Source organism: Paracoccus sp. SCSIO 75233, from assembly GCF_027912675.1.
In the GTDB taxonomy this organism is placed as follows: Bacteria; Pseudomonadota; Alphaproteobacteria; order Rhodobacterales; family Rhodobacteraceae; genus Paracoccus.
In genome coordinates this window covers 395,734-625,491 of sequence record NZ_CP115757.1, presented here as the reverse complement: position 1 = coordinate 625,491, position 229,758 = coordinate 395,734, and the positions used below count along the sequence as shown (strand labels likewise).

Here is a 229,758-nt window from a genome sequence, read left to right as displayed (position 1 = left end):
ACCTGATCGAAGGTCTCGCCCACCAGCGCCACCCGGGCGCACGAACCCGGCGCCTCGGGCGCGGCACCCTCCACCTTGCGCAGCACCCATTCGGACCCGGCACGGGTCTTGCCCGCACCGCGCCCGCCCATGATCACCCAGCTTTTCCAATCCCCCTCCGGCGGCAATTGATGCGGCAACGCCCAGAACTCGAACAGCCACGGCAGGCTGGCCAGCGCATTATCGCTCAACCCTTCCAGAAACCCGTCAACCGCCTCCGGCGCGGCGCAGGCAAGCCAGTCTGCGCCCGATCTCATCACGGGCGGCGGCGAGATCGAATGCACCTGCGCCGACGCCTCCGGCAATGTCCTTGCGTAGCTTTTCAACCTTGTTCCTTTCTTCGAGCATAAGCTGCGTGGCGCTCCGAAGCTCGCGGGCGACTTTCACCGCATCCTTCAGATCGCCGATCTCCCCCGCCCGCAGCCGCCGCCGCAACAGGGTCAGATCCTCCGCGCAACCGCGGAACAACGCGCCCGCGATCTCGATATCTTCCATGGCCGACTGGGGCTGAAACACCCCCTCCGGCGGTTCCGTCCCCTGATCGAATTTCACTGTCATCCAGTCATGCCCCGCCTCGTGATCTGTCCGCACGAGCCAAGAAACGAAAAAGCGGCCACAGGTCAGTGACCCGGCCGCTCGCCCATTTCTCCCAGCATGGGAAATTCCTATCAAACACCGTTCGCTGAGTCAATATTTTCGATTTATATGAGAATTTTAACCACGATTCTTCCAGCAAATTATGGGGATTTCAGCCATGCAACACCCAAGCCCGCAGCCCCGCAACACCAGCGGGTTTTTACGCCGAATCCCGGGGCAGTGCGTTGAAACGCACCCTACGACCCATCACAAACCGTCCGCCACGGTACGTTAAAACGCACCCTACGGCCCATCACAAACCACCCGACACGGTGCGTTAAAACGCACCCTACAACCCAAACCGCAAACCATCCGTAGGGTGCGCTTTAGCGCACCAACCACCACACCAAAACACACCCATCACCAACCACCCGTAGGGTGCGTTTCAACGCACCACCCGACACACCAAACGCACCCTACAAAATCACGCCTGCCCGGTCTTCGCCGCCTCGGCCTTGGCCCGCGCCTCGGACGCCTCGGCGACGGCCTTGCTGGCCTCCTCCTGCACCTGCTGCGCGTACGACACCATATTCGCCGCATAGGCCTCGTACCAATCGGCGGTCTCCTCCGCTTGCATGGTCTCGGCCTTCTTGCGCATCTCTTCCGCCTTGGCGCGGGTGTCCTCGACCGATTTGTCCCAGTCCGTCTTGGCCTGGCTCCACTGCGCCTTGACCTCCTCGCTGGCCTCGTCGAAATAGCCCTGAATCTGCTTGTTCAGCTCTTCCTGACGCTCAGCCGCGGACTCCCGCCAGTTGCGCATATTCTCCGCCAGATCCTCGCCGCGGTCGCGCATATCTTCCTGCCATTTGGAAAGGCGCTTCTCAAAATCCTCGGCATTGCGGGCAAGACTGGAAAACATATCGGACAGCTTCATGGCGTAACCTCCGTAATCGCCTGATTTGTCTTCCCAACAAGAAACCCCCGCGCCGGGTTCCGGGCGGGGGCTGGCAAATCCGGGATTTACATAAATTAACCGTCAGAGCCCTGCTGCGACGCCCGTTCCGCCTCGATCTCGCGCCAGCGTGCCACGGCGGCGTTATGCTCCTCCAGCGTACGCGAGAACTGGTGCCCGCCAGAGCCATCCGCGACAAAGAAGATATAATCCGTTTCCGCCGGGTTCAGCGCCGCCTCGATCGCGGCGCGGCCCGGATTAGCAATCGGCGTCGGCGGCAAGCCGTCGATCTGATAGGTGTTCCAGTCGGTGCGCGTGTCCAGCTCCGACCGCCGCAAACCCCGATCCAGAACGCCGCGCCCCTCGGTCACGCCATAAATCACCGTCGGGTCGGTCTCCAGCCGCATCCCCTCGCGCAGACGGTTCACAAAGACGCTGGCCACGGTCGAGCGCTCATCCGGCACCCCGGTTTCCTTCTCGACGATAGAGGCCATAATCAACGCCTCCTCCGGGCTGTCATAGGGCAGACCGAACGGGCGCGAATCCCACGCCGATTGCAGGATCGACGCCTGACGTTCGGCCATAAGCGCCAGCAAGGCCTCACGGTCCCCATTGCGCGAGACCTCGTAGCTGTCAGGTGCCAGTGACCCCTCCGCCGGAACCTCGCTGACCTCGCCTGACATGAAGCTCGCCCGCTTCAGCCCCTCGACGATCTGCCAGCTTGTCACCCCCTCGGCCACGGCAATGCGCAGCCGCGCATCCGGCTGCTCCTCGGCGGCGGTGATCGCCTCCGGCTCGGCCTCGGTCGCGGGGTTGTAGCTGATGCGTTCCTCATATTGCGCGGTCTCGGGGTTGATGTCGCGCAACACCACGGAATCGGCACGAACACCGATGCGGTAAATCACCTCCGTCCCGCAGGTCGACGGCCCGCCCTCGGTGATGACATCGACGATGCTCGCCATGCTCGCACCCGGCTGCACCAGATAGGAGCCGAATTTCAGATCCCGCGACTTGCCCGCCGAATCCGCACCCGCCCGGAAGATATAGGCGTTGGAGATCGCCCCTTGCGCCTCAAGCTGCTTGCTGACAGCGGTCAGCGACGCCCCGCGCGCCACCTGCACGCATTGCGCCACCTCGCTCGGCCCCTCGCCGGAATATTGCGCCCGGCCCCAGGCGACGACACCCGCCGCCACCACCAGCAGCAGCACCGCCAGGGTGAGGAAATTTGAAACGATGTTTTTCCACATCAGCCACGAACCTTCCCGACGATCAGACAGGCATTGGTGCCACCGAATCCGAAGCTGTTCGATAATGCCACATCCACCTTGCGCCGCACAGCCGCATTTGCCGCAAGATCCAGCGTCGGTTCAACCGCAGGTTTATCAAGATTGATCGTCGGCGGCACGATCTGATCACGCACCGCCAGCACGCAGAAAATCGCCTCAACCGCGCCCGCAGCGCCCAGCAAATGCCCGATGCTGGATTTCGTCGACGACATGGTGACGTTTTTCGCATGATCGCCCAGCAGCCGCTCAACCGCGCCCAGCTCGATCGTATCCGCCATGGTTGAAGTGCCATGCGCGTTCACATAATCGATATCGGACGGCTCCAGCCCGCCATTCTTCAGCGCCGCCTGCATGGCGCGGAACCCGCCATCGCCATCCTCGGACGGCGCAGTAATGTGATAGGCGTCACCCGACAGCCCGTAACCCAGCACCTCGGCATAGATCTTCGCGCCGCGCGCACGCGCGTGCTCATATTCTTCCAGCACCACGCAGCCCGCGCCCTCGCCCATGACGAAACCGTCACGATCCTCGTCATAGGGACGGCTCGCCGCCTGCGGATCGTCGGCGCGCTTGGTGGACAGCGCCTTGCAGGCGTTGAACCCGGCGATCCCGATTTCGCTGATCGGGCTTTCCGCCCCGCCCGCGACCATGACGTCGGCATCGCCCAGCATGATCAGCCGCGCCGCATCGCCAATCGCATGCGCACCCGTCGAGCACGCCGTGACGACCGAATGGTTCGGCCCCTTGAACCCGAACCGGATCGAGACCTGACCGGAGATCAGGTTGATCAGCGAACCGGGAATAAAGAACGGCGACACCCGTTTCGGCCCGCGCTCCTTGATCAGAATCGCCGTCTCGGCAATCGTCGACAACCCGCCGATCCCCGATCCGATCATGACGCCGGTGCGCAGCTTCTCATCCTCGGACGGGGTCTCCCAGCCCGCATCCCGCACCGCCTGAGTGGCGGCGGCGATGCCGTAAAGGATGAACTGATCGACCTTGCGCCGGTCCTTGGCGTCCAGCCAGTCGTCAGGGTTGAACGTGCCGTCGCTGCCATCCCCGAACGGGATTTCGCAGGCATATTTCGTGACCACGTTTTCAGGATCGAAACGGGTGATGGTCCCGGCGCCGGACTGCCCGTCAAGCAGCCGCTCCCATGTCGCCTCCACGCCCGAAGCCAGCGGCGACACCATTCCAAGTCCCGTAACAACTACCCTGCGCATCGCGTCATCCTTCTGCTCATTTCGCGATCTGATACACGCAAGCCAGTATGCACGCAACTTCGCAGCGCCCGCCAGAGCCCGCATCTCACGGAGCTTTTTTCAGGCGTCCAGGTCACCCCCGCCCGGAAACAAAGGGCGCAAGCCCGCCGGGCGTGTGCCGGGCGGCACCATATCGCCGTCCTGCCCTGCGACAGGGTCAGCCGATAAGCCAGCTTACAAGATGCGTCAGTTTAGAAGGGGCGTCAGTTTAGAAGGGGGCGTCAGTCCCCGGCCATCTGCAAAACGACCTTGCCCTTGGCCCGGCCGGTTTCCAGATAGGCCATCGCCTCCGCCACCTGATCGAAAGGGAAAACCCGGTCCACGACCGGCTTCAACGCACCCGTCTCGATCAGACCGGCAAGCTCCGCCAGTTCCGGCCCGCTCGGATGCATGAACAAAAACCGATAGCGCGCGCCGTGCTGCCGCGCAGCACCGCGCAGCTTTCGGGAAATGAACCAGAACGCCGCCGTCATGAACGGCCCAAGCCCCAGATCCTTCCGCGCCGTCTCCGGCTCCGGCAGCCCGGCGACGGAAACCACCATGCCGCCCGGTTTCACCACGCCGAACGACGCCTCCAGCGTCTCTCCGCCCAGCAGGTCGAACACACCGTCCATATCGCTCAACCGATCCTGAAACCGCTCTTGCGTGTAGTCTATCACCCGGTCGGCACCAAGCCGCTCCACCAACTCGCGCCCACGGGGCGAGGCGGTCGTGGTCACCTCCGCCCCCAGCCATTTCGCGATCTGGATCGCAAATGTCCCGACCCCGCCGGCACCGGCAGGAATAAAGACCCGGTCCCCCGGCTTCAGCTTCAATTCGTCGCGCAAGGCCTGCAACGCCGTCAGCCCGGCCAGCGGCACCCCCGCCGCCGTCACCAGATCCAGCCCGTCCGGCACCAGCGCCAGCAGATCCTGCGGCACAACCGCATATTCGGCAAACGCGCCAAGCCGGTCCTTGGGCATCCGCACGAAAACCCGGTCGCCCGGCGCAAAACCCTCGACCCCCTCGCCCAAAGCTTCGACGACACCGGCAATCTCATTGCCCATCACCACCGGCAAGGCAAAGCGCGTGATCGCCTTCAAATCGCCCTTGCGGATCTTGTAATCCAACGGGTTCAGCCCGGCGGCATGGACCCGGACCAGCACCTCGCCCCGTCCCGGCTGAGGGGTTTCCACCTCGCGCAGTTCAGCGCATTCGGGACCGCCATATCCGGTCATCAGAAATGCTCTCATCCTCGGCCCCTTTCATCTGGCTGACAGACAGTCTCATGCACAGATCAAAGCCGCATGACGGGAAATTCAACCCCGCGTCGGATCAGCCCTGCTGCCAGCCCGGCTTGCGCTTGTCGAAAAACGCCGCGATCCCCTCGGGCGCTTCCTCGCCCTCCCATGTCGCGATCAGCCGGTCTATCGTGTCCGCGATCACCGCCTCGTCAATGCGCGGACCGAGCGCGCGCGCCAGCCGCTTCGCTTGCGCCACGGCACCCGGCGCACAGTGGAGATAGGGCGCAACCTCCGCCTCCACGGCGGTATCCAGATCATCCGGCGCAACGACACGGGCGACAAGGTTCAGCGCCTCCGCCTCATCCGCATCGAAAATCCGCGCCGACATGAACACCCGCCGCGCCTTGTCCTCACCCATCCGGGCCAGCACATACGGACCGATGGTGGCCGGGATCAGGCCCAGCCGCGTCTCGGTAAAGCCGAATTTCGTGTCCTCCGCCGCAATCACCACATCGCAGACCGACATCATGCCCAGCCCGCCGCCAAAGGCGTTGCCGTGAACCCGCCCGATCAGCGGCTTGTCCATCACGTTCATCGCATTGAGCATCGTTGCAAGCTGCCTTGCCCCCGCCCGCCGAGTCGCCGCATCCGCCGCCATCTGCTCACGCATCCAGCCCAGATCGCCGCCCGCGCAAAACACCGGCCCGTCAGCGGCAAGGATCACCACGCGCACCGCCCGGTCGGCACTCAGCACCGCCGCCGCATCGGTCAGCTCGTCCAGCATGGCTGAGGACAGCGCGTTCCGCTTCTCCGGCTGGGCCAGCGACAGCGTCGCCACCCCCCGCACATCGGTTTCAATCCGTATCGCCTGATAGCTCATGCCAGTTCCCCCTCACGCAGACCGCGCGCAAATGCCGCCGCCCGGTCGATCTTTGCCGGGTCCAGCCCGGTCTCATACCCCGCCGCCGCCAGATGCGCCGCCACGGCTTCCGTCGCGACATTGCCAGCCGCACCGGGCGCATAGGGGCAACCGCCCAGCCCCCCGACGGCGGCATCGAACACCCGGACCCCACGGGCCAGCGAGGCGTCAATATTCTGCAACGCCCGCCCCGCCGTGTCGTGATAATGCCCGGCCAGCTTCTCCGCCGGGATCTCGTTCAGCACGGCCGAGAGCATCGCATCTATCGTCTCCGGCCGCCCCTGCCCGATCGTGTCGGCAAGGCTAATCTCGTAACAACCCATCTCATACAGCCGCGAGGCCACCCGGACGACATTTTCCGGCGGCGTCGGCCCGTCGAAGGGGCAATCCGTGACCGTGCTGACATAGCCCCGCACCGGAATCCCATCCGCCTTCGCCGCCGCCATGATCGGCACGAAACGTTCCAGAGTCTCGTCAATCGTGGCGTTCAGATTGGCGTTGCTGAACCCTTCGGACGATGACGCGAACACCGCCACCTCACCAGCCCGCGCCGCGCGCGCGCCCTCATAGCCCTTCATATTCGGGGTCAGCACGGCATAGCTGATGCCGGGGCCGCGCGTGATCCCGGCCATGACCTCCGCCGCGTCGCCCATCTGCGGCACCCATTTCGGGGAGACGAAGCTCGTCACCTCGATCCGCCGGAAGCCGCAGCCCGACAGCATATCGACCAGCGCGATCTTCTGCACCGCCGGGATCAGGCGCTTTTCATTCTGCAACCCGTCACGCGGGCCCATCTCGAAGATTTCGACGAAACCGCTCATGCCGCAGCCTCTTCTTCCTCCAGCCGGATCAGGGGGGCGCCCGCCTCCACCTGATCGCCAGCCGCAGCCAGCACCTCGGCCACCACACCGTCGCGGGCGGCGGTCAGGCTGTGTTCCATCTTCATCGCCTCCAGCACGGCCAGCCGGTCGCCCGCCTTCACCGCCTGCCCGGCCTCGACATGAACCGATTTCACCAGGCCCGGCATCGGCGACAGCGTCAGCGCATCGCCCCCCGCCCCGGACGTATCGACATCCAGGGGATCGCGCGGCACCAGCGTCAGGCTGCGCCCGCCGAACACGCTGACGCCTGCATCATGGGTCACGATCCGGTTGCGGCGCAGCGCGCCATCGACCCACCAGCGGTCACCCTGCCAGCGGACCTCATGCGCGGTCCCGTCACCGAGTGTCACGCGCGCGGCCCCCGGCCCCTGCACCTCCAGCACGGCCTCGCCACCGTCCCAGGAGACGGTCCGGCGCAAGGGCTGCCACAAGGTCACCCCGCCCCGCGACTGCGGATCGGCCAGCCCGGCCAGCCCCACAACGCCGAGCGCCACCGCCCGAGGATCAGGCTCCGCCGCCGCGACCAGATCGTCCAGATCGCGCCCGATCAGCCCGGTATCGACCTCGCCCTTGCGGAACCCCTCATGCCGGGTCAGGGCGATGAGGAAATCGACATTGGTCACGCTGCCCGCGACCTCCGTATCAACGAGAGCCGTCTCCAGCGCACGCAAGGCAATCGCCCGCGTCGGGCCATAGGTCACCACCTTGGCAATCATCGGGTCATACCACGGGCTGATCGTGTCGCCGGGCCGCACCCCGGTTTCGATCCGCGCAGCATCGGGGAATTGCAGATGCGCCAGCGTCCCCGTCGCGGGCAGGAACCCGGCTGGCACATCCTCGGCGTAAAGCCGCGCCTCGAAAGCATGGCCACGGATATGCAGATCGCCCTGTTTCGCGGGCAAAGCCTCGCCGCTTGCCACGCGCAACTGCCATTCGACCAGATCGACGCCGGTGATCAGCTCCGTCACCGGATGCTCGACCTGCAAACGGGTGTTCATCTCCATGAACCAGAACCCGTCCTCGCGCAGCCCGTCCGAGCCATCGACGATAAACTCAATCGTCCCCGCACCTTTGTAATTGATCGCCTCCGCCGCGCGCACGGCGGCGGCACCCATGATTTTCCGGATTTCAGGCGGCATGTCAGGGGCGGGCGCTTCCTCGATCACCTTCTGGTGGCGGCGTTGCAGGGAGCAGTCACGCTCGAACAGATGCACGGCGCGGACCCCGTCGCCAAACACCTGCACCTCGATATGCCGGGGCTGGAGGATATATTTCTCAATCAGCACATCCGGGTTGCCGAACGCCGTCCGCGCCTCACCCTGAGCGGAGGCCAGCGCATCGGCGAAATCCTTCGCATCGTCAACCCGCCGCATCCCCTTGCCGCCGCCGCCTGCCACAGCCTTGATCAGCACCGGATAGCCGATCCGTTCGGCCTGTTTCGCCAGATGACCGGCGTCCTGATTATCGCCGTGATAGCCGGGCACGACCGGCACCCCGGCTTTTTCCATCAGCGCCTTTGCGGCATCCTTCAGCCCCATGGCCCGGATCGCCTTGGCGGACGGCCCGATAAAGACCAGCCCCGCCGCCTCGACCGCATCGACGAAATCGGGGTTTTCGGACAGGAAGCCATAGCCGGGATGGATCGCCTCCGCCCCGGTGTCCAGCGCGGCCCGGATGATCGCATCGCCGCGCAGATAGCTGTCGGCAGGCGCAGGCCCGCCCAGATGCACCGCCTCATCGGCCATCGCCACATGCCGCGCCGCGCGGTCGGCATCGGAATAGACCGCAACCGTCGCCACGCCCATCTTGCGGCAGGTGTCAATGACCCGGCACGCGATCTCGCCGCGATTGGCGATCAGGATTTTCTGGAACATTTGGCTCCTCCCAATGTCGTTTCGTCACGCATTCAGTTCGACATATTTCTCGAAGCGATGCGCATAAATCAGGTTCGGTTTCACCCCATCGGCCCAGTACAGGATCAGCGGCAGAGAAAACGGCAACGTCGTGACCAGATTCAGCCAGACACATCCCCGCGCAATCGGGTGCCGCCCGATCAGGGCAAGGATACCCAGCAGATCATTCAGAAACAGCAGCACGGCCAGCAGGATGAACCCGCTCAGCATCGCGTAATCGGTAAACCCCTCCGGGTTGAGATCATCCCACGGAACCATGACAACCCCGACGATGACGGCGACCGCCGACAGCGCCAGCCACGCCACCACGAACCAGACCGCGCCAAGACGCTGCGACAGCGGATGGTTCAGCGCAAACGCCACGCCGGTATAAACCCATTTCTCGCCGATGATCTTCTTGCTCATGCCAGCACCCCGACCAGCCTGAGCCGTCGCACCCCGCTTTCCAAGTTCATTACCATTGGGTTTTCATCCTGACACAAATATCCCCGCCGGAGGCATCCTGCATCGCAACCATCACATCCGGAAGACACCGAAGCGCGTCGGCGCAATCGGCGCGTTCAGGCTGGCGCGGAGGCTCAGCGACAGCACGTCGCGGGTCTTGCGCGGGTCGACGATGCCGTCATCCCACAGCCTTGCGCTCGCATAAAGCGGATGCGACTGGCGCTCGAACATCTCGATGGTGGGGCGCTTGAATTCGGCCTCTTCCTCGGCGGACCATGTGCCGCCCTTGCGTTCGATCCCGTCGCGGCGGACAGTGGCCAGAACGCCTGCGGCCTGCTCGCCGCCCATCACGGAAATGCGGGAATTGGGCCAAGTCCACAGGAAGCGCGGGCTGTAGGCGCGCCCCGCCATGCCGTAATTCCCGGCCCCGAAGCTGCCGCCCACCAACATGGTGATCTTGGGCACGCTGGTCGTCGCGACCGCCGTCACCATTTTGGCGCCATGCCGCGCGATGCCTTCGTTTTCATATTTCCGCCCGACCATGAAGCCGGTGATATTCTGAAGGAAAATCAGCGGAGTCCCGCGCTGCGAACACAGTTCGATGAAATGCGCGCCCTTCTGCGCGGCCTCGGAAAACAGCACGCCGTTATTGGCGACGATGCCGACCGGGCAGCCCTCGATATGGGCAAAGCCTGTCACCAGCGTTTCACCGAACCGGGCCTTGAATTCGTCGAAGCGCGAGCCGTCCACGACCCGCGCGATCACCTCGCGGATGTCATAGGGGGTGCGCAGATCGGCGGGCACAACGCCAAGGATCTCCTCGGGGTCATAGGCCGGGGCCTCGGGGCTTTCCCAGACGACCGTCTGCGGCTTGTGGCGGTTCAGATTGGCGATGGCGCGGCGGGCCTGAGCCAGCGCGTGGGCGTCATCCTCGGCCAGATAATCGGCCACGCCCGACAGCCGCGTATGCACATCGCCGCCGCCAAGGTCTTCGGCGCTGACGACCTCGCCCGTCGCGGCCTTGACCAGGGGCGGCCCGGCCAGAAAGATCGTGCCCTGATCGCGGACGATGATCGTCACATCGGACATGGCGGGAACGTAAGCCCCGCCCGCCGTGCAAGAGCCCATCACCACGGCGATCTGCGGGATGCCCTTCGCGCTCATCTGCGCCTGATTGAAGAAGATGCGCCCGAAATGGTCGCGGTCGGGAAAGACTTCGTCCTGATTGGGCAGGTTCGCGCCGCCGCTGTCCACAAGGTAGACGCAGGGCAGATGACATTCCTCGGCAATTTCCTGCGCGCGGAGGTGCTTCTTGACGGTCATCGGGTAATAGGTGCCGCCCTTGACGGTCGCGTCATTGGCCACGACCATCACGTCCTGCCCATGCACACGACCCACACCGGCGATCACGCCAGCACCCGGAGCCGCGCCGTCATACATGCCATGCGCCGCCGTTGCGCCGATTTCCAGAAACGGGCTGCCGGGGTCGAGCAGGTTCGCCACCCGTTCGCGCGGCGGCATCTTGCCGCGACCGACATGGCGTTCCATCGCCTTTTCGCCGCCTCCCGCCAGCACGGCCTCCGCCGCCTCGCGCGCCGTGGCCAGCAATTCCAGATGCGCCTCGCGATTGGCGCGGAAGGCGTCGGATGACGGGATCGCGGTCGTCTTGAGCTTCATGATCTGGCTCCTGTGGTCATATTCTGCGCCCCCAGCCGCGCCAGATTGTCGCAGATTGGCGCGAACGATGCATAAGTTGATACAAATCAAAGTTGAACGAACAGGAAAGGCGTCTGGTCTGGCCCGATATCAACCTGAAAGGATCAGCCATGACACATCGTTCCCTGACAGCCACCGTGCTGATTGCCTCGGGCCTCGCCCTTGCCGCGCCCGCCTTCGGCCAGTCGCAGGGCGAATGGACCTTTGGTGCCGGTGTGGCCAATGTGAACCCGAAATCCGACAACGGCGTCCTTGCCGGCGGCACGGTTCCAACCGAGATCGGCGAAAGCACCCGTCCCAGCATAACCGCAGAGTATTTCATCCGCGACAATCTGGGCATCGAGATCCTCGGCGCGCTGCCCTTCAAGCACAGCATCGAATCCAACGGCACCGAGATCGGCACCGTGAAACAGCTGCCGCCGGTCATCTCGCTGCAGTATCACTTCAACGCCACCCCGCAGCTCAAGCCCTTCGTCGGCGTCGGTGTCAACTTCACCGGCTTCTATGACGCTGAAACGAAAGGCCCGCTGGACGGCACCAAGCTGCGCGTCAAGAACAGCACCGGGCTGGCCGCGCATCTGGGTGCGGATTACTGGATCAACGACAACGCCGCCATCCGCGCCGATGCCCGCTGGATCGACATCAACTCCGATGTTGAGCTGAACGGCGAGAAAATCGGTGAGGTCGAGGTCGATCCGACCGTCCTCGGCGTGTCCTATCTGATGAAGTTCTGAGGCAGAACCACAGGCGAGAAGCACCGGGCGGGGGTCAGTCATTCTGGCCCCCGTCCTTTTTCTGTCCGGCCTGCGACGGGGCGGTCTGTGACGGGTCGGTCTGCGAAGCCTCCGCCACGGCCAGCTTGCGCAATTCGCGCCGCATTACCTTGCCGGTGACGGTCATCGGCAATTCGTCCAGAAACGCCACTTCGCGCGGATAGCTATGCGCCGCAGACCAGCGTTTGGCATGGGCCTGCAATTCCGCCGCGAGATCGTCCGAGGGCGCGAAGCCGTCGCGCAGCACGACATAGGCCTTGACGATTTCGGTGCGCATCGGGTCGGGTTTGCCGACCACGCCCGCAGCCGCCACGGCCTCATGCTTTATCAGCACATCCTCGATCTCCGACGGGCCGATCCGGTAGCCGCCCGATGTGATCACATCGTCATCGCGCCCGACGAAGCGGAGATAGCCGTCCGCCATCTCGCCACGATCCCCGGTGACAAGCCAGTCGCCACGGAATTTCTCCGCCGTCGCCTCGGGCCGGTTCCAGTAGCCGAGGAACATGGAGCCCGCGCCGCGTCTGATGGCGATGTCGCCCTCCGCCGTGGTGGGCTGACCGGCCTCGTCGATCACGGCCATCTCGAAACCCGGCGCTGCCTTGCCGAACCAGCCGGGGCGGGTCGGGAACATGGAATGGGCGCAGGCGGCGACCATATTGCATTCGGTCTGGCCGTAAAACTCGTTGATCTCCAGCCCGAAGGCGTCGCGGCCCCAGGCCAGCATCTCCGCCCCCAGCGTTTCCCCGGCGGAGGCAACGGAGCGCAGGCCGGCGATTTGCATATCCGCCGCTTTCAGCATCCTCAGCGCGGTCGGCGGCAAAAACGCCGCCGTCACCCCGCAATCGCGGATCAGCCTTGCGCAGGCAGCGGCGTCGAATTTCGGCAGCCGCGCCGCCACGACCGGCACGCCGAGCGCCAGCCCCGGCATCGCCACGTCGAACATGCCGCCGATCCATGCCCAGTCGGCGGGCGTCCACAGCACATCCTCGCCCGGATGGAGCAGATCATGGCTCATCTCCACCCCCGGCAGATGGCCGGTCAGGACACGATGGCCATGCAGCGCCCCTTTCGGCGCGCCGGTGGTGCCGGAAGTATAGATCATCACGGCGGGCGTCTCCGGCCCGGTATCGGCGGTGGCGAACGGACCGGCGTCTGGCAGGTCATCCTCCTCCGGCACGATGACGCGCAGGTCGAACGCCGCCAGCATGGCGCGGCCTTCCGGGTCGGTGATGACGGTTTCGACCCCGGCATCCTCCAGCCTGAGGCGCAGCGCATCCTCCCCGAACAGCTTGAACAGCGGCACGGAGATGGCGGCGGATTTCCACACGGCGGCATGTGCGGCAGCGGTCCAGCCGCTTTGGGTGCGCAACACGCCCACACGTTCGCCACCCGTCAGCGCCAGCGCATGCGCCAGCCGGTCGGTCATCGCGGCAAGCTCGCCATAGCTGAGCGGTCGCGCGGTCCGACCGTCATATTCGATGACCGCCCGCCGCTCCGGCTCCGCCGCCGCCCAGTCACCGATGATCTGGTCGGCCATGTTCAGCCGCGCCGGATAGTCCCAGCGGAACTCCCGGCAGAGCCGTGGGTAGTCGCTGTGGGAAAGCGCCGGGGTCATTGCACCTGCTCCAGATAATCATTGAGCAGAATATATTGCCGCGCGGTCAGCGTCAGCATGCATTGGGTTCCGGCTGGCCCGGCGCCGCTGCCGCCGCCCCAGCGGCTGCCCTCATAGCTGCAGGCCGCGTCGCGATAGGCGATCCATTTGCGCTGCATATCGCGCAGATGCGGGGCCTGTTCCGGCGCGAATGATGCGCCATCTGCCAGATCGGCATCCGCCTCCTTCGCCTGCGCCATCAGATCGCCATAGGCGATATTCAGCAATGCATCCCAGTGTTCCCATTCACGGGAGAGGCAATAGGACATCCCCATCGTGGTATAGCCTTCGGGGGTGTCGGTGCAGGGCCCGGCGGCAGCGCCGATGCAATATTCCGGCTGCCCGCCTTCGCCCTGCTGGACCGCAAGGCAATCGTCGATCAGCCCGCCGTCAAAGGGCGGCGCGCCATCCTGCGCGACCGCCGGACCGGCGGCAAGGATCAGCAGCAGGGCCGCCCGGCGCAGCATCACGCCCCCGCCATCAGCTCGCGCCCGATCAGCATACGGCGGATTTCGGAGGTGCCCGCGCCGATCTCCATCAGCTTGGCGTCGCGGAACAGGCGGCTGACGACGCTGTCATTGAGGAACCCGGCCCCGCCAAGTGCCTGAACCGCCTGATGCGCCTGCACCATCGCCTGTTCGGAGGCATAAAGAACCGCGCCCGCCGCGTCCTGACGGGTGACCTTGCCCGCGTCGCAGGCCTTCGCCACCTCGTAGACATAGGCCTTGGCGGTGTTCATCGCGACATACATATCCGCGATCTTGGCCTGCATGAGCTGGAAGTTCCCGATCGGCTGGCCGAATTGCTTGCGTTCCTTGCTGTAGGGGACGACCTCATCGAGGCAGGCGGCCATGATGCCGGTGCCGATGCCCGACAGGACGAGACGTTCGTAATCGAGGCCAGACATCAGGACGCGGACGCCCTTGCCCTCTTCCCCAAGCACATTCTCGAACGGGACTTCGCAATTCTCGAAGATCAGTTCGCCGGTGTTCGATCCGCGCATCCCGACCTTGTCGAAATGCGGGCCTTGCCGGAAGCCGGTCATTTGCTTTTCGATGATGAAGGCGGTGATGCCCTTCGATCCGGCATCCGGGTCGGTCTTGGCATAAACCACCAGCGTGTCGGCGTCCGGGCCGTTGGTGATCCAGTATTTCGACCCGTTCAGCACATAGTAGCCGTTGCGCTTTTCCGCCTTCAGCTTCATGCCGACAACATCGGAGCCCGCACCTTCCTCGGACATCGCAAGCGCGCCGATATGTTCACCGGAACACAGTTTCGGCAGGTATTTCTGCTTCTGCGCCTCGGTCGCGTTCAGCTTGAGCTGGTTGACGCAAAGATTGGAATGCGCGCCATAGCTGAGGCTGATGGAGGCGGATGCGCGCGCGATCTCCTCCGTCACGATGGTGTGGGCCAGATAGCCCATGCCGGAGCCGCCATATTCCTCGGCCACGGTGATGCCCAGCAGGCCGAGTTCGCCGAATTCCCGCCAAAGCTCGTTCGGAAACGCATTCTCACTGTCGGTTTTGGCCGCAATGGGCTTGATCCGCTCCTGCGCGAAGCGATGCACCATCTCGCGCAGCGCGCCAATATCTTCGCCCAGATCGAATTCCATGCCGTGTGTAAACATCGGGCCCCCCTTCCCATTATTTGAACACGCGTTCATTTAATTCGGTTTATGCACCGGTTCCCCCCGCCCGTCAAGAAAACTCTGCGCCGGAATGGCGCTTTGGGTCAATTCGGCAGAGCCGGGGTTTTCTGAAATTTTAAAGCGAAGCAGATAAATCGTTTGCAACCAGAGCGAATGAAGTCCGATTTCAGGACACCCCGGGCGCAGGTGATGCTGGAAAAGCGGATAAAGACAGTGCTACAAAAACTTCCACGCCCCTGACGGGGTCAACGATATGAACAAGCCAACCAACAGAGAGTGCTTAAATGAAAACCTATTTCCCCCTTGTCGCCGCCACCGGCATCCTTGCCGCCGCCGCTGCGCAGGCTGAAAACTGGGATATGCCGGTCGCTTATCCGTCGGACAACTATCATACCGAAAACGCGGTTCAGTTCGCGGAGGAGGTGAAATCCTGCTCCGGCGACGCGCTGGAAATCACCATTCACCCCAGCGGATCGCTGTTCAAGGGTGACGAGATCAAGCGTGCCGTGCAGACCGGCGACGCCCAGATCGGTGAGCGGCTGCTGTCGGCGCATGCCAATGAGGATGCGCTGTTCGGCTATGATTCGGTGCCGTTCCTTGCCAGCTCCTTCGAAGCGTCGGAAAAGCTGCGCGCCGCCGCCGAGCCGGTGCTGGGCGAATTGCTGGCCAGTCAGGGGCTGACGCTGCTTTATTCCGTGCCGTGGCCCGCACAAGGGATGTATTTCAATCAGGAGGTGAACTCTGTCGCCGATATGGCGGGGATCAAGTTCCGCGCCTATAACTCCAGCACCGCGCGGGTGGCGGAACTGGCCGGGATGGTGCCGACCCAGGTCGAGGCGGCGGAGCTGAAACAGGCGCTGGCAACCGGGGTGGTTGCGGCGATGATCTCCTCCGGGTCGACGGGCGTCGATGAAAAAGCCTGGGAAGACATGAGCAATTTCTACGACGTGAAGGCATGGCTGCCGCGCAACACGGTGTTCGCCAACACCGCCGCCCTTGAGGCGCTGCCCGCCGAGGTGCAGGATTGCGTCCGCACCGCAGCCGAGGCCGCACAAAGCCGCGGCGCGGACACCGCGGCGGAGCTGAGCGGCGGTTTCCTCGACACGCTGGCGGAGAACGGCATGAGCGTTGCCGAACCGGGCGAGCAGCTTGCCGCCGATCTGGCCGGTATCGGTGAGCAGATGACAAATGAATGGCTGGAGTCGACCGGCGAGCAGGGCAAGGCGATCATCGACGCCTACCGCGCCGAGTGATCCGGGACGACACCAGATAAAACCAAAAACGACAGGTCCGGCGCATGATCCGACATGCGCCGGACCGCTTCGCTGACGGGGGATGAATGCGACGCGGTCTTGATGCCTTGTATAGCGGGGCCGGCTTTCTGGCCGCCCTGTCACTTCTGGCAATCCTTTGCCTTGTCATTGCGCAGATGGTGGCGCGCTGGCTTGGGCTGCTGCTGCCGGGCGGGGCGACTTATGCGGGCTATGCCATGGCCTCTGCCTCGTTCTTCGGGCTGGCTTATACCTTCGTCAATAATGAGCATATCCGGGTCGGGCTGCTGGTCGACCGCAGCGGCAATCTGCGCCGGGGCGTGGAAATCTGGTGCTATACGCTCGGCTCTGTGGTGATGTTGTTCTTTGCGTGGAACGCGATCCAGACGCCGATCATCAGCCATCGTTTCGGCGATGTCTCCCAGGGGCAGGACGCGACGCCGCTGTGGATCCCGCAGATCGCAATGGCGGTCGGGGCGTCGATCATGGCGATTGCCATGCTGGACAATCTGGTCAAGGTGCTGACCACGGAGAGTTACGGGGTGGAGGCACCGCGCAAGCTGCCCGAACGCGACCTGCTGGCCGACCGCAGGCTGCGGATCGCGGTTTGCGGCGCGACGCTGCTGGTCGTTTATGCCGCGATCACGCTGATGACCGGGTTCGACCGCGACGCGACCGGGCTGAAGATCGGGATATTCCTGTTCGTGATGTTCTTCCTGCTGGGCACCGGGCTTTGGGTCGGGCTGGCGCTGATGGGTGTGGCCTATATCGGCATGATCGGGTTCACCTCGCGCAATCCGGGCAGTTCGATGTCGATCACCATCTGGACGAGTTCGTCAAGCTGGACGCTGACCTCGCTGCCGCTATTCATCTGGATGGGGGAGATCCTGTTCCGCACGCGGCTGTCGGAGGATATGTTCCGGGGGCTTTCGCCGTGGCTGCGCGGGCTGCCGGGCGGGCTGTTGCATACCAATGTCGTCGGCTGCACGGTGTTCGCCGCCGTCTCCGGTTCGTCCGCCGCAACGCTGACCACGGTCGGCAAGATGTCGATCCCCGAACTGCGCAAGCGCGGCTACCCGGAATTCATGATTATCGGCACGCTGGCCGGGGCGGCCACGCTGGGGCTGATGATCCCGCCCTCGCTGACGCTGATCGTCTACGGCGTGACGGTGAAGGAGAGCATTACCAGCCTGTTCATGGCGGGGGTGCTGCCCGGTCTGGTGCTGGCGGCGATGTTCATGCTGTATATCGCCGGATGGTCCATTGCCCGCCCGCAGGACCGGCCCGACCCGGAGCCGCGCATGGGTTTCATGGCCGCATTGCGCAACTCCGTCCTGCTGATCCCGGTGATCCTGCTGATCGTGACGGTGATCGGTTCGATGTATATCGGCATTGCCACAGCGACCGAGGCGGCGGCGTTCGGCGTTGTTGGCGCATTGGTGCTGGCGGCGATACAGGGGTCGCTGACCTGGAGCAGCTTCTCCGAAAGCCTGCTGGGCGCGACGCGCACCTCTGCCATGATCGCGCTGATCCTGATGGGGGCGGCTTTCCTGACCCTCTCGATGGGCTTTACCGGCGTGCCGCGCACGCTGGCTGCGTGGATCGGCGGGATGGATTTGTCGCCCGCCGCCCTGATTGTGGCGCTGACGCTGTTTTATATCGTCATCGGCATGTTCCTTGACGGGATTTCCGCCGTGGTGCTGACAATGGCGATCATCGACCCGATGGTCCGGGGTGCCGGGATCGATATGATCTGGTTCGGGATTTTCGTCGTCGTCGTGGTCGAGATGGCGCAGATCACCCCGCCGGTCGGGTTCAACCTGTTCGTGTTGCAGGGGATGACGAAACACAGCATGGGATATATCGCCCGCACCGCCGCGCCGATGTTCCTGATCATGCTGCTGATGGTCGCCATTCTGGTCGCCTTCCCGCAGCTTGCGACATGGCTGCCGGAGGCGATGAAACAGGCGCCGAATTGATCCGCGCTCTTGAGTGGATCGGGCTTCATGCGAAGCCGGTCCTGCTGGCCTCGCTGTTCGTCATTCCGCTGCTGCCCTTGCCGCACGGGGCGTTTCTGCCGCTGCTGCCGGTGATTATCGCGCTGCTGATCGGGCTGCCGCTGAGCCGGCTCGATCTGGCGTCGATCCTGTCGGATCTGGCCGATCCCCGGTTTCTGCCCGCGCTGCTGGCCGGGATATGCCTGTTTCAGATCGCCGCCACCGTCGGGCTGACCGGGCTGGGCGGATTGGTCGGGCTGGGCAGCGCCACGCTTTTGATGATCGCCTGTTTCATGGCCTCCCCGGTGCTGAGTGCGGCGCCCGGTATTGCGCTGCTGATGGGCTATGACGCGCGGCTGACGCTCTACTGGATGCTGGCGAGCAGCCTGCTGTCGCCGCTGATGATCCCGCTGGCGCTTGGCCTGTCCGGTGTCGCGCTGCCGATCGAGCCTGCCCGGATCGCGATGAATGTCGCGGCGGTTCTGGCCGCGGGTGTGGCCATCGGGGTCGGGCTGCGGCGCGTGATCGGGCCGGTGCGGATCGCGGCGGAGGGCAAGGCGATGGATGGCGCGGGCGCGCTGGTGATGATCGCCTTTCTGCTGCCGATCTCTGACGGGGTGGCGGAGGAGATATGGGCCGATCCCGGACTGGCCCTGCGGCTGGCAGGGCTGGCGCTGATGCTCAATCTGGGCGGCAATCTGCTGGTGCGGAGCGTGGCGCTCCGGTTCTTTGCGCCGGGCCGTGCAAAGGCGCTTGGTCTGGCATTCGGCAACCGCAATATCGGGCTGCTGCTGGCCGCGCTGCCGCCGGACCCGGTGTTCAGCCTGTTCGTGGCGCTGGCGCAGATCCCGATTTACGCCTCGCCGCTGATCCTGCGGTTTCTGGACCGTAAGGAAGAGGCAATCTGATGGGTGGTTTCATCGGTGTGCTGAGCCTTGAGGCGCGGTTTCCGCGCATCCGGGGCGATGCGGGCAATCCGGGCAGCTATCACCTGCCCGCTCGGGTGCGGGTGATCGGCGGGGCGGACAGCCCGAAGATCGTGCGCGACGGCGCGCCGGAGCCGGCACTCGCGGCGCGGTTCATCGACGCCGCGCGGGAGCTGGAGGCGGAGGGTGCGGTGCTGATCACCTCAACCTGCGGGTTTCTGGTGACGATGCAGGCGGAGATCGCGCAGTCGGTGCGTGTGCCGGTACTGCTGTCGGGGCTGAGCCTTGTGCCGGTGGTGCGGGCGATGACGGGCGGGCGTCCGGTCGGGGTGCTGACCGCCTGCGCAGCGAAGCTGGGGCCGCGCAGTCTGGCGGCGGCTGGGATCGCGGGCGGGGATGTGCGGATCGGCGGGCTGGAACAGGACCCGGTCTTTGCCGGGGTGTTTCTGGCCCCGCTGGCCGCGCAGCAGGCGTCTTTCGATGAGGCGCAGATGGCGGATGTGGTGATGCAGGCCGGGCGCGATCTGCTGGCCCGCGCGCCTGAGATCGGGGCCGTGGTGCTGGAATGCGGGAATTTGCCGCCCTATGCGGCGGCGTTGCGGCGGGAGATCGGGCGGCCCGTGTTCAGTGTGCTGGACGGGGTGCGGATGATTGGCGGGTAAGGCGGCGGCCGCTCCTAAGTTGCATTGCCGCTGAGCCTCCGCTGTCGCGCCAGCGACAGCCACGCGTCCGCCCTCCCCCAGGCGGGCGCGTTGCGCGCCCACCAGGTCGGACGCTTTGTACGGAACACCAAGGTTATTCGATGACGCCGGGCGTCACAAATCCCCGTCGCCGTCGCCATCCCCGCCCGGCAGATCGCCGATGATATGGCTGTCCTGCGGCTGGCTGGGCGGCTCCGGCGGTTCCGGTGCCTTGTCCTTTTCGGCGGGTTTCGGTGCCTGCAGCGCCTCGGGGTTGCGCAGCCAGATATCGCGCTGCGCATAGGGGATCTCGATGCCTTCCTCGACGAAGCGGGCGGCGATCTGGTGGCGCATCTCGGAGCAGACGCCGAGGCCGCCGCCAATGTCGGACAGGATCGCGCGGATCTCGAAATCCAGACTGTCGGCACCGAAGCCCTGAAACAGCACCAGCGGCGCGGGGTCGATCAGCACGGTCGGCTGATCCTCGACAATCTCGCGCAGGATGCGTTCGACCTTGCGGGTGTCGGTGCCGTAGGCGACGCCGACCGGGACGATGATCCGGCCGCGCGCATTGCCGCGCGTCCAGTTGGTCACCGGCTGGCTGATAAGGTCGCTGTTGGGGATGATGACATCGGTCTGGTCGAAGGTCTTGAGCCGGGTCGAGCGGACGGAGACATCCTGCACGATGCCCTGCTGACCCCCGGCCTCCACCCAGTCGCCGACGCTGATCGGGCGTTCGATCAGCAGGATAATGCCGGAGACGAAGTTCTGCACGATGGTCTGAAGACCGAAACCGATCCCGACCGACAGCGCACCGGCGACGATGGCGAGGTTGGAGAGGTCGAACCCGGCGGAGGTGATGGCCAGCAGCGCCGCCAGAAACACCCCGATATAGCCGATGCCGGAAATCGCCGCCGTCTGCGCGCCCTGATCCAGCTTTGTGCGCGGCAGGATCTGGGTGCGCATGGCGGATTTGACCCAGCCGGTCAGCAGATAGCCGATGCCAAAGACGACGAAGAAGGTCAGTACCGCACCCGGCGACAGGTTGATCCCGCCCAGCGTGACACCCTGCATGATCTGGGTCCACATCTCCCCCAGCTCATCCAGCGTCGCGCCCCAGATCAGCGCGAACAGCGGTAGCGACAGCAGCGTCAGCGTGGTGGTCAGAACGATCGGCGCCAGCGAGGCGCGGACCTTGTCGCGATCGCCGCGGAACATCGACAACAGATCGAGGAGGAAATCCTGCAACAGGATCAGCACGCCGATCAGCCACAGGCTTTTGACCGAGGGCCAGAACAGCGCGTTCGACGCGTTCACATAGCCGAACATCATCGCCGCGAGCGAGACCACCACGACGATTCGCAGCGCCCGCCCGGCAAAGGACAGTATCCACGCCCTGAGCGGCGGCGAGTCGGTGCCGTCGAAATGCACCATACGGCGCAGAATATTGGCGATCTGGAACAGAAAGAACGACGCCGCGAGCATAATGATGAAATGCGCGACCCCTGCCCCGGCCGGGCTGACCTCATAGGGGATCATCGGCGGCGCATTGTCCCGGCGCACGAAGCCCGAAAGCGGCAGCACGGCGTTTGACACGACGCTGTGGAACCCGGTGACGAGTGCAAGACCCGTGGCATAAAGCCGGGCCATATTGCGCTGTTTCGGCGGCAGATGCAGCGTATCATAGGCGACGTGATGTTCGGCGAACATCATGCGCACCAGCCAGCGGCCGCTGAAGAACACCAACCCAAGCAGCGGCAGGCCGAGCAGCAGCGGGCGGGTCCATTCGCCGAACAGCCCGGTTGCGTCGAGCGCCCATGCGAGCAGGAAAATCCCGATCATCGGGACGAGGATCTGGGTCAGCGAGGCCACGAAGGCGACGACCGCGCGGGCATCGCCCCGGGTCCGCTTGCCCAGATGCGCGGGCAGTTGGTCGACCACGCGCCGCCCGTAAAGCAGCGCGGCGGCGGCCAGCAGATAAAACAGCAATTGCGGCAGATCGTCGATCCCGCCCCGTTCGGCCCACATGCTGCTGAATTCATCGACAACGCCTGTGCCGATGGCGGCGGCGTCCTCCCCGGCGGCCAGCCAGCTGGGTGGCAGAAGCGGCGAGGGGGTCGCAGCCATGATCTCCTCGGCATGGCGCAGCCTGTCGATCTGATCGACCTGCGTGACGAGCGAATCCGCGCGGCTATACGCCTCCGTCGCCTTGATGCCGGGGGCCTGCAATTCGGCAAGCTGTTCGTTCAGGGAGGTACGTCGGGCGGCGATGTCCTCCGCCTCGCTTTCGCCCTCCCCCGGCACCGGGCCGAGGGCGGTGATCTGCTCGCGCACCGTGGCGATGCGCCGTGCGTTCAGGTCTTGCGCCTGTTCGAATTCGTCACGCCAGCGGATCGCATTTTCGCGGATCGATTCCAGCGTCTGATCGGCCGTGGTCCGGTCATCGAGCGCGGCTTCGGCCTGGGTGGCGAAGCGCTCCCAGCTTTCGTAATCAGGCGCTTGCTGCTCCTGCGCCGCACCCGGCGAGGCCAGCTGAACCACAAGCAGGAATGCCGCCAGAAGAACGGCGTGTAAGCACCTGATACGCAAGATTATTCCTCGAAGACTTCAGGAAGGTTTCTCGGCTCCGCCTCCAGCCATTCCGGGATCGGCAGGCCCTTTTCACGCAGGAATTCCGGGTTGTAGAGCTTGGTCTGATAGCGATTGCCGGAATCGCACAGAATGGTGACGATGCGGTTGCCCGGCCCCATATCCTTCGCCAGCCGGATCGCGCCGGCGATGTTGATGCCGGATGAACCGCCCAGGACCAGCCCCTCCTCCTCCGCCAGGCGGAACAGCACCTCAAGCGCCTCTGCATCCGGGACGCGGTAGCTGTAATCGGGGGTGAACCCCTCCAGATTGGCGGTGATGCGGCCCTGCCCGATCCCCTCGGTGATGGAACTGCCGGGGCTGTCGAATTCGCCGGTGGTGTAGAAGGAATGCAGCGCCGCGCCCTCCGGGTCAGCGAGCCCGATCTTGACGCCTTTGGGTTGCAGCGCATTCGCGATCCCGGCCAGCGTCCCGCCAGAGCCGACAGCGCAGATGAAGCCGTTGACCTTGCCGTCGGTCTGTTCCCAGATCTCCGGCCCGGTGGTTTCCTCATGCGCGCGGCGGTTGGCGACATTGTCGAACTGGTTGGCCCAGACGGCCCCGTTCGGCTCGGTCGCCGCCAGCGCCGCCGCCAGACGTTCGGAGTAGCGGACATAGTTATTCGGATTGCGGTAAGGTGCCGCGGGCACCTGCACCAGTTCCGCCCCGGCGAGCCGGATCATGTCCTTCTTCTCCTGGCTCTGGGTTTCCGGGATCACGATGACCGAGCGGAACCCCATCGAGGCCCCGACCAGCGCCAGCCCGATGCCGGTATTGCCCGCCGTGCCTTCGACAATCGTGCCGCCGGGTTTCAGCACCCCGCGTTCGACCGCATCCTTGATGATGAACAATGCCGCGCGGTCCTTGACCGACTGGCCGGGATTCATGAACTCCGCCTTGCCGAATATCTCGCACCCCGTCTCCTCCGACGCGCCACGCAGGCGGATAAGGGGGGTGTTGCCGATGGCGTCAGCAAGATCCTGGCAGATTTCCATGTCGCGGCCTTTCCTGTCACATATCATTCGATCAATAGCAGCGCAGCGTTTGGCGGCAAGACTTGACGGGGTAATTTCCAGTGCGGCCCGCCCAAGATCACGCCAGATCGGCGCGGATCCGGTCGGCATTCTGTTCCAGCCAGAGCGCCATGAGCAGCAGCGGCCCGCATTGCAGCGCACCGTCCAGCGCCAGCCGGGTCAGTTCGGCGCGCGGCAGGATATGGGTTGTGATGTCCTCGCCTTCTGCATCCAGCCCGAAACCGCCGCCGGGACGATAGCTGTCCAGCGATACCGTGGCGACGAAGGGGTAGAAATATTCGCAATTCGCCCCCGGCGTCGGATAATGCGGCGGCAATTCGTAAAGTCTGCCGGGGGTCAGCCCGGCTTCCTCAACCGCCTCGCGCCGCGCGGCATCCTGCGGCGTCTCACCGACATCGATGCGGCCCGCGACGGGTTCCAGCATCCAGCATTGCCGGTCGCCGCGCACCAGCGGGCCGACGCGGAACTGGCTGATCAGCAGCACCCGGTCCGTCGCCGGGTCATAAGGCAAAAGCAGCGCAGCATCCGCCGAGACGAAGGATTCGCGCTGCAACACCCCGGACCAGCCGCCATTATCGAGCCGGTGGCGCAAAGCGATTTCCTCAACCGAGAAATAGCGGCCATAGGCTTCGTGGCGGGATGTGATCTCGACCCGCGCCGGATCGGGCGGGGGAAGATGGGCGCCCGGCGTCGGTCCGGCGGCGGCCCGCAGACGGCTGGCGGCGATCTCCGCAATGCGCGGCAGGCGCTGGCGGATCGCCACGGCAGCGCGGCTTTCCGGCTGCGAGAGGATGTGCCGCGCCACCTCCGCCATAAGCGGCAGGTGGTCAGCACCCCAGTCATCGCCGCCGCCAGAGCCCAGCCCGAGGATCATGCGGCCATGCACCGGAACCGGCGCGACACCCATGATCTCGCAATATCTGCGCAGCCGCGGGCCCTCCGGCACCCGAACCACTGCGACCTCTCCCGGCCCCGTCCGAAACGCTGGCCAATCGCCGCCCAACCCGGCCCCGAAACCGCCAGACATGTTGCCGACAAGTGCCTGTGCCGGTTGCCCGCGCAGTCCGAGCGCGTCCAGCATCTCCGGCGTGGCGAGTGGTCCGGCAAGCTCCGCGTCGGCCATTAAAGCGCCTCCCCGCTGAGCCGCCGCGCCGCCGCACGCCCGGTTTCGGTGGCAAGCTGCTCCACCACCTCGGCCTCGGCCCGCGACATCAGCGAACGCAGCGCCCGCGCGGCATCGTCATCCTGGCGGAACGACGACTGCCCCGGATTCTGCGCCGCACGCGCGCCGAAGGCGGCGTAAAGCGTCAGTTCGATCCGCGCCTGTTCCTCTGCCTGCAACTCGTCCAGCTGCAGGATCAGATCGGCGGCAATATCGGCCATCCGGGTCGGAAACGCGAACCCCTCCGCCTCGGCAAAGCCGCGCGCGAAGGCAATGTCGCGGTTCATCCGCTGCGACACGGCCTGCGTCACCAGCCCCTCGGCAGCGATGGTTTTTCCGATCCCCTCAAGTGTCGCCGGATCAGCCTGCATCCGCGCCGCAGCCTTGTCCCCGGCCCCCATCCGGCCCAGCAAAACCCGCGCCGTCAGCCAGTTTTTGCGCCCATTCGGCCGCGCCGCGACACCCGATGCGCCGATGGCCGGCCCGATCCGGTCGGCATCGAAACCCGGCGCCGAGACAAGGCCCCCGATCGCCCCCAGCAGAAGCCCCGACACCCGGACCGGATCATGAAGCCGCGCCACCTCCTCCCGCCAGTCGGGGCCGCTGCCATGATCGAAATAAAGCGCCGCCATGCGGTCGGCAAATTCCCCCGATTCAGCCGCAATCGCCGCCGCCGTGAGATCGGCATTGCCAGCGGCATAAACCTGCTCGGCAAGTTCAGCCGTATCGGGCGACACGATGGCGGCGTCCGGCGGCAGAGGCTGCGCATTGGTGTGAGGCCCCGTCGCCACAAGCAGCGCCGCGGCGGTCAAGACAGTTCTGGCAGCGAGGCCGAGGCGGCGCATATGGATTCCTTTTGACCCGACACGCGCTTTTCACCGCAAACCCCCTTGCGCTTCAACCCCCCGCAAGCTACATGCGCCGGACCACCCCGATTAAGTGCGGAGAAGTGCCGGAGTGGTCGAACGGGGCGGTCTCGAAAACCGTTGAGCCTTCACGGGTTCCGTGGGTTCGAATCCCACCTTCTCCGCCATACTCAACTTTCCTGATATTTCCAGAAATCTCCAACATGCTGAAATAACGCATTATTTATGGAATTCTTGGAAAGACGTTCTTCCTGCCATCGCCTCAGTATGCCTTCCAATGTATCATTTTAGGTGGATATATGGGTGGATACGATGTCACGACAGGCGAAGCCTCTGACGGCACGACAGGTCAGAACCAATCCGCCGGGACGATATACCGATGGCAATGGATTATATCTGATCGTCGATGATTCCGGCGCAAGACGCTGGGTCGCGCGGGTGCAGGTCCGAGGCATGGTGACGGCAAGCGGGACACCGAAGCGGATGGAAATCGGTCTCGGCAATACGCAAATGCTGTTCTTGGACGAAGCCCGTGCCGAAGCGCTGAAGCTGAAGAAGCTTGCGCGGGCTGGGGTGAACCCGCTTCAGGAAGAAATCCGCGACATCTAGGTTGGAGCAACTGATGCGAGACTGGGGGCACAGAACCAATCGACATGGCACAATGCGGAACACTTGCAGCAATAGATCATCAGGTCTGGTCAGAGGAACTTCGGTTGCGGCGGGGCAAGGTGGCAGATAGCCTTCCGGGATGTGTCGGCTCTCCCCCTTCAGCTATTTCAAGACAAGGCCCGAGATCATCCGCCTAGCGGTGATGATGTATGTCTGTTTTCCCCTGCCGCTCACGCCCGATCCGTCTGCGCCAGCAACACGCCGGGGTTCATCAGCCCCTTAGGGTCGAACGCGTCCTTGATGCCCCTCATCAGATCGAGCCGAACCGGGTCGATCAGGCGGGTCATTTCCTCGGTCAGTTTGCGACCGATGCCGTGTTCCGCCGAGAAGCTGCCGCCATGCGCAATGGCGACGTCATGTATGGCGGTTTCGACGTCAAGCTCCCGGGCCTCCTTGTCGGGATAGGCGGCCCAGATTTCATGCGGGAACATCAGGATGTAATGCACGTTACCATCTGCCAGATGGGCGACGATGGCGCGCTCGGCCTGGGGGAAGCGTTCGGCGGCGACGCGGTCGGCATCGGCGATGAAGCCTGCAATCTCGGATGGCCGGACAGAGGTGTCCAGCACCACGCCCACGCCGGTCAGCTTGTTCGCCTCGGTCACCGAATGGCGGAAATGCCAGATCTCGCGTGCCTGAGCCTCGTTCTGGGCGATGACCGCATCGGCGATCAGCCCCTCCTCCATCGCACCGGCAAGCAGTTCCTCCAGCGGCGGCAACAGGATATCGTCGCTGCGCGGCGAGGCCAGTTCGATCATCAGCGACCAGTCTGGCAGGGCCGAAAGCGGCATCCTGATGTCAGGAAAATGCCGCGAGACATAGGAGGCTTCGTTCCTGTCGATCAGTTCAATCGCCTCGGCCAGCGTCCCGAAGGAAGCACGGATGCGCGTTGCGACCTCCAGCGCCGGCTCGACATGCTCGAAACCCAGCCACGCATGGGCGCGGCTCTGCATCCGGGGGGCCAGCCGCAAGACCGCAGCGGTCACCACGCCCAGCGTTCCTTCGGCCCCGGCAACCAGCTGGCTCATCGAATAGCCGGTGTTGTTCTTGCGCAGCCCGCCCAGATCGGACAACACGCGCCCATCGGCCAGCACCAGTTCGACCCCGGCGATCAGGTCGCGCATCGCGCCGTAGCGCAGCACGCCGGTGCCCCCGGCATTGGTCGAAATCAGCCCGCCGATCTGCGCCGTCCCCTCCGAGCCGAGATAAAGGGGGAATTGCAGCCCCAGCTTCTCCGCCTCGACATGCACCTCGGCAAGCGTCATCCCGGCATCAACCGTCAGCAGGCCGGAGTGAATATCGGCCTGCCTCACACCCCGCATCCGCTTCAGCCCGATTACCACCCCGCCACGCGGCACCGCGCCATAGCAGAGCCCGGTATTGCCCCCCTGAGGGAAAACCGGCAGGCCCCGCGACGTGACAGAGGCGACCGCCGCAGCCGCCTCTGCCGTGCTGGCGGGAAGCAGGACCGCCAGCGCATCGCCGCTGCGGCGACCACGGAAATCGCCGAGATACGGGGCCATGTCGTCCGGATCTGTCAGCAGACCTTTCGGTCCCAGAATGGCCGAGAGTTCGGACAGCAATGCGGGATCGGCCGTCATGCTCAGGCGGCCTTGTCCTGAATGAAGCTGGTATCCAGCGCCTTCAGCATCGCGATCGTTTCCGGGGCGGGTTCGGTCAGCGGCAGACGAACGCCGCCGACATCGCGGCCCTGCAACTTCATCAGATATTTCAGCGGCCCGGGATTGGTCTCCCGATAGATCGCGGCCAGCAATGGATCGATCCGGTATTGCATCGCCATCGCCGTCCCCAGATCGCCGCTGCGGGCAAGTTCGAAGATGCGCAGCCAGTATTCCGGGTAGAGCGACGCAGAGGCCAGAACCCCGCCCTTTGCACCAAGCGCGACATGGGTCGCGAAAAGCGGTTCCTCCCCGCTCAGAACGGTCAGAAGATCACCCGCGTCACGCATCGCGGCCATGAATTGCGGCATGTCGTAATTGGAGTATTTCATGCCGATGATCGTGCCGTCTTCCGCTAGATTGACATAGCTGTCGGGCGACAGCGCGGCATTGGTGCGGCGCGGGATTTCATAGGCCAGCAATGGCAGATCGACTGCCTCGCGATAGCGGCGGAAATAGGCGCGCATGCCGTCTTGCGGGCCGACGGCGTAATAGGGCGTGACCAGCATCAGGCCTGCCGCACCTGCATCCTTGAAATCGCGCCCGGCTTCGAGGGCATCTTCATAGCCGGTCGCCAGCACACCCGGCAGAACCGGCGCATTGCCCGCCGCCTCGACACATGCAGCGACAATCCCGGCACGCTCGCGACGCGACAGGGCCGGATATTCGCCGGTGCCGCCGATCGGAACGATGCCGGTCGCGCCTGCTTCGATCTGGCGCCGGACCAAGGCTTTCACGCCTGCATAATCGACGGCATTGTCAGCATCGAACGGCGTCACAATCGCCGTGAAAAGCCCGGTCAGGTCATCTTTGGTCAGTGTCATCGATCTTTATCCTTGCTCTATCGGCTTACAGGAAGCCCAGAAGACGTGGCAGCGTGAGTGAAATCGCCGGGAGATAAGTTACCAGCAACAAAACGGTAAGGTTGGCGAACAGGAAGGGCAGCGAGGCGCGGACGATCCGGCCAAGCGAGACCCCTGAAATGGATGATCCAAGATACAGCGCCAGCCCATATGGCGGGGTCATCAACCCGATCATCACGTTCATCACCATGATGACGCCGAAATGCACCGGATCGACGCCCATCTGCGCCAGAATTGGCGTGAACAGCGGCGCGAACAGCAGAAGCTGCACCGAGTCGCCGATCCAGAGCCCGTTGATCAGGAAGAAGATATTCAGCGCCAGAAGCAGCATCCACGGCTTCAGATCATAGGTCGCAACCAGCTCGCCAAGCTGATTGGGCAGGCGCTCATTGGCCAGCACCCACGAGATGATCGTCGCGAAGCCAACGATCAGATAGACCGAGGCCGAAGTGCGCGCCGAACGGTCCAAGATCGCCCAAAGCGCCTTCAGGCTGAGATTGCGATAGGCCAGAAAGCCAACCATCAGCGCATAAGCAACGGCTATAGCTGCCGCCTCTGTCGCAGTGAAGACGCCGGAAATGATGCCACCGATGATAATCAGCGGCATGAAAATCGCGAAGAAGGCGTTGAAGAAGATGCGCAGCGCCAGTTCAAAGGTCAGGTTCTTGATCGGGTTGGCCTTATAGCCATAGCGGCGCGCCATCACGAAGATCAGCGCCATCTGCCCCAGCCCGAGCATGAGGCCCGGCACCGCCCCCGCCAGAAACAGCGCCGCAACCGAGGTGTTGGTCAGCGCCGAGAACATGATCAGCGGAATTGACGGCGGAATGATCGGGCCCTGAATGGCCGAGCTGACGGTCAGGGCGGTCGCGAAATCCTTGTCGTAGCCGTCCTGCTCCATCATCTCGATCTCAACCGGACCAAGTGCCGAAATATCGGCAAGGGCCGAGCCGGAGACGCCCGCGAACATCATCGAACCGACCACGTTCACATAGGCCAGACCGCCGCGCATCCGCCCGACCATCAGCCGGGACAGATTGACCAGCCGTTCGGTCATGCCGATGGCGCTCATGATCTCGCCGGCGATGATGAACAGCGGGATCGAAAGCCAGATGAACACATCCATGCCGGTGAAAAACTTATGTGCATAGATGTCGAGCATCTCGCTCATGCCCGGTTTGACGAAGAAATAGGCCAGACCGGCAAAGCCGATGGCAAAGATCACCGGGCTGCCCATGAGCATGAGCAGAAGCAACAATCCGACGATTATCAGAAGCGGCTGATCCATGACTCAGATCTCCGAATTCAGGATGGATGGACCCGTATCGACCGGCCCGCGCAGCAGGTCGCGCAGCGCCAGCACGAGCATGTGGAACAGCATCAGCGCCGCCCCGACCGGGATCGACAGATAGATCCAGAAAAACGAGATCCCCAGCGTGGCGGCCTGTCTGCGCTGGCCGAACATGGCGTTCTCAAACCCCTTCCAGACCAGAACCGCCAGCAGACCCGCCAGCAGCAGCCGGAATATCGCATTGCGATAACCCAGAAGACGTTTCGGCCAGAAATGATCGAAGAAATCGACCCGCACCAGCTGGTCGTCCTTGACCAGAAGGCTGCCGGCCAGCATGACCACCCAGATCATCAGATAGCGCGAGGCTTCTTCCGGCCAGGGCAGCGAAAAGCCAAAACCGTAGCGCAACACCACCTGCACGAAAAGCATCACACAGATCGCCATCAGCAGCACGCGTGCAATGGCAGACGTCACAACTGCCAGTGCAGAGGCGACACGTTCAAGGAAGCCCAGCATCCGAAACCCCGCATTTTACATGGAAATGGGCGGCGACAACGCCGCCCGGTACAGAATTCGGATCAGTTGCCGTCGCCGGTCGCGGCGGCAACTGCGGCGGTCAGCTCATCAATGATCTCCTGACCCGTCGTCTCGGCCAGCAGTTCCGCCACCGGCTGACGTGCAGCATCCACGAATTGCTGGAACTCCTCCGCTGTCGGCTGATAGATCTCGACACCGGCGTCACGGATCACGGCAAGGTCCTGCGATTCCTTGGCGGCGATCACACCCATCATCGCGAAGGCAGCCTCATCGGCGGCGTTCTGGAAGGCGGTCTTGTCCTCATCGGGCAGCGCCTGCCAATAGTCTTCGTTGATGGTGATCAGCGGCATGTTGATCAGGTGGTGATCCAGCGTGTAGTATTTCTGGACCTCCTGAAGATTGGCCATCAGCATGGTATAGGGGGCGTTTTCCTGACCATCGACAACCCCGGTCTGAAGGGCGCTGTAAAGTTCGGCCCAGGCAATCGGCGTGGGCGACGCGCCAAGCGCTTCAACCATTGCGATATGGATCGGCACCTGTTGCGTGCGGATCTTCATCCCCACCATGTCAGCAGGCGATTTGATCATCTTCGTCGAGGACGAGAAGTTGCGGAACGCCGAGGGCAGATAGGACAGGATGCGCACGCCGGATGCTTCGGCGATCTTGTCCGACAGATTGTCACCGAACTCGCCGTTCAGCACTTCGCGCGCGACGGCGGTCGACGGGAAGCTGTAAGGCAGCTCCAGAACCGAGGCGATCGGCGCGTAAGCGGCAACGTGACCGGCGTTCAGCCCGCCGACGATTTGCAGCGAACCGCGAACATTCTGTTCGGCCAGCGATTCCAGGTCGCCCATCTGCCCGTTCGGGAAGACTTCGACCTCATATTTCCCATCCGTCGCAGCGGACAGCGAACTGGAGAACACCTCGGTGTAAGTCCAGTAGGTATTGTTCAGCAGATCGCCTTCGCCGTCGACATGCGCGAAGCGCACAACCTCGGCCCCGGCGCTCATAGCACCGACCATCAGAGCACAGGCAGCCACTGCGCCCAGGCGCATCCCTTGGAAATAACTCATGATTCTCCCCCGTCAGTTCTCATTTGCAAAAATTCTGCGGAAACCCGCACGCCGCCAAAGCGTGAGAAATTTTTGCTCATGCGTCAAGATTTTTCTTAAACGAAAATTATCTTCTCATTTCGAACATTGCCTCGTAAGCTGTATCGGACCCGAAAGGATGTCATGCGTAAGCAGTTGAAACTCCGGGTCCAACGAATCTATGCAGCGTTTTCGCGATGCGGCTAAGGAAGGGTAAATAATGCTGGTCAGCGGTCGAACGCTCTTGAGTCAGACGGGTGTACTCGGTGCGATTGAGGAAACCAGTACGGGTGACGAGCGGATCGGAAAGCGAATCATCGGGCTGCGCAAAGAGCGGAATCTCACCTTGCAGGAAAGCGCGCGCCTCTGCGGCGTGTCCGCATCGACCCTGTCGAAGATCGAGCGTGACGACCTGTCGCCAACGGTGACGACGCTGGTCAAGATCGCAGACGGTTTCGGTGTCGAACCCGGCGAATTGCTGACCCCCAGCCGTGTCACCCCCGCCCCGGGCCGCCGCGCCGTCAGCCGTGCGGGCAACGGCAAGCCGCATACCTCGCTGTCATGCGAAAACATGTTGCTGTGCAGCGAATTGAAAAACAAACGGATGGTCCCAGTCCGCACCCGCGTCACCGCCCGCAGCACCGAGGATTACCCGGTATGGCCACAATCGGACACCGAGATATTCGTCTGGGTGGTGTCCGGCCGGATGCTGCTACATTCGCGCATTTACGAACCGCTCGAACTCGGGCCGGGGGACTCCGTCTACTACGATGCCAATATCGAGCATTGCTGGACCTCGGTCGGGGATGAGGACGCCGATGTCATCTGGGTCGTCAGCGGCGGCTGACTTGGCACGGTATCTGTCATTCGACGATGCCAGACGCATCGCCCGCCGCAAGCTGCCGCGCGGGCTGTTTGACTATATCGACCGGGGTGTCGGTGAAGAGGCCACGCTCAGGGCGTTACGCGACAGGCTGGATGCGGCCCGGATCGTGCCCCGGATCCTCAACGGCCAGCAAACCTCCGCCACGACATGCCATCTCTTCGGGCGCGACTATGCCGCGCCGTTCATCGTCGCGCCAACCGCGATGGCGGGGCTGGTCCACAGGGATGGAGAGTTCGGACTGGCCCGGGCTGCGGGCGCTGCGGGAATTCCCTTTTCCCTGTCGACCCAATCGATCAGCGCGGTTGACGAGGTCGCCCGCGCCGCGCCCGATACCGATATCTGGATGCAGCTATATCTCTGGCAGGATATGAGTTTCTCCGAGGGGCTGCTGAAACGCGCATCCGATGCCGGATCGCATGTGCTGGTGATGACCGTCGACACCCCCGCCGGATCGCGCAAGGAATGGAACATCCGCAGCGGTTTCGACATGCCGTTCCGCATCTGCGCCCGCAGCGTCGCCGACCTGGCGTTGCGGCCGAACTGGCTGCTTTCGGTAGTCGCGCCGCTGATGCTTCGGGGCGGCCTGCCAGAGATGCGCAATTTCCCCGAGGGACTGCGCCCGCGCCTCATCGGCCGGCCCGTCGACCCCGGCCTGCGCCTTATTGCCGATCTGAACTGGCAGCATGTCGACTGGGTGCGCGAACGCTGGCCCGGCAAGCTGGTCCTGAAAGGAATTCTGTCGGTGCAGGACGCCGAAAAAGCGGTTTCCGCCGGGGCGGACGGCATTGTTGTGTCATCTCATGGCGCCCGCAATTTCGATGCCTCGCCCGCCCCGATCGACGCCCTGCCAGAGATCGCGGCACAGATCGGAAACCGCCTGACCGTCCTGGCCGATAGCGGCATCAAGCGCGGGCTGGACGCATTTCGCTACACCACCCGCGGCGCCAGCGCCGTCATGCTGGGCCGCCTACCCCTCTGGGCGCTCGCCGCCGGCGGCGAAGCAATGGTCCGCTCCGCCTTCGACGCCCTGCAGCATGAATACGCCGAGGCACGCAGCTATACCGCGCTATCCTAGCCCCATGCGCGCACAAGGCTGCGGAACAATCTATCAGTTCACCGCCACCCAGATTTCTGCTCCTTTTGACGAATTTTCTTTACCTTAGCGGCTTAATCTCAACTATATAAAATAATTTGAAATCGATTAGTTAAATCTCACGCAACAAAATATCACGATAGGCACGCACGATCCGTTCCAGCGAATAATCCCGCCCTATCCGGTCATACGCCGCTTTTCCCGCGTTGCGGTATTGCTCCGGCGACCAGTTGGCGACGTTTAGGATGCCCCGGGCGAGTGCTTCGGCGTCGCCGGGGGGGACGACGATGCCTGTTGTCCCGACGATCTTGCCCGCGTCGCCCACATCTGTCGTGACGACGACCTTGCCGTGGCTCATCGCCTCTCCGACCACGTTCGGGAAGCCTTCGGTGCGCGACGACAGGACGAGAGCGTCGATATTGCGGTAGAAGCTGCTCATATCACGTTGTTCGCCCATCAATTCTATTCGTGAGTAATCTAGCCCGGCAACCTCCATGAGACGGAGTATTTCCGGGTTTTCAGATGTCACGCTTTTTCCTGCGGCGACGAAACGCAAAGCCGGATTGGCGCGGGCGGCGATCGCGGCGGCCTGAAAGAAGTTTCCGAAATCCTTCTGCTTGTGGAACCGCGCGGCAAGCCCGAATATCTCCGCCTTTGCCCGTTTGCTATCGCTGAAAGCCGGCAAAACAAAACCATTGGGGATGACGACGGCGCGGCGATCATCGAAGCCATAGTCCCTGTGCTGGAAGCGCGCGCGTTCCGAATTATAGATGATCCCGGAATTTCGCGAGGAAAGACGCTTCGTAGCAGAAACCGCCATGCGCGTGCTTCGGGTCAGCGCGTTCGGGTCGTCAAGCGCCTGACGCACCGTCCAGAACAGTGGCGCTTTGTGGCGCGACAGCGCAGAGGCAGCCGATCCGATGACCATCCCGTGATACATCCAGCATAAGATTGCCGACGGGCGATGCTGCCGGATAATCCGCGACAATTCCCAGACCGCCCCCGGGAGTTTTCGCATCGAATGAGCGTTCAGGCATTCATATGTCACCTGCGGGTTCGACGCCAAGGTGATATTGCGTTCCGACACGCCCATCAGAGAGGCGACAATCGCAGGTTCCCGGTATTCATGCAGCAGGCGGGCGAGCATGGTTTCTGCACCGCCATTCGCTTCGAAATTCGTTATGACGTGAAGGATCATGCAGCCCTGCTTTCCCCCGGCGGTCCATCGCTACTCTGTCTGAATATTCAGCATAAGCAGCATTTGCTTTCAAACGGAGTTATATTTTGGGACGGCACGCCCCCAAGACGGCCCTGCCAGCGAAACCGGGTGATCTGGCCAGCGATATTATTGCTGTTCAAGCATCCATGACCTCTTCCAACTGCCGCATAATCGCTTCGCTGCGGGTCAGACGCAGCTGGCCCTGTTTCATATTCGGGACATAGGCCGCCCCGTCACTGAGTTTTGCGATGCCGCCAGCCTCCTGCACGGCAAGCACGCCAGCCGCATGATCCCAGACATTCAAACCCGCATTCATGATGAAATCGACAGAACCGAGCAACATCTGGCGATATTCATGGCAGGAACTGCCTAGCGTCGTGACCCGGCCGAGATCGGGCATGATCGGGGCGAAGCGGCGGCGGTCCGGCTCCTCATAAAGGAAAAGCGGCAGATAGCCTTTCAGCCGTCCGGCCTGAGCGTCCTGCGACAGATGCAGCGGGCGCGGCGCGGCATCGGGGCGGCCATAGAAGCTGCCCCCGTCCTTGCGCGCCATGACCCAGTCATCCAGCACCGTATCATAGAGCAGACCGAAGATGGTCTCACCACGGCTGACCACGGCGAGGATCGTGCCGAAGGTCGCCAGCCCGTGGGCGAAATTGTAGGTTCCATCCACTGGATCGATCACCACGCAAAGATCAGCGGCCAGCGCGGCGTCGATGGCGGCTGCGTCGAGTTGCGCCTCCTCGCCCACAAACACCGCGTCGGGAAGAAGCTTGCCGACCTCATCCATGATGAAGCGTTCCGCCGCAATGTCCGCCTCTGTCACCAGATCGTCGGGCGAGGATTTGGCGCGGATGTCATCATCCGAAAGCCGCCGGAAGCGGGGCATGATTTCACGGCGACCAGCCTCCCGAACGCTTTCGATCAGCCCGGAGATTTGTTCCTCAGTCAGCATGCCGGTTTTCCTCCTGCTCAATACGCTGCAGCGTATTGAAGTGCATCATGTTTTCGAAATTGCAGAACTCCACCGGACCAAGCTGGATATCGCCCAGATCATCGCGCAATTCGTCGAAAATCGAGCCGATGGCCGTCATGTGTTGTGAAGCGAGGTCTTCCGACATGAAGCGGGTCAGATAGAACATCGAGATGTGAAAGCCGTAATGGTCGTGATCCGACCGTTCCATCCCGGTCACATCGCGTAGAATGTCGCGGGAGGTCCACAGGGCGTCGTGGCTTTGTCGGTCGCAGGGTTCCATATGCAGCGTGAAGCCATGATTGGGTCCGGTCGGGCGGACCCGGTAGGGGCCGGGCAAACGCAAACCGCGCAGCCGCGTGCGAAAAATCTCCGTGATTTCGGTCAGGGAACTGCCGGGCGCGATGTCTTTCGGCCAGCCATCCTCCCCCAGCGGCTCCCCCGAGACGCCGCAGAATATCGTCATGTGAAGGCTCGACGCCGGCAGGGCGATACAATGGCGGGCCGAGGGAAGCGCCAACACCCGGCGCTGAAACTCGGTAATCGCCCGATGCGCACGGCTTGCAGGATCGATATGGCAGATAAAGGTGTTTCCGGGGAACGGGAGTATGGCACCGTCGGGCGTGAATTTGCCGCCCTGACCCGGGGCAGAGATGGATTGCGGCAACGGACCCGCCGCGTCTTTGCCGGTCAGGAGAGAAACCCACATATCGCGATCGCCGACAACACGCGCCGGGTCATAGTCGCGAAAGCGGGGATTTGGGATGTTCATGCTAATGTTATTCCTGTGAAGTCACGCGCCACAGGAAATGCTGCGGCGCGTGGTTGGTTGTGTGTTAGCGCTCAAGTATGACGTTATCAATAAACGCGGCGGTCAGGTCGTCGGCAAAGGGCTTTGCCTGCCACACGCGCAGACGATCACGCTGATCGTTGGACACGAGTGCGTTGCTGTCGTCGGCGGCAGCATTCATCGGCGCAGTGCCGAAATCGCGGTTCAGCGCCGATTGCGTATCGGCAGAGGTCAGCCAGTCGATGAACACGGCAGCAGCCGCCGGATGTTCGGCATTCAACGGGATCGCGACACCGTTGCCGCCGCCATTCATACCCATTTCCGGGATGTAGAACGCGATGTCATCGCGCACTTCACCACGTTTTTGCAGACCGGCGAGGTGATCTTCCCAGGCCGGGGCCATCCACAGCTCACCATCGGAAATCCGGGTGATGCTGTCAGCATTGCCGGTGGTGATGACATATTCCTCGGCACGTTCATTGAAGAAATCAAAGGCAGGCTGGACGGAGGCCAGACGCGCCTCGTCACTGGTGCCGTCGGTCGGGTCGACATCGGCAATCACGCGGGTGATGTTCTGCCAGAAGGACGGGCCCGCGCCGCCGTTTTCGTAGTTGAAGCCGAACTTGCCGGGATTGGCGTCCCAGAAGGCCGCGAAATCTTCAGGGTTCTGCGGCAGGGCGGCTTCGTCGACCTGAGCCGGGTCATAGGCGATGCCGGTCTGGTTGCCCCAATAGGCAAGGATCTGTTCGCCGCCATCGACACCGGCCAGTTCAGAAACACGGCCATCGTCTTCGGGCAGGATATTCAGCGAATAGAACATCTCCGCCGGATCGATCTGCGCGAAATCGTTCATGCCCCAGGCGAAGACGTCGATATCGCCGGTCTCGCGCTCACGCTCCGCCAGCAGCTTGTCGGCGTTGCCCTGTGCTGTGCCTTCAGGGATGGTGATCTTGATGCCGTATTCTTCCTCGAAAGGCTGAACGAAGCGGCGCAGGTCGTCGGTCAGATACCAGACGAACCAATTCAGCTCGCCCTCTTCCTTGGCCTGGGCGACGATCTCGTCCCAGCTTTTGCCTTCGAGATCGTTGCCAAGGGTTGCAGTGGTGCCAAGCGCAAGCGCCGCGGCTGTGGTCAGGATAATCTTTAACATTGGAAACTCCGTGGGTTCCGGGGAGGTATCCACCTCAGCCCTTGCCGGATGACAGGGACGGGTTGGCGGATTTCAGCAGCCGTTCGAGGATCAGCATCAGGATCACATTGGGAACGACCAGGATCAGCGACAAAACGGCGGCATTGGGTCGAACGAAGTCCTGCCCGAGGGCCGAGAACAGCAGCGTCGGGACCGTGACGATGTCAGGCGTGCCGACGATATAGGCGATGGCGAATTCCTCGATCGACTGGATGAAGACGATCAGCAGGCTGGCGAAAATGCCCGGTTTCAGCGCCGGCAGATACGCCACCTTGAAGCGCGACCAGTGCGATGCGCCCAGATCTCGGGCCGCGTCGATATGGTCCTGCCGCACCTGCTCGAAACTGACGGTCAGGATGCGGATCGCATAGGGCAGCGCCAGCACTGCATGAGCGAACAGGATCGCGCCGAAGCGCCATGTGTTCAGCCCAAGCTGGAACAACAGCGAGGTGAAGAAGATCGCCGTGACAAAGCCCGGCACCACCAGCGGCAGCAGGCAGGCCATCTTGGCAACCTCGCGGCCCGGGAAGCGGATGCGACCGAAGGCATAGGCGGTCGGCATCGCCAGCAGCAGCGACAGCATCGCCGCCAGAGGGGCCAGCGAATAGGAGGTGGCGAGCGCCTGTTTCAGGAGCGAGTTCTGCCACATATCCTTCCAGCGATAGAACGATATGGCGGGCGGCAGCAGCTTGTCGGCGGTCCACGGCTCGCTGGGGTCGACCAGCGACCACAGGATCGCCATGCCGAAGGGCAGCACCAGCCAGATCGCGCAGCCAATCAGCAGCAGGATCATCAGGCTGCGGTTCAGAAGCTTGTGGTTCATCTCAGTTTCCCCCGCAGGATGAAGCGCGTGGCAAGGGCGATCACGGCGGATCCCAGCATCGCCAGCACCATCAGCGTGACACCGACCACGGCAGCGGAATGCCAGTCGCCCCGGCCCTTGAAGCTGACCATCAACTGCGCCAGCGATTGCTTGTTGGTCGGACCGGCGATCACCTGAAAGCTGAAGTCGGCAAGCGCGCCGATGAAGATGATGATCATCGCCGCCTGCATGGCCGAGACCGAGAGCGGCGCAATCACCTTGCGGAACCGGTCCCAGCTTCCCGCACCCATATCGCGCGCCGCGTCCAGCACATCATCAGATATGCTCTGCACCGCGCCGGTCAGCAGCAGCAGCGCGAAAGGCACATTCTTCCAGATCTGAAGGATGACCACACCAATGGCGTTCGGATCGTTCTGCAAGCGCCGCGGCTCATCCCAGATACCGAGCCACTGCATCAACTGATTGACCAGCCCGTGATAGGCGATGATGTTGATGAACAGGAACGCCGCGACCAGCCCGTGAACCAGCATCGGCGCTTTCAGGATCGCGCCGATGGCCATTGAGCCGGGAAAGGGTTTGCGCAGCCAGATCGCCAGCGGATAGGCCAGCGCGACGGACAGGATGGCGCTGATGAACCCGATATAGAGCGAGTAATTCACTGAGCGCCAATACAGCTTGCGCTCCAGCATCTTGGCCCAGAAATCGAAGGTGAACATGCTGTCCCCAATGACGGCATACATGCCGAAGGACTGCGCGAAGGCGATCCAGACCACGGTGCCGATCAGCCCGAGGATAAGGCCCAACCCCGGCAGCAGCAGCAGGATCAGCGTGACTGTCTTGCGGATATTCATGCGCCCGGCTCCAGCAGGATGACGTCCTCGGGCGCGATGGAGAAGCGGACGGTCTCGCCCTCCGCCAACTCGGTGCGCGGCACCTGAAGCCGGTAGGTGACACCATTGGTTTCGACCAGAAGATCGGTGAAGGCACCCTGAAAGGCGCGATGAACGACGCGACCGGACAGCGTGCCGGCATCCGAAATCCGCGCCGCCTCCGGTCGCCAGCAAAGCGGCGTCTTGCCCTGAGCAGTGCTATCACGCGCGAATAGCTGCCCGATCGGTGTGTCGATCGCGCCGCCGGAGGCCATCCCGTCAAAGACATTCGCGGACCCGATGAAATCAGCGACAAATTTCGTGCGCGGACGGTAATACATGGCTTCCGGCGTATCGGCCTGCTCCACCCTCCCCTTGTTCATCACGAAGATGCGGTCGGACATCGCCAGCGCCTCGGACTGGTCATGGGTCACATAGATCGCGGTCAGCCCGTTCTCGCGCTGAATGCGCCGGATCTCGACCCGGACCTGATCGCGCAGCTTGGCGTCGAGGTTGGACAGCGGTTCATCGAACAGGATCACACCGGGCCGCATCGCCAACGCGCGCCCGAGGGACACGCGCTGCTGCTGACCGCCCGAAAGCTGGTTCGGCAACTTGTCGAGCTGCGCGCCCAGTTCAAGCTGCTCGGCCACCTCCGCCACGCGCGCATTGCGATCGGGGCCCGGCATCCCCTTCTGCTTCAACCCGAATTCGAGGTTTTCCCGCACCGTCAGATGCGGAAACAGGGCGTAGGACTGAAAACACAGCGCCGTATCCCGCGCCTCCGGCGGCAGCCGCGTCACCTCCTTGTCGCCGATGACAATCCGCCCCTCGGTCGGGGTCAGAAAGCCGGAGATCATTTTCAGCAATGTTGTCTTGCCGCAGCCCGATGGGCCAAGCAGGGTCACGAACTCACCCGGAGCAACATCGAAGCCGATGCCATTAACCGCTGTGAACTTGTCGAACCGCATTACCAGATTATCAGCGGATATGCCCGTCATAGCGGTCATCGCCTCCTTTGTTGATCGCTCGAATCAAATATTACCCATTTTGAGTAAAATTAAGATGACAGTCCTTTCCGCGCCGCCATCCCGTCGAATTCACCCTTCTGCCCCGCCGTGCTACACACGGGATAGAGGAGATGCAGACCAGAGTTCAGCGCTATGATTGAAAACGATATTTTCGGAATATCGCGCAGCGGGTCGATGATTCTCGACGCGGTCCGGCAGTCGCAGGCGATCTCGCGCTCCGATCTGACGGCGGCGACGGGGCTGCCGCAGCAAACCGTTCACCGGCTGAGTTCCGAACTGCTCGACAACGGCCTGCTCGCCAGCCTGCCGCCAAAGATCAAGGGCCGCGGCAAACCCAGCCCCGAGCTTGCAACGCGGGCGGATGGGGCCTTCGGCTTCGGGCTGGCTGTCGACACCGATACTTGCCGCCTTTGCGCCGTCGATCTGGACGGGACGATCCGCTGGTCAGCGACACTGGAGTCTGCGCCGAACGATCCCGACCGCGTTATCGATGAAACCCGCGCCCTCGTGGCGGCGGTCATCAGGGAACTGGCGCTGCCCCGCGACCGGATCGCCGGGCTGGGCGTTTCCATGCAAGGGTTCCGTAACACCCGCGACACGGCGTTCCGCACGCCGACGCGACTGGATCGCTGGGACAGGGTCGAGGTGCAAAGCCGCTTCGGCATGATCGACGGGCTGCCGACATTGGCGGAAAATAACGCCACGCTGGGCGCAATCGCGGAACTCTGGACCGGCGCAGGACGTCAGCATTCGGGGTTTGCCTATCTGTCGTTCAATTTCGGCTTCGGCGCGGGCGTCGTGCTGGACGGGCGGCCCTATCTCGGCAGCAGCCTGAATGCCGGGGAAATCTCGCGCATCTATACCGAAGAGGAAAACGAAGTCCGCCCGGCATTGCAAATCCTGCTGAAGGAGTTGCGCAAGGACGGGATCGAGATCGAAAGCATCGCGCAGCTTCGCGCCTCCTACGACCCGGACTGGCCCACCATTGACCGATGGGTGTCGCTGGTCGCGCCGCAACTGAATATCGCATTGCGGGCCATCGTCGCCCTGCTCGATCCGAGTATCGTCATTTTCGGCGGCGAAGCCCCGGCGGATCTGCGCCAGCGGCTGATCCGCGCCGCCGATCTGGAGGTCGATGACGGAAGGGGGCGCGAAATCCCCCTGCCCGATCTGGTTCTGGGCCGCAATGACAGCGACCCCAGCCTGATCGGCGCGTCCCTGCTGCCGATCCTCACACGGCTGTTCCGCTGGTAAGGAGAACGCGCCGCGAGATGTGACGCCGCCGCCCCGTTCACCACGGAAAACCGCCCTATTGATGCGCACGGGTTGCAATACGAAGGTCGCGCCCCTATCAGACGCCGCATGAACACGGACCCGGGTGAGATCCCCGGGTGGCTCTTCCGGCCGCCGATCCGCCGGACAACCGCGAACACACCCAGTCACCTCTCCGGCGCCTTTCAGGGCCGGTCAGCAACGGATTGTTTATGATTTCAATGGAACGCTATCGCCGGGAATGGTTCGGCAACAACCGCCGCGACCTGCTCTCCGGCCTCGTCGTCGCGCTGGCCCTCATCCCCGAGGCCATCGCCTTTTCAATCATCGCCGGCGTCGACCCCAAGGTCGGGCTATACGCCTCCTTCTCGATTGCCGTCATCACGGCCATCGCGGGCGGGCGGCCCGGTATGATCTCTGCCGCCACGGCGGCGACGGCGGTGCTGATGGTCACGCTGGTCCGGGATTACGGGCTGGAATATCTGCTGGCGGCGACGGTTCTGGCGGGGTTGCTGCAAATCGGCATGGGGCTGCTGCGACTGGGTTTCGTCATGCGCTATGTCTCACGCTCCGTCATGACGGGCTTCGTCAATGCGCTGGCGATCCTGATCTTCATGGCGCAACTGCCGGAGCTTGATCCGCGCGTGGTCAACTGGCTGACCTATGTGCTGGTCGCAGCGGGGCTGGCGATCATCTATCTGTTCCCGCGGATCAACCGCACCATCCCCTCGCCGCTTGTCACCATCGTGGTGCTGACGACGCTGAGCATGATGTTCAACTGGGATGTCCGCGTCGTCGGCGATATGGGCGCGCTGCCCGATACGCTGCCGATGTTCCTGATCCCCGATGTGCCGGTGAATTTCGAGACGCTGGCGATCATCTTTCCCTATTCGCTGGCCGTCGCCGTGGTCGGGCTGCTGGAAAGCCTGATGACGCAGAACCTCGTCGACGACCTGACGGACGTGAAAACCGACCGCAATCAGGAATGCATCGGTCAGGGGCTTGCCAATACCGCGACCGGATTTATCGGCGGCATGGCGGGCTGTGCCATGATCGGGCAATCCATGATCAACGTGAAATCCGGCGGACGCGGGCGGTTGTCCTGCGGCTTTGCCGGGGTGATGCTGCTGATCTTCGTCGTGTTCCTCGACCGCTGGGTCGCGCAGATCCCGATGCCGGCGCTTGTCGCGATCATGATCATGGTGTCGGTCGGGACATTCTCATGGTCGTCCATTGAGTCGCTGCGCACCCATCCGCGTTCTTCTTCGATCGTCATGGTCGCCACCGTGGTCGCCGTGGTCTGGACCCATAACCTCGCCATCGGCGTGCTGGTCGGCGTGCTGCTGTCGGGCATCTTCTTCGCCGCCAAGATCGCCCAGCTTTTCCGCGTCACGTCGGAACTGAGCCAAGATGGGCGCACCCGTATTTATCGCGTCGAAGGCCAGCTTTTCTACGGCTCGGTCGAGGATTTCATGGCGGCATTTGATTTCCGCGAGATCGTGGAGCGTGTGGTGATAGATGTCTCTGCCGCCCATATCTGGGATATTTCATCCGTGCAGGCGCTCGACATGGCGGTGCTGAAATTCCGCCGGGACGGGGCCGAGGTGGAGATTGTCGGCATGAACGCAGCATCGGAAACCATCGTCGACAAGCTCGCCACGCATGACAAGCCGGGCGCAATGGATAAGCTGCTCGCGCATTGAGGGAGGCAGGTATGACACAGAAAATCATCGCTTTCGTGGACGGTTCGGCCTATTCGGCCAGCGTCTGCGCCCATGCCGCATGGATCGCGACACGCAGCGGCGCGCCGGTCGAGTTGCTTCATGTGCTGGATCGCAGCGCCAGCGCGGAGAAGCAGGATCTGTCGGGCGCGATCCAGCTTGGTGCGCGAAGTACGCTGCTGAGCCATCTTGCCGATCTCGACGCCGAACGCTCCAAACTGCTGGCGGAGCATGGGCGGGCGATCCTCGATGACGGGCGCGCGATCGTGGAGCAGGCGGGCGTCACCAATGTCACGACAAGGCTGCGGCAGGGCGATATTGTCGAGGCCGTGGCGGATATCGAAACCGAAGCCCGCGTCATCCTGATCGGCAAGCGTGGCGAGGCAGCGGATTTCGCCAAGGGCCATCTCGGTTCCAATATGGAACGGATCGTCAGGGCGACGAAACGCCCGGTCCTCGTCGCCTCGCGTGCCTTCCGCCCGATCCTCAAGGTTCTGGTGGCATGGGATGGCGGCGCGTCGGTGCGGCGCGCAGTCGATCATCTGGCGGGGAGCGAGGTGTTTCAGGGCCTCGCCATCCATGTGGTGACGGTCGCCCGCGACACTTCCGACGCGCGCGCCAGCCTTGCCGAAGCTGAGGCGGTACTGAGCGGGGCCGGGATCAAGACCACAACCGCAATCATCGACGGGCAGCCGGAAACGGCGCTCAGCAAGCTGGTAGAAACGGACGGGTTCGACATGCTGGTGATGGGGGCTTACGGGCATAGCCGCATCCGCAATCTCATCATCGGATCGACGTCGTCGGAAATGGTTCGTTCCTGCAAGGTTCCGGTGGTTCTGCTGCGCTGACAAACCGCTGCGCAGGCGTTACATCAGCGACGCCTGCGCCGTCACAAAAGTGACACTCAACTGTAAGCAGACAGTTACGTTGGAATGACATGAGGATTCCGGATCAACCGGAGTATCCCCATGTTTTTACGTTTAGCTGCCACATCTTCCCTCGGGCTCATCCTCGCGACGTCTGCAATCGCGCAGGTTGAAATCGCTCAGCAGGACAGCGAATGGTTCACCAGTGCCGAAGCGCGTCTGGCCGAGCTTGAAGCCGTTCAGCCGAACACCGGCAAGGCCAAGAACGTCATCCTGTTTATCGCGGATGGTAACGGCGTCGGCACCAACTACGCCACCCGCCTTTGGGTCGGTCAGCAGGCCGGCGGCAATGGCGAGGATTACGTCCTGCCGCAGGAAGCCTTCCCGAACCTGGCGCTGGTCAAAACCTACACCACCAACGGTCAGACCCCGGATTCGGCCCCGACCGCCAGCTCCATGAACACCGGCATCAAGTCGCGTAACGGCACCATCAATATCGACGATGCCGGCGGCTACGACAATTGCGAAGGCGCGGCGAATGCCGGTCTGACCACCTTCTCCGAAATCGTGTCCGACATGGGCAAGTCGGTCGGCGTCGTCTCGACCGCGCGCATCACCCATGCCACCCCGGCTGCGGTCTACGCCAAGACCACCAACCGTGACTGGGAAGACAACACCGCCCTGCCGGAAGGCTGCGCGCAGAAGGACATCGCGGCTCAGCTGGTCGACGCCATCGACGCTGGCACCGTTGATCTTGCGCTTGGCGGCGGTCGCCGTCACTTCCTGCCCAATGGCATCACCGATGACGAAGGTGGCGAAGGCCGCCGGACCGACGACCGCAACCTGATCGAGGAAGTCGTCGCCAAGGGCTGGCAGTATGTCTGGAACGACGAAACCGCCGCTGCCGCTGACCTGACCAAGCCGATCCTCGGCCTGTTCGAAGGCAGCCACATGCAGTACGAAGCCGACCGTGAGGGCGAGCCTTCGCTGGCTGAGATGACCGAAATGGCCATCACCAACCTGTCGAACAACGAAGAAGGCTTCTATCTTCAGGTCGAGGCTGGCCGCGTCGACCACGCCAACCACGACGGCAACCTGTCGCGTGCCGTTCAGGACGGTGCCGCTTTCGCTGAAGCCATTCAGAAAGCGGTCGAGATGGTCGACCCGGAAGAAACCCTGATCGTCGTCACCGCCGACCATGAACACGCGCTGGCCTTCAACGGCTATTGCGGTATCGGCTCCCCGATCACCGGGCTGTGCTACAATATCGACGACAACGGCAACGAGCATTCCGACGACCCGGCAATGGGTCTGGATGGCAAGCCCTACACCGTTGCCGGCTACCTGAACGGTCCGGGTTCGGTCATGGTTCAGGAAGAAGGTGCCAATGACTACACCGGCACCCGCCCCGCCGAACTGACCCAGGAAGAAGCCACCAATGTGGACTATCTGCAGCAGTCGCTGATCCCGGGCACCTCGGAAACCCACTCGGGTGAAGACGTTGCCGTCATGGCGTCCGGCCCGTGGGCACATCTGTTCCGCGGCGTGATCGAACAGAACATGATCTTCCACATCATGAACAAAGCGATCACTGCCGAGTAATCGATACGCGGCAAAAATCAGGGAGCGGTGCCGCGCGCGGCCCGCTCCTTTTTTTTATTTGCGCGGGCCTAAATTTATCTATGGATGCATTTGCGTCGCTGAATTGCTAGGTCGTGTTGACAAAAGGGATTCACATCAGGCTTTGAGCATGATTCAAGCTGGCATCTGCGATGGAGACCAGCTTGGCACGAGACCTTATGTCGGACGAGGAATGGACGTTCTTTGAGCGCTTCATCCTCGCCGTCCGCGCCCCGAACGGGCGTAAACCCACCAACCACCGCCTCGTTCTTGATGGGATTTTCTGGATTGCCCGAACCGGGGCGCCTTGGCGCGATCTTCCCGGGGAGTTCGGCAAGTGGTCGAGCGTCTATCGGCAATTCCGGCGCTGGACGTTGGCCGGGCTCTGGGAGGACATCATGGAGGCACTGAACCAGAGCGGAGCTGTGCCAAGCGCCCTGCAGATGATCGACAGCACCGTAATCCGCGCCCACCATCAGGCAGCGGGCGCTAAAGGGGGACTCCACGACAGGGTTTCGGCCGTTCTCGAGGTGGCTTTACGACCAAGATCCACCTCCTCGTCAATGCACACGGGCTTCCCATGAGGACAGAGATCACGCCAGGCCAGACGTCGGACTATCTCGGCTTCGATCTGGTGATGGCGGATAATCTGCCCCGCCCGAGCGTGCTGCTCGCGGATCGCGGCTACGATGCAGACAAGATCAGAGACGGCATGGAAGCGCGCAACGTCCTGCCCGTGATCCCGATGCGAAAGTCCCGCAAGAAGCGGATTGGTGTCGATCGCTCGCTGTATCGCCTGCGTAATCTGGTCGAACGCTGCTTCAACAAGCTCAAGAACGCCAGGCGTGTCGCGACCCGCTACGACAAGACGGCGGAAAGCTTCCTCGGCTTCATTGACATCACGTCGATCCGTCTCTGGATCCGCCATTTGTCAACATGACCTAAATACGCAGCCTGAAATGATCGGAAGATAAAAATTTCAGGAAAAAAAGACACATTTCCGGTTAAAAACCTGAAACCCTCGCCCGATCAGCCTTGGGATTCTTCAGGAATCTTAACAGCCGATTGCCAGAACTCATCTTATTGGTGTAGCATCTCGACACGACTCGCGCCAATAAATTGAGCAAATTGATCAAATTTCCCATGTCTTTATCAGAAAAACCTATTGATGAGAAAGCTGCGGCCGAAAAGGCCGCGCGTCGCGCAAAGAACGAAGAAAATCGAAAAAGACGGGAGGCAAGGGCCGCGGAAAAAGCGGAAAAGGAACTGAAGAAAGCCGAGCGCAAAAAAGCGGCCGAGGCGAGGGCCGAACGCAAGAAGGCGGCCGAAACCGGGGGTGAAGCCGAAGACCAGCAGCCGACGGAAGCCAAAGCCAAGAAAACGCCCGAAGCCAAAGCCGAAAAGAAGAAAGCGGGCGAGGCCAAGGCAAAAGGCAAGAAAAAGCCTGAGCCGCCGCAAAGGGCCATTCCCGCCGAAGCGGTGCCCGCGCCCTCGCCCGAGGTTTCGCGGCTGTTTAATATCCTGATCATCGCCCAGGCTGGTCGGCTGGAATATCAGGCGGCGCTTTTTGCCGAATCGCTGCGCAGTAACGCCCCGTCCTGGCGGGGTCGGCTGATCGTTGCGGAGCCGAACTCTGCGGGCGCATGGTCGGGTGCGGATACCCGCATCTCGGACGCGACGCGCGCGGTTCTGCAGGCCCGCGGAGCCGAAATCACGCCTTTCACAGCCCATCACTTCGGAAAATCCTATCCGCAGGGCAATAAGATCGAGGCGTTGTCGGTCCTGCCACCGGGCGAGGATTTCGTGTTTTTCGACACCGATACACTGGTTTCCGGCCCGTTGGAGCAGGTATCATTCGACTTCTCCCGCCCTTCCGCCTCCATGCATCACGAGGGGACATGGCCCTCGCCGCCGCTTTACGGGCCGGGATATAACGAAATCTGGAAATCGCTTTACGACCGTTTCGATCTCGATTTTGAAAGCTCGCTGGACCTTTCGCAGCCCGATGAGCATTGGGAGCGTTATCTTTATTTCAACGCCGGATGGTTCTTCGGCGCTGACCCCGCAGAATTCGGTCGCCGGTTTCTGGACTGGTCGCGCGCGATCTGGAATTCACCGGGGGAGGAGCTTGCCTCTCAGAAACTGGAACCGTGGCTGGATCAGGTCGCGCTGCCCTTGGTTATCCACAGCCTTGGCGGCGGAAGGCCCGGACCTGAACTTGACGGGCTTGACGGCGAGGTGACCTGTCACTGGCGGCATCTGCCGTTGCTTTACGCCTGCGGCAGCGATTGCAGCGTCGACGCGTTGGAGCGCGCCGCCGCCGCGCCCGATATTCAGAAACTGCTGAAGGGCTGGAAACCGGCGGACAAGCTGATCCACGACCGCCACGGTCTGACCTCGATCCGCCCGCTGTTCGACCGCGAAAACCTGCCTTCGAAAGAACAGGCCATCCGCCAGCAGATCAAGCGCGCAGGTTGGTGGGTGATCTGATCTGAAGGAAACGCCCCGGCGGATTGCTGCGCCGGGGCGGTCTTTTACTTGCCCGCGAGGACCGCATCGCAGCGGGCGCAGGTCCCGGCATGTGGATGCGTGCCGACATCGGGCAGGATCTTCCAGCAGCGCTGGCATTTCTCACCCTCGGCAGGTTCGAAGACCACACCGATGCCCTCGATATCCGGCATGCGGAACGCCTCTGCCGGGATCGGATCGGAGGTCAGATACAGATCCGAGGTGATGCAGATATCCTCGAAGCTGACGGTTTTGAGCGCCGCCAGCACATCGGCGTCACGGACATGCACGACCGGCGCAGCCTCAAGGCTGGCGCCGATTTCCTTGGCGGTCCGCTTGACCTCAAGCGCGGCCGTCACCACCCGGCGGGCGCGGCGGATACCGTCCCATTTCGCGGCCAAGGGCTCGTTCAACCAATCGACAGGCGTGTCGGGGAAATCGTGCAGATGCACGCTGTCGTCGTCGCTTGGGAAGCGGGACAGCCAGACATCCTCCATCGTGAACGGCAGGATCGGGGCGAGCCATGTCACCAGCCGGTGATACAGCAGATCCAGCACCGTCCGCGCCGCACGCCGCCGCGCGCTGTCCGTTGCGTCGCAATAGAGCGCGTCCTTGCGGATGTCGAAATAGAAGGACGACAGATCGACGGTGCAGAACTGGAACAGCGACTGGAACACGCCCTGAAAATCATAGGCGTCGTAGCCCTGCCGGACCCGCTGATCGAGCTGCGCGAGACGGTGCAGCACCCATTGTTCCAGCTCTGGCATCTCCGCCGGGTCGAGGCGTTCGGCATCGCTGAACCCGTCCAGATTGCCCAGCATGAAGCGCAGCGTATTGCGCAGGCGGCGATAGCTGTCGGCGGTGCCTTTCAGGATCTCCGGCCCAATGCGGCTGTCGGCGGTGTAATCCACCTGCGCCACCCAGAGCCGCAGGATGTCTGCACCATATTGTTCGATGACCTCGGCGGGCAAGATGGTGTTGCCGAGCGATTTGGACATTTTCATGCCCTTCTCATCCAGCGTGAAGCCATGCGTCAGCACGCCGCGATAGGGCGCACGGCCCTTGGTCGCGGAGGCCTGCAACAGCGAGGACTGGAACCAGCCGCGATGCTGGTCGGTGCCTTCCAGATAGAGATCCGCAATCCCGTCCGCCGCGCCATCCACCCGGTCGCGGATCACGAACGCATGGGTGGAACCGGAATCGAACCACACATCCAGCACGTCCATGACCTGATCGTAATCATCGGGGTTCGCGATACCGTCGAGCACCTTCGCCTTGAAGCCATCGGTATACCACGCATCGGCCCCGTCCGCCTCGAACGCCTCGACAATGCGGGCATTCACACGCGCGTCACGCAGCAGGAAGTCCTCCGCATCGGGTTTCAGCCCCTTGCGGACAAAGCAGGTCAGCGGCACACCCCATGCCCGCTGGCGCGACAGCACCCAGTCGGGACGGTTTTCGACCATCGAGTGAATCCGGTTCCGCCCGGTCCGCGGCGTCCATTTCACCAGCTCGTCGATGCTGGTCAGCGCGCGGGCGCGGATGGTTTTGCCGTAGTCATCCATGCCATCGTTCAGATCCCTGTCGATGGCGGCAAACCACTGTGCGGTATTGCGATAGATCAGCGGCGCCTTGGAGCGCCAGCTATGCGGGTAGCTGTGCTTGATCTTGCCCTTGGCGAGCAGTTTCCCGGCCCATGCGAGGTTCTTGATGACGCTGACATTGGCAGGTCCGTCCTTGCCATCGGGCTGGATGATCGCCTCGCCGCCGAAGATCGGCAGATCGGTGCGGTAAGACCCATCCGGCTCGACATTATAGGTCATCTTCAGCCCAAATTTCAGGCCAAGCTGATAGTCGTCGTCACCGTGGCTGGGCGCGGTATGGACGAAGCCGGTCCCTGCCTCATCCGTGACGTGATCGCCGGGCAGCATGGGGACATCGTAATCCCATTCGCCGCTTGCGTTCTCGACACCACGGAACGGGTGAGCAAGGGTCAGCCCTTCCAGTTCGGAGACCGCGACATCGCGCAGGCGCTTGTGCTCCGTCACCTTCGCGACCTGCATGACCTGTTCGGCCAGCGCATCGGCCAGCACCAGCTTTTCACCGGGCTGCGTCGTCGCGTTCTCCGCCGCTTCGGTCACCTCATAGAGGCCATAGGCGATCTCGGGGTTATAGGCGACAGCCCGGTTCTGCGGGATGGTCCAGGGCGTCGTGGTCCAGATGACCACGGACGCGCCTTCCAACTCGCCGCCAACCGGCGTGAACCGCACCCAGATCGTATGGCTGGTATGGTCGTGATACTCCACCTCGGCCTCGGCCAGCGCGGTCTTTTCGACCGGCGACCACATCACCGGTTTCGAGCCCTGATAAAGCGAGCCGTTCATCAAAAGCTTCATGAACTCCTCGGCAATCACCGCCTCGGCGTGGAAATTCATCGTCAGATAGGGATCGTCCCATTTGCCGGTGACGCCGAGCCGCTTGAATTCCTCGCGCTGCACGTCGATCCAGTGATCGGCGAAGTTGCGGCATTCGCGGCGGAACTCCACCGTGTCGACGGCGTCCTTGTCCATGCCTTTCTGACGGTACTGCTCCTCGATCTTCCATTCGATCGGCAGGCCGTGGCAGTCCCAGCCGGGCACATAGCGCGCATCGCGGCCCATCATCTGCTGGGAGCGGGTGATGAAATCCTTCAGCACCTTGTTCAGCGCGTGGCCGATATGAAGATTGCCGTTCGCGTAAGGAGGACCGTCATGCAGGATGAACGGCTTGCGGCCCTGCGTGCGGGTACGCAGCGTGTCGTAGATATTCAGCCGCGCCCAGCGGTCGAGCCATTCGGGCTCGCGCGCGGGCAGGCCGGCACGCATCGGAAAGTCGGTCTGCGGCAGGAAAACGGTGTCGCGGTAGTCGGTTGTATCGCTCATCGGCGGGAATCCTTCGGGTAGAAATAAGGCATACAAAATCCCGACGGCGCGGAACCCCTACGCCGCCGGGCGAATAATTCGTATGATCCGGCCCGGTTGATACATCTTGCGGGCTATATAAAAAGCGCAGCGACGGCCCGCAACCCGGCTTTGCGCCGGTTTTGGGCTTGTTCAGACGGCTTACGGCGTTATCTGCTAAAGATACGCCCTCAAATCCCGCCGCCATGACTGACACCCAGACGCCTGCCACCCAGACGCCGCGCCCTGCCCGTCCGGTCATCTCCGGGCGAGAGGCCACCGACGCGGCCCCTACACGCGACGCGGAGATCCGCCGCTTCGTCCGTCAGCGTTACGGGCTGCGCGGCACGCTGGCGCTGCATCGCGAGGCGCTTGGCTGGGATTTGCTGCGTGCGCCGGTGAATGTCGCAATGTCGCCGCTGTTTCTGATCGTGAAGCTGCTCTCCGCCCTGCTGTCGGTCATGGGCGCGAAGCGGGCGGCGGCATGGCTTTCAGGGCGGCAAATATTCCTGACCTCGAATGTCGCGCAGCGGATCGAGGCGGATTTGCAGGGCTTCGTGGCTGATCTCGACCGCAAGGGCATCGGCCCTGCCGCACCGCCCGACAGGATAAGGCGCGAAATCGCAGAACATGCCGAGATCCGCAATGCGGTCGCGGAAATCACCACCTCCGTCATGGTTTTCGCGGCAGGGCTGCTGATGTTCAGGCGCGCGACGCCGGGGGTGATTTCGCTGGCCGGACCACTGGCGGAGATGCGGGCCCACGGTTCGGCGGTCGAGAATTTCTGGCTTGGCGACCGTCTGGGCCGGGCGTGGTACTGGGCGTTCCCGGTCGAGCTGTCGCCGTGGCAGGTGATCGCGACCGGGGTGGTGCTGGCCCTGATCGCCTCGCTGATCACGACGTTTGCCGGGCTGATCGCGGATCCGGTGCAATCCCTTACCGGCACGCATCGCCGCCGTCTGACGCGGCTGCTGGAGCGGCTGGATCAGGCCGGGGAACAACCATCCTCAGGGCTGGCGCGCGAGCATATCCTTGCCCGTGTCGGCGATCTGTCGGATGCCGCACTGAGCGTGCTGCGAAGCTGGCGGGGATAGCTTGCCGCAACCCGGCCCTGCGACGGGCTGGCGCATTGCAAATCAGGCATATCCGGTCCATCTGGATTTCATGACCATTCCTGCGCGCTTTGACATCACCCCTGAGCAGATCGACCGCGTCGTTGCCGTGTTCTATGCCGCGATCCGGCGGCATGAGGTGCTGGGGCCGATCTTCGCCAACCACGTCACCGACTGGCCAGAGCATGAGGCCAAGATTGCCCGTTTCTGGCGCAATGCGATCCTGTTCGAGCGCAGCTATGACGGCAATCCGATGCGCGCCCATATGCAGGCCGGTGATGTCCGCGCTGAACATTTCGCGCCGTGGCTGATGCTGTTCGACGAAACCCTGCGCCGTACATTGCCGGAGGCCCCGGCCGCGGCATGGTCCGTCCTCGCCCATCGGATCGGTGCCGGGCTGCGCATGGGGGTGGAGGATCTGCGCGCGCCGCCCAGCGGTCCTCCGGTCTTGCGCTGAGGCGCGAATCGGCGCAAACAAAACAGGAACAACCTGCGGAGCGCGCCATGAAGATCGACTATATCGAATTTTCCTCGCCAAAGCTGACCGAAACAAAGGATTTCTTCAGTCAGGCTTTCGGGTGGCGTTTCAACGATTACGGGCCCGAATATCAGGAACTGGCGGATGCCGGGATTTCGGGCGGGATCGCCGCCGGACCACTTGCCCCGCCGCTGGTGATCCTGCGGACCGGAGATCTGGAGGCGGCACTGGCGAAGGTCGAACAGGCCGGTGCGAAGATCACCAAGCCGATCTTCGATTTCCCCGGCGGGCGGCGTTTCGAGTTTCTGGAACCCGGCGGCACCGCAATGGCCGTCTGGTCGGAGACGTAGCCCTCAGCCCCTCAGCCTTGCGCCCGCTTGCGCTTTGCCTTTTTCGCCGCCGCTTTCGCCTTTCCCTTGACGGAGGCCGGGCGGCGGCGCAGCGGGCGGCCCCGCCTGCCCTTCGGGCCGCGCGCGATACTGTTGCCCTCCAGCTCCAGCAACTCCAGCGTCAAGCCGCCGGTCAGGGGTGAGGCCTCGGCCAGACGCACCTTCACCCGTTGCCCGATGCCGATCTCCAGCCCGGTTTCCGAACCGATCAGCATCTGCGCATCGCGGTCATAGTGGAAATATTCATTGCCGATTTCACGGATGGGCAGCAACCCGTCCGCCCCGGTCTCGTCCAGCTTCACGAAAGCACCGAATTTCTGCACGCCGCTGATCCTGCCCGCCATCTCGTTGCCGACCCGCTCGGCCAGATAGGCGGCAAGGTAACGGTCGGTTGTGTCCCGCTCCGCCTCCATGCTGCGGCGTTCGGTGTTGGAGATCAGCGTCGCGGTTTCCGACAGGTTTTCGATATCCCATTGCGACAGCCCGTCCTTGCCCCAGCCATGGCCGGAGATCAGCGCGCGATGCACGATCAGGTCGGAATAGCGGCGGATCGGACTGGTGAAATGCGCATAGGACCGCAATGCCAGCCCGAAATGGCCGTAATTCTCCGGATGATAGTATGCCTGCGTCATGGATCGCAGGGTCGAAATATTGATCAGTTCCGCGAAATCCGACTCCTCTGCCTCCGCCAGCAGGCGGTTGAGCTGGCGCGTATGCAGCACCTGCCCTTTCGCAAGGGTGAAGCCGGATGCCTGGGCGACCTCGCGCAGCGCCTCCATCTTTTCGAGGCTGGGTTCTTCATGGACGCGGAACAGCAGCGGTCGGCCAAGCTGGGTCAGCTCCTCGGCGGCGGCGACATTGGCCAGCACCATGAATTCCTCGATCAGCTTATGCGCGTCGAAACGCTCCTTGAACTCGACCGTTTTCACCCGGCCATCGTCACCCAGAACGATCTGCCGCTCCGGCAGGTCCAGCTCCAGCGGCTGGCGGCGGGCGCGGGCGGATTTCAGCAATTCGTAAGCCTGCCAGAGCGGTTTGATCGTGCTGTCGACCAACGGCGCTGTCTGCGCATCGGGATTGCCATCCGCCGCCGCCTGCGCCTGCTCATAGGTCAGGCTCGCGCGCGAATTCATCATGCCACGATGAAATTTATGGCTGATCTTGTTGCCCTGCCCGTCCAGCCGCATCCGCACGGCAATTACGGCGCGATCCACGTTGTCGTGCAGGCTGCACAGATCGCCCGACAGCGCATCCGGCAGCATCGGCACCACCCGGTCGGGGAAATAGGAGGAGTTGCCGCGCCGGCGTGCCTCCCGGTCGAGCGCACTGCCGGGGGTGACGTAATGGGCCACATCGGCAATCGCGACCCAAAGGATCATCCCGCCGGGGTTCTTCGGGTCAGTGTCGGGCATCGCGGCGACGGCATCGTCCCGGTCGCGCGCATCCGCCGGATCGATGGTCAGAAGCGGCAGGTCGCGCATGTCCTCCCTGCCCGTCATGCCAGCGGGTTCGGCGGCTTCGGCCTCTGCCAGCACCTCCTCTGGGAATTCATCGGGAATGCCGTGCTGGTGAATGGCGATCAGGCTGACGGATTTCGGCGCAGAGGGATCGCCCAGCACCTCTAGCACCCGCGCCTGCGGCAGACCCAGCCGGCCTTTCGGTCCCGCCTGCTCCGCCTCGACCAGTTCGCCATCCTCGGCACCGCGGCTGTCGCCTTCGCGCACCTGCCATTCGCGGTCGGACCCCTTGTCGATCGGCAGGATGCGCCCACCTTCGGTCCGTTTGCGGTAGATGCCGACGATGCGGTTGCGGGTTTCGCCGATGCGACGGATCAGCCGGGCGATATAGTTGTGATCCTCGCCCTTCGTCTCGATCAGCCGGGCAAGGATGCGGTCCCCTTGGCCAAGTGCGGGATCGGTCTCGCGCGGCTGATAGAGGATGCGCGGCACCGGCCCGTCGCCGCGATATTCCAGCGGGCGGGCAAACAGATCGCCATTCTCGTCCGGCCCCTGCAATTGCAGCACCGTGACCGGCGGCAGACGTTCAGCATCGCGATAGGATTTGCGGCGGCGTTCCAGCCGGCCTTCCTCGGACAGCTCTTTCAGCAGCCGCTTCAGCTCGATCTTCTCCGCGCCCTTCACGTTGAACGCCTTGGAAATATCCCGCTTGGAAGCGGCATCGGGGTTTTCAGCCACCCAATCGAGGATCTGCTGCTTGCTTGGCAATGCCATGCTGGTCCTTTCCCCGGCGGCGTGGCCGGTCCTGCGAGGGGACAATCCGTTCCGGGCGCTACAGTTCCAGCATCATGTCGCGATGCGGGATATTGGCGTCGAGATATTCCGGCCCGTAAGCCGTAAAGCCAAGCCGGTCGTAAAAGCCGATGGCGCTGGTCTGGGAGGAAAGTTTCGCGGTTTTCACGCCACGCGCACGCAACTCATCAAGCGCCTTGCCCATGATCGCAGCCCCCGCCCCTGTACCGCGCGCGGCCCGCAGAACGCAGACGCGACCGATCTTGCTGCTATCGCCGTCGATGAATATCCGTGCCGTGGCAACCGGCTGGCCATCCGACCAGCCCAGCAGATGCAGCGCCTCGGCATCGCGACCGTCCCATTCCTCGGCCTCGCTGACGCCCTGCTCGCCGATAAACACCTCGCGCCGCAAGCGGCGGCAGGTTTCCAGATCGCGGGTCAATTCGACGATCATGCGAAATACGCCCCCAATATGCGTTGATAAACGCGCTTGAGGGCGTGGATTTCGGACGACGGCACCCGTTCGTCAACCTGATGCATGAAGCGCCCCACGAGGCCGAATTCCAGCACCGGGCAATGATCCTTGACGAAACGCGCATCCGACGTGCCGCCGGTCGTCGACAGCACCGGCTCGATCCCGGTTTCCGCCTCTACGACGCTGCGCACGAGGTCGACGAACGGGCCCGGCTCGGTCAGGAAGCTCTCACCCGACACATTCGGGATCAGCGTGATTGCGACCCCTGTCTCCGCGCTGATCCGGGCCGCGAGCGCCTGTATCTCCGCGTCCAGACGATCCGCCGTGTGCAGGTCGTTGAACCGGATGTTGAACACGGCGGTCGCGGTTTCCGGCACGACATTGGTTGCAGCATTCCCGCAGTCTATCGTCGTGACCTGAAGCCCGGACGGATCGAAATGCGCGGAGCCGTCGTCAAGCGGCGTATCGGTCAGCTCATCGAGGAACCGGACAAGCGCATGCAGCGGATTTCGGACCCGATCCGGGTAGGCGACATGGCCCTGTATCCCGTGTGCGGTTACGCGATAGGTGACGGAGCCACGCCGCCCGATCTTTATCATCTCACCGAAGGTTTCCGGGTTCGACGGCTCCCCGACGACACAGACCGACATCGCCTCCCCCTGATCCTCCATCCAGTCGAGCAGGGCGAGCGTGCCGTCGCGGCCCGCCCCCTCCTCATCCCCGGTGATCGTCAGGATGATCGCGCCGTCGGGTGGTGTCTCCCGCACAAAGTCGATTGCTGCGGCCACGAAGGCCGCGACGCCGGATTTCATATCCGTGGCACCCCGCCCCCAGATCGTGCCCTCGTCATCGACATGGCCAGAGAATGGCGGGTAGGTCCAGCTTCCCGGATCGCCGGGCGGGACGACATCGGTATGACCGTTGAACCCAAAGCTGCACTTGGCCCCTTTTTCGCCCCATCTTGCGAACAGGTTCGGCGTCCCGTTCCGGTCGACGCGGATGCAGTCGAAGCCCGCGCCGCTCAGCAGGTCGGACAGCATCGTCAGCGCACCGGCTTCTTCCGGGGTGACCGACGGACAACGGATCAGATCGGCGGTCAGCGCGGCAGGGTCGGTCATATCGGTCTCCTTCATCACCAGCCCTAATCCGAGCCCAGCAGGATTTCCACCCCGCGACGGACAAGGTTCAGCCCGGTGATGACCAGCAATATCAGCGTCCAGCGGCGGAACTGCGCCACATCCAGCCGGTCATGCACCCAGAGCCCCGCAAACATGCCCGCCAACCCCGGCAGAACGAGGACGGCGGAGAGCGGCAGCGTGTCCGCGTTCAGCACCCCGGATCCCAGATGCGCAAAGGTCAGAACAACCGCACCCAACAGGAAAACGACGCCCTGCACGCGCATCTGTTCGTCCTTCGGCACGCCAACGGACAGCAGGTAGACGATCAGCGGCGGACCCCAGATGCCGGAAATCCCGCCATAGAGGCCGCCGACAACGCCTGAAATCACCTCTGCCCGTTTGGCGTGGTGGACAGGCAGTTTCATCGGACGTCCCGACAGTTGCCAGATCGCAAAGGCCACAATCGGAATACCGAGCAGCAGGAACATCAGGCTTTGCGGAATGCTCCGGGCGAAAGCGGCAGAGATCAGGATGAACACCAGCAGCACCGAGATATGCAGCCGGAACCGCCGTATCGACGCCCATGCCGCCCCGATCCCCTGTCGACCCGCTTGCAGGATATTCGTGGCGAGGGTCGGCAGGATCAACGCGGCAAGCGCCGTCTGCGGCGACAGCACCGAACCGAAGGCCGACATCATGATCATCGGCATGGCAAACCCGATGGCCCCTTTGACGAAACCCGCAAAAGCCGTCACGGCGAAGATCAACCAGAACGTGGCGGGATCGAGACCAAACATGGCGTGCAGATTAGCGCGCCTGCGGGCAACCGCAATGGGTCATCGGGTGCCGCAATATCGTGACATCTTCGCAACAGCTTCGTCCCGATATCGTCGGCACACGTCTTATCCGCTTTCCGCCGGTATCGCCGCGCGGGCCCTCAGCCCCTTGAAATCCAAGCCGCAGCCCGGCGAAGCGCGCGATAACCTCGTTAAACCCCACTCCTTGTTGACAATTCAGTGTGTTGACCCGTGAGGCTGCGAGTGCAATTCCGGCAGTAATGTTTAATGAACCCTAACGGAGACACTGCCATGTTTCGCCAAATGACCGCAGCCGCGCTCGCTGTCACGGCACTCGCAGCCTGCGAACCGACGACCGTTGTGGACGAGCCCTATTCGAACGTACCCACGGGCGATTACGTCCTGTTCAACATCGGTGGCGACGTGCTGAGCGTGCGCCACACCACGATGACGCTGTCCCCCACCCAGATCGTCGGACAAACCGGCTGCAACGGGTTTGTCGCCCCGATCAGCGGCACCCCGCCCGAGATCGTCGTCGGAGAGATCCAGACCGCTGGCCAGACCTGCCGCTGGAGCGCGCAGGAAAACTCCTTCTTCAACGCGCTGCGTCAGGCCAACCGCATCACCTATGAAGACGGTGTTCTGCGCATCGCCGGCGGCACCGACACGCTGACCTTCGAATATGGCCGTCTGGCCTCACGCGAAGGCGTGATCGGGCGCAACCTGAACCCGAACTCGCAGACCAGCACGCTCAGCCAGGCCAGCGCGCCGGTCGAGTCCGCCGTTCAGTAACCCAGACGCTACAACCGCAGGGCCGTGGTTTCGACCACGGTCCTGAGGGCGAATGACGAATGCATCTGCGCCACGCCCGGCAGCCGGGTCAGATACTGGCGATGGATGCGGGCGAAATCTTCCGTGTCTTCCACTGCGAGCTTCAGAAGATAATCCGCCGTTCCCGCCATCAGGTGACATTCCAGCAAATCGGGTATCGTCCGAACCGCGCGTTCGAACGCTTCCAGCAGCTCCGTGGCCTGACCGGATAAGGTGATTTCCACATATACCGTCGTCGCCCGCGACAATTTACGGCGATCCAGCAAGGCTGCGAAGTTTCGGATCAGACCGATCTGCTCCAGCCGCTGAACACGCCTGTGACAGGCCGATGCGGAAAGGTGAACCTGCGCCGCAAGCTCCGCATTCGTGATTCGCCCATCCTTCTGCAAAACAACAAGTATTCGGCGATCTATCGCGTCTATATCATTCATTACGCAAAATTATCTCATGACTTTCGGCTCAAACGCAATATCCTCCGTTAGGTCTTTGGGCATTGCCGGAAAGTTCGGAAAAAATTTGCAGAAGATTTGTGGCAAGCTGAAAAACACAACAAACGCACCATACCGACAGGAGAGACTTATGCTGATTGGCTGCCCGACCGAAATCAAACCACAGGAATACCGCGTGGGCCTGCGCCCGGATGCGGCGAAAGAAGCGATCCTGCGGGGCCATAAAGTGATGGTCCAGGCCGGGGCGGGTCTGGGTGCCGGTTATACAGATCAGGATTATCTCGACGCCGGTGCGGAAATCGCCGCCGATGCGCAAACCGTGTTCGACAAGGCCGATCTGGTCGTGAAGGTGAAGGAACCGCAAGCGCCGGAGCGCGCCATGCTGCGCCGTGGTCAGATCCTGTTCACCTATCTCCACCTCGCCCCCGACCCGGATCAGACCCGTGATCTGCTGGATTCAGGCGTGACTGCCATTGCTTACGAGACCGTGACCGACGCGCGTGGCGGCCTGCCGCTGCTGGCACCGATGTCTGAAGTCGCAGGCAGGCTTGCCCCGCAGGCCGGATCATGGGCGCTGCAAAAGGCCAATGGCGGCGAGGGCGTGCTGCTGGGTGGTGTGCCCGGCGTGCGCCCGGCCAATGTCGTCATCATCGGCGGCGGCGTGGTCGGCACGGCGGCAGCACGGGTCGCGGCAGGAATGGGGGCGAATGTCACGGTTCTGGACCGCTCCATCCCCCGCCTGTCCTACCTGGACGATATTTTCATGGGCCGCCTGACCACCCAATACGCGACGGCTGCGGCAACCGCTGAACTGCTGCCGGTCGCCGACATGGTCATCGGCGCCGTGCTGGTGCCGGGGGCCGCCGCACCGAAGCTGGTCAGCCGCGAGCAGCTTTCGACGATGAAACAGGGTGCGGTTCTGGTCGACGTCGCCATCGATCAGGGTGGTTGCTTCGAAACCTCGCGCCCGACCACCCATCAGGACCCGATCTATGAGATCGACGGTATCGTGCATTACTGCGTCGCCAATATGCCCGGCGCCGTGTCGCGCACGTCGACACAGGCGCTCGGCAATGCGACGTTGCCCTTCCTGCTGTCGCTGGCGGATAAGGGCTGGCGTCAGGCAATCCATGACGACGCCCATCTGCGCGCCGGGCTTGCGACGCATGAGGGCAAGCTGACCTCTGCCCCGGTCGGCGCGGCACTGGGGATCGAGGCGGTCGCCGCAGAATCGCTGATCTGACGGCCTCCCCATAAGAAAAAAGGCCGCAGGGAAATCCTGCGGCCTTTTCCATAGGGATTTACGGCGCCTCAGATCTGGGGACGGGCCCGGATCTCGTCGCGGATCTGGACCAGAAGTTCTTCAGCGGTCGGACCTGCGGGTGCTTCCTCAGCCGGTTCTTCCTTGACCGTGGAGTCCTTGATCCGGTTCACGGCTTTGACCAGCAGGAACACCACCCAGGCGATAATCAGGAAGTTGATGATCGCGGTGATGAAGTTGCCATAGTTGAAAGTCGCGGCGTTTTCGCCTTCGCCCAATGCGATCTTCAGGCTGGAAAAGTCGATACCGCCGGTGAACAGGCTGATGAAGGGCGTGATCAGGTCATCAACCAGCGAGGTGACGATGGCGGTGAAGGCCGCGCCGATGATGATACCGACGGCCATATCCATGACATTGCCCTTGGCAATGAACTCTCTGAACTCTTTTATCATGCGATTACCTTTCGCTTGTTCGCGCTGCTACATGCGGCTCCGTTAATACATTTGTCCTATAAATCAAGTATGACGCGGGACAGGTGCCGAAGACGTTATTTCCCGGCCCTGCCTGTTTGCCAAGCGCAACCTGCCCGGGAGCCGACTGAATTAACGGTGTTTTACCGTGGCAAATCCGGCCCGTAGCCGAAGCCAGAGAGGCGTGACGGCGCGACGGATCATAACGAAAAAGACAGCGTCGTGACGACCACCATCGCAGATAACGCACGGCCCAAGTCCGGCGCGATCGGACCCGGCCTCAGAACCGGTCGATCAGCCGGTCGAGATAGTCCCGCTCCGCCTGTGGCCGGTCACGCTGACCGAGCCTGCGACGGATTTCATCCTGCAATTCGCGCGCCCGTCCCTCGGTATCCTCGCCCTCGGCCAGGTCTTCGTCGGTCGCGAACCCGCCATTGCCGGAGCCCTGTTGAAGCGGTCGGCCCAGCGGATCACGGCGTGGGGTCTTCAGCGCGCGGCGGCCATCTTCGCCGTCGCGGCCCGTGCCCTCCTGCTGACCTTCTTCGCCCTCGCCCTGATTGCCCTCGGCCTGTTGCTGTTCGCCGCGCTGATCGCCCTGACCAAGCGCGCGGATGCCGTCACGCAGCGCCTCGATCGCCTCCGCCTGCCGGTCGAGCGCGCCTGCCGTGTCACCTTCGCGCAAGGCCCGCTCCGCCTCCTGCATGGCGCGTCCTGCCCGGTCCATCGCTTCGCCCGCCGCATCGCCCTGCTGGGTGCCGCGTTCAGGCAAAAGGCCGCGCTGCATGCCAAGATCGTCGCGAAGCTGGCTCTGACGGTCGGCCAGATCGCCCGGGTTTTCGCCCTCGCCCTCGCCCTGCTGGTTCTCCTGATCCAGCCCCATCCATTCATCCTGCATCTGCCGGAACGCCTGGTCCGCCAGATCCTGCTGTTCGCGCAGCGTTTCGGCCATGCGGCCAGAGGAACCCCGGCCCGACCCTTCGCTCCCGGTCCCCTCACGCACCTGAAGATTTTCCATCATCCGGTTGAACTGCTCCAGCAATTCCTGCGCTTCGGCCATCCGGCCCTCGTTCATCAGGCGCTGGATCTCGTCCATCATCTGCTGGATCTGATCGCCGCTCATCGTTTGTGTCGGGGAGCGGTCGAAACGGCTGGCAGGATCGGCCCCCTGTTCGGCCAGCATGTCGGTATATTCATCGGTGGCGCGCCGCAACTCATCCATCAATTCGCGGATTTCGTCAGGCGAGGCACCGCGCCGCATGGCCTGCGACAGCCGTTCCTGCGCGCGCCGCATCCGTTCGAGCGCGTCGGCCAGCCCGCCATCCTCCAGCTGAACCGCCGTCCGCCACAGCGCCTCCGCCAGGGCATCGCGCTGCGCATCGCTCAGATCGCCGGTTTCGAGACCGGCGATAATGGCGCGCATGTCATCCAGCATTGGCGGGTCGACAAACCCTTCCGGCTGCCAGAGGATCGCCCGCATCAGCTGTCCGGCGCGCGGCGCATTCTCGCGTGACCAGAGAATATCGCGCCGCAGTTCGATCAGCGCGGCGGCGAGCGGATCGAAGAAGCGCCGCCCCGGCAGTTCCATGCTCAGCGTCTCGGATTGCGCGGTCTGGCCAATGCCGTCCTCGGCATGAAGCCGGATTTTTACCGGCAAATTGGCCCATGCGTGTTTCTTGAGATCGGCGGTCAATTGTCCCGATATTTCCGCCCGGTTGCGCGTGATCGGAAGCTTGATCAAAACGACCTCACGCGGCTCCGGCTCCAGCGCGAGACCGTAGCTGCGATCCACCCGGTCCAGATCGAGCGAAATTTCCGCACGTCCGGCAGCAATGCCGAAATCATCACGGGCAGAGAAAGGCTGCATCAACCGGCCATCGGCGCGCCGCTCCGCCGCAGCGCCAATCGCGATTTCCGGGGCGTCGTCGGGTCTCACCGTGATGCCGAAAACCCGATCATCAATCGTCAGCGTCCCGTCACGTTCAACCCGATATTCGCGCGAGCGTTCGTCATCCAGCGGGATCTCGGGGCCGATATTCTGCGAAACAGCGCCATCATCGCCGTAAAGGCGCAGATTGATGATGCTGCCCTCGGGCAGTTCCAGCGACCTGCCCTCGGCCAGATCGTTGAGGTAGATCGTGGGTTTGCGCGTATAGGCCGGGGGTCGCGCCCATGCCTCCCAACCCGGTCCTGTCGCCTGCGGCTCCTGTCCCGTAATCTCATCACGGGGCGGCGCCAGTGCCGCCAGCCCCTGACCAAGCTGCACGGACGAGCCGAACAACAGCGCCATCGCAAGTGCCGTCAGCCCGACCAGACGCAGCGCAAACGGATCGCGGCGGCGCAGTTCGGCGTCGGGACGCACGGGGCGTGCCGCCTCCAGCCGCGCCGCCATCTGCGCCCGGTGCGCCTGCCAGAGCGTCCCCCCCTCGCCCAGTGCCGGGCGGTCACGATAGGCCGACAGCGGCATCCCCGGCAGCGTCGCATCCAGCCGCCGCTCCGCCGCGCCATGGGCGGGACGGCGAAACCGAACCACGCCCCAGATCAGCGCAACGAGCAGGATCAGACCCGCCACGCCACCGGCATAGACCCGCATCGCCGCCGGAAGCGCCTCGACAAGCCCCATGCTCAGCGCCGCGAGCAGCAGAAGCGCCAGCGTCAGCGCAGGCCAGAAGGCACGCGCCACCGCCTCCCACCAGATCCCGGCGCGGGTCAGGCGCAAGGCACGGGTCAGGCGCGGGCTGTCGGTAGCCTCCTCGGGCGTATCCTGTCGAGCGGGGTCATCCATGACAAACATCCTGCGCTTCAGACCGGAACTCGGCAAGGGTTTAGCGGCGCTCAGAACCAGTCTGGCAGGGACTCGCGCGTCAAAATATCGTCAAGCGTCGGGCGCGGGCGGATCACGGCGAAGCGGTCCCCGTCCACCAGTACCTCCGGCACGAGGGGGCGCGTGTTATATTCCGACGCCATCACCGCGCCATAGGCCCCGGCAGAGCGGAAAGCGACCAGATCGCCCGCACTCAGCGCCGGAAGCTCGGCACCTTTGCTGAAGGTATCGCCGGTTTCGCAGACCGGGCCGACAACGTCGAAGGGGCGAACCTCCGCGCCGGTCGCGGCTTCCCTGACCGGCACGATGTCATGATGCGCACCATACATCGCCGGTCGGATCAGATCGTTCATCGCCGCATCGAGGATCAGGAAATCGCGCCCGTCGCCTTCCTTCAGGTAAATCACCGAGGCCAGCAGGATACCGGCATTCCCGGCGATGTTCCGGCCGGGCTCGATCTCGATCTCGCACCCCAGATCGCCGACCGCCTCGCGGATCACCTGCCCGTATTCGATCGGCAGCGGCGGCGCGTTGTTGTCGCGGCGATACGGAATGCCCAGTCCGCCACCCATATCCAGCCTGCGGATGTCATGCCCGTCGGCGCGCAGCGCGCGGGTCAGATCGGCCATCTTGGCGTAAGCCTGCCGGTACGGGTCCAGATCGGTCAACTGGCTGCCGATATGCATATCGACGCCGACCACCTCGATCCCCGGCAGTTTCGCCGCCTGCGCATAGACCTCGCGCGCCTTGGCGAGCGGGATGCCGAATTTATTCTCCGACTTGCCGGTCGCGATCTTCTCATGGGTTTTCGCGTCGACATCGGGGTTCACGCGCAGCGCAATCGGTGCCACGGCGTCCATGCCCGCCGCCACTTCGGAGAGCGCCGACAGTTCAGGCTCGGATTCGACGTTGAACTGCCGGATGCCGCCTTCAAGCGCCAGCCGCATCTCCTCCCGCGTCTTGCCGACGCCGGAAAAGACGATCCGCTGCCCCGGCACGCCAGCCGTGCGGGCGCGGGCGTATTCCCCGATGGAGACCACATCCATCCCGGCCCCCAGATCGCCGAGCAGTTTCAGCACCGCGATATTCGAATTCGCCTTGACCGCAAAACAGATCAGATGGTCCGGCGTCCATTCGAGCGCCTGCTGGAACAGGCCGAAATGCCGGGTCAGCGTGGCTGCCGAATAAACGAAAACCGGCGTCCCGACCTCCTGTGCGATCAGGTTCAGCGCTACGTCCTCGGCACAGAGAACACCGTCGCGATAGTTAAAGTGATCCATCAGGAAATCCTGCAAGAACGGAAAAACAGATATAACGGAAGGGCACAGCCGATGCCTAGAAACATCGCCGGCAAGGTCAGGAACGCCCACCAGTTGCGGCGGAACGTGGTTTCGACAAGGCACCACAGGCCAAGCGTGACAAGCGCGACGATGCTGGTCGCGTCAGGCGACGGCAGGCGCAGGCCGATAATCGCGCCGATCAAGGCCAGCACGATCCAGCAGATGCGCATCGGGGTCAGTTCAAACCCCATTCGCGCGCACCCCGTCTGATCCGTCATCAATCGGATAGGCACCCGGCGGCGGCGCGGGCCGCTCCGGCGCGCCGTCAACGCCGCAGGCGGCAAGCGCCAGCAGCGCAATCACGGCCGCATATCTCACAATTGGCCCTTCCAGCGGGCGATCTGCGCACGGACCTGATCGGGCGCGGTGCCGCCATAGCTCTGCCGCGAGGCGACGGAGTTATGCACGCCAAGCACGTTGAACACATCTTCAGTAATGGCGGGATTGACCGACTGCATCTGTGCCAGTGTCAGGTCCGGCAGATCGACGCCCTGCTCCTCCGCCAAGGCCACCAGCGAGCCGGTGACGTGATGCGCATCGCGGAAAGGCAACCCGGCCTCGCGCACCAGCCAGTCGGCCAGATCGGTCGCGGTTGAAAAACCTGCGGAGGCCGCCGCCTCCATCTTCTCGCGGTTTGCGGTCAGATCGGCCAGCATCCCGGTCATCGCGGCAAGCGCGAGCATGAGGTTATCGGCGGCGTCAAACACCTGCTCTTTATCCTCCTGCATGTCCTTGGAATAGGCCAGCGGCAGGCCCTTCATCACCGTGAACAGGGCCACATTTGCCCCGAGGATACGCCCGATTTTAGCCCGGATCAGTTCCGCCGCATCGGGGTTGCGCTTCTGCGGCATGATGCTGGAGCCGGTCGACCATTTGTCCGACATCGACACGAAACGGAATTGAGCGGATGACCAGATCACCAGCTCTTCGGCCAGCCGCGACAGATGGACGGCGCAGATGCTGGCGGCGGAAAGGAACTCCAGCGCGAAATCCCGGTCGGACACGGCATCAAGGCTGTTGGCCATCGGGCGGTCGAAATCGAGCGCCCGCGCCGTCGCCTCCCGGTCAATCGGATAGCCGGTCCCGGCAAGCGCCGCAGCACCAAGGGGCGATTCGTTCATGCGTTTGCGGGCGTCCTGAAAACGCGACAGATCGCGGCCGAACATCTCCACATAGGCCATCATGTGATGCCCCCATGTCACCGGCTGCGCGGTCTGCAAATGGGTGAAACCCGGCATGACCCAATCCGCCCCGGCCTCCGCCTGACCAAGCGCCGATCCGATCAGAGCCCGCAGCCCCTGGATCGCCGCATCGCATTGATCGCGCACCCAAAGCCGGAAATCCGTCGCCACCTGATCGTTGCGCGACCGGCCCGTGTGCAGACGGCCCGCAGGCTCTCCGATCAGCTCCTTCAGCCGCGCCTCGACATTCATGTGAATATCCTCAAGCGCCTCGCTGAACGGGAAATTTCCGGCTTCGATTTCTGACAATACGGTGAGAAGCCCTTCCCGGATCGCCTCGGCATCTTTAGAATCGATAATGCCTTGTGCCGCCAGCATCGCGGCATGGGCCCGGCTGCCCCGGATATCCTGGGTGTAGAGCCGCCGGTCATACCCGATGGAGGCGTTGATCGCCGTCATGATTGCATCGGGGCCGGAGGCGAAGCGCCCGCCCCACATGGCATTGGCAGTGTCGTCGGGGGTCTTGGCGTCGGTCATCAGATCTGGTCCGAAAGGTTGAACATGCTTCGTTTGCTGATCCTTTATACGGCGCTCGCTGCCGGTGCAAATATGGCAAGCGCCGGAGAAATCGACTTCGACGCAGCGAAGGCGGGCGGGATCGACCTTGTCGCGGTCGAGGGGGAGGTCGTGCCCGACATCACCTTCACCGACCCGGAAGGCGGCGAACACAGCCTGACCGACTATGAGGGCCAGGCGGTTCTGCTGAATTTCTGGGCGACATGGTGCGCGCCCTGCCGCGAGGAAATGCCGTGGCTGAACACGCTTCAGAAGGACTATGGCGGCGATGATTTTCAGGTCGTGACAATCGCCACCGGGCGCAACCCGCCCAGAGCCATCGACAAGTTCTATGCGGAGGCCGAACTGGACGCCCTGCCCGTGCTGCTCGATCCGCGTCAGGAGCTGGCCCGGAAATTCGGTGTGGTGGCGATGCCCGCGACGATCCTGATCGACGCCGAGGGCAATCAGGTCGCGCGTCTGATGGGTCCGGCGGAATGGGCCTCAGACACGGGCCGCGCCATCGTCACGCAGTTGAAAGCGCCTTGACCGGGGCGTGTCGGTGACAGGTGACGACATGGTCGTTCACCATCCCGACCGCCTGCATGAACGCATAGCAGATCACCGGCCCGCAGAAATTGAACCCGCGTTTTTTCAGGGCCTTCGACATGGCCGTCGATTGCGGCGTGGAGGCAGGCACATCCGCCATCGTGGCAAAGTCGTTCTGCACCGGCGCGCCGCCCACGAATTCCCACATATAGGGCACGAAACCTTCCGCTGATTCTATCTCCAGAAACAACTGCGCGCTGCGCACGGTGCCTTCGATCTTGCCGCGATGGCGGATGATGCCGGGGTTCTGCAGTGCGGATTCGATTTGTTGCGGGCCCCAAGCGGCGACGCGCTCAGGGTCGAAACCCTCGAACACCTCGCGGAACGCATCGCGTTTGCGCAGGATCGTGATCCAGCTCAGCCCGGCCTGAAACCCGTCCAGAACCAGTTTCTCCCAAAGCGCGCGGGCGTCATATTCCGGCACCCCCCATTCCGTATCGTGGTAGTCCACATAGATCGGGTCGGGCCCGCACCATCCGCAGCGCTCTACCATGATCGTTAATCCTTAACCTGAAATCTTTCGGGGGGTCTTCGCCAGCGCGGCCATCATCGCCATTCGGGTCGGAAATCGCAAGAACACCCCCGGAATAAGGGCGCGAAAATCGTTCACTCAGATATCGCTTTGCCGATCCTGCATTGCGTTCTGATTGGCAGGAAGCGGATCGCTGCCCGGTTACGGCGCTATCGCGGCTTGACGCTGGGGCTGAGTTCGGCATGGTTATGCCTGACGGCTTTGCCCCGAAATCTGTGCACTCCTGAAAGGATATCATGATGACCAAAGCAGTAATCGTTTCCGCTGCCCGGACCCCCGTTGGCAGTTTCCTGGGGGCATTTGCCAATGTGCCCGCACATGATCTGGGTGCCGCCGTGCTGGCCGAGGTGGTGAAGCGCGCCGGTGTCGATCCGTCCGAGGTCAGCGAAACCATCCTGGGTCAGGTGCTGACCGCCGCACAGGGCCAGAACCCGGCGCGTCAGGCCCATATCAATGCCGGTCTGCCGCAGGAAGCGCCGGCATGGCTGATCAATCAGGTCTGCGGCTCCGGCCTGCGCGCCGTGGCGCTGGCCGCGCAGCAGGTCATTCTTGGCGATGCGCAGATCGTGCTGGCGGGCGGTCAGGAATCCATGTCGCTCTCGACCCATGCCGCATATCTGCGGGCGGGTCAGAAAATGGGCGATATGAAGATGGTCGACACCATGATCCGCGACGGGTTGTGGGACGCCTTCAACAACTACCACATGGGCCAAACCGCCGAAAACGTCGCTGAAAAATGGGAAATCACCCGCGATCAGCAGGACGAATTCGCCGTCGGCAGCCAGAACAAGGCCGAAGCCGCGCAGAAAGACGGCAAGTTCAAGGACGAGATCGTCGCCTACACCGTCAAGGGCCGCAAGGGCGATACGGTGGTGGAAGACGACGAATATATCCGCCACGGCGCCACGATCGAGGCGATGCAGAAGCTGCGCCCGGCCTTCACCAAGGATGGCACGGTAACGGCGGCCAACGCATCGGGCCTCAATGACGGTGCCGCCGCCGTCATGGTCATGACCGAGGAAGAGGCGAACCGCCGCGGCCTGACCCCGCTCGCCCGTATCGCATCCTACGCAACCGCCGGTCTCGACCCGGCGATCATGGGCACCGGGCCGATCCCGTCCAGCCGCAAGGCACTGGAGAAGGCTGGCTGGTCGGTCGGCGATCTTGATCTGGTCGAGGCGAATGAGGCCTTTGCGGCGCAGGCCTGCGCGGTCAACAAGGATATGGGCTGGGATCCGGCCATCGTGAACGTCAATGGCGGCGCCATCGCCATCGGCCACCCGATCGGCGCATCGGGTGCCCGCATCCTCAATACGCTGCTGTTTGAAATGCAGCGCCGGGATGCGAAAAAAGGCCTCGCCACGCTGTGCATCGGCGGCGGCATGGGCGTCGCGCTTTGCGTCGAACGCTGATACCAAATCCGGCGCGCAATTAACTTGCGCGCCGGATACGATCAGGATAGCAATATTTCGTAATCAGTTGAAAAATGGGGGGAGAGCATGTCCAGGACAGCCATCGTCACCGGAGGAACGCGCGGCATTGGCGCGGCAATTTCGAAGGCACTAAAGGACGCCGGATATTCGGTCGCGGCAAATTATGCCGGCAATGACGACGCCGCCAAGGCGTTCACCGACGAGACCGGCATCAAGGCCTATAAATGGTCGGTCGCGGATTACGATGCCTGCGCTGCGGGCATCAAACAGGTCGAGGATGAACTTGGCCCGGTCGGCGTTCTGATCAACAATGCCGGCATCACCCGCGATTCCATGTTCCACAAAATGACGCCCGATCAGTGGAAGGCCGTCATCGACACCAACCTGACCGGGCTGTTCAACATGACCCACGGCGTCTGGTCCGGCATGCGTGAGCGGAAATTCGGTCGCGTGGTCAATATCAGCTCGGTCAACGGCCAGAAGGGTCAGGCCGGTCAGGCCAACTATTCTGCCGCGAAAGCTGGCGATATCGGCTTCACCCGCGCGCTGGCGCAGGAGGGGGCACGGGCCGGGATCACCGTCAACGCAATCGCGCCGGGTTATATCGGCACCGAAATGGTGCGCGCCATCGACGAAAAAGTGCTGAACGAACGGATCATCCCGCAGATCCCGGTCGGTCGTCTGGGCGAACCCGAAGAAATCGCCCGCTGCGTGGTGTTCCTGTCGTCGGATGACGCGGGCTTCATCACCGGCTCGACCATCTCGGCCAACGGGGCGCAGTTCTTCAGCTAAGCTGCCCCACAGCACCGAAAAGGCCCGCTCAAACCGAGCGGGCCTTATTTTATTCTGACCTCATCAGAGGAAACCCGTCAGCAAAGCCGCTCGATCTCCTCTTTGATACGCAGCTTTTCCTTCTTCAATTCTGATATTTCAAAATCGGACGTGCCGGGGGCGCGTTGCGCCTGTTCGACTTCTTTCGAAAGATGTTCATGTTTCTCGCGGAGTTTTTCGATGTGAGCATCGACCGACATTATCGTCCTCCTGTTTTATGTCGAATATGACAATTCCATCACAGAAGGCCGATCTTGTCACGGGTAATCCGCACCCCTCAGGTCAAGAAATGCCCCGTGGCGCAAAACCGCCTGCGCCCTTTGCGACAAATCCTCACCATCGCCTGAATGCTGGGCAGCCTGGTGCATGATAAAGGGGGTCAAAAGCCGCAAAGATCCGCGTGACCCCTTGCGCGCGCTCACTATTATCCGGCCCGCGTCACGACCGGCGCGGGCGGCAATGGGCAGGATCGCAATATCGCCCGCCTGCCCGGACAGGCCGCAAAGCAACCCGTCCAACCGGGAGGCGAGATGAATGACGGTGATATAGCCGCCCGGCCTGAGCCGTCGCAAAGCTGTTTCAATCCAGATGGCAAGCGGCGTGTCCTCATGACGGGCGCTCGCACGGCTGTCATCGGGCGCAGGTGTGCCTTGCGCGAAAAACGGCGGGTTCAGGATGACATGATCGAAGCTCATCGCGCGCAAATCCGATGGCAGCGCGGTCAGATCGGCCTCGATCACCTGCATCGAAGTATGGTTTCTTTCGGCATTCGCCCCCGCCAGCCGCGCGAAATCAGCCTCACGCTCCACCCCGGTCAGCGACAATTCCGGCACCCGTGCGGCCAGACACAGAAGCGCGGTTCCGACCCCGCAGCCCAGTTCCAGCACGCTCTGCCCCGGACGTGCAGGACAGGCGGCGGCAAGCATAACCGTGTCCGCACCCGCCCGGTAGCCACGGACGGGCTGTTCGATGCGGACACGACCGCCAAGGAAGTCATCAACCCGCGTCTCAGTCATCCAGCCCGTGCTCGCGCAAGATCGCGCTGGCCATGAAATGATCGCGGTCCGCGACCATCAGGCGGCGCGGCAAAATGCCCAACGAACCCTCCAGAACGCTCATATGCTGATCCAGCGCAAAGCTTTCTATCCCGTCTGCACGCAGAATATCCTGGGCACGAACGAGGCGAAGCGGATCCGTTGTACGCAGTATCTCTTTCATAAGCCGGGCCACGAGCGGTTGCACCCCGCTGCATCGCATGGCAATTGCTGAAAGGTAAAGGTGATTTTATGGACGCCAAGGTGAACCAGACCCCGACCGACAGCCTGATGGACGCGCTCGCGCCAGAGATGCAGGCAGTGAATGTGCTGATCCGCGAACGCATGTCGTCCCGGCACGCCCCCCGCATCCCGGAGGTCACCGCGCATCTGGTCGAGGCCGGTGGCAAACGGCTCCGCCCGCTGCTGACCTTGGCTGCGGCGAAGCTGTGCGGCTATGACGGGCCCTATCACGTTCATCTGGCCGCAACGGTCGAGTTCATCCATACCGCAACCCTGCTGCATGACGACGTGGTCGATGAAAGCCAGCAGCGCCGTGGGCGTCCGACCGCCAACCTGCTGTGGGACAATAAATCCAGCGTTCTGGTCGGGGATTACCTTCTGGCCCGCGCCTTTCAACTGATGACGGATACCGGCGTCATGCGGGTGCTGGAAATCCTGTCGAACGCCTCTGCCACCATATCCGAAGGTGAGGTGCTGCAACTGACCGCAGCACAGGATCTCGCAACGGATGAGGCGATCTATCTTCAGGTCATTCGCGGCAAGACGGCGGCACTGTTTTCCGCCGCGACCGAGGTCGGGGCGGTCATCGCCGCCGCGCCGGAACCGCAGGTCCGCGCGCTGTTCGATTACGGCGACGCGCTTGGCATCGCTTTTCAGATTGCCGACGATCTGCTGGATTATGGCGGCACGACGGCAACAATCGGCAAGAATACCGGGGATGATTTCCGCGAACGCAAGCTGACCCTGCCGGTCATCAAGGCCGTCGCTCAGGCCGACGCCACGGAACGCGCCTTCTGGCAGCGCACCATCGAAAAGGGCGATCAGGCAGAGGGCGATCTGGAACAGGCGCTTGAGATCATGCGCCGCCACGGCGCGATGGAGGCCGCCCGCAAGGACGCTTTCGACTGGGCGGAGAAGGCGCGTCTGGCGCTGCAATCCGTGCCGGATCACCCGCTGCGGCAGACGCTGGACGATCTGGCCGGGTTCGTGGTGTCGCGCATCGCCTGAGCGGACAGGCAAAGGCCCGGCACAGAGGCCGGGCCGGATGAGGGGCCGGGTGATCCGGCCCTTTTCTTTGCGGCTTACTTCGCCTGAATGAAGTCGGGATAGGCTTCCATCCCCATCTCGCTGATGTCGAGGCCGGTGATCTCCGCCTCCTGATCGACGCGGATGCCCATGGTGGCTTTCAGGATCACCCATGCCGCGTAGCTGACGATGAAGACAAAGGCACCGATGGAGATGACACCAAGCGCCTGAACGCCGTAGCTCGCATCCGGGTTGGTGGCCGGAACCACCATGGTTCCCCAGATCCCGGCGCAGAGGTGAACCGGAATGGCGCCGACAACGTCATCGATCTTCATCCGGTCGAGCAGCGGGACGACAATGACCGCGATCACGCCGCCGACGGCACCGATCAGCACTGCCTCGAAAATCGTGGGCATCAACGGCTCAGCGGTGATGGCGACCAGACCGGCAAGCGCGCCATTCAGCACCATGGTGAGGTCGATCTTACCGAACATCACCTGCGTGGTGACGATCGCCGCGAGCACACCAGCCGAGGCTGCGATATTGGTGTTCACAAAGATCCGCCCGACATCCGCCGCATCGTTCACGCTGCCGAGTGCCAGCTGCGAGCCGCCGTTGAACCCGAACCAGCCGAGCCACAGGATGAACGTCCCAAGCGTCGCAAGCGCGAGATTGGACCCCGGCATCGGCTGCATGCGGCCATCGGCGCGGTATTTCCCCAGACGCGGGCCGAGGACAATCGCACCGGCAAGGGCAGCGAAACCACCCGCCGCGTGAACCAGCGTCGAGCCGGCGAAGTCGGAGAAGCCGCGCTGATCCAGCCAGCCCGCGCCCCATTCCCACGAGGCTTCGATGGGATAGATGAACCCGGTCAGGATCAGGGTGAAGATCATGAAGGGCCACAGCTTGACGCGCTCGGCCAGTGTCCCGGACACGATGGATGCCGTGGTGGCGCAGAACATGAGCTGGAAGAAGAAATCGGATGCCGCAGAATACCCGTCATCCGCCGCACCACTGCCGACCGGATCAATCGATTTGGGCGAGAACAGCTCCCCGATCCAGTTGGTGACGGTCCAGTCCGCTGGATACATCAGATTATACCCGACCACCCAGAACATGATCCCGGCGATGGAAAACAGCGAGATATTCTTGAAAAGCTGCGTCGTCACGTTCTTCGAGCGAACCAGACCCGCCTCCAGCATGGCGAAGCCTGCGGCCATCCACATGACCAGGAAGCCCCCGATCAGAAACAGGAGCGTATTGAAGATATAGGCCACCTCGGCATTGACCGCGGGCGGGGCCTCGACCGCTGCGGCGGCGGCCTCCTGACTCACAGCGGGAACGGCGCTCAGCGCCACCGTCATCGCAATAAAGGGGATCGTTTTCAGCATGCGTTTACCTCAGTTCCTGCCAATCCTACCCGGAGGGGTCTCGGGCGCCTTCCTGACCACGAGGCGTCTGAACTGCCCGATCCTCAAGCATTCGGCCCAAAAAACGGCGGCTGAAGCAGCCACAGCCAAATCGCTGGGCATGTATTCGCTCAAATGCCTCGCTTTTGGGCAGATCACATACGGGTCATTTGACTTCGCAATGCACTTGACCTCGTGTATGCTGGTCTAAATCAGACCGGATAAACCGGCCCGCAGGATTACAGGCATGGCAAAGAACTCTGGCAAGCGCCGCCCCGTGGTGGCCGAACGCCGTTACGCGAACCCGACGAAGCCCTCCGGCAAGACGCCGCGCGGTCGACGTGGCAGGCGCGCACCGGTCAGGCGGGGCAATGCGATCTCACGCGGGGTCTCGGGGTTTTTCCGGCTGCTGTGGCGGACGATCTTCGGCACCATCTGGACAACGGTGCTGACCCTGACCGTGATCCTCGGGCTGGCAACGTTCTTCTATTACTCGCAACTGCCGGAGCCATCGGCCCTGTTCGACGGGCGCGCACGCGGCGGCGTCACCATGCTGGACCGCGAAGGCAAGGTCTTCGCGTGGCGGGGGGAAACCTTCGGAACGGTCACCCCGGATCAGGTCTCCCCTGCCCTGCGGAATGCCGTTGTGGCGACAGAGGACCGCCGGTTCTACAGCCATCTGGGCATTGACCCGCGCGGCATCGCCAGCGCCATCAAGATCAACATGTCCGAGGGCCGCAGCCCCCTGGACGGTCATGGCGGTTCCACCATTACCCAGCAGGTCGCCAAGCTGCTTTGCCTTGGCGAGGCGTTTGACCCGACCCGCTGGTCGGATGAGGCGGAGTACGAGGCCGAATGCCGCCGCACGACGCTATGGCGCAAGGTCAAGGAAGTCCCCTATTCCTTCGCGATGGAGCTGAAATATTCCAAGGACGAAATTCTCAATATCTACATGAACCGCTCCTATCTGGGCGGCGGTGCGCGCGGCTTTGAAGCGGCGGCGGAGCGCTATTTCGGCAAACACGCCAACGAAGTGACGGTTGCGGAAGCGGCGATGCTCGCCGGTCTTCTGAAAGCGCCAAGCTATTTTGCCCCGACATCGGACATCCAGCGGGCGCAGGACCGCGCCTCGGTCGTGCTGAACCTGATGCATGAGCAGGACCGTATATCCGATGCGGAATATCAGCAGGCCAAGGCCAATCCCGCCGTTCTGTCGCAAGCGGCGCAGGCCCGTGCGGGAGGCTATTTCGCCGACTGGCTGATGGAGGCGGGGCCGGGTTTCCTGACGACGGAAACCAATGAGGACGTCACCATCCTGACGACCTTTGACCAGAAGGTGCAGCGGGCCGCAGAGGCTGCGCTGAAAAAGATATTCGACGAAAAGGTCAAGCCCGGCTCAAAGGCCGAGGCCGCCGTCGTCGTTCTGTCAGCGGATGGCGCGGTGCGGGCAATGATCGGCGGGCGCGATACGGTTGTGCAGGGCGTGTTCAACCGCGCGACACAGGCCAAGCGCCAGACCGGCTCCAGCTTCAAGCCATTCGTTTTTGCAGCGGCTCTCGATCAGGGGATGACCCCGCAGAGCATCGTTTATGACGGCCCCATCACGATCCGCAACTGGTCGCCGCAGAACTACTCGCGCCGCTTCTACGGAGATGTGACACTCACCCGTGCGCTGGCGAATTCGATGAATACCGCGACCGTCCGCTTGCAGGAAAAATCCGGTCGCGAGTCGGTCATCCGCATTGCCGAGGAATTCGGCGTCGGTGAGGATCTGCCGAATGTCCCGTCGATCGGCCTCGGCGTGTTCGACTCGACCTTGCTGGAGATGACCGGCGCCTATGCCGGGATCCGCAATGGTGGGCGCGCCGTGCGCCCCTACGGTGTGGTCGAGTTGCGCATTCGCGGCGACAACGAACCGCTGATCGCCAAGACCGGCGGTATGGGTCAGCGGGTGATCTCGCAGAAATCTGCGGGCGAGCTGATTACGATGATGCGCGAAGTCATCCAGAACGGCACTGGCGGGCGCGCCAAGCTTGGCCCCCGCGACGCGGCAGGAAAGACCGGCACGACCTCGTCTTACCGTGATGCCTGGTTCATCGGCTTTACCGACCAGTTCGTGACCGGGGTTTGGATGGGCTATGACGACAACACGCCCTTGACCGGGGTCACCGGCGGCGGTCTGCCGGCGGAGATCTGGCAGGCCGTGATGTCGGAGATACACGAAGGGATGCCGCTGCAACCGCTGGGCCGGTTCGTCGGCGACGAAGGCTCCCGGATCGGTGACGGGGTCGCGCCGTCCGTGCGTGGCGACGACGCCCTTGCCAGTGCGCTGAGCGCCGCGTTGAGCGATATGGCAGGTGCCAGCACCCCTGCCCCGCCCGGCCAACCGCTCGTCCGTGGCGAGCCCGGAGAGGCGCTGACAGATGCGCTGTCCGAGGCGCTCGGTCAGCCCGGCACCCCGCGTGACGCGCCGGTGAATGTCAGCGCGAATTCCACGCCACGCCCGGTCACCAACGCGCCCGAGGCAAGGGAGAGCGACCCGCTGGGTGACGCGTTGCGCGGGATCGAGGGGCTGAACTGATCCCGGTCTCAGGCCGACACTGCCTGTTCAGTTTCCATCGCACGGGTATAGGCTCCGTCGATCCGACGGCTGGTTTCCAGCGAAAACGCGTGCAACCGCGCGCCATCGGGTGACAATGCGACCGTCGCGCCTTCACGCGGGGCATTGTCACGCGGCAGGATCGCGGTAACCGAGCTTCCATCTTTGAGGCGGCAATGGGCGACCTGACTTCCGCCGAGATCCTCGATCAGATCGATCACAGCCCGCATTCCGGGCTGGTCGGAGGCACGCACCTTCAGATCCTCCGGCCGCACACCAAGCACAAAAGACGTACCCGCCGGAATCTGCAGCCTGCCCGGCAACAGAACATCCTCGCCGATATCGGCTTCGATCTGGCCGTTTGCGGTGATTCTGGCGTTGATCAGGTTCATCGCCGGTGCACCAAGGAAGGTCGCCACGAACATCGACGCCGGGCGGGCATAGACATCGGACGGTTTGCCGATCTGTTCGATCTGACCGGCATTCATCACCACCAGCCGGTCGGCCATTGTCATCGCCTCGACCTGATCATGCGTCACCAGAACCGAGGTCGCGCTCAGATCGCGGTGCAGCCGACGCAGTTCGATCCGCATCTGCACCCGCATCTTGGCGTCGAGATTTGACAGCGGCTCATCGAACAGGAACAGCCGGGGCTTGCGCACGATCGCGCGGCCCATGGCGACGCGCTGACGCTGACCGCCCGAAAGCTGCTTCGGACGCCGGTCGAGATATTCGGAGAGGCCGAGAATCTCAGCCGCCTCCCTGATCTGGCGGGTCCGTTCTTCGCGCGGCACCTTGGCCAGCTTCAGCGGATAGCCGATATTATCCGCCACCGTCATATGCGGATAAAGCGCGTAGTTCTGGAACACCATGGCGCAGCCACGGTCAGCGGGGTCGAGATCGTTGATGACGGTCTCCCCGATGGAGATCGTGCCCGAGGTAATCGTTTCAAGCCCCGCGATCATGCGCAGCAGGGTCGATTTCCCGCAGCCGGAGGGGCCAACGATAACGACGAACTCCCCCTGTTCAAACCCCAGATTGAGGCCGTGCAGTGTTTCGACATCGGCATAGCTCTTACGCAGATCGGTGATCGCAACATAGGACATCATACTGCTCCCTGAGACTGGAATTCGCCATTCATCCGCATCCGCAGCGCCGCAATCTCGGCTTCGGTCAAACCGTGGCGGACCAGATAGGTTTCCGCATCGCCATAAGTCTGACGGAGATGGTCGAGGAATGCTTCCATCGTCGTCGCCTCGCTTTTCAGCAGCGGCGAGGACAGATCGAAATCCTCCCCCCGTGCCCGCAGCTCGGCGAGCATCGCCGCAAACATCGGCGGCGAATATTGCGTGGTCAGCGAATAATCCGCAATCACCTCCGCCTGCGGCACCTCCGCAAGCTGCAACAGGAACGCCGCGACGATCCCGGTCCGGTCCTTGCCGGCGGTGCAATGAAACAACACGCCGCCCGGGGCATTGGCAATCACCCGCATCACCTGTGCCAGCGCCGCGCCGCGTTCCACCAGCGCCTCGCAGTAGAGCGCCAGCAGCAAATCCTCCGCCTCGGCCATTGCCGGATGAGTCGGATCGAGCCCGTCGAAAAGCGAGATATTATGATAGACCACACCCGGAACGCCCGCAGCAAACGGATTGGGCTGCACATCGAGTTCCTGCGCATGCCGTAGATCGATAACCGTGGTCAGACCCAGTTGCCGCAGCTCGTCCATCGACCCGGGCGACAGCCGGTGCAGGCTGTCGCCACGCAGCACCCGCCGCCACACTGTCGGGCCTTTGGCACCGGCATAGCCGCCGAGATCGCGGATATTATAGCTGCCGGGCAGCGGGATATGTCTGGTAAAGCTCATCAGCGTAGTCCGGATTTCATGAAGGAAGCGATCACCTGCCGTTGAAGCAGCAGATAGATCAGAAGGATAGGCAGGCTGGCCATTGTCGATGCCGCCATCAACGGCCCCCATTGTGTGCCCTCGGCGGTAATGAACATCTGCAGGCCGATCTGCACCACCGAATTTTCAGGCGAACGGCTGAGAAGCAGCGGCCAGAAATACTCGTTCCAGGTCGAGATGAACACGAGGATGGCAAGGGAGGCAATGGTGCCGCGCAGATTTGGCACGACCACCTGCCAGAGAATTTCGGCGTGGCCGGCACCGTCCATCCGCGCAGCCTCAATCACCTCGGTCGGGAAGCTGCGCATCGCCTGCACCAGCAGCAGGATCGCGAAGGCAGAGGCGAAATGCGGCAGGATCAGGGCGCCAAGCGTGTCGATCATGCCAAGCCGTGCGACGAGCAGATAGTTCGGGATCATCACCACTTGCAGCGGCACCAGCCAGGTCAGCGCAACCGCCCCGTAGATGAAGGCCGAACCGCGGAATTTCCAGCGGGAGAAGGCGTAGCCCGCAAGGATCCCGGTCAGGATTTGCAGCACGGTGACAGCAATGGAGATGATGAAGGTGTTAACCAGCATCCGCACCATCGGCACCGCGCTGAGCGCGTAGCGATAATTCTCCAGATCGGCAGCGTTCGGCCAGAGGCTGGTCGAGAAGATCTCGCTTTCGGAGCGCAGCGACGTCACGATCATCCAGTAGATCGGAAACACGCAGAGCAGCGAGACAAAGATCATCAGGGCGTGACCGATGCCGGTCTCCCATTTGGCGGCGGTCTGGCGCCGCTTGCGGGGAACGGCACCCGGGGGGAAGCTGGCATCAATCGTCATAGAATGTGAACCTTGCCTTGAGCGCGAACAGCGCCATTGCGAGGAGGCCGAAGCCGACGAACAGGATCACCGCCGAGGCAGAGGACCAGCCGACCGAGAGCGAGCCGAACCCGAATTGCCAGAGCAGGTAGTAAATATTGGTGGTGGACCCAAGCGGACCGCCTTCGGTCAGCACATGGATATAGGCAAAGCTCCATTGCGCGCCGAGCAGCGCCACCATCAGCACCAGCAGCAGAATCGTCGGCGACAGCAGCGGCAGGCGGATATCGCGAATGATCTCCCAGCGGGTTGCACCGTCGAGCCGCGAGGCTTCGATCAGCGAGCCATCGATGGAGGCGTTTGCCGCCGACAGGATCAGCGTGGCGAAGCCGATCAGCTTCCAGCCGGTGATGAAGGTGATCGTCCAGAGCGCGATGGCCGGGTCGGAGAGGAAACCGATCGGCTCAAAACCCAGCCATTGAAAGCCGAGATTGATGATGCCGCTATTGGGGTCGAGCAGCCAGCGCCAGACAGCGGCGGCAACCACCGGCGGGATGATCATCGGCACGAAGATAAGGGCGCGGTAAAGGTTGCGGCTGCGCGGCGGCAGATCCTGCGTGAAGATCGCAATCGCCAGCGGCAGAAGCACGGCAAGCGGCAGCAGCCCGACCAGATACCAGAACGTGTTCCGCAACGCCTGCCAGAATTTCGGCAGCTCGAAAATATTGCTGTAATTATCCAGCCCCACCCATGTTTTCGGCGAGGTCGGCAGCAGGTTCCATTGCTGGAAGCTGAGCCAGAAAGCCTGAAGCAGAGGCTCGTAGATCCAGATCACGAAACAGGCCACTGCAGGGAACAGATAGATATAGGGCCGCAGACGACGATAAAGCCGCTGACGCGGGCTGATCGGTCGGGGCGTGGCCATCTTGCCTTGGGTCGGAAGGGGAAGTTCGGTCACGGGCTTGCTCCGGGTCGGGAGAGAGGGGCGGCCCCGTTCGGGGGGCCGCCCGGGCGTTCAGATCACGGGATCAGGTTCTGCGCCTGCTCCTGCGCGGCGCTCAGAATGCCCTGCACATCGTCATTATTGCCGAAGGTCGCTTCTTCAAGCGCGTCCATCATCGACACCTGAATTTGCAGGTAGTTCGGGCCGGGCATCGGCACCCACGGCTCAAGCACGCTCAGCTGATCGAGGTTCGGCTGGACCAGCGGATGCTCTTTCACCCAGTTGCCCAGATATTCCGGGTCGTCCACGATATCGAGACGCAGCGGCAGGTAACCGATTTCCGAGGTGATGATCGTATAGCCATGCTTGGAGGTGAGGAACTTCATCAGCTCCCACGCCGCGCGCTGCTTGACCGGATCGGTGGAGTGGATGACGAGTGCGGAACCGGAGTTGTTCGGGCGCACCGGCTTGTCGCCAAAGCTTGGCATGGTGCTGGCGCGCAGCTCGAAATTGCCTTCCGCGCTGTTGACGAGGAAGCCCTGAAGCGCGGATGTCTGAAGATACATCGCGACATTGCCCGCCGCCATCGTGTCCATCTGCGAGGTCAGGTCGAGGTTCTGCATCACGCCATTCTTCGCCAGATCACGCAGCATCTCGATGGCTTCAACCGCTTCCGGCTCCGCGAAGGTCATCTGGGTCCGGTCGTCATTGATGACCGCGCCGCCGTTCGAGCGGATGACACCCTGCATCAGCCAATCCAGAGCGGACGGCCCGAAGATGCCGGTCGCGAGCGGCAGCTTGCCGGTTTTTTCCTTGATCTGAAGGCCCATTTCCTTGATCTCGGCCCATGTCTTGGGCGGGTTTTCGGGGTCCAGACCAGCTTCACGGAAAATATCGGCGTTATAGAACAGCACCGGGGTGGAGAAGGTATAGGCCAGACCGTAGGTCTTGCCGTCCAGCTTGCCGAGGGCGAGGCCGTTCGGAACCATGCCTTCGAAATGCTCCGCCATTTCCTCGGCCGGGACGATATCTTCAAGCGCCTGCGCACCGAGGTTCTGCGCCGCGAAGTCAAGGCTGCTGAACACCATCTGCGACAGGTCGACCGATTGACCGGCAACGATGTCCGCCTGCACCCGGGTGACGAGGTTCTGGGCGGAAACCGGCACGCCCTCGACCTTGATATTCGGGTTGGCCTCTTCAAACTCCGCGATCATCTTCTTGGTCGCGTCGGCACCGTTACCGGCGGAGGAGAGGTTGTAGTTGTAAAAGGTGATGGTGACCGGCTCGGTCACTTCCTCGGGCATGTTCTGCGCTGAAACCGCAGTCGCGGCCAGGGCAACAGCAGCCGCCAAAATCGGGGTCTTCATCCGTTATCTCCGATGGGTTCTCGGCCCGGCGGGCCGGTGGAAGGAAAGCGCCGCAGCCTTCGCCGCGACGACCGTTGAAGAGGCTTACTCGGCCGCGTTGGCCTTCTGCGCAGCGATATGTGCGAGAATTTCGTTCATATCGAGCCGGTGACGCACTTCGCGCGTCTGCGGATGCTGGACATAGGTCACGGTCAGCCCGGAAGGACGCAGCGTGCAGAACGCAAAGCCCGTCGCGTCCAGCATGTTGAACTCACCCGGCAATGCGACCGCATCGGTTCCCGCATGGTGGCCGATACCGACAATCACCGGCACTCCGTACCAGTTCGACACCCGGTCGAGATGGATATGCCCCGACAGGATGCCGACGACATTGGCACCTGCAATCGTCGCACGGAGTTCTTCGGTGGCAGCGACCGAAAGCGATTCCCATTCCATATCGGTCACTTCGGGATCGAGGTTCGGCGCGTGGTGCATGACCAGCAGTTTCGGCAGTTCGGGCTGATCGGCCAGACGCGATTTCAGCCAGTCGATCTGGCCCTGCTCCCAATAGCCGCCGATTTCACCCGGCACCGCCGATTCCAGCACGATCACATGCAGCCCGTCGATGATGCGGTCGTGGTCGAAAGGTTTCGACGGATCGTCGTGAAGCTCCGCAAAAACTTCGGCAAATCCTTCGCGCGCATCATGGTTGCCAAGCGCATAGATCACCGGAATGCCCAGAGCGGCTTCCTCGATAATGGTTTTCAGCGCGCGGTAGGATTCCGGCTCGCCATGATTGGTCAGATCGCCCGACGCAATGATGAAGGCGGGACGTTCTTCCATCCGCGCGATCTCGGCCAGCGTGCGCCGCAGCGTCGCGCTGGTGTCGTTGAACAGCATGTCGTCTTCCATGCCCGGCGCGTTGACATGAAGGTCGGTCATATGGACGAAAGTCAGATGCTGGTCTGGCATGGGGGCAGCTCCATGTTGATGTCACGACCCGCTTTGAAAGGCTGAATTAACCGCATCGCGGCGAGTCGCTGACGTAATTAACGCCAATTTGTAACGAATGAATGAAGGTTCATTCATTTTCCGAAACAACTCGGCAAGATTCAGGAAACGGCGTGATTTCAAACATATATAGCATAATTTTTTGCGATTCGCTGCCCTGATTAGCGGCGGATGTCGGGGGCAGGCTGCTCGCCCCATCGGGCTGCCCCGATCTGGTAACGAGTTGACGGACCGGGTTATCCGGCGCGGCGCGCGATTGCCTGCCAGCACATATCTTCCAGCGCCAGCCGATCCTCGGGACCAAGCACCTCATGTATGTCTAGATGGCGCTTCAGCGTATTGCGGATCGCGCCGCGCACGAAGCTTGCCATCATTGCAGACGGCCTGTCCGCCACCACGCCTGCGGATTTGGCATCGTCGAGCAGGTTGATCGAGTAATTGATGAAGGTCTCGAATTCAGGCGCGAATTCGACCGCTTTCATCAGGGGATTGTTGTCGAGATAGCCGAACAGCCGCGCCCGCTCACGATCCGCAAGAATGAAGTCGATATAGTCGCTGATATAGGTCTTGACCCGCACATCATGCGGCTCATCCTCTGGCGGCGTCCTGATGATGTCGCGCGTCATCTGATCCGCGACCCCGCAATAAACGGCGCGGATCAGGTCCTGCTTGGAGCGGAAATAGAGATAGACCGACCCGATGGCGATATCGGCCCGTTTCGCGATCTGCGACATCGGCGACTGAAGGCCGGAGATGACGAATTCCTGTGCAGCCGCCCGCAGAATGCGGCTGCGCTTGTCATTGCCCTCTGGATCGTAGGGTTCGAGTTCGGCCATGAATGAGCATTCATTTCGTTGTCGCCGGTTCTGGATAGCGGGGGCGTTTCAGTTTCGCAAGCAAGGTTTACGCGCTGGCAGGTTCGCCCGCGACCCCGCCCGGTCAACTGCTGACAGGTCAGGCCGGGAACCGCCGCGATCGCACCCCCGGCCCTCACATCGAACTCAAAAATCCACCTTGATCGCCACGCCCTTTTGAACGGCAAGATCCACAACCGAAGCTGCGACTGCCAGATCCTGAAGCCCGACGCCGGTTCCGTCGAACAGGGTGATCTGATCATCTGATGTCCGGCCCGGATTGCTGCCATTGATGACAGCGCCGAGTTGGGAGACATCCGCTTCGGCAATCAGCCCCTCAGCAACGGCATGCTGGGCCTCACCCAGGCTGACCGACTGCGTAACCTCGTCGGTGAAAACCGTCGCCCGCGAAAGCAGCCGCGCGTCGACCTCCTGCTTGCCGACCGTGTCGGTCCCCATGCAGGCGATATGGGTGCCGGGGCTGACCTGATCGGCGGCAAGGATCGGCGCGAAAGAGGAAGTGATTGTGATAATCACATCCGCCTTGCGCATATCGTCAAGCTCGACCGCCTCGAACGGCAGCCCTGCCTCCGTCGCCACGGTTTCGAGATTGCCGAGCATTTCGGGGTGCAGGTTCCAGCCGATCACCTTCTCGAAGCTGCGCTGCTCCAATGCCGCGCGAAGCTGGAACTGCGCCTGATGGCCAGCTCCGATCATGCCGATGGTTTTCGCGTCCTCGCGCGCCAGATGCCGGATCGACACCGACGAGGCAGCAGCGGTGCGCAGCGCGGTCAGAAGATTGCCGCCGACCATAGCCCGCACCTTGCCGGTATCCGGGTCGAACAGGAAAATCGTCGACTGATGATTGATCAGCCCCCGCTTATCCATATTATGCGGCCAGTAGCCGCCCGCCTTCAGGCCAAGCGCCAGTCCGGCCTGATCGAAACCGCCCTTGAAGCCGTATAGCGCATCCTCGTGACCGATTGCCTCGCGGATGACCGGGAAATTATAAGCCTCGCCAGAGGCCATTGCGGCAAACACCTTCTCAACCGCATCAAACGCCGCCTCGCGCGTCATCAGCCCCGCAATCTCGCCTTCGGGTACAATCAGCATATTCATCTCCTGTAGAAAATTGCACGCCCGTGTGTCTTTGCTGGGGTAGCATGCACACGGGCGGCCAGCCGGCCCGTCAGGGCCGGGAGCTCATTCCGCCGATCCGGGTCAGTAGGCTTTCCCACGGGCAGAGACCGGCCAGACGGTTTCGACCTTGCCGCCGCGCACGCCGACATACCAGTCATGGACATTCGCGGTCGGATCGCAGTGACCGGGAACCAGCCGCAGCTTCTCGCCGACCTTCAGCACGCCGTCCGGGTCAGCGATCACACCGTGTTCATCCGAACATTTGATATATTCGACATCGTCGCGACCATAGATAAAGGGCAGACCGCTATCGACCGACTGCGCCTTCAGACCCGCATCGCAGATCGCCTTGTCGGGTTTCGCATGACTCATCACCTGGGTGAGGATGAAGAACGCATTCTCCCATTCGCCCTGATCGATCCGCTTGCCGTCCTTGTCGAGGATACGGCCGTAATCGGCATCCATGAACGCGTAAGACCCGCATTGCAATTCATTGTAAACGCCGGAATTGCTCTCGAAATAGTAAGACCCGGTTCCGCCGCCGGAGACGAGTTCCGGCTCCAGCCCCTCGGCCTTCAGCGCCTCGACCGCGTCCTTCACCTGCGCAATGGCGATATCCAGCTTCTCCTTGCGCGCCTCGTAGCTGTCGAGATGCTGCATCGCGCCCTGATAGGCCTGGATGCCCTTGAAGCGCAGCCCCGGCGCGGCATCGGCGGCCTTGGCGATCTCCACCACGGCCTCGCTGGTCGTCACGCCACAGCGGCCCGCGCCGCAGTCGATCTCGACGAAAACGCCCAGCTCCGTGCCGTGTTTCTGCGCCGCTTCGGACAGCGCGGCAATATTGGCCACATCATCCACGCAGACGATCACGCTGTCGGCCAGTTTCGGCAAACGCGCCAGCCGGTCGATCTTCTTCGGATCGCGCACCTGATTGGAGACCAGAATATCCCGGATACCGCCACGCGCGAACACCTCCGCCTCGCTGACCTTCTGGCAGCAGACGCCAACAGCCCCGCCCAGCTTTTCCTGCAGCCTGGCGACATCGACGGATTTATGCATCTTCCCATGCACGCGATGCCGCATCCCATGCGCCTTGGCGTAATCGCCCATCTTGCGGATATTGCGCTCCAGCGCGTCCAGATCCAGCACAAGGCAAGGCGTCTGGATATCCGCCGCATCCATACCGGGGATGGCTGGAATGTCGTAACCGACCTCGAAATCACCGAATTTCTCGACTGCGTTCATGATGTTCCTCCGATCAATTGATCCACGGCAGGCGATCGAGATCGACATTGCCGCCGGTGATGATGATGCCGACCCGCTTGCCCGCAAAGGCGTCGGCGTTTTTCAGAATGGTGGCGAGGGGCACCGCGCTTGACGGCTCCATCACCACGCGCAGATGCTTCCAGATCAGCTTCATCGCATCGACGATGTCCTGTTCTGACGCCGTGTAGATCTGCGCGACATGGTTCGACACGAAATGCCAGGTCAGGTCTTTCAGCGGCACCAGCAGACCGTCGGCCACCGATTTCGGCGCGTCGTCGGCAATGATCCGGCCCGCCTTGAAGCTGCGATAGGCGTCGTCGGCGTTCTCCGGCTCGGCGGCGATGACCTGCGTTTCGGGGGCCAGCGTGGACAGCGTCAGGCAGGTGCCCGAGATCATCCCACCGCCGCCGATAGGTGCGACCACCATGTCCAGCCCGTCGGTCTGCTCGATCAGCTCTTTCGAACATGTCCCCTGCCCCGCGATCACGCGCGGGTCGTTATAGGGATGCACGAAATCGCCGCCGGTTTCGGCCTGAACCTTGGCAAAGGTCTCCTCCCGCGAGGAGGTCGACGGCTCGCATTCGGTGATCTTGCCGCCATAGCGGCGCACCGTGTCCTTCTTGGCCTGTGGCGCCGTGCGCGGCATGACCACGTTGCAGGGAATGCCCCGACGCATCGCCGCGTAGGACAGGCAGGAGGCATGGTTGCCCGAGGAATGGGTGGCCACGCCCTTCGCGGCCTGCGCCTCGTCCAGCCCGAACACGGCGTTGGTGGCACCGCGGACCTTGAAGGCCCCCGGCTCCTGAAAATTCTCACATTTGAAGAAAAGCTGCGCGCCGGTCAGCTCGTTCAGATAGTCCGAAACCCGGACCGGCGTGCGGCGGATATGCGGCTTGATGCGCTCATGCGCGTCGAGCATGTCCTGATAGTCGGGAATGATCAAATCGCCGTCTTTCATCACGCCGCATCCTTGCGGGCAGCGGCGGGGTTCGACCGATAATATTCCTGCGCCGCGGCCACGCCCGACCCCAGCCGGATGTCCAGCCCGAGATCGGCCATGCACATTTCCGCCGTGGCCAGCCCCGACAATGTCATCACATCGGTCAGGCTGCCGAGATGGCCGATGCGGAACACCTTGCCCGCGACCTCCCCCAGACCGACACCGAAGGCGACACCGTAAACATTGGCGGCGTGAGTGACGATATCGGTGGCGTTGAAGCCCTCCGGCGTGCGGATGGCACTGACCGTGTCGGAGTACACATCCGGCGACACCGCGCACAGTTCCAGCCCCCAGGCACGCGCGGCGGCGCGGACCCCTTCGGCGATGCGGCGATGGCGGGCGAAGACATTCTCCAGCCCCTCACCCAGCAGCATGTCACAAGCCTGCTTGAGACCGTTCAGCAACCCGACTGCGGGCGTGTAGGGATAGGCGTTATTGCCATAGCTTTTCTCCATATCGCGAACGTCGAAGAAGGTGCGCGGCAGCCCCGCCGTGTCCGTCGTCTGCATCGCCTTTTCGCTGAACCCGACAATGGCCAGCCCCGGCGGCAGCATGAACCCTTTCTGCGAGCCGGTGACGGCAACATCGACGCCCCATTCGTCAAAGCGGAAATCCATCGAGGCAATGGAGCTGACCCCGTCGACGAACAGCATCGCCGGGTGCTTCGCCGCATCAAGCGCACGGCGCACGGCGGCAATGTCAGAGCGGACGCCGGTTGCGGTTTCGTTATGCGTTGCCAGAACGACCTTGATCTCGTGGTTCTTGTCGGCGGTCAGGATCTCTTCATAACGATCCGCCGGCAGACCCGCGCCCCAGGGCGTTTCGACAACCTGAACCTCCAGCCCGTGACGCTGGCACATATCGATCCAGCGATGGCTGAACATGCCGTTCCGCGCTGCGAGAACCTTGTCCCCCGCCGACAGCGTATTGGTCAGCGCGGTTTCCCAGCCACCCGTCCCGGTCGACGGGAAGATGAACACCTCAGCGACATCGCTTTTCAGCACCTTACGCACGCCCGCACGAGCAGGGTGAAGGATCTGGCCGAAAAGCGGCGACCGATGGTCGATCGTCGGCATATCGCAGGCCTTGCGCAGGCTCTCCGGGATATTTGTCGGGCCGGGGATAAAAACCGGATTCTGAAAGCTCATGGGTGTCTCCCTCCATCGTCTGAATGACCATAGGGAAGCCGCTGAGAGATCGGAATTTTTTCGAATTGAACGGGGCGGATTGACTTGCGCAAATAAAAACCTTATTTGTCAGTGTGTTATTTTTTTCATATCGTGAATTTCCTTTTCATGAGTTGCAGGATGGTGCTTATGCTTTCCCAAGAAACTGCTCCCCCGGAGCATCGAAAAGCGCGCGGCAGGCCACGGGGCTGGGCCGACAACACGGCCCAGAACACGATCAAGTCGCTGGATCGCGCGATGGAAGTCTTCGAGTTCATCAGCGCCACGCAGGGCAAACGGCTCGGCGTCATTGCCGAAGAGATGGGCCAGTCCCCGGCCACGGTCTATCGCATCCTCGTCACGCTGGAGGGGCGCGGGCTGGTGGAGTTCGACGAGGAACAGCAGCTTTGGCATATCGGCCCGCGCGCGTTTGTCATCGGTGCCCGCTTCCTGCGCCGGACCAGCCTGGTCGAACGCGCACGCCCGATCCTGCGCAGGCTGATGGAGGAAACCGGCGAGACGGCAAATCTCGGCATTGAAAGCGACGCATCGGTGCTGTTTGTCAGTCAGGTCGAAACCCATGCCAGCATCCGCGCCTTTTTCCCGCCGGGCACGTTGTCACCCATGCACGCATCCGGCATCGGCAAGGCGCTTCTGGCACAGATGGATGCGCGGCGCGTTGCCCGGATCGTCTGCAAATCGGGTCTGGAAGCCTTCACCGGCCACAGCATAACCGATCCCGCCCAGCTCGCCACCGATCTGAATGCCATTCGCGAACGCGGCTATTCGGTCGATAATGAAGAGAAAACACTGGGAATGCGCTGCATCGCGGCACCCGTTTTCGACATGCATGGCGAGGCCGCCGCCGGGATTTCCGTCTCTGGGCCGACAAGCCGGATCGGAACGGACGCGGTTGAACATCTCAGCCGCCCGGTGATCGACGCCGCCCGCGAACTGACCTATGCGATTGGCGGCGAAGCGCGCTGACATCTTGCCGGCTGAGGCGATCTCAGCCGGATTTCCCCGCATAGCGCCCGGCATCCTGACGCATCGCCTTCAGCCCGCGTTCCGCCACGAAATCGACCAGCAGCCGCATCTTCGGGTCCTGCAATTTCCGGTGCGGATAAAGACAGCCGAAAATCGACGGCATCGGGCGCGATTGCGGCAGCAGCTCGACAAGCTGGCCTGAGGCGAGATGTTCGGCAACGTCGAATAACGGCTTGTTCACGATCCCCGCCCCCGCCAGCGCCCAATCAGTCAGCACGTCGCTATCATCGGCATCGAACCGGCCCGAGACCTCGAATTTCTGCACGCCCCGCGGGGTGTTCAGCATCCAGTAATATTCGGGCGAGCGAGGATAGCGCAGCAGCAGGCAGTTATGGCCTTTCAGCAGATCCTCCGGCTCCTGCGGGACGCCCTGCCGCTCCAGATATGACGGCGCGGCGCAAAGAACGCGGACGCAATCGGCCAGCTTGCGCAGCTTGAGGCTCGAATCCGGCGGGCTGCCGACGAAAAACGCCAGATCGATCCCATCGGCCAGAATATCGACCCTGCGATCCGACAGCCGCATCCTGATTTCGATACCGGGATACTGATCGGAAAACTCCGGGATCAGCGGCGCGATGATGCGGCGACCCAGCCCGAGCGGGGCGGTGATGCTGATGACGCCATGCGGCACGGCTGCGAACTGGGCCACGACCGTTTCCGCGTGGTCGATGGTTTCCAGCACCCGACGCGCCTCCGCATAGAAGCGCTTGCCAACCTCCGTCGGCGTCAGGGAGCGGGTGGTGCGGTTGAACAGCCGCACGCCAAGATGCTGCTCCAACTCCTTGATCCGCTTGCTGGCGACGGCCGGGGTCAGCCGCAGGTCGCGCCCGCCAGAGGTGATGCTGCCCAGTTCGACGACGCGCGTGAAAACCCGCAGGCTTTCAAGATACGCCATGACCGGCACCTGTCGTTTCACGGAAACCTTTCATCAACGCCCCTCCCAAACGGCGATGAATCACGCTATCATTTTCAACAGTGTGTTGAAAGAATTTCCCGATAGCGGCCGTTTTTCGATGCAGTCACCCGCGCTAGGGTTAAATCCGTTCCACCAGCGAAAGCCAGAAACCGGACAGCCAGATGACCCAATCTTCCGAGATACGCTTCCTCCTGAACGGAGAACAGATCACCTGCCGCGACGTCCCGGCGACGCGGACGCTGCTTGATTATCTGCGGATCGAAAAACGCCTGACCGGCACCAAGGAAGGCTGCGCAGAGGGCGATTGCGGGGCCTGCACGGTGCTGATCGGCAGGCTGCATGGGGGCGCGCTGCGGTATGAAACGGTCAATGCCTGCATCCGCTTCCTCGCCTCGCTGAACGGGTGCCATATCGTAACGGTCGAACATCTTGCCGGCCCGGAAGGACGGCTGCATCCGGTTCAGCAGGCAATGGTCGAACATCACGGCAGCCAATGCGGTTTTTGCACGCCGGGCTTCGTCATGTCGCTCTATGCGCTCTGGATGGGCAACCCCCAACCCAGTGTCACCGAGATCGAGACCGCGCTGCAAGGCAATCTCTGCCGCTGCACGGGTTACGAGCCGATCGTGAAGGCCGCGCTTGCCGTCAACAGCTATGGGAGCCCCGCGAACGACTACCTGACGCAGGAGCGGGAGGGCCTGAAGACACAGCTTGCCGCACTGAAACAGCGGGCGCGGATCGTGACCGGTCCCGAGGATGACCGCGCGATCCTGCCCCTCGATGCGGCGGACCTCGCGCAGGTGCTGACCGAAAACCCGAAGGCGACGATTGTCGCCGGTTCGACGGATGTCGGGCTGTGGGTGACGAAATTCATGCGCCCGATCTCGCCGGTCGTGTTCATCAATCACCTGGACGATCTCAAGACCGTCGAGCTGACCGACGAGGCCCTGACACTCGGCGCAGGCGTCACCTATAGCGAGGCCGAACCGGCAATCTGTGACGCCTTCCCGCATCTCGGCCCGTATTGGGACCGGATCGCGGGGTGGCAGGTGCGCAATATGGGTACGGTCGGCGGCAATATCGCCAATGGTTCGCCCATCGGGGACACACCGCCGGTGCTGATCGCCCTTGGCGCGGAGGTGACGCTGCAGAAAGCCGATGGCGCGCGGAGCCTGCCGCTGGAGGATTTTTTCATCGACTATGGCAAACAGGACCGCGAGGCCGGGGATTTCGTCGCCAGCATCCGCATCCCCCGCCCCGAACCGGGCCAGATCGATGCGGCCTACAAGATCTCCAAACGCCGCGATGAGGATATTTCATCCGTGGCGGCAGGGATCAGTGTCACGGTCTCGGAAGGCAGGATCACCGGCGCGCGTATCGCATTCGGCGGGATGGCCGCGACACCGAAGCGCGCAGCAGCCGCCGAAGCGGCGCTGATCGGGCAGGACTGGGGCGAAGCGGCGTTTGAACGCGCCGCCGCCGCGCTGCCAGAGGATTTCACGCCGCTGACCGACTGGCGCGCCTCCTCCGAATACCGGCTGCTGGTCGCGCAAAACCTGATCCGGCGGTTCTTTCTGGAAAACAGCGGCTCGGACAAGCCCGTCCGTCTGGCCGTCGCATGAACGGGGTGCAGAACATGACAGACGCACAAGGCGTTTCCGGCGCGGCCCATCAGAATGTCGCGCATGACAGTGCGATCAAGCATGTCTCGGGCCGGGCGGAATATACCGACGACATCCCGGAACCGCATGGCACGCTTCACGCCTATTTCGGCGTCTCGGACGTGGCGCATGGGCGGATAAAATCCATGAATCTCGGCCCTGTCCGGCAGGCACCGGGCGTCGTCGATGTGCTGACCGCCGAGGATATTCCGGGCGAAAACGACATCAGCCCGACGGGCCGCCATGACGAGCCGGTCTTTCCGACGGAAACGGTCGAATATCACGGCCAGCCGCTCTTTGCCGTGGTGGCCGAGACACGCGACGCCGCCCGCCGTGCGGCAGTGCTGGCGGAGGTCGAATACGCCCCCCTGCCCCATGCGCTCGACCCGGTTTCCGCGAAGGAAGCGGGAATGCCGATGGTGACCGAGCCGCTGAAGCTTGAACGCGGTCAGGTACAGCGCGGTCAGGCCGATGCGTCGCGGCGCATCAAGGGCCGGATGGTGGTCGGCGGTCAGGATCACATGTATCTGGAAGGCCAGATCGCCTTTGCCATGCCGGGGGAGGATGAGGACGTAATCGTCCATTGCTCCACCCAGCATCCGAGCGAGGCGCAGCATATGGTGGCCCATGTGCTCGGCGTGCCGTCAAACGCGGTGACGGTGAATGTGCGGCGCATGGGCGGCGGGTTCGGCGGCAAGGAAAGCCAGATGAACATCTTCGCCGCCGCCGCCGCCGTCGCCGCCAAGAAGCTGAACCGCCCGGTCAAGATCCGCCCCGACCGCGATCAGGACATGAGCGCGACCGGCAAGCGCCATGATTTCGTCATCGACTATGACGTCGCCTTCGACGATGACGGGCATATCCACGCGGTAGAGGGCCATTTCGCGGCCCGCTGCGGTTATTCCGCCGACCTGTCCGGGCCGGTGACGGATCGGGCGCTGTTTCATGCCGATAACGCCTATTTCTACCCGCATGTGCGCCTGACATCCTGCCCGCAAAAGACGAATACGGTGTCAAACACCGCGTTCCGGGGTTTCGGCGGGCCGCAGGGCGTGATCGCAGCCGAACGGATGATCGAGGAAATCGCCTATGCGCTTGGCAAGGACACGCTCGACATCAGGAAAGCGAATTTCTACGGCGATGAGGGCCGCGATCTGACCCCGTATCACCAGAAGGTCGAGGATAATATCATCGGGCGGATCGTGGCCGAGCTTGAGGAAAGCTGCGATTATCAGGCCCGTCGTCAGGCGGTCATCCGCGACAATGCCAGCGGCGGCATCATCCGGCGCGGCATCGCGCTGACGCCGGTCAAATTCGGCATCTCCTTCACGGCGACGCATTACAATCAGGCGGGCTCACTGATCCATATCTATAATGACGGCTCGATTGCGCTGAACCACGGCGGGACGGAGATGGGTCAGGGCTTGAACACCAAGGTCGCGCAGGTCGTCTCCGACGTGTTTCAGGTCGATTTCGACCGCATCAAGATCACCCGCACCACGACGGAGAAGGTGCCGAACACATCGGCCACGGCGGCCTCCAGCGGATCGGACCTGAACGGCATGGCCGCGAAGGATGCAGCCGAGCAGATCAAGGCGCGGCTGATCGCCTTCGCCGCCGAACGCTGGCAGACCGATCCGGCCAATGTGCGTTTCGTCGCGAATGCCGTGCAGATCGGTGACGAGGTCATCCCCTTCCCCGATTTCATCAGACAGGCCTACATGGCCCGCATCCACCTGTCGGCGGCAGGGTTCTACAAGACCCCGAATATCCACTGGGACCGCGCCGCCGGAACCGGGCGTCCGTTCTATTACTACGCCTATGGCGCGGCCTGTTCCGAGGTCTCCGTCGACACGCTGACCGGCGAGTACCGGGTGGAGCGGACAGATATCCTGCACGACGTGGGCCGCTCGCTGAACCCGGTGATCGACAAGGGACAGGTCGAGGGCGCGTTCATTCAGGGCATGGGCTGGCTCACCACGGAGGAGCTTTGGTGGGACGACAAGGGCCGGCTGCGCACCCATGCGCCCTCCACCTATAAAATCCCGCTGGCAAGCGACCGGCCCCGCATCTTCAATGTGGCACTGGCCGACTGGTCGGAGAACCGGGAGATGACGATCAAGCGGTCGAAGGCCGTGGGCGAGCCGCCCTTCATGCTGGGAATCTCGGTGTTCGAGGCGCTTTCGATGGCCGTGGCGAGCGTGGCGGATTACCGCGAATGCCCCCGCCTTGATGCGCCGGCCACGCCGGAACGGGTGCTGATGGCCGTCGAGCGGCTGAAGCGTGGAGGATAGGGCGATGAAATTCAGCAGCCTGCTCAGCGAATTTTTCGACACGCCCGGCCCGGTTGCGCATCTGTGCATCACCGATCTGCGCGGCTCCTCCCCCCGCGAGCTGGGTGCGGAGATGTTCGTCCGCTACGACAGCATCTGCGGGACCATCGGCGGCGGTCAGCTTGAATACCGCGCCATCGAGGCCGCGCGCGTCATGCTGAAAGACGGCGATATGGCGCTGCAACTGCAAATCCCGCTCGGGCCCGAAATCGGGCAGTGCTGCGGGGGCTGGGTGGAGATCCGGGCCACGCGGATGAGCGGGCAGGACAGGAAAAAAGCGCTGATTGACGCACAGGCGGCGGATGACGCGCTGCCCGCGGTCTATATCCTCGGCGCCGGTCATGTCGGGCGCGCCCTTGCCGATCAGTTCCAGCATCTGCCGCTGCGCACCGTTCTGGTGGATCAGCGCAAGGACGAACTGGCGATGAGCCGGGCAGCTGTCGAGACGCGGCACAGCGCGATCCCGGAATTCGACATCATGTCCGCCCCGCCGGGCAGCGCCTTTATCGTGCTGACCCATGATCACGGGCTGGATTTCCTGCTCGCCTCCGCCGCGCTGCAACGCGGTGACGCCGCCTATGTCGGCATGATCGGATCGTCGACCAAGCGGGCGAAATTCCGCAAATGGTGCCGGACGCAATGTGGCGGGCTGTCGGACGCATCGCTGGTCTGCCCCATCGGCGCGGGCGGCAGCCGCGACAAGCGGCCTGCGGTCATCGCATCACTGGTGGTGGCCGAGGTGATGACCACACTCACCGAAACCTCCGCCGCATATGATCCGGGATGGGACAGCATCCCGCGCATCGCAGCCTTGTAAACACCTGTCAAAGTAACCCGAATGCCCTGCCGAGGAAGCCGGGCCGTCACTCGTGGGAGGAACCATGTTAGAGAAACTATTCAGACTGTCGGATAACGGCACCAATATCAGGACAGAGGTGGTCGCCGGGATCACCACGTTCCTGACCATGGCCTATATCATCTTCGTCAACCCGGACATCCTGTCGACAACCGGCATGGATCGCGACGCGGTCTTTGTCGCCACCTGTCTTGCCGCAGCCCTCGGCTCGGCGATCATGGCGCTTTGGGCAAACTGGCCCATCGGCATGGCACCGGGGATGGGGCTGAACGCGTTCTTCGCCTTTACCGTGGTCGGCGCGCTTGGCTTTACCTGGCAGCAGGCTCTGGGGGCGGTCTTCATCTCCGGTCTGGTGTTCCTGTTCCTCTCCGTCACCGGCATCCGACGCTGGCTGATCGCGGGCATCCCGACCTCCATGCGCAGCGCGATTGCCGCGGGGATCGGGATGTTCCTCGGCCTGATCGCGCTGCAAAGCTCCGGCATCGTCGTCGATAACCCGGCCACGCTGGTCGGTTTGGGCGATCTGACGCAGACCGGCACATTGCTGGCGGTCGCGGGCTTCTTCATCATCGCGGCCCTCGATGCGCTGAAAGTGCGCGGCTCGATCCTGATCGGCATTCTGGCGATCACGGTGCTGTCGATCGTCCTCGGCGCAAGCGCGTTTGGCGGGGTCATGTCCATGCCGCCCTCCATCGCGCCGACCTTCATGCAGCTCGACCTGGCAGGCGCGCTCACGGTCGGGATCTTCCACGTCATCCTTGTCATGGTGCTGGTCGAGGTGTTCGACGCCACCGGCACCCTGATCGGCGTCGCCAAACGTGCGGGCTTGCTGACCGAGGGACCAGCCCACACCAATAAGGGACTGAGCCGCGCCCTGATGGCGGATTCCACGGCCATTCTCGCCGGATCCATGCTCGGCACCAGCTCCACCACGGCCTATGTCGAAAGCGCCTCCGGCGTGCAGGCGGGCGGGCGCACCGGGCTGACCGCGCTTGTCGTTGCGGTGCTGTTCCTGCTGGCCATGTTCTTCGCCCCGCTGGCCGGATCGGTCCCGGCCTATGCCACGGCACCGGCGCTGCTCTATGTCGCCTGCCTGATGGTCCGCGAGTTCTCCGAGATCGCATGGGACGACGTCACCGAGGCCGCACCGGCTGTGCTGACCGCGCTGATGATGCCCTTCACCTACTCCATCGCCAACGGGCTGGCCTTCGGCTTTGTCAGCTATGCGCTGATCAAGCTGCTGACCGGGCGCGCGAAAGACGTCCATATCGCAACCTGGGTTGTCGCCGCGCTGTTCGTCATCCGCTTCGCCTTCTTCACGGAATGACCCGGCACAGCCATATCGGACCCTGAACCCATGACCAGAACATCACGTCAAACGCTGCTTCGGGGACGCATCCTCGATTTCCACGCCGAGCCGGTCGATGAAACCGACCGCGACGCCTACAGCTATATCGAGGACGGCGCGATCCTGATGGCAGACGGTTTGATCGTGGCACGGGGCGGCTTCGACGACGTCGCCCCATGCGCCCCGGACGCCACCGTAATCGACCACCGGCCGCATCTGCTGATGCCGGGTTTCATCGACCCGCATATCCACTTCCCGCAGGTGCAGGTGATTGCAAGCTGGGGCGCGCAACTGCTCGACTGGCTGAATAACTACACTTTCCCCGAGGAAACCCGCTTCGCCGACCCCCAGCATTGCGCGGAAATGGCCGGTCACTTCTTCGACCTGCTGACCGCACATGGCACCACAACCGCCGTCGCCTTCTGCTCGGTCCATAAATCCTCAGCCGATGCGTTCTTTGCCGAGGCAGCGCGCCGGAATATGCGGATGATCGGCGGCAAGGTGATGATGGATCGCAATGCACCAGACGGGCTGCGCGACACGCCACAGACGGGATATGACGAGACCAAATCGCTGATTGCCGAATGGCACGGCAAAGGCCGCGCATATTACGCCATCACCCCGCGTTTCGCCATCACCTCGACGCCGGAGCAGCTTGAGCTGGCGGGCGCTCTGGTGGCGGAGCATCCCGATTGCTACCTGCAAACGCATCTGAGCGAAAACCATGACGAGATCGCCTTTACGGCAGAACTTTATCCCGACGCGCCGGATTATCTGGGGGTTTATGAGAAATACGGCCTGCTCGGCCCGAAAGCGCTGCTCGGCCATGCGATCCATCTGAAACCGCGCGAGATCGATGTCCTTGCCGACACGCAATCAAAGCCGGTGTTCTGCCCGACCTCCAACCTGTTTCTTGGCAGCGGGCTGTTCGACAATGACGGGCTCAGGGCGCGCGGAATCGAGAATGCCATCGCAACCGATGTCGGCGCGGGCACCAGCTATTCGATGCTGCACACGTTGAACGAAGGCTACAAGATCCTGCAATTGCAGGGCCAGAAACAGCACCCGCTGCGCGCCTTCCACTGGATCACGCGCGGGAATGCCTCCGTCCTCGGGCTGGAGGACAAGATCGGCACGCTTGCACCGGGAAGCGAGGCGGATGTCGTCGTGCTCGACCCCTGTGCCACCCCGGCAATGGCGCTGCGCATGGCACGGGCGGCGACGCTGTCCGAAGAGCTGTTTATCCTGCAAACGCTCGGTGACGACCGCGCTGTCGCGCAGGTCTATGTGGCTGGTGCGGCGATGAAGGGTTAGGGGGCTGCTGGCCCCCGGCCTTTGCGGGAAGGCTCAATCCGCCAGCAGGTCGCGCACATTCACGGCGTCCCGCACCTTGCTTCCCCACGCCACGTCGTCGCAGAACAGAATGCCGATATCACCGGCGCGGACGGCCTGAACGACCATCTCAAGCTCCGCCACGCCGCGCGCACCGGCCCGCAGGTAATGGTCCCGCCCCCGCACCAGATGCGTCGCCGTCAGCCCCGCCTGCCGCAATGCGCCCGCATCAGCCAGTGCCGCCGCCGGATAGTCGAGCGAGATCACCTGGAACCCCCCGGCCCTCGCCACGGCAACAGCATCGCAGAGCCGCGCATGGACGATCCCGAATGTCAGCATTTCCGGGTCCAGATCGTTCAGCCGTTTCAGCATCACATGATCGAAGGAACTTATCAGCACCCGGTCAAGCGCCTGCCGGTCCCGGATCAGCGAAAGCAGCGCCATCAGGGCGGGATCGTCGAAACTGTCCTTCAGTTCGATCACCAGATTCATGCCGATCCGAAGCGCATGATCGAGGATATCTTCCAGCCGCGACAGCCGCGCGCCCTGCGTTTCCGTTCCGCGCAGGACGTGATGCAGGTCTTGAAGCTCGCTCCAGCCATGCTCGCTGACCCCGCCAGTGCCGGTCGAGGTCTCGTCCAGAAACTGATCGTGAAACACGACCATGACCTTGTCCGCGCTTAGCCGCAGGTCGATCTCGCAGATGTCCGCCCCGTATCGCGCCGCGAGGTCCAGCGCCTCGGCGCTGTTTTCATGGCCATCGACCGAATGCCCCCGATGCCCGCATAATAGCACCCGTTCGCGCGCCTGAAGAAAATGCACCATGCTCTAGTCCTTTCTCGATAAAACATCGGCCCGGTCGCGCGCGCGGTCGCCCAGAAGGCTGACCGACAGCGTCGTCAGGAAAATTGCGATGCCGGGGAAGGCGATCAGCCAGATCGCCTGGAAAATATAGGCCCGCCCATCCGCCACCAGCAGCCCGAGGCTGGTGAAGGGCGGCTGAATGCCCAGACCCAGAAAACTCAGCCCGGTTTCCAGAAGAATGGTCTCCGGGAAATTGATGGTCATCTGGACCGAAACCGCGCCGAAGATATTCGGCAGAACATGCTTCAGATAGATCCGCGCCGGATGCGCACCGAGACTGTCGAGCGCATCGGCATAGCCGTCATTCTGCGCCTGTAACACAAGGGCACGCACCAGCCTTGCATAACGCTCCCACCCGGCGATGCCGAGGATCATCAGAAAGGTCACGAAATTCGCCTCGAACACCGCAAGGGCTGCGATGGCGAAGATCACGAAGGGCAGCGAGGCCTGAAAATCCACCAATGCCATGATCAGGTCTTCGATCAGTCCGCGAAAATGCGCCGCAAGGATACCGAGCGTGGTGCCGATAATCATCCCGATCACCGTCCCCAAAAGCGACAGCAGCAGAGAGATGCGGATCGCCGTCAGCAACCGCGAATAAAGATCGCGCCCGATCTGGTCGGTGCCAAGTGGATGCGCCCAATTGCCGCCGAAGAAGACCGGCGGCGCGAAACGGGCGGTAAAATCCTGCTCGTTCAGCCCGTAAGGCGCGAAGAACGGCCCGAACACCGCCAGAACCAGCACGAGAACCAGCCAGCCCGCCGCGAGCCGCAGCGACAACGGCAAACGCTCTTTCGGGGCGGGATGTACAGCAATATCAGCCATGTTTTGCTCCGCCGGTGCGAATGCGCGGATCAAGCAGCCCGTACAGCATATCGACAAGGAAATTGGCCGCGATCATGAAGGCCGCGAAGATCATTACCATGATCTGAACCACGGCCAGATCGCGGTTCGCCACCGCGAAGATCAGCCCTTGCCCAAGGCCCGGCCAGGCGAAAACGGTTTCCACGATCACCGCGTGGCCGATCAGCTGACCGGCGGAAAACCCCAGCATGGTCACCACCGGGATCGCCGCATTCGGTGCAGCATCACCGAGGATCACCTCGCGCGGGCTGGCCCCGGCGGCGCGTGCGGCTGTGATGTAGTGACGCCCCAGCACCTCCAGCATTGCGGCACGGGTGAAACGCGCAATACCTGCGGCGCCGGTCAGACCATAGGTTGCGGCAGGCAGGACCAGATGCGCCCATGTCGTGCTGCCGGTGCTGGGCAGGACCTGCAGGAAAACCGCAAAGACATACATCAGCGTCAGACCCAGAACGAAGCTCGGCAGGGAGTAACCGGCCGCCGCAAGCCCCATGATGGTCCGGTCCGTCGCCGTGCCGCGCTTGATCGCCGCGATCAGCCCCGCCGGCACGCCGATCAGGATCATCAGTGCGAAACCGGCGAGCGATAATTGCAGCGTCTTGGGCAAACGCTCCGTCACCCATTCAATCGCCGGTCGCGCGTCGCGGAAGGAATATCCGAAATCCCCCTGCAACGCGCCCGCGATCCAGATGCGGTATTGTTCCAGAATGCTCTGATCGTAGCCCCAGCGGGTGTTGAACGCGTCGATCGCCTCTTGCGAGGCGGTCAGGTCAAGCGCCAGCACCCCGATATCCACGTCCAGCCGCAGCAGGATGAAGAAGAAGGTCACGGCGGCCCAAAGCGTGATAAGCGCCCGCAGGCCCCGGCGCAGGAAATAGGCGATCATGCTGCCACCTCCGCAAAATCCGGCGCGAAACAGGCGACGTTCCGGCCATCGTCGCGCCCAGACAGGGCCGGCACGGCGCTCCGGCAGGCGTCCTGCGCCAGCGCGCATCGCGGCGCGAAGGCGCATCCGGTTTCGGGCGGCGCGTCGGAGGGCTTGCTCTCGACCTGCATCGGCTGACCCGGTGTCAGACGCGGCACCGCCTGACGCAGAAGCTGGGTGTAGGGATGTCGGGGCCGGTCCAGCACAAGCTCCGCCGGGCCTTCCTCGACGATCCGACCGCGATACATCACCGCCACCCGGTCAGCGAGTTGCCGCACCACCCGCAGATCATGAGAGATGAACACGAAGCCGACGCCGGTTTCGGCCTTGATCTTCTGAAGCAGGCTGAGGATCTGCGCCTGAACCGAGACATCCAGTGCCGAGACGGGCTCATCCAGAACCATCAGCTCGGGCCGGGTAATCAGCGCGCGGGCGATCACGACACGCTGGCGCTGCCCGCCGGACAGCCGGTGCGGAAAACGGTTCGCAAGCGTCGGGTCCAGCGACACGGCCCGCATCGCCTCGCCCATCATCGCGCTGCGCCCGACCTCGCTGCCGGGGTCCAGATGCCGATGGATCAGCAGCGGCTCGGCAATCTGTTCGCCCACGCGCCGCCTTGGATCGAGCGCCCCGAGCGGATTCTGATGCACCAGCGCCATCCGCGCACGCAGCCGCCGCAATTCGGTTTGCGTCAGCTCCGCCAGATTATGACCCAGACAGGTGACCCGCCCGCTGTCAGGCGTCAGCAGACCAAGCGCGAGCCGCCCGAGCGTGGATTTGCCGCAGCCGGACTCACCAACTATGGCAAGGCATTCCCCCGCCTCAAGGCGCAGATCGACGGGGCGGACAGCGTGGGTGACATCGGGCGGGGCCAGAAATCTGCGCCGCCTGAAGCTGCGCGAGACGCCTTCCACACACAGCACTTCCGTCATGCCGGAGCCCTCGCCGCATAGCAGGCGACCTTGCCCGCCCCAAAAGCCTCAAGTGGCGGACGGTCTTTCCGGCATTGTTCCAGAACCCGCCCGCAACGGGGGTGGAAGGCGCAGCCTTCCGGCAAAGCACCGGGCGTTGGCACCGTCCCCGGCAAGGGCACAATGGTCCGGCGCGCATCCAGCGGCGGGATCGAGGCGCGAAGACCGGCCGAATAAGGATGCAGCGGCGCGGCAAAGAACGCCTTGACCGGCGCCGTTTCTACCACGCGGCCGCAATACATCACGGCAACCCGATCCGCGATCTGCGCCACAACGCCAAGATCATGGGTCACGAACAGCAGCGCCAGATTCCGCGTCCGGGCGAGCCCCAGCAGCAAATCGAGGATCTGCGCCTGCGTGGTCACGTCCAGCGCGGTTGTCGGCTCATCCGCGATCAGAATGTCAGGCGCGCCGGTCAGCGCCCGCGCAATGGCAACCCGCTGGTTCATCCCGCCCGATAGCTGGTGCGGATATTCGCGCAGCCATTTCTCCGCAGGCGTCAGCCCGACCCGCTCCAGCAGTTCTCGCGCCCCGGTCAGCGCCGCCTCCGGGGACATGCCGCGATGCCGGCGCAGCCCCTCGGTCAGGTGTTTTCCAATCGTCTTGGTCGGGTTGAGGCTGGCGGTTGCGTCCTGCGGGATCAGGGCGATCTTCTGCCCGCGCAATCTGGACAGCGCCAACTCATCCAGATCCTGCACCTCCTGCCCGCCGATCCGCACCTTGCCCGACCGCAGCGACAGACCCGGCGGGAGCATCCCCATAGCCGTCGCCCCGGTCATGGATTTGCCACAGCCGGATTCACCGACAAGCCCCAGCACCTCACCCGGCGAAAGGCTCAGCGAGACGCCGTGCAGGATGGAAATGCCGTCGCTGCTGGCGACATGCAGATCTTCCAGTTCAAGAGCGGGGGCGGGTGGCATGGACATCGCTTCCTCCAGAAACCGGGGGCAGCAGGCCGCCGCCCCCGGTGAGATCGGCTTATGCGAAGCTCAGGTTGTAGGGTCTGAGGTCCATCATCTCGAAGCTGATCGGCTTCCAGCTGATATTGCTGCGCGCGGCATAGACGTCATAGGGGCGGTAATAGATCATCGCCGGGACTTCTTCCTCGAAGATGTCGCGCATACGGTTGAACTTCTCGAACCGCTCCGGCCCGTCCGGCAGTTGCGAGACGTCGGTGGCAAGCGTCGCATATTCCTCCGGCACCTCCCAGCCATAGCGCGATTGCACGGTGCGGCCCGGCCCGAACTCGGTCACCATCGTCGCCATCGCATCGGGGATCTGCATCCCGTTCGACCAGTTGAAGATATCGACCTTGGCGAAGTTGTCGCCGTTGCCTTCCAGACGCGGCTTGATGTTCAGCCCGACATCCTTCCACATCTCCAGCATCATCATCAGCGCATTGGCGTGGTTGGCGTAGTAATGGGTGTAGGCGAGATATTCGATCTCTTCGCCGTTATAGCCAACCTCATCGAGCAGCGTCCGCGCCTTGTCGGGGTTCAGTTCGAACGGGCCGCGATCCGGGTCGTAGCTCTCGCCGTAGAAGGCGAAGTTGAACCCGTTCGGGACATCGGCCAGATTCTGCCACAGCACCTCGTTCAGCACCGGACGGTTGACGCAAAGCGCAATGGCGCGCCGCAGCCGGGCATCTTTCAGCGCCGGGTTCAGATCCTGCTGGAAGCAGCCCATATGGAAGTTTTCGACCACGATGCCGCGCGCGTCGAAATCGCGCTGGCTGTCGATCAGCGGCATATCCGTGGGCGTCAGCGTGGTGATGATGTCATATTCCCCCGAGAGCAGCCCCGCGACGCGGGCCGTGCTGTCCGGGACGTTGATGAACTGCAACTCGCCCGACGCAGGCTGGCCGCCCCAATATTCGTCGAAGGGTTCCAGCACCACGCGATCATCGGCCCGAAGCTCGACGAATTTGTAAGGCCCGGTCCCGATCGGTGACTGGCCAAAGCCTTCCGCGCCGAGATTGGCGTAGTAGTCAGCCGGAATGACCCATGCGATCCAGGAGGCGGCGAATTTCTCGATCTGGTAGGACGGCGTCTTGGTCCGCAGCCGGACCTGATATTTCGATACGATCTCCGGCTCGTCCCAGTCGGGCGAGAAATTGCGGCCATTGGGAATGGAATTCAGCGCCTCATCCCCCCAAAGACGCGCCTCGGAGAAGGTATAGGCGACGTCTTCGGCGGTCATTTCCTGTCCGTTATGGAACTTCACCCCCTGACGAAGCGTCACGAGGACGGAACGGTCATTCTCCCGCTCCCAGCTTTCTGCCGGGCCGCCGACAAGCGCGGTGCCATTGCCCTCGGCACCGTTGGCGAAGAAATCGCGCTTGATCAGCGTGTCGAACAGCGCGTTCGACACCCGCACGCCGACATTCGAGATCGCATTGATCGGCTCCAGCGTGTTGCGGATGCCGTTGGCTCCGATGCGCAGCGCCGGGCGCGACTGCGCAATCGCCGGCATCGGAAGCGTCGAGGCCGCAGCAAGTGCAGCCCCGCCGGCGAGTACGGTGCGCCGCGTGGGACGGAAGGTCATGACAGATCCCCTTATTTCACAAGAGATATAATTCCGCCCCGGCTTCTGAATGCCGCAAATTACGGCACAATGCGGAACGGATGATTTCAGGCTTGTATTGCTTGATATTCCGCAGCTAGGGTAACTGGCGCGGGATGCGTGATCCAATTCAAATTAGTCTTATGGTTATGCATCATGGCTATAAACGTCACACATTTGAGATCGTTCTATTACGTTGCTGAAGCACGCAGCTTCACACGCGCCGCGCAGGAGGCGCGAGTGTCCCAGCCCACGCTCACCCGGCAGGTCTCGGCATTGGAGGCCGATTACGGCGTCCCTTTGCTCGACCGCACGACCAGCCGGGTCGACCTGACGCAGGAAGGTCACCAGCTTCTCGACCTGTGCCGCCCGGTGTTCAGCAGGCTCGATGAGATCGAGACCTTTCTGAAACGGCAGCACACGCGCAGCATCCGGCTCGACGTAGTGCTGTGCGAGGTCGTCTCGGAGATTCTGACACTGGCTTATGAGACCTTCCCCGACCTAACCTTCAATGTCCGCACCCTGCCCTCGACGAATGTGATGGAAAACCTGCTGGACCGGGCGGCGGATTTCGGATTGCTGACCCTGCCCGCTGACGTCCCGCCGGAGATCGAGCATTTCCTTGTCTACCGCGCCCGACTGGTGGCGCTGGTTGCGAAATCGCACCCGTGGTCAAGACGGCGCTCGATTTCCTTTCGCGAACTCGACGGGCAGCGCATCATCCTTGGCCATACGGCAGGCGCGTCCCGCCAATTGATCGACCGCAACTTCACGCTGCATGATGTCAGGCCGCAGGTCGTGCAGGTCATCGATTCCAGCGAATTGATGATCGACCTTGCGGAGCGTGGCGTCGGCATCGCCGTGACCGGTGCCACCGGCATCATCGAAAAACGCCTTGGTCTGAGCCTGGAGTTCGAGGAGGAATCGACTAGTATCGATGTCCATTTCGCCTGCCGGGCAGAGCGTTTGCGCACCCAGCCCTTCAAAGCCTTCTTTACTTTCGCAAAGCGGCATATCGCGCTTGACGAAACGTCATCCAGGGAACAGGCGCCCAATCACGCAAAGACATCGCCCCGCATCCGGGCCATCAGCGCGGACGGGATCAGACTGAAAACAGAATGAAGCGGGCGGGAAAATGGTGGGTGATAACGGATTTGAACCGCTGACATCTTCGATGTGAACGAAGCGCTCTACCACTGAGCTAATCACCCGTGCCGGGGTAGATAGCCACCAAGGCGAGATGGCGCAAGGGGAAATGATGTGTTTCCCGTGCAAAGCGGGCGCATGGCGGAACAGGCCCGGCCCAATCCCTGCTGCCGGTGTTTTCGACGAACACATCCCAAGGAGGAGCGTCGGGAATAGAAAAAGCGGCGCAGAATCTCTCTGCGCCGCTCCGTTATGTTCAATGCGGGAAGGTCAGTGCGCCGTTTGCGCAGCGCCGCCCTGATCCCCACGCGATGCTGCCTGACGGGCGGCCTCGGCAGCTTCTTCGGCTGCCTCGTCCCACTCGACCGGCTCCGGCTCGCGCACCAGCGCGTGTTTCAGCACTTCGCGGACATTGGAGACCGGGATGATCTCCAGCCCTTCCTTCACATTATCCGGGATCTCCGCCAGATCCTTGGCGTTATCCTCCGGGATCAGCACCGTCTTGATGCCGCCCCGCAGCGCCGCCAGAAGCTTTTCTTTCAAGCCACCGATCGCCAGCGCATTGCCGCGCAAGGTCACCTCGCCGGTCATGGCGATATCCTTGCGCACCGGGATGCCGGTCATGACCGACACGACCGAGGTCACCATGGCCAGACCCGCGGACGGACCATCCTTCGGCGTCGCCCCTTCGGGAACGTGGACGTGGATGTCCCGCTTCTCGAACTCCGGCGGCTTGATGCCAAGCTCCGGCGCGACCGAGCGCACGAAGGAGGATGCCGCGTCGATGGATTCCTTCATCACATCGCCGAGTTTCCCCGTCGTCTTCATGCGGCCCTTGCCGGGCAGGCGCAGCGCCTCGATCTGCAACAGATCGCCGCCGACCTGCGTCCAGGCAAGCCCGGTCACAACGCCGACCTGATCTTCCTTCTCGGCCAGACCATAGCGGTGACGCCGCACGCCCAGATATTCCTCGGCCTTTTCGGCATCGACCTCGACCGATTTGGTCTTGCCCTTGAGGATCTCTGTCACGGCTTTCCGCGCCAGCTTGGCAATCTCGCGCTCCAGCGAGCGGACCCCGGCTTCCCGCGTGTAGTAGCGGATGACATGGGTCAGCGCGTCATCGGTGACGCTGAATTCGCCCTTGCGCAGACCGTTCGCCTTGACCTGCTTGGGCAGCAGGTGACGGCGCGCGATCTCGCGCTTTTCATCCTCGGTGTAGCCAGCCAGCGGAATGATCTCCATCCGGTCCAGAAGCGGGCCCGGCATGTTGTAGCTGTTGGCCGTGGTCAGGAACATCACGTTCGACAGATCGTATTCCACCTCAAGATAGTGGTCCACGAAGGTCGAGTTCTGTTCCGGGTCCAGCACCTCCAGCATCGCGCTTGCCGGATCGCCACGGAAATCCTGCCCCATCTTGTCGATTTCATCGAGCAGGATGAGCGGGTTCGTGGTCTTGGCCTTTTTCAGCGCCTGAATGATCTTGCCGGGCATGGAGCCGATATAGGTCCGCCGGTGCCCCCGGATCTCGGATTCGTCACGCACGCCGCCAAGGCTGATGCGAATGAACTCGCGCCCGGTCGCCTTCGCAACCGAACGGCCAAGCGATGTCTTACCCACGCCGGGCGGGCCGACGAGGCAGAGGATCGGGCCTTTCAGCTTGGTCGAACGGTTCTGCACGGCCAGATACTCAACAATGCGTTCCTTGACCTTGTCGAGACCATAGTGATCCGCGTCCAGCACCTGCTCAGCCCGGCCAAGATCCTTCTTGGTGCGCGACTTCACGCCCCAAGGCAGCGCCAAGAGCCAATCGAGATAATTGCGGCTGACCGTCGCTTCCGCCGACATCGGGGACATCGATTTCAGCTTCTTCAGCTCAGCATCGGCCTTTTCACGGGCTTCCTTGCTGAATTTCGTGTTCTCGATCTTCTGTTCAAGCTCGGCGAGTTCGTCCGAACCCTCCTCGCCATCGCCAAGCTCCTTCTGAATGGCCTTCATCTGCTCATTCAGATAATACTCGCGCTGCGTCTTCTCCATCTGGGTCTTGACGCGGGATTTGATTTTCTTCTCGACCTGCAGGACCGACATTTCGCCCTGCATCAGGCCGTAAACCTTCTCCAGCCGCTCCGCGACGACGAGCGATTCCAGCAATTCCTGCTTGCGGTCGATCTCAATCCCCAGATGCCCGGCAACCAGATCGGCCAGCCGCTCCGGTTCCGTGGTTTCAGCCACGGTCGAGACGACTTCGTCAGGGATGTTCTTGCGGATCTTGACGTATTTCTCGAATTCCTCGGCAACCGCCTTGGTCAGCGCGGTCACGGTGTCGAGATCGCCCTGCTCCTCGATCAGCGGCGTCGCCACAGCCTCGAAATAGTCGGGATTGTCGATGAAACGGGTGATTTCGACCCGGCGCTGCCCCTCCACCAGCACTTTTACGGTGCCGTCGGGCAGTTTCAGCAATTGCAGCACATTGGCCAGAACGCCGATGCGATAAATGCCGTCGGACTCGGGTTCATCGACGGCGGCATCCTTCTGCGTTGCCAGCAGGATCGGACGATCCTCGGCCATCACCGCCTCAAGCGCGCGCACGGATTTGTCGCGACCGACGAAAAGCGGCACGACCATGTGCGGGAACGCGACGATATCGCGCAGCGGCAGCACGGGATGCGAATGAGTGACTTCGGTCATGTTCTTCCTTTCATGCCCGAGGGCGCGAACCCCAAGATTGGCGGTACGGACCCCCTGCGTCGTCCAAATCTAGGGACTGGGGAGCTACGGTTCAATGCCGCAACCGTCATCGCATGTTTACATGATAATAGCACAAAAGGCCCGGCGCGAAGCCGGGCCTTTCAGATTTTTTCACGTCGAGGACTTATTCCTCACCGTTACCCTCCGGCGCATCGGCCAACACGCTTTCCTGCGCAGACGCGGCATTGTCGTCCGCGAACTGGCTCGGCGCTTCAAGTGCTGCGGCGGCTTCGGCCTCCGCGCGGCGCGCTTCGATCACCTCGGCATCGCGGTCGGTGGCGATCTTCTTGAGGCGCATCGTCGCCCCGCCGGTCCCTGCCGGGATCAGACGGCCAACGATGACGTTCTCTTTCAGACCGACCAGCTTGTCGCGCTTGCCCTGAACGGCAGCCTCAGTCAGCACGCGGGTGGTTTCCTGGAAGGACGCGGCCGAGATGAAGCTGCGGGTTTGCAGCGACGCCTTGGTGATGCCCAAGAGAACCGGCTCGCCCGTGGCGGGCTTGCCGCCCTTGGCTTCGATCTTGGCGTTTTCTTCCTCGAACTCGTCGCGCTCGACATGCTCGCCTTTCAGCAAGGTGGTGTCGCCGCTGTCCAGGATCTCGATCTTCTGAAGCATCTGGCGAACGATCACCTCGATATGCTTGTCGTTGATCTTCACGCCCTGCAGACGATAGACGTCCTGCACCTCGTCGATGAGGTAGTCCGCCAGCGCCTCGATCCCCATGATCCGCAGGATGTCATGCGGGGCCGGGTTGCCGTCCATGATATACTCACCCTTCTGCACGAAGTCGCCTTCCTGCACCGGGATATGCTTGCCTTTCGGCACCATGTATTCGACGGCATCGAGGTTCTCGTCAGCCGGTTCGATGGAGATGCGGCGCTTGTTCTTGTAGTCCTTGCCAAAGCGCACATAACCGTCGATTTCCGCGATGATCGCGTGATCCTTCGGACGACGGGCCTCGAACAGTTCCGCCACGCGGGGCAGACCCCCGGTGATGTCCTTGGTCTTGGCACCTTCGCGCGGGATCCGCGCCACAACGTCACCGGCCTTGATCTGCTGGCCATCCTCGACCGAGAGGATCGCATCCACCGACATCGGATAGGTCACCGGGTTGCCCGCATCGTTGCGGACCGGCTCACCATCATCGCCGACGATCAGGATTTCCGGCTTCAGATCGCCGCCCTTCGGCGTCGAGCGCCAGTCGGTCACGATCTTCTGGGTCATGCCGGTCGCATCGTCGGTCTCGTCACGGACCGACAGGCCCGTGGTCAGGTCGACGAATTTCGCGATACCCGGTTTCTCCGCGATGATCGGCAGCGTGTAGGGGTCCCATTCGAACAGTTTCTGACCGCGGATGACCTCTTCGCCTTCCTTCACCATCAGCTTGGAGCCGTAGAACAGCTTGTGGGTCGAGACCGGCTCGCCCTGCTTGTTCAGGATCGTCAGGCTCATGTTCCGGGCCATAACGATCTGCTCACCGGAATCGTTGGTGATGATCGCCTCGTTCTCGAAGGCAATCTTGCCTTCCTGGTTCGCGGCCATGAAGGATTGCTGACCACCCTGCGCAACACCGCCGATGTGGAAGGTCCGCATCGTCAGCTGCGTGCCGGGCTCACCGATGGACTGGGCGGCGATGATGCCGACCGCCTCACCGATATTGACCAGCGTACCACGGGCCAGATCGCGGCCATAGCAGAGCGCGCAGACGCCATCCTCGCTCTCGCAGGTCAGGGCGGAGCGGATACGGACGTTCTGAACGCCGGCCTGTTCGATCTCGTCGGACTTGCGCTCGTCGATCAGCTCGTTCTGACGCACGATGACCTCATCGCTGCCAGGCACCAGCACATCCTCGGCCGCGACGCGGCCCAGAATACGCTCGCTGAGCGGGGCGATGACCTCGCCGTCATTGACCGCTGCCGACGCGTTGATCGCCTGATCGGTGCCGCAATCATGCTCGCGCACGATGCAGTCCTGCGCCACGTCGACGAGACGGCGGGTGAGATAACCCGAGTTCGCGGTTTTCAGCGCCGTATCCGACAGACCTTTCCGCGCCCCGTGGGTCGAGTTGAAGTATTCAAGAACGGTCAGACCTTCCTTGAAGTTCGAGATGATCGGCGTCTCAATGATCTCGCCATTCGGCTTGGCCATCAGACCGCGCATCCCGCCCAGCTGCTTCATCTGCGTGACAGAACCACGCGCACCGGAATGCGCCATCATATAGACGGAGTTCGGTTCCTTCTCGGCCCCGTTCTCGTCCTTGCGCGAGGTCGAGATGGTCGACATCATGGCATCGGTGACGCGGTCGTTACATTTCGACCAGGCATCGACAACCTTGTTGTATTTCTCGCCCTGGGTGATGAGACCGTCCAGATATTGCTGTTCGAACTCCTTCACCTGGTCCTGCACCTCGCCCACGATGTCCCATTTGTTGTCCGGAATCACCATGTCGTTCTTGCCGAAGGAAATTCCGGCGCGGAACGCTTCGCGGAAGCCGAGACCCATGATCTTGTCAGAGAAGATCACAGCCTCTTTCTGGCCGCAGTAACGATACACCGTGTCGATGACATGCTGCACGTCCCGTTTCCGCAGCAGCCGGTTCACCAGCTCAAACGGTGCCTTGGCGTTCAGCGGCAGCAGCGCGCCCAGACGGATCCGGCCCGGCGTGGTCTCGAAACGCTGCACGACCTCGTTGCCGTCATCGTCGATCTGTTTCAGGCGCGCCGTGACCTTGGCGTGCAGATGCACCTCGCCGGAGGACAGGGCGTGTTCCACCTCGTCCACCGTGGCGAAGACCATGCCTTCGCCCTTCATGCCTTCGCGCATCATGGTCGTGTAGTAGAGACCAAGGATCATATCCTGCGACGGCACGATGATCGGCGCGCCGTTGGCGGGCGACAGCACGTTGTTCGTCGACATCATCAGGACACGCGCTTCAAGCTGCGCTTCCAGCGACAGCGGCACATGAACCGCCATCTGGTCGCCGTCAAAGTCGGCGTTGAAGGCCGAACAGACCAGCGGGTGAAGCTGGATCGCCTTGCCTTCGATCAGGATCGGCTCAAACGCCTGAATGCCCAGACGGTGCAGCGTCGGCGCACGGTTCAGCAGAACCGGATGCTCGCGGATCACCTCGTCGAGGATGTCCCAGACCTCCGGGCGTTCTTTCTCGACCAGCTTCTTGGCCTGCTTGACGGTCGAGGAATAGCCCTTCGCCTCAAGCCGCGAATAGATGAACGGCTTGAACAGTTCGAGCGCCATTTTCTTCGGCAAGCCGCACTGATGCAGCTTCAGCTCCGGCCCGGTCACGATGACCGAACGGCCCGAGAAGTCGACGCGTTTCCCCAGAAGGTTCTGGCGGAACCGGCCCTGCTTGCCTTTCAGCATGTCGGACAGCGATTTCAGCGGGCGACGGTTGTTGCCCGTGATCACGCGGCCACGACGGCCATTGTCGAACAGCGCGTCAACCGATTCCTGCAGCATCCGCTTTTCGTTGCGCACGATGATGTCAGGCGCACGCAGCTCGATCAGGCGCTTCAGGCGGTTGTTCCGGTTGATGACCCGGCGATAGAGATCGTTCAGATCGGAGGTCGCGAAACGGCCACCATCCAGCGGCACCAGCGGACGCAGTTCCGGCGGAATGACCGGGATCACGGTCAGGATCATCCATTCCGGGCGGTTGCCGGATTCGAGGAACGATTCGACGATTTTCAGCCGCTTGATGATCTTCTTCGGCTTCAGATCGCCGGTGGCTTCCTTAAGCTCCTCGCGAAGCTGTTCAGCCGTCGCGGCGAGGTCGATCTCGGCCAGCATGGCGCGGATCGCCTCCGCCCCGATGTCTGCCGTGAAGGCGTCGGCACCGTAATTGTCCTGCGCGTCGAGGAATTCTTCCTCGGTCATCAGCTGGCCATAGGTCAGATCGGTCAGACCCGGCTCGATCACGACGTAGTTTTCAAAGTAAAGGATCCGCTCCAGATCGCGCAGCGTCATGTCCAGCATCAGGCCGATGCGGGAGGGCAGCGATTTCAGGAACCAGATATGCGCGACCGGGGCGGCCAGCTCGATATGGCCCATACGCTCGCGGCGGACCTTTTGCAGCGTCACTTCCACGCCGCATTTCTCGCAGACGAGGCCGCGATATTTCATCCGCTTATATTTGCCGCACAGACATTCGTAATCCTTGATCGGGCCAAAGATACGCGCGCAGAACAGACCGTCACGCTCGGGCTTGAACGTGCGGTAGTTGATGGTTTCGGGTTTCTTCACCTCACCAAAGGACCAGGCCAGAATTTCTTCCGGCGAGGCCAGCGAGATCTTGATTTCGTCGAACTGCCGCGGCTGGGCCAGCGGGTTCAGGGGGTTGGTGGCGATTTCCTGGTTCATTTTCAATTCCTAATGAGGGGCGCGGGTGGAGGAGGCGGGTGGTGCGCTGAAGCGCACCCTACGCCGTGGCTCTGGGTTCCGTAGGGTGCGCTTCAGCGCACCACCACGGAATGATCCGTCACTCTTCCTCCTCCGCATCCAGGAGTTCCATGTTGAGGCCCAGACCCCGGACCTCTTTGACGAGCACGTTGAACGATTCCGGCACGCCAGCTTCGAAATTATCCTCGCCCTTGACGATGCTTTCATAGACCTTGGTCCGGCCCGCCACGTCATCCGACTTCACCGTCAGCATTTCCTGCAAGGTGTAAGCGGCGCCATAGGCTTCCAGCGCCCAGACCTCCATCTCACCCAGACGCTGACCGCCGAACTGTGCCTTACCGCCCAGCGGCTGCTGGGTGACGAGGCTGTACGGACCGGTCGAACGAGCGTGCATCTTGTCGTCGACGAGGTGGTGCAGCTTCAGATAATATTTGACGCCGACCGTGACCGGACGGGCGAAAGGCTCACCCGTGCGTCCGTCGAAGACCACGGACTGACCCGAGGAATCAAAGCCCGCGCGCAGCAGCGCGTCGTCCACGTCGCCTTCCTTCGCACCGTCAAAGACCGGGGTCGCAATCGGCACACCCGCACGCACAGCTTCCGCATGTTCGAGAAGCTGTTCGTCGGCCATCCCGTCGAAGGTTTCGGCATACATCTGATCGCCATAGCCATTCTTCATGGCATCGCGAACGCCGGACATATCGCCGGAGCCGTGACGGAAAGCCTCAAGCGCCTCGTCGATCTTGATCCCCAGACCGCGCGCGGCCCAGCCCATATGGGTTTCCAGAATCTGACCGACATTCATCCGCGACGGCACGCCGAGCGGGTTCAGCACGATGTCGACAGCGGTCCCGTCCGCAAGGAACGGCATATCCTCGATCGGAACGACCTTGGACACGACACCCTTGTTGCCGTGACGACCGGCCATCTTGTCACCGGCCTGAAGCTTGCGCTTCACGGCGACGAAGACCTTGACCATCTTCATCACGCCGGGAGGCAGATCGTCGCCCTGACGGACCTTCTCCACCTTGTCCTCGAAGCGGGCTTCCAGAGCCTTCTTCTGCGCGTTGAACTGATCGTGCAGTGCCTCGACTTCCTTGGCGGTATCTTCGTCACCGATGGCAAGCTGCCACCAAAGACCGCGCGAGATCGAGCCCAGCAGATCCTCATCGACGACGCTGCCCGACTTGATCCCCTTCGGCCCCTTCACGGCGGTCTTGCCGAGGATCAGGGTTTTCAGGCGCGCATAGATGTTCCGCTCAAGAATCGCCAGCTCGTCATCGCGGTCGCGGGACAGGCGCTCGACCTCTTCACGTTCGATCTGAAGCGCACGCTCGTCCTTGTCGACGCCGTGGCGGTTGAACACCCGGACCTCGACGATGGTGCCGTAAGCCCCCGGCGGCAGACGCAGCGAGGTGTCGCGCACATCGCTCGCCTTTTCACCGAAGATGGCGCGGAGCAGTTTTTCCTCCGGCGTCATCGGGCTTTCACCCTTCGGCGTGATCTTACCGACCAGAATATCGCCCGGACCGACTTCCGCGCCGATATAGACGATGCCGGCCTCATCGAGGTTGCGCAGCGCCTCTTCACCGACATTGGGGATGTCACGGGTGATCTCTTCCGGGCCCAGCTTGGTGTCGCGGGCCGCAACTTCGTATTCGTCGATATGGATCGAGGTATAGACGTCGTCGCGGTGAATCCGCTCCGAAATCAGGACCGAGTCCTCGTAGTTGTAGCCGTTCCACGGCATGAACGCGACGATCACGTTCCGGCCGATGGCCAACTCGCCCTGATCGGTCGAAGGACCGTCGGCGATGACCTGACCTTTCACGACCCGCTCGCCCACCTTGACCAGCGGACGCTGGTTGATGGTCGAGGACTGGTTGGAGCGTTTGAACTTGCGCAGACGATAGATGTCCACGCCTGCGTCACCCGCACCCAGATCCTCGGTCGCGCGCACAACGATACGCTGCGCATCGACCTGGTCGATCACGCCCGAACGCGTTGCCATGATGGCCGCGCCGGAATCGCGGGCCACGGTGGCCTCCATCCCGGTGCCGACAAACGGCGCCTCGGCCCGCAGCAGCGGAACCGCCTGACGTTGCATGTTGGCCCCCATCAGGGCGCGGTTGGCGTCGTCGTTCTCAAGGAACGGGATCAGGGCCGCAGCGACCGACACAAGCTGTTTCGGCGACACGTCGATCAGATCGACGGCATCGACCGGGTTCAGCATGAAGTCGCCCGCCTGACGGGTGCTGACCAGCTCGTTGATGAACTTGCCGTTCTCGTCAAGCTGCGCGTTCGCCTGCGCCACGGTATGACGCATCTCCTCCGTCGCGGACATATAGACCACATCGTCGGTGACCTGACCTTCGACAACCTTGCGATACGGGGTTTCGATGAAGCCGTATTTGTTCACGCGGGCAAAGGTGGCCAGCGAGTTGATCAGACCGATATTCTGACCTTCCGGCGTTTCAATCGGGCACATCCGGCCATAATGGGTCGGGTGAACGTCGCGCACCTCGAAGCCCGCACGTTCGCGGGTCAGACCGCCCGGCCCAAGCGCCGAGAGGCGGCGCTTATGCGTCACCTCGGAGAGCGGGTTGGTCTGGTCCATGAACTGCGACAGCTGCGAGGAGCCGAAGAATTCGCGCACCGCAGCCGCTGCCGGCTTGGCGTTGATCAGATCCTGCGGCATGACGGTGTCGATCTCGACACCGGACATGCGTTCGCGGATCGCGCGTTCCATGCGCAAGAGGCCGACGCGATACTGGTTCTCCATCAGCTCGCCGACCGACCGGACGCGGCGGTTGCCGAGATGGTCGATATCGTCGATCTCGCCCTTGCCGTCGCGCAGTTCCACCAGCCCGCGAATACAGGCCACGATGTCCTCGGGCCGCAGCGTCCGCTGCGTGTCCGGCGCATCCAGATCGAGGCGCATATTCATCTTGACCCGGCCCACGGCGGACAGATCATAACGCTCCGCATCGAAGAACAGGCTGTCGAACATGGTCGAGGCCGCTTCGACGGTCGGCGGCTCACCCGGACGCATGACGCGATAGATATCCATCAGCGCCTGATCGCGGTTCATGTTCTTGTCGGAGGCCATCGTATTGCGGATATACGCGCCGACATTGACGTTATCGATGTCCAGCACCGGGACCTCGGTAATGTCGTTGTCCAGCAGAACTTTCAGCAGACCGCCGGACAGCGCGCCTTCCTTGTCGTATTCCGCCGTGATCTCGTCACCGGCTTCGGCATAGATGAACCCGGTTTCGTCATTCACCAGATCCTTGGCGACAAAGCGCCCGATGATCTGATCGAACGGCACCAGCAGGTCGATGTCGTCGCCGCCTTCGAGAAGCTGCTTGACCTTGCGCGGCGTGACCTTCTCGCCCGCCTTGGTGATGACCTCGCCGGTCGCTGCATTGACCAGATCGAAGGCCGGGCGCGAGCCACGGACGCGATCGGGGAAGAAGCGCGTGACCCAGCCGCCTTCAGACCCTTTGCCCGCCTTCTCCAGCTTGAACGGCACCGTGTCGTAGAAGGCGTCCATGATGCCTTCCTGATCCATGCCAAGCGCATAAAGCAGCGTCGTCACCGGCAGTTTCCGGCGACGGTCGATGCGTGCGAAGACCAGATCCTTGGCGTCGAATTCGAAATCCAGCCACGAGCCGCGATAGGGAATGATGCGGCAGGCGAACAGCAGCTTGCCCGAGGAATGGGTCTTGCCGCGGTCATGGTCGAAGAACACGCCGGGGGAGCGGTGCATCTGCGACACGACAACACGTTCGGTCCCGTTCACGATGAACGTCCCGTTCTGGGTCATGAGCGGCATGTCGCCCATGAACACGTCCTGCTCCTTGATGTCCTTCACCGACTTCGCGCCGGTGTTTTCGTCGACATCGAACACGATCAGGCGCAGCGTGACCTTCAGCGGGGCCGCATAGGTCATGTCGCGCTGCTGACATTCGTCAACGTCGTATTTCGGCTTCTCCAGCTCGTATTTCACAAATTCGAGAGTTGCGGTCTCGTTAAAATCCTTGATCGGGAAAACCGACTGGAAAACACCCTGAATGCCCTCGCCATCGGAATGGGCTTCTGCATCGCCTGAGCGCAGGAAAAGGTCATAAGAAGATTTCTGAACCTCGATGAGGTTCGGCATTTCAAGAACTTCGCGAATATTGCCGTAGCTGCGCCGGATACGCTTCTGGCCGACATAAGATTGCGCCATGGAGTCTTGCACCTTTCGTCTTGACACACATGCACCGTCGGGGCCCGGTGCACGCGGCCTGCGAATGTCAGGGTTGTCGGTTCAATACCTGCCGCCCGTCCCACCGCGCGGCTCCCGAACCGTGAACATGCCCTGAAGGAAGCTGATGCCATGTAGGCATCCTGTCAGCGCCCTTCAAGACAGGTTCGGCAGGGACCGGGAAAACCCGGACCCTGCCCTGTTCATTCCAGCAATTGCCGGATTACTTCAGTTCGACCTTGGCGCCAGCAGCTTCGAGCTTGGTTTTCAGCTCTTCTGCTTCTTCCTTGGCAGCACCTTCTTTGACTTTGCCGCCAGCTTCGACCAGTTCCTTGGCTTCTTTCAGGCCCAGGCCGGTGATGCCGCGAACTTCTTTGATCACGTTGATCTTGTTCGGGCCGGCTTCGGTCAGGACGACGTCGAATTCGGTCTTTTCTTCGGCAGCAGCGCCAGCGTCACCAGCCGGGCCAGCCATCATCACAGCGCCGCCAGCAGCGGGCTCGATGCCGTATTCATCCTTCAGGATGGTTTTCAGTTCCTGGGCTTCCAGCAGGGTCAGGCCCACGATTTCTTCGGCGAGTTTTTTCAGATCAGCCATTTTTCCGTTCTTTCCAAGTTTGTGTTCCAACGTCGGATTTCGTCCACACGTCGGGAATAAGTTGCATCAGGCAGCTTCGCGCTCTTCGAGCGTCGAAAGAATGCCCGCGATGTTCGAAGCAGGTGCGCCAATCGCCCCGGCAATGTTCGAAGCAGGTGCGCCGATGCAGCCGACGATGGAAGCAATAAGCTCCTCGCGCGACGGCATGGCGGCAACGGCTTTGACACCGGCCGGATCAAGCGCCGTGTCGCCCATAGCACCGCCGAGGATCACGAATTTATCGTTATCCTTGGCATACTTCTCGCAGACCTTGGCCGCAGCCACAGGGTCTTCCGAGTAGGACAGCACGGTCATGCCCTTCAGATAATCGGCGATGCTTGCGCAAGGCTTCCCATCCAGAGCGATCTTGGCGAGCCTGTTCTTGGCAACGCGAACCGACCCGCCTTCTTCGCGCATACGCGCGCGCAGGTCCTGCATTTGTGCAACCGTCATCCCTTCGTAATGGGCAACCACCACGACGCCAGAGCTTTCAAAGATCTGGCCGAGCTCTTCGACCACCTGTTCTTTTTGTGCTCTATCCACGGTTTACTCCAAGTTTGGGGATCTCTCCCCGGCTCTCACTTTCCCTTGGCCCCTTGCGGGGCCGCAGGTCGGGTCCGTTCACGATGGGCCCGTAAGCAAGACCGGAAGCAGGAAACCCCTTCCCGGAAACTGGCTTCGGCTTCCATCTCAGGAAGGATATTAAGGCCAGAACCAAACAGCTTCAGCCACCCTCCGTCTCGGACGAAAGCAAAGGCCCAGCGAATCGCCAGACCTGTGCAAGCCGTCGATATAGAAGCTCCCTTCCACAAGCGCAAGCCACATAGGGCAGATATAGCCGAAACGGACGGCACAGCGGTCCGCCTCGGTCACAGAGATATCTTTGCCCAAGGCACATAACGGATTTCTTGGATGCAAAAATCCGATTTGTCGGGCGACATTCCCATTCCGGGCAGGTTTCGCGCCAAAATCTCATACATTTTTCCATGCAAATCAATCATTTAATATAAATTTCTGCTATATATAGAGGAAACTAATAGTGAAGATTTCAGAATCCGGCCCAGGCACAGCGTTTCAACCCCAAGGCTACATCAGAAATTCAACCGGCACCGCACGCCAAAGATTTTAATAAGCTCGTCCCAATCATGGCTAATATCGACAATATTCCATCCTTCATTCTGAAAAATATCGTGCCCGTTCAAAGCGTCGGTACGAACAACAATATCAATCCCAGTTCACAGCTGGTCGGCAATACATACCCGGTCGACGGTAATCTCAAAAATTTCAACTTCATCGACGGAAATAACGATGGCAATATAAACGATCACGAAACGACCGGAGCCTACAATGCCAACACCCAGGGAGACAGGATCGTCTATGACGGGCAGACCTATTACGTTCAGTCCATGTGGGTTGGACAGATTACCGTAACATTCAGCGACGGCCATACGATTTCCAGCGCGGGCAATGTGCGGATCTTTGTCATCGGTCAATTTGGCTCACCCACCCAGACGACCGGAGATGTCATCGTCAACCCTCTGGACACCCTGCGGGACGAGATCAGGGCCTATCTTGCCGGCAACCCGGGCATCAAGTTTCCAACTTTTACGGTCGATAACATTCAATCATCCACGCGCCTCGACTACACGACCATGTCGGCGCAGGATAACCCGATCTGCTTCGCTTCGGGCACCATGATCGAAACCGAAAGCGGCATGATCCCGGTCGAACAGCTAAGGGCGGGTGATGCCGTGCAGACGCAGGACCACGGCTTTCAGCATATCCGCTGGATCGGCGCCAAACGCATTTCAAGCGCCCAGATGCGGGCCAATCCAAAACTCTGCCCCATCCGCATCCGGGCCGGGGCTCTCGGACAAGGACTGCCCGCCCGCGATCTGACTGTCAGCCGCCAGCATCGTATTCTGGTCCGCTCCAGTATTGCGAACCTCATGTTCGGTGCGGATGAAATCCTGGTTCCGGCGATCAAACTCGTCGGGCTTGAAGGGATCGAGATTGTCGGGCAGGCCAGTGCCGTCACCTATTGGCACCTGCTTTTCGATCAGCACGAGGTGATCTTCGCAGAGGGCACCCCAACGGAAAGCCTGTTCACCGGGCCCGAAGCTCTCAGAAGCCTATCCCCGGAAGCCCGGGAGGAAATCATCGCACTGCTTCCCGAGCTTCTTCAGGCCGGTTTCAAAGCAACCCCGGCCCGGCAGATCCCGGACGGCCGACAGCTAAGCAAACTCATCTCCCGCCATGCGGAGAAGGACCAGCCCTTGCTGTCGCTGTAGCCCGACACACCGGCGAAGCCCCCGCGCGAATCAACCCAAGGGGCTTCCTCGCAAAGCAGCAACACCTGCCAACACTCGCACCACAAACGCAAATCCCCCGGCACCCATCTGGATGCCGGGGGATTTTTATCCGAAACCTGTTCGGGTCTGTTACGACTGCGCGGCAACCGCGTCAGCGATGTCGATCGTGACACCCGGCCCCATGGTCGAGCTGATCGAGACTTTTTTGACATAGGTGCCCTTGGCACCGCTGGGCTTGGCGCGGTTTACGGCTTCGATGAAAGCGCGGACATTCTGCGCGATCTTGTCTTCGTCGAAGCTGACCTTGCCGATCCCGGCATGAACGACCCCGGCCTTCTCGGCCTTGAACTGAACCTCACCACCCTTGGCGGCGGCCACGGCTTGCGCGACATCCATCGTCACCGTGCCGACTTTCGGGTTCGGCATCAGGTTGCGCGGACCAAGAACCTTACCCAGACGACCGACCAGCGGCATCATGTCGGGCGTGGCGATCACGCGGTCGAAGTCCAGATTGCCGCCCTGGATCGATTCAACCAGATCCTCGGCACCAACGACTTCCGCACCGGCTTCCTTGGCCTCGTCAGCCTTCGGACCACGGGCGAACACGGCGACGCGGACATCCTTGCCGGTCCCAGCGGGAAGCTGAACCACGCCGCGGACCATCTGGTCGGCATGACGCGGGTCGACACCCAGATTCATCGCGATCTCGACGCTTTCGTCGAATTTCGCGGAAGCCGCGCCCTTGACCAGCTTGACGGCCTCGTCAACGGTCAGGTTGGACTTGCCTTCAAAGGCAGCGCGGGCGGCGGCTTTTTTCTTAGCGATCTTTGCCATGACTTAGCCTTTCACCTCGATGCCGATGGAACGGGCGGAACCGGCGATGATCTTCATCGCTTCGTCGACGCTGTTCGCGGACAGGTCCTTCATCTTGATCTCGGCGATCTCGCGCACCTGCTTGGCGGTCACGGAACCGGCGGTCGCACGGCCCGGCTTTTCCGAACCCTTGGCGCGGTTGCGCTTGCCCTGCGGCTTCAGACCGGCGGCCTGCTTGATCAGGAAGGACGCGGGCGGCGTCTTGGTTTCGAAGGTGAACGACTTGTCCTGGTAGTATGTGATCACAACCGGGACCGGCGCACCCTTCTGCATTTCCTGCGTCTTGGCGTTGAAGGCCTTGCAGAATTCCATGATATTGATGCCGCGCTGACCCAGAGCCGGGCCGACGGGCGGGGACGGGTTGGCTTCGCCCGCCTTGATTTGCAGCTTGAGCTGCCCAACAACTTTCTTGGCCATCTGGCCTCTCCTTTTTCATCGCGCCCCGTCCTGAATTGGACTGATGGGGCAGATATAGCGGTACGGCCTGCGCCTCCCGCGCTTAAATCACGAGGTCTTGGCGACCTGCGTGAATTCCAGTTCGACCGGCGTCGGCCGGCCAAAGATCGACACCGTGACCTTGATCCGGGCCGCAATGTCGTCGACTTCCTCGACGGTGCCCGAAAAACCCTCGAACGGGCCGTCGGTCACATTCACCATCTCGCCCACGTCGAAGCGGATCAGATTGCGCGGCTGCGCCTCTGCCCCGCCCTCGCCGGTGCGATGCAGGATATGGTTCACCTCGTCATCGCGCATCGGCGACGGCTTGCCCTGCTGGCCCAGAAACCCGGTGACGCGATTGATCGAGTTCACCAGATGATAGGCCCGGTCGGTCATATCCATATGCACCAGCACATAGCCGGGCATGAAACGCCGTTCCGACGTCACTTTCTTGCCACGCCGTACCTCGATCACCTCTTCGGTAGGTACCAGCACTTCGTCAATTTCGTCCTCCAGCGACTTCTCAGCCACTGCCTGACGGATCGCCTCGGCGACCTTTTTCTCGAAGTTCGACAGGACGCTGACCGAATACCAACGCTTTGCCATGTTCCGATCGACCCCTGCTTCTTGTCGTGGGGGCGGCCAATCCGCCCGTGAATTTCTGCCAAGCCCGAAAAACGAAACCGGCGCGCAACGAATCGTGCACGCCGACATCCGGGCAGGTCGGGCGGACATACAGCCAGACACGACCAATTGCAACCCCGCTTCAAGCGCCAATCAGATCACATATCCACCCAAGACGGCCCTGAAAACCGGGCGCTCGGTCAGACGTGGATCAGGAAACAGCGCCCAGAAGCGCGGTCAGCCCGGTGCGGATCGCGATATCGACCAGGAAGAAGAACAGCGCAGCCAACGTCGCCATGATGAAAACCATGATCGTGGTCGTCACCACCTCGCGCCGCGTGGGCCAGGTGATTTTCGCGCCCTCGGCACGGACCTGCGACAGGAACTTGGCGGGATTGGTCATGCTGATCCTCGTGTTGCAGCCGCCCAATTAAACCCCGGCGGCGATATTTTCAAGCGTCATACCGGCGGGACGGGCGGATTTTGCGGGCGAAGGAACTCCACCCGCTCCATCCCGGCGATCCGCCCGGCCTGCGCGTCATAGTTGACCAGCGAGGATCTATAGGTCCGGTGGTGCAGCAGACGCATCGACGGCTCCCCCTCCAGACGCGGATGGCGCTTCTGCGCGTCCCGCAGCAAGGTCTGAACCGGGGTTTCCATATCCTCAAGCGCGGTCTTCATGAAATAGCGATAGGCCTTTTCTGAAACGCCGCGATGGCGCAGCGTCGCAGGCGGCACCAATGCCGCGCGCTCCGGGCCGAGAAGCCGGGCAAGCACCCTGCCCCGCACCTGCGTATGATCCTCAAGACGCCAGCATACGACCCGCGAAACGCCCTCGCAGCCCAGCAGGCGCTCGATCAATCCGGTCCAGTCAAGCGACCGCACCTTCACGCCACGCACATAGGTGCTGACATCGACCAGGGCACCGCTGCGCAATTGCTGACCATAAGCCGAGGTCACGAAGGTCGCAGGATCACGGATGGCAAGAAACAGCTCCACCTCAGGCTTGCCAAGCAGCTCAAGCGTTCTGGCGAGCCGGTCTTCCGCACCGGGATATAGCACATCATCGCCCCCGAACATCTCGCCGCGACTGGTGGTGCCGAGGATGTTTTCCTCCGAAATCAGATGATCCTCATGGGACGACAGCCAGTATCGCAGCTTCGCCCGCAAAGGTTCAGCCGCCAAGTTCTGATCCCCGCGAATGGCCCGAGACAGCGGCAACCTCTGGCTGCGCAGCGCGCTTGGCCCCAGAAAACCCAAACCCTGCCCGGCCAGTTCGTTCCGCACGCTGCGAATCGCATATTGCAGTTCGGTGCTGGCGGTCTTGTGCGCCCCAACGTGAATACGGACTGTCATGATTTCATGGCTGGCATTGATTGTTCCCGGATCATTCCGGCGACAACTCGCAACGGCAACTGGCAGGGGCAGAGGGACTCGAACCCACGACCCTCGGTTTTGGAGACCGATGCTCTACCAACTGAGCTATACCCCTAGGCCGGGCGCCTGATTACGGCGGAACGCCCCCCGGCGCAAGGGGGGAAGCGCATCGCGGGGCGTCAAGTCACCGGAATTTCGCTACTCCGCCGCGTTGACCGCCTCCGCCGTGTCGTCAACGGCGATGAACCCGCCCGATTGCCGCGCCCAAAGCCGCGCATAAAGCCCGCCCGCCCGGAGCAATTCGGCATGCGTCCCCTGCTCGACAATCCGGCCCCGGTCCATGACCACCAGCCGGTCCATGGCGGCAATGGTGGACAGGCGATGCGCGATGGCGATGACCGTCTTGCCCTCCATCAGCGCGTCCAGCCGCGACTGGATCGCCGCCTCCGCCTCGCTGTCGAGCGCCGATGTCGCCTCGTCCAGCACCAGAATCGGCGCATCCTTCAGCGCCACCCGTGCAATCGCGATCCGCTGACGCTGCCCGCCGGACAGTTTGACGCCGCGTTCCCCGACATGCGCGTCCAGCCCGCGCCTGCCCTTGCTGTCGGCCAGTTCCGGGATGAAATCCTGCGCCTCCGCCATGATGACGGCGCGGTCAATATCCGCCGCGCTCGCGTCGGGCCGGCCATAGGCGATGTTCTCCCGCACAGAGCGATGCAGCAGGCTGCTGTCCTGCGTCACAACCCCGATTGCTGCGCGCAGGCTTTCCTGCGTGACCTGCGATACATCCTGCCCGTCGATTGTGATGAGACCCTGTTCGATATCATGGAAACGTAACAGCAGGTTCACCAGCGTGGATTTCCCCGCGCCGGAACGGCCGATCAGCCCGACCCGCTCTCCAGCGGCGATGTCGAGGCTCAGATCGTCCAACACGGCCAGCGGACGCTCCGTCTCCTCCATCCCGTAGCGGAATGTGACGTGATCGAAACGCACCGCGCCCGGCCCGGCTGCCAGAGGCTGCGCCCCGTCCATATCCTGAACCGCACGCGGCAACGCCAGCGACGAGATCCCGTCGCGGACCGTCCCGACATTCTCGAACAGCGCGGCGAATTCCCACATGATCCAGTGCGACATATTATTGAGCCGCATCGCCAGCGGCACCGCCACGGCAAGCGCCCCGACGCTGATGCCGCCACCCGTCCACAGCACCAGACCGACGCCCGTCACGGCGGCGACAAGGCAGGCGTTCAGGATGGTCAACAGAATATCCTGCAAGGCCGACAGCCGCATCTGCGCGTAAACGGTGTTCAGAAACCCGTCCATGCCCTGCCGCATCCACGCCTCTTCCCGGTCGGAATGGGAGAACAGCTTGACCGTCGCGATATTGGTGTAGCTGTCGACGACCTGCCCGGTCATCGCGCTGCGCGCATCCGCCTGCGCCTGCGCCACCCGGCCAAGCCTCGGCACGATCTTCCACAGCATGATGCCGAAGGCGACACCCCAGACTGCAAAGGGCAGCGCCAGCCGCCAATCCTGGCTCGCCGCCAGCACAACCGCGCCGAGAAACACCACGGCGACATAGACCGCCACATCCATCAGCTTCATCGCCACTTCGCGCACGGCAAGCGCGGTCTGCATCAGGCGCTGCGCGATCCGCCCGGCGAATTCGTCCTGAAAATAGCCGATCGACTGCCGCAGCAGATAGCGATGCGCCTGCCAGCGAATACGCTGCGGAAAATTGCCCAGAAGCGTCTGATGCATGATCATGCTCGCCAGCCCGTTCAGCGCCGGTAGCACGACCAGAAGCAGCAGCCCCATCAGGCCAAGCCGGACGCCTTCGACCTCCCAGAACTGATCGCGCGGCGTCTCTGACAGGCGGTTCACCAGATCGCCCAGATAGCCGAACATCACCACTTCGATCACGGCAATGACCGCAGCGCCCAGCGACAAGAGAAGCAGCCACGGCAGCGCACCCCGCGAATAATGCAGAAGAAACGCCCAGAAACTGCGGGGCGGCATTTGCGGCCGATCCTGCGGATAGGGATCAAGCCGGCTCTCAAACCAGCGAAACATATCTGATGCACCTAATGGAAAAAGGCTGCGTGGGTCGGCCAAGGCCCCTGAGGTAGCCGCGCGGGCCGAATTAAGTCAAGCGCCGTGATATAACCGGCAGGGTTCAGTTTCATGACAGTTAACTCCGCGACGGCGGCGCACTTCGCGCCATCGCCTCAAGCGCGGCCAGATCGCCGCTGGCGAGCGCCGGGATCGCCGCCCCGATACGCTCCACCGGCCAGTCCCACCATGCGAGATCAAGGAGCCGCGCGATCTCCTCCGGCCCGTACCGCATCCGCCGTATCTGCGCCGGATTGCCTGTGACGACCGCGTAATCCGGCACCTCCCCCGTCACCACGGCCCCGGCACCGATAATCGCGCCGCTGCCGATCCGCGCGCCGGGCAGGATCACCGCACCATCGCCGAGCCAGACATCGTGACCGATGACTGTGTCAGGCAAGCCACTGATCTGATCCTTGTAGTCGGCGAAGCGCGCATGATCGAAGATCGCAAACGGATAGGTGGAGATCCCTTTCATCGGATGATTGGCCGAAGCCGTGATGATCCGCACCCGGTCAGCGATCTGGCAGAACCGCCCGATCCGCAGCTTTTCGGGCGCGCCTGCATAGGTATAGGGGGCCAGCCGCGCCGCCCAGTCCTCTGGCGGATCGAAGCTGCTGGCGTAGGTGAAATCCCCGATCTCGATATTCGGGTGGTCAATGACGCGGTTCAGATGCACGAGGCCGGTATTCAGCCGTCCATCGGGGAAACGCATCGGATACGGCTGCGCCGCATCGAGAAAACTGGCATGCATGGCCTGTCCTTTCCAAATCTGGGCAAAAACTGTTCAGATCGGGGACTTGTCCATGACACCTGCTCCGGTTGCGTGATGGCCCGACCCTAGCACGGATCGGGCCTGCTCGGCAAATCTACAGATGCCGGGTTTCGGGCGCCCGACACTGCCAGTTGTCGCTGGCCCCGTCGGCCCAGTGAACCGGCGCTGCGGCCAGTTCCGCCTCGCTGGCATTGTCGAGCGCGGCAACCACGACCATCACGAAACGACCGCCCATTTCGGCGATATTCCCCTCGGTCCATAACCTCGTGCCGCAGCGGGCGCAGAACCGGTGATGCATGTCCAACCCGTCCGCTTCGGCTCGCGGCGTTTCCGCCAGCGCCTCCCGGCCTTTCAGCAGCCGGAACCCGTCCGGATCCGGGAGCCGCATTTCCCAATAGCGCATCTTGCGGCAGAACCGGCAATTGCAGCGCATCGTGCCGTCAGCAAGGTCACCATCCGCCTCAAAAGCGACCGCGCCGCAGAAACAACTTCCCTGATAGGTTTTCATGACGGCTGCTTCTCATGGCAGACCGCCTCGATATTATTGCCGTCCGGATCCAGCACGAAGGCACCGTAATACCCCGGACTATATTCGGGCCTCAGCCCCGGCGCGCCGTTATCCGTGCCGCCTGCCGCCAGCGCCGCGTCATAAAATGCCGCGACCTTGTCCCGGTCGGGTGCCGACAGGGCAAGGTGAACGCTGGTGGCCGGGGCCTTGCCGGTGCCGATCCAGAAAAACGGATTGCCGTCCTTGCCGAGGCCGAGAAATGCGCCGTTTCCACCGGTCGCCTCTTCGGTCATCTCCATCATCACCGTGATCCCAAGCGGTGCGAGGGCGCCTTCGTAAAAGGCCCGCGACCGGGCGAGGTCGGACACGGCGAAACCCACATGATCGATCATGACATCTCTCCTGATATGCAGTTGCGTCACGGATCATTATGGGCGGGTGTGCTGACAGAATGCGTCAGGATGGTGGTGAGGGGGTGTTGGTGCGTGCAAGCACACACCCTACGCGGGGCTGTATCCCAATGAAAAAACCCGCCCCTTTCGGGACGGGTTTCGGTTTTTGGGTTTGGTGCGCCAAGGCGCACCCTACGGGCGATAGAATGGCGTAGGGTGCGCTTTAGCGCACCACAACGACATAATCATACCGCGCCGTATGGTACGCGGTCCACGCACCACAACAACATCATCACACCGCGCCGTATGGTGCGCAATCCACGCACCACAACACCGTCATCGCAAAACCCGTAGGGTGCGTGTTCACACGCACCGCCACGGATCACATCATCACTCGATGATCTTCGCGACAACGCCGGCGCCGACGGTGCGACCGCCTTCGCGGATCGCGAAGCGCAGCTTTTCTTCCATCGCGATCGGTGCGATCAGCTCAACCTCGAATTTCAGGTTGTCGCCCGGCATCACCATCTCCGTGCCTTCCGGCAGCGTCACCGAACCGGTCACATCCGTCGTGCGGAAGTAGAACTGCGGACGGTAGTTCGCGAAGAACGGGGTGTGGCGGCCGCCTTCTTCCTTGGTCAGAATATAGGCCTCGGCCTCGAACTTGGTGTGCGGGGTCACCGAACCCGGCTTGGCCAGAACCTGACCGCGCTCAACGCCGTCACGCTCAACGCCGCGCAGCAGGGCACCGATATTGTCGCCCGCTTCACCGCGATCCAGCAGCTTGCGGAACATCTCGACGCCGGTGCAGGTGGTTTTCTTGGTCGGGCGGATGCCGACGATTTCAAGCTCGTCACCCACGTTGACCGCGCCACGCTCGACCCGGCCGGTCACAACCGTACCACGGCCCGAGATCGAGAACACGTCCTCGATCGGCATCAGGAAGGGCTGGTCGACAGCGCGTTCCGGGGTCGGGATATATTCGTCCACGGCCTTCATCAGCTCGCGGATCGAGTTCTCGCCGATTTCCGGGTCACGGCCTTCCAGAGCCGCCAGCGCCGAACCCTTGACGATCGGAATATCGTCGCCCGGGTATTCGTAGGAGGACAGCAGCTCGCGGACTTCCATCTCGACCAGTTCCAGCAGTTCCTCGTCATCGACCTGGTCGACCTTGTTCAGGTAAACCACGATGTAGGGAATGCCGACCTGACGGCCCAGCAGGATGTGCTCGCGGGTCTGCGGCATCGGGCCGTCAGCCGCGTTCACCACCAGGATCGCGCCGTCCATCTGCGCAGCACCGGTGATCATGTTCTTGACGTAGTCGGCGTGGCCGGGGCAGTCGACATGGGCGTAGTGACGGTCGTCCGTCTCATACTCGACATGCGCGGTCGAGATGGTGATCCCACGCGCCTTCTCCTCCGGCGCGCCGTCGATCTGGTCATAGGCCTTGAAGTCACCGAAATACTTCGTGATCGCAGCCGTCAGCGTCGTCTTGCCGTGGTCAACGTGACCAATCGTACCGATGTTGACATGCGGCTTCGTGCGTTCGAATTTTGCTTTTGCCATATGAGGCCTCCTTGATCGGGGCAGATGGCTGTCCGTTCCCCGGTTTTCGTATTGCAGGGCGAAATAAAAGTAGATTCGGGAAAAATCAAGGGCAGGCAGGCTATGCTGGGCTAAAGCCGCATCGGGAACCGAATCGTTGAAAAACACGTTCATTTTCCGCCACATGCCCTCGGAAACTGTGGCAACCGCAAACAGATTGGAGATCTGGAATGAGTCTGATGAAAACCCTCGCCCGCGTCGCAGGCGGCGTAATTTTGGCAAAAGGGCTGAGCAGCGTGATGAAAAACGCCGGTCAAAACCAGTCCGGCAGCCGTTCGCGCCGCAGCGGCGGCGGCTTGCTGGACCAGCTGAGCGGAAGCCTGCAAGGCCGCTCCTCCGGCTCGGGCGGGAATCTCGGAGACATGCTTGGCGGCCTTCTGGGTGGCAGCACCGGTGCCGGATCGGGGTCACGTTACGGCGGCCCGAACTCCGCGGGTGCCTCCGGCGGGCTTGGCGGGTTGCTGGATCAGGTAACGGGCGGACGGGGCAGCGGCGCTGGCGGCCTTGGCGATCTGTTGGGCGGAATGCTCGGCGGCTCAGCTGCGGCAGGCAGCCTTGCCAGCCGTGGTGCGCAGCAGTCGAATGACGCCTCCTTCGGCGAATTGCTGAACGACTCGCTGACCCGCAACGACGAACCCGAAGTCGCGCCGACCGCCGAACAGAACGCGGTTGCCGGTCTGATGCTGCGCGCCATGATCCAGGCGGCGAAGGCCGATGGCCAGATCGACGACGCCGAGAAGGAACGGCTGATGGGCGAGCTTGGCGATCTCGACGACGAGGAGCGCCAGTTCATTCGCGAACAGATGGCGATGCCGGTCGATGCGCAGGCACTGGCGCGGGACGTGCCGCAGGGCCTCGCGCCGCAGGTTTATCTGATGTCGGTCATGGCGATTGATTTCGACAGCCAGGAAGAAGCGCAGTATCTGCACCAGCTGGCGCAAGCGCTTGGTCTGCAACCGCAAATCGTGAACCAGATTCACGATCAGATCGGGGTCCAGAACCTCTATAGCTGATCGGATTCGCGTCAACTGACAATAAATTCATCGCCGTCCGGAAACCCGGACGGCGTTTTTGCATTGTTCCATCAAGGCAGTTTTATAATCTGTTATTATGAACCGACGTCAGAAGCGTGTGTTTACGATCAAGCCACCTGCCAGAAGTTAAAGTTAAATCATCGACGAGGAACACATCATGCACAAGCTGATCATCGCCAGTGCCATCGCCCTTATGCCATTCGCCGCCATTGCACAGGATGACGACCCCATCGAACAGGCGATCGAAGCGCGTCAGGGCTTCTACAAGCTGCTCGGCGCCAATATGGGCGCACTCGCCGCCATCGCACAGGGCAAGGCGGAATATGACGAGGAAGCCGCATCCCGCTATGCCAGCAATATCGAGACGCTGACCCAGTATGATCTGCCGATGCATTTCATCGAAGGCAGCTCGAACGCCGATGCAGACGACACCGATGCCCTGCCGGCGATCTGGGAAAACATGGATGATTTCCGCGCCAAATTCGCCGCACTCGGCGAAGCGGCATCCGGCGCGGGTGAGGCCGTGAAGGGCGGGCAGGAGAATGTCGGCCCGGTCGTCGGCGCGCTCGGCGGTGCCTGCAAAGCCTGCCACGATCAATATCGCGACTAAGCGCCATGTCGGATGAACGGCAGACCCGCACGGTCCGGCTGTGGGACCCGCTGCTGCGGATGTTCCACTGGCTGCTGGCCTTCTTCGTGATCGCCGGATGGCTTCTTGGGAAATTTGGACCGAACCAGATGACGCTGCATTTCTGGTGCGGCTATGTCGTTGCGGGTCTGCTGATCTTCCGTCTCGTCTGGGGCTTCATCGGCCCCAGACATGCCCGCTTCTCGCATTTCCTGCGGGGACCAACCCATGTCGCAGGCTATGCGCGCCACATGTTCCTGAGGGAGCCGAGCTACTGGCCCGGTCACAACCCGCTCGGCGCGCTGTCGGTCATTGCCATGCTGGCGGCGCTGGCGGCGCAGGTCACGACCGGGCTGATCTCCGACCCGGAGGACTATATCAATGTCGGCCCGCTGGCATCCGCGGTCGGCAGCGACATCGCGACGGAGGCCGTGGACTGGCACGAATTCGGCGCGAATCTGGTGCTGATCCTGGTCGTGCTTCATGTGGCGATCATCCTGTTTTACCGCTTCTGGAAGCGTGAGGATCTGGTGACGCCAATGATTACCGGACAGAAGGAAGTCCGCGAGGATGCAGGGAACTAAGCCGTATCCCCAGCGACTTAGCGCATAAATCGAAACCGTTTTCGATGCTGCGGCCCGTTGACCACACAAAGCTGTGATCGACGATTCAGGCTGGTTTCGTTGATCGGAACCCGCATGGGTGTAGGCTTGACCCTACGGAAGCGGCGCCTCGCCCTTCCAAAAGGCCCCGACGTGCAATGACCACGAAAGGAGCACAGGTCATGATGAAACTGACTGCTGCCATTACCGCAGTAACGCTGAGCCTGCTGGCCGCCATGCCAGCCGCTGCCTGCGGCGGCAAAGCGAATGACAAGACCGCGACCTCTTCCGAACCGCTGATCGTCCCGGAAGAGCCTAACGCATGAGTTGACGAAGCGGGGCGGGCTGCCGTCCGCCCTGCTGACAAAACCTGCCCTAGTTGAATTTGTTGTCACGCGGGAAGCCACGCGGAGCCATGCGCCCGGCACTCGCCCGTTTGCCGAGCCATTCGGTCAGGTCCGGCTCCGTCCGGGTCTTGCCGCCGCCCATCTGCCAGCTCAGCCCGTCGGCCAGCGTGATGCAGATCGCGTCGGACAGACCGCCATCCTTGAACTTCTGCAACCGGACGCCCTTGCCACGACCCATTTCCGGCAGTTCGATCAGCGGGAACACCAGCATCTTGCGGTTCTCACCAACCGTCGCGACATGATCTCCCGATACCTCGCGGCAAAGCAGTGCGTCACCATTCAGCACCTGTTTGCCGGATTTGGTCTGCGCCAGAATATCGGCAGAGTTCACGACGAACCCGTCCCCTGCCTTCGATGCCAGCAGATATTTGACGCCCTCGCGCCACGGGAACAGGTCGATGATTGCCGCGTCATTCGGCAGATCGACCATCAGCCGCACCGGCTCACCCAAGCCCCGCCCGCCGGGCAGATTGCTGGCCGGCAGGGTATAAAACCGCCCGTTGGAGCCGAACAGCATCAGCTTGTCCGTCGTCTCCGCATGCAGCGCCATGAAGGGACCGTCACCGTCGCGGAATTTCACCTCCGCATCCAGCGGCTGATGGCCCTTCATCGCCCGGATCCAGCCCATCTGTGAGACGATGACGGTAATCGGTTCACGCTCGATCATCGTTTCGATATCGACCGGCTCGATATCCGCCGCCGCCGAAATCTCCGTCCGGCGCGCGCCGCCTTCCGCCGATTTGCCGAAATTGCCGCGAACCTCGCGCAGCTCCTCGGTGATGCGGTTCCATTGCAGCCCCTCATCCGCGACGAGGGCGTTCAGCCCCTCCTGCTCTTCCAGCAGCTTGTCGCGTTCGGCGCGCAGTTCCATTTCTTCCAGCTTGCGCAAGGCACGCAGGCGCATGTTCAGGATCGCTTCGGCCTGCACCTCGGTCAGGAAAATCTCCGCCCCGACCTCCTGCCCCCAGTTTTCGGCCAGCAGCCCGGCCTTGGGGTCGTCGTGATGGCGGATAATCTCGATCACACGGTCGAGATTGAGGAAAGCGACGATATAGCCTTCCAGCACCTCAAGCCGGGCAGCGATCTTGTCCAGCCGGAAATTCGAGCGCCGCAGCAGCACGTCGCGACGATGATCCAGAAACGCCCGCAAAACCTCTTTCAGCGAGCACACCTTCGGCACGCGCCCGTCGATCAGCACGTTCATGTTCAGCCCGAAGCGGATTTCCAGATCCGACGATTTGAACAGCGCCGCCATGAGCTGCGCCGGATCGACGCTGCGGGTCTTGGGTTCCAGAACGATCCGCACATCCTCGGCGGATTCGTCGCGCACATCGGCGAGGATCGGCATTTTCTTGGTCTGGATCAACTCCGCCAGCCGCTCGATCAGCCGGGATTTCTGGACCTGATAGGGGATCTCCGTCACCACGATCTGCCAGGTGCCGCGCCCCAGATCCTCCTGCTGCCAACGGGCGCGCAGGCGCAGGCTGCCACGCCCGGTGCGATAGGCGTTGCGCAGCGTCTCCGCATCCTCGACCAGCACGCCGCCGGTCGGGAAATCGGGCCCCTGGACAAAGTTCAGCAGCGTATCGTCCCGCGCATCCGGCGATTTAATCAGATGCAGACAGGCGTCGATCACCTCGTGCAGGTTATGCGGCGGGATATTCGTGGCCATGCCGACGGCAATCCCCGAGGCACCGTTGCACAGCAGATTGGGAAACGCCGCAGGCAGCACCTCCGGTTCGCTCAGCGTGCCGTCGTAATTGGGCCGGAACGCCACCGAGTCCTCCGACAGCCCTTCCATCAGGGCACTGCCGGGTTCCGCAAGCCGCGCCTCCGTGTAGCGGGAGGCCGCCGGGCTGTCGCCGTCGATATTGCCGAAATTCCCCTGCCCGTCGACCAGCGGGTAGCGCATGGCGAAATCCTGCGCCAGCCGCGCCATCGCGTCATAGATCGCCGCATCGCCATGCGGGTGATAATTGCCCATCACATCGCCCGCGATCTTGGCCGATTTGCGGAACGCACTGTTCGGGGCCAGCCTGAGTTCGCGCATTGCAAACAGGATGCGCCGATGCACTGGCTTCAACCCGTCGCGCGCATCGGGCAGCGCCCGGTTCATGATGGTGGAAAGCGCATAGGTCAGGTAACGCTCGCCAATCGCCCGCGAAAGCGGTTCGGCGCTCAGGTTTTCGGGCTGTTCGGGTATGGTATCGTCGGACATAAACAGGATTTAGGCTGCCGCAGCGGTCCGGTCCAGTCGGAAATTCCGGACTTGTACACGGCTTCGTTAACGAAGCTCTTGCCACGGGCATTGCACCACCCTATCGGTCCGGTCTTAATAATAGTGAACAGACACGAAAAATGGGCAAGGGTAAGGCGAATGTTCAAGCTTATCTTCCTGACACTGTTAGCGTTTATCACGGTCCTGGTCGTTTTCGGCGAAGGTGACAGTCGACGGGTTGAGGCGGAGCCTGTACCGACAGCCGAAACCGCGCCCGAGGCGGCTTCCACACCGGAACCGGAGCCGGAAGCGCCCATCATTCCGGCCTCCGCCGTGGAGCAGACCCCCGAACAGGTCCAGCAATTCGCCGGTCCGGAGCTGCGCCCGTCCCCGGAATATGCCGGGCAGGAGCCGGAAACGAACCTCGCCGACGCGCCGACCGATACGCTTTACGTCACCGGCAATTCGGTGAATTTCCGCGCCGGCCCGTCAACCTCGGAAGACGTGGTGGGCCGGCTGTCGCGCGGACAGATGGTGACCGCCATCGGCCCCAAGACCGGCGACTGGGTCCAGCTGCGCGACGGTCAGGGCCGCACCGGCTTCATGTCGGCGCGCTTCCTGTCAGCCGAACGCCCCTGATCTAAAGCGCCTCGACCAGCGTGGCGAAATGCTCGCCGCGCTTTTCAAAATTGGGATACTGATCGAAACTTGCCGCCGCCGGGGCCAGCAACACGGTCTCGCCCGCGACCGCCTCGGCACTGGCGCGCGCCACGGCGGCTTCCATCGTCTCCACCACCTCATGCGGCGTATCGCCAAGCTGAAGCGCAAAATCGCGCGCGGAATGGCCGATCAGATAGGCTTTGACGACATTCGGCAGATGCGGCTGCAGATCGGCAATACCGCCATCCTTGCCAAGCCCGCCCGCGATCCAGCGGATATTGCGGAACGCCTGCAGGGCCTGCGCGGCGGCATCCACATTGGTGGCCTTCGAATCGTTCACATAGCGGACGCCATTGCGCTCACGCACGGTCTGGCTGCGATGCGGCAGGCCGCCGAAGCTGTGAAACGCAGCTTCAATCTCTCGCGGGGCAAGGCCGACGGCGCGGCAGGCAGCGTAAGCGGCGCAGGCATTCTGGTGGTTATGCGCCCCGGGCAGCCCCGTGACCTCCCGCAAGTCGATGGAGGCGATCTGACGACCCTTGCGATACTCGCTCAGGAAGCCCTTGCGGGCGAAGACACCCCAGGCGAACCCATCGAGCTTCTGCCCCGAAGAGACCCGGATCACCCGGTCATCCCCCGGACCCTCGCCCATCTGGTTGGCGAGATACCGCCCCTCCACCTCATCGACGCCGATCACGCAGCGATCCGGCCCGCCTTCGGAAAACAGCCGCCGCTTGGCCGCGAAATACCCGCCCAGGCCGCCGTGGCGGTCCAGATGATCGGGCGAAAGATTGGTGAACACCGCGACATCCGGCGTCAGCGCCCGGGCAAGATCGGTCTGGTAGGAGGACAGCTCGATCACCACCACCTCGCCATCATGGGCGGGTTCAAGCGACAGAACCCCGGTGCCGATATTGCCGCCGATCTGGCTCGGGCGGCCCACGGTTTGCAGAATGTGATGCACCAGCGCCGTGGTGGTGGATTTGCCGTTCGATCCGGTGATCGTGATGACACGCGGCGTGACGTCGAAATTGTCCCAATCCGGCGTCGCGAAGCTGCGGAAAAACAGCCCGATATCGTTGTCGAGGGGGATACCCAGCTCCAGCGCCATCGCGATCGCGGCATTCGGCTGCGGGTAAAGATGCGGGATACCGGGCGAGGTGACCAGCATGCTGACCCCGTGCCACGCCTCGCGACGGGTCAGATCGCGCAGCTCCATCCCCTCTGCCTCGGCCTGTGCGCGCCCCTCCTGCCCGTCATCCCAGACGACAACCTCCGCACCGCCCGCCTGCAAGGCTGCGGCAGTGGCCCGGCCGGAGCGGCCGAGGCCCAGAACGGCGATGGTCTGGCCGGTGACGCCTTGGACGGGGATCATGGGTTACCTCATGGATGTGGGTTGTTGCGGGCGGGTCTGGTGCGCTGAAGCGCACCCTACGGTGTCCCGCTAACGATGTGTAGGGTGCGCTTCAGCGCACCACCAACCCCACACCCCAAACAACCCGTAACGATGCGTGTCAACGCACCCCAACCGATATTCCCCAACCCGTAGGGTGCGCTTCAGCGCACCACCACCCACACACCCCAAACGACCCGCAACGGTGCATTTCAACGCAACACCACCATGCCCCAACCCGTAGGGTGCGTTTCAACGCACCAAAAACCCCTCACCCACAACGCCCCCGGCAAACTACCGCAATTTCAACGTCGCGAGCCCGATCAGGGCCAGCACAAGCGCGATGATCCAGAACCGGATCACGATCTGGCTTTCCTTCCAGCCCTTCTTCTCGAAATGGTGGTGGATCGGGGCCATCAGGAACACGCGCTTGCCGGTGCGTTTGAAATACAGCACCTGAATGATGACGCTCAGCGCCTCGACCACGAACAGCCCGCCGACAATCGCCAGCACAAGCTCATGCTTGGTCACAACCGCAATCGCGCCAAGCGCCCCGCCAAGGGCCAGCGATCCCGTATCGCCCATGAAGACCGCAGCGGGCGGCGCGTTGTACCACAAAAAGCCCAGCCCCCCGCCGATCAGTGCGGCGACAAAGATCACCAGTTCCCCTGCCCCCGGCACGCCATGCAGGCCCAGATAATCGGCGAAGTTCGCGTTGCCGACCATATAGGCGATCACCCCGAAGGTCGCCGCCGCAATCATCACCGGCATGATCGCCAGCCCGTCCAGCCCATCGGTCAGGTTCACCGCATTGGCCGCGCCGACGATGACGATCATCGCAAAGGGGATAAACAGGATCGACAGGTTCAGCAGCGCATCCTTGAAGAACGGAAAGGCAAGCTGCCCACTCAGCCCGGCGGGGTGCAGATACATCGTCCAGGCCGAAGCAATGAAGGCAAGGCCGAAGCCAAGCGACATGCGCAGCTTTCCCGACACGCCCTTGGTGTTGTGCTTCGAGACTTTCGCATAATCATCCGCAAAGCCGATTGCCGCGTAGCCATAGGTCACCAGCAGCACGATCCAGACATAGGCATTCGACAGTCGCGCCCACATCAATGTCCCGACCAGCAGCGCCGACAGGATCAGAATCCCGCCCATTGTCGGCGTCCCGGCCTTGACGAAATGGGTCTCCGGCCCGTCATCCCGGATGGGCTGGCCCTTCTTCTGCACCTTGCGCAGATAATCGATCAGCGGCTTGCCGAAGATGAACGCGAAGATCAGCGCCGTGAAGAACGCCCCGCCCGCCCGGAAGGTGATATAGCGGAACAGGTTGAAGACGCCATCGCCTTCATTCAGTACGGACAGCCAGTAGAGCATAGGTTATTTCCCCGTTGCCTTCGCCTTGTCGGCGGCCTTGCGCATCGCATCGACGACACGGCTGATATACGAGCCTTTCGAGCCCTTGATCATGACGGTATCACCGGGTCGGACCAGTTCGTCCAGCCGCGCCGCCAGATCATCGGCGGTTTCCGCCCAGATACCCTGTTTATCCCCGGGCAAGGCGTCGAACATGTGACGCATCAACGGTCCTGCCGCATGGACGAGATCGACGGAGGCGAGCAGGTTTTCCGCCGCAAGCGCCCGGTGCTGCGCGGCCTCATCGGGGCCGAGTTCCAGCATATCGCCCAGAATGGCCACCCGCCGCGTGCCGGGAAGCCGCGCGAGCGTGCCCAGCCCCGCCCGCATGGAACTGGGATTGGCATTGAACGCATCGTCTATCAGCCGGATCTCGCCCAGCTCCTCAACCCGGCCCCGCCCCTTCGGCGGTATCCAGTCACCTAGAGCCTTCGCCGCCTCGATCACATCGGCACCGATGGCACTGATCGTGGCCAGCACGCCTATGGCATTCGCCGCGAAATGCGGACCGACCGATTGCAGGGTGAAGTTGATCGGCTTTCCCGACAGCGTCGCGCGAAGCCGCAGCGTCTCCCCCTCCGGTTCAGCCGCGATCAGACGGGTTTCGCCCTCATCCCCGAAGCTGAGGATCGGCGCACCTGCGTCATCCGCCGCTTGCCGCAGGATGGGCGTGGTCGACAGCCCGGTCGGGATAATCGCCGCACCCGCCGGGACGAGACCGCGGAAAATCGCCGCTTTCTCGCGCGCGATCCCGTCGAGATCCCCGAACGCCCCGATATGCGCCGCCGCAATCGTGGTGATCAGCGCCGCATGGGGACGGGCCATGCGCGCCAGCGGCTCGATCTCGCCGGGATTGCTCATCCCGATCTCGATGATCGCGAAATCGCTGTCCGCAGGCATCCGCGCCAGCGTCAGCGGCACACCCCAGTGATTGTTATAGGAGGCCTCAGCCGCGTGAACCTTGCCCTGACCTGCCAGAGCCGCGCGCAGCATTTCCTTGGTCGATGTCTTGCCGACCGATCCGGTGACGCCGATCACCTTGCCCGTCATCCGCGCCCGCGCCGCACGCCCGAGCGCCTCAAGCGCGGGCAGCACCTCGTCCACGATCATTAGCGGCGCGTCATCCGCAACCCCGTCCGGCACCCGGCTGACCAAGGCTGCCGCCGCACCTTTCTGCAAGGCCTGCGCTACGAAATCATGCCCGTCCCGGACATCTGTCAGCGCGACGAACAGATCACCCGGCTGAATGGAGCGGGTGTCGATGCTGACTCCATTTGCCTGCCAGTCGCACGTGACCCGCCCGCCGGTCGCAAGCGCTGCGTCGTCAGAGGACCAGAGCGCCATCAGATCTTCCCGTCCAGGGCCGCAACCGCAACCGATGCCTGCTCGGCATCATCGAAGGGAAACACGTCGCTGCCGACGGTCTGCCCGGTTTCATGGCCCTTCCCGGCGATCAGCAGCGCATCGCCCGGCTGAAGCGCATCGACGCCGCGCAGGATCGCCTCTGCCCGGTCGCCAACCTCGGTGGCCTCCGGACCGGCACCCGCCATGACCTCGGCGCGGATGCTGGCGGGATCTTCGCTGCGCGGATTGTCGTCGGTGATAATCACCACATCCGCATGCTCGCGCGCGGCCTGCCCCATCAGCGGGCGCTTGCCGCGATCCCGGTCGCCGCCTGCGCCCAGCACCACGACGATACGGCCCATGACATGCGGTCGCAGGGATTGCAGCGCCGCGATTACCGCACCGGGCTTATGGGCGTAGTCGACGAAAACCGCCGCGCCGTTCTCGCGCTGCGCAACAAGCTGCATCCGGCCACGCACGGTCTCCAGCCCCGCAAGCGTCGCGATAACCGCACCCGGATCGTCGCCCGCCCCAATCGCAAGACCTGCCGCCGCCAGCACGTTTTCCGCCTGAAACCCGCCGATCAGGTTCAGCCGGGTCAGATGGGGCTGACCCTGCCACGCAAAGCGCAATTCCTGCCCCGTGGCATCGAAACGCTGCGCGAGGATCTGGAAATCGCATTCCTTGCCCGACCCGATCCGCAACAGCGACATGCCCCGATCCTCAGCGATCCCGGCCATTTGCAGCCCGCGCTCGCTGTCGGTGTTGACGACCGCCGTGTCGCCTGCCTCAAGAACGCGATTGAACAGCAAGGCCTTGGCGGCGAAATATTCATCAAACCCGGCGTGATAATCCAGATGATCCTGACTGAAATTGGTGAAGGCAGCCGCCTTCAGACGCACCCCGTCCAGCCGCCGCTGGTCAAGGCCGTGGGACGACGCCTCCATCGCGCAATGGGTGATGCCCGCCGCCGCAGCCTCGGCCAGAACCCGGTGCAGCGTCACCGGCTCCGGCGTGGTATGGGCCAGCTTCGCCTCGTAATCGCCCTGCACGCCCATCGTGCCGAGGCTGACCGCGCGATGACCGAGCGCCTGCCAGATCTGGCGGGTGAAATTGGCAACCGAAGTCTTGCCGGATGTCCCGGTCACGGCGACCGTGGTTTCAGGCTGTCCCCCGAACCAGAGCGCCGCCGCCCCGGCCAGCGCCGCCCGCGGGTCCTCCGACACCACAAGCGCCCCGTCCCAGCCCCGCAATTCCTCCGCCGCAAGCGCCGCGCCGGCTGCATCGGTCAGCACCGCGCCTGCATCCATGCGCAAAGCATATTGGATAAATTCGCCGCCGTGGATCGTCGAGCCCGGAAGTGCCGCGAAAAGATGCCCGGGCTTGACGGTGCGGCTGTCGACCGAAATCCCTGTAATTTCAGGGTCACGCCCGCCAATGGCATTCAGCCCCAGCCGGGAAAGTCGCTTGACGCCGTCGCTCATAATGTCTCCGTCACTCTTTCGCGGCGACCTTTAGCCCAGTTTTGGTCGGCGCTTCAATGTCGGGAAGCTTATCGCTATCGACAGGGCGCAGACCCAGGATCGGGGCGAGCCGCCCGATCACCTCTGCCGCGACCGGCACCGCCGTCGCACCGGCCACCCGGCTTTCGCCGCCGCCCAATTCGGCCGTCGGCTCATCGAGGATCACGACCAGCACATATTGCGGGTTTTCGTAGGGGAAGATCGCCGCGAAATTGGCCACCACGCGGTTTTCGTAATAGCCACCACCCGGACGCGGCTTGTCCGCCGTGCCGGTCTTGCCCGCGACCTCATATCCTTCGACATTGCCCTTTTTCGCCGTCCCACGCTCCACCACCTGACGCAGAAGCCCGATGGACAGTTTCGCAGCCTGCGGCGAGACGACTTCCGGGCCCGGCGGGCGCGGCTTGTCATGGACCAGCGTCGGCGTGACCTTGCGCCCCTCATTCGCCAGCGTCGCATAAGCCGCCGCCAGATGCAGCGGGCTTGCCGCCAGACCGTGACCGAAGCTGACCGTGGCCGAGGTCACTGCGGGCCAGCGGGCCGGGACAATCGGCTTGCCGGTCGGCGCCTCGACCATCTCCAGCGCGGTCGGCTCGAAAAAGCCCAGCTTTTCCAGAAACGCCTTCTGCCGCTCCACCCCGATCATCTGCGCGATCCGCACCGTGCCCACGTTCGAGGATTTCACGATGATATCCGTCACCGACAGGCTGGGGCCGTAATTGTGATAGTCGCTGATATTGTATTTCCCGATCTTCATCGGGCTGCGCGAGTTGATATGCGTGTTCGGGTTCACCAGCCGCAGGTCCATCGCCTGCGCCACCGGGAAAATCTTGAAGGTGGAGCCAAGCTCATACTGTCCCTGCACCGCGCGGTTGAACAGCGGGCTGTCGGACGGGTCGCCCTTCAGCGCCGGACGCGGGCGGTCATTGGGGTCGAAATCAGGCAGGCTCGCCATCGCCAGAACCTCGCCGGTCTTGACCTCCATCAGGATGCCCGCAGCGCCCTTGGCGTTCATGCGCCGCATGCCGGAGGACAGCACCTCCTCCATCGCCGATTGCGCGGTCAGGTCGATCGACAGCGTCAGCGGCGCGCCCTCATTCGCGGGATTGCGCAGCCAGCCGTCAAACGCTTTTTCGACCCCCGCCGTACCGATCACCTCGGCACTGTTCACGCCCTCGGCCCCGAAGGTCGCCCCGCCAAGGATGTGGCTCGCGATCCGGCCATTCGGATAAAGCCGCATCTCACGCGGGCCGAACAGCAGCCCCGGCTCGCCGATGTCATGGACCGCCTGCATCTGCTCGGGGCTGATCTTCTTCTTCAGCCACATGAATTTGCGGTTCGGATTGGTGAAGTCGCGCAGCAACTCCGCCTCGTCCATATCCGTGAAAATCCGCGCCAGACCGGCAGCGGCAGCGGCCTTGTCGGCCATCTGCTGCGGCTGCGCATAAAGACTATGGGTCAGCATATTCGTCGCCAGCACCCGCCCGCGCCGGTCCGTGATATCCGCCCGCTGGCTGAGGATCTGCGCCCCGCTGGCCTGCACACGCGGCTCCTCCGGGTTCGACGACGCCAGAGCGCCCATCCGCAGCCCGACCGTGCCGAACGCCACCAGAAAGCCGAGCGCCATGAACACCAGCCGCCCCTCGGCCCGCTTGCGCGCCTTATCCTGAATTTCGGCCTGCCTGCGGGCGCGGTTCTCTGCCTCGATCTCGTCAGGGTCCTGCCCGGTTTCACGGGCACGCAGAATCCGGGCGAGCGGGCGCAGCGGTTTGCGGATCATCACGGAGACTCCTCTTGCGACGGCGGGTGGTCGGCATCGGTGATCGCGCCCTCTTCGGGCGGTACGAAATTCTCGGGACGGCGGGGCGGGCCTTTGATCGGCGGCGGCGGATAATCGATCTTGGAACTGCCCACGAACTGGTCAGAGGTGATCGGCGCCAACCCCAGCCGGTCGGCATTAAGCTGCAACAGCTCGCGCAGCCGTTCGGGGCGGTTGAGGTAATTCCACTCCGCGCTCAGCACCAGCAATTCCTCGCGCAGGCTGGCGATCTCCTGCTGGACCGCCTCCATCTCGTTCAGCGCGTCCTGGGTGCGGTAATTCTCGCGATACGCCCAGAAGGCCAGCGACATGACGATCATCGCGACAAGAAGGTAAAGCACAGGTCTCATCCCCGCCCCCCCTTCTGCGGCAGGCGCGGCAGTGCAATCACGCGGGTGTCGAGATCGCGGGCCGGGGCATCGGTGCGGACCCCAAGTCGCAGGAAGGCGCTGCGCGCACGCGGGTTCACGGCAAGTTCGGCGTTATCGGCCCCGATGGCGCGCCGTGTCGGCTGGGTGAAGGTCGGCGCATCGACGCTGGTCGCAGGCGCATGACGCGATCCGCCGCCGGAGGTCGCCGCGCGCGATTGCAGGAACCGCTTGACCACACGATCCTCAAGCGAATGAAAGCTGACCACGGCCAGCGTCCCGCCCGGCTTCAGCGCCCGCTCCGCCGCCGCCAGCCCCTCGGCAAGCTGACCGAATTCGTCATTCACCCAGATGCGGATGGCCTGAAAGCTGCGCGTCGCCGGATGGCTCTGCCCCGGTCTCGGGCGGGGAAGCTGGTTGACGATGACATCGGCAAGCTGCCCCGTCGTCGTCAGCGGCCGCGCGGCGATAATCGCCCGTGCAATCCGGCGCGAGGCACGTTCCTCGCCGTAATGATACAGCACATCCGCAATCTGCGCCTCATCCGCCGCGTTCAGCAGATCCGCCGCCGACGGCCCATGATCGCTCATGCGCATATCCAGCGGCCCGTCCTGCATGAAGGAAAAGCCCCGCTCCGCCTGATCGAGCTGCATGGAGCTGACGCCGAGATCCAGCACGACCCCATCAACCGGCTCACCGGCAAGCAGGTCGAGATCGGAGAAGGTGCCCGCAACCATCCGCAGCCGGTCGCCATATTCCCCGGCCCAGCCAGCGGCCATTTCGAACACCTGCGGGTCGCGGTCGATCGCAATCACCCGATCCGCCCCGGCATCCAGAAGCCGGCGCGTATAGCCGCCAGCGCCGAAGGTGCCATCCACCCAGACACCCGAAACCGGCGTTGCGGCGCGGATAATCGGATCGATCAGCACCGGGATGTGAGGCGCTTTGTCAGTATTCTCCAGCGGGGCCACGACCTAGCCCTCGTGCGGTTCCGCCGCCGATGCGGCAGACAGGAAGCTGCGTGGATCGAAATCCGGCGGGAATTGCGACATGTAGTCCTGAAGCGACTCGCTGGCCTCCGAATAGGCATCCGGGTTCCAGACCTCGACGAAATCACCCTTGGAGGTGAAGAACGCCGCATCTTCCAGCCCGATCTTGTCGCGCAGTTTCTGCGGCAGGACCAGACGGCCATCGGTGTCGATCTCGGCCTCGGTCGCCATCCCGTTCATCAGGGTTTCCAGCCACAGGCGCTGTTTCGAACCGCGCGGCAACTGATCGATTTCCTCGTCGATGCGATCTGCTGCCTCGACGGTATAGAATTCCAGCTTCTGCCAGTCCTTCGGGCCGTAGACCACGATCATGCGGGTCCGTTCAGAGGGTTTCCAGTCAGGATCGCCAGCTTCGAAAATACGCCGGAACCGGGCCGGGATCGACATCCGACCCTTCCCGTCCACCTTGACGTCTTCCGAGCCTCTGAACTTGCGCGCCACCGGCAAGCCTCTCCTTCGATCCTGCGACTTTTCCGGCTCACCCGGAAAAGAAAGGCGGACCGGGCCGCTGCCACTGCCCGATCCGCCGCCCTCGTTCCCATCTCTGGGCCCCGCTCGTTGGCGGGCCGGTCCCTCGCGTCACCCTGGGGAAGGTGCTGCTCACGCGTTCGGGACCGTCTTTGTCGGAAGCGGGGTGCCTGTATGAAGTTTGCCTTCGCCTGTGGGGTCTTGTTCGCCCCTTGAGCCCGTTTCCGTAGTTAAGTGATGACATGGGAATTCACGGGAAGCAATGGAAAACTGCGGTTCCGGGACCTGTAACCCATGATGGCTGCACAGAAAACTTATACATAAACGCGGAACAAAACGTGACGTTCGTATATCTGTGGTGGAATGGAGAGAACGGATAACTACATATTGTATGCCTGAGATTTCCCCGCGATGGCCCGGCAAATCCCAAAATTTTTGCCCGACACTCGCAGAAAGACGGAAACCCGTCTTTGAATCAGCAGAAATCCTGGCCTTCAAGCGCGTTCAACAGCCTTTGATTCGGCTTTATCGTTGCCGTTCCCATCTTTTCCCAGCCATCCCATAGCGACGCGGGAAGAGAATCCGGGCATAGCGGCAAGGTTTTTTCGCGCTGCGGCCATGCGCATATACCCCGTGGAACGAATATGCGCCAGTTCAAGAAAGAACTTTCGTGACGCCACGTCACTTCATTAAGCTCAGTAGATTTCGCTTAATGGCTGCATTGCTCGGAGGCTGTGTGGAAACTGGCTGGTGTTGCCCAGCTTTCCCCGAGTTTGGGTCTTGGAGCGTGATTTGCCAATCGGTTCAATTGGAAACTTCAGGTTCGGCCAGGATTCCGCCTCTGCGGCGCTCTGGGTCAGTTTCCCTTTTCAAGAAGCCGTTTTTGCCAAAGCATCGCGGATTAGGCCCTCATCGCGGCAATCAGGGCTGGGATGCCGATGATCTTCATGACGCGGGTCATATTGTAGGCAAGAACGTGCAGGGCCATCTCGGTGGCGACGTTTTTCAGCCGCCTCATCTTGAAGTGCGTCGCACCCATCCATGACTTGATCGTGCCGTAGGGGTGTTCGACCGTCATGCTGCGCACAGCCAGTTGGGTGGGATCCTTGTCCAGGCGCTGTTGAACACGTTCCAGAACATCTTCATGTTCCCACCTACGGATGCGACGTTCTTTGCTGTTCGTGCATTTGTATTTGAGCACGCAACCCTCGCAGTGGCTGGACCAGTAGGTCCGGATCGCTTTGCCGTCTTGCTGACCCGTGAACCGATAGATCAGTTGTTGGCCTGCCGGGCAGATGTAAGCGTCAGCCGCAGCGTCGTAGGCAAAATCGGCTTTGTCGAACTGCCCGCGCGCACCAGCATTCGATGTTTGAGGTTTGGGGACAACGACCGCGATACCGGCCTCTTCGCAGGCCAGGATTTCTTCACTCTTGTAGTACCCCTTGTCCGCGATGACCTCGATCTGATCTGTGGCCATCGCATCGCGGGCGGCCACCGCCATCATCGACAAAGCATCCCTGTCATAACCCTGCATGGTGACTTCATGGGCGACGATAAGGTGGTTATCTGCCTCCACCGCCGTTTGGACGTTGTATCCCACGACGCGCGGCATGCGGGACGTTGTCGCCATGGAGCGCGCATCGGGATCACTCAGCGACACCTGTGCCTCGCCCGTTTCATCCATGCGTCTCTCGATCGATCTGTAGCGACAGGCTTCCTTTTGCAGATGTTCCAGCTTTCGCAGGGTGCGTTCCATGCGCGCTTCGGGCAATACCGTTCCGGTCTGCTCAAACACCTCGTCGGCGCGATCCAACTCACCCAGATATCGTTCAATCGCCTTGTCAATCTCGCCCAGCTTCTGACGCAGCTTGCCACGCGTGTAGTTCTTGGCCTTCGCATTCACCGCCTTGAACCGGCTGCCATCGATAGCAACGAGGGTCCCATCCAGCAGGTTGATGTCGCGACATAGCGCGACGAACTGCTGACAGACCTTGCGGATCGCGGGGCCGTTATCCCTGCGGAAGTCCGCAATTGTCTTGAAGTCCGGCTTCAAACGGCCCGTCAGCCAAATGAGCTCCAAGTTGCGCCCGCACTCACGCTCCAATCGCCGCGATGACTGGACCTGATTGAGATAGCCGTACAGGTAAATTCGCAGCATCAGCCCCGGATGATAGCCGGGTCGACCCGTCGCAGCGGGCGACGCGCTGAAGCCCAGCACGGCAAGATCAAGCATCTCAACGAACGCATCAATCGCTCGAACTGCGCTGTCTTCACCCACGTAGTCGTTAAGGCATTCAGGTAGCAACATCGCCTGATGTCGATCAATGCCCTCAATAAACTGACCCATAAAATGCCTCCGCACCGAATGCAGAAATCATACCATCATTCAGATCAGCAAGGGAGTTTTCACACAGCCTCCTCGCTTAACCAACCTGCCGGAACTGACCAATTCGGCAGGTTGCCGGTCGCGTAATTTGGATGTGTTGCCCGTAAGCAATAACGAATGCGTGATTTTCTCGTGCCCCGGGGTGGATGCATTGCGCTTTCTGCATAGCAGCATTGAGGTATTGATCGTTGTGCAAGCGCAGCAATTGGGCCATCTTCTCCTCAACGGCGCGAACGAAATGCGACGCCGTCAACATGAAACAAGTTATATGAAGCGATAAGAGCAATGGCTGCAACGAACACTCTGACCCACAGCATCACCGAAGGCCGCAAAGCCGGCACCGGCTTCATGGGTATGATTGCGCGCCTGCAAGAGGCCCGCGCCCGCCGTGTTGTCTATCGCCAGACCGTGAAAGAGCTGTCCTGCCTGTCCAGCCGTGAGCTGAACGATCTGGGCATTCACCGCAGCATGATCACCCGCATCGCCGCCGAGGCGGCCTGGGGTAAGTAAGGAATTTGAATACCCGACCCTCCCTCCTCCCTGGGTCCGGGTTAAGGCGGCACCTCCCCTCCTCCTCCCTGGAGGTGCCGCTGACTAAATACGACAGGACCGTCTCTCCTCCCTAGGTCCTGTTGGTATGGCGGCGGCCCTGCCTCTCCTCCCTGCGGGGCCGCTGCTGAAACACCGGGATATGTCGGTCTCTTCCTCCTCCCATGAGGCCGATATCAGCGATACGGGCGTCCTCCTCCCTGCCTGTATCGCAACCTATACGCGGCCCCTCCTCCTCCCTGGGCCAGCGTTGATGCGGCGGCGCCCCTCCTCCTCCCTGGGCGTCGCCGCTTTTCATTTCGGGCAAGCTGCGGGATAAGGGCGGATGTTGTCATATCAGCACATTTATCACGCCGGGAACGCCGCCGATCTGCACAAGCATGCGCTGCTGGCATGGATGCTGGATTACCTGACCCGCAAAGACAAACCGCTGAGCTATATCGAGACCCATGCCGGGCGCGGGCTCTATGATCTGGCCTCCGCCGAAGCCCGCAAGACCGCCGAGGCCGAAGCCGGGATCGGGCGCGCGGAATCAGGGCAATGGCTGCCGCCGGATCATCCGCTGATGCGGGCGCTGCACGATGTCAGGCAGCGTCACGGCGCGAGCGCCTATCCCGGCTCCCCCCTTATCGCGCAGCATTTCCTGCGCCCCGGCGACACGGCGCACCTGGCCGAGCTGCACCCCGCCGAGCATGACGCACTGGCACAGGCGGTCCGGGGCGCGAAACTGCACCGGCAGGACGGGTTCGCGATGGCGCAGGCCGTGACCCCGCCGACCCCGAGGCGCGGGCTGATGCTGGTCGATCCGAGCTATGAGGTGAAGGCGGATTACGGCGCGATACCCGGTTTCCTGAGCGATATAGCCCGCAAGTGGAATGTCGGCGTGCTGGTGCTGTGGTATCCGGTGCTGAGCGATATCAACTTACAGACAACTATGGTCGACACACTCGGCACGGCCTTCCCCGATGGGCTGAAATCGGAGGTGCGATTCCCGCCTGCGAAGCCCGGTCACGGGATGGTCGGATCGGGGATTTTCGTGGTGAATCCGCCCTGGGGCCTCGCCGATGAGGCGGCCCGGCTGGCGGCTGTTTTCGCTGGCTGAATCGCCCGCACACCCCGTACACCGCGCGTACACAGGACGTACACCGCCTGTACACAGCTTGTCAGGTCACGGGTCCATCACGGATAATTCTGTCGGATCACGCCGCATCCGAATCCGCTCAACCCCGATCAGGTTGACGAGTCCCGGCGGTTAGGAAAGCGAACCCGAACGAGGCTGACGGACCCGCCGGTCCCCGGCAGTTCGCCATCTGGACAATTGCGAGAGAGGCGGATTTCGGCTAGGGTATCGTCAGCGCTGAAGGGCAAATCGGTGCCGGTTCAGTCGAAATACGACGCTGACTGGCGCGGTTGGCCCGGTCTGGTTGAAACGCGGACCGTTCGGTCGGTTGGGCGAGTGAATGTGATGATCAGTGCAAGCGAGTATTTCGATCAGGACAGGCGTGCGATTCCCCCCGAGGTCGAGGCCGCGTTCTACGCATCCCTGAAAATGAACAATGCGTCGTTCAAGACGACGCGCCATAATCGTTTCGAGGATCTGGATGACCGGATCGCCGGTATCCTGGCCGGGGCTTTTCCGGGGCCCGTTCAGGTTCTGGATGTGGGTGTGTCAGCCGCCGTCAGCACGCTGGAATTGCTGGACGCCTTGAAACGCGCCGGGGTCTCGCCCGAGATCACCGGGACCGATCTTTATCTGCATGGCTATCTGGTCGATCTGGGCGGCGGGCTGCGCGTTCTGTCCGACCAGCGGGGTTGGCCGCTTCAATATGAATTCGGCTCGCGCGCGACGCGCCCCTGGATCCGGCGGCTGGATTATCTGACATTGATGGCGCCGATACGGTTCATGGCGGCGCGTGTGCTGGCGCGTCGGGTGGCGGCGCGGATTGCGCAAGGCGACGCCCGGCCCGTAACGCTGGCATCGCGCGGTGTCACCGAAGCGCCCGAGATTTCGCTGGTGGAGGATGATGTGCTGGTCCCGCGAACGGCGTTTCGCGGGCGGTTCAATTTCATCCGTGCGGCGAATATCCTCAATCTCGGCTATTTCAGCGAGGACGGGCTGAAAACCGCGATCGGCAATCTGCGCGACTATCTTGCCGGGCCGGGATCACTGCTGCTGGTCGTGCGCACGCAGGAGCGCAGCGACCGCAATGACGCAACGCTGTTCGAATTGACGGATGGCGGCAGGCTGGAGCCGCGCCAGCAATTCAACCGTGGCTCCGAAATTGCCGGGCTTGTCGCACAAATCGGGCCGGATGCCCCCCAACAGGGACAGGGCTGAGGTCATGCCGGTCAAAACAATATGGTCGCCCGCCCCTCGCGCAATATGCTGCGCGCTGGCCTTGCTTGCCGGTCCGGCAGCCGGTCAGGAGCAACGTCCGGCCTTTCCCGGCGCGGTCGGTTTCGGCCAGATCGCGACCGGCTGGCGCGGGGGCGAGGTCATGGCCGTGACCTCGCTGGACGATGCGGGGCCGGGAACGCTGCGCGACTGCGCGGAAAACGGTGACGTGCCACGGATCTGCATTTTCGATGTGGCGGGCACGATCACGCTGGACACGCCGATCACGCCGGGATCGAATCTGTATATCGCCGGGCAGACAGCACCGGGACAGGGGGTTCAGCTTCGCAACGGCAAATCGGCGCGGTCGCCGCTGGTGATCGTGAATATTCACGATCTCGTCGTGCGGTTTCTGAAGCTGCGCCCCGGCCCCAGCCTTGAGCCGTCGCCCGTTGTCGACGCGCTGTCCATCGAGGATGGCGAGCGGCTTTATTTCGGCAATCTGTCGTTGATGTTCGCAACGGATGAGAATTTCAGCCTTCATGTCTCCGACGGCGTGTCCGCCGATATTACGCTGGAGCGGAGCATTGTCGCTTACGGGCTGGACAACTCCACCCATCCGAAGGGGAAGCATTCCAAGGGCGCGCTGATCTGCTCCAAGGAGGGGACGGATAACGAATGCGGGCGGGTCACGCTGTGGGGCAATCTGTTTGCCCATAATCGCGACCGGAACCCCGATGTGAACGGGACGGAGATCGGCCCGATCGAGGTGGTGAACAATATTTTCTACAACCCTATCAGCCAGTTCGGCGAGGCTTACGACCTTACCGGAAATCTGAGCCTCGTCTATGTCGGCAATGTCGCCCTGACCGGACCCAGCTCCCGCCCGCGCGCCGCCTGGGCTGTCGAATCGCTGGAATTCGAAGAGGGGAACGAGATCACGATCAATGTGCGCGACAATATTGCCGCACGGCGCAAGGATTGCGAGGCTGCCGGGGAATTGCCGATCCTGGACCCGAAGGCGTGGTTCGATCAGGCGCGCCAGCCGGTGGAGCCTGTCTCAGTGCAGCCGATCCCGGCGCGGGAGGTGATGCGGCAAATTCCGCCGCTGGTTGGCGACCGGATCGATGGCCGTCGCGATCCCGACCCGCTGGATGAGCGCGTGTTGCTGAGCCTCGTCGAATGTACCGGGAAGGTCATAGATTCGGTCGAACAGGCTGGCGGCTGGCCCGAATTGTCGGGACCACGGCGGCAGGATGGCGACCGGGACGGGCTGGCCGATGATTGGGAAAGCGGGCGCGAGGGTTTTGATCCGGCCCGCGCTGACGATCCGTGGCAGGCCGATCTGCAGACGGGCCTGCCGGCAATCGAGGCTTATCTGGCCGAGTTGGCCGGGGATATTTCAGCGCCATAGCGGTTGCCGGGGGGGGGTGGCCGGTGAATGCCGGGGCTCAGTGGAAATCCCGGCTGGGGAACAGCCGTTTCGCCTGATCGCGGGGGTGCATGGCACGCGGTGCGGGCAGCGGACGGGGGGCGTTGTCGGTCTTGGCGGTCATCTGACCGATGGCATCTTCCATCGGATGACCCAGATCGCCGAGGCGGTGCGAGAGATCCTCGATATGTTCCGCGATCAGATGCACGACGATGCCTTCGCGTTGCAGCTTGCCGGTGACGCGCAGCAGGCGGCCGCCCATGACCTCGCGGCGGAAGTGCTGGAAGACCTTGCTCCAGACCACCACATTTGAGACGCCGGTTTCGTCCTCCAGCGTCAGGAAGATCACGCCGGACGCCGTGCCGGGCCGCTGGCGGGTGATGACGAGGCCGCAGACGGCGGTGCGTCGCAGCGGGGCCGCGGTCAACTCGCTGTGGCGGGTGAGGCCGGGGATCGAGGGGCGCAGCAGCTCCATCGGGTGAGCGCGGAGCGTCAGGCGGGTGGCGACGTAATCCTCGACCACCTCCTCGCCCAGATGCATCTGCGGCAGGGTGACGGCGGGCTCGTGGATCGCCTCGCCGTCGATGGGGTCGCCAAACAGCGGCAGCGGCGCCTGCCCCCGGATCGCGCGGACCTGCCACAGCGCGTCGCGGCGGGTGAGGCCCATGACGGCGAAGCCATCCGCCTCGGCCAGACGTTCCAGCACGGCAGGCGCGATCCCGGCGCGCAGCCACAGGGATTCGGGGTCGGGATAGCCATTGCCGCGCGCGGCCGCGATCCAGTCGGCGTCGTCCTCCCGGAAGCCCTTGATCTGGCGAAAGCCAAGCCGCAGGGCCAGCGCGCCATCGCCCCGGCGTTCCAGCGTGTTGTCCCATGCGCTGTGATTGACGCAGATCGGGCGCACCTCAACCTGATGGTCGCGGGCGTCGCGGACGATCTGGGCCGGGGCGTAAAAGCCCATCGGCTGCGCGTTCAGCAGCGCGCAGGCAAAGACCGCCGGGTGATGGCGCTTCAGCCATGCCGAGACATAGACCAGCAGCGCGAAGGCCGCCGCGTGGCTTTCGGGGAAACCGTAATCGGCAAAGCCCTCGATCTGGCTGAAACAGCGTTCGGCGATCTCGGGGCTGTAGCCGCGAGCCAGCATGCCGGCGATGAATTTTTCCTTATGATCGCCAATCGTGCCCATGCGCCGGAAGGATGCCAGCGCGCGGCGCAGCTGATCGGCCTCCTCGGCGGTATAGCCCGCGCCGACCACGGCGATCTGCAGGGCCTGTTCCTGAAACAGCGGTACACCGAGGGTGCGGCGGGTGACCTCTTCCAGTTCGGCGCCGAAGGGTTCAGGTGCCTCAAGCCCCTGACGGCGGCGGATATAGGGCTGAACCATACCACCCTGAATCGGGCCGGGGCGGACGATGGCGACCTCGATCACCAGATCATAAAACTCCTTCGGCTTCATGCGCGGCAGGAAATTCATCTGCGCCCGGCTTTCGACCTGAAACACACCGACCGCATCGGCCACGCAGAGCATGTCATAAGTGGCGGGATCCTCGGGCGGGACACTCGCCAGCGTCAGCGCCATCCCTTCGTGATCGGCCAGCAGCTTGAACGCCTTGCGGATACAGGTCAGCATCCCCAACCCCAGCACATCGACCTTGAGGATACCAAGCGCGTCGATATCGTCCTTGTCCCATTCGATGACGGTGCGATCCTCCATCGCGGCGTTTTCGATGGGGCAAAGCTCGTCCAGCCGACCCTTTGTGATCACAAACCCGCCGACATGCTGGGACAGGTGGCGCGGAAAGCCGATCAGTTCCCCAATCAGGCGCAGCGTCTGGGCCAGCCGGCGATCATCGGGGTTCAGGCCCAGTTCGCGCACGCGGTCCAGATCGGGGCCGTCGCTGGAATGCCCCCAGATCGAGCCGGACATTCCCGCCGTCACGTCCTGCGAAAGCCCCATGACCTTGCCGACCTCTCGGATCGCGGCGCGGGACCGGAAATGGATCACGGTGGCGCAGAGCCCCGCGCGGTGGCGGCCGTATTTTTCATAAATCCACTGGATGACTTCTTCGCGGCGCTCATGTTCGAAATCGACGTCGATATCGGGCGGCTCGCCGCGATGGCGTGAGACAAAGCGTTCAAACACCATGCCGATCTGGTCGGGGCTGACATCGGTGATGCCCAGAAGGTAACACAGGATCGAATTCGCCGCCGAGCCGCGCCCCTGACACAGAATCCCCTGCGAACGCGCATATTGCACGATGTCATGGACGGTCAGGAAATAGGCGGGGTAGTCGAGTTCCTCGATCACGGCCAGTTCCTTGGCCATCAGCTGCCGGGGCCGTTCCGGCGCGCCGTTCGGATAGCGGCGCTGCATCCCTTCCTGCGCCAGCCGGGTCAGCCGCGCCATCGGGGTCTCGCCGCCCTCCGCAATCTCATCGGGATATTGATAGCTGAGTTCCTTCAGACTGAAGGCGCAGCGGTTGGCGATTTCCAGCGTGCGGCGCAGCGCGGCAGGGTGGTTGTAGAACACCCGCTCCATATCGGCGTGGCCTTTCAGCCGCCGCTCGGCATTCAAGAGCGCGCGGGTGCCGATATTGTCGATGGTGCAATGCTCGCGCATACAGGTCAGCACATCGGCCAGCGGGCGGCGGCTGGCACGGTGCATCAGCACATCGCCAACCGCCACCATTGGCGTGGCACAGCGCAGCGCCAGATGGGCGCAGGCATCGAGATGCGCCTGATCCGAGCCGTCATAGCGCGGCGCGGCCCCCAGAAAGACATTGCCCGGAAAACGGCGACGGAGGCGCTGGATATCGGGCGCGGCCTCCGTCAGCCCGCCCTGCGGCAGCGCGATCAGGATCATGCCGGCGCAATGGTCCAGCATATCCGCAAGGTCCAGATGGCATTCCGCCTTCCCGGCCCGCCGCTTGCCCAGCGTCAGCAGCCGCGTCAGCCGTTTATAGGCCGCCAGATCAGTGGGCAGCGCCAGCCATTCGACCGCGCTGTCGCGCAGCACCAGACGGCAGCCGGTGATCAGCTTCGGCAGATGCGGCACCTCGGGCGCGGGAATGTCGCGGGGCGTGCCGATTTCCTGCCGCGAACATGTGTCGATGCGATGCTGCGAGCGGATGCGGATCGCCTCCTCCGCCTTTTCAGTCAGGATTTTCAGCGCCGAATATGCCCGCACCACACCGGCCAGCGAGTTGCGGTCGGTGATGGCGATGGCCGACAGGCCCAGCTCGGCGGCGCGGGTGACGAATTCCTCGGGATGGGAGGCCCCGGTCAGGAAGGTGAAATTCGTGGTCACGCAAAGCTCCGCATAGCCGCCTGACCGGGCTGACAGGGTGCTGCGGGGCGGTTCGACCGGGCGATTCTCGCGATTGATCTCGATCATGCGAACTCTCCCTGAACGAACCAGCCGGGATCTTGCGGCGTGTAGAACAGCCAGAGGCGGCGGCCCTGTGTTGTCTCGACCCGCCAGTAGTCGCGCGGCCCGCTGCGCCAGTTTTCATCGTTCAGCCACCATTCCGGCGCGATCCGTTCCGGTCCCGTCGCGCGCATGGTCGTCAGGCGCATCCGTCGCCAGCGGAACTGCTGCGGCGGGCGCGGGCCGGTGGCGCGGATCGCTTCGGGGCGGAACATGATCAGCGGGCGGAGACGCGGGGGCGGGGGAAAGGGTTCGGGGCTGGAATAAGCCGCCGGTGCCATGATGAAGCTGCGTTCCGGGATATGGCTGTCGGCGGGCAGGAAACGCAGGATGTTTTCCAGCCCGATCCTTGTGCCGATGCGGGTGATGAGGTCGTCCAGCCGGTCCCGGTTGTCGGGCCCGGCATGGTTGATCTGCTCGGTCGGGAGCGGCTCAACCTGCGTCGCCTCAAGCCGCATCTGGTCGATGCCATAGCCTGCGTCGACCTGACCGATGTCGCGCGCGAAAAGCGGCAGGATGCGGGCCGGGTCGCGCAAGGGGCGGGCAAGGCGTAGCTCGACATGCCGGGCGTGGCTGTCCACGCGGCGCAGGGTCAGGCACAGCACCCGCGCCCCGGCCTCGTCCCGGATCAGCTTGTCGCAGAGGCGGATCAGCAGGCGTTCGGTTCCGGCCATCACATCCGCCTCCAGCCCGATGGGTTCGGGCAGGCTCAGCCGCACGCCGTAATGGGGCGGCTCGGCTTGCGGGGAAATCTGCTCGGGTTGCAGGCCAAGCGCCTGATCCAGCCGCATCAGCAGGTCCGGGCCGAAACGGCGGGCGAGCGGGGCGCGGGCGGCATTGGCGAGTTGTCCGATGGTGCGAAGGCCCAGCCTCTGCAGCGCCGTGACGGTGTCGCTGTCCAGCCGCAATGCCGCCACTGGCAGCGGGTCAAGCGCCGCCTGCGCCGCCCCCGGTGCCGCCACGCCTTCGCCATGCCGCGCCAGCGCCCAGGCCGCGCCGCGCGTGTCGCCCAGCCCAATCTGCACCGTCAGCCCGACCCGGGCCAGCCGCTGGCGCAGATCGGCCAGCATCGCCGCCTCGCCCCCCGCAAGATGGGCGGAGCCGGTGATGTCCATGACCAGCCCGTCCTCACCCTCAAACCCGACCCAGGGGCAATACCGCGTGGCCCAGCGGCGCAGGTTGTTCAGAAAACACCGATCCGCCATCGGCTCGGCGGGGCGGCTTTGCAGATCGGGGCAGAAGGCGCGGGCATCGGAAAAGATCATGCCGCGATACAGCCCTTGCCGTTCGGCGGTGATATTCAGGCAATATATCCGGTTGGTATTGTCCTGCCGCAAGGTCAGCGCGAACGGCCCCGCGACAGGGCGCAACCGCAAGGCCCGGTCACTCGCGAGCCTTGGAAACCACAATGAGACGACGCGCCGATTGGCTCCATCGAACATGCCAGATACCTAATGTTCCTGATTTGTTCTTAATAAGCGCCCATCGTTGCAGAGTCGAGTCTTCCGCTGCACTGGCAGGGTCGGGCAGCGGGCTGATATGCCACCGGGTTTCCGCCGCCGGGCTGCCCATCCCTTCGGGGATCAGGCAGAGCCCGGTGCTGTGCCCCGCCTTCGCCGCCAGTTGCAGCCTGCGTCCGGCGGTCAGGCCAAGGGGCGCGGTCAGTTCCATCACCACCAGCGGGACACGCCCGTCACGCAGGGTTTCTTCGGCCACGGCCAGCGTCTCCGCCTGCTTTTTCGTCTGTGCGAGCAAGAGCCGGGACGGGTCGATATACGCCGAAAGCCCGCCGATGCTGGCGTTTTGCAGCTGCCAGCTTTCCCGGATCCACAGCACATCGCCTGCATCCGCTGCCGCAACCGCAGCCAGACCGATTGCCAGCGGTCCGCAGGCTTCATGGACACGGGCAGGCAGCAAAGGGAAGGCGGAGATATCGGAGGACATGCCGGTAAAATAGACTGCAGGCTGGCGCTGTTCAAATCCTCCGAACACCAGATCGCCCTTTATGGCAAGATGCGAATTGCAGGCAGTGCAAGACCGCAGCGATTGGTTTCGCCACGAAACCTCCGGTCGAGGGTAAGGGGATCGTCCCGGTCCGGCTGACCCGTATCCGGCGACTTCTCCGCCCGCTATCGGAATCACGGCAGGCGAAGATCAGCACCATGCCTTCTTGACATACGATATATGAACACATATTCATGTGTTATATTTTTAATCAGAGGTACGTCATGTCACCAGCCGATACACATGGAGAAGGTCACGACCACGACCATTCTCACACGCCGCCCGTCACCAGCGACAATGAACGCAAGGTGCTGTTGTCCTTCTTCCTGATCGCCAGCTTCATGGTGGTCGAGGTGATCGGCGGGTTGATTTCCGGTTCTCTGGCGCTGCTGGCCGATGCCGGGCATATGTTGACCGATGCGGCAGCGCTCGGTCTGTCTTATCTGGCCTTTCGGCTGGGACGGCGTCCGGCGGATGAGAAGCGGACCTTTGGTTATGGGCGATCCGAGGTGGTGGCCAGCCTGCTGAACGCGACGACGCTGTTCCTGATTGCCGGATGGATCATTTACGAGGCGTGGACGCGGCTTTGGAATCCGCAGCCGGTTCTGGCCGGTTCGATGATGGCGGTCGCCGTGGCCGGGTTGCTGGTCAATATTCTGGTGCTGTGGATCCTGTCGCGCGGTGACAAGGATCACGTCAATATTCAGGGTGCCTCGCTGCATGTGATGGGCGATCTGCTCGGCTCTGTCGGGGCGATTCTGGCGGCGATCATCATCTGGTTCACCGGATGGACACCAGCGGACCCGATTCTGTCGGTCTTCGTCTCGCTGCTGATCCTGCGCAGCGCCTGGGCGCTGATGAAAAATGCACTGAATATTCTGCTGGAGGGGACGCCGAAAGGGGCAGAGCCTGCGGAAATCCGGGCCTATTTGACGTCAAATGTGCCGGGGCTGGCGGCGGTCGAGCATATCCATGTCTGGTCGATCACCTCCGGCAAGGTGATGGCGACGATGCATGTGCGGCCTGAAAATCCGGGTGAGGCGCGCGCTGTGGTCGAAGCCGTGGAGCGGGCGTTGAATGACGAGTTCGATATTGCCCACGCGACCGTTGCGATCAGTTGGGAGGGTGCCGCAAGCCATTGCAAGCTGAGCGGCGCGGATGACCACGATCACGCGGAGGCCGGGCATGGCAGCGAGACCGGGACGGGCGTGAACGCGCCTGCCCCGCAAGGAGCCGGGGCATGAGCGGGGCTGACGACGCGCCCTCCCAGCACGACATCGCCATTCTGGCGGAGACGTTTCGTCTGCTGGGCGATCCGACGCGCCTGAGGATCATGTTCCATTGCCTCGACGCGCCGAAATCTGTGGGCGATATTGCCGCATCGCTGGAGCTGTCGCAGACGCTGGTGAGCCATCACCTGCGCCTGCTGCGCGGGGCGCGGCTGGTCCGGGCGGAACGGCAGGCGCGGCAGGTGTTCTATCAGCTCTCCGACCGTCATGTCAGCGATATGCTGCGCGACATGGCCCGGCATATCGGCGAGGATCACGACGAGGATTAGGGGGACAGGCGGGGCGCGCCTGTTCCCCGCCAGTCAGCAGCAATTCGCGGCCAGTTGCGGTTTCGCGTCGCAGCAGGCTTCGCCGCTGTCATCACTGGTGCTGCGCCCTGCCCGTCCGGCGCAGCAATCATCCATCAGATAGCCGAGCAGTCCGCGCATCCCGTCCAGATCGGCAAAATAGCGGATCGAGCGGCCCTCGCGCTTCGACGTGATGAGGCCAGCTTGTGACAGTGTGGCGAGATGGGTGGACAGCGTGTTTTGGACCGCACCGGTTTTCTCTCCGATCTCGCCAGCGGTCAGGCCGCGGCAGCAGGCGGTGACGAGCAGGCGGAACGTCTCCAGCCGGGTTTCCTGGCCGAGCGCTGACAGGGCGGTCATGGCTTGGGATTGGTTCATGGGGGTCGCTCCGGGTGTAATTGATTCGATATATCTAGAATAATCGAATTATAGGCTGTCGCAAGCCGGAAAAAGGGAAACCCCCGGCGGATGGCCGGGGGTTCTGGTCGTTTGAGGGGGCGGCGCTTACGCGGCTGCGAGGTTGCGCAGAACGTAGTGCAGCACGCCGCCGTTTTTCAGATATTCGATCTCCACCTCGGTATCGATGCGGGCCTTGATCTGGATCGTCTTTTCGGTGCCGTCGGCATATTTGATCTGCGCATCGACGATCTGGAGCGGTTTGACCTCGCCCAGCCCTTCGATGGTGATCTGCTCATCGCCTTTGAGGTTCAGCGTCTTGCGGGTGTCGCCGCCGGTGAACTCGAACGGGATGACGCCCATGCCGACGAGGTTGGAGCGGTGAATGCGCTCGAAGCTTTCCGCGATGACCGCCTTGACGCCCAGCAGGTTGGTGCCCTTGGCCGCCCAGTCGCGCGAGGAGCCTGCGCCGTATTGCTCGCCCCCGATCACGACCAGCGGGGTGCCGTTGTCCTGATAGGCCATCGAGGCGTCGTAGATCGCGGTTTCCTTGCCGTCGGGGCCCTTGGTGTAGCCGCCTTCGACACCGTCCAGCATCTCGTTCTTGATGCGGATATTGGCGAAGGTGCCGCGCATCATGATTTCATGGTTGCCGCGGCGCGAGCCGTAGCTGTTGAAATCCTTCGGCGCGACCTGACGCTCGGTCAGGTATTTCCCGGCGGGCGTGGTATCCTTGAAAGAACCGGCGGGCGAGATGTGGTCGGTGGTGATCATGTCGCCCAGAAGTGCCAAGACGCGGGCATCCTTGATGTCGTCGATCTGACCGGGTTCCCGGGACATGCCCTGGAAATAGGGCGGGTTCTGGATATAGGTCGAGGTCGGCGGCCAGTCATAGGTCTCGCTGTCGGTGACTTCGACGCCCTGCCAGCGTTCATCGCCCTTGAACACGTCGGCATATTTCTCCTGGAACATCTCGCGGGTGACGACGGCGTTGACCATGTCGGCCACCTCTTTCGTCGAGGGCCAGATGTCTTTCAGATAGACGTCATTGCCGTTCTTGTCCTTGCCCAGCGGATCGCGGGTCAGGTCGATATTCATGTCACCGGCCAGCGCATAGGCCACGACCAGCGGCGGCGAGGCGAGGTAGTTCGCGCGCACATCGGGCGAGATCCGGCCTTCGAAGTTGCGGTTCCCCGACAGCACCGACACCGCGATCAGGTCGTTGTCGTTGATCGATTTCGAGATTTCCGGCTGAAGCGGGCCGGAGTTGCCGATGCAGGTGGTGCAGCCATAGCCCACGAGGTTGAAGCCGATGGCGTCCAGATCCTCCTGAAGCCCGGCGGCTTCCAGATATTCCGACACGACCTGCGAGCCGGGGGCCAGCGAGGTTTTCACCCACGGTTTGCGGTCCAGACCCAGCTCACGCGCCTTGCGGGCGACGAGACCGGCGGCGATCAGCACATAGGGGTTCGAGGTATTGGTGCAGGAGGTGATCGAGGCGATCACGATGGAGCCGTCATGCAGCTTGTAATCCTCGCCCTCGACCGCGCCTTCGGAGAAGCCACGGTGACGGCCGCCCGGAACGTAGCCGGGTTCGCGCGCCCCGCCCTCGGCATCCCAGCGGATTTCGGCGCGCTTGGATTCCTCGGGGAAGCGGGTGCCCATGACAAGATCCCAGAAGGCTTTGGCAGAGGTATCCAGCGGCGTGTGGTCCTGCGGGCGTTTCGGGCCGGAGATGGCCGGAACGACGTCGTTGAGGTCCAGATGCAGGGTCGAGGTATAGACCGGGTCATAGTTTTCGTCGCGCCAGAAGCCGTTCTCCTTGGCATAGGCTTCGACGAGCGCGATGCGGTCCTTGTCACGGCCGGTCTGTTCCAGATAGCGCAGGGTTTCGCCGTCGATCGGGAAGAAGCCGCAGGTGGCACCGTATTCCGGGGCCATGTTCGCAATCGTCGCGCGGTCGGCCAGCGGCATATTGTCGAGACCATCGCCGTAGAATTCCACGAATTTGCTGACAACGCCGTGTTCGCGCAGCATGGCCACGACCTTCAGCACGAGGTCGGTCGCGGTCACGCCTTCCCTCAGCGCGCCGTCGATCTTGAAGCCGACCACTTCGGGAATCAGCATGGAGATGGGCTGGCCGAGCATCGCGGCCTCCGCCTCGATCCCGCCGACGCCCCAGCCCAGAACGGCAAGGCCGTTGACCATCGTGGTGTGGCTGTCGGTGCCGACCAGCGTGTCCGGGTAGGCGACTTCAGCGCCGTTCTGGTCCTTGTCGGTCCAGACGGTCTGGGCCAGATATTCCAGGTTCACCTGGTGGCAGATGCCGGTGCCGGGCGGCACCACGCGGAAATTGTTGAACGCTTTCTGACCCCATTTCAGGAAGGTGTAGCGTTCCATGTTGCGCTCATATTCACGCTCCACATTGTACTGGAACGCACGTGGGGTGCCGAACTGGTCGATCATGACCGAGTGGTCGATGACCAGATCCACCGGGTTCAGCGGGTTGATCTTCTGCGCGTCGCCGCCAAGGGCCACGATGCCGTCACGCATTGCCGCGAGGTCGACCACGGCAGGAACGCCGGTGAAGTCCTGCATCAGCACGCGGGCCGGGCGATAGGCGATCTCGCGCGGGTTATTGCCGTTCTTCTGCGCCCATTCGGCAAATGCCTTGATGTCGTCGGTGCTGACCGTCTTGCCGCCATCCTCGAAGCGCAGCATGTTTTCCAGCACAACTTTCAGTGAAGCCGGGAGCTTGGAAAAATCGCCGAGACCGGCTTCGGTCGCGGCAGAAATGGAGTAATAATCGACGCTCTGGTCGCCAACGCTGAGCGTGCGGCGGGTTTTGGCGGTATCGGTTCCGGTGACGATGGGCATATGGGCCTCTCCCTGTCGGTTTGATGGGTACGGCGGTCGGTTCGGGTGTCAGATGCCCCATTCCGGGGCGCGTTTCAAGTGGCCGGCGCGCAAATTGTATGCTATTGCATACCGAATACGCCTTTGTTGCACAAGAGCAACGAAGGCAGAACGTCTGAAGCGTCACACAGCCTTGATTTGGGAAATCCGGGGCAATGCCCTATTCCAGAATAACACGTCATCACGAAAGACTATGCGAAACACACCCTACATCATTGCTCTGATTATGTCGCTGGCTGTCGGCATCTCGGCATTTTCTGCCGGGATGAGTCACGCGCAGGCACCGGTTTCGGATAGCGACCGGGATTACGGCGAAATCATGGATGATGTGGAAGCGGTTTTTGACGCGATGAACGATGCCGTGAACAAGAATGAGGGGATCGCACCCGATCTGGATGGCGGGAATCGCGGTTTCGTGGATGGCCGGTCAGGTTTCTCGCTGGGCGGTTCAGCGGGCGCAGCCGATGCGCCCCAGCCACGCTCATCTGCGGCGGAGCCACGGCGGCGGCAGGGGCCGGAAGCACGCTCGCCGGTTGTGGTGGAGCTTTTCACGGCAATGGGCTGTGCCGCCTGCCCGCCTGCCGAGCAGTTGCTGGCCGATCTGGCGGGGCGTCGCGACGTCTTGCCGCTGAGCTGGCATATCGACTACTGGGATTATCTCGGCTGGCCGGACGGCTTCGCGCGCCCTGAATTCGCAAGGCGTCAGAAGGGCTATAATGCCGTGGCCGGATCACGCTATCTGTTCACACCGCAGGTCTTTGTGGGCGGGGAGGTTGCGGTCAATGACGTTCGCCCCGCTGCATTGATGGCCGCGATTACCGATCAGCGCGCCGAGGGCGACAAGGTCGCGATCACCCGGAAGAAATCCGGCGACCGCACGGAGATCGAGCTGACGCCGCAGCGCGCCCTGCCCCGCAATATTGCCATCGTCCTGATCCGCTACGTCCCGGAGCGGGTGGCCGAGATCAAGGCCGGAGAAAATGCCGGCAGGCGGATCATAATGCGCAATGTCGTAATGACGAGCGAGGTTCTGGCGAATTGGGACGGCAATGCGCCGCTGCGGCTGAAAATCACGCTCGGGGCCGGGCAACGGGGAAATCTTCCGGGCGATACGCGCCATGCGTTGCTGGTCCAGAAGATGAATAAATCCGTGCCGGGAGAAATCTTCGCGGCGCTCCGGCTGGATTAAGCGGCACCCCCCGCAATCACCGAACCCACGCAGGCTATGGACGTCGCCACGATGCGGGTCCAATAAGCCGATATGGTCGATTTGATCAATCAGATATCCGGCACGCCGGAGGGGGCGCGGATCGCCTCGCTGCTGGCGCTGACAGCGGCGCTGATGCATGCGATCTTCGGGGCATTGCAGAAGGGCCGCCACGACCCCTGGGTCAGCCGCGCCGCAATCGACATCTGGGTGATCGTCATCAGCCTGCCGGTGGCGCTGTTCGTGGTCCCGTGGCCGGAGCCGCATATGTGGCCGATCTTCGCAGGCATGCTGGTCATCCATATCAGCTACAAGATGGCGCAGGCGATGACCTATCAGCGCGGTGCCTATACGGTCGTCTATCCGGTGGTGCGCGGCACGGGACCGCTGGTGACGGTAATTGCCGCCGGGATCGTGTTTCAGGAGCGGTACAACCTGACCCAGTGGATGGGGGTGGCGATACTGGTGTCGGGCATTCTCGGCTTTGCGGTTTATAATTATCGCAAGCTGGAGGTCGGGCGAGAAACGCTGATGCCGGCGCTTGGCTGGGCGCTGATCACGGGCGTGTTTGTCGCCGCCTATACGACTTATGACGCGTGGGGCATTCGCCAGACAGCCGACCCGTTCACGTTTCTGGCATGGTTTTTCCTGCTGGACGGGATTTTCATGCCGCTATGGACGATGCGGCGGCTGGCGCGGTTGCCGCGGACGGATTTGGTGCCGCTGGGTCTGCGCGGGCTGATCGGGGCGCTGGTGGCGTTTGTCAGCTTCGGCTCGATCATGATGGCGACCCGGATCGACGAGGTCGGGCGCGCGGCCGTGCTGCGCGAGACCTCGACCGTGTTCGCGGCCCTTGTCGGCTGGCTCGTCCTGGGCGAAAAGGTGGGCCCGAGGCGCACTGCGCTGATGGCGCTGATCGCGGCGGGTGCGATCATTATGGAATTCGGCGCGAGATAAGGAGTTGCCATGAACCGCGTAAACCCCTGGGTCAAGGCGGGGCTGGAATACGGTCCGCTGATATTGTTCTTCGTCGTTTTCATGGTCATGCGCGACCGCACGGTGATGATCGGCGGAACCGAATATGGCGGGTTCATCTTCGCGACGATGATCTTCGTGCCGGTGCTGGCGCTGACGACCTTCGCGCTGTGGCGGCTGACGGGGAAGCTGTCGGCGATGCAGATCATGACGCTGGTGCTGGTGATCGTGTTCGGCGGGCTGAGCGTCTGGCTGAATGACGAGCGGTTTTTCAAGATGAAACCAACGATCATCTATGCGATTTTCGCGGGGCTGCTGGGGCTGGGGCTGGCGCTGCGCCGGAACTGGCTGGAGCTGGTCATGGGCGAGGCGCTGCCGATGCAGCATGAGGGATGGGTGAAGCTGACCCGGCGGATGGCGCTGCTGTTTCTTGGCCTTGCGGTGGCGAATGAGTTCGTCTGGCGCACGATGTCGGACACCTCATGGGTGAACTTCAAGACATTCGGCCTGCCGGTCATCATGTTCGCCTTCTTCATGGCGAATGCCGGTCTGTTCAACCGCTACGCTCTGGAGAAGGAAGAGGACTGAGCCCGGCGCGGCGGCTCAAGCAGCCGCGACCAGCGGGGGGCCTGACGCACCGGCAGATTGGCGCGCAAGAGCGGGATCGGCAGCGCCCAGGGCTGCGACAGCGCCACGCGGTAGAAATCGAACATCCCTTCGCGCAGATAAGGCGACCAATGGCAGGCGCGCGACGTGTCAGCCGCAATCGGAAAGCCGAGGCTGCCAAGTGCGCTGCGCACCTCCGGCGCGTCGATTTGCAGATCGAGCCAGTTGCGCGCCGGTTCCGGCAAACCGAAGCCAAGCGCCCGCTGCCGCCCGCCGGACACGGCGAGTTCGAGGAAGAAATCGAAAATGTCGTTCTCGCGCGAGGTGATGTTGAACACCTCCGCCTGTCTGCCCGCCGGGCTGGAAATCGCCGCCTCCGCCTGCGGGCGCAGCTCTGCCGCGGCCATCAGGATCAGCCGGCCGATGCTGCCCGGCTGCGCCGCCTGCATCGCCTGAAGCGCGACCCGCGCGCCCAGTGAGTGACCGACCATGTGGACCGGGCGCCCCGCTGCTTCTGACAGGACAGCCGCCACCTCGGCCAGTTCTTGCCCGACCTCCGCCGCGCGGCGATAGACGGCGGGCAGGTTGCCGCGTGCCGACCAGCCGAAGGCGATGCCAAGCGCCTCTGCCCCGCTGGCGCTGATGCCGAGTTCGGAGGGCCAGGACCGCAGGCGGCGCGATCCGTCAAGCCGGGGGTTCAGCGAGAGGATATGACGATGCGGATCGTGGCTGTCCTTGGAGGGGCAGTAGCGATAGCCGTGGATCATCACGATCAGCGGCGCACCCTCCGGCAATGCGGCGGCTTGTTTCAACAAAGCCGACGGGACCGTTTGACCACGATTGAGATGCGCCAAAGCCATGAGCGTTATCGCAATGGTTTCCGTCATCTGCGGGGTAAAGCTCCTCCACGACAGGGCCATGACCGGAGCGTGACAGGGCTGTGACATTCGCCTGTCCGGGTTGTATCGGTGCATTTCCTCCGCCGATGCTTGCCAAAAGGCAACAGCAGGCGTATCGCGGAGGCTCAACCAAAGAGGCCAGTCATGAACAATCGCAATCTGCACAAGCGCAGCCTTGCCGTCCACGCCGGAACCCGTCGCAGCCAGTATGGCGAGATGGCCGAGGCGATGTTCATGACCCAGGGCTTCGTTTACGAGACCGCCGAACAGGCCGAGGCGCGGTTCGAGCAGGTCGGGGATGACGAATTCATCTATGCCCGTTACGGCAACCCGACCAACCGCATGTTTGAAGACCGCATCGCGGCGCTCGAAGGGACGGAAGACGCGTTTGCGACCGCATCCGGGATGGCGGCGGTCAACGGGGCGCTGATGGCGATCTGCCAGTCCGGCAGCCATGTGGTCGCGGCACGGGCGCTGTTCGGGTCGAATCTGTATGTTCTCGACATCATGCAGCGATACGGGGTCGAGGTGACGCTTGTCGACGGCACCGATCTGGATCAGTGGCGCGCGGCAGTGCGTGAGGGGACAACGGCGGTTTTCTTCGAATCCGTCTCCAACCCGGCGCTTGAGGTCGTGGATATCACGGCGGTCGCGGAGATTGCGCATGCTCACGGCGCGCTGGTGATCGTGGATAACGTCTTTGCCACACCGGTATTTTCGCGCGCCGTCGAGCAGGGCGCGGATGTGGTGATTTATTCCACCACCAAGCATATCGACGGCGCGGGCCGGGGCCTTGGCGGGATCATCTGCGGCACGCGGCAATTCGTGCGCGAGGTGGCGGAGCCTTATCTGAAGCATACCGGCGGCGCGATCAGCCCGTTTCATAGCTGGATGATGCTGACCGGGCTGACCACGATGGATCTGCGTGTCCGGGCCATGTCCGACACCGCCCATGCGATTGCAAAGGATCTCAGCGGGCATGGCGCGCTGAGCCGTCTGATCTATCCCGGCCTGCCGGACCACCCGCAGCATGAGCTTGCCATGCAGCAGATGGGTTCGGGCGGGACGATGGTCGCGCTGGAGGTCGCGGGCGGCAAGGATGCGGCTTTTGCGATGCTGAACCGGCTGAACCTCGTGCTGATCTCCAACAATCTCGGGGATGCGAAATCCATCGTCACCCATCCGGCGACGACAACCCATCAGCGGCTGTCGGAAGGGGATCGCGCCCGGCTGGGCATCAGCCCCGGCATGATCCGGCTGTCGGTCGGGCTGGAAGATGCAGACGACCTGATCGCCGATCTGCGTCAGGCACTGGAACGGTAAGGCGGGACCGGCGGGGAAAGCAGGCAAAACGTCTTTTCCGCGCCGGAACCCTTCGGTTCAGGCAAATTCACCCTATATCGGACGCGCGAACAGAAGGAGCCGCCCGTGAACACGCCGCGACCGCCGACCAGCTATTCTGCCCTCTCCCGCGAATATGACGCGGATTTCGAGGTTGATCCGCAATACCGGGCCAGCCTGCCCGATTTGCAGAACGGCCCGTCGAGCCTGATCGTGGGCGCGAATGTGCTGATCCAGCATGTCGGCATTTCGAATTTCCGCCTGCCAATCCGGTATCAGACCCGCGATGGCGGGGATATTTCGCTGGAGACCTCCGTCACCGGAACGGTCAGTCTGGAGGCGGACCGCAAGGGCATCAATATGAGCCGGATCATGCGCAGCTTTTATGCCCATGCGGAGAAGAAATTCAGCATGGATGTGCTGGAAACCGCGCTCGACGACTACAAGGACGATCTGGACAGCATGGATGCCCGCATCCAGATGCGGCTGAGCTATCCGATGCGGGTGGATTCGCTGCGCTCGGGGCTGTCGGGGTGGCAATATTACGACATCGCGCAGGAGTTGATCGAGCATGACGGCGCGCGCCGCCGGATCATGCATCTGGATTATGTCTATTCCTCGACCTGCCCCTGCTCGCTGGAGTTGTCGGAACATGCCCGCGAAAGCCGGGGCCGGCTGGCGACGCCGCATTCGCAGCGTTCGGTGGCGCGGCTGTCGGTGCTGATGGAGGGCGAGGACCGGCTGTGGTTCGAAGATATGATCGAGCTATGCCGCCGCGCCGTCCCGACCGAGACGCAGGTGATGGTGAAACGCGAGGATGAGCAGGCCTTTGCGGAGCTGAACGCCGCCAATCCGATATTTGTCGAAGATGCCGTCCGCAGCTTTGCCGAACAGTTGATCGAAGAACCACGCGTCAGCGATTTCCGCGTCATCGCCAGCCATCAGGAATCGCTGCATTCTCATGACGCCGTCAGCATGTTGGTGAACGGCCCGACTTTCGCGCAGGACAGTCTCGACCCGACAAGCTTCGCCAGCCTTCAGCACCGGGGCTAAGGGCGGCGACCCCGGCCTGTTTTCACTCCGACAGCGGAATGAATGAGAGCGCGTAGATCCCGCCATCCGGATCGTAGCTGTCCAGAACGGCGCAATACTCCGTTTCCCGTGAGACGGGGGCCAGTTCTATCGCGCTGTCGGTCCCTTCGCCGCTGTCATCATTCTGCGCGACCACCTCGCCCTTGTCGTCTTCCAGGCTGAGCAGCGTATCAAAGACCGGGCTTTTCGCCTCGATCCGGACGCCGGTTCCGGCGCGCAGCTTCAAGGCGAAGGTGGCGCGGTCCTGCAAAACATCGCTGGTGATGATCGCTTCGCTGTCCGACGCCAGATCGTAGCGGTTGGAGGCGGTCCGCGCACATGGTTCCGGCCCCGGACCTGCGGTTATGGTGACCGGGACATTAACCAACATTTCCTCGTAATCGCCGAATTTGCTGACCTGAAGACAGTAATTTCCGGGTTGAAGCACGGTCACCAGCCGGGAATCGAGGATATCCCCGCCATCGTCGTCCGAGGTGACGAGATTGCCGGAACTGTCCAATAGCAACAATATCGTGTCTGCATTCGCACCACGCGTTGAAAACGTCAGTTGCGCACGCGTCGCCAGCCTCAGTTCAAGATAGCGCGGCTCGTTTCGTTCGAGGTCGACGAACCTGCCTGCAACCTCCTCCGCCTCGCCGTTCATGGAGATGGTCTCCGACGTCATAAATTTCGGCTGTCCGCAAAAGCCCGCGTCGGATGCCGCGATTTCAGCACCAGAAAGAACGGCAGGTGTCAGCCCCAGCAAAATTGCGAGGAGCGCGGCGAGAATGCTCAGGGAAGTCGAACGCATGGAAATAAGCCCTTTGAAAACGAATACTGTTTCCCGCAATCAGAACCGCGGAGGATAAAACCCAAAAAACAGGCCGACATCAGAAATTACTTCTAACTATATGTTAACAAAAACATATTTTTGACTTCGTTCAAGAAAAATCTGCCCGGTTTGGTATATTCTTACGTTCCGCACCGGGTTTCCGTTGGGTCAACTACGATAAAATCATGCCCCGCCCACAATATTGGTTTCACGATGCAGACCATGAGCAAAAGGGCTGCCGTCATTAAACCGCTTGCGGATCAGGAACATTGTATGAACACCCCTTTGCCTCCGGCGCATCTGCGTTTATGCTGCCCGCATGAGCGATTATGACGATTCAGACCCGTTGGAGGCGGCCGAGCAGCGGCTGAGCCTGTCGCAGCGCGCCATTGGCATGCCCTCTGGCCCGCCGCCCTATCTGGACGGGCTGAACGATGCGCAGCGCAAGGCGGTTGAGACGCTGGATGGCCCGGTGCTGATGCTCGCGGGGGCGGGCACCGGCAAGACGCGGGCGCTGACCACGCGGATCGCGCATCTGATCTCGACCGGGCGGGCGTTCCCGCGTGAAATCCTCGCGGTGACCTTCACCAACAAGGCGGCGCGCGAGATGCGCAACCGGATCGGTCGCCTGCTGGGCGAGGCGGTCGAGGGGATGCCGTGGCTGGGCACGTTCCACAGCGTCAGTGTAAAAATCCTGCGCCGCCATGCAGAACTGATCGGGCACGGCAATCTGCATCTGAAGACCAGCTTCACCATTCTGGACACGGACGACCAGATCCGCCTGCTGAAACAGTTGATCGCCGCCGAGAATATCGACGAGAAACGATGGCCCGCGCGGCAACTGGCCGGGCTGATCGACGGATGGAAAAACCGGGCGCTGACCCCGGACAAGGTCTCCCGCAATGAAGGCGCCAGCTTCGACGGCAAGGGGGTGCAGCTTTACCGCGCCTATCAGGACCGTCTGCTGGCGCTGAACGCGGTCGATTTCGGCGACCTGCTGCTGCATTGCGTGACGCTGTTTCAGGCCCATCCCGACCTGCTGGAGCAATGGCAACGGCGCTTCCGCTATATCCTCGTTGACGAGTATCAGGACACCAATGTCGCACAATATCTGTGGCTGCGGCTGCTGGCGCAGGCGCATCGCAATATCTGCTGCGTGGGCGATGACGATCAGTCCATCTATGGCTGGCGGGGGGCCGAGGTCGGAAATATCCTGCGGTTCGAGCAGGATTTCCCCGGCGCGCAGGTCATCCGGCTGGAGCAGAATTACCGCTCCACCCCGCATATTCTCGGCGCAGCCTCGGGGCTGATCACGGCCAATAAGGGGCGTCTCGGCAAGACGTTATGGACGGAAGCCGCAGACGGGCATCAGGTCCGGCTGATCGGGCATTGGGACAGCGAGGCGGAGGCCCGCTGGATCGGGGAAGAGATTGAGGATTTCCATTCCGGCACAAGGCGCAGCGTCGGCAAACATGATTTGAACGACATGGCGATCCTCGTGCGCGCCTCGCATCAGATGCGCGCGTTCGAGGATCGGTTCCTCACCATCGGCCTGCCCTACCGCGTGATCGGCGGACCCCGCTTCTATGAGCGGCAGGAAATCCGCGACGCCATGGCATATTTCCGGCTGGCGGTCGGGCCGTCTGACGATCTGGCGTTTGAGCGGATCGTGAACACGCCCAAGCGCGGGCTTGGCGACAAGGCCGTCCAGACCATTCAGGCGGAGGCGCGGGAACTGGGCGAGCCGCTGCTGATCGGGGCGCAATCGGTGGTGGCGAACGGGCTTCTGGGCGGCAAGGGGCTGGCCAATCTGCGGGAGTTTGTCGAGGCAATGGGCCGGTTCCATGCCGATGCGCTCGATTCGACGGCGGACCATGTCCAACTGGCGGAGCGGATACTCGACGAAACCGGCTATACCGCCATGTGGCAGAACGACAAATCCCCCGATGCGCCGGGGCGGCTGGAGAATCTCAAGGAGCTGGTGAAGGCGCTTGAGGAGTTCGATAATCTTCAGGGCTTTCTGGAACATGTCGCGCTTGTCATGGACCGCGACAATGACGAGGCGCAGGACGCCGTTTCCATCATGACCCTGCACGCCGCGAAGGGGCTGGAATATCCCATCGTGTTCCTGCCCGGCTGGGAGGACGGGTTGTTCCCCAGCCAGCGCAGCATGGACGAAAACGGCATGAAAGGGCTGGAGGAGGAGCGCCGCCTTGCCTATGTCGGCATCACGCGGGCGGAGAAACTGGCGACGATCTCTTTCGCGGGCAACCGGCGGATGTATGGGCAATGGCAAAGCTCCCTGCCCTCGCGCTTCATTGACGAATTGCCGGAGAAACATGTGGAGGTGCTGACCGCGCCCGGCCTTTACGGTCAGGGCTATGGCGGTGCGGCGGCCGCGGCTGGCACGGATTTCGGCGCGGCCATGCAGAACCGCGCGGCGCATGCGGATGTCTATAACTCACCCGGCTGGAAGCGCATGGCGGCGCGCGGCGATATGCGGGCCAGACCGCGCGCGCCCGCCGCAACGGTGATCGATGCCGAGGCCGTGGGGTTCAGCGTCGGTGACAAGGTCAGCCACCCGAAATTCGGCGAAGGCACGGTGATGGGCATCGCCGAGGACACGCTGACGATTCAGTTCGGGGATGCGTTCAAGAACGTCAAGGCAGGGTATGTGCAGCCGGTCGGGGCTGCGGATGATGTGCCGTTTTGATGGGGTGGGCGTTTGGATTTGGTGCGCTGAAGCGCACCCTACGGGGGTCTACGGGGATTCGGCGGCGAGGGCTTTTTCCAGTTCGGGCAGGAAACGGTTGGTGTAATCCTCGCGGATCAGCGGGCCGGCGTGACGGTACAGGATGCGGCCTTCGCCATCGATGATGAACGTCTCCGGCGGCGCGGTCACGCCCCAGTCGATTGCGGTGCGGCCACGCGGATCGGTGGCGATGGCGTGGAACGGATTGCCATCCTTACCGAGAAATTCCAGCGCGTCGGCCTCGTTATCCTTCAGATCGACTCCATAGACCGGCATGCGCTGCGACAGCTCCATCAGTGTCGGATGTTCGGCACGGCAGGGCGGGCACCAGCTTGCCCAGAAATTCACCAGCTTCACGCCCGGTTCGCGCAGCATCTCGTCCGTGAGCTGCGTGTAGCCCGGCAGGGTCGTTTCCGGCACCGCCGGGGCCTCACGCCCCTCGAAGGTGGAGGGCAGAGCATTCGGATCGTCCCGTCCCAGCCCCCAGATGAAAACAGCAGCAAGCGCCAGAAACAGCAAGGGCGGGATCAGCATAAGCGGCTTAATGCGCATCTTTTCGGTCCTTCATGAGCCGTTCCTGCGCCTCAAGCGCACGGCGGGCGCGGGCATTGCGGATCAGGCTTTGGGCAATGATCGCCGCCAGAAGCGCCAGAGAGATCGCCCATGCCCAGAGCACCGGGCCGGCATGTCTGCCGAGTTCGATCATGAGCGAAGCTCCCTCGCTTGCAGGGCCGCGGTGCGGCGGATGCGGATTTCAGTACGGGTGCGGATCAGCAGCAACGCGACGAAGAGCAGGAAAAAACCGAGCATGGAGAGGTAGAGCGGGTATCGGTAGACCTCGCTCATCCGCTCCCCCGGTGCGACGGACAGCGACGCGCCCTGATGCAGCCCCTGGTTCCAGAAATTGACCGCATAGCGCGACAGGAGGGCAAAGACCGAACCGACCAGACAGACCACGCTGGTCAGATCGGCGGCGCTGTCGGGATCGTCAATCGCCTCCCACAGGGCGATATAGCCGAAATAGAACAGCAGCAGGATCAGGAAGCTGGTCAGGCGCGGATCCCATTCCCACCACGTCCCCCAGGTCGGCTGGCCCCAGATTGCGCCGGTGACAAGCGCGATCACCGTCATGACCGCGCCGACCGGGGCTGCGGCCTTCGCGGCCAGCGCGCTGACATGGTGGCGCCGGATCAGCCAGATCAGCGAGGCCACCAGCATCATCAGCCAGCAATTGATCGCGATCAGCGCCGAGGGGACATGCAGGAACATGATCTTGACGGTCGCGCCCTGTTTATAGTCGGGCGGCGTCAGGAAGCCCCAGACGAGACCCACGACAATCGCTGCGGCAGCGCAGATCACGACCCACGGCAAAACCTTGCCCGAGGTCTGCATGAATCTGACGGGGTTGGCATATTCCCAGATCGACATGGCTCTGTTCCTAGCGCGCGGCGGGGTCCGGTTGAAGTGTTTATGCGGTTTGCGTGACGGAGTCTTTACCGCAGATTGATACGTAATGCCGCAGCGGCCGCAAAAGGGACGAGCGCGGAGGTAAGCAGCGTGATGGCGGCAAGGAACACCAGCGGTGTCGTCGGGTCCATGCCCGCCGCGCCGCGCCGGATCGCCTCGGCCCCGAAAATCAGCGTCGGCACATATAGCGGCAGCACCAGCAGCGACAGAAGAAGCCCGCCCCGGCGCAGCCCGACCGTGACCGCCGCCCCGAACGCCCCCAGCATGGAAAGCGCCGGGGTGCCGATGAGCAGCGAGATGATCGTCAGTCCCCGTGCCTCGGCGGGGAGTTGCAGCAGCAGCCCGAAAAGCGGGGCTGCAATGGTCAGCGGCAGACCGGTGGTGATCCAGTGGGCGGCGGCCTTGATCGCGACGGCGCCTTCCAGCGGGATCGGCGCCGTGGCGAGAAGATCGAGCGATCCGTCCTCATGGTCGAGCGCGAAGATCCGGTCGAGCGACAACAGGCAGGAGAGCAGCGCACCGACCCAGAGGATGCCGGGCGCGATACTGGACAGGACATCGCCCTCCGGCCCCACGCCGAAGGGGACCAGCGTGCAGGTGATCAGGAAAAAGGCGAGGCCGAGGCCGAAGCCGCCGCCCGCGCGTGTGGCAAGGTTCATGTCCCGGATGAGAAGCGCGATCATCAGCCAAACGCCTCGTTGAACCCGGCAGGGGCGGTTCCTTGCGTCGGGGGTTTGGCCTTGTAGGGCGCCAGATCGAGGATCTCCGCTTCGGGCAGACCCAGATCGATATGCGTCGCCATCAGCGCCGCACCGCCCTGCCCCAGATGCGCCCGGACCGCGCCCGCAAACAGCGCCACGGAGGCGGCGTCGAGCGAGACTGTCGGTTCATCCAGCACCCAGACCGGACGCCCCGTGACCAGCAGCCGCGCCAGCCCCAGCCGGCGCTTCTGACCAGCCGAGAGTGCCCCGGCGGGACGGTCGCGAAGCTCGGCAAGGTTCATCGTCGTGATGGCCTGTTCGACATCGCTGCGCCCGAATATCCGCGCCCAGAAATGCAGATTTTCCGTCACCGTCAGCGCCGCTTTCAGCCCGTCAGCATGGGCGGCATAGGCGATCGCATCCGGCGCAGCCTCGATCCGCCCGGTCACGGGCGGCTGAAGCCCGGCCACGGTCCTGAGCAACGTGGTCTTGCCGATCCCGTTCGGCCCCCGCAGGATCAGCGCCTCACCGGCGGCGAGGGAGAAGCTGACGCCCTCAACCGCCCGCATCCCGCCCCGCGATACGGCGAGATCATGGACGCTGAGCAGGCTCATACCGGCAGCAGGGCGCAGCCGACGCGCCGACCCTCTGCCAAAAGAACATTATAGCTGCGCGCGGCGGAAGGGGAGGCCATCGGTTCGGCCATGATACCCTTTGCGTCAAGCGCCTCGATCAGATCGCGCGGCGGCACGGCGATGTCGGCACCCATGCCAAGGAACAGCACATCGACATGGCCCGCGAGCGCCATCAGCGGCGCATGGTCCTCAAGTCCCGACCACGCCGTTACGCCAACGCCGCTGGCCACGACAACCCCGCCATCGAAAACCTGGCCCGCCACCCGGAAGAACCCGCTGCCATAACCGTCGATTGGCAGTGATTCTTTCGGGAATTGTGCCTCGGTCAGTTGCATCAGGGCGCTTCGGTGAACTGATCGGGCAGCTTGTCCGGGTCCGGCTTCGACCAGTCACGTTTGACGCCGAGCCACAGAACGATGTTCTTGGCGACATAAATCGAGGAATACGTCCCCACGACCACGCCCCAGAGCATTGCGAAGACAAAGCCACGGATCACGTCACCGCCCAGGATGAACAGCGCAAGCAGCGCAATCGCCGTCGTCAAAGCCGTCATCAATGTCCGGGACAGGGTTTCGTTCACCGTCAGGTTCATCACCTCGATCAGCGGCATGGTCTTGTACCTGACCAGATTTTCACGCAGGCGGTCAAACACCACGACAGTATCGTTGATCGAGTAGCCCAGAATGGTCAGCAGCGCCGCAATCGTCGACAAATCGAAACGCATTTGCAGCGCCGAGAATATCCCCATCGTCAGCAGCACGTCATGGATGATGGCCACCACGCCGCCGACAGCGAACTGCCATTCAAATCGCAACCAGATATAGAGCAGGATCCCCGCAGACGCCGCCAAAATCGCATAGACGGCGGTTTTGATAAGCTCCGACGAAACTTTCGGGCCGACCGATTCGACCGCGACGAATTTCACGTTGGGATCGATTTCGGTCAGCGCCGCCTCAACGGCATCGATCTGTTCCGGCGTCATCGCCTCGGTGTCATCGGTCGCACCAATGCGCACCTGCGCGACGTGGCGATCCTCCCCATAGGTGGGATCGAAAACCTCGGTGATGGAGACATCCCCGATTCCTTCAACCTCGGTCAGGGCGGCCCGGTAGTCGGCCACATCGAAGGCCGTGCTGCTTTCCGTGCGGATCGTGGTGCCGCCGCGGAAATCAATCCCGAAATTCAGCCCCATTGTCAGCAGCAGAATGACGGAGATCACCATCAGGACCGCCGACAGGCCGAACGTATATCTCTGCCAGCGGAAAAAGTTGATATTCGTTTCGTCAGGGACGAGTTTCAGACGGAATGCCATATCAAGCCCCCTTACAGAACCAGTTCTTTGGGCCGCCGACGCTCCAGCCAGACGACGATCAGCAGACGGGTGAAGTAGATCGCGGTGAAGACCGAGGTCGCAAGCCCGATGGTCAGCGTCACAGCGAAGCCCTTCACCGGGCCGGAGCCGAGGAAGAACATCACCAGACCGGCGATGAAGGTGGTCACGTTGGCGTCGATAATCGCCGACATGGCTTCGCGGAAGCCGGTATCGACGGCGGACACCACACGTTTGCCCTTTCGCAACTCCTCACGAATACGCTCGAAGATGATGACGTTGGCGTCAACCGCCGTGCCGACGGTCAACACGATCCCGGCAATGCCCGGCAGCGTCAGCGTCGCGCCAATGGCGGACATCAGCGCAAGCAGCAGCACCACGTTCATGATGACCGCAACGGAGGCGAACACGCCGAAAATACCGTAGCTCGCCACGACATAGGCGACGACACCGACAATCGCGACGATGGAGGCCAGCTTGCCCGCGTCGATACTGTCCTGCCCAAGCTCCGGTCCGATGGTCCGTTCCTCAAGGAAGGTCAGTTCCGCAGGCAGTGCCCCGGCACGCAGCAACACTGCAAGCTGGGTCGATTCCGCCACATCCATAGAGCCGGAAATCTGCCCCGACCCGGTGGTGATGGCATCGCGGATGACAGGAGCCGAGATCACTTCGTTATCCAGCACGATGGCGAAGGGCTGGCCGATATTCTCGGCGGTATAGGCCCCGAATTTCCGCGCCCCCGACGGGTTGAACCGGAAATCCACTGCCGGCTGGCCGTTCTGGTCGAAGCTGGGGGAGGCGTCCGTCAATTCTTCGCCGGTCACGACCGGCGCCTCCTCGACGGTGTAATAAACACCTTCCTCATTCTGCGAGGGCAGCACGATATTCCCGATCCCGGCACGGGCATCGGGGTCGGTGCCGCGCCCGATCACCGGGTTAAAGGTCAGCTGCGCCGTGGTGCCGATGAGCTCTTTCAGCTCGGCCGCGGAACCGATCCCCGGCACCTGAATCAGGATCCTGTCGGAGCCCTGCCGCTGAATCGTCGGCTCACGCGTACCGACCTCATCCACGCGGCGTCGGACGATCTCCAGCGACTGCTGAATGGTACGGGTGTCGGTGGCGGCTTTCTCGGCGTCCGAAAGCTGAACGATCAGCGTATTTCCCGACGCGGTAATATCCAGATCAGACTGCCCTGCCCCGCTGAGCGTCACGATCGGCGACGCAAGACCGCGCGCAATCTCAACCGCACGTGCCATCTGGTCGGGATTTTCGATCTCGACATGAAGCTGATCCTCAGGCCCCTCGACGCGGCGCACGGCACCGATCACCTCACGCTCCTCGGCCAGGGCGCGCCGCAATTCGGGCCACAGCGAATCCATACGGGATTTATAGACATCCTCGACATGAACTTCGGCCAGAAGATGCGCGCCGCCGCGCAGATCGAGGCCGAGATTGACCAGCCCGCTTGGCAGCCAGTCGGGCCAGAGATCAATCGCCGCCTCCTGCTCCTCGGTGGCAAAGCCTGCCTTTTCAGCGGCAGCTACGGCATCGTTATGGGCCTCGACCCTTCCGTAGAACATATTCGGCATCGCCCAGATCAGGCCGATAACCACCACGCCCAGAATCAGGACGCGTTTCCAGAGCGGGATGTCCAGCATGACGTCAGAGCCTTAGAAAGCCTCAGGAATTCGCGGCGACGGGGGCGGTCTTGCTCAGCACCTGAGCAATGGTGCTGCGGACCACGCGCACCTTGACGCCCTGTGCGACCTCAACCGTGACCTCATCGTCTTTGACATCCGTCACCTTGCCGATCATGCCGCCCTGGGTGACGACCTGATCGCCCCGCTTCAGCGCCTCGATCATGGTCCGGTGTTCCTTCATCCGCTTCTGCTGCGGACGCAGAATCAGGAAATACATGATCACGAAGATCAGGATCAGCGGGATGAACTGGGCAATAGCGCCTGCGCCGCCGCCGGCGGCCTGTGCATAGGCGGGAGTGACAAACATAATCGGACCTCTCGGATGGGCGGGACGCATAGCCCCGGAATTGCCGCGCAACCTAATCTTCGCAGCGGCAGATGGCAAGGAAGCGGAAGATGGACTCAGACGCGACGCTGTGGCACGGCTTGGCCGTCGAAGGAGAACGCCATGACCGCCCCTGCACCGGACCGCAACCAGACCGAAATCGCTCGCCTGATCGGCATTATGGCCTCATTGCGCGACCCGGATAAGGGATGCCCGTGGGATATCGAGCAGGATTTCGCCTCAATCGCGCCCTACACGATCGAGGAGGCCTATGAGGTCGCCGACACCATCACCCGCGAGGCCTGGGACGAATTTCCCGGCGAGCTGGGCGATCTGCTGCTTCAGGTCGTGTTTCATGCGCAAATGGCTGAAGAAAAAAACATGTTCGGATTTGCCGATGTCGCGGCAAAGATCTCCGACAAGCTGATCGACCGGCACCCGCATGTCTTCGGCGACGAATCGCGGGACAAATCGGCGGCACAGCAGGTCCGGGACTGGGAGACGATCAAGGCGGCGGAGCGGGCGAAGAAGGCGGAAAAAGGCGTCCTCGACGGTGTGGCGCTTGGCCTGCCGGCGCTGACACGAGCATTGAAATTGCAGAACCGCGCGGCGCGTGTGGGCTTTGACTGGCCCGGTGCCGGGGATGTGCTGGAGAAAATCACCGAAGAAACCGCCGAGCTGGTCGAAGCCCGCGAGGGCAAGGATCACGAACATCTGACCGAGGAATTCGGTGACCTGCTCTTCGTCATGGCCAATCTGGCGCGCCATCTGGACATCGACCCGGAAGAAGCGCTGCGCGCTGCCAACGACAAGTTTACCCGGCGTTTTCGCGCCATCGAGGCAGCTTTGCGCGAAGAAGGCCGCCGCCCCGAAGAGTCAAACCTCGCGGAGATGGATGCGCTCTGGGACACCGCCAAGCGTGCCGAGCGGAAATAATGCCTCCGGCGGGGATATTTTAACCAGGCTGAAAGGGCTTCGCGTTATTCCGGTCTCACGGTACAGGCGGGGACGCCGATGACCGTCCAGGGTGAAAGCGTCCTGCCCGACCGCCTTTCGGGGCCGCCGCGGCAGGACGCCGATCTTCAGCCTGGTTCAAATATCCGCTTTCGAGAGATCAGAGCCTGCGAAACGACAGATAGGTCGGCGTGCGGCGCTCGCGAAGGGCCTTTTGTTCGTAGCGGGTCGAAGGCCAATCGGGCCACGCCCCGGCGCGCAGGCTTTCCAGTGTGAAACCCGCCTTGGGAACCTCCTCCAGCGTCTGACGGACATAGGAGGGGATGTCAGTGGCAACACGAAACTCCGCGCCCGCCGCCATGACGCGATGCAGGGGCAGAAGATGTTCCGGCGTTACGAAGCGGCGGCGATGGTGGCGTTTCTTTGGCCAGGGGTCTGGGTAATTCAGAAACGCCTTTGCTATCGAGGCTTCCGGCAGGACGTCCATCAGGTCTCGCGCATCGCCCGGATGAACACTGACATTGCCAACCCCCGCTGCCTTGATCTTGCCGACCAGCATTGCCACCCCGTTGATGAAGGGTTCGCAGCCGATTATGCCGATTTCGGGATAGGCTTCCGCCATATGGACCATATGTTCGCCGCCGCCAAAGCCGATCTCCAGCCAGACCGGGCGGTCGTCACCGAAGATGTCCGCCGGGTCGATTTGCACCCGGCCCGGGTTTTCCTGAGCGCTGATGCCACGGGGGCGCAGCGGGCCGAGATCTTCGGTCAGATAGGTCTTCTGGCTCTGCCGCAGCGTCTTGCCGTGGCGTCTGCCGTAGAAATTCCGGCGGGGCGGGTTCGGGTCGAAAGGCTTCTCTGACATGGGCGGAGCATTTGGCAAGCGCAACCGCCCCCGTCAAGCCATCCGGTGAGCTACGGGCAGGCGGCGCAGCGGGATTACGGTGCGAGGCGGCTGATAATGACGGTCACCTCGGGTTTCTTGCCGATCTCTTCCATTGCGACCTGACGGGTGATCTTGCGCACCGCCTCTTCCAGCTTCTGGTCGTCAGCGACGGTCTTGGCGTCAGCTTTTTCCAGAAACTCTGACAATTCGGCCTCGACCATCTGTGCGACCGGCTGGTTGGAGCGGCCGGTTTCCGGCAGGCCCATAGGTTCCACCCAGGCATCCGGGAACGGGTTGTCGTTTTCATCGACAATCACACTGACCATTGCGTGACCGTTCAGCGCCATGCGGATACGGTCACGGACCACGCCGTCCATGGCGCCGATCAGCACGCTGCCATCCAGATAGATGCGCCCGTTTTCGACCTCATCGACGATCTGGGGCGTATCGCCGGTGATGTCGACCATCGTGCCATTTGTGGCGACGATCGATGAAAGCCCCTTCGACCGCCCGATCTCGGCATGTTCGCGCAGATGCATATGCTCGCCATGCATCGGGATCAGGATTTGCGGTTTGATCAGATCGTGGATCGCCTCCAGATCGGGGCGGTTGGCGTGGCCGGAGACGTGATAGGTGCCGTCGTCAGCGTCATAGACATCGACGCCGATTTCGGAAAACTGGTTCATATTGCGGATCACGCCGCGTTCATTGCCCGGAATGATGCGCGAGCTGAACAGGAAGCTGTCGCCTTCCTTCAGCCGGATCCCCAGATAGGAACCGCGCGCGAGCTGCGCGGTTGCCGCGCGCCGTTCGCCCTGGCTGCCGGTCACGATCAGCATCACCTTGTTGCGGGGCAGATCGGCGGCGTCTTCCGGGCTGATCGTGTTCGGGAAATCACTCAACACGCCGGTTTCCGTCGCGACCTGTACCATGCGCCGCATCGAACGGCCCAGAAGACAGATCTGCCGGTCCGCGGCCACCCCCGCCTCCGCCAGCGTTTTCACCCGCGCCACGTTTGAGGCAAAGGTCGTCGCGACGACCATATTCGGCTGCGACATCACGAAATCGAGCAGCGGATTGGCCAGCAGCGCCTCCGACCGGCCGGGATGGGGGCTGAACACGTTGGTTGAATCGCAGGTCAGCACCTTCACACCGCCATCTTCGCGGGCGATGTCGTGCCATAGCTTCGGATCGAAAGGCTCGCCCACGCCCGGTGTGCCGTCCAGCTTGAAATCGCCGGTATGGACAATCCGGCCCGCCGGCGTGTCGATCAGCAGGGCCGAGCTTTCGGGGATGGAGTGGCTGATCGGGACAAACTGCACCTTGAACGGCCCCGCCTCGATCACGTTCGGGCGCGGTTCGTGAATGCGGATCGCGTCCGTGGGCAGGCCGCGCTCCTCCATCTTCATCCGCGCGAGCGTGCCGGTGAATTTCCGGCAATGCACCGGCACTTCCAGCCGGTCCCAAAGAAGTCCCAATGCGCCGACATGGTCCTCATGCGCATGGGTGATGAAGATCGCCTCGATCCGGTTCTTGTTGGCCTGAAGCCATGCCGTGTCCGCCATGATCAGATCGACGCCCGGCGTGCTGTCCATATCGCCGAAGGTCACGCCCAGATCGACGATAATCAGCCGCTCTTTCCCCTTGGGACCATAGCCGAAAACATAGGCGTTCATGCCGATTTCGCCCGCGCCGCCGAGCGGCAGATAGATCAGTCGGTCAGACATTTCCGGCCTCCTTGTTATAATCGTAAATGAGCCGCAGCCCGTGAACGGTCAGATCGTCTTCCACGCTGTCAAAGACATCCGTACCCTGCTCAAACAACGGCGCAAGCCCGCCGGTGGCAATGACTTTCATTTCCAGTCCGCGCTCGTCACGGATCTGGCGGATGATCCGCTCGACAAGGCCGATATAGCCCCAGAAGATGCCGGACTGGATGCAGGCGACGGTGTTAGTGCCGATGGCCCGCGCAGGTTTGGTCACGTCGACATGGGGCAGGTTCGCCGCCCCCATATGCAGCGCCTCAAGGCTGAGATTGACGCCGGGGGCGATCACCCCGCCAATATAGGCGCCGTCAGCTCCGGCCACGTCGAATGTGGTGGCGGTGCCGAAGTCGACCACGATCAGATCGCCGCCATGCCGGTCATAGGCCGCCCATGCATTCACGATGCGATCCGGCCCCGCCGAGGCACCGGGATCGACCTGCGGTTCGGCGGGCAGCAGGCAGTCGGGCTTGCCGACGACCAGCGGACGGGTGTTGAAGTAGCGGTTGCACAGCACACGCAGGTTGAACACCACGCGCGGCACCGTGGACGAGATGATGCAGCGGTCGATATCCAGCTCGAAATGCGTCAGCGAGATCAGTGTCTCCAGCCAGACGTAATATTCATCCGCCGTGCGGGTGTGATCCGTCGCGATCCGCCAATGGGACAGGAAACGCTCACCATCCCAGATGGAGAAAACGGTATTGGTATTGCCGGTATCGATACAAAGCAGCATCAGAAGAACACATCTGCGGCCGGGACCGTCTGGCGGCCAGCGGCGGTTATCAGGATAAGCGAGCCGGCATCGTCGATGCCTTCGAACCGCCCGGTGAACTCCGCCGTGCCGGTGCGCGCCGTGATGGTTTCGCCAAGACGCGCCGCACGGGCCATGAATGCGTCCCGGATCGGGCCGAAACCTTCGTTCAGCAAGCGGGCCTCCCAGGCGGCGAATGCGGGGGCGAGAATATCCAGAAATTCCTCCGGGCCAATCTTCATTCCGGATTCTTCGTAAACGCTGACCGGCGCGAAGGCGGCGTTCGGATCTGTCGGTGGCGCGGCGGCGAGATTGACACCCATGCCGATGGCAAGGACATCCACACGACCGCCATGCCCCGAGCTTTCAAGCAGGATGCCTGCAATTTTGCCGCCATTCAGCAGCACGTCATTCGGCCATTTCAACGCCAGCCTGACAGCGGGACCGGCGGCCTGACCCAATGCGTCGTAAAGCGCCAGCGCCGCGACGAAGGAATATTGCGCCGCCTGCCCTGCATCGCCTTGCGGTTTCAGGGCGAGCGAGGCTGCAAAGTTTCCCTTCGGCATCGCCCATGCACGGCCTCGGCGGCCCCGGCCTTCATATTGATCATGGGTCAGAACCCAGGCAGGGCCGCTGAGCTTCGGCGCAAGGCGCAATGCCTCGGCGTTGGTCGAGGGGCAGCGCGGCAGGATATGCCGCGAAACCCCGTCTGGCCATGTCGCGGATTCACTCAACTTGTTGCGCCGCTTCCGCAGTCACATTCGCCCCGGCAGGCGCGTCCTCGATCACCATCAGGGCATCGGCAGCGCGCCCCGCTGCGCGGTCCACACCCAGCATGCTCACCGAACCGAGCAGCACGGCAGCTGCCGAAACCACCAGCAGCCCGTAGGACACCCCGCCCATGCGGCTGCGCACCGGCTCGATATCATTGCCGAAATACATGTAATAGATGATCCGCAGGTAGTAGAACGCCCCGATAACCGACGCGATCACGCCCGCAATCGCCAGCCACGTCATCCCCGCATCGACTGCCGCGTTCAGAACGCCCAGCTTGGCGAAGAAGCCCAGCATCGGCGGAACGCCTGCGAGGCTGAAGAACAGGATCAGCACCGCCATCGCCTTGACCGGCTCGGCCTTGGCGAATTGATGCAGTCCGGCCAGATCAGCGACCGGCTCCCCGTCACGTTGCAGTGAGAGGATCCACGCAAAGACGCCGATATTCATGACCGCATAGATCGCCATATACAGCAGCATCGCCTGCACACCGATCGCGGTCCCCGCTGCCAGACCGACAAGCGCAAACCCCATATGTGCGATCGAGGAATAGGCCATCAGGCGTTTGATATTGGTCTGCCCGATCCCGGCGATTGAGCCGAGGAACATCGACAGAAGCGCCAGCACCGCGAGGATCTGCCCCCAATCGCCCGGCACGCGCCCGAACGCATCGGTCAGGACGCGGGCCAGCAGCGCCATCGCCGCGACCTTGGGTGCCGTGGCAAAGAATGCCGTGACCGGCGTGGGCGAGCCCTCGTAGACGTCAGGTGTCCACATATGGAACGGCACCGCGCTGACCTTGAAGGCCAGGCCGACGATCACAAAGACCATCCCGAAGAGCAGCCCGACCGGCAAGGCACCGCCCTGCACCACATCGATAATGCCCGCAAATCCGGTCGTGCCCGCAAAGCCGTAGATCAGCGACACCCCGTAGAGCAGCAGGCCGGAGCTGAGCGAGCCGAGCACGAAATATTTCAGCCCCGCCTCAGACGACTTGACCGAATCCCGGCGCATCGCAGCCACCACATAAAGCGACAGCGATTGCAGTTCGAGACCGAGATAAAGCGTCAGCAGGTCGCGCGCCGAGACCATGACCATCATCCCGCATACCGCCAGCGAGATCAGGATCGGAAACTCGAACCGCAGCATTCCGCGACGGTCGAGATAATCGGCACTCATCGCCATGACAGCAGCAGCCGATACGAGGATCAGGATCTTGCAGAAGCGCGCGAACTGATCCGAGACGAACATCCCGTAGAAGGCGACCCCTTCCGGCGTGGCGCCAACCTCGACAAAGAATGCGAGGAGAAGAAACACTGCAACCGTGGTCCAGAGAAGCAGCCGCGCTATCGCGTCCTTGCCCAGATAAGCCCCGGCCAGCAGCGCCAGCAAAGCATATGCCGCGAGCAGGATTTCCGGCATGATGATCGTGAAATCGAGTGACGTCATGTCCGGTCCTCTCAGTGTTCTGCCTGGGCGGTTTCGGCCCCTGCGGCGGCTTCAACCACGCGATAGGCGGCCGGATCGTCCGGCATATTCGCAACCGCCTCGTCATGGTCGTTCAGCAAGGCCGCGACGCTGGGTCCGGTGATATCCGTCACCACGCGCGGATAGATGCCAAGCCACAATGTCATGACGATCAGCGGCACGAAAATCCAGCGTTCACGCGGGTTCATGTCGGTAATCGATTTGAGGCTTTCCTTGATCAGCGCGCCAAGCGTCACCCGGCGATAGAGCCAAAGCGCATAGGCGGCGGAGAAAATCACCCCGGTCGTGGCCACAAGCCCGACCCAGGTATTTTCGCGGAACGTACCGAGCAGTGTCAGGAACTCGCCCACAAAGCCCGAAGTGCCCGGAAGCCCGACATTGGCCATCGTAAAGAACATGAAGACCAGCGCATATTTCGGCATCCGGTTGACCAGCCCGCCATAGGCGTCGATCTCGCGTGTGTGCATGCGGTCATAGATCACGCCAACCAGCAGGAACAGCGCGCCGGAGATAAAGCCGTGCGACAGCATCTGGAAAATCGCGCCGTCCACGCCGACCTGATTGGCCGCGAAGATACCCATGGTGACGTAACCCATATGGGCGACCGAGCTATAGGCGATCAGCTTCTTCATATCCGACTGCGCCAGCGCCACCAGCGAGGTGTAGACAATGGCAATCGCCGACAGCCAGAACACCACCGGCTGGAAAATCTCGGAGGCGACCGGGAACATCGGCAGCGAAAAGCGCAGGAAGCCATAGCCGCCCATTTTCAGCAGCACCGCCGCCAGCACGACCGAGCCCGCCGTGGGTGCCTGGACGTGCGCGTCGGGCAGCCAGGTATGGACCGGCCACATCGGCATTTTCACCGCGAAGCTGGCGAAAAAGGCCAGGAACAGCAGCGTTTGCAACCCGCCAAAGATCGTCCAGCCGAGGAAATGCAGCGGTTCCGTCGAGAAGTCGAACGCGAGAAGCTGCACGATATCCGTGGTGCCAGCCGCGCGATACATGGTCACCATCGCAACCAGCATCAGCACCGAGCCGAGGAAGGTATAAAGGAAGAACTTGAACGCCGCGTAGATGCGGTTCTTGCCACCCCAGATGCCGATGATGAGGAACATCGGGATCAGCCCGGCCTCGAAGAACAGGTAGAACAGGATCAGGTCGAGCGCGGTGAACACGCCGATCATCAGCCCTTCAAGCGCAAGGAAGGCGATCATGTATTCCTTGACGCGGGTCTGAACGTCCCAGGTCGACAGGATCGTCAGCGGCATCAGGAAGGTGGTCAGCATGACGAACAGGACGGAGATCCCGTCGACGCCCATCTTGTAGCGCAGGCCCAGGATCCAGTTGCGGTTCTCGACGAACTGGAAGTCGGTATTGCCGGGATCGAACCCGAACAGCACGGTCAGCGAGATCACGAATGTCGCCGTGGTCGCGATCAGCGCCAGCCATTTCGCGTTCATCCGCGATGCCTGATCGTCACCCCGCAGGAAGATGGCGAGGATCAGGGCGGCGACCAGCGGCAAGAAGGTGATGATGGAGAGGATATTGTTCATCTCACATACTCCCCCGCGCCATGACCCAGATCAGAAGCCCCAGAATGCCAAGCACCATCGCCAGCGCGTAGTGGAACAGATAGCCCGACTGCATGCGCCCGGCGAAGCGCGTCAGCCGCGGGATCAGCCCCATGGCAATCCCGTTGATGGCACCGTCGATCACCCTGCCATCGCCCCCTTGCCAGAGCGAACGGCCGAGCCAGCGCGCCGGCCGCACGAAGACATAGTCGTAAATCTCGTCGAAATACCATTTGTTCAGCAGGAACTCATAGAGCGGCCTTTGCGTCGCGGCAAGTTTCGCCGGCGCGTCGGGGTAGCGGATATACATCATGAAGGCCGTGAACAAGCCGATCAGCATCGCGATGAAGGGCGACACTTTCACCCATTTCGGCACATAATGCGCGTCATGCATGACGTGGTTGTCCGGGTGCATGTAGATTGCCCCGCCTACGGGCGCCGGCACATCGGTATTCACATAACCCGGCGCGGCATGTTCTTCGGTCACAGCGGCGGTTTCTTCGCCACCTTCTGCCGCAGCATCTTCGCCCGACGCGGTTTCTTCCGTCGTGGCCTCGGCCTCTGCGCCGCCCATATGGAAGAAGCTGTTCACCCGGTCACCGAAGAAATCGCCATACCAGACCATCCCGGCAAGGATCGCGCCGACCGCCAGAACGCCCAAGGGCACGGTCATCACGCGCGGCGATTCATGGGCGTGGTCATGGGTGTGCTTGTCGCCGCGCGGTTCGCCGTAGAAGGTCAGGAACATCAGCCGCCAGCTGTAGAAGCTGGTGAAGCCCGCTGCGATGACCAGCGCCCAGAAACCGAACTGATTGCCGACATAGGCGCTTTCAATAATCGCGTCCTTTGACAGGAAGCCCGCAAAGCCGATGGTCGTCAGCGGAATACCGACCCCGGTAATCGCCAGCGTGCCGATCATCATTGCCCAGAAGGTCAGCGGGATCTTTTTCCGCAGCCCGCCATAGTTCCGCATGTCCTGTTCGTGATGCATCGCGTGGATGACCGAACCGGCACCGAGGAACAGCATCGCCTTGAAGAAAGCATGCGTCAGCAGATGGAACATAGCGGCGGAATAGACGCCAACACCCGCCGCCACGAACATATAGCCGAGCTGCGAGCAGGTCGAATACGCGATCACCCGCTTGATGTCGTTCTGCACCAGACCGACGGTCGCCGCGAAGAACGCGGTGCTTGCGCCGATAATGGTGATGAACAGCTTCGCATCGGGCGCGAATTCATAAAGCGGCGACATGCGGCAGACGAGGAACACGCCCGCCGTCACCATCGTCGCGGCGTGGATCAGAGCGGAAACCGGCGTCGGGCCTTCCATCGCGTCAGGCAACCATGTGTGAAGGAAAAGCTGCGCCGACTTGCCCATGGCACCGATGAACAGCAGGATGCCCAGCAGGTTGGCCGCATTCCAGTCGGTCCAGAGGAAACGCACGCTGGTGTCAGCGATCTCCGGCACCTGCGCGAAAATCTCGTCAAAGACCACAGTTCCGGTCAGCCACCACAGCCCGAAGATCCCCAGCAGGAAGCCAAAATCCCCGACCCGGTTGACGATGAACGCCTTCATCGCAGCGGCGCCCGCGCTTGGCTTCTTGTAGTAGAAACCGATCAGCAGATAGGAGGCGACGCCGACGCCCTCCCAGCCGAAGAACATCTGCAAGAGGTTATCGGCGGTCACCAGCATCAGCATGGCGAAGGTGAAGAAGGACAGATAGGCGAAGAACCGCGCCTTGTAGTTCTCTTTCTCGGTGAAGTTCTCGTCATGGGCCATGTAACCCATCGAGTAGAGATGGACGAGCGCCGACACCGTCGTCACCACGATCAGCATGATCGCCGTCAGCCGGTCCAGACGGATCGCCCAGGCAGAGGTGAAATCACCCGACACCACCCAGTCCATGACCGGGATATGCTGGGTCTGGCCGTCAAAGCCCAGAAAGACGATCCAGGACAGCAGACAGCACAGGAACAAGATGCCGGTCGTCAGATACTGCGCCGCCTTCTCGCCGATCAGACGCCAGCCGAACCCGGCGATCAACGCACCGATCAGCGGCGCAAACAGGATGATCTTTGCCATAGGTTCAGCCCTTCATCACGTTGACGTCTTCGACGGCAATGGTGCCGCGGTTGCGGAAGAACACCACGAGGATCGCAAGCCCGATGGCCGCCTCCGCCGCCGCGACCGTCAGCACGAACAGGGTAAAGACCTGCCCGTTCAGGTCACCCAGATGCGCCGAGAAGGCGACGAAGTTCATGTTCACGGCCAGCAGCATGAGTTCGATCGACATGAGGATGACGATGACGTTCTTGCGGTTCACGAAGATGCCAAAGATGCCGGTGACGAACAGTATCGCCCCCACCACCAGATAATGTGTCAATCCGATCATCGTTTCTGTCCCTTCGGGTTTTTCACCCGCTGAAATATCCATTCGCCACCAGAACCGCCGTCGCTATCCCGACGGCAACGGCGACCCATCCACCCGCGTTCAAAGCCCCTGCCCCGGCTCGACGTCCCGCAGTTCGACCTGCTTTTTCGGGTCCGTCCACATCTGTTTCAGCACGTTCTGACGCTTCACGTCGCGGCGATGCCGCAGGGTCAGAACAATCGCGCCGATCATCGCCACCAGCAGCACCAGTCCGGCAAGCTGGAAGGCCAGGAAATAGCGGTCATAGAGCACCAGCCCGATGGAGTTCGTGTTTTCCGTATTCGCCGCCATCGGCGCGGCCAGATTGGCGGCGGCGCCATCGGCAGACTGCCAGCCCGTCACGCTCATCCCCAGCACGGTCAGCAGCGCAAGCGCGATGACCAGACCGAGCGGCAGGAACCGCGCCAGTTCCCCCTTCAACTCCGCGAAGTCCACGTCGAGCATCATCACGACGAACAGGAACAGCACCGCGACCGCGCCGACATAGACGATCAGCAGCAGCATGGCGACGAACTCCGCCCCCTGAAGCACGAACAGCCCCGCGGCACAGAGGAAAGTCAGGATAAGCCAGAGGACCGAGTGGACGGGGTTCTTCGAAATCACAACCATGAAACCGGCCCAGCACGCCACGACAGCGAACAGATAGAATGCGAAAACCGTCATTCCTTGTCCTCCTCTTCATAGACGCTGGAGGCGATCTCCAGTGCCTTCTGCATGGCGGGAAGCCCGGCGAACATGCTCATCTGATAAATCGTCTCCGCAATCTCGCGCTTGGTCGCACCCGCCGCGAGCGCCTGACGAATGGTCATGCGCAATTGCGGCTCGGCCAATGCACCCTGAACGGTGATCGCCCCGATGGTCAGCAGAAGCCGGGTCTTGGCGTCCAGCCCCTCGCGGTTGAAGGTCTTGCCGAACCACATTTCCAGCATATCCGCCGGCATGGTCGGAACCAGTTTTTCAAAGGCACGGGTGTCGACATGTTCCATCGCCGGATTGAAGGCTTGCGCCATCTCCTGCCCGGACTGGAGCATCTGCTGAAACAGGCGGTTAAATGCATCACTCATCTGTACGGCGCATCCATCGCAAGGTTACGGGCAATTTCGGCCTCCCAGCGAGCGCCGTTCTCAAGCAGCTTGTCCTTGTCGTAGAACAGCTCTTCGCGGGTTTCGGTGGCGAACTCGAAATTCGGGCCTTCGACAATGGCATCGACCGGGCAGGCTTCCTGACAGAAACCGCAATAGATGCACTTGGTCATGTCGATGTCGTAGCGCGTCGTCCGGCGGCTGCCATCCTCGCGCGGCTCGGCATCGATCGTGATCGCCTGAGCCGGGCAGATCGCCTCGCACAGCTTGCAGGCGATGCAGCGCTCTTCCCCGGAAGGGTAGCGGCGCAGCGCATGTTCGCCACGGAAACGCGGGCTGAGCGGGCCTTTTTCATGCGGGTAGTTGATGGTTTCCTTGGGCGCGACGAAATACTTCACCCCCAGACCAAACCCCTTGATGAAGTCCCACAGCAGGAAATACTTGGTTGCGCGGGCAAGATCGAAAGCCATTCTCAGCGCTCCTTCAGACGTTCGGCGACAAAACGGTCAAACGCGGCGACAAGCGCGCGGACCTGCGCCGCATCGCTGCTCTGCAATGCGTGATCCGCCAGATAATGCGCGAATTCGGCCTTGTCGGTCTCGCTGGCTTTCGCAAGCGCGCTTGCGATGGTTTGCTCCGACATATCCGTCAACCTCCTGTCGCTGCGCGGGCCCAGAACCCGCCAAGCACTTCATAACGGGCGAAGATCGCGATCAGCACGACCCAGCCGAGCGACAGCGGAAGGAAAACCTTCCAGCCGATCCGCATGAGCTGGTCGTAGCGGTAGCGCGGCACAATCGCCTTCACCATCGAGAACATCCAGAACCAGAACCACATCTTGATGACCATCCACAGCACCCCGTCCGGCAGGAACGGCACCGGCGACAGCCAGCCGCCGAAGAACAGGACGGAGATCAGGGCGCACATCAGGAAGATGGCGATATATTCCCCCGCCATGAACAGCAGATACGGGGTCGAGGAATATTCGACCATGTGACCGGCCACGAGTTCGGATTCCGCTTCCGCCAGATCGAAAGGCGGGCGGTTGGTCTCTGCCAGCGCCGAGACAAAGAACAGCACCAGCATCGGCAGATGCGGCAGCCAGTACCAGCTCAGCAGCCCGGCCCCACGCTGGGATTCCACGATCTGCGACAGGTTCATCGACCCGGCCGAGATGATGATCCCGATGATGATCAGACCCATGCTGACCTCATAGGAAATCATTTGCGAGGCAGAGCGCAGCGAAGCCAGGAACGGATATTTGGAGTTCGACGCCCAGCCACCCATGATCGTGCCATAGACCTCAAGCGAGGACATGGCGAAGATGAACAGGATGCCGACATTGATATTCGCCATCACCCAGCCCGGCCCGAACGGCACCGCAACGAAGGCGACAAGCGCCAGCGTCATCGACAGGAAAGGCGCAAGGAAAAAGACGAATTTATCCGCACCCGCCGGGACGACAATTTCCTTGCAGACATATTTCAGCGCATCGGCGAAGGTCTGAAGCAGCCCCCACGGTCCGACCACGTTCGGCCCGCGCCGCATCTGGACCGCCGCCCAGATCTTGCGGTCGCCGTAAACCATGAAGATCAGCGAACCCATCACGAAGGCGATGATCGCAAGGCCCTGACCAAGCATGATGATCGCGTAACCCAGCGGAGATGCCCAGAATTCAGCCATTCTCACTCATCCCTTCTTCTGACCCCGCCGTAATCCGGGCGGGAATCCCGTTCGCCTTGCAGTCTTGCAAGGTCTGTTCTCGTTCCATCACCTGCAAACCGAGCGGCAGGGTCTCTGACATCACAAAAATCGAGTCGACCGCAACCACGCCGCGCCGCTTATCCGACATCGTCCTGATATGGCGCGCATAGGGCGTATCGGTGCGGCTTGACCACGCGGCCAGCGTACAGGTGGCATAGGCAAAGGCGGTTGTTTCGTCCACCCCTTCACGCAAATTCACCAGCACGGAGAACATGTCCCCGCTGTCATCCTTGCCGCGTGCGACAGGCCGGACATTGCTGTAAAGAAACGCTTCTTCCGGTGCGGGAACGATATTGGCGGGCAATGCTGACTGCCGCCGCGCCGCGAATTCCTCCAGCGCAACCTCCTGCGCGGTCGGTTGCTTGGGCAGATCCTCGACAATGATCGTCGTATCTTCGACCAGCACCTCGGAGAGGCTGCGCATCTCCTCCTCCGACTGCCGAAGCGCTTGCCGTCCTTCGGTCGAATCGACCTGAGTGCGCGTCACCGATCCGTCGTTTTCCAGAATCAGCAATTCGCCGCTATTCGTGGAGACGCCAGCGAGGATCGAGGTGTCCTCGGTCGGCCCTTCAAGCTGAACCGGCAAGGTCGCGGGCTTGAGCTGCGGGCGCTCATCCAGCCCCCCATTCGTGGCGGCATTGCTGCAGCCGGACAGGGCGGCCAGAGCCGGGATTGCAACGCCTGCTGTGATCCGGCCAAGCCGCATCGCGTTCCCTCTTATTCCGCAGCCAGATCCGGCGACGCGCTTCGCGCAGCCGCCATCGCCGACAATTCGCCCATCAGCGCAGATGCCCGCGCAATCGGGTTGGTCAGGTAGAAATCCGTCACCGCATAGCGGAAACCGGCATTGCCCAGATCGAAGCGATCCAGCGGCTGCCATTCGTTCGCCGCCACCTGATCCACCTGCCCCAGATGCGGCACGGCCTCGACCAGAGCGCGGCGCAGCGCGGACAGGTTGTCCCAGGGCAGCTTCGTGCCAAGCTCCGCCGACAGCGCCCGCAGGATCGCCCAGTTTTCCTTGGCGACACCCGGCGCGAAATTGGCGCGCATGGCCAGTTGCGGCCGGCCCTCGGTGTTGACGAACAGACCGTTTTCTTCGGTATAGCAGGCCCCCGGCAGGATCAGATCGGCGCGATGCGCGCCCCTGTCGCCATGACTGCCCTGATAGATCACGAACGCACCCGGCGCGATATCGACCTCGTCCGCGCCGAGATTATAGACCACCTCGGCCCCGTCGATGGCCGCATCCAGCCCGCCCTCGGTCACGGCACCGACATCCATCGCGCCGACACGGGCCGCAGCTGTGTGAAGGATCAGCAGCTTGGAGTTGGTGTTCTCCGCTAGACGCATCGCATGGGCCAGAACCGCCTCGCCATCCGCTTCCCGGATCGCGCCCTGCCCGACGATCACCATCGTCGGCTTGTCCTTGGTTTCCTGACTGATCTCGCGCGAGGAAAGGCTTTCCAGCGCGGCGCGATCATTGCCGACATGAGCGTATTCATAGGTCAGATCGACCGGCTCACCGACCAGCCCGATCATGGCACCCCGGCTCCACGCCCTGCGAATGCGGGCATTGAGAACCGGTGCCTCATTTCTGGGATCAGTGCCGATGAGCTGGATCATCTCCGCGTCATCAATATCGGCAATCGTCGCGGTCCCGACATAGGCGGAGCGGTTCCCGGCAGGCAGTCGCGCCCGGTCGGTCCGGCATTCGACCTTGCCGCCAAGCCCTTCGATCATCTGCTTCAGGCTGAACGTCGCCTCGACCGGGACCAGATCACCGATCAGACCGGCAATTTTCTTGCCCTTCATGGCCGTCGCGGCAGCGGCCAGCGCCTCGCCCCAGTCAGCCGCGCGCAGCTTGCCGTTCTCACGGATATAGGGCCGGTCCAGACGCTGACGGCGCAGCCCGTCCCAGACGAACCGGGTCTTGTCGCTGACCCACTCCTCGTTCACCGCGTCATTGTTGCGCGGCAGGATGCGCATGACCTCGCGCCCCTTCGTATCCACGCGGATATTGCTGCCGAGCGCATCCATCACATCGATGGTCTCGGTCTTGGTCAATTCCCACGGGCGGGCGGTAAAGGCATAGGGCTTGCTGACCAGAGCCCCGACCGGGCAAAGATCGATGATATTGCCCTGCAGGTTCGAGTTCAGCGTCTCGTTGAGATAGCTGGTGATTTCGCTATCCTCACCCCGGCCGGTCTGGCCCATCTGGGTGATGCCCGCCACCTCGGTCGTGAAACGGACACAGCGCGTGCACGAGATGCAGCGCGTCATATGTGTCTCGACCAGCGGACCGAGATTGAGTTCTTCCGCCGCCCGCTTCGGCTCGCGATAGCGGCTGAAATCGACGCCGTACGCCATCGCCTGATCCTGCAAATCGCATTCGCCGCCCTGATCGCAGATCGGGCAGTCAAGCGGATGGTTGATGAGCAGGAACTCCATCACCCCCTCGCGGGCCTTCTTCACCATCGGCGAGTTGGTGCGGATCTCGGACGGCGCGCCGTCCTTGCCGGGGCGCAGATCCTTGACCTGCATCGCGCAGGAGGCGGCGGGTTTGGGCGGGCCGCCCACCACCTCCACAAGGCACATCCGGCAATTGCCGGCAATCGACAGACGTTCGTGATAGCAGAAGCGCGGCACCTCGATCCCTGCCTGCTCGCAGGCCTGAATCAGGGTCAGGTTGGGATCGACTTCGATTTCCCTGCCGTCAATCTTGATGGTGCGCAAATCTGCCATAACGTCGTCCTTACTTGGCCACCAGGAATGATCCGGCGACCGACTTGCTTGCGATTTCGGCCCGGCCGATGCGGCAATAGGATTCCGCATCCCCCTTCGCCGCGCCGTTCCGGGTCAGATAGTCCTCAGCCGCGGCATAGATCCGGGCCTTGTCCTGCTTGCTGTCGAGAAATGCGTCGATCTGGGCGTCCGAGTAGCCCTGATTCTGCGCATAACGCTTCAATGCGCGCGCCTGGCTCCAGGCATAGACGATGCGCGCATCTATCGACCCGCATTCCCGCCGCACCCGGTCCGCGACCCGTGCAGCGATCAGCCGATCATTGATGTATTTCTCCTGGCTGAGCGGCACCTGCGCCAAAGCCGGAACGGCAGCGGCGACAATGCTTGCAGTCAGTGCGGATAGGATAAGTTTTTTCATGGCTCGTGCCTCCGTTGATTTACGAGGCCAGCCATATCACAGCGGTTGTTCAACCACCCGACACGGAGGGGTGAGCGCATCGTGAAGCCGTAACGGACCAACGCGGCAGCAGACGGAACGGACATGCGCCGCATCCCGTTGAAGCCCCCCGCTATCCGGCCTGCGTTCATCGCCATCACTCCGCCGCCATGGCGCCCATGCGCCCGGTTTTCTTCGCCTTCAAGCGATCCTCGATCTCACCCCGGAAATTGCGGATAAGACCCTGAATCGGCCATGCTGCCGCGTCGCCAAGCGCGCAGATCGTGTGGCCTTCGACCTGCTTGGTCACGTCGAGCAGCATGTCGATTTCTTCGACCTCCGCCTCGCCGGTCACCAAACGCTCCATCACCCGCATCATCCAGCCGGTGCCCTCGCGACAGGGCGTGCACTGGCCGCAGCTTTCATGCTTGAAGAATTTCGACAGCCGCCAGACCGCCTTGATGACATCGGTGTCCTGATCCATCACGATCATGCAAGCGGTGCCGAAGCTCGATTTCAGCTCCTTCATGCCGTCGTAATCCATGATGGCATTCTCGCACATCTCGGCGGTCAGGATCGGGCAGGATGCGCCGCCGGGGATGATCGCCTTGAGGTTCTGCCAGCCGCCGCGAATGCCGCCGCCATGTTTCTCGATCAGCTCACGCATCGGGATCGACATCGCCTCTTCGACGACGCAGGGCGTGTTCACATGGCCAGTCAGGCCAAACAGCTTGGTTCCGGCGTTATTCGCCCGCCCGAAGCTGGCGAACCACTCCGGACCGCGCCGCAGGATGGTCGGAACAACGGCAATGGATTCGACATTGTTCACCGTGGTCGGGCAGCCATAAAGCCCCGCCCCCGCCGGGAAAGGCGGCTTCATGCGCGGCATGCCCTTCTTGCCTTCGAGGCTTTCCAGAAGCGCGGTTTCCTCGCCACAGATATAGGCCCCGGCACCGTGGTTCAGATACAGGTCGAAATCCCAGCCGGAGCCAGCCGCATTCGGCCCCAGCAACCCGGCATCGTAGCATTCGTAGATCGCATTTTGCAGGCTTTCCCGCTCGCGAATGAACTCGCCGCGGATATAGATATAGGCCGCATGCGCGCCCATTGCGAAGCTGGCGATCAGCGCGCCCTCGATCAGCGTGTGCGGATCGTGGCGCATGATCTCGCGGTCCTTGCAGGTCGCGGGCTCGGATTCGTCGGCGTTGATGACCAGATAGGCCGGACGGCCATCGGATTCCTTGGGCATGAAAGACCATTTCAAGCCGGTCGGGAAACCCGCCCCGCCACGCCCCCGCAGGCCGGACGCCTTGACCTCCTCGACCACCTTGTCGCGACCGCGCGCAATGATGTCGGCGGTCCCATCCCAGCAGCCACGCGACTGCGCGCCCTTCAACGAGCGGTCGCCCATCCCGTAGATGTTGGTAAAGATCCGGTCCTGATCCTTCAGCATTCCGTCATCATCCTTCCTTGCCCGGCCGCGCCTTGCTGCGCCGCCAGATACGCCAGGTCACAAGCAGCGACCAGACAAAACCCGCGATGGCCGCAAGATCCGCGAGAAACGCGTATTGCGACGGCCACCCATAGCGCTGCCCCGCCCAGTTCGCCGCCAGCCACAACACCGCCGTCACCGCCATGACAATGGCCGCGAGGCGAAGCTGGGCTGCGTCCTGACGGGCGGGGTCGCGCATCAATACACCTCGCCCTTATCGACGCGGCGCGAGAACTCGGTATCGCCGCCAGCGGCCAGAAGCCGCGCCTGCGCAACCCAGTCGTCAGAGCGGATACGCCCGCCCATTGAACCGATCACCTCGGCGAAATGGTCGATATCCGCATCGGTCCACGCAGCAATCTGCTCAAACCGGGTAATGCCGTTTTCGTGCAGCACCTCCTGCAGCTTCGGGCCGACGCCCTTGATCTGCTTGAGATCGTCCGCATCGGGGTGCGCCGCATCGTGATCCGGGACGGCAGTCTTGGTCTGGGCGGCAGATTGCCCGGCGTCGCGATCGGCCGATTTCTGGCGATCATCGCCCGGTTCAGCATCTGTCGCGGCGGTCGGCACAGCTGACTGCCCTGACGGCGAAACCGTCTCATTGAGATCGCTGCCCATCAGCTTCGTAACATCGTTACCCTGATCGGTGCCTGCAGCCGTTTCGCCGCCGGGCTGGGCGTTACCCTGATCGCCTTCGGTCAGCGACGATATCGCCTCTTTTCCGCGCGCGGCAATCGCGCCCATTGCATCCTTGACGGCCTCGCCCGCCTGCTCCAGCCGCTCTTCCGCGCGCTCAAGCAAACCGTCATCCTTGTCGTCGTCATCGTCATCACGATCATCATCATCGCGGCGCTCTGCCGCATGACGGGCCCTGTCATCGTCGTCATCGTCTTTCAGCCAGTCCTGCACCGCCTCTCGGCCCTTTTCGGCAGCAGAAACAGCGCCTGCGGCAAAGGCAGAACTGGCTTCGACCACGGCTTGCTCCGCACGGTTCAGAATGCCATCCTCCGAGGCAGAGGCCGACGACGAGGCGCGTATTGCTTCAGCCCGCTCTCCCAGAACTTCGCCATCCTCGGCGACGCCGCCACGGCCCCGGCAGACGCCCCAGATCAACAGGCTTCCCAGAAGGAAGAACGTGATCAGGCCCATCAGCAGGCCAGAGAAAAACGCGCCAGAAAAAATCCAGACGAGCAAACCGGCCACAGCCGCGGCCAGCCAGCAATTCCGAGAGCATTCATTCTTCAGCATCAGTCACCCCGTCGGTTTTCGGTTGAATCTAGCTGCTCTTGCCTTCGCGATTCTCGATAATTTTTCTGGCCTGTCCGACCCAGTCGTCGCGGGTCACGCGCCCCTTGAAGCCCTCAAGGTTTTCATCAACCCAGGCGATTTCTGCATCATCCCACTTCGCGACCTGATCGAAATGATAAAAGCCAAGGCTATGCAGCAGTTTTTCGAGCACAGGGCCCACGCCTGAAATCTCCTTCAGGTCATCAGGTCCGCCCTCGCGCGCCTGATCGAGCCCGGCAGGACGGCGCCCCGGTGCTGCCTGTTCTGCCGCAGGCTCAGCCTGTGCGGGCGAGGCAGCTTTGTCGTCAGATGCTTGATCCTGCTGTGGTTCGGAGGGTTTTTCCGCAGGTGTTGACGCAGCCGCTTCTTCTCCGGCCCCGCCATTCTTCACCCAGGGTGTCAGGATCGGCACCTCGGTCCCGTCGATCCGCTTCACCGTATCGCCGAGATCGAGCGCAAGCGTCACCGAAGCGTTATTCGGCTTTGCCGGTGGCGCAAGATCGGTCAGGGCGGTCGGTCCGCCCTTCGCCTCGGACGAGAAACGCCCGTTTTGCGGTCCCGGCACCGGCACCTTGCCCGCGCCGAGCGCATCAATAAGCGCCGACAGCTTCTCAACCGTCAGATCTTCGTAATAATCCTTGCCGATCTGGGCCATCGGGGCGTTAGAACATGCCCCGAGGCACTCGACCTCTTCCCAGGAAAACTTGCCATCCGCCGACAGGGTATGTGCATGCGGCGAAATCTTCTCGCGGCAGACCCTGATCAGGTCTTCGGCCCCGCAGATCATGCAGGTCGTCGTCCCGCAAATCTGGATATGTGCAACGCTGCCAACCGGGTGAAGCTGGAACATGAAGTAGAAGGTCGCCACTTCAAGCGCACGGATATAAGGCATCCCCAGCAAGTCGGCGCAATATTCGATGGCCGGACGCGAGAGCCAGCCTTCCTGTTCCTGCGCGCGCCAAAGCACCGGGATAATCGCCGATTGCTGACGCCCCTCGGGATATTTGGTCGTCTGCGCCCGCGCCCATTCGAGATTGGCTGGCGTGAACTCGAACGAGTCCGGCTGGATGGGGGAAAGGCGGCGAAGCATCAGCTATTTCCGTAAATCTTGGTTGCGATCCAGAAGGACTTGGGTCCGACCGGCAGCGCCAGGCTGGCAAAAGCCAGCGTCGCCACGCAAAGTTCGAGAACAAAAGCGACGGGCGTCTCATATATCGGCGGGGTGCCCATGATAATCATCGGTCCACCTCACCAAAAACAATATCCAGCGTCGCGATGAAGGCCGGAATGTCGGACAGCATGTGCCCGGTCGCCATCCAGTCCATCGACTGAAGATGTGCAAAACCCGGTGCGCGCAGCTTGGCGCGGTAGGGTTTGTTCGTCCCGTCCGACACCAGATAGACGCCGAATTCGCCCTTGGGCGCTTCGACCGCCGCATAAACCTCGCCCGCGGGCACCTTGAACCCTTCGGTATACAGCTTGAAGTGATGGATCAGGCTTTCCATGTCCTGCTTCATCTCGCTGCGCTTCGGCGGGGTCAGCTTGCCGCGCGCCAGCACATCACCGGGCGTATTCCGCAGCTTTTCGCAGGCCTGTTTGATGATCCGGGTCGATTCCCGGATTTCGGCCATGCGCACCAGATAGCGGTCATAGCAATCGCCGTTCTTGCCGACGGCGACCTTGAAGTCGTAGTTTTCATAGCCGTCATAGGGCTGCGATTTGCGCAAATCCCATGCGAGGCCGGAGCCGCGGACCATCACGCCCGTGTAGCCCCAATCGAGCGCATCCTGCTCGGACACGATGCCGATATCCACAAGCCGCTGCTTGAAGATGCGGTTCTCTGTCAGCAGACCGTCGAGATCGTCGACAAGTGCCGGGAAGCTTTCACACCATTCCTCGATATCGTCGATCAGATCGGGCGGCAGATTCTGATGGACGCCGCCGGGCCGGAAATAGGCCATGTGCAGCCGAGCGCCGGAAGCCCGCTCGCAGAACACCATCAGTTCCTCGCGCGCCTTGAACCCCCAAAGCGGCGGGGTAAGCGCACCGACATCCATTGCCCCGGTGGTGACACCGAGCAGGTGGTTCAGGATACGACCGATCTCCGCGAACATGACGCGGATGATCTGCGCCCGCTCCGGCACCACGGTGCCTGTCAGCTTCTCGATCGCCAGGCACCAGGCATGCTCCTGGTTCTGCGGCGAGGAATAATCGAGCCGGTCGAAATATGGCAGGTTCTGGAGATAGGTCCGCGACTCCATCAGCTTTTCGGTGCCGCGATGCAGCAGACCGATATGCGGGTCCGCCCGCTCGACGATTTCGCCGTCGAGTTCCACCACCATCCGCAGCACACCATGCGCCGCCGGGTGCTGGGGACCGAAGTTGATGTTGAAGTTCCGGATCGCCTGTTCGTCGGTATAGGCGTCTACCGAGCCGTCATCATAAGTGTTGACGCGAAGATTGCCGTCCATTCTCAGCCCTCCTCTTTCGGGGCGAACATGGCCATGACTTCAGCCTCGGTCATGGTGTGACGTGCACCGGCGAGGCTGTAGCTGTCCGGTTTGCGGTCGATAAAGATTTCCGAGGTTACCGGGAAGCTGCCCGGATCGTCGAACAGCTGAACCGAAACGGTGATATGCGATGTCCCGTCCTGCGTCCGCCAGATGAGCGACGATCCGCAGTCACGGCAAAAGACCCGCTCGCCCCATTCGCTGGCGCGATACACGCCAAGCGGCGCATCATCGTTGAAGCTGACGGGGCCGCTGCTTTCGACGCCGATAAAAATCCCGCCGGTCCATTTGCGGCACATGCCGCAGTGACAGACACCTGCCTCCGCTTTCAGATCGGCGGTGACCTGACAGGCTCCGCAAAGACATGATCCCGTCTGCACCGTCATTTCGGCGCCTCCGTCTTTTCGTCGCCGGGCAGCACATATTTCGCGCCCTCCCACGGCGAGAGAAAGTCGAACTGGCGATATTCCTGCGTCAGCTTGACCGGCTCATAGACAACGCGTTTCAGCGCCTCGTCATAGCGCACCTCGACATAGCCGGTGGTCGGGAAATCCTTGCGCAGTGGATGACCGCGGAAACCATAATCGGTCAGGATGCGGCGCAAATCCGGGTGGCCGGAGAACATGATCCCGAACAGGTCGAAGATTTCGCGCTCATACCAGTCAGCACCAGGGAAAAGCCCGGTCGCAGACGGCACGAGTTCATCTTCACGCACGGCGGCTTTCACACGGATGCGCTGGTTGCGGTACATCGACAGCAGGTTATAGACCACGTCGAACCGCGCCGGCCGCGCCGGGTAGTCCACAGCCGTAATGTCGATCAGCGTCGAGAAGCGGCAATTCGCGTCCGATTGCAGAAATTCGATCACGCGCAGCAGCCCGGAGGAGCCGACCGTGACGTTCAGCTCATCAAACGCGATCTCTGTCGCCTGAACGTCATCGGCAAACCGGACCTGAATCAGATCGGCAAGATCGCTCAGTGCCTCGGTATCGGGATAAATCGCCATCGCTTACCTCACCAATGTGCCGGTCCGGCGGATGCGGCGCTGAAGTTGCAGGATGCCGTAAAGCAACGCCTCCGCCGTGGGCGGGCAGCCGGGGACATAGATGTCGACCGGCACGATCCGGTCACAGCCGCGCACGACAGAGTAGCTGTAATGGTAATAACCGCCGCCATTGGCGCAGCTTCCCATGCTGATGACATAGCGCGGCTCCGGCATCTGGTCATAGACCTTGCGCAAGGCCGGGGCCATCTTGTTGGTCAGCGTCCCGGCCACGATCATCAGGTCAGACTGGCGCGGAGAGGCGCGCGGCGCGGTGCCGAACCGCTCCACATCGTAGCGCGGCATGGAAGCCTGCATCATCTCGATCGCGCAGCAGGCCAGCCCGAAGGTCATCCAGTGCAGCGAGCCGTTGCGCGCCCAGTTGATGATGTCCTCCGTCGTGGTCAGCAGGAAGCCTTTATCCTGCAACTCCCGCGACAACTCGCCGACCTGCACATCGCGGTCGGGTCCGGCGACATTGGATCCGGTCATCACGCCCATTCCAGTGCCCCCTTCTTCCATTCATAGGCAAACCCGACCGTCAGCACGGCAAGGAACAGCATCATGCCCCAGAATGCGATATCCGAAAGCCCGTAGAAGCTGACCGCCCACGGAAACAGGAACGCCACCTCCAGATCGAAGATGATGAACAGGATCGAGACCAGATAGAACCTGACATCGAATTTCATCCGCGCGTCGTCAAAAGCTTCGAAGCCGCATTCATAGGCCGAGACTTTTTCGGGGTCGGGATTACGGACGGCGATAACTGCCGCAGCGGCCAGCAGAATCAGCGCGAGCGCCGATGCCATGCCGATAAAGACGAGGATCGGCAGATATTCGGACAGAAGATAGTCCACTTTTTCAGGCTCCCTAATGTCGCGACCGGGCCCGGCCGCGTTTGGGTTTGGCTATTGCCCGTTTAGACCCGCGACCCCGAAGGGTCAACTCAGGCCGACCGGAATCACCATGCGGCAGGACAGGAATTTCGCCTTATGTCAGCACTATCGGCGAAGCGTGAAAACAAGGCGACAATATGTCTCAATCACGCATCATTCGCCTGCTGTTGGCGGGCGGCGGCGAAAGATGCTTCAACGCGGGTGAACGGGTCCGATTTCATACAAACTTAACAAATATTTAACCCACATTCAGCGGAACCAACCGATCAGGCGCGCGTTTCGGCACCGATACATCGACCGGCTGTTCGGCGATGAAAGTTCAATTTCGGGGGTTTCATGGGTATCATTGTAGCAATCATCGTCGGCGCCATCGCCGGCTGGCTGGCGGGACAAATCGTGAAGGGTCACGGTCAGGGCATGGTCGTGAATATCGTGGTCGGCATCGTCGGCGCGCTGATCGCGTCCTTCGTCTTCCCGGTGCTGGGCATGGGTTCGGGCGAAGGCACCAACATCATCGGCTCGATCATCTACGCCACCATCGGCGCTGTCCTTCTGCTGGTCATCCTTCGGCTGATTAACCGGGCGACCTGACCAGATCGCAGGCATAATATGTAAAATCACCCCCGCAAACCACTTGCGGGGGTTTGCATTTCGGGACAATCTCTCACCCGATGCCCAGCCAGTCCTCGACCTTCGCCCCGCTTCGCCACAACACTTTCCGCACTTTGTGGAGCGCGACTGTCGTCTCTAATTTCGGCGGGCTGGTTCAGGCGGTCAGCGCAGCTTGGCTGATGACCCAGCTTACGACAAATGCGACGCTGATCGCGCTGGTGCAGGCCTCGAACACGCTTCCCATCATGCTATTCGCGCTGGTATCCGGGGCGCTGGCGGATATTTTCGACCGCCGCCAGATCATGATGGCCGCGATCATCTTCATGTCGGTCATGTCGGCGCTTCTCGCGCTGGTGACATGGTCGGGCGGCATCACCCCGTGGCTGCTGCTGTGCTTTACCTTCCTGATCGGGCTTGGGCAGGCGCTTTACAATCCGCCGTGGCAGGCCTCTGTCGGTGATCTTGTTCCGCGCGAGGACCTGCCGCAGGCGGTCACGCTGAACTCCGTCGGCTTCAACCTCACCCGCTCGGTCGGCCCGGCAGCCGGTGGCCTGATCGTCGCAACCTGGGGGGCCGCCGCAGGATTTCTGGTCAACGCATTCACCTATATCCCGCTTCTGCTGACCATGTCGCGCTGGAGACCGGATTATCCGGAGCGCAAGGTCGCGCGGGAGCCATTCGTGTCCGCCGTCGGTGCGGGGCTGCGCTATGTCGCGCTGTCGCCCAATCTGGTCCGCGTTCTCACCCGCTCCGGCGCATTCGGCCTGTCGGCAACCGCCTTGCTCGCACTGCTGCCATTGGTGGCCAAATCCCATCCGGAGGGCGGATCGCTGCTGTTCGGCATCCTGCTGGGCTGCTTCGGCTGCGGGGCCATTATCGGCGCATTGGTCAATACGAGGATCCGCGACCGGCTGAGCAATGAGTGGGTTGTCCGGGCTGGCATGATCCTGTTCGCCGGTTCGCTGGCCGTGCTTGGCCTGACCAGCAATGTCTGGATACACGGGCTTGCCATGTTCCCCGCAGGCGTGGCCTGGGTGATCGCGCTGTCGCTGTTCAACGTCACCGTGCAGCTTTCGACGCCACGCTGGGTCGTGGCCCGTGCACTGGCGCTGTATCAGACGGCGACGTTCGGTGGCATGGCGGCAGGGGCGTGGATCTGGGGCGCGGTTGCCGAAGCCTCCGGCCACCAATATGCGCTGGTCGCCGCATCCATCGGCCTGCTGGCGGCGGCTGCAATCGGACTTGCACTGCCGATGCCGGAATTCAGCCAGTCCGACCTGTCACCCGTCAATCGCTTCCGTGAGCCGGTCCTCGGCCTCGACCTGCGCGGCCGGTCCGGGCCGGTCATGATTATGGTCGACTACCACATCGCGCCGGAGGATACGGAGGAATTCCTGCGCCTCATGGTCAAGCGCCGCGACATCCGCAGGCGTGACGGGGCGCGATCATGGGTGCTGCTGCGCGATCTGGAGAAGCCCGATTACTGGTCCGAAAGCTACCATATCGCGACCTGGGACGATTATATCCGCCACAACACAAGGCGCACTGTCGCGGATGCCGAGGTCGGCAGCGCCTTGCGCGAACTTCACCGCGACGAGGGCGCGCCGCCGGTGCACCGCCTGATCGAACGCCACGACGCCGCATCCCATGCCGATGTCCCGCTGCGCGGCAAGATCGACGTGCCATAATTCGGCTTCGTCTTTTCGGCGTCGTGCCGGAAAGCGTACTGGTGCCGTCTAAGCCCCTTCAAACGCACAAAGCGCGTGAACCGGCATGGACAAATCTTCCAGCCGCTTACGCCCGCCAAGTTCCGGCAGGTCGATCACGAAAGCGCAGCCAATGACTTCGGCACCCAGCCGGTAACACAGATTGATCCCCGCCTCCGCCGTGCCGCCCGTGGCGAGCAGATCGTCAACGATCAGCACCCGCTCGCCCTCGCTCAGCGCGTCGTCATGGATCTCCATCACCGCCTCGCCATATTCCAGCTCATAGGCTTCGGAGATGACCGTGCCGGGCAGCTTCCCCTTCTTGCGGATCGGCACAAACCCGGTCGAAAGCTGATGCGCGACCGCACCGCCGAGGATGAAGCCACGCGCCTCCAGCCCGACGACCTTGTCAATCTTTTCGCCCGCATAAGCGTGGAGGATCTGATCGACGGCCATGCGGAAGCCGCGCGCATCCGCGAATAGCGTCGTCACGTCGCGAAAAATGATCCCCTCCTTCGGGAAATCATGAATGCTGCGGATATAATCCTTGACGGTTTTTCCAGTCATTTCGGGCGTTCCAATTCAAATAGCTCATGTATGGCGGCATAATCGCGATACCCCATGCGGGTCAGCCAGCCGTCGCGGGACAGATCGAACCTACCCTCACGGACGCAATCGTCGCGCAGATGGATGCCGGTGACCACACCCAGCACCATCCAGTTAGCCTCTCCCGCCAGCCGGGTGATCTTCGTCAGACGGCATTCCAGATTTGCAGGCGCTTCCGCAACGCGGGGGCAGTCAATTGTCGCACATTCCGCCGCAGCGATCCCAACATGATCGAACTCATTGACCCCGGCAGGCAGCGGCGCGCTGGACGCGTTCATCTGATCCTTGAGCGCGGCGGAGGCGATATTGACGCAGAACACCCCGCTTTCCGCGATATGGGCAACGCTGTCCTTGGTGCCGTTCCGGTCGGGCTTTTGCGATGTGGAAGCGAACATGACCTGTGGCGGGGTATAGGCCACGGCATTGAAGAAACTATACGGCGCGAGATTGTCACCATCCGACCCGCGCGTCGAAATCCAGCCGATTGGCCGGGGTGCAACTATGGCGTTGAACGGGTTATGCGGCAGGCCGTGGCCGGCTTCGGGACGGTAGAACATATGGCCTCCTTGCTCGGTCGCATCCTGCCCGCCCTGCAAGGCGGGGTCTACCGGATTCTTGCAAAGCCGCGCGCGGCGTCATACCCATCCGGGCTAAGGTCGTACATGAGTTGAAGGGGGACCGTTGTGGAGATCACTCGGGAACGCCCCGAAGACTGGCACGAGGTCGAGGCGCTGATGGATCTGTGCTTCGCACCGGGCCGGACGGCGTTGTCCTCCTACCGGCTCAGGGACGGGGTGGATCCGGAGCGCGAGCTGTGCCTGATCCTGCGCGCCGACGGCATCATCCGCGCCGCAATCCGCTACTGGCCGGTTCGCATCGGGGCGCATGACGCGCTGCTGCTCGGCCCAATTGCGGTTCATCCGACGGCGCAGGGCGAAGGCTTGGGCGCGTGGTTGATGCAGGAAAGCCTCGGCCGGGCGCGCAATGCGGGTTGGCCGCGCGTCATGCTGGTGGGCGACGCGCCCTATTACTCCCGCTTCGGCTTCGCGCGGCTCGATCACGTCGAAATGCCGCCCCCGACCAACCCGGACCGAGTGCTGGGGCTGGAACTTCAGCCGGGCGCATGGGTTGATGTCTCGGGTCCGGTTTCGCGCATCATCGACCCCTAGCCTGCCGCTGCGCAAAGGATAGCCGCATGAGGGAAAACCCGCAGATCGTTCTGCCCCCGATCAACGATCCCAGCATTCTGGCCGAGATCGACAAGCTCGCCCGCCGCTATATCGAGGCGCGCGGGCTGGCGATGGAACTGATCGACCGGATCGGCGGCGGCGGCGAGGAGCTGCTGAAACGCCTGCCCGACTTCATGCGCCGCCGCGTCGACAGCGGCGTCGAGGCGGCATTGCGGCGGACCTTCCGCGTCGCCTCGGCCTCGCGCGGCGTCGTCCGCGACCGGGGCGACTGGTTCAACCGTCTGGGCACGACCGCCGCCGGAGCCATCGGTGGCGCGGCAGGGCTGACCGGTGCGGTAATAGAATTACCGGTAACGGTGACGATCCTGCTGCGCGCGATCCTTGAGATCGCGGAGGAACACGGTCTGGACACGACAAGCGACGAGATACAGGCCGAAGCGCTGCGCGTCTTCGCCTCCGGCGGGCCGCTGGCGGAAGATGACGGCACCGATACCGGGCTGCTGGCGGCGCGGCTCACGGTCAATGGCCGCACGCTCCAGACGCTGATCACCAGCCTCGCCCCGCAGATCGCCACCAGATTGCTGACCAAGATCGGTGCGCAAGCCGTCCCGATCCTCGGGGCTGCGGCAGGGGCGTCGATCAATTACACCTTCGCACGCTATTATCAGGACATGGCGCGGGTCCATTTCGGCCTGATGCGCTTGTCAAACGAAACGGGGATACCGCGCGAAGCCCTGATCGAGCGGCTGGAAACCCGCATTCAGACGCTTCAGAACAAACTGCCCCCGGCCCGACGCGCCTGATCAGCCCGCTTCGTTCTCTGCCGCCAGCAATTCCAGCGGCGCAACCGGCACTGTCAGATCATCGACGCTCAGCGTCCCGGATGGCCGCGCCAACCGCGCCCGTGTCACCCAGAGAAGCCGCTCCTGCGCGCGGGTGATGGCAACATAGGTGAGGCGCTTCCACAGCGGAATGCCCGCCTCCGTCCGGTTCGACCAAGCCGCGGCAGAAATGTCGGGGCCAAAGACTTGCACATCCGGCCACTGGCTGCCCTGTGCCTTGTGGATCGTGACCGCAGCGCCATGCAGAAAGCTCGCCCCCATCCGGGCGGCAAAGGGGATGAAGGGTTCGTCCTCATCCGGGGTTTCGATCTTCACGATGGAGGCCGCCGACAAGCGCGGCTCCTCCGCGCCGATCACATGCAGGCGCGAAAAGCCGGGCTTCTTGCCCGGCCCCAAATAGACCACCTGCGCACCCTTGATCAGCCCTCGCGCCTCAAGATCGATGCGCTTCTTGCGATGCTTCAGCGGCAGTTCCAGCCCGTCACAGATCAGCGGCTCCCCCGGCAGCAGCGCGTCGCCCGGCGCGCCATGCGCCGCACGGAACGCCGTAATCAGCCGGATGCGCGTCGCATTGCGCCAGACGAGAACCGGGCTTCGCGCCATCAGATCGGATTCCACCCGCTCCGCCCAGACGACGCGCGGATCACTGGCGGCGGCCTCACGCACCATCCTTTCGAATCCGGCGAAATCCAGATTTTCGTCGCCAAGCGCATGGGCGAGGTCGAGGATCGGGCTGTCGCCTGCCTGCCGGTGAATGCGGTTCAGCACCAGCTTCTGCTTTGCGGCGAGTCCGTCGAACACCATCTCCCCCGACTGGCCGACCGGGGCAAGCTGCGCCGGATCGCCAAACAGCACCAGCACCGGGAAAATCTCGCGCAGATCGTCGAATTGTCGTTCATCCAGCATCGAGGATTCGTCGATCAGCCCGATATCCAGCCCGTCCTCGCGCCGCTTCCAGCCCTGAATGAAATCCGATCCTCGCAGCCCGGCCGCCGCCAACGCACCGGGGATCGAGGCATTCTGGTCATAAAACGCCTTCGCCCGGTCGAGCGCCACATCCGTCAGCCCCTCGATCACCGGCCTGTCGCCGGTCCCGGTCAGCCAGTCGGCAATCTTTTCATATTCGGGATCATAAACCGGCGTGTACAGAATGCGGTGAATCGTCGTCGCAGGCACGCCCCGCATCCGCAACACGAAAGCCGCCTTGTTGGTGGGCGCGAGCACCGCCACGGTCCTGCGATCCTTGCGCCGTTTGCCCTCATAATCGCCGGAGATCAGATCGACCCCAGCCTCGCGCAGCGCCTTGGTCAGCGCAGCGAGGATCATCGTCTTGCCCGAACCCGCCTTGCCGATCACCGCCATCACCCGCGCCTTGCCGGGCTGCGGCGGCAGGATTTCTTCGGCGGTCAGATCGACCCCGGCGCTCTCCAGCACCTCGGACAGCGCATCCCAGGCTTCAGCCTGATCGGGGGATAATGTCGGCAAACTCATGGGCCGGACCTAACCCGACGGGGGCGCAAATGAAAGCCGGCACCGCGCCATATCAGCCGACACCCCACGCCTCCGGGATCACCGGCATCGCGTCCATCAGGCGCTGCGTCGTCGCGTGGCCGGGACTGTCCATGACCTGCGCCGTCGGGCCTTCCTCTACGATCTTGCCCTTGTCCATCACCAGCACCCGATCCGTCACCCCCCGGACCACGCCGAGATCGTGGCTGATGAACAGATAGGCCATGCCGTGACTGCGCCTGAGATCGGCGAGCAGATCCAGCACCTGCGCCCGCACACGCACGTCAAGCGCGCTGACCGCCTCGTCCAGAACGATCAGCCGGGGCCGGATGATAAGCGCGCGCGCTATGGCGAGCCGCTGGCGCTGCCCGCCGGAAAATTCGTGAATATAGCGGCGCGAGGCATCCGGGTCGATGTCAACTTCCGACAGCGCCTGCGACACGCGCGCGCGCCAGTCCTTCGGTCGCCCGGTCAGATGGAACGGCTCCGCCAGCAGCCGGTCGACACGCCAGCGCGGATCGAAACTGCCGAACGGGTCCTGAAACACGACCTGCACCTTGGCGCGCAGCGCGGGCGGCATGTGATGCCCGGCCTGCACGGCCTCCCCATCCAGCCGGATTTCGCCGCCTTGCAGGGGATCAAGCCCCAGTATCGCACGGGTCAGTGTCGATTTCCCGCAGCCGGATTCCCCGACCAGACCGACGGATTCCCCGTCCTGAATGTCGAAACTCACCTCATCCACGGCCCGCAAAACCGGATGCGGCGCAAAGGCCGAGGGGCGCGGCAGCGTATATTCGCGGACCGCTCCGCACACCGAGAGGATGGGCGTATCGTCCGCACGAACCGCCATCCGTTCCGGCGCGTGGCGGGAGGCAGCAAACAGATCGCGCGTATAAGGATGCGCCTGCGTGCGGAAAAGCGCCTCCGTCTCGCCGTCCTCCACCACTTCGCCGGACTTCATCACCGCGACATGATCCGCAATGCCCGCCACCACGGCCAGATCATGGGTGATGAGCAGCAGCGACATCCCCTCGGTTCGCACCAGATCGCGCAGCAGATCGAGAATCTGCGCCTGTGTCGTCACATCCAGTGCCGTTGTCGGCTCATCCGCGATCAGCAGATCCGGCGCCTCGGCAATCGCCAGCGCAATCGCCACACGCTGCCGCTGCCCGCCCGAAAGCTCATGCGGATAAAGCGACAGCGGAAAGCGCGGCTCCGGCAGCCCCACGCGGTCGAGACGGTCGCGCGCCCGCGCCAGCGCCTCCTCGCGCGGCGTAGCATGGTGAATGCGCAGCACCTCCGCCACCTGATCGCCAATGGTCATCAGCGGGTTCAGCGCGGTCATCGGCTCCTGAAAGATCATGCCGATCCGGTTTCCCCGGAGGCGGCACATCTCCGCCTCGGATTTCGTCAGCAGATCGTCGCCATCCAGCAGCACCTCGCCGCCGGTTTTCGCACCGCGCGGCAGCAGCCCCATGATCGCAAGCGCCGTCATCGACTTGCCGGAGCCGGATTCGCCGACCAGCCCGGTGATCCGTCCCGGCTCCAGCCGCAGATCCACATCGCGCAGCACCTCGCGGCGCGCAATGGCGACAGAGAGATTGCGTGTCTCGATCATGCCTGCATCACCTTCAGCCGCGGGTCGAGCGCATCGCGCAGCCCGTCGCCCAGCAGGTTCAGCCCCAGCACGGTCGCGACAATGCACAGCCCCGGAATGACCGCGACATGGGGGGCGAGCGTCACGAAGGTCTGCGCCTCCGCCAGCATCCGGCCCCAGCTTGGCGTCGGCGGCTGCGCGCCGAGGCCGACATAGGACAGCCCGGCCTCCGCCAGAATGCCAAGACTGAACTGTATGGTTCCCTGCACGATCAGCAGATTGGTAATATTGGGCAGAACATGCTCCACGCTGATCCGCGCCCTGCCCTTCCCGGCGACACGGGCTGCGCGGATATAATCGAGCGTCCAGATCGGCATCGCCCCGCCACGGGTCACGCGGGCAAAGACCGGGATGTTGAAGATACCGATGGCGATGATCGCATTGACCGCCCCCGGTCCGAAGGCGGCGGTAATCAGGATTGCAATCACCAGAGAGGGGAAGGCGAAGATCAGATCGTTGCCACGCATGATGACTTCGTCCAGCCAACTGCCCCGGTTCGCCGCCGCCAGCAGGCCGAGCGGGACGCCAAACCCCATGCCGATCCCGACCGCGACAATGGCAACGGCAATAGAGGTACGCGCACCCACCATCACCATCGACAGAATATCGCGCCCGAAATGGTCGGTCCCGAACCAATGCACGGCAGATGGCGGTTGCAGCTTGTTCGCCACTGCCATCTGGGTCACGTCATAAGGCGTCCAGACAAAGGACAGTAATGCTGCCAGAACCGCCAGACCGGCCAGTATCGCCCCGATGATCAGCGTCCATCTCATTTCGCGCGCAGCCTCGGGTCGACGGCAGCATAGGCCAGATCGACGATAAACGTGACGGCAATGACGGCGGCGACCAGAACCAGAACGGCAGACTGGACCACGATCAGATCACGCTGATTGATCGCCTGGAAAATCATTCGCCCCAGCCCCGGCAGGTAGAACACGTTTTCGATGATGATCGCCCCGGCCAGCAGGAAAGAGAACTGCATCCCCATGATCGTCAGCACCGGGATCAGCGCATTGCGCAGCGCATGGCGGCGCAGCGTCTTGCCCCGGCTCAGCCCTTTGGCGCGGGCGGTACGGATGTAATCCTGATCCATCGTCTCGATCAGCGCCGAGCGCAGCACCCGCGCCAGAATCGCCGCCTGAGGCAGGGCGAGCGCCACGGCGGGCAGCAGCAGCGAGCGGAACGCGGCAAGCGGCGCATCCCAGCCACCGAACCCGCCCGCCGGCAGCCATCGCAGCCGAACCGCGAAAAGCAGGACCAACAGCATGGCGAACCAGAAATTCGGCACCGCGATACCGACCTGAGTGCCGCCCATGATGACAGCATCCGCCGGGCCACCACGACGCGAGGCGGCGATCAACCCGACCGGAAACGCAATCGCAACGGAAAGCGCCAGCGCCATCAGTGCCAGCGGCAGCGACACCTGCATCCGGTCGAGGATCATGCCGGTCACCGGCGTCTTATAGGTAAAGCTCTGCCCCAGATCGCCGGTCAGCACCGCACCCAGCCAACCCGCATAACGGACCGGCAATGGCTGATCGAGGCCGAGTTGCGCGCGCAGTGCCGCCAGCGTGTCGGGCTGCGCCCCGGTTCCCAGCATGAATGTCGCCGGATCGCCCGGCACCATCTCCACCAGCAGAAAAATCACCACCGAGGCGACGAGCAGGCTCAGCAAGAGCGAGATCAGACGGCGAGAGACGTATCGCAGCATGAGCGCAGGCTAGGTCGCGACCGGACGACGGACAAGAGCCATCAGGCCAGAACCGCACCGGGATTCATGATCCCCTTCGGATCGAGCGCCGATTTGACCGCCCGCATCGCCGACAGCCGCACCGGATCGGCCCAGCGTTCCAGATCGCCGGTCTTGAGCCGCCCGACGCCATGTTCGGCTGAAAAAGAACCGCCCCGGTCGACCACCATCTGATGCACCGCCTCCTGCAGGCGCGGGCGCAGATCGTCATATTCGGCACGGTTCCTGCCCTCAGCCGGGAAGCAGTTGTAATGCAGGTTGCCGTCGCCCAGATGCCCGAAACAATTCACCCGTATGTCGCCCATCTGCGCCAGCATGGTTTTGCCGTCCTCGATAAAGCACGGCACCTCGGTCAGTGGCAGGGAAATATCATGGCTCGAAATCGCCCCGATCAGCCGGTTCGCCTCGGGTATTTCCTCGCGAAGCCGCCAGAAATCCGCCGCCTGCTGACCGGATTGCGCGATCAACCCGTCCGTGACCAGTTCCCGCTCCGCCGCCTCGGTGAACAACGTCTCAAGCGCGGTATCCGGGGCGATACCGCCCGGCAGCCCGATATCGATCAGCACCATCCAGTCCGGCGGCACCCCAAAGGGCTGGCGCAGATCCGGCATGGTTTCTTTCTGGAACCGCAGCCCCTGCCCGGAAATCAGCTCAAACGCCGTCACGCAATCGCCAAGCTGCTGACCGGCGAGCGCCAGCAGCGACAGCGCCGCCGCCGGGTCCGGCACCACCATCAACGCCACGCCATTGGCAGCGGGTGGCGGCACAAGACGCAGGCTGGCGGCTGTGATCACACCCAGCGAGCCCTCTGCCCCGATCAGCAGATCGCGGATGTCGTAGCCGGTGTTGTCTTTCCGCAGCCGCTTCAGATCGTCCATAATGGACCCATCCGGCAGCACGGCCTCCACCCCGAGACACAGCGCCCGCGCCGTGCCATAGCGCAGCGCATTCACCCCGCCCGCATTCGTCGCCAGAACGCCGCCGATCTGTGCCGTCCCCTGCGAGGCAAGCGACAGCGGGAACAGCCGCCCCGCCCCTTCTGCGGCATCACGGGCGGCCTGCAGCGTCACGCCCGCCTCTGCGATCAGCACGTTTTCCTGCGGCCAGACATCCCTGACGCGGTTCATCCGCTCCATCGACATCAGCAGCGGCGCAGGCCCGTCCTGCATGATCTGCCCGCCGACAAGCCCGGTTCCGCCACCAAGCGGCACGACCGCAACCCGCGCCTCTGCGCAGGCACGGATAACGGCGGCCACTTCCTGAACATTGCGTGGTGCCGCGAGCAGCCCGGCCTGACCGTGATAGCGGCCACGCGGCTCCTCCAGATGACGCGGCTCGACCTCGCGCAAGACACCCTCGGGCAGTTTCTTCGCAAGTTCCGGTCCCGCGGCGTTCAGCATCTGTCTTCCCCTATCCTATCCGGCGTCGGTACGGCCCCGCCGGTCGTGGCGCAGATTGGCATAGAGAACATGCGTCCGCCAGCGTCCGTTTATCTGCAAATAGCTTTGCGCCACGCCCTCATATTTGAAGCCCGACCGCTCCAGAACCGCACGGGAGGCGACATTGTCGGACAGGCACGCCGCCTCGATCCGGGACAGGTCCATTCCCGTGAAGGCATGATTGACGACAGCCGAGATCGCCTCCGCCATATAGCCCTGACGCGCATGTGGCGCACCGATCCAGTAACCAATCGTTGCCATCTGAGCGGGACCTCGACGGATATTGTCCAGCGTGATCGCCCCCAGCAGGACACCGTCAACGCTGCGTTCGACAAAAAACGGGATCGCCGTGCCATTCCGGCTGGCCCGCTGCGCCCAATAGACCCGGTTGGTGAAGGCCTTCCGCGACAGATGATCCTCCGACCATGTCGGCTCCCACGGGGTCAGAAACTCGCGGCTTTCGGCGCGCAGCATGGTCCAGGCGTTGAAATCCGAATGCTGCGGCAGGCGCAGCACCGTCCGTTCGGTTTCTACCCGTATCGGACGACGCCGCGCAAACATCATGCAGCGAGCCTTTCGCTCAGCCGGTCCAGAGTCGGCGCGCCCTCGACCGGACCGTAAAGCGCCATTGCCGGGCGGCGTGCGATCAATGCGGCGGCATATTCGGCTATGTCCTGACGGGTGACCGCGTCGATGCGGGCAGCGGATTCCGCCGGTTCCGGCACACGGCCCCAGATCGACAGCGACCGCGCGATCCGTTCCGCCTGACCGGAGCTGCTTTCGAGTCCCATCAGCATCCCGGCCTTGAGCTGTGCCTTAGCACGCGCAATCTCCGCATCGCTGAGACTGTCGACGGAGCGTTTCAGTTCATCGACCGTCAACTGCGCAAGTTCGGGCAGGTCTTCGCCCGCCGTCCCCGCATAAACGGTCATCATGCCGGTATCGTCGTGAAAGCCGGATTGCGCGAAGATCGTATAGCACAACCCGCGCTCCTCACGGATTTTCTGAAACAGCCGCGAGGACATGCCGCCGCCCATAGCAACCGTCCAGATTTGCGCGGCATGGAATTGCGGCGACAGATAACCCGGCCCCTCAAAGGCCAGCGTGAAATGCGCCTGCTCCAGATTCTTGACCCGCCGGATTTCGGAACCCTGCCACGAGGCACCGTCACGCCCCAGAGCCTCACGCGCGGGCAATTTCCCAAGGCTCGCCTCCGCCTGCCGGACGATTGTGTCGTGATCGACCGCGCCCGCCGCGGCGAGGATCATCTGACCCGGCCCGTAATGCTCCGTCACGAAACGCGCCAGATCGGGGCGGCCGAACTGCGACACCCGCTCTGCCGGGCCGAGTATCGTGCGCCCTATCGCCTGATCGGGATAGGCGGCTTCCTGCAACCAGTCGAACACGATGTCATCGGGCGTATCCAGTGCCTGCCCGATTTCCTGTAGGATCACCCCGCGTTCAACCTCGATCTCGCGCTCGTCAAAGCTCGGGTTCAGCAGGATGTCGGAAATCACATCAAGCGCCAGCGAGGTATCCGGCGCGAGTACACGCGCGTAGTAGGCCGTGGTGTCACGGGAGGTATAGGCGTTGATATAGCCGCCAACATCCTCGATCTCCTCGGCAATCTGAAGGGCGGTCCGGGTCGCGGTGCCCTTGAACGCCATATGCTCCAGAAAATGCGCGATGCCGTTCTGCTCGGCCCGTTCGTCACGGCCCCCGGCATTGACCCAGACTCCCAGCGTGGCCGAGTGCAGGCTCGGCATCCGGCGGGTGACGATGCGCAGCCCGTTCGGCAGCGTGGTGATATTCGTATCGCTCAAGCGGTCCTCCGTTCAAGGATCAGCGATTTAAGCGCGTCCACGTCGTTTTCAACCCGCGTCTGCCGCTCCGGCTTGTCGAACAGGCCCTGCATATGCGGCGGCAGATCGGGGCGCAGCCCGGTCGCGGCCTCGACCGCATCGGGGAATTTCGCCGGATGCGCCGTCGCGAGCGTCACCATCGGCACGCCAGCCCGCATATGCTCCCGCGCGACCTTCACGCCGACGGCGGAATGAGGGCACAGGATCTCCCCCGTCTCCGCCCGGATGGTGCGGATCATATCGGTCGTTTCCGCTTCGGAGGCGCGGCCTGACACGAAATCCTCGCGGAGCGCCTGCAACGCGCCCTGGCTGATCGTGAACCCGCCCTGCCGCAATTCATCCATCAATTGCCGGATCGCCGCGGCATCGCCGCCGTAAGCCCAGAACAAGGCCCGCTCAAAATTGCTGCTGACCTGAATATCCATAGAAGGCGAGATCGACGGCGCGACCTCCCCGACCCGATATTCGCCGGTGGTCAGCGCGCGGTGCAGGATGTCGTTCTGGTTGGTCGCGATCACAAGCTGGCCGATGGAAACACCCATGCGCTTGGCAACCAGCCCGGCCAGAATATCCCCGAAATTCCCGGTCGGCACGGTGAAATCCACGACCCGACCCGGCGCGCCGAGCGAGACGGCGGAAGTCACATAATAGACCACCTGTGCCAGAACCCGCGCCCAGTTGATCGAATTGACGCCCGCCAGCCCGACCTCGTCCCGGAAAGCGTGATCGTTGAACAGATCCTTCAGTCGCGCCTGACAATCGTCGAAATGCCCATCGAGCGCCAGCGCGTGGACATTCGCATCATCCGGCGTGGTCATCTGCCGGCGCTGCACCTCCGACACGCGGCCATGCGGGAACAGGATAAAGACATCCACGTTATCCAGCCCCCGGAATGCCTCGATCGCCGCCGAACCCGTATCGCCGGAGGTTGCGCCGACAATGGTGATCCGCTGCCCCGACCGCGCCAGCGCGATCTGGAACAACTGCCCGATCAGCTGCATTGCGAAATCCTTGAAGGCGAGCGTCGGGCCGTGGAACAGCTCCAGAAGGTGATGCCCCGGCGCAAGCTGGCGCAGCGGCGCGCGGGCGACGTGACCGAAATTCTCATAAGCGGCGCTTATCGCGCGGTTGAGTTCCGCGTCCGAAAAGCTCTCGCCCAGAAACGGTTTTATGACCGTCAGCGCCGCTTCCTCGTAAGGCAGCCCTTCCAGCGAGGCGATGTCACCAAGCTGCGGGATCGTCTCGGGCAGATACAACCCGCCGTCACGCGCCAGCCCGGTCAGCATGGCCTGTTCAAAATCAAGGATCGGGGCCCCGCCCCGGGTCGAGATATAGCGCATCTTTCGCCCCTAATATGTCCGGCGACTGATACGCCAGATGAACCACGCTGTCATCCCTGCACAGGTCGCGGCGAACAGGAACCATTGCACGGCATAAGACAGATGGCTGTTCGGGACGCCATCGATGGAAATCGGGATTGGCTGGACACCCTGAACATCGCCCTCTGCCGCTGCCGCGACGACCAGAAGCGGCTCCGTGTCGAGCATTTCCGCCATCGCCGGCACATCGCGCGCAAACCAGATCCCGGCGGCCAGATCGGGTTCAGGCGTCGCACTGCCCTTCTCCTGCGGCCAGTGCAGATTGCCGCGAATGGTCAGCGCGGCAGGCGGGCGCGGATCGTGCCGTTGGTCCTGATCGACAAAACCGCGATCCACGAGGATGCGCCGCCCGTCATCGGTCACGAAGCCGGAGATGACGTTATACCCCCCGCCCCGCTCCTTCGTGCCGGACAGGACCAGAATTTCCTCGCCCGTTGTCTCACCCCGGATCAGCACCGGCATGTATTTCATCGACGGATCGGCCTCAGCCGGCAGCGGCTGCGGTTCGGCGTCGATCCCGGCCTGAATTTCGGCCAGCATCGTCTCTTTCCACTCCAGCCGCCCAAGTTGCCAGAACCCGAGGCCGAGCAGAATCGCCGTGCCGACTATGCCAAAGATCAGGGGAGGAATGATGGAACGGCGCATGTGATCCTGTCGCAATATTCCGGACGCCCGCCCGGGCACAAGCCCCGGCATCAGGTAACAGCGGGGGCAGAAACGGAGAAACGGCGCAGATCGCCCGCGCCGCCCCTCCCAAACTCAGCAATGTTCGCGGCTCAGCGACCCCAGATATAGATCGCGAAGAACAGGAACAGCCAGACCACGTCGACGAAGTGCCAGTACCATGCAGCCGCTTCGAACCCGACATGCTGCTTGTCGTTCATTTGGCCGCGCATCAGGCGGATCAGGCAGACGAACAGGAAGATGGTCCCGATGATGACGTGGAAGCCGTGGAAGCCGGTCGCCATGTAGAACACGCCGCCATAGACAGTGTCAGACAGGCCGAACGCCGCGTGGCTGTATTCGTAGGCCTGCAGGATGGTGAAGCAGATACCCAGAACCACAGCAATGGCCGTGCCGGTAATCGCGTCCTTGCGGTTGTTTTCGTGGACGAGCGCATGGTGCGCCCATGTCACAGCACAGCCCGACAGCAGCAGGATCAGCGTGTTGATCAGCGGCAGGTGCCACGGGTCAAAGGTCTGAATGCCTTCCGGCGGCCAGACACCATCGCGGATCGGGCTTTCCGGTCCCATCGGGTAAAGCGCATTCTTGAAGAACGCCCAGAACCAGGCGACGAAGAACATCACCTCGGACATGATGAACAGGATCACGCCGTAGCGCAGACCGATCTGCACGACCGGGGTGTGATCGCCGGTTTCACCTTCGCGGACGACATCGGCCCACCAGCCGAACATGCAGTAGAGGACGCCGACCAGACCGATCAGGAACATCCACGGGCCGCCATCCTTCATCCACAGAACCGCGCCGCTCAGCATGACGAACACCGACACAGCGGTGATCAGCGGCCAGATCGAGGGCGGCAGAATATGGTAGTCGTGGTTCTTCGCATGCGCCATTGGCTGTCCCCGCTATTGCGTCAGTTTATTCTGGTTTCATCGGATTCCGGCGTCAGCGCAGCCTGCGTGTCGCTGGACGCTTTGGAATCGGGCGAGTTGTATTCGTGGAAAGTGTAGCTCAGCGTGATGTCGCGGACCTTGTAGGCATCGCGGTCGGTCACGATGGCCGGATCAACGTCGAACACCACCGGCATCTCCACCCGCTCACCGGGCTGGAGCGTCTGCTCGGTAAAGCAGAAACAGTCGATTTTGTAGAAGAACGACCCGGCAATATCCGGTGCCACGTTATAGGATGCGCGCCCGGTGATCGGTCGGTCGGAATTGTTGATCGCCTCGTAAAACGCCATGCCGGTTTCACCGATGCGGATCTCCATCATCGAGCGCTGCATGGGCTTGAAGCTCCACGGCAGGTCCGGGTCGATATTCCCGTCGAAGCGGATGGTGATCTTTTCGTCCAGGATCACCTGCCCTTCGACGCCTTCCGCATCCGCGACCTGCGTCGTGCCCGCATAGCCCGTGACCCGGCAGAACCAGTTATAAAACGGCACCGCGGCCCAAGCGAGCGAACCCATCGTCAGCACGACCCCGACAAGGATCGTCACGACGCGCAGGTTCTTGTCTTTCGGCAGAATGCTCATGGTGCGGTCCTCGCCCCTTGTTCGGCTGCCGGGGTGCCCGGCGCGGCCACGGGATCGTCACTCGGTGCGATTTCCGTGCCGTCCTCGCGTGGCAGCAATGCTGGGCGCACCTGATGATCGAACCCTTCCAGCGAGGCCTGATTGCCGCTGGTCACCTTCACCACCGACAGGGCAAAGACCAGCGCCGCAAAGCTCAGCAGCACAATCAGCAACCCGACATTGCGCGACCGGCGGCGCGCGTGAAGCTCATGTTCGGTCCGCAGCGCCATCACATCGACACCCAATGCTGAATGAGAAGCGCCGCGAAATGTGCGAACAGATAATAGAGCGACAGCTTGAAGAACGCTTTCTCGGCCTTGTGACCGTCGGCATAGGATTGCTCATCCGTGCGGCGCATGACCTGCCAGCCGCGCCAGATGAACAGCGCATTCAGCACAACCGCTACCGCCAGATAGATCGGCCCGCCAACGGAGGTCAGACCCAGCCAGATCGCGAACGGCGCCAGCACCAGCGTGTAGCCGAAAATATGCCGGCGGGTGACATCGCGGCCATGCGTGACATTCAGCATCGGCACGCCAGCCTCGCGATAATCTTCCTTCATGAACAGCGCCAGCGCCCAGAAATGCGGCGGCGTCCAGAAGAAGATCAGCGCAAACATCAGCAGCGATTCGATCGCGATGCCCCCGGTCGCAGCCGCCCAGCCGATCATCGGCGGGAACGCACCGGCAGCACCGCCAATGACGATATTCTGCGGCGTCGAGCGTTTCAGCCAGATCGTGTAGATGACGGCGTAAAAGAAGATGGTGAAGGCAAGGAAACCAGCCGCAAACCAGTTCGCGGCAAGGCCCAGCATCATCACAGACAGCCCCGACAGCGCCAGACCGAGGCCCAGAGCCTCACCCTCGGACACGCGCCCGGACGGGACCGGGCGGGACCGGGTGCGGCGCATCACGGCGTCGATATCGGCGTCATACCACATATTCAGCGCGCCAGATGCGCCCCCGCCAATGGCAATGAACAGGATCGCACAGAACGACACCAGCGGGTGAAGGTTCACCGGGGCGACGATAAGTCCGACAAAGGCGGTAAAAACCACCAGCGACATCACGCGCGGCTTTAGCAGCGCGATGTAGTCGCCGAACTCGGCCTCGCCCGGTCGCTGATATGTGCTTGCGTCGGTCAACTCAGCTCACCCTTCCGATCAGCGCGCGGCCATTTGGATCGGCTGGGCGTCTTTCAGATCGGCCTCGGCGAATTCCACCTTCGCGCCTTCCAGCCACGCGGCGTATTTCTCCGGCGCGACAGCTTTGACAACGATGGGCATATAGGCGTGGTTGATCCCGCAAAGCTCGGAACACTGGCCGAAATAGACGCCCTCTTTCTCCACGGTGAAGGCCATCTGCGCGATACGGCCCGGAACCGCGTCCTGCTTCACGGCAAAGGCCGGGATCGTCCAGCTGTGGATCACGTCGGTGGCGGTGAACTGCATCAGCACTTCCTGCCCGACCGGGACCACGACCGGATTGTCGGTCGCCAGCAGATATTCATCCTCGGCATAGCCATTCGCCGCCAGATCTTCCTTCGGCAGCAGGAAGGCATCAAAGGCGATCTCTTCATCCGGGTACTCATAGGACCAGTACCACTGGTGGCCGATGGCCTTGATGACCACCGACGGATCCTGCGGGATCGACAGCTGACGGAACAGGATCGGCAGCGAGAACACGCCGATGGAGATCAGGATGAGAATCGGCACCAGCGTCCAGGTGATCTCGATCGGGGTGTTGTGGCTGAACCGCGCCGGTGTCGGGTTCGCACGGCGGTTGAAGCGGAAGATGCACCACAGCAGCAGCGCACAGACGAAGACCGTGACGACGGTGATGATGATCAGGACGTAATGGTCCAGCCATTGCTGGTCATAGGCCTGCGGGCTGACCGCTTCCTGAAAACCCAGTCCGCGCGGCTCGGGCTTGCCGATCACGGGCAGATCCCCCAGCACGTCCTGCGCGAATGCCGCGCCCGACGCCAGCATCGCTGCTGCACCCATACCTGCCGCCATTACGCGGCGCATCATTGCTGGAGCCACCATCCGAGTATCCCTTGCCGTTACCTGCCGTTTTCGTCTTGGGGCACAACCGAGGTCTCCGCCCTTTCGAGTCCAACTTTTTCCGTTTACAACCATAAAACCCCGCCTGCGACAAGACAGCACATGCCAAGGCCTGCTGCCAGTCATAACCTACTTTATCATCTTTTCGGAACAGATCATGACAAGCGCCGCATTTCAGCCGTTCGAGAATCACTTTGACCATGACGCCGCACTTGCCGTGCTGCGCGACGCCACAGCGGGCGCCGATGATGGTGAGCTTTTCGTCGAACGGTCCCACTCCGAAACGCTGGTCTATGACGACCGGCGGCTGCGCGGCTCCAGCTACACCGCCAGCCGTGGCTTTGGCCTGCGCGCCGTCGCGGGCGAAGTCACCGGCTACGCCCATTCGACCGAGCTTACCCTGCCAGCACTGAAAAGGGCAGCGGAAACAGTGCGCCTCGCGGTTCGCAACGATGGCCGCAGCCTCGCCCTGCCACCACAGGCGGATATTACCCCTCTTTATGCGCGCGCCGATCCGGCACAGGGGATCGACATCGCCACCCGCATCGCGCTGCTGCGTGAAATTGACGCATATGCCCGCGATCTCGATCCGCGCGTGGTGCAGGCCACGGTCTCCATCGCGACCAGCCTTCAGGAGGTCGCGATCCTGCGTCCCGAAGGCGGGCTCGTCACCGACATAAGGCCGATGGCGCGACTGAATGTCGCAGTCATTGTCGAGGATAACGCCCGGCGCGAAACCGGCGGCGCAGGCGGTGGCGGACGGATTTCGCTCAGCGGCCTGCTGGAGCCAGCCTTCTGGCAGGCGCAGGTGGCAGAGGCGCTGCGCATCGCACTGGTCAATCTCGGTGCCGAACCGGCCCCGGCCGGGGTGATGGACGTCGTCCTCGGCCCCGGCTGGCCCGGCATTCTGCTGCATGAGGCGGTCGGTCACGGGCTGGAAGGCGATTTCAACCGCAAGGGCCATTCGGCCTTCGCCGGTCTGATGGGTCAGCGGGTCGCCGCCCCCGGCGTGACCGTGATCGACGACGGAACCATCCCCGACCGGCGCGGTTCGATCAGCGTCGATGACGAAGGCTCTGCCCCCGGACGCAATGTCCTGATCGAAGACGGCGTGTTGGTCGGCTATCTTCAGGACCGTCAGAATGCGCGGCTGATGGGGGTTCAGCCGACTGGCAATGGACGTCGCGAAAGCTATGCCCACGCACCGATGCCGCGCATGACCAACACTTTCATGCTGGGGGGCGAGGCAAGCCCGGACGCGATCCTCTCCGATCTCAAGGACGGTATCTATGCGGTCGGCTTCGGCGGCGGTCAGGTCGACATCACCAACGGCAAGTTTGTCTTTTCCTGCACCGAGGCTTACCGGGTCAGAAACGGCCAGATCGGCGCGCCCATCCGTGGCGCGACCCTGATCGGAGACGGCGCGACGGCGCTTCAACACATCCGCGCCATCGGCAACGACACAGCCCTGGACCCCGGCATCGGCACCTGCGGCAAGCAGGGCCAGTGGGTGCCGGTCGGCGTCGGCCTGCCCACGCTGATGATCGGCGGGCTGACGGTCGGAGGCTCGGCGGCATAGCGCCGCCGGACCTGCGATCACTGCTCTGCGAAGAACCGCAGCACCTCGGTCAGGATCATTGCGTGATCGCTGCGCCGCTCGGCAATGCCGTCCTCGCAGACAAACATATCCTCCGGCTCCTCCTCCTTCAGAATATCAAGCCCCTGCTCTGTGCATTCGCCCAGAAAATCGAAATGCGACAGCGTTTCCGGCTCCAGATAGGTGACGTTCCCCTTCGGCAACCGCGCTACGAGCGCGCGGGACTCGACGTCGAGATCCAGCGCCGTACCCGCCACGTCCCTCGGCGCGCCGAACACCAGCATCGGCTTTTCTATCGCAGCGAGGCTCTCGGCGGAAAACGCCTGCGTACCGCCCAGATCGAACACGGCAAAAGCATCGATTCGCGGGTCGGACAGATCCTGCGTGATCTCCTCGCGGTCCTGAGGCGTCTTCGCGACATTCCAGTCATCCATGATGCCACAGACAAGCTCGTTTTCCTGCCCCTCGCAGAAGGCATCGAACTGAACCGGATCGAACCGCCCGCCTGCCAGTGCGACGACTGTATATCCGCCAAGCGAGTGCCCCGTCGCCATGATCCTCTCGGCGTCGATCTCAGCCGGAGCGTTTTCCAGCAGATAATCTATCAGACGGCTGATATCGCGCGGTCGCTCCCACAACTCCCGAGCATCATCGGGATCACGCGCCCATGTCGACGTTCCGGGATGACTGATCGCCGCAACGACGTATCCGCGTCGCGACAACTCCGCCCCCAGCCAAGCCTGATTCTGCGCATTGCCGTACATGCCATGCGACATCACGACCAACGGGAACGCGCCGGACGCAGCCTCGGCTGCCTCAACCGCCTCGATCCCCTGCCAGACCTGATTGCCGAGAAGCTCCTTCGGCGTCTCACCGCTCAGGGTCGGATACCAAACAAACCCCTCCAGCGGTCGTTCGGCATCCGCGACGGAGACGGGAACGAGCCCGGTCTTGTAATCCTCGGCCAATGTGGCCGCACTGGTCGCGAAAAGACACGCGGCGGCGAATGTGATCTTATGTGACATCGTCTTGCTCCTGAAGCTTTCTCCTTGCCTCCCCCAGTGTGAAGAAGCACCACGGGAAAACAACGGATCCGACCCGCAAATCCTGTCCTGAAACCTGTTTCAGGACATCCACAGCGGAATTGAGGACATATGACACAGGGTTCCCTGCCAAGCCTGCCACTGCCGTTGATCTCGGCCCTGCTCTGCCTGCTGCTTGCCATTCTGGTCTGGCGGCTCAATCCGGGATCGAGATGGACCCCCAGATTCTTCTCGCTGCTTTTCGCAGAACTGGCCCTGACGGCGCTGCTGGTGGCGCTGCGCTTTGCCTACAGCATCGAAACCTTTATCCTGTTGCAAGCGATCCTGCCGCTGCTGACCGGCCCCAGCCTGTATCTGGGCTTCATGGCCCTCGCCACGCCCGAGGATCGGCTCGGCCCGCTTGCCGCACGGCATTTCGGCGTGGTGGCGATCGTCGTCCTCGCCGGACAACTCATGCCGTCACGCCTTTCCGCCATGGATGCAGCGATCAGCCTCAGCTACCTGACATACGCGATCCTTCTGTTCAGGCTGTGGCGGCGCGGACCCGACGCGCTTCCGCTCGCCCGTTTTGGCATGGCGCGCAGGATTTCGGACTGGATGCTCTGGGGTATCGGGCTGCTGCTGGTCCTGCTGGTGATCGATTCGGCCATTTCGGTCAGCTTCGCCATGCGCCGCGCGGGACAGGCGACAACACTTATTACGCTGGGTTCGATGCTCATCATAGCTGCGTTGATCCTCCTGCTGATCGCCCTGCCCCGGTTTCTCGACGGTAACACCACGGAACCCCGGAAAGCGGAGCGCACAACCGATGAGGAACGTTTGGAGGCCGCCGCCCGCGCGCTTCTGACCGAAACCCAGATCTATCTCGACCCGGAGTTGAGCGCACAACGCCTCGCCCGCCGGCTGCATGTCCCTGTGCGCAACCTGTCGGCAGCGATCAACAACTCGTCCGGGATGAACCTGTCGCAATATGTCAACGGTTTCCGCCTCGATCATGCGGCGAAGCTGCTGCGCCAAAGCGACGATAATGTCACGAGCATCCTGACCAGTTCCGGATTCCTCACCAGATCAAATTTCTACCGCGAATTTGGCCGCGTCTACGGTATGACCCCTGCCGCCTACCGCAAGGAAAATAAACCGACCCGGATTCGCTAACACTTTCTTAACTATTTTCGACAATAACGGGCGGGGAATGAGGCGGAGCTGAGATTCAGGTTGTTTTCTTTCAACTCTCCCCCCACACCCTCCTCCGCGAAGGAAGACGATCTTCTCTTTCTCCGTCTCATTCGCTCACGGCGGGTCGGCCCGGTGACATTTCATCGCCTGATCGCCGAACACGGCAGCGTCGCCTCCGCGTTTGATGCGTTGCCGGATGTCGCGAAGAAAGCCGGGGTGAAGGGCTATGAGCCTTGTCCCGAAAAAGCCGCCACCGCCGAACTCAGGGCAGGCCATAAGGCAGGCGCGCGTCTGATCCGTTGCGATTCGCCCGACTATCCGGCCCTGCTGCGCAGCATTGCTGGCGCGCCCCCGGTGCTTTGGGTGAAGGGCAACGCCGAAGCGCTGTCAAAACCGGCCATCGCCCTGATCGGGGCGCGCAATGCCTCGTCCCTCGGGCTGCGCATGGCACGCGGCCTCGCTGGTGCGCTTGGCGAGGCGGGATATATCATCGTCTCCGGCCTCGCCCGCGGCATTGACAGCGCGGCGCACGGGGCTAGCGTCAAGACCGGAACTGTCGCCGTCATGGCGGGCGGCATCGATGTGATCTACCCGCCAGAAAACGCAGCGCTCGCGGCGATGATCTGCGACAGGGGCTGCCTGATTTCCGAACAGCCCCCCGGCATGGCCCCGATGGCGCGGCATTTTCCCATGCGCAACCGTATCATCTCCGGTCTCAGCCGTGGCGTGGTGGTGGTGGAGGCAGCGGCGAAGTCCGGTAGCCTGATCACAGCGCGAGACGCGCTCGATCAGGGGCGCGAGGTGCTCGCCGTGCCCGGTCACCCTGTCGATGGCCGCGCTGGTGGCTGCAACCAGCTGATCCGTGACGGCGCAATGCTGATCCGCAATGCGGAGGATATTCTGGCCGCCTTGCCGCTGGCGGAGGTTCAAAAAGCACCCGATGACATGGCTCAAGGCATAGTCGCGCCGGAGCGGTTGCCGCCTGATCTTGCGGCGCAGATCGCACCCGCAAGGCCGGAATTGCCCCTGCCGCCCCGCACACGCCCCGATACAGCCGGGGTGGCGCGGAAAATCCTGTCCCGGCTTTCACCCAGCCCGATCGACGAGGATATGCTGATCCGCGATATCGGCATTCCCGCGTCGACCGCGACCGCCATCATCTCGAAGCTGGAGATCGAGGGGAAACTGTCCCGCCTCGCCGGGGGAAAGCTCGCCCTGAGCCCATCCCGGACATAGCAACTGCGCCGCCGCCCGTTGACACGCCAGCAAACCGCCCCCATGTTGTCGCGCCGAATCCGCAATGAGGTCCGCCATGCCTGTCGTCGTCGTAGAATCGCCTGCTAAAGCCAAGACGATCAACAAATATCTGGGCGACGACTACACCGTTTTAGCCTCCTTCGGGCATGTCCGCGACCTGCCCCCGAAAGACGGCTCGGTCGATCCCGACGCCGATTTCGACATGAGATGGGAGGTCGCCTCCGATTCGAAAAAACACCTCAAGGCGATCCGTGACGCGCTGTCGGGCGACGACGCGCTGATCCTCGCCACCGACCCTGATCGCGAGGGGGAGGCGATTTCGTGGCATCTGTTGGAAGCTTTGGCCCCGGCATTGAAAAAGGGCAAGTCGGTCAGCCGCGTGACCTTCAACGCGATCACCAAGAACGCCGTGACCGACGCGATGGCCAAGCCGCGTGAGATCGACCGCGATCTGGTGGATGCCTATCTGGCGCGCCGCGCGCTGGACTATCTCGTCGGGTTCAACCTGTCCCCGGTCCTCTGGCGCAAGCTGCCCGGCGCGAAATCGGCAGGGCGCGTGCAGTCCGTCACGCTGCGCCTGATCGTTGAACGTGAGATGGAGATCGAGGCGTTCAAGCCCCGCGAATACTGGTCCGTCCACGCCCGTCTGGCCACGCCTTCGGGCGAGGAATACGACGCCCAACTCGTCAGCCTCGCCGGTGACAAGCTGGAACGTTTCGACATTCCGACCGCCGAGAAGGCGCGTCTGGCGCTTTCCGCCATCGACGCCCGCGATCTGACGGTCAGCAGCGTCACCGCCAAGCCCGCCACGCGCAACCCGTGGCCGCCCTTCATGACCTCGACCCTCCAGCAGGAGGCGTCGCGCAAGCTGGGCCTGGGCGCGCGGGCCTGTATGTCCACGGCGCAGCGGCTCTATGAGGCGGGGCTGATCACCTATATGCGGACCGACGGCATCGACATGGCGCCCGAGGCGGTCATGTCCGCCCGCGACGTCATCAAGTCGCGTTTCGGCGAGAACTACCTGCCGAAATCGCCGCGCATGTATAAGAACAAGGCAAAGAACGCGCAGGAAGCCCATGAATGTATCCGCCCCACGGATATGTCGCTGTCGCCAGACAAGCTGCGCATCTCGGCCAGCGATCAGCGGGCGCTTTACGACCTGATCTGGAAGCGGACAGTGGCCAGCCAGATGGAAGCCGCAAGGATGGAACGGACCACGGTCGAAATCGCCAGCGCCGACGGTCAGGTCGGGCTGCGCGCCACGGGTCAGGTGATGATGTTCGACGGCTTCCTTGCCGTTTACGATCAGGGACGCGACGACGACGATGGCGAGGACAGCAACCGCCTGCCCCAGATCAGCGAGGGCGAAGCTGCCCGCAAGATCGCCGCCTTCGCCGCCGAAGAGGGCGTCTTGGTCGATGACAGCAAGACCGCCGCCGCCCGCCAGCATTTCACGCAGCCCCCGCCCCGCTACACGGAGGCTACGCTGGTCAAGAAGATGGAAGAACTCGGCATCGGCCGCCCCTCCACCTATGCCAGCATCGTCACCACGATTCAGGACCGCGAATATGTCCGCAAGGACAAGAACCGCCTGATCCCGGAGGATAAGGGCAGGCTCGTTACCGCGTTTCTGGTGAAGTATTTCCCGCGCTATGTCTCCTATGATTTCACCGCGAATCTGGAGACGGAGCTTGACGATATTTCCTCCGGCAACCGCGCCTATCGCGAGGTGCTGCGGCGTTTCTGGCGGGATTTCACGGCAGCACTCGAAGGCACCTCCGAACTCCGCATCACCGAGGTGCTGGAGGCGATCGATGACGCGCTTGCCCCGCATCTTTATCCGCCGCGTGAAGATGGCGGCGACCCGCGCGAATGCCCGCTCTGCCATCAGGGTCGGCTGAACCTGAAAACAGCGCGGTCGGGCGGGGCCTTCATCGGCTGCTCACGCTACCCGGAATGCCGCTTCACCCGCCCGCTTTCCGCCCCGGATGGGGGAGAAGCCGTGGGCGACCGTGTGCTTGGCCACGATACGGGCGACGAGATCAGCCTGAAAACCGGCCGCTTCGGCCCCTATGTGCAGCGGGGCGAACCGACGGAGGATCAGCCCAAACCGCCCCGCGCCTCCATCCCCAAGGGCTGGGACGCGAATAATGTCGATCTGGAACAGGCGCTGAAACTGCTCGCCCTGCCCCGACCCATCGGCCCGCATCCCGAGGATGGCGAGTTGGTCGAGGCCGGAATCGGGCGCTACGGCCCTTATGTGAAACACGGCAAGAAATACGCCAATCTGCCCGATGTCGAAGAGGTGTTCACCGTCGGCATGAACCGCGCCGTCGAGGTGCTGGCCGCCAAGCCGACCCGAGGCCGCGCGGCAGCGGCAACCCCGCTGAAGGAGCTGGGCGATCACCCCGATGGCGGGCCGGTCAATGTGATGAATGGCCGATACGGTCCTTACGTCAAATGGGAAAAAATCAACGCAACCCTGCCGCGCGATCTCGACCCCGCCGATATCACCCTCGAAAAGGCGCTGGAACTGATCGCCGCCAAGGCCGCGAAATCGCCGAAGAAGAAGGCGGCCGCAAAGAAAACCACGAAGAAACCTGCGGCGAAAAAGGCGGCGACGAAGAAACCGGCGGCCAAGAAAACCGCCAGCAAGGCCGCCGCGAAGAAAGCGTCTGACGACACGGAAGGTTAAGCCGCAATTGCCGGACACACCCATCTGAACGGAGTATCTGCCGTGAATGAGGACGATCTCGACGCGCTGCTGCTCGTGGAGGACGCATCTCAGCTGACCGATCAGCAGGTGCGTTACCTCCGCGATAACCCAGAACTGATGTCGCTGATCGGCGACCGGGAAAGCCTCGGCTCGCGCCATCTCTGGTGGATTTTGGTGGTGGCCGTACTGCTGGTTGCGCTTTCAAAGGTTCTGGCTACGAAATTCGACAACGCTTTCGACCAGTTCGCCGTCGATGTTGTGGTCGATCTCGTGTTCGAAATGGGCGCCGCCTTGATCGGCAGCGTCGCCACGGTGATCTTCATCAAGCATCGCGAGCGCAAGCAATTCGTCGAAAACCTGCGTTTCCGGGCCGAGACCCAGCGACGTATCGCGGCACTCGACGCGAAGGAACCTGAATAGGGTTGCCCTGCATGGAAGGCCGCGCGATTCGCTTAGCTCATAAGTTTTGTAAACAAAACGGATGGCCGCTCGCCCAGGGAAACAGAACGTATATTCTCTCAGTTTTTCAGCGCAGATTGACTAGTCTCTCAAAGCGGGTGACTTTATCGCCTGAAAGCCCGATCGATAGTTCAGATCGATCATTCATTAAGGCAGAGGATACGATGGTCAATTCCCAAACCCCGGATTATCAGAACGAGTTTTCTCAATTTCTCTCTGATTTCTCTGATTATATCAGGTTCGAGAAAGGAAAAATCCTCGAACGAGTTACAGACTATTCCCCAGTCTCAACCTCTGCGGTGTTAGCGAAACTGCACAAGATTTCCGGGCTGCGTGATCTTCCCGACATGTCATCGGATGCCCTGCTCGTTGACCGGCTTTCAGAATGGTTAATAAACGCACCGCCCGAGCAACGGGAATTGGCGGGACTGAATATTGTCCGGCCCGAAGCTGGAACACACCATATTCCGGGACGATACCCGATTTTCTATGATTTCCAGAACCTCGATATTGTCCTGCATGAATTTCTGGAGGCAGGCGCTTCGCTAAGCGGTCGATTCCTGGACTTCGGCTGCAGTAGCGGACGAAATCTGGCAGTTCTGGATTACGCTTATTCCGATAGTCTGGATCTATACGGTTCCGATCCCTCAGCACCGTCAATCGAGTTTGTCAGAGAGACTTTACCCAACGTAAACGCCGTGACCAATGAGCAGAATCCGCCATTGCCTTTCGCAGACGGCTTCTTCGATTTTGTCATCGCAAAGAGCATCTGGACCCATTTCTCCACTACGGCAGCAGCGAAATGGTTCGCAGAAATTTCTCGCTGCCTGGCCAAAGGAGGATATTTCTTTTTTTCAACGCACGGACCCCACGACATCGCATCGAGGATTATCAGGAATATTCCCAGCCCAAGATACGACCGTTTCGCCGGCGACGATCACTGGACGCGCGATAGCTTCCTAAGCGCCGCGATCAAGGGGTTGCGAAATGACGCCGTGTTCTTCCAGCCCTTCAAGGAAATCACCTATCAGGGCGATCTGAAAGGGGTCGAGAATGCGGTGACCGACGACTGGGGTGTAACATTCCTGCTTAAGGATGCGGTAGAAGCACTGCTTCCCGACGATCTGGAAATCGTTCGGTATCGCGTTGCCCGGACAGCCAGTCGCCATGACAGCTATATCGTGAAAAAGCGGTGAAATAAGCCAACGCCAAACGTTATAATCCCGACCTGCCCGTCCTTGACGGTCTTTCGACGTGCAAACGACCTCAACTCGCTGGCTCTAATGCTTCCGCGCCGACGCGCTGCTACCGCTACCGCACGTTGACACGGCCTGCCCCCCTTGCGACAACCTTTCTGACAATTCCGGAGGAGAAGATGAAAAAGATCTACCCCGATGCCGACGCGGCGCTGGACGGGCTGCTGTTTGACGGCATGCATATCGCGGCAGGCGGCTTTGGCCTGTGCGGCATTCCCGAGCTTCTGATCGACGCGCTTGTGCGCAGCGGCGTCGAGGATTTGACCGTCGCCAGCAATAATTGCGGCGTCGACGGGTTTGGCCTTGGCAAGCTTCTGGACACCAAGCAGATCAAAAAAATGCAGTCTTCTTATGTCGGTGAGAACGCCGAATTCATGCGCCAATATCTCTCCGGCGAGCTTGAGCTGGAGTTCAATCCGCAAGGCACGCTGGCCGAGCGCATGCGCGCCGCAGGCGCCGGCATTCCCGGTTTCTACACCAAGACCGGCGTCGGCACGGTCATCGCCGAGGGCAAAGAGGTCAAGCAATTCAACGGGGAAGATTATATCCTCGAAGAGGGCATCTTCGCCGATCTCTCCATCGTCAAGGCGTGGAAGGCCGACGACACCGGCAACCTGATCTTCCGCAAGACCGCGCGCAACTTCAACCCGCCCGCCGCCATGTGTGGCAAGGTCTGCGTGGCCGAGGTCGAGGAAATCGTCCCGCGCGGCTCCATCGACCCGGATCTGATCCACCTGCCCGGCATCTATGTGCATCGCATCATTCAGGGCGATCACGAAAAGCGCATCGAACAGCGCACCACCCGCAAGCGTGAGGAGGCCTGATATGGCTGGGGAACAGAAGGGTTGGGACCGCAACCAAATGGCCGAACGCGCCGCACAGGAACTTGAAGACGGCATGTATGTGAACCTCGGCATCGGCATCCCGACGCTGGTGGCGAACTATGTCGGCGACAAAGACATCACCCTGCAATCCGAAAACGGGATGCTTGGCATGGGCCCCTTCCCCTATGAGGGCGAGGAAGACCCCGATCTGATCAACGCGGGCAAGCAGACGATCACCGAATTGTCGCGCACCTCCTATTTCGACAGCGCCACCAGCTTCGGCATGATCCGCGGCGGCAAGATCGCGGCTGCGATCCTTGGTGCGATGGAGGTGGCCGAGAACGGCGATCTGGCGAACTGGATGATCCCGGGCAAGCTCGTGAAGGGCATGGGCGGGGCAATGGACCTCGTCGCCGGTGTCGGTCGCGTGATCGTGGTGATGGATCACACCAACAAGCATGGCGAGTCAAAGGTGCTGAAGGAATGCACCCTGCCCCTGACCGGGAAAGGCGTTGTCGACCGCATCATCACAAATCTCGGC

General features: G+C 62.7%; 211 protein-coding genes, 3 tRNA genes, 2 pseudogenes and 1 other annotated feature (2 of these 217 cut by a window edge). Of the genes and pseudogenes, 65 read left to right on the top strand and 151 right to left on the bottom strand.

Going from position 1 to position 229,758, the window contains the following annotated elements; translation table 11 throughout:
- The 11 genes from PAF12_RS03055 to PAF12_RS03005 form a co-directional block, all read right to left on the bottom strand.
- Positions 1–296, bottom strand: partial view of a DNA-packaging protein gene (locus tag PAF12_RS03055; RefSeq protein WP_271108543.1) — the 5' end (the start) only. The gene continues 1,051 nt to the left of window position 1, outside the view; 296 of the gene's 1,347 nt are visible here — the first part of the coding sequence; it begins with the start codon at positions 294–296; its stop codon lies beyond the left edge, outside the window.
- On the bottom strand, positions 247–630 hold the full coding sequence (locus tag PAF12_RS03050; RefSeq protein ID WP_271108542.1) for a permease: 384 nt from the start codon (positions 628–630) through the stop codon (positions 247–249). Before PAF12_RS03050 ends, PAF12_RS03055 begins: the two co-directional genes overlap by 50 nt.
- Before the next feature lie 469 nt (positions 631–1,099).
- Positions 1,100–1,549, bottom strand: coding sequence for a hypothetical protein (locus PAF12_RS03045; protein ID WP_271108541.1), 450 nt, complete (start codon positions 1,547–1,549; stop codon positions 1,100–1,102).
- A gap of 95 nt (positions 1,550–1,644) precedes the next feature.
- Positions 1,645–2,814, bottom strand: coding sequence for an endolytic transglycosylase MltG (mltG, locus tag PAF12_RS03040; protein ID WP_271108540.1), 1,170 nt, complete (start codon positions 2,812–2,814; stop codon positions 1,645–1,647).
- Positions 2,814–4,076, bottom strand: coding sequence for a beta-ketoacyl-ACP synthase II (gene fabF, locus PAF12_RS03035; RefSeq protein WP_271108539.1), 1,263 nt, complete (start codon positions 4,074–4,076; stop codon positions 2,814–2,816). Before fabF ends, mltG begins: the two co-directional genes overlap by 1 nt.
- 260 nt (positions 4,077–4,336) lie before the next feature.
- Positions 4,337–5,347, bottom strand: coding sequence for an NADP-dependent oxidoreductase (locus tag PAF12_RS03030; protein ID WP_271108538.1), 1,011 nt, complete (start codon positions 5,345–5,347; stop codon positions 4,337–4,339).
- Positions 5,348–5,429: 82 nt separating this feature from the next.
- Positions 5,430–6,218, bottom strand: a complete 789-nt coding sequence (locus PAF12_RS03025) for a crotonase/enoyl-CoA hydratase family protein (protein ID WP_271108537.1) — start codon at positions 6,216–6,218, stop codon at positions 5,430–5,432.
- Positions 6,215–7,078 (bottom strand): hydroxymethylglutaryl-CoA lyase, encoded by an 864-nt coding sequence (locus PAF12_RS03020; RefSeq protein ID WP_271108536.1) that lies wholly within the window; start codon positions 7,076–7,078, stop codon positions 6,215–6,217. Before PAF12_RS03020 ends, PAF12_RS03025 begins: the two co-directional genes overlap by 4 nt.
- Positions 7,075–9,012, bottom strand: a complete 1,938-nt coding sequence (locus tag PAF12_RS03015; RefSeq protein WP_271108535.1) for an acetyl/propionyl/methylcrotonyl-CoA carboxylase subunit alpha — start codon at positions 9,010–9,012, stop codon at positions 7,075–7,077. Before PAF12_RS03015 ends, PAF12_RS03020 begins: the two co-directional genes overlap by 4 nt.
- 24 nt (positions 9,013–9,036) lie before the next feature.
- Positions 9,037–9,456, bottom strand: coding sequence for a hypothetical protein (locus tag PAF12_RS03010; RefSeq protein WP_271108534.1), 420 nt, complete (start codon positions 9,454–9,456; stop codon positions 9,037–9,039).
- Positions 9,457–9,567: 111 nt separating this feature from the next.
- Positions 9,568–11,172 carry a carboxyl transferase domain-containing protein gene (locus PAF12_RS03005; RefSeq protein ID WP_271108533.1) on the bottom strand — a complete coding sequence of 535 codons (1,605 nt, stop codon included), beginning with the start codon at positions 11,170–11,172 and terminating at the stop codon, positions 9,568–9,570.
- 149 nt (positions 11,173–11,321) lie between these two features.
- Here PAF12_RS03005 and PAF12_RS03000 point away from each other — a divergent pair, with 149 nt between their 5' ends.
- A complete protein-coding gene (locus PAF12_RS03000; RefSeq protein WP_271108532.1) occupies positions 11,322–11,945 on the top strand; it encodes an OmpW family protein in 624 nt (207 codons plus the stop codon).
- A gap of 34 nt (positions 11,946–11,979) precedes the next feature.
- On the opposite strand, the gene PAF12_RS02995 is transcribed toward PAF12_RS03000, so the two are convergent.
- Genes PAF12_RS02995 through PAF12_RS02985 form a run of 3 tightly spaced genes read right to left on the bottom strand, consistent with a single transcriptional unit; the run spans position 11,980 to position 15,268 of the window.
- Positions 11,980–13,602, bottom strand: coding sequence for an AMP-binding protein (locus PAF12_RS02995; protein WP_271108531.1), 1,623 nt, complete (start codon positions 13,600–13,602; stop codon positions 11,980–11,982).
- Positions 13,599–14,108, bottom strand: a complete 510-nt coding sequence (locus tag PAF12_RS02990) for a lysozyme inhibitor LprI family protein (RefSeq protein WP_271108530.1) — start codon at positions 14,106–14,108, stop codon at positions 13,599–13,601. The genes PAF12_RS02995 and PAF12_RS02990 overlap by 4 nt, the downstream gene beginning before the upstream one ends.
- Complete coding sequence (locus PAF12_RS02985; RefSeq protein ID WP_271108529.1) at positions 14,108–15,268, bottom strand: isovaleryl-CoA dehydrogenase; 1,161 nt, start codon at positions 15,266–15,268, stop codon at positions 14,108–14,110. The genes PAF12_RS02990 and PAF12_RS02985 overlap by 1 nt, the downstream gene beginning before the upstream one ends.
- A gap of 305 nt (positions 15,269–15,573) precedes the next feature.
- Between PAF12_RS02985 and PAF12_RS02980 the strand changes: the two genes are divergently transcribed.
- The 5 genes and pseudogenes from PAF12_RS02980 (at position 15,574) to PAF12_RS02960 (ending at position 20,145) form a co-directional block, all read left to right on the top strand.
- Positions 15,574–16,542, top strand: coding sequence for a TRAP transporter substrate-binding protein (locus tag PAF12_RS02980; RefSeq protein WP_271108528.1), 969 nt, complete (start codon positions 15,574–15,576; stop codon positions 16,540–16,542).
- A gap of 86 nt (positions 16,543–16,628) precedes the next feature.
- Positions 16,629–17,072: pseudogene (locus tag PAF12_RS02975) on the top strand (TRAP transporter small permease); the annotation flags it as partial.
- Between the two features lie 138 nt (positions 17,073–17,210).
- The gene (locus PAF12_RS02970) at positions 17,211–18,539 is read left to right on the top strand and encodes a TRAP transporter large permease (protein WP_271109636.1); all 1,329 of its coding nucleotides are present in this window, start codon (positions 17,211–17,213) and stop codon (positions 18,537–18,539) included.
- On the top strand, positions 18,536–19,465 hold the full coding sequence (locus PAF12_RS02965; RefSeq protein ID WP_271108527.1) for a hypothetical protein: 930 nt from the start codon (positions 18,536–18,538) through the stop codon (positions 19,463–19,465). The genes PAF12_RS02970 and PAF12_RS02965 overlap by 4 nt, the downstream gene beginning before the upstream one ends.
- Positions 19,465–20,145, top strand: a complete 681-nt coding sequence (locus tag PAF12_RS02960) for an aspartate/glutamate racemase family protein (RefSeq protein ID WP_271108526.1) — start codon at positions 19,465–19,467, stop codon at positions 20,143–20,145. The genes PAF12_RS02965 and PAF12_RS02960 overlap by 1 nt, the downstream gene beginning before the upstream one ends.
- A 153-nt stretch (positions 20,146–20,298) precedes the next feature.
- On the opposite strand, the gene PAF12_RS02955 is transcribed toward PAF12_RS02960, so the two are convergent.
- The 4 genes from PAF12_RS02955 to PAF12_RS02940 all read right to left on the bottom strand — a co-directional run bounded on the left by PAF12_RS02955 (position 20,299) and on the right by PAF12_RS02940 (position 25,832).
- Complete coding sequence (locus PAF12_RS02955; protein ID WP_271108525.1) at positions 20,299–22,752, bottom strand: mechanosensitive ion channel domain-containing protein; 2,454 nt, start codon at positions 22,750–22,752, stop codon at positions 20,299–20,301.
- Between the two features lie 2 nt (positions 22,753–22,754).
- Positions 22,755–23,786 carry a cysteine synthase A gene (locus PAF12_RS02950; RefSeq protein ID WP_271108524.1) on the bottom strand — a complete coding sequence of 344 codons (1,032 nt, stop codon included), beginning with the start codon at positions 23,784–23,786 and terminating at the stop codon, positions 22,755–22,757.
- Between the two features lie 97 nt (positions 23,787–23,883).
- Entirely contained in the window at positions 23,884–24,948 is a 1,065-nt protein-coding gene (locus PAF12_RS02945; protein ID WP_271108523.1) for an NUDIX domain-containing protein, read from the bottom strand.
- A complete protein-coding gene (locus tag PAF12_RS02940; protein ID WP_271108522.1) occupies positions 24,948–25,832 on the bottom strand; it encodes a hypothetical protein in 885 nt (294 codons plus the stop codon). Before PAF12_RS02940 ends, PAF12_RS02945 begins: the two co-directional genes overlap by 1 nt.
- 98 nt (positions 25,833–25,930) lie before the next feature.
- On the opposite strand from PAF12_RS02940, the gene PAF12_RS02935 reads away from it, so the two are divergent.
- The 3 genes and pseudogenes from PAF12_RS02935 to PAF12_RS02925 all read left to right on the top strand — a co-directional run.
- Positions 25,931–26,020: transfer RNA gene (locus PAF12_RS02935), tRNA-Ser, on the top strand.
- Positions 26,021–26,165: 145 nt separating this feature from the next.
- Positions 26,166–26,462 (top strand): Arm DNA-binding domain-containing protein, encoded by a 297-nt coding sequence (locus PAF12_RS02930; RefSeq protein ID WP_271108521.1) that lies wholly within the window; start codon positions 26,166–26,168, stop codon positions 26,460–26,462.
- 139 nt (positions 26,463–26,601) lie between these two features.
- Positions 26,602–26,694, top strand: a pseudogene (locus PAF12_RS02925) (IS6 family transposase); the annotation flags it as partial.
- On the opposite strand, the gene PAF12_RS02920 reads toward PAF12_RS02925, so the two are convergent.
- The 5 genes from PAF12_RS02920 to PAF12_RS02900 form a co-directional block, all read right to left on the bottom strand.
- Positions 26,693–28,045, bottom strand: a complete 1,353-nt coding sequence (locus PAF12_RS02920; protein WP_271109635.1) for an FAD-binding oxidoreductase — start codon at positions 28,043–28,045, stop codon at positions 26,693–26,695. The pseudogene PAF12_RS02925 and the gene PAF12_RS02920 sit on opposite strands and share 2 nt — an antisense overlap.
- Positions 28,046–28,125: 80 nt before the next feature.
- Positions 28,126–29,025 (bottom strand): dihydrodipicolinate synthase family protein, encoded by a 900-nt coding sequence (locus tag PAF12_RS02915; RefSeq protein ID WP_271108520.1) that lies wholly within the window; start codon positions 29,023–29,025, stop codon positions 28,126–28,128.
- A 25-nt stretch (positions 29,026–29,050) separates the two neighbouring features.
- Positions 29,051–30,352 carry a TRAP transporter large permease gene (locus tag PAF12_RS02910; protein WP_271108519.1) on the bottom strand — a complete coding sequence of 434 codons (1,302 nt, stop codon included), beginning with the start codon at positions 30,350–30,352 and terminating at the stop codon, positions 29,051–29,053.
- 3 nt (positions 30,353–30,355) lie between these two features.
- The gene (locus PAF12_RS02905) at positions 30,356–30,871 is read right to left on the bottom strand and encodes a TRAP transporter small permease (protein WP_271108518.1); all 516 of its coding nucleotides are present in this window, start codon (positions 30,869–30,871) and stop codon (positions 30,356–30,358) included.
- Positions 30,872–30,933: 62 nt separating this feature from the next.
- Positions 30,934–31,965, bottom strand: a complete 1,032-nt coding sequence (locus PAF12_RS02900; RefSeq protein ID WP_271108517.1) for a TRAP transporter substrate-binding protein — start codon at positions 31,963–31,965, stop codon at positions 30,934–30,936.
- 238 nt (positions 31,966–32,203) lie between these two features.
- Between PAF12_RS02900 and PAF12_RS02895 the strand changes: the two genes are divergently transcribed.
- The gene (locus tag PAF12_RS02895; RefSeq protein ID WP_271108516.1) at positions 32,204–32,830 is read left to right on the top strand and encodes a helix-turn-helix domain-containing protein; all 627 of its coding nucleotides are present in this window, start codon (positions 32,204–32,206) and stop codon (positions 32,828–32,830) included.
- Complete coding sequence (locus PAF12_RS02890) at positions 32,802–33,944, top strand: alpha-hydroxy acid oxidase (RefSeq protein ID WP_271108515.1); 1,143 nt, start codon at positions 32,802–32,804, stop codon at positions 33,942–33,944. The genes PAF12_RS02895 and PAF12_RS02890 overlap by 29 nt, the downstream gene beginning before the upstream one ends.
- A 130-nt stretch (positions 33,945–34,074) precedes the next feature.
- Here the strand turns inward: PAF12_RS02890 and PAF12_RS02885 are convergent, their stop codons facing one another.
- From PAF12_RS02885 to PAF12_RS02855, 7 genes are all read right to left on the bottom strand, one after another.
- Entirely contained in the window at positions 34,075–35,160 is a 1,086-nt protein-coding gene (locus PAF12_RS02885) for a glycosyltransferase (RefSeq protein WP_271108514.1), read from the bottom strand.
- Positions 35,161–35,317: 157 nt separating this feature from the next.
- The gene (locus PAF12_RS02880) at positions 35,318–36,136 is read right to left on the bottom strand and encodes an inositol monophosphatase (protein WP_271108513.1); all 819 of its coding nucleotides are present in this window, start codon (positions 36,134–36,136) and stop codon (positions 35,318–35,320) included.
- Positions 36,126–36,926 (bottom strand): DUF1868 domain-containing protein, encoded by an 801-nt coding sequence (locus PAF12_RS02875; RefSeq protein WP_271108512.1) that lies wholly within the window; start codon positions 36,924–36,926, stop codon positions 36,126–36,128. Before PAF12_RS02875 ends, PAF12_RS02880 begins: the two co-directional genes overlap by 11 nt.
- Before the next feature lie 64 nt (positions 36,927–36,990).
- Entirely contained in the window at positions 36,991–38,094 is a 1,104-nt protein-coding gene (locus tag PAF12_RS02870) for an extracellular solute-binding protein (RefSeq protein WP_271108511.1), read from the bottom strand.
- Positions 38,095–38,128: 34 nt separating this feature from the next.
- Positions 38,129–38,956, bottom strand: coding sequence for an ABC transporter permease (locus PAF12_RS02865; protein ID WP_271108510.1), 828 nt, complete (start codon positions 38,954–38,956; stop codon positions 38,129–38,131).
- Positions 38,953–39,807, bottom strand: a complete 855-nt coding sequence (locus tag PAF12_RS02860) for an ABC transporter permease (RefSeq protein ID WP_271108509.1) — start codon at positions 39,805–39,807, stop codon at positions 38,953–38,955. The genes PAF12_RS02865 and PAF12_RS02860 overlap by 4 nt, the downstream gene beginning before the upstream one ends.
- Positions 39,804–40,835 carry an ABC transporter ATP-binding protein gene (locus PAF12_RS02855; RefSeq protein WP_271108508.1) on the bottom strand — a complete coding sequence of 344 codons (1,032 nt, stop codon included), beginning with the start codon at positions 40,833–40,835 and terminating at the stop codon, positions 39,804–39,806. Before PAF12_RS02855 ends, PAF12_RS02860 begins: the two co-directional genes overlap by 4 nt.
- A 153-nt stretch (positions 40,836–40,988) precedes the next feature.
- Between PAF12_RS02855 and PAF12_RS02850 the strand changes: the two genes are divergently transcribed.
- The 6 genes from PAF12_RS02850 (at position 40,989) to PAF12_RS02825 (ending at position 48,825) form a co-directional block, all read left to right on the top strand.
- A complete protein-coding gene (locus tag PAF12_RS02850) occupies positions 40,989–42,110 on the top strand; it encodes an ROK family transcriptional regulator (protein ID WP_271108507.1) in 1,122 nt (373 codons plus the stop codon).
- 113 nt (positions 42,111–42,223) lie between these two features.
- Positions 42,224–42,281: a sequence feature (sul1 is cis-regulatory element that is thought to sense ions involved in sulfur or methionine metabolism; They are found in Alphaproteobacteria), on the top strand.
- A 59-nt stretch (positions 42,282–42,340) separates the two neighbouring features.
- The gene (locus PAF12_RS02845) at positions 42,341–43,831 is read left to right on the top strand and encodes a SulP family inorganic anion transporter (protein WP_271108506.1); all 1,491 of its coding nucleotides are present in this window, start codon (positions 42,341–42,343) and stop codon (positions 43,829–43,831) included.
- Positions 43,832–43,842: 11 nt separating this feature from the next.
- The gene (locus PAF12_RS02840; RefSeq protein WP_271108505.1) at positions 43,843–44,697 is read left to right on the top strand and encodes a universal stress protein; all 855 of its coding nucleotides are present in this window, start codon (positions 43,843–43,845) and stop codon (positions 44,695–44,697) included.
- A gap of 120 nt (positions 44,698–44,817) precedes the next feature.
- Positions 44,818–46,317: an alkaline phosphatase gene (locus PAF12_RS02835; RefSeq protein WP_271108504.1), complete on the top strand. Its 1,500-nt coding sequence runs from the start codon at positions 44,818–44,820 to the stop codon at positions 46,315–46,317.
- Positions 46,318–46,487: 170 nt separating this feature from the next.
- A protein-coding gene (locus PAF12_RS02830; protein WP_173485039.1) for an IS5 family transposase occupies positions 46,488–47,275 on the top strand; the annotation gives its coding sequence in 2 pieces (ribosomal slippage) (positions 46,488–46,827 and positions 46,827–47,275; 789 coding nt in all).
- Positions 47,276–47,478: 203 nt separating this feature from the next.
- Positions 47,479–48,825, top strand: coding sequence for a cell envelope integrity protein TolA (locus tag PAF12_RS02825; protein ID WP_271108503.1), 1,347 nt, complete (start codon positions 47,479–47,481; stop codon positions 48,823–48,825).
- 44 nt (positions 48,826–48,869) lie between these two features.
- Here the strand turns inward: PAF12_RS02825 and ileS are convergent, their stop codons facing one another.
- The gene (ileS, locus tag PAF12_RS02820; protein ID WP_271108502.1) at positions 48,870–51,764 is read right to left on the bottom strand and encodes an isoleucine--tRNA ligase; all 2,895 of its coding nucleotides are present in this window, start codon (positions 51,762–51,764) and stop codon (positions 48,870–48,872) included.
- A gap of 224 nt (positions 51,765–51,988) precedes the next feature.
- Between ileS and PAF12_RS02815 the strand changes: the two genes are divergently transcribed.
- From PAF12_RS02815 to PAF12_RS02805, 3 genes are all read left to right on the top strand, one after another.
- Entirely contained in the window at positions 51,989–52,876 is an 888-nt protein-coding gene (locus tag PAF12_RS02815; RefSeq protein ID WP_271108501.1) for a DUF6635 family protein, read from the top strand.
- 70 nt (positions 52,877–52,946) lie between these two features.
- Positions 52,947–53,351 (top strand): group III truncated hemoglobin, encoded by a 405-nt coding sequence (locus PAF12_RS02810; RefSeq protein ID WP_271108500.1) that lies wholly within the window; start codon positions 52,947–52,949, stop codon positions 53,349–53,351.
- Positions 53,352–53,398: 47 nt separating this feature from the next.
- Entirely contained in the window at positions 53,399–53,722 is a 324-nt protein-coding gene (locus PAF12_RS02805) for a VOC family protein (RefSeq protein ID WP_271108499.1), read from the top strand.
- A gap of 11 nt (positions 53,723–53,733) precedes the next feature.
- Here the strand turns inward: PAF12_RS02805 and rnr are convergent, their stop codons facing one another.
- The 4 genes from rnr to PAF12_RS02785 are packed head-to-tail and all read right to left on the bottom strand — an operon-like array spanning position 53,734 to position 58,400.
- The gene (rnr, locus tag PAF12_RS02800) at positions 53,734–55,992 is read right to left on the bottom strand and encodes a ribonuclease R (protein ID WP_271108498.1); all 2,259 of its coding nucleotides are present in this window, start codon (positions 55,990–55,992) and stop codon (positions 53,734–53,736) included.
- Positions 55,993–56,050: 58 nt separating this feature from the next.
- A complete protein-coding gene (locus tag PAF12_RS02795) occupies positions 56,051–56,464 on the bottom strand; it encodes a GNAT family N-acetyltransferase (RefSeq protein ID WP_271108497.1) in 414 nt (137 codons plus the stop codon).
- Positions 56,461–57,603 carry a succinyl-diaminopimelate desuccinylase gene (dapE, locus tag PAF12_RS02790; RefSeq protein WP_271108496.1) on the bottom strand — a complete coding sequence of 381 codons (1,143 nt, stop codon included), beginning with the start codon at positions 57,601–57,603 and terminating at the stop codon, positions 56,461–56,463. The genes PAF12_RS02795 and dapE overlap by 4 nt, the downstream gene beginning before the upstream one ends.
- 23 nt (positions 57,604–57,626) lie before the next feature.
- Entirely contained in the window at positions 57,627–58,400 is a 774-nt protein-coding gene (locus PAF12_RS02785) for a sulfite exporter TauE/SafE family protein (RefSeq protein WP_271108495.1), read from the bottom strand.
- Positions 58,401–58,691: 291 nt separating this feature from the next.
- Here PAF12_RS02785 and PAF12_RS02780 point away from each other — a divergent pair, with 291 nt between their 5' ends.
- A complete protein-coding gene (locus PAF12_RS02780) occupies positions 58,692–59,192 on the top strand; it encodes an META domain-containing protein (RefSeq protein WP_271108494.1) in 501 nt (166 codons plus the stop codon).
- Positions 59,193–59,200: 8 nt separating this feature from the next.
- Here PAF12_RS02780 and PAF12_RS02775 read toward each other — a convergent pair whose 3' ends face one another.
- Positions 59,201–59,662: an Lrp/AsnC family transcriptional regulator gene (locus PAF12_RS02775; protein WP_271108493.1), complete on the bottom strand. Its 462-nt coding sequence runs from the start codon at positions 59,660–59,662 to the stop codon at positions 59,201–59,203.
- Between the two features lie 148 nt (positions 59,663–59,810).
- Between PAF12_RS02775 and ald the strand changes: the two genes are divergently transcribed.
- Positions 59,811–60,923, top strand: a complete 1,113-nt coding sequence (gene ald, locus PAF12_RS02770) for an alanine dehydrogenase (protein ID WP_271108492.1) — start codon at positions 59,811–59,813, stop codon at positions 60,921–60,923.
- A gap of 68 nt (positions 60,924–60,991) precedes the next feature.
- On the opposite strand, the gene mscL is transcribed toward ald, so the two are convergent.
- From mscL to argH, 6 genes are all read right to left on the bottom strand, one after another.
- Positions 60,992–61,393 (bottom strand): large-conductance mechanosensitive channel protein MscL, encoded by a 402-nt coding sequence (mscL, locus tag PAF12_RS02765; RefSeq protein ID WP_271108491.1) that lies wholly within the window; start codon positions 61,391–61,393, stop codon positions 60,992–60,994.
- Between the two features lie 298 nt (positions 61,394–61,691).
- Positions 61,692–64,193 (bottom strand): DUF4175 domain-containing protein, encoded by a 2,502-nt coding sequence (locus PAF12_RS02760; protein ID WP_271108490.1) that lies wholly within the window; start codon positions 64,191–64,193, stop codon positions 61,692–61,694.
- A gap of 50 nt (positions 64,194–64,243) precedes the next feature.
- Positions 64,244–65,512: a diaminopimelate decarboxylase gene (gene lysA / locus PAF12_RS02755; RefSeq protein WP_271108489.1), complete on the bottom strand. Its 1,269-nt coding sequence runs from the start codon at positions 65,510–65,512 to the stop codon at positions 64,244–64,246.
- Complete coding sequence (locus PAF12_RS02750) at positions 65,512–65,763, bottom strand: DUF2834 domain-containing protein (protein WP_271108488.1); 252 nt, start codon at positions 65,761–65,763, stop codon at positions 65,512–65,514. The genes lysA and PAF12_RS02750 overlap by 1 nt, the downstream gene beginning before the upstream one ends.
- Positions 65,753–65,890, bottom strand: a complete 138-nt coding sequence (locus PAF12_RS02745) for an argininosuccinate lyase (RefSeq protein ID WP_271108487.1) — start codon at positions 65,888–65,890, stop codon at positions 65,753–65,755. The genes PAF12_RS02750 and PAF12_RS02745 overlap by 11 nt, the downstream gene beginning before the upstream one ends.
- Entirely contained in the window at positions 65,887–67,290 is a 1,404-nt protein-coding gene (argH, locus tag PAF12_RS02740) for an argininosuccinate lyase (protein WP_271108486.1), read from the bottom strand. Before argH ends, PAF12_RS02745 begins: the two co-directional genes overlap by 4 nt.
- Before the next feature lie 24 nt (positions 67,291–67,314).
- On the opposite strand from argH, the gene PAF12_RS02735 reads away from it, so the two are divergent.
- On the top strand, positions 67,315–67,857 hold the full coding sequence (locus tag PAF12_RS02735) for a TlpA disulfide reductase family protein (RefSeq protein ID WP_271108485.1): 543 nt from the start codon (positions 67,315–67,317) through the stop codon (positions 67,855–67,857).
- Here PAF12_RS02735 and PAF12_RS02730 read toward each other — a convergent pair.
- Entirely contained in the window at positions 67,835–68,410 is a 576-nt protein-coding gene (locus PAF12_RS02730) for a DNA-3-methyladenine glycosylase I (RefSeq protein ID WP_271108484.1), read from the bottom strand. The two genes, PAF12_RS02735 and PAF12_RS02730, sit on opposite strands and share 23 nt — an antisense overlap.
- Before the next feature lie 278 nt (positions 68,411–68,688).
- Between PAF12_RS02730 and PAF12_RS02725 the strand changes: the two genes are divergently transcribed.
- Together PAF12_RS02725 and phbB are read left to right on the top strand one after the other, a co-directional pair.
- Positions 68,689–69,861 (top strand): acetyl-CoA C-acetyltransferase, encoded by a 1,173-nt coding sequence (locus PAF12_RS02725; RefSeq protein ID WP_271109634.1) that lies wholly within the window; start codon positions 68,689–68,691, stop codon positions 69,859–69,861.
- An 87-nt stretch (positions 69,862–69,948) separates the two neighbouring features.
- Positions 69,949–70,674 (top strand): acetoacetyl-CoA reductase, encoded by a 726-nt coding sequence (gene phbB, locus PAF12_RS02720; protein WP_271108483.1) that lies wholly within the window; start codon positions 69,949–69,951, stop codon positions 70,672–70,674.
- A 77-nt stretch (positions 70,675–70,751) separates the two neighbouring features.
- Here phbB and PAF12_RS02715 read toward each other — a convergent pair whose 3' ends face one another.
- From PAF12_RS02715 to PAF12_RS02705, 3 genes are read right to left on the bottom strand one after another with little or no spacing between them, the layout of a single operon-like run.
- Positions 70,752–70,913, bottom strand: coding sequence for a YdcH family protein (locus PAF12_RS02715; protein WP_271108482.1), 162 nt, complete (start codon positions 70,911–70,913; stop codon positions 70,752–70,754).
- 57 nt (positions 70,914–70,970) lie between these two features.
- Positions 70,971–71,729 (bottom strand): tRNA1(Val) (adenine(37)-N6)-methyltransferase, encoded by a 759-nt coding sequence (locus tag PAF12_RS02710; protein WP_271108481.1) that lies wholly within the window; start codon positions 71,727–71,729, stop codon positions 70,971–70,973.
- On the bottom strand, positions 71,722–71,931 hold the full coding sequence (locus PAF12_RS02705) for a DUF2007 domain-containing protein (protein WP_271108480.1): 210 nt from the start codon (positions 71,929–71,931) through the stop codon (positions 71,722–71,724). The genes PAF12_RS02710 and PAF12_RS02705 overlap by 8 nt, the downstream gene beginning before the upstream one ends.
- Before the next feature lie 68 nt (positions 71,932–71,999).
- Here PAF12_RS02705 and PAF12_RS02700 point away from each other — a divergent pair, with 68 nt between their 5' ends.
- Entirely contained in the window at positions 72,000–72,998 is a 999-nt protein-coding gene (locus PAF12_RS02700) for a polyprenyl synthetase family protein (RefSeq protein WP_271108479.1), read from the top strand.
- A gap of 74 nt (positions 72,999–73,072) precedes the next feature.
- Here the strand turns inward: PAF12_RS02700 and amt are convergent, their stop codons facing one another.
- Complete coding sequence (gene amt / locus PAF12_RS02695; protein WP_271108478.1) at positions 73,073–74,407, bottom strand: ammonium transporter; 1,335 nt, start codon at positions 74,405–74,407, stop codon at positions 73,073–73,075.
- Positions 74,408–74,672: 265 nt separating this feature from the next.
- On the opposite strand from amt, the gene PAF12_RS02690 reads away from it, so the two are divergent.
- Complete coding sequence (locus PAF12_RS02690; RefSeq protein ID WP_271108477.1) at positions 74,673–77,006, top strand: transglycosylase domain-containing protein; 2,334 nt, start codon at positions 74,673–74,675, stop codon at positions 77,004–77,006.
- An 8-nt stretch (positions 77,007–77,014) separates the two neighbouring features.
- Here PAF12_RS02690 and PAF12_RS02685 read toward each other — a convergent pair whose 3' ends face one another.
- From PAF12_RS02685 to bhcA, 11 genes are all read right to left on the bottom strand, one after another.
- Positions 77,015–78,130, bottom strand: coding sequence for an ABC transporter ATP-binding protein (locus PAF12_RS02685; RefSeq protein ID WP_271108476.1), 1,116 nt, complete (start codon positions 78,128–78,130; stop codon positions 77,015–77,017).
- Positions 78,130–78,888 (bottom strand): tyrosine-protein phosphatase, encoded by a 759-nt coding sequence (locus tag PAF12_RS02680; protein ID WP_271108475.1) that lies wholly within the window; start codon positions 78,886–78,888, stop codon positions 78,130–78,132. Before PAF12_RS02680 ends, PAF12_RS02685 begins: the two co-directional genes overlap by 1 nt.
- Positions 78,888–79,754 (bottom strand): carbohydrate ABC transporter permease, encoded by an 867-nt coding sequence (locus tag PAF12_RS02675; protein WP_271108474.1) that lies wholly within the window; start codon positions 79,752–79,754, stop codon positions 78,888–78,890. Before PAF12_RS02675 ends, PAF12_RS02680 begins: the two co-directional genes overlap by 1 nt.
- Entirely contained in the window at positions 79,744–80,691 is a 948-nt protein-coding gene (locus PAF12_RS02670) for a carbohydrate ABC transporter permease (RefSeq protein WP_271108473.1), read from the bottom strand. The genes PAF12_RS02675 and PAF12_RS02670 overlap by 11 nt, the downstream gene beginning before the upstream one ends.
- Before the next feature lie 62 nt (positions 80,692–80,753).
- Positions 80,754–82,043: an ABC transporter substrate-binding protein gene (locus PAF12_RS02665; RefSeq protein ID WP_271108472.1), complete on the bottom strand. Its 1,290-nt coding sequence runs from the start codon at positions 82,041–82,043 to the stop codon at positions 80,754–80,756.
- Positions 82,044–82,127: 84 nt separating this feature from the next.
- A complete protein-coding gene (locus PAF12_RS02660) occupies positions 82,128–82,994 on the bottom strand; it encodes a metallophosphoesterase (protein ID WP_271108471.1) in 867 nt (288 codons plus the stop codon).
- A gap of 275 nt (positions 82,995–83,269) precedes the next feature.
- Positions 83,270–83,869: a TetR/AcrR family transcriptional regulator gene (locus PAF12_RS02655; RefSeq protein WP_271108470.1), complete on the bottom strand. Its 600-nt coding sequence runs from the start codon at positions 83,867–83,869 to the stop codon at positions 83,270–83,272.
- Positions 83,870–84,034: 165 nt separating this feature from the next.
- Positions 84,035–85,000, bottom strand: coding sequence for an iminosuccinate reductase BhcD (bhcD, locus tag PAF12_RS02650; protein ID WP_271108469.1), 966 nt, complete (start codon positions 84,998–85,000; stop codon positions 84,035–84,037).
- A gap of 108 nt (positions 85,001–85,108) precedes the next feature.
- The gene (gene bhcC / locus PAF12_RS02645; protein WP_271108468.1) at positions 85,109–86,272 is read right to left on the bottom strand and encodes a 3-hydroxy-D-aspartate aldolase BhcC; all 1,164 of its coding nucleotides are present in this window, start codon (positions 86,270–86,272) and stop codon (positions 85,109–85,111) included.
- A gap of 13 nt (positions 86,273–86,285) precedes the next feature.
- Positions 86,286–87,251: a beta-hydroxyaspartate dehydratase BhcB gene (bhcB, locus tag PAF12_RS02640; protein ID WP_271108467.1), complete on the bottom strand. Its 966-nt coding sequence runs from the start codon at positions 87,249–87,251 to the stop codon at positions 86,286–86,288.
- Positions 87,251–88,441 carry an L-aspartate--glyoxylate aminotransferase BhcA gene (gene bhcA, locus PAF12_RS02635; RefSeq protein ID WP_271108466.1) on the bottom strand — a complete coding sequence of 397 codons (1,191 nt, stop codon included), beginning with the start codon at positions 88,439–88,441 and terminating at the stop codon, positions 87,251–87,253. The genes bhcB and bhcA overlap by 1 nt, the downstream gene beginning before the upstream one ends.
- Before the next feature lie 168 nt (positions 88,442–88,609).
- Here bhcA and bhcR point away from each other — a divergent pair, with 168 nt between their 5' ends.
- Positions 88,610–89,446, top strand: a complete 837-nt coding sequence (gene bhcR, locus PAF12_RS02630; RefSeq protein ID WP_271108465.1) for an HTH-type transcriptional regulator BhcR — start codon at positions 88,610–88,612, stop codon at positions 89,444–89,446.
- 22 nt (positions 89,447–89,468) lie between these two features.
- Here the strand turns inward: bhcR and PAF12_RS02625 are convergent, their stop codons facing one another.
- Positions 89,469–90,401 carry a LysR family transcriptional regulator gene (locus PAF12_RS02625; RefSeq protein ID WP_271108464.1) on the bottom strand — a complete coding sequence of 311 codons (933 nt, stop codon included), beginning with the start codon at positions 90,399–90,401 and terminating at the stop codon, positions 89,469–89,471.
- 182 nt (positions 90,402–90,583) lie between these two features.
- Here PAF12_RS02625 and xdhA point away from each other — a divergent pair, with 182 nt between their 5' ends.
- From xdhA to guaD, 5 genes are all read left to right on the top strand, one after another.
- A complete protein-coding gene (xdhA, locus tag PAF12_RS02620) occupies positions 90,584–92,044 on the top strand; it encodes a xanthine dehydrogenase small subunit (RefSeq protein ID WP_271108463.1) in 1,461 nt (486 codons plus the stop codon).
- Between the two features lie 14 nt (positions 92,045–92,058).
- Positions 92,059–94,377 (top strand): xanthine dehydrogenase molybdopterin binding subunit, encoded by a 2,319-nt coding sequence (gene xdhB / locus PAF12_RS02615; RefSeq protein WP_271108462.1) that lies wholly within the window; start codon positions 92,059–92,061, stop codon positions 94,375–94,377.
- 4 nt (positions 94,378–94,381) lie between these two features.
- The gene (xdhC, locus tag PAF12_RS02610) at positions 94,382–95,233 is read left to right on the top strand and encodes a xanthine dehydrogenase accessory protein XdhC (protein ID WP_271108461.1); all 852 of its coding nucleotides are present in this window, start codon (positions 94,382–94,384) and stop codon (positions 95,231–95,233) included.
- Positions 95,234–95,297: 64 nt separating this feature from the next.
- Positions 95,298–96,599 carry an NCS2 family permease gene (locus PAF12_RS02605; protein WP_271108460.1) on the top strand — a complete coding sequence of 434 codons (1,302 nt, stop codon included), beginning with the start codon at positions 95,298–95,300 and terminating at the stop codon, positions 96,597–96,599.
- A 30-nt stretch (positions 96,600–96,629) separates the two neighbouring features.
- Complete coding sequence (gene guaD, locus PAF12_RS02600; RefSeq protein ID WP_271108459.1) at positions 96,630–97,934, top strand: guanine deaminase; 1,305 nt, start codon at positions 96,630–96,632, stop codon at positions 97,932–97,934.
- Positions 97,935–97,967: 33 nt separating this feature from the next.
- On the opposite strand, the gene PAF12_RS02595 is transcribed toward guaD, so the two are convergent.
- From PAF12_RS02595 to PAF12_RS02570, 6 genes are read right to left on the bottom strand one after another with little or no spacing between them, the layout of a single operon-like run.
- Entirely contained in the window at positions 97,968–98,777 is an 810-nt protein-coding gene (locus PAF12_RS02595) for a glycerophosphodiester phosphodiesterase family protein (RefSeq protein WP_271108458.1), read from the bottom strand.
- A 3-nt stretch (positions 98,778–98,780) separates the two neighbouring features.
- A complete protein-coding gene (locus PAF12_RS02590) occupies positions 98,781–99,641 on the bottom strand; it encodes an ABC transporter permease (RefSeq protein ID WP_271108457.1) in 861 nt (286 codons plus the stop codon).
- A complete protein-coding gene (locus PAF12_RS02585) occupies positions 99,634–100,566 on the bottom strand; it encodes an ABC transporter permease (RefSeq protein ID WP_271108456.1) in 933 nt (310 codons plus the stop codon). The genes PAF12_RS02590 and PAF12_RS02585 overlap by 8 nt, the downstream gene beginning before the upstream one ends.
- Positions 100,563–101,537, bottom strand: a complete 975-nt coding sequence (locus PAF12_RS02580; protein WP_271108455.1) for an ABC transporter ATP-binding protein — start codon at positions 101,535–101,537, stop codon at positions 100,563–100,565. Before PAF12_RS02580 ends, PAF12_RS02585 begins: the two co-directional genes overlap by 4 nt.
- Positions 101,534–102,502, bottom strand: a complete 969-nt coding sequence (locus tag PAF12_RS02575; RefSeq protein WP_271108454.1) for an ABC transporter ATP-binding protein — start codon at positions 102,500–102,502, stop codon at positions 101,534–101,536. Before PAF12_RS02575 ends, PAF12_RS02580 begins: the two co-directional genes overlap by 4 nt.
- A gap of 52 nt (positions 102,503–102,554) precedes the next feature.
- Complete coding sequence (locus PAF12_RS02570; RefSeq protein WP_271108453.1) at positions 102,555–104,120, bottom strand: ABC transporter substrate-binding protein; 1,566 nt, start codon at positions 104,118–104,120, stop codon at positions 102,555–102,557.
- Between the two features lie 174 nt (positions 104,121–104,294).
- On the opposite strand from PAF12_RS02570, the gene PAF12_RS02565 reads away from it, so the two are divergent.
- A complete protein-coding gene (locus tag PAF12_RS02565; RefSeq protein WP_271108452.1) occupies positions 104,295–105,260 on the top strand; it encodes a LysR family transcriptional regulator in 966 nt (321 codons plus the stop codon).
- 14 nt (positions 105,261–105,274) lie between these two features.
- Here the strand turns inward: PAF12_RS02565 and PAF12_RS02560 are convergent.
- The 6 genes from PAF12_RS02560 to rplJ form a co-directional block, all read right to left on the bottom strand.
- Positions 105,275–105,349: transfer RNA gene (locus tag PAF12_RS02560), tRNA-Val, on the bottom strand.
- A 205-nt stretch (positions 105,350–105,554) separates the two neighbouring features.
- Positions 105,555–107,969 (bottom strand): endopeptidase La, encoded by a 2,415-nt coding sequence (gene lon / locus PAF12_RS02555; RefSeq protein WP_271108451.1) that lies wholly within the window; start codon positions 107,967–107,969, stop codon positions 105,555–105,557.
- 184 nt (positions 107,970–108,153) lie between these two features.
- Positions 108,154–112,407 (bottom strand): DNA-directed RNA polymerase subunit beta', encoded by a 4,254-nt coding sequence (rpoC, locus tag PAF12_RS02550; RefSeq protein ID WP_271108450.1) that lies wholly within the window; start codon positions 112,405–112,407, stop codon positions 108,154–108,156.
- A gap of 118 nt (positions 112,408–112,525) precedes the next feature.
- Positions 112,526–116,680, bottom strand: coding sequence for a DNA-directed RNA polymerase subunit beta (rpoB, locus tag PAF12_RS02545; RefSeq protein ID WP_271108449.1), 4,155 nt, complete (start codon positions 116,678–116,680; stop codon positions 112,526–112,528).
- Positions 116,681–116,921: 241 nt separating this feature from the next.
- The gene (rplL, locus tag PAF12_RS02540) at positions 116,922–117,296 is read right to left on the bottom strand and encodes a 50S ribosomal protein L7/L12 (protein ID WP_271108448.1); all 375 of its coding nucleotides are present in this window, start codon (positions 117,294–117,296) and stop codon (positions 116,922–116,924) included.
- Positions 117,297–117,362: 66 nt separating this feature from the next.
- The gene (rplJ, locus tag PAF12_RS02535; protein WP_271108447.1) at positions 117,363–117,878 is read right to left on the bottom strand and encodes a 50S ribosomal protein L10; all 516 of its coding nucleotides are present in this window, start codon (positions 117,876–117,878) and stop codon (positions 117,363–117,365) included.
- A 602-nt stretch (positions 117,879–118,480) separates the two neighbouring features.
- On the opposite strand from rplJ, the gene PAF12_RS02530 reads away from it, so the two are divergent.
- A complete protein-coding gene (locus PAF12_RS02530) occupies positions 118,481–119,626 on the top strand; it encodes a Hint domain-containing protein (protein WP_271108446.1) in 1,146 nt (381 codons plus the stop codon).
- A gap of 150 nt (positions 119,627–119,776) precedes the next feature.
- On the opposite strand, the gene rplA is transcribed toward PAF12_RS02530, so the two are convergent.
- The 11 genes from rplA to tuf form a co-directional block, all read right to left on the bottom strand.
- Positions 119,777–120,481 carry a 50S ribosomal protein L1 gene (rplA, locus tag PAF12_RS02525; RefSeq protein ID WP_271108445.1) on the bottom strand — a complete coding sequence of 235 codons (705 nt, stop codon included), beginning with the start codon at positions 120,479–120,481 and terminating at the stop codon, positions 119,777–119,779.
- Positions 120,482–120,484: 3 nt separating this feature from the next.
- Positions 120,485–120,937, bottom strand: coding sequence for a 50S ribosomal protein L11 (gene rplK, locus PAF12_RS02520; protein WP_271108444.1), 453 nt, complete (start codon positions 120,935–120,937; stop codon positions 120,485–120,487).
- Between the two features lie 87 nt (positions 120,938–121,024).
- A complete protein-coding gene (gene nusG, locus PAF12_RS02515; protein ID WP_271108443.1) occupies positions 121,025–121,564 on the bottom strand; it encodes a transcription termination/antitermination protein NusG in 540 nt (179 codons plus the stop codon).
- A 229-nt stretch (positions 121,565–121,793) separates the two neighbouring features.
- Positions 121,794–121,985, bottom strand: a complete 192-nt coding sequence (gene secE / locus PAF12_RS02510; protein ID WP_271108442.1) for a preprotein translocase subunit SecE — start codon at positions 121,983–121,985, stop codon at positions 121,794–121,796.
- A 56-nt stretch (positions 121,986–122,041) separates the two neighbouring features.
- A complete protein-coding gene (locus PAF12_RS02505; RefSeq protein WP_271108441.1) occupies positions 122,042–122,938 on the bottom strand; it encodes a hypothetical protein in 897 nt (298 codons plus the stop codon).
- 60 nt (positions 122,939–122,998) lie between these two features.
- Positions 122,999–123,074: transfer RNA gene (locus PAF12_RS02500), tRNA-Trp, on the bottom strand.
- An 83-nt stretch (positions 123,075–123,157) separates the two neighbouring features.
- Positions 123,158–125,032 (bottom strand): ABC transporter ATP-binding protein, encoded by a 1,875-nt coding sequence (locus PAF12_RS02495; RefSeq protein ID WP_271108440.1) that lies wholly within the window; start codon positions 125,030–125,032, stop codon positions 123,158–123,160.
- Positions 125,033–125,150: 118 nt separating this feature from the next.
- Positions 125,151–125,825: a CatB-related O-acetyltransferase gene (locus PAF12_RS02490; protein ID WP_271108439.1), complete on the bottom strand. Its 675-nt coding sequence runs from the start codon at positions 125,823–125,825 to the stop codon at positions 125,151–125,153.
- A 115-nt stretch (positions 125,826–125,940) separates the two neighbouring features.
- Complete coding sequence (locus tag PAF12_RS02485; RefSeq protein WP_271108438.1) at positions 125,941–126,354, bottom strand: GFA family protein; 414 nt, start codon at positions 126,352–126,354, stop codon at positions 125,941–125,943.
- Positions 126,351–126,746, bottom strand: coding sequence for a VOC family protein (locus PAF12_RS02480; RefSeq protein WP_271108437.1), 396 nt, complete (start codon positions 126,744–126,746; stop codon positions 126,351–126,353). The genes PAF12_RS02485 and PAF12_RS02480 overlap by 4 nt, the downstream gene beginning before the upstream one ends.
- 390 nt (positions 126,747–127,136) lie before the next feature.
- The gene (tuf, locus tag PAF12_RS02475) at positions 127,137–128,312 is read right to left on the bottom strand and encodes an elongation factor Tu (protein ID WP_271106588.1); all 1,176 of its coding nucleotides are present in this window, start codon (positions 128,310–128,312) and stop codon (positions 127,137–127,139) included.
- A 209-nt stretch (positions 128,313–128,521) separates the two neighbouring features.
- Between tuf and PAF12_RS02470 the strand changes: the two genes are divergently transcribed.
- The 4 genes from PAF12_RS02470 (at position 128,522) to PAF12_RS02455 (ending at position 130,941) form a co-directional block, all read left to right on the top strand.
- Positions 128,522–129,364: a tellurite resistance TerB family protein gene (locus tag PAF12_RS02470; RefSeq protein WP_271108436.1), complete on the top strand. Its 843-nt coding sequence runs from the start codon at positions 128,522–128,524 to the stop codon at positions 129,362–129,364.
- Positions 129,365–129,542: 178 nt separating this feature from the next.
- The gene (locus PAF12_RS02465) at positions 129,543–129,995 is read left to right on the top strand and encodes a cytochrome c (RefSeq protein WP_271108435.1); all 453 of its coding nucleotides are present in this window, start codon (positions 129,543–129,545) and stop codon (positions 129,993–129,995) included.
- Between the two features lie 5 nt (positions 129,996–130,000).
- Positions 130,001–130,597 carry a cytochrome b/b6 domain-containing protein gene (locus PAF12_RS02460; RefSeq protein WP_271108434.1) on the top strand — a complete coding sequence of 199 codons (597 nt, stop codon included), beginning with the start codon at positions 130,001–130,003 and terminating at the stop codon, positions 130,595–130,597.
- 200 nt (positions 130,598–130,797) lie between these two features.
- Entirely contained in the window at positions 130,798–130,941 is a 144-nt protein-coding gene (locus PAF12_RS02455) for a hypothetical protein (protein ID WP_271108433.1), read from the top strand.
- 49 nt (positions 130,942–130,990) lie between these two features.
- Here the strand turns inward: PAF12_RS02455 and parC are convergent, their stop codons facing one another.
- Entirely contained in the window at positions 130,991–133,240 is a 2,250-nt protein-coding gene (parC, locus tag PAF12_RS02450) for a DNA topoisomerase IV subunit A (RefSeq protein WP_271108432.1), read from the bottom strand.
- A gap of 159 nt (positions 133,241–133,399) precedes the next feature.
- Here parC and PAF12_RS02445 point away from each other — a divergent pair, with 159 nt between their 5' ends.
- A complete protein-coding gene (locus PAF12_RS02445; protein ID WP_271108431.1) occupies positions 133,400–133,879 on the top strand; it encodes an SH3 domain-containing protein in 480 nt (159 codons plus the stop codon).
- A 1-nt stretch (position 133,880) separates the two neighbouring features.
- Here the strand turns inward: PAF12_RS02445 and murD are convergent, their stop codons facing one another.
- The 9 genes from murD to PAF12_RS02400 form a co-directional block, all read right to left on the bottom strand.
- Positions 133,881–135,275 carry a UDP-N-acetylmuramoyl-L-alanine--D-glutamate ligase gene (gene murD, locus PAF12_RS02440; protein WP_271108430.1) on the bottom strand — a complete coding sequence of 465 codons (1,395 nt, stop codon included), beginning with the start codon at positions 135,273–135,275 and terminating at the stop codon, positions 133,881–133,883.
- Between the two features lie 312 nt (positions 135,276–135,587).
- A complete protein-coding gene (gene mraY / locus PAF12_RS02435; protein ID WP_271108429.1) occupies positions 135,588–136,670 on the bottom strand; it encodes a phospho-N-acetylmuramoyl-pentapeptide-transferase in 1,083 nt (360 codons plus the stop codon).
- Positions 136,671–136,673: 3 nt separating this feature from the next.
- Positions 136,674–138,053 (bottom strand): UDP-N-acetylmuramoyl-tripeptide--D-alanyl-D-alanine ligase, encoded by a 1,380-nt coding sequence (gene murF / locus PAF12_RS02430; protein WP_271108428.1) that lies wholly within the window; start codon positions 138,051–138,053, stop codon positions 136,674–136,676.
- Positions 138,053–139,537: a UDP-N-acetylmuramoyl-L-alanyl-D-glutamate--2,6-diaminopimelate ligase gene (locus PAF12_RS02425; RefSeq protein ID WP_271108427.1), complete on the bottom strand. Its 1,485-nt coding sequence runs from the start codon at positions 139,535–139,537 to the stop codon at positions 138,053–138,055. Before PAF12_RS02425 ends, murF begins: the two co-directional genes overlap by 1 nt.
- 10 nt (positions 139,538–139,547) lie before the next feature.
- Positions 139,548–141,356: a penicillin-binding protein 2 gene (locus tag PAF12_RS02420; RefSeq protein ID WP_271108426.1), complete on the bottom strand. Its 1,809-nt coding sequence runs from the start codon at positions 141,354–141,356 to the stop codon at positions 139,548–139,550.
- Positions 141,356–141,745, bottom strand: coding sequence for a cell division protein FtsL (locus PAF12_RS02415; protein ID WP_271108425.1), 390 nt, complete (start codon positions 141,743–141,745; stop codon positions 141,356–141,358). Before PAF12_RS02415 ends, PAF12_RS02420 begins: the two co-directional genes overlap by 1 nt.
- Positions 141,742–142,734, bottom strand: coding sequence for a 16S rRNA (cytosine(1402)-N(4))-methyltransferase RsmH (rsmH, locus tag PAF12_RS02410; protein WP_271108424.1), 993 nt, complete (start codon positions 142,732–142,734; stop codon positions 141,742–141,744). Before rsmH ends, PAF12_RS02415 begins: the two co-directional genes overlap by 4 nt.
- Before the next feature lie 3 nt (positions 142,735–142,737).
- Positions 142,738–143,253 carry a division/cell wall cluster transcriptional repressor MraZ gene (gene mraZ, locus PAF12_RS02405; protein WP_271108423.1) on the bottom strand — a complete coding sequence of 172 codons (516 nt, stop codon included), beginning with the start codon at positions 143,251–143,253 and terminating at the stop codon, positions 142,738–142,740.
- Positions 143,254–144,181: 928 nt separating this feature from the next.
- Positions 144,182–145,627, bottom strand: a complete 1,446-nt coding sequence (locus tag PAF12_RS02400) for an IS1182 family transposase (protein ID WP_065331940.1) — start codon at positions 145,625–145,627, stop codon at positions 144,182–144,184.
- A gap of 387 nt (positions 145,628–146,014) precedes the next feature.
- Here PAF12_RS02400 and PAF12_RS02395 point away from each other — a divergent pair, with 387 nt between their 5' ends.
- From PAF12_RS02395 to PAF12_RS02380, 4 genes are all read left to right on the top strand, one after another.
- Entirely contained in the window at positions 146,015–146,176 is a 162-nt protein-coding gene (locus PAF12_RS02395; protein WP_271109633.1) for a DUF1127 domain-containing protein, read from the top strand.
- Positions 146,177–146,540: 364 nt separating this feature from the next.
- A complete protein-coding gene (locus tag PAF12_RS02390) occupies positions 146,541–147,317 on the top strand; it encodes a 23S rRNA (adenine(2030)-N(6))-methyltransferase RlmJ (RefSeq protein WP_271108422.1) in 777 nt (258 codons plus the stop codon).
- Between the two features lie 363 nt (positions 147,318–147,680).
- Positions 147,681–148,553, top strand: coding sequence for a hypothetical protein (locus PAF12_RS02385; RefSeq protein WP_271108421.1), 873 nt, complete (start codon positions 147,681–147,683; stop codon positions 148,551–148,553).
- Positions 148,554–148,557: 4 nt separating this feature from the next.
- A complete protein-coding gene (locus tag PAF12_RS02380) occupies positions 148,558–149,964 on the top strand; it encodes a hypothetical protein (protein ID WP_271108420.1) in 1,407 nt (468 codons plus the stop codon).
- A 37-nt stretch (positions 149,965–150,001) separates the two neighbouring features.
- On the opposite strand, the gene PAF12_RS02375 is transcribed toward PAF12_RS02380, so the two are convergent.
- Genes PAF12_RS02375 through PAF12_RS02365 form a run of 3 tightly spaced genes read right to left on the bottom strand, consistent with a single transcriptional unit; the run spans position 150,002 to position 155,353 of the window.
- Entirely contained in the window at positions 150,002–153,376 is a 3,375-nt protein-coding gene (locus PAF12_RS02375; protein ID WP_271108419.1) for an error-prone DNA polymerase, read from the bottom strand.
- Positions 153,373–154,851 carry a DNA polymerase Y family protein gene (locus tag PAF12_RS02370; RefSeq protein ID WP_271108418.1) on the bottom strand — a complete coding sequence of 493 codons (1,479 nt, stop codon included), beginning with the start codon at positions 154,849–154,851 and terminating at the stop codon, positions 153,373–153,375. The genes PAF12_RS02375 and PAF12_RS02370 overlap by 4 nt, the downstream gene beginning before the upstream one ends.
- Positions 154,793–155,353 (bottom strand): hypothetical protein, encoded by a 561-nt coding sequence (locus PAF12_RS02365; protein ID WP_271108417.1) that lies wholly within the window; start codon positions 155,351–155,353, stop codon positions 154,793–154,795. The genes PAF12_RS02370 and PAF12_RS02365 overlap by 59 nt, the downstream gene beginning before the upstream one ends.
- A gap of 284 nt (positions 155,354–155,637) precedes the next feature.
- Here PAF12_RS02365 and PAF12_RS02360 point away from each other — a divergent pair, with 284 nt between their 5' ends.
- Complete coding sequence (locus PAF12_RS02360; RefSeq protein ID WP_271108416.1) at positions 155,638–156,657, top strand: cation diffusion facilitator family transporter; 1,020 nt, start codon at positions 155,638–155,640, stop codon at positions 156,655–156,657.
- Positions 156,654–156,971 (top strand): metalloregulator ArsR/SmtB family transcription factor, encoded by a 318-nt coding sequence (locus PAF12_RS02355; protein WP_271108415.1) that lies wholly within the window; start codon positions 156,654–156,656, stop codon positions 156,969–156,971. Before PAF12_RS02360 ends, PAF12_RS02355 begins: the two co-directional genes overlap by 4 nt.
- A 33-nt stretch (positions 156,972–157,004) precedes the next feature.
- On the opposite strand, the gene PAF12_RS02350 is transcribed toward PAF12_RS02355, so the two are convergent.
- Both PAF12_RS02350 and acnA read right to left on the bottom strand, forming a co-directional pair.
- On the bottom strand, positions 157,005–157,367 hold the full coding sequence (locus PAF12_RS02350) for a helix-turn-helix transcriptional regulator (protein WP_271108414.1): 363 nt from the start codon (positions 157,365–157,367) through the stop codon (positions 157,005–157,007).
- Between the two features lie 126 nt (positions 157,368–157,493).
- Positions 157,494–160,262 carry an aconitate hydratase AcnA gene (gene acnA, locus PAF12_RS02345; protein WP_271108413.1) on the bottom strand — a complete coding sequence of 923 codons (2,769 nt, stop codon included), beginning with the start codon at positions 160,260–160,262 and terminating at the stop codon, positions 157,494–157,496.
- Between the two features lie 265 nt (positions 160,263–160,527).
- Between acnA and PAF12_RS02340 the strand changes: the two genes are divergently transcribed.
- The 3 genes from PAF12_RS02340 to PAF12_RS02330 all read left to right on the top strand — a co-directional run bounded on the left by PAF12_RS02340 (position 160,528) and on the right by PAF12_RS02330 (position 163,071).
- Positions 160,528–161,490, top strand: a complete 963-nt coding sequence (locus tag PAF12_RS02340; RefSeq protein ID WP_271108412.1) for a thioredoxin family protein — start codon at positions 160,528–160,530, stop codon at positions 161,488–161,490.
- A gap of 72 nt (positions 161,491–161,562) precedes the next feature.
- The gene (locus tag PAF12_RS02335) at positions 161,563–162,465 is read left to right on the top strand and encodes an EamA family transporter (RefSeq protein WP_271108411.1); all 903 of its coding nucleotides are present in this window, start codon (positions 161,563–161,565) and stop codon (positions 162,463–162,465) included.
- 9 nt (positions 162,466–162,474) lie between these two features.
- Positions 162,475–163,071, top strand: a complete 597-nt coding sequence (locus tag PAF12_RS02330) for an inner membrane-spanning protein YciB (RefSeq protein ID WP_271108410.1) — start codon at positions 162,475–162,477, stop codon at positions 163,069–163,071.
- Here PAF12_RS02330 and PAF12_RS02325 read toward each other — a convergent pair.
- Positions 163,044–164,036, bottom strand: a complete 993-nt coding sequence (locus PAF12_RS02325) for a DUF726 domain-containing protein (protein ID WP_271108409.1) — start codon at positions 164,034–164,036, stop codon at positions 163,044–163,046. The two genes, PAF12_RS02330 and PAF12_RS02325, sit on opposite strands and share 28 nt — an antisense overlap.
- 96 nt (positions 164,037–164,132) lie before the next feature.
- On the opposite strand from PAF12_RS02325, the gene metZ reads away from it, so the two are divergent.
- A complete protein-coding gene (gene metZ, locus PAF12_RS02320; protein WP_271108408.1) occupies positions 164,133–165,311 on the top strand; it encodes an O-succinylhomoserine sulfhydrylase in 1,179 nt (392 codons plus the stop codon).
- Positions 165,312–165,416: 105 nt separating this feature from the next.
- The gene (gene folE2 / locus PAF12_RS02315) at positions 165,417–166,382 is read left to right on the top strand and encodes a GTP cyclohydrolase FolE2 (protein WP_271108407.1); all 966 of its coding nucleotides are present in this window, start codon (positions 165,417–165,419) and stop codon (positions 166,380–166,382) included.
- 22 nt (positions 166,383–166,404) lie between these two features.
- Here folE2 and PAF12_RS02310 read toward each other — a convergent pair whose 3' ends face one another.
- On the bottom strand, positions 166,405–167,211 hold the full coding sequence (locus tag PAF12_RS02310) for a hypothetical protein (RefSeq protein ID WP_271108406.1): 807 nt from the start codon (positions 167,209–167,211) through the stop codon (positions 166,405–166,407).
- A 340-nt stretch (positions 167,212–167,551) separates the two neighbouring features.
- Here PAF12_RS02310 and PAF12_RS02305 point away from each other — a divergent pair, with 340 nt between their 5' ends.
- Positions 167,552–169,945, top strand: coding sequence for an ATP-dependent helicase (locus tag PAF12_RS02305; protein WP_271108405.1), 2,394 nt, complete (start codon positions 167,552–167,554; stop codon positions 169,943–169,945).
- A 48-nt stretch (positions 169,946–169,993) separates the two neighbouring features.
- On the opposite strand, the gene PAF12_RS02300 is transcribed toward PAF12_RS02305, so the two are convergent.
- From PAF12_RS02300 to yajC, 9 genes are all read right to left on the bottom strand, one after another.
- A complete protein-coding gene (locus PAF12_RS02300; protein ID WP_271109632.1) occupies positions 169,994–170,518 on the bottom strand; it encodes a DsbE family thiol:disulfide interchange protein in 525 nt (174 codons plus the stop codon).
- 7 nt (positions 170,519–170,525) lie between these two features.
- Positions 170,526–170,690, bottom strand: coding sequence for a heme exporter protein CcmD (gene ccmD, locus PAF12_RS02295; protein ID WP_271108404.1), 165 nt, complete (start codon positions 170,688–170,690; stop codon positions 170,526–170,528).
- Entirely contained in the window at positions 170,687–171,412 is a 726-nt protein-coding gene (locus PAF12_RS02290; protein ID WP_271108403.1) for a heme ABC transporter permease, read from the bottom strand. The genes ccmD and PAF12_RS02290 overlap by 4 nt, the downstream gene beginning before the upstream one ends.
- Positions 171,413–171,477: 65 nt before the next feature.
- Positions 171,478–172,134: a heme exporter protein CcmB gene (ccmB, locus tag PAF12_RS02285; protein ID WP_271108402.1), complete on the bottom strand. Its 657-nt coding sequence runs from the start codon at positions 172,132–172,134 to the stop codon at positions 171,478–171,480.
- A complete protein-coding gene (gene ccmA / locus PAF12_RS02280) occupies positions 172,134–172,766 on the bottom strand; it encodes a heme ABC exporter ATP-binding protein CcmA (RefSeq protein ID WP_271108401.1) in 633 nt (210 codons plus the stop codon). Before ccmA ends, ccmB begins: the two co-directional genes overlap by 1 nt.
- Positions 172,763–173,122 (bottom strand): Mth938-like domain-containing protein, encoded by a 360-nt coding sequence (locus tag PAF12_RS02275; RefSeq protein WP_271108400.1) that lies wholly within the window; start codon positions 173,120–173,122, stop codon positions 172,763–172,765. Before PAF12_RS02275 ends, ccmA begins: the two co-directional genes overlap by 4 nt.
- A complete protein-coding gene (gene secF, locus PAF12_RS02270; RefSeq protein WP_271108399.1) occupies positions 173,122–174,099 on the bottom strand; it encodes a protein translocase subunit SecF in 978 nt (325 codons plus the stop codon). Before secF ends, PAF12_RS02275 begins: the two co-directional genes overlap by 1 nt.
- Positions 174,100–174,110: 11 nt before the next feature.
- On the bottom strand, positions 174,111–175,775 hold the full coding sequence (gene secD, locus PAF12_RS02265; RefSeq protein WP_271108398.1) for a protein translocase subunit SecD: 1,665 nt from the start codon (positions 175,773–175,775) through the stop codon (positions 174,111–174,113).
- A 22-nt stretch (positions 175,776–175,797) separates the two neighbouring features.
- Positions 175,798–176,124: a preprotein translocase subunit YajC gene (gene yajC, locus PAF12_RS02260; protein ID WP_271108397.1), complete on the bottom strand. Its 327-nt coding sequence runs from the start codon at positions 176,122–176,124 to the stop codon at positions 175,798–175,800.
- A 141-nt stretch (positions 176,125–176,265) separates the two neighbouring features.
- Between yajC and mazG the strand changes: the two genes are divergently transcribed.
- Complete coding sequence (gene mazG, locus PAF12_RS02255) at positions 176,266–177,078, top strand: nucleoside triphosphate pyrophosphohydrolase (protein WP_271108396.1); 813 nt, start codon at positions 176,266–176,268, stop codon at positions 177,076–177,078.
- A gap of 178 nt (positions 177,079–177,256) precedes the next feature.
- On the opposite strand, the gene PAF12_RS02250 is transcribed toward mazG, so the two are convergent.
- The 26 genes from PAF12_RS02250 to PAF12_RS02125 form a co-directional block, all read right to left on the bottom strand.
- Complete coding sequence (locus tag PAF12_RS02250) at positions 177,257–177,961, bottom strand: tRNA (guanosine(46)-N(7))-methyltransferase TrmB (RefSeq protein WP_271108395.1); 705 nt, start codon at positions 177,959–177,961, stop codon at positions 177,257–177,259.
- A gap of 74 nt (positions 177,962–178,035) precedes the next feature.
- Entirely contained in the window at positions 178,036–179,709 is a 1,674-nt protein-coding gene (locus PAF12_RS02245; protein ID WP_271108394.1) for a ribonuclease J, read from the bottom strand.
- On the bottom strand, positions 179,702–180,481 hold the full coding sequence (locus PAF12_RS02240; protein ID WP_271108393.1) for a type III pantothenate kinase: 780 nt from the start codon (positions 180,479–180,481) through the stop codon (positions 179,702–179,704). The genes PAF12_RS02245 and PAF12_RS02240 overlap by 8 nt, the downstream gene beginning before the upstream one ends.
- Positions 180,481–181,233, bottom strand: a complete 753-nt coding sequence (locus tag PAF12_RS02235; RefSeq protein WP_271108392.1) for a biotin--[acetyl-CoA-carboxylase] ligase — start codon at positions 181,231–181,233, stop codon at positions 180,481–180,483. The genes PAF12_RS02240 and PAF12_RS02235 overlap by 1 nt, the downstream gene beginning before the upstream one ends.
- The gene (nuoN, locus tag PAF12_RS02230; protein ID WP_271108391.1) at positions 181,226–182,722 is read right to left on the bottom strand and encodes an NADH-quinone oxidoreductase subunit NuoN; all 1,497 of its coding nucleotides are present in this window, start codon (positions 182,720–182,722) and stop codon (positions 181,226–181,228) included. Before nuoN ends, PAF12_RS02235 begins: the two co-directional genes overlap by 8 nt.
- 11 nt (positions 182,723–182,733) lie before the next feature.
- Positions 182,734–184,317: an NADH-quinone oxidoreductase subunit M gene (locus tag PAF12_RS02225; protein WP_271108390.1), complete on the bottom strand. Its 1,584-nt coding sequence runs from the start codon at positions 184,315–184,317 to the stop codon at positions 182,734–182,736.
- 1 nt (position 184,318) lies between these two features.
- Positions 184,319–186,418, bottom strand: coding sequence for an NADH-quinone oxidoreductase subunit L (gene nuoL, locus PAF12_RS02220; protein WP_271108389.1), 2,100 nt, complete (start codon positions 186,416–186,418; stop codon positions 184,319–184,321).
- A 4-nt stretch (positions 186,419–186,422) separates the two neighbouring features.
- Positions 186,423–186,728 carry an NADH-quinone oxidoreductase subunit NuoK gene (gene nuoK, locus PAF12_RS02215; protein WP_271109631.1) on the bottom strand — a complete coding sequence of 102 codons (306 nt, stop codon included), beginning with the start codon at positions 186,726–186,728 and terminating at the stop codon, positions 186,423–186,425.
- Between the two features lie 99 nt (positions 186,729–186,827).
- Positions 186,828–187,430 carry an NADH-quinone oxidoreductase subunit J gene (locus tag PAF12_RS02210; RefSeq protein ID WP_271108388.1) on the bottom strand — a complete coding sequence of 201 codons (603 nt, stop codon included), beginning with the start codon at positions 187,428–187,430 and terminating at the stop codon, positions 186,828–186,830.
- The gene (locus PAF12_RS02205) at positions 187,427–187,831 is read right to left on the bottom strand and encodes a carboxymuconolactone decarboxylase family protein (protein WP_271108387.1); all 405 of its coding nucleotides are present in this window, start codon (positions 187,829–187,831) and stop codon (positions 187,427–187,429) included. Before PAF12_RS02205 ends, PAF12_RS02210 begins: the two co-directional genes overlap by 4 nt.
- On the bottom strand, positions 187,828–188,319 hold the full coding sequence (nuoI, locus tag PAF12_RS02200) for an NADH-quinone oxidoreductase subunit NuoI (protein WP_271108386.1): 492 nt from the start codon (positions 188,317–188,319) through the stop codon (positions 187,828–187,830). Before nuoI ends, PAF12_RS02205 begins: the two co-directional genes overlap by 4 nt.
- 2 nt (positions 188,320–188,321) lie before the next feature.
- Positions 188,322–188,492 carry a hypothetical protein gene (locus PAF12_RS02195; RefSeq protein WP_271108385.1) on the bottom strand — a complete coding sequence of 57 codons (171 nt, stop codon included), beginning with the start codon at positions 188,490–188,492 and terminating at the stop codon, positions 188,322–188,324.
- Between the two features lie 5 nt (positions 188,493–188,497).
- Complete coding sequence (gene nuoH, locus PAF12_RS02190) at positions 188,498–189,532, bottom strand: NADH-quinone oxidoreductase subunit NuoH (RefSeq protein ID WP_271108384.1); 1,035 nt, start codon at positions 189,530–189,532, stop codon at positions 188,498–188,500.
- A complete protein-coding gene (locus tag PAF12_RS02185) occupies positions 189,525–190,319 on the bottom strand; it encodes a hypothetical protein (RefSeq protein ID WP_271108383.1) in 795 nt (264 codons plus the stop codon). The genes nuoH and PAF12_RS02185 overlap by 8 nt, the downstream gene beginning before the upstream one ends.
- Before the next feature lie 11 nt (positions 190,320–190,330).
- Positions 190,331–192,355 (bottom strand): NADH-quinone oxidoreductase subunit NuoG, encoded by a 2,025-nt coding sequence (gene nuoG, locus PAF12_RS02180; RefSeq protein ID WP_271108382.1) that lies wholly within the window; start codon positions 192,353–192,355, stop codon positions 190,331–190,333.
- 10 nt (positions 192,356–192,365) lie between these two features.
- Positions 192,366–192,773, bottom strand: a complete 408-nt coding sequence (locus PAF12_RS02175) for a DUF5333 domain-containing protein (protein ID WP_271108381.1) — start codon at positions 192,771–192,773, stop codon at positions 192,366–192,368.
- A 175-nt stretch (positions 192,774–192,948) separates the two neighbouring features.
- Positions 192,949–194,244: an NADH-quinone oxidoreductase subunit NuoF gene (gene nuoF / locus PAF12_RS02170; RefSeq protein ID WP_271108380.1), complete on the bottom strand. Its 1,296-nt coding sequence runs from the start codon at positions 194,242–194,244 to the stop codon at positions 192,949–192,951.
- A 7-nt stretch (positions 194,245–194,251) separates the two neighbouring features.
- A complete protein-coding gene (locus PAF12_RS02165; protein ID WP_271108379.1) occupies positions 194,252–194,482 on the bottom strand; it encodes a DUF5337 domain-containing protein in 231 nt (76 codons plus the stop codon).
- Complete coding sequence (locus PAF12_RS02160) at positions 194,482–195,531, bottom strand: hypothetical protein (RefSeq protein ID WP_271108378.1); 1,050 nt, start codon at positions 195,529–195,531, stop codon at positions 194,482–194,484. Before PAF12_RS02160 ends, PAF12_RS02165 begins: the two co-directional genes overlap by 1 nt.
- A gap of 28 nt (positions 195,532–195,559) precedes the next feature.
- A complete protein-coding gene (gene nuoE, locus PAF12_RS02155) occupies positions 195,560–196,660 on the bottom strand; it encodes an NADH-quinone oxidoreductase subunit NuoE (protein WP_271108377.1) in 1,101 nt (366 codons plus the stop codon).
- Positions 196,660–196,809, bottom strand: a complete 150-nt coding sequence (locus PAF12_RS02150) for a hypothetical protein (protein WP_271108376.1) — start codon at positions 196,807–196,809, stop codon at positions 196,660–196,662. The genes nuoE and PAF12_RS02150 overlap by 1 nt, the downstream gene beginning before the upstream one ends.
- On the bottom strand, positions 196,806–198,041 hold the full coding sequence (locus PAF12_RS02145; RefSeq protein ID WP_271108375.1) for an NADH-quinone oxidoreductase subunit D: 1,236 nt from the start codon (positions 198,039–198,041) through the stop codon (positions 196,806–196,808). Before PAF12_RS02145 ends, PAF12_RS02150 begins: the two co-directional genes overlap by 4 nt.
- Positions 198,042–198,043: 2 nt before the next feature.
- Complete coding sequence (locus PAF12_RS02140) at positions 198,044–198,466, bottom strand: GFA family protein (RefSeq protein ID WP_271108374.1); 423 nt, start codon at positions 198,464–198,466, stop codon at positions 198,044–198,046.
- Complete coding sequence (locus PAF12_RS02135) at positions 198,463–199,086, bottom strand: NADH-quinone oxidoreductase subunit C (protein WP_271108373.1); 624 nt, start codon at positions 199,084–199,086, stop codon at positions 198,463–198,465. Before PAF12_RS02135 ends, PAF12_RS02140 begins: the two co-directional genes overlap by 4 nt.
- A gap of 3 nt (positions 199,087–199,089) precedes the next feature.
- The gene (locus tag PAF12_RS02130; RefSeq protein ID WP_271108372.1) at positions 199,090–199,623 is read right to left on the bottom strand and encodes an NADH-quinone oxidoreductase subunit B family protein; all 534 of its coding nucleotides are present in this window, start codon (positions 199,621–199,623) and stop codon (positions 199,090–199,092) included.
- Positions 199,614–199,979 (bottom strand): NADH-quinone oxidoreductase subunit A, encoded by a 366-nt coding sequence (locus PAF12_RS02125; protein WP_271108371.1) that lies wholly within the window; start codon positions 199,977–199,979, stop codon positions 199,614–199,616. Before PAF12_RS02125 ends, PAF12_RS02130 begins: the two co-directional genes overlap by 10 nt.
- Positions 199,980–200,354: 375 nt before the next feature.
- On the opposite strand from PAF12_RS02125, the gene PAF12_RS02120 reads away from it, so the two are divergent.
- Complete coding sequence (locus PAF12_RS02120) at positions 200,355–200,609, top strand: GlsB/YeaQ/YmgE family stress response membrane protein (protein ID WP_271108370.1); 255 nt, start codon at positions 200,355–200,357, stop codon at positions 200,607–200,609.
- Positions 200,610–200,689: 80 nt separating this feature from the next.
- On the top strand, positions 200,690–202,318 hold the full coding sequence (locus PAF12_RS02115; RefSeq protein WP_271108369.1) for an MFS transporter: 1,629 nt from the start codon (positions 200,690–200,692) through the stop codon (positions 202,316–202,318).
- Between the two features lie 48 nt (positions 202,319–202,366).
- Here the strand turns inward: PAF12_RS02115 and PAF12_RS02110 are convergent, their stop codons facing one another.
- Both PAF12_RS02110 and PAF12_RS02105 read right to left on the bottom strand, forming a co-directional pair.
- Complete coding sequence (locus PAF12_RS02110) at positions 202,367–202,903, bottom strand: adenine phosphoribosyltransferase (RefSeq protein WP_271108368.1); 537 nt, start codon at positions 202,901–202,903, stop codon at positions 202,367–202,369.
- Complete coding sequence (locus PAF12_RS02105; protein WP_271108367.1) at positions 202,900–203,499, bottom strand: flavin reductase family protein; 600 nt, start codon at positions 203,497–203,499, stop codon at positions 202,900–202,902. Before PAF12_RS02105 ends, PAF12_RS02110 begins: the two co-directional genes overlap by 4 nt.
- Before the next feature lie 126 nt (positions 203,500–203,625).
- Here PAF12_RS02105 and PAF12_RS02100 point away from each other — a divergent pair, with 126 nt between their 5' ends.
- Positions 203,626–204,111, top strand: coding sequence for a GNAT family N-acetyltransferase (locus PAF12_RS02100; protein ID WP_271108366.1), 486 nt, complete (start codon positions 203,626–203,628; stop codon positions 204,109–204,111).
- 26 nt (positions 204,112–204,137) lie between these two features.
- On the top strand, positions 204,138–204,935 hold the full coding sequence (locus PAF12_RS02095) for an EcsC family protein (protein WP_271108365.1): 798 nt from the start codon (positions 204,138–204,140) through the stop codon (positions 204,933–204,935).
- Here the strand turns inward: PAF12_RS02095 and PAF12_RS02090 are convergent, their stop codons facing one another.
- From PAF12_RS02090 to coxB, 14 genes are all read right to left on the bottom strand, one after another.
- A complete protein-coding gene (locus PAF12_RS02090) occupies positions 204,936–206,465 on the bottom strand; it encodes an ATP-dependent RecD-like DNA helicase (RefSeq protein ID WP_271108364.1) in 1,530 nt (509 codons plus the stop codon).
- A 52-nt stretch (positions 206,466–206,517) separates the two neighbouring features.
- Complete coding sequence (locus PAF12_RS02085) at positions 206,518–208,101, bottom strand: ABC transporter ATP-binding protein (protein ID WP_271108363.1); 1,584 nt, start codon at positions 208,099–208,101, stop codon at positions 206,518–206,520.
- Complete coding sequence (locus tag PAF12_RS02080; protein WP_271108362.1) at positions 208,098–208,913, bottom strand: ABC transporter permease; 816 nt, start codon at positions 208,911–208,913, stop codon at positions 208,098–208,100. The genes PAF12_RS02085 and PAF12_RS02080 overlap by 4 nt, the downstream gene beginning before the upstream one ends.
- Positions 208,910–209,851 (bottom strand): ABC transporter permease, encoded by a 942-nt coding sequence (locus PAF12_RS02075; protein WP_271108361.1) that lies wholly within the window; start codon positions 209,849–209,851, stop codon positions 208,910–208,912. Before PAF12_RS02075 ends, PAF12_RS02080 begins: the two co-directional genes overlap by 4 nt.
- A gap of 41 nt (positions 209,852–209,892) precedes the next feature.
- Complete coding sequence (locus PAF12_RS02070) at positions 209,893–211,290, bottom strand: FAD-binding oxidoreductase (RefSeq protein ID WP_271108360.1); 1,398 nt, start codon at positions 211,288–211,290, stop codon at positions 209,893–209,895.
- Between the two features lie 15 nt (positions 211,291–211,305).
- Positions 211,306–211,890 carry a GNAT family N-acetyltransferase gene (locus PAF12_RS02065; protein WP_271109630.1) on the bottom strand — a complete coding sequence of 195 codons (585 nt, stop codon included), beginning with the start codon at positions 211,888–211,890 and terminating at the stop codon, positions 211,306–211,308.
- Complete coding sequence (locus PAF12_RS02060; RefSeq protein ID WP_271108359.1) at positions 211,890–213,152, bottom strand: pitrilysin family protein; 1,263 nt, start codon at positions 213,150–213,152, stop codon at positions 211,890–211,892. Before PAF12_RS02060 ends, PAF12_RS02065 begins: the two co-directional genes overlap by 1 nt.
- A complete protein-coding gene (thrC, locus tag PAF12_RS02055; RefSeq protein ID WP_271108358.1) occupies positions 213,149–214,531 on the bottom strand; it encodes a threonine synthase in 1,383 nt (460 codons plus the stop codon). Before thrC ends, PAF12_RS02060 begins: the two co-directional genes overlap by 4 nt.
- Positions 214,532–214,540: 9 nt before the next feature.
- The gene (locus PAF12_RS02050) at positions 214,541–215,215 is read right to left on the bottom strand and encodes an SURF1 family protein (protein WP_271108357.1); all 675 of its coding nucleotides are present in this window, start codon (positions 215,213–215,215) and stop codon (positions 214,541–214,543) included.
- Between the two features lie 131 nt (positions 215,216–215,346).
- Positions 215,347–216,147 carry a cytochrome c oxidase subunit 3 gene (locus tag PAF12_RS02045; protein ID WP_271108356.1) on the bottom strand — a complete coding sequence of 267 codons (801 nt, stop codon included), beginning with the start codon at positions 216,145–216,147 and terminating at the stop codon, positions 215,347–215,349.
- A gap of 20 nt (positions 216,148–216,167) precedes the next feature.
- On the bottom strand, positions 216,168–216,785 hold the full coding sequence (locus PAF12_RS02040; RefSeq protein ID WP_271108355.1) for a cytochrome c oxidase assembly protein: 618 nt from the start codon (positions 216,783–216,785) through the stop codon (positions 216,168–216,170).
- Entirely contained in the window at positions 216,782–217,054 is a 273-nt protein-coding gene (locus tag PAF12_RS02035; RefSeq protein ID WP_271108354.1) for a hypothetical protein, read from the bottom strand. Before PAF12_RS02035 ends, PAF12_RS02040 begins: the two co-directional genes overlap by 4 nt.
- Positions 217,054–217,968, bottom strand: coding sequence for a heme o synthase (gene cyoE, locus PAF12_RS02030; RefSeq protein ID WP_271108353.1), 915 nt, complete (start codon positions 217,966–217,968; stop codon positions 217,054–217,056). Before cyoE ends, PAF12_RS02035 begins: the two co-directional genes overlap by 1 nt.
- A gap of 18 nt (positions 217,969–217,986) precedes the next feature.
- Positions 217,987–218,871 (bottom strand): cytochrome c oxidase subunit II, encoded by an 885-nt coding sequence (gene coxB, locus PAF12_RS02025; RefSeq protein ID WP_271108352.1) that lies wholly within the window; start codon positions 218,869–218,871, stop codon positions 217,987–217,989.
- A gap of 175 nt (positions 218,872–219,046) precedes the next feature.
- On the opposite strand from coxB, the gene tldD reads away from it, so the two are divergent.
- Positions 219,047–220,468, top strand: a complete 1,422-nt coding sequence (tldD, locus tag PAF12_RS02020; RefSeq protein WP_271108351.1) for a metalloprotease TldD — start codon at positions 219,047–219,049, stop codon at positions 220,466–220,468.
- A 17-nt stretch (positions 220,469–220,485) separates the two neighbouring features.
- Here tldD and PAF12_RS02015 read toward each other — a convergent pair whose 3' ends face one another.
- Positions 220,486–221,511: a prolyl oligopeptidase family serine peptidase gene (locus PAF12_RS02015; protein WP_271108350.1), complete on the bottom strand. Its 1,026-nt coding sequence runs from the start codon at positions 221,509–221,511 to the stop codon at positions 220,486–220,488.
- A gap of 129 nt (positions 221,512–221,640) precedes the next feature.
- Here PAF12_RS02015 and PAF12_RS02010 point away from each other — a divergent pair, with 129 nt between their 5' ends.
- From PAF12_RS02010 to PAF12_RS01980, 7 genes are all read left to right on the top strand, one after another.
- Positions 221,641–222,684 carry an AraC family transcriptional regulator gene (locus PAF12_RS02010; RefSeq protein WP_271108349.1) on the top strand — a complete coding sequence of 348 codons (1,044 nt, stop codon included), beginning with the start codon at positions 221,641–221,643 and terminating at the stop codon, positions 222,682–222,684.
- Between the two features lie 60 nt (positions 222,685–222,744).
- Complete coding sequence (gene dprA, locus PAF12_RS02005; RefSeq protein WP_271108348.1) at positions 222,745–223,941, top strand: DNA-processing protein DprA; 1,197 nt, start codon at positions 222,745–222,747, stop codon at positions 223,939–223,941.
- A 76-nt stretch (positions 223,942–224,017) separates the two neighbouring features.
- Positions 224,018–226,657, top strand: coding sequence for a type I DNA topoisomerase (topA, locus tag PAF12_RS02000; protein WP_271108347.1), 2,640 nt, complete (start codon positions 224,018–224,020; stop codon positions 226,655–226,657).
- Between the two features lie 42 nt (positions 226,658–226,699).
- A complete protein-coding gene (locus PAF12_RS01995; protein WP_271108346.1) occupies positions 226,700–227,098 on the top strand; it encodes a hypothetical protein in 399 nt (132 codons plus the stop codon).
- An 11-nt stretch (positions 227,099–227,109) separates the two neighbouring features.
- The gene (locus PAF12_RS01990) at positions 227,110–228,333 is read left to right on the top strand and encodes a bifunctional 2-polyprenyl-6-hydroxyphenol methylase/3-demethylubiquinol 3-O-methyltransferase UbiG (protein WP_271108345.1); all 1,224 of its coding nucleotides are present in this window, start codon (positions 227,110–227,112) and stop codon (positions 228,331–228,333) included.
- Between the two features lie 179 nt (positions 228,334–228,512).
- Positions 228,513–229,217: a CoA transferase subunit A gene (locus PAF12_RS01985; RefSeq protein ID WP_271108344.1), complete on the top strand. Its 705-nt coding sequence runs from the start codon at positions 228,513–228,515 to the stop codon at positions 229,215–229,217.
- Position 229,218: 1 nt separating this feature from the next.
- Positions 229,219–229,758: the 5' portion of a CoA transferase subunit B gene (locus PAF12_RS01980; protein WP_271108343.1), read on the top strand. Its footprint extends 99 nt past the window's final position; 540 of the gene's 639 nt are visible here — the first part of the coding sequence; the start codon lies at positions 229,219–229,221; the stop codon falls past the right edge of the window.

Excerpts from the sequence above, each read along its gene's own strand:
- PAF12_RS03045 (WP_271108541.1), bottom strand. The coding sequence starts at position 1,549 with ATGAAGCTGTCCGATATGTTTTCCAGTCTTGCCCGCAATGCCGAGGAT.
- mltG (WP_271108540.1), bottom strand. The coding sequence starts at position 2,814 with ATGTGGAAAAACATCGTTTCAAATTTCCTCACCCTGGCGGTGCTGCTG.
- fabF (WP_271108539.1), bottom strand. The coding sequence starts at position 4,076 with ATGCGCAGGGTAGTTGTTACGGGACTTGGAATGGTGTCGCCGCTGGCT.
- PAF12_RS03030 (WP_271108538.1), bottom strand. The coding sequence starts at position 5,347 with ATGAGAGCATTTCTGATGACCGGATATGGCGGTCCCGAATGCGCTGAA.
- PAF12_RS03025 (WP_271108537.1), bottom strand. The coding sequence starts at position 6,218 with ATGAGCTATCAGGCGATACGGATTGAAACCGATGTGCGGGGGGTGGCG.
- PAF12_RS03020 (WP_271108536.1), bottom strand. The coding sequence starts at position 7,078 with ATGAGCGGTTTCGTCGAAATCTTCGAGATGGGCCCGCGTGACGGGTTG.
- PAF12_RS03015 (WP_271108535.1), bottom strand. The coding sequence starts at position 9,012 with ATGTTCCAGAAAATCCTGATCGCCAATCGCGGCGAGATCGCGTGCCGG.
- PAF12_RS03010 (WP_271108534.1), bottom strand. The coding sequence starts at position 9,456 with ATGAGCAAGAAGATCATCGGCGAGAAATGGGTTTATACCGGCGTGGCG.
- PAF12_RS03005 (WP_271108533.1), bottom strand. The coding sequence starts at position 11,172 with ATGAAGCTCAAGACGACCGCGATCCCGTCATCCGACGCCTTCCGCGCC.
- PAF12_RS03000 (WP_271108532.1), top strand. The coding sequence starts at position 11,322 with ATGACACATCGTTCCCTGACAGCCACCGTGCTGATTGCCTCGGGCCTC.
- PAF12_RS02995 (WP_271108531.1), bottom strand. The coding sequence starts at position 13,602 with ATGACCCCGGCGCTTTCCCACAGCGACTACCCACGGCTCTGCCGGGAG.
- PAF12_RS02990 (WP_271108530.1), bottom strand. The coding sequence starts at position 14,108 with ATGCTGCGCCGGGCGGCCCTGCTGCTGATCCTTGCCGCCGGTCCGGCG.
- PAF12_RS02985 (WP_271108529.1), bottom strand. The coding sequence starts at position 15,268 with ATGTTTACACACGGCATGGAATTCGATCTGGGCGAAGATATTGGCGCG.
- PAF12_RS02980 (WP_271108528.1), top strand. The coding sequence starts at position 15,574 with ATGAAAACCTATTTCCCCCTTGTCGCCGCCACCGGCATCCTTGCCGCC.
- PAF12_RS02970 (WP_271109636.1), top strand. The coding sequence starts at position 17,211 with ATGACCGGGTTCGACCGCGACGCGACCGGGCTGAAGATCGGGATATTC.
- PAF12_RS02960 (WP_271108526.1), top strand. The coding sequence starts at position 19,465 with ATGGGTGGTTTCATCGGTGTGCTGAGCCTTGAGGCGCGGTTTCCGCGC.
- PAF12_RS02950 (WP_271108524.1), bottom strand. The coding sequence starts at position 23,786 with ATGGAAATCTGCCAGGATCTTGCTGACGCCATCGGCAACACCCCCCTT.
- PAF12_RS02945 (WP_271108523.1), bottom strand. The coding sequence starts at position 24,948 with ATGGCCGACGCGGAGCTTGCCGGACCACTCGCCACGCCGGAGATGCTG.
- PAF12_RS02940 (WP_271108522.1), bottom strand. The coding sequence starts at position 25,832 with ATGCGCCGCCTCGGCCTCGCTGCCAGAACTGTCTTGACCGCCGCGGCG.
- PAF12_RS02930 (WP_271108521.1), top strand. The coding sequence starts at position 26,166 with ATGTCACGACAGGCGAAGCCTCTGACGGCACGACAGGTCAGAACCAAT.
- PAF12_RS02920 (WP_271109635.1), bottom strand. The coding sequence starts at position 28,045 with ATGGCCCCGTATCTCGGCGATTTCCGTGGTCGCCGCAGCGGCGATGCG.
- PAF12_RS02915 (WP_271108520.1), bottom strand. The coding sequence starts at position 29,025 with ATGACACTGACCAAAGATGACCTGACCGGGCTTTTCACGGCGATTGTG.
- PAF12_RS02910 (WP_271108519.1), bottom strand. The coding sequence starts at position 30,352 with ATGGATCAGCCGCTTCTGATAATCGTCGGATTGTTGCTTCTGCTCATG.
- PAF12_RS02905 (WP_271108518.1), bottom strand. The coding sequence starts at position 30,871 with ATGCTGGGCTTCCTTGAACGTGTCGCCTCTGCACTGGCAGTTGTGACG.
- PAF12_RS02900 (WP_271108517.1), bottom strand. The coding sequence starts at position 31,965 with ATGAGTTATTTCCAAGGGATGCGCCTGGGCGCAGTGGCTGCCTGTGCT.
- PAF12_RS02895 (WP_271108516.1), top strand. The coding sequence starts at position 32,204 with ATGCTGGTCAGCGGTCGAACGCTCTTGAGTCAGACGGGTGTACTCGGT.
- PAF12_RS02890 (WP_271108515.1), top strand. The coding sequence starts at position 32,802 with ATGTCATCTGGGTCGTCAGCGGCGGCTGACTTGGCACGGTATCTGTCA.
- PAF12_RS02885 (WP_271108514.1), bottom strand. The coding sequence starts at position 35,160 with ATGATCCTTCACGTCATAACGAATTTCGAAGCGAATGGCGGTGCAGAA.
- PAF12_RS02880 (WP_271108513.1), bottom strand. The coding sequence starts at position 36,136 with ATGCTGACTGAGGAACAAATCTCCGGGCTGATCGAAAGCGTTCGGGAG.
- PAF12_RS02875 (WP_271108512.1), bottom strand. The coding sequence starts at position 36,926 with ATGAACATCCCAAATCCCCGCTTTCGCGACTATGACCCGGCGCGTGTT.
- PAF12_RS02870 (WP_271108511.1), bottom strand. The coding sequence starts at position 38,094 with ATGTTAAAGATTATCCTGACCACAGCCGCGGCGCTTGCGCTTGGCACC.
- PAF12_RS02865 (WP_271108510.1), bottom strand. The coding sequence starts at position 38,956 with ATGAACCACAAGCTTCTGAACCGCAGCCTGATGATCCTGCTGCTGATT.
- PAF12_RS02860 (WP_271108509.1), bottom strand. The coding sequence starts at position 39,807 with ATGAATATCCGCAAGACAGTCACGCTGATCCTGCTGCTGCTGCCGGGG.
- PAF12_RS02855 (WP_271108508.1), bottom strand. The coding sequence starts at position 40,835 with ATGACCGCTATGACGGGCATATCCGCTGATAATCTGGTAATGCGGTTC.
- PAF12_RS02850 (WP_271108507.1), top strand. The coding sequence starts at position 40,989 with ATGATTGAAAACGATATTTTCGGAATATCGCGCAGCGGGTCGATGATT.
- PAF12_RS02845 (WP_271108506.1), top strand. The coding sequence starts at position 42,341 with ATGATTTCAATGGAACGCTATCGCCGGGAATGGTTCGGCAACAACCGC.
- PAF12_RS02840 (WP_271108505.1), top strand. The coding sequence starts at position 43,843 with ATGACACAGAAAATCATCGCTTTCGTGGACGGTTCGGCCTATTCGGCC.
- PAF12_RS02835 (WP_271108504.1), top strand. The coding sequence starts at position 44,818 with ATGTTTTTACGTTTAGCTGCCACATCTTCCCTCGGGCTCATCCTCGCG.
- PAF12_RS02825 (WP_271108503.1), top strand. The coding sequence starts at position 47,479 with ATGTCTTTATCAGAAAAACCTATTGATGAGAAAGCTGCGGCCGAAAAG.
- ileS (WP_271108502.1), bottom strand. The coding sequence starts at position 51,764 with ATGAGCGATACAACCGACTACCGCGACACCGTTTTCCTGCCGCAGACC.
- PAF12_RS02815 (WP_271108501.1), top strand. The coding sequence starts at position 51,989 with ATGACTGACACCCAGACGCCTGCCACCCAGACGCCGCGCCCTGCCCGT.
- PAF12_RS02810 (WP_271108500.1), top strand. The coding sequence starts at position 52,947 with ATGACCATTCCTGCGCGCTTTGACATCACCCCTGAGCAGATCGACCGC.
- PAF12_RS02805 (WP_271108499.1), top strand. The coding sequence starts at position 53,399 with ATGAAGATCGACTATATCGAATTTTCCTCGCCAAAGCTGACCGAAACA.
- rnr (WP_271108498.1), bottom strand. The coding sequence starts at position 55,992 with ATGGCATTGCCAAGCAAGCAGCAGATCCTCGATTGGGTGGCTGAAAAC.
- PAF12_RS02795 (WP_271108497.1), bottom strand. The coding sequence starts at position 56,464 with ATGATCGTCGAATTGACCCGCGATCTGGAAACCTGCCGCCGCTTGCGG.
- dapE (WP_271108496.1), bottom strand. The coding sequence starts at position 57,603 with ATGACCGACCCTGCCGCGCTGACCGCCGATCTGATCCGTTGTCCGTCG.
- PAF12_RS02785 (WP_271108495.1), bottom strand. The coding sequence starts at position 58,400 with ATGTTTGGTCTCGATCCCGCCACGTTCTGGTTGATCTTCGCCGTGACG.
- PAF12_RS02780 (WP_271108494.1), top strand. The coding sequence starts at position 58,692 with ATGTTTCGCCAAATGACCGCAGCCGCGCTCGCTGTCACGGCACTCGCA.
- PAF12_RS02775 (WP_271108493.1), bottom strand. The coding sequence starts at position 59,662 with ATGAATGATATAGACGCGATAGATCGCCGAATACTTGTTGTTTTGCAG.
- ald (WP_271108492.1), top strand. The coding sequence starts at position 59,811 with ATGCTGATTGGCTGCCCGACCGAAATCAAACCACAGGAATACCGCGTG.
- mscL (WP_271108491.1), bottom strand. The coding sequence starts at position 61,393 with ATGATAAAAGAGTTCAGAGAGTTCATTGCCAAGGGCAATGTCATGGAT.
- PAF12_RS02760 (WP_271108490.1), bottom strand. The coding sequence starts at position 64,193 with ATGGATGACCCCGCTCGACAGGATACGCCCGAGGAGGCTACCGACAGC.
- lysA (WP_271108489.1), bottom strand. The coding sequence starts at position 65,512 with ATGGATCACTTTAACTATCGCGACGGTGTTCTCTGTGCCGAGGACGTA.
- PAF12_RS02750 (WP_271108488.1), bottom strand. The coding sequence starts at position 65,763 with ATGGGGTTTGAACTGACCCCGATGCGCATCTGCTGGATCGTGCTGGCC.
- argH (WP_271108486.1), bottom strand. The coding sequence starts at position 67,290 with ATGACCGACGCCAAGACCCCCGACGACACTGCCAATGCCATGTGGGGC.
- PAF12_RS02735 (WP_271108485.1), top strand. The coding sequence starts at position 67,315 with ATGCTTCGTTTGCTGATCCTTTATACGGCGCTCGCTGCCGGTGCAAAT.
- PAF12_RS02730 (WP_271108484.1), bottom strand. The coding sequence starts at position 68,410 with ATGGTAGAGCGCTGCGGATGGTGCGGGCCCGACCCGATCTATGTGGAC.
- PAF12_RS02725 (WP_271109634.1), top strand. The coding sequence starts at position 68,689 with ATGACCAAAGCAGTAATCGTTTCCGCTGCCCGGACCCCCGTTGGCAGT.
- phbB (WP_271108483.1), top strand. The coding sequence starts at position 69,949 with ATGTCCAGGACAGCCATCGTCACCGGAGGAACGCGCGGCATTGGCGCG.
- PAF12_RS02715 (WP_271108482.1), bottom strand. The coding sequence starts at position 70,913 with ATGTCGGTCGATGCTCACATCGAAAAACTCCGCGAGAAACATGAACAT.
- PAF12_RS02710 (WP_271108481.1), bottom strand. The coding sequence starts at position 71,729 with ATGACTGAGACGCGGGTTGATGACTTCCTTGGCGGTCGTGTCCGCATC.
- PAF12_RS02705 (WP_271108480.1), bottom strand. The coding sequence starts at position 71,931 with ATGAAAGAGATACTGCGTACAACGGATCCGCTTCGCCTCGTTCGTGCC.
- PAF12_RS02700 (WP_271108479.1), top strand. The coding sequence starts at position 72,000 with ATGGACGCCAAGGTGAACCAGACCCCGACCGACAGCCTGATGGACGCG.
- amt (WP_271108478.1), bottom strand. The coding sequence starts at position 74,407 with ATGCTGAAAACGATCCCCTTTATTGCGATGACGGTGGCGCTGAGCGCC.
- PAF12_RS02690 (WP_271108477.1), top strand. The coding sequence starts at position 74,673 with ATGGCAAAGAACTCTGGCAAGCGCCGCCCCGTGGTGGCCGAACGCCGT.
- PAF12_RS02685 (WP_271108476.1), bottom strand. The coding sequence starts at position 78,130 with ATGTCCTATGTTGCGATCACCGATCTGCGTAAGAGCTATGCCGATGTC.
- PAF12_RS02680 (WP_271108475.1), bottom strand. The coding sequence starts at position 78,888 with ATGAGCTTTACCAGACATATCCCGCTGCCCGGCAGCTATAATATCCGC.
- PAF12_RS02675 (WP_271108474.1), bottom strand. The coding sequence starts at position 79,754 with ATGACGATTGATGCCAGCTTCCCCCCGGGTGCCGTTCCCCGCAAGCGG.
- PAF12_RS02665 (WP_271108472.1), bottom strand. The coding sequence starts at position 82,043 with ATGAAGACCCCGATTTTGGCGGCTGCTGTTGCCCTGGCCGCGACTGCG.
- PAF12_RS02660 (WP_271108471.1), bottom strand. The coding sequence starts at position 82,994 with ATGCCAGACCAGCATCTGACTTTCGTCCATATGACCGACCTTCATGTC.
- PAF12_RS02655 (WP_271108470.1), bottom strand. The coding sequence starts at position 83,869 with ATGGCCGAACTCGAACCCTACGATCCAGAGGGCAATGACAAGCGCAGC.
- bhcD (WP_271108469.1), bottom strand. The coding sequence starts at position 85,000 with ATGCTGATTGTACCCGAAGGCGAGATTGCGGGGCTGATGACGCGCGAG.
- bhcC (WP_271108468.1), bottom strand. The coding sequence starts at position 86,272 with ATGAACGCAGTCGAGAAATTCGGTGATTTCGAGGTCGGTTACGACATT.
- bhcB (WP_271108467.1), bottom strand. The coding sequence starts at position 87,251 with ATGAAAGACGGCGATTTGATCATTCCCGACTATCAGGACATGCTCGAC.
- bhcA (WP_271108466.1), bottom strand. The coding sequence starts at position 88,441 with ATGAGCTTTCAGAATCCGGTTTTTATCCCCGGCCCGACAAATATCCCG.
- bhcR (WP_271108465.1), top strand. The coding sequence starts at position 88,610 with ATGCTTTCCCAAGAAACTGCTCCCCCGGAGCATCGAAAAGCGCGCGGC.
- PAF12_RS02625 (WP_271108464.1), bottom strand. The coding sequence starts at position 90,401 with ATGGCGTATCTTGAAAGCCTGCGGGTTTTCACGCGCGTCGTCGAACTG.
- xdhA (WP_271108463.1), top strand. The coding sequence starts at position 90,584 with ATGACCCAATCTTCCGAGATACGCTTCCTCCTGAACGGAGAACAGATC.
- xdhB (WP_271108462.1), top strand. The coding sequence starts at position 92,059 with ATGACAGACGCACAAGGCGTTTCCGGCGCGGCCCATCAGAATGTCGCG.
- xdhC (WP_271108461.1), top strand. The coding sequence starts at position 94,382 with ATGAAATTCAGCAGCCTGCTCAGCGAATTTTTCGACACGCCCGGCCCG.
- PAF12_RS02605 (WP_271108460.1), top strand. The coding sequence starts at position 95,298 with ATGTTAGAGAAACTATTCAGACTGTCGGATAACGGCACCAATATCAGG.
- guaD (WP_271108459.1), top strand. The coding sequence starts at position 96,630 with ATGACCAGAACATCACGTCAAACGCTGCTTCGGGGACGCATCCTCGAT.
- PAF12_RS02595 (WP_271108458.1), bottom strand. The coding sequence starts at position 98,777 with ATGGTGCATTTTCTTCAGGCGCGCGAACGGGTGCTATTATGCGGGCAT.
- PAF12_RS02590 (WP_271108457.1), bottom strand. The coding sequence starts at position 99,641 with ATGGCTGATATTGCTGTACATCCCGCCCCGAAAGAGCGTTTGCCGTTG.
- PAF12_RS02585 (WP_271108456.1), bottom strand. The coding sequence starts at position 100,566 with ATGATCGCCTATTTCCTGCGCCGGGGCCTGCGGGCGCTTATCACGCTT.
- PAF12_RS02580 (WP_271108455.1), bottom strand. The coding sequence starts at position 101,537 with ATGACGGAAGTGCTGTGTGTGGAAGGCGTCTCGCGCAGCTTCAGGCGG.
- PAF12_RS02575 (WP_271108454.1), bottom strand. The coding sequence starts at position 102,502 with ATGTCCATGCCACCCGCCCCCGCTCTTGAACTGGAAGATCTGCATGTC.
- PAF12_RS02570 (WP_271108453.1), bottom strand. The coding sequence starts at position 104,120 with ATGACCTTCCGTCCCACGCGGCGCACCGTACTCGCCGGCGGGGCTGCA.
- PAF12_RS02565 (WP_271108452.1), top strand. The coding sequence starts at position 104,295 with ATGGCTATAAACGTCACACATTTGAGATCGTTCTATTACGTTGCTGAA.
- lon (WP_271108451.1), bottom strand. The coding sequence starts at position 107,969 with ATGACCGAAGTCACTCATTCGCATCCCGTGCTGCCGCTGCGCGATATC.
- rpoC (WP_271108450.1), bottom strand. The coding sequence starts at position 112,407 with ATGAACCAGGAAATCGCCACCAACCCCCTGAACCCGCTGGCCCAGCCG.
- rpoB (WP_271108449.1), bottom strand. The coding sequence starts at position 116,680 with ATGGCGCAATCTTATGTCGGCCAGAAGCGTATCCGGCGCAGCTACGGC.
- rplL (WP_271108448.1), bottom strand. The coding sequence starts at position 117,296 with ATGGCTGATCTGAAAAAACTCGCCGAAGAAATCGTGGGCCTGACCCTG.
- PAF12_RS02530 (WP_271108446.1), top strand. The coding sequence starts at position 118,481 with ATGGCTAATATCGACAATATTCCATCCTTCATTCTGAAAAATATCGTG.
- rplA (WP_271108445.1), bottom strand. The coding sequence starts at position 120,481 with ATGGCAAAGATCGCTAAGAAAAAAGCCGCCGCCCGCGCTGCCTTTGAA.
- rplK (WP_271108444.1), bottom strand. The coding sequence starts at position 120,937 with ATGGCCAAGAAAGTTGTTGGGCAGCTCAAGCTGCAAATCAAGGCGGGC.
- nusG (WP_271108443.1), bottom strand. The coding sequence starts at position 121,564 with ATGGCAAAGCGTTGGTATTCGGTCAGCGTCCTGTCGAACTTCGAGAAA.
- secE (WP_271108442.1), bottom strand. The coding sequence starts at position 121,985 with ATGACCAATCCCGCCAAGTTCCTGTCGCAGGTCCGTGCCGAGGGCGCG.
- PAF12_RS02505 (WP_271108441.1), bottom strand. The coding sequence starts at position 122,938 with ATGACAGTCCGTATTCACGTTGGGGCGCACAAGACCGCCAGCACCGAA.
- PAF12_RS02495 (WP_271108440.1), bottom strand. The coding sequence starts at position 125,032 with ATGTTTCGCTGGTTTGAGAGCCGGCTTGATCCCTATCCGCAGGATCGG.
- PAF12_RS02490 (WP_271108439.1), bottom strand. The coding sequence starts at position 125,825 with ATGCATGCCAGTTTTCTCGATGCGGCGCAGCCGTATCCGATGCGTTTC.
- PAF12_RS02485 (WP_271108438.1), bottom strand. The coding sequence starts at position 126,354 with ATGAAAACCTATCAGGGAAGTTGTTTCTGCGGCGCGGTCGCTTTTGAG.
- PAF12_RS02480 (WP_271108437.1), bottom strand. The coding sequence starts at position 126,746 with ATGATCGATCATGTGGGTTTCGCCGTGTCCGACCTCGCCCGGTCGCGG.
- tuf (WP_271106588.1), bottom strand. The coding sequence starts at position 128,312 with ATGGCAAAAGCAAAATTCGAACGCACGAAGCCGCATGTCAACATCGGT.
- PAF12_RS02470 (WP_271108436.1), top strand. The coding sequence starts at position 128,522 with ATGAGTCTGATGAAAACCCTCGCCCGCGTCGCAGGCGGCGTAATTTTG.
- PAF12_RS02465 (WP_271108435.1), top strand. The coding sequence starts at position 129,543 with ATGCACAAGCTGATCATCGCCAGTGCCATCGCCCTTATGCCATTCGCC.
- PAF12_RS02460 (WP_271108434.1), top strand. The coding sequence starts at position 130,001 with ATGTCGGATGAACGGCAGACCCGCACGGTCCGGCTGTGGGACCCGCTG.
- PAF12_RS02455 (WP_271108433.1), top strand. The coding sequence starts at position 130,798 with ATGATGAAACTGACTGCTGCCATTACCGCAGTAACGCTGAGCCTGCTG.
- parC (WP_271108432.1), bottom strand. The coding sequence starts at position 133,240 with ATGTCCGACGATACCATACCCGAACAGCCCGAAAACCTGAGCGCCGAA.
- PAF12_RS02445 (WP_271108431.1), top strand. The coding sequence starts at position 133,400 with ATGTTCAAGCTTATCTTCCTGACACTGTTAGCGTTTATCACGGTCCTG.
- murD (WP_271108430.1), bottom strand. The coding sequence starts at position 135,275 with ATGATCCCCGTCCAAGGCGTCACCGGCCAGACCATCGCCGTTCTGGGC.
- mraY (WP_271108429.1), bottom strand. The coding sequence starts at position 136,670 with ATGCTCTACTGGCTGTCCGTACTGAATGAAGGCGATGGCGTCTTCAAC.
- murF (WP_271108428.1), bottom strand. The coding sequence starts at position 138,053 with ATGGCGCTCTGGTCCTCTGACGACGCAGCGCTTGCGACCGGCGGGCGG.
- PAF12_RS02425 (WP_271108427.1), bottom strand. The coding sequence starts at position 139,537 with ATGAGCGACGGCGTCAAGCGACTTTCCCGGCTGGGGCTGAATGCCATT.
- PAF12_RS02420 (WP_271108426.1), bottom strand. The coding sequence starts at position 141,356 with ATGATCCGCAAACCGCTGCGCCCGCTCGCCCGGATTCTGCGTGCCCGT.
- PAF12_RS02415 (WP_271108425.1), bottom strand. The coding sequence starts at position 141,745 with ATGAGACCTGTGCTTTACCTTCTTGTCGCGATGATCGTCATGTCGCTG.
- PAF12_RS02400 (WP_065331940.1), bottom strand. The coding sequence starts at position 145,627 with ATGGGTCAGTTTATTGAGGGCATTGATCGACATCAGGCGATGTTGCTA.
- PAF12_RS02395 (WP_271109633.1), top strand. The coding sequence starts at position 146,015 with ATGGGTATGATTGCGCGCCTGCAAGAGGCCCGCGCCCGCCGTGTTGTC.
- PAF12_RS02390 (WP_271108422.1), top strand. The coding sequence starts at position 146,541 with ATGTTGTCATATCAGCACATTTATCACGCCGGGAACGCCGCCGATCTG.
- PAF12_RS02385 (WP_271108421.1), top strand. The coding sequence starts at position 147,681 with ATGATCAGTGCAAGCGAGTATTTCGATCAGGACAGGCGTGCGATTCCC.
- PAF12_RS02380 (WP_271108420.1), top strand. The coding sequence starts at position 148,558 with ATGCCGGTCAAAACAATATGGTCGCCCGCCCCTCGCGCAATATGCTGC.
- PAF12_RS02375 (WP_271108419.1), bottom strand. The coding sequence starts at position 153,376 with ATGATCGAGATCAATCGCGAGAATCGCCCGGTCGAACCGCCCCGCAGC.
- PAF12_RS02370 (WP_271108418.1), bottom strand. The coding sequence starts at position 154,851 with ATGTTCGATGGAGCCAATCGGCGCGTCGTCTCATTGTGGTTTCCAAGG.
- PAF12_RS02365 (WP_271108417.1), bottom strand. The coding sequence starts at position 155,353 with ATGTCCTCCGATATCTCCGCCTTCCCTTTGCTGCCTGCCCGTGTCCAT.
- PAF12_RS02360 (WP_271108416.1), top strand. The coding sequence starts at position 155,638 with ATGTCACCAGCCGATACACATGGAGAAGGTCACGACCACGACCATTCT.
- PAF12_RS02355 (WP_271108415.1), top strand. The coding sequence starts at position 156,654 with ATGAGCGGGGCTGACGACGCGCCCTCCCAGCACGACATCGCCATTCTG.
- PAF12_RS02350 (WP_271108414.1), bottom strand. The coding sequence starts at position 157,367 with ATGAACCAATCCCAAGCCATGACCGCCCTGTCAGCGCTCGGCCAGGAA.
- acnA (WP_271108413.1), bottom strand. The coding sequence starts at position 160,262 with ATGCCCATCGTCACCGGAACCGATACCGCCAAAACCCGCCGCACGCTC.
- PAF12_RS02340 (WP_271108412.1), top strand. The coding sequence starts at position 160,528 with ATGTCGCTGGCTGTCGGCATCTCGGCATTTTCTGCCGGGATGAGTCAC.
- PAF12_RS02335 (WP_271108411.1), top strand. The coding sequence starts at position 161,563 with ATGGTCGATTTGATCAATCAGATATCCGGCACGCCGGAGGGGGCGCGG.
- PAF12_RS02330 (WP_271108410.1), top strand. The coding sequence starts at position 162,475 with ATGAACCGCGTAAACCCCTGGGTCAAGGCGGGGCTGGAATACGGTCCG.
- PAF12_RS02325 (WP_271108409.1), bottom strand. The coding sequence starts at position 164,036 with ATGTCACAGCCCTGTCACGCTCCGGTCATGGCCCTGTCGTGGAGGAGC.
- metZ (WP_271108408.1), top strand. The coding sequence starts at position 164,133 with ATGAACAATCGCAATCTGCACAAGCGCAGCCTTGCCGTCCACGCCGGA.
- PAF12_RS02310 (WP_271108406.1), bottom strand. The coding sequence starts at position 167,211 with ATGCGTTCGACTTCCCTGAGCATTCTCGCCGCGCTCCTCGCAATTTTG.
- PAF12_RS02305 (WP_271108405.1), top strand. The coding sequence starts at position 167,552 with ATGAGCGATTATGACGATTCAGACCCGTTGGAGGCGGCCGAGCAGCGG.
- PAF12_RS02300 (WP_271109632.1), bottom strand. The coding sequence starts at position 170,518 with ATGCTGATCCCGCCCTTGCTGTTTCTGGCGCTTGCTGCTGTTTTCATC.
- ccmD (WP_271108404.1), bottom strand. The coding sequence starts at position 170,690 with ATGATCGAACTCGGCAGACATGCCGGCCCGGTGCTCTGGGCATGGGCG.
- PAF12_RS02290 (WP_271108403.1), bottom strand. The coding sequence starts at position 171,412 with ATGTCGATCTGGGAATATGCCAACCCCGTCAGATTCATGCAGACCTCG.
- ccmB (WP_271108402.1), bottom strand. The coding sequence starts at position 172,134 with ATGATCGCGCTTCTCATCCGGGACATGAACCTTGCCACACGCGCGGGC.
- ccmA (WP_271108401.1), bottom strand. The coding sequence starts at position 172,766 with ATGAGCCTGCTCAGCGTCCATGATCTCGCCGTATCGCGGGGCGGGATG.
- PAF12_RS02275 (WP_271108400.1), bottom strand. The coding sequence starts at position 173,122 with ATGCAACTGACCGAGGCACAATTCCCGAAAGAATCACTGCCAATCGAC.
- secF (WP_271108399.1), bottom strand. The coding sequence starts at position 174,099 with ATGGCATTCCGTCTGAAACTCGTCCCTGACGAAACGAATATCAACTTT.
- secD (WP_271108398.1), bottom strand. The coding sequence starts at position 175,775 with ATGCTGGACATCCCGCTCTGGAAACGCGTCCTGATTCTGGGCGTGGTG.
- yajC (WP_271108397.1), bottom strand. The coding sequence starts at position 176,124 with ATGTTTGTCACTCCCGCCTATGCACAGGCCGCCGGCGGCGGCGCAGGC.
- mazG (WP_271108396.1), top strand. The coding sequence starts at position 176,266 with ATGACCGCCCCTGCACCGGACCGCAACCAGACCGAAATCGCTCGCCTG.
- PAF12_RS02250 (WP_271108395.1), bottom strand. The coding sequence starts at position 177,961 with ATGTCAGAGAAGCCTTTCGACCCGAACCCGCCCCGCCGGAATTTCTAC.
- PAF12_RS02245 (WP_271108394.1), bottom strand. The coding sequence starts at position 179,709 with ATGTCTGACCGACTGATCTATCTGCCGCTCGGCGGCGCGGGCGAAATC.
- PAF12_RS02240 (WP_271108393.1), bottom strand. The coding sequence starts at position 180,481 with ATGCTGCTTTGTATCGATACCGGCAATACCAATACCGTTTTCTCCATC.
- nuoN (WP_271108391.1), bottom strand. The coding sequence starts at position 182,722 with ATGACGTCACTCGATTTCACGATCATCATGCCGGAAATCCTGCTCGCG.
- PAF12_RS02225 (WP_271108390.1), bottom strand. The coding sequence starts at position 184,317 with ATGAACAATATCCTCTCCATCATCACCTTCTTGCCGCTGGTCGCCGCC.
- nuoL (WP_271108389.1), bottom strand. The coding sequence starts at position 186,418 with ATGGCAAAGATCATCCTGTTTGCGCCGCTGATCGGTGCGTTGATCGCC.
- nuoK (WP_271109631.1), bottom strand. The coding sequence starts at position 186,728 with ATGATCGGATTGACACATTATCTGGTGGTGGGGGCGATACTGTTCGTC.
- PAF12_RS02210 (WP_271108388.1), bottom strand. The coding sequence starts at position 187,430 with ATGACGGTTTTCGCATTCTATCTGTTCGCTGTCGTGGCGTGCTGGGCC.
- PAF12_RS02205 (WP_271108387.1), bottom strand. The coding sequence starts at position 187,831 with ATGAGTGATGCATTTAACCGCCTGTTTCAGCAGATGCTCCAGTCCGGG.
- nuoI (WP_271108386.1), bottom strand. The coding sequence starts at position 188,319 with ATGGCTTTCGATCTTGCCCGCGCAACCAAGTATTTCCTGCTGTGGGAC.
- PAF12_RS02195 (WP_271108385.1), bottom strand. The coding sequence starts at position 188,492 with ATGTCGGAGCAAACCATCGCAAGCGCGCTTGCGAAAGCCAGCGAGACC.
- nuoH (WP_271108384.1), bottom strand. The coding sequence starts at position 189,532 with ATGGCTGAATTCTGGGCATCTCCGCTGGGTTACGCGATCATCATGCTT.
- PAF12_RS02185 (WP_271108383.1), bottom strand. The coding sequence starts at position 190,319 with ATGCGGCTTGGCCGGATCACAGCAGGCGTTGCAATCCCGGCTCTGGCC.
- nuoG (WP_271108382.1), bottom strand. The coding sequence starts at position 192,355 with ATGGCAGATTTGCGCACCATCAAGATTGACGGCAGGGAAATCGAAGTC.
- PAF12_RS02175 (WP_271108381.1), bottom strand. The coding sequence starts at position 192,773 with ATGAAAAAACTTATCCTATCCGCACTGACTGCAAGCATTGTCGCCGCT.
- nuoF (WP_271108380.1), bottom strand. The coding sequence starts at position 194,244 with ATGCTGAAGGATCAGGACCGGATCTTTACCAACATCTACGGGATGGGC.
- PAF12_RS02165 (WP_271108379.1), bottom strand. The coding sequence starts at position 194,482 with ATGCGCGACCCCGCCCGTCAGGACGCAGCCCAGCTTCGCCTCGCGGCC.
- PAF12_RS02160 (WP_271108378.1), bottom strand. The coding sequence starts at position 195,531 with ATGCTGAAGAATGAATGCTCTCGGAATTGCTGGCTGGCCGCGGCTGTG.
- nuoE (WP_271108377.1), bottom strand. The coding sequence starts at position 196,660 with ATGCTTCGCCGCCTTTCCCCCATCCAGCCGGACTCGTTCGAGTTCACG.
- PAF12_RS02150 (WP_271108376.1), bottom strand. The coding sequence starts at position 196,809 with ATGATTATCATGGGCACCCCGCCGATATATGAGACGCCCGTCGCTTTT.
- PAF12_RS02145 (WP_271108375.1), bottom strand. The coding sequence starts at position 198,041 with ATGGACGGCAATCTTCGCGTCAACACTTATGATGACGGCTCGGTAGAC.
- PAF12_RS02140 (WP_271108374.1), bottom strand. The coding sequence starts at position 198,466 with ATGACGGTGCAGACGGGATCATGTCTTTGCGGAGCCTGTCAGGTCACC.
- PAF12_RS02135 (WP_271108373.1), bottom strand. The coding sequence starts at position 199,086 with ATGGCGATTTATCCCGATACCGAGGCACTGAGCGATCTTGCCGATCTG.
- PAF12_RS02130 (WP_271108372.1), bottom strand. The coding sequence starts at position 199,623 with ATGGGCGTGATGACCGGATCCAATGTCGCCGGACCCGACCGCGATGTG.
- PAF12_RS02120 (WP_271108370.1), top strand. The coding sequence starts at position 200,355 with ATGGGTATCATTGTAGCAATCATCGTCGGCGCCATCGCCGGCTGGCTG.
- PAF12_RS02115 (WP_271108369.1), top strand. The coding sequence starts at position 200,690 with ATGCCCAGCCAGTCCTCGACCTTCGCCCCGCTTCGCCACAACACTTTC.
- PAF12_RS02110 (WP_271108368.1), bottom strand. The coding sequence starts at position 202,903 with ATGACTGGAAAAACCGTCAAGGATTATATCCGCAGCATTCATGATTTC.
- PAF12_RS02105 (WP_271108367.1), bottom strand. The coding sequence starts at position 203,499 with ATGTTCTACCGTCCCGAAGCCGGCCACGGCCTGCCGCATAACCCGTTC.
- PAF12_RS02095 (WP_271108365.1), top strand. The coding sequence starts at position 204,138 with ATGAGGGAAAACCCGCAGATCGTTCTGCCCCCGATCAACGATCCCAGC.
- PAF12_RS02090 (WP_271108364.1), bottom strand. The coding sequence starts at position 206,465 with ATGAGTTTGCCGACATTATCCCCCGATCAGGCTGAAGCCTGGGATGCG.
- PAF12_RS02085 (WP_271108363.1), bottom strand. The coding sequence starts at position 208,101 with ATGATCGAGACACGCAATCTCTCTGTCGCCATTGCGCGCCGCGAGGTG.
- PAF12_RS02080 (WP_271108362.1), bottom strand. The coding sequence starts at position 208,913 with ATGAGATGGACGCTGATCATCGGGGCGATACTGGCCGGTCTGGCGGTT.
- PAF12_RS02075 (WP_271108361.1), bottom strand. The coding sequence starts at position 209,851 with ATGCTGCGATACGTCTCTCGCCGTCTGATCTCGCTCTTGCTGAGCCTG.
- PAF12_RS02070 (WP_271108360.1), bottom strand. The coding sequence starts at position 211,290 with ATGCTGAACGCCGCGGGACCGGAACTTGCGAAGAAACTGCCCGAGGGT.
- PAF12_RS02065 (WP_271109630.1), bottom strand. The coding sequence starts at position 211,890 with ATGTTTGCGCGGCGTCGTCCGATACGGGTAGAAACCGAACGGACGGTG.
- thrC (WP_271108358.1), bottom strand. The coding sequence starts at position 214,531 with ATGCGCTATATCTCGACCCGGGGCGGGGCCCCGATCCTTGATTTTGAA.
- PAF12_RS02050 (WP_271108357.1), bottom strand. The coding sequence starts at position 215,215 with ATGCGCCGTTCCATCATTCCTCCCCTGATCTTTGGCATAGTCGGCACG.
- PAF12_RS02045 (WP_271108356.1), bottom strand. The coding sequence starts at position 216,147 with ATGGCGCATGCGAAGAACCACGACTACCATATTCTGCCGCCCTCGATC.
- PAF12_RS02040 (WP_271108355.1), bottom strand. The coding sequence starts at position 216,785 with ATGAGCATTCTGCCGAAAGACAAGAACCTGCGCGTCGTGACGATCCTT.
- PAF12_RS02035 (WP_271108354.1), bottom strand. The coding sequence starts at position 217,054 with ATGGCGCTGCGGACCGAACATGAGCTTCACGCGCGCCGCCGGTCGCGC.
- coxB (WP_271108352.1), bottom strand. The coding sequence starts at position 218,871 with ATGGTGGCTCCAGCAATGATGCGCCGCGTAATGGCGGCAGGTATGGGT.
- tldD (WP_271108351.1), top strand. The coding sequence starts at position 219,047 with ATGACAAGCGCCGCATTTCAGCCGTTCGAGAATCACTTTGACCATGAC.
- PAF12_RS02015 (WP_271108350.1), bottom strand. The coding sequence starts at position 221,511 with ATGTCACATAAGATCACATTCGCCGCCGCGTGTCTTTTCGCGACCAGT.
- PAF12_RS02010 (WP_271108349.1), top strand. The coding sequence starts at position 221,641 with ATGACACAGGGTTCCCTGCCAAGCCTGCCACTGCCGTTGATCTCGGCC.
- topA (WP_271108347.1), top strand. The coding sequence starts at position 224,018 with ATGCCTGTCGTCGTCGTAGAATCGCCTGCTAAAGCCAAGACGATCAAC.
- PAF12_RS01990 (WP_271108345.1), top strand. The coding sequence starts at position 227,110 with ATGGAAGGCCGCGCGATTCGCTTAGCTCATAAGTTTTGTAAACAAAAC.
- PAF12_RS01985 (WP_271108344.1), top strand. The coding sequence starts at position 228,513 with ATGAAAAAGATCTACCCCGATGCCGACGCGGCGCTGGACGGGCTGCTG.